This window comes from Amycolatopsis sp. (genome assembly GCF_035546795.1).
GTDB lineage: Bacteria > Actinomycetota > Actinomycetes > Mycobacteriales > Pseudonocardiaceae > Amycolatopsis_E.
In genome coordinates, this window is sequence record NZ_DASZWC010000068.1 from 1 (window position 1) to 225,469 (window position 225,469).

Annotated in this window: 226 protein-coding genes and 3 tRNA genes (1 of these 229 cut by a window edge); 64 read left to right on the forward strand and 165 right to left on the reverse strand. The window is 68.9% G+C overall.

What is annotated here, in order from left to right; genetic code table 11:
* Positions 1-136: 136 nt before the first annotated feature.
* From VHD82_RS33230 to upp, 4 genes are all read right to left on the reverse strand, one after another.
* A complete protein-coding gene (locus tag VHD82_RS33230; protein ID WP_325712894.1) occupies positions 137-1,045 on the reverse strand; it encodes a hypothetical protein in 909 nt (302 codons plus the stop codon).
* Positions 1,042-1,404: a type VII secretion target gene (locus tag VHD82_RS33235; RefSeq protein ID WP_325712897.1), complete on the reverse strand. Its 363-nt coding sequence runs from the start codon at positions 1,402-1,404 to the stop codon at positions 1,042-1,044. Before VHD82_RS33235 ends, VHD82_RS33230 begins: the two co-directional genes overlap by 4 nt.
* Positions 1,405-1,411: 7 nt before the next feature.
* Positions 1,412-1,852, reverse strand: coding sequence for a YbaB/EbfC family nucleoid-associated protein (locus VHD82_RS33240; RefSeq protein ID WP_325712900.1), 441 nt, complete (start codon positions 1,850-1,852; stop codon positions 1,412-1,414).
* A 79-nt stretch (positions 1,853-1,931) separates the two neighbouring features.
* A complete protein-coding gene (gene upp, locus VHD82_RS33245; protein WP_325712902.1) occupies positions 1,932-2,555 on the reverse strand; it encodes a uracil phosphoribosyltransferase in 624 nt (207 codons plus the stop codon).
* A gap of 78 nt (positions 2,556-2,633) precedes the next feature.
* Here upp and VHD82_RS33250 point away from each other — a divergent pair, with 78 nt between their 5' ends.
* From VHD82_RS33250 to VHD82_RS33265, 4 genes are read left to right on the forward strand one after another with little or no spacing between them, the layout of a single operon-like run.
* A complete protein-coding gene (locus VHD82_RS33250) occupies positions 2,634-3,233 on the forward strand; it encodes a DUF1707 domain-containing protein (RefSeq protein WP_325713462.1) in 600 nt (199 codons plus the stop codon).
* 11 nt (positions 3,234-3,244) lie between these two features.
* On the forward strand, positions 3,245-4,195 hold the full coding sequence (gene deoC / locus VHD82_RS33255) for a deoxyribose-phosphate aldolase (RefSeq protein ID WP_325712904.1): 951 nt from the start codon (positions 3,245-3,247) through the stop codon (positions 4,193-4,195).
* Entirely contained in the window at positions 4,192-5,625 is a 1,434-nt protein-coding gene (locus VHD82_RS33260; RefSeq protein ID WP_325713464.1) for an aldehyde dehydrogenase family protein, read from the forward strand. Before deoC ends, VHD82_RS33260 begins: the two co-directional genes overlap by 4 nt.
* Positions 5,618-6,472: an aldehyde dehydrogenase family protein gene (locus VHD82_RS33265; protein WP_325712906.1), complete on the forward strand. Its 855-nt coding sequence runs from the start codon at positions 5,618-5,620 to the stop codon at positions 6,470-6,472. Before VHD82_RS33260 ends, VHD82_RS33265 begins: the two co-directional genes overlap by 8 nt.
* On the opposite strand, the gene VHD82_RS33270 is transcribed toward VHD82_RS33265, so the two are convergent.
* Complete coding sequence (locus VHD82_RS33270; RefSeq protein WP_325712908.1) at positions 6,469-7,107, reverse strand: helix-turn-helix domain-containing protein; 639 nt, start codon at positions 7,105-7,107, stop codon at positions 6,469-6,471. The genes VHD82_RS33265 and VHD82_RS33270 overlap by 4 nt on opposite strands.
* A gap of 209 nt (positions 7,108-7,316) precedes the next feature.
* On the opposite strand from VHD82_RS33270, the gene VHD82_RS33275 reads away from it, so the two are divergent.
* Together VHD82_RS33275 and VHD82_RS33280 are read left to right on the forward strand one after the other, a co-directional pair.
* Positions 7,317-8,399, forward strand: a complete 1,083-nt coding sequence (locus tag VHD82_RS33275) for a cytochrome P450 (RefSeq protein WP_325712911.1) — start codon at positions 7,317-7,319, stop codon at positions 8,397-8,399.
* A gap of 82 nt (positions 8,400-8,481) precedes the next feature.
* Entirely contained in the window at positions 8,482-8,673 is a 192-nt protein-coding gene (locus VHD82_RS33280) for a ferredoxin (RefSeq protein ID WP_325712913.1), read from the forward strand.
* Between the two features lies 1 nt (position 8,674).
* Here the strand turns inward: VHD82_RS33280 and VHD82_RS33285 are convergent, their stop codons facing one another.
* From VHD82_RS33285 to VHD82_RS33300, 4 genes are read right to left on the reverse strand one after another with little or no spacing between them, the layout of a single operon-like run.
* Positions 8,675-9,502, reverse strand: coding sequence for a carbohydrate ABC transporter permease (locus VHD82_RS33285; protein WP_325712915.1), 828 nt, complete (start codon positions 9,500-9,502; stop codon positions 8,675-8,677).
* Positions 9,499-10,428: a sugar ABC transporter permease gene (locus VHD82_RS33290; protein ID WP_325712917.1), complete on the reverse strand. Its 930-nt coding sequence runs from the start codon at positions 10,426-10,428 to the stop codon at positions 9,499-9,501. The genes VHD82_RS33285 and VHD82_RS33290 overlap by 4 nt, the downstream gene beginning before the upstream one ends.
* Positions 10,425-11,765 carry a sugar ABC transporter substrate-binding protein gene (locus VHD82_RS33295; protein ID WP_325712919.1) on the reverse strand — a complete coding sequence of 447 codons (1,341 nt, stop codon included), beginning with the start codon at positions 11,763-11,765 and terminating at the stop codon, positions 10,425-10,427. The genes VHD82_RS33290 and VHD82_RS33295 overlap by 4 nt, the downstream gene beginning before the upstream one ends.
* Positions 11,758-12,762, reverse strand: coding sequence for a zinc-dependent alcohol dehydrogenase family protein (locus VHD82_RS33300; protein WP_325712922.1), 1,005 nt, complete (start codon positions 12,760-12,762; stop codon positions 11,758-11,760). The genes VHD82_RS33295 and VHD82_RS33300 overlap by 8 nt, the downstream gene beginning before the upstream one ends.
* 122 nt (positions 12,763-12,884) lie before the next feature.
* On the opposite strand from VHD82_RS33300, the gene VHD82_RS33305 reads away from it, so the two are divergent.
* Positions 12,885-13,841, forward strand: a complete 957-nt coding sequence (locus VHD82_RS33305; protein WP_325712924.1) for a sugar-binding transcriptional regulator — start codon at positions 12,885-12,887, stop codon at positions 13,839-13,841.
* Here the strand turns inward: VHD82_RS33305 and VHD82_RS33310 are convergent.
* On the reverse strand, positions 13,831-15,102 hold the full coding sequence (locus tag VHD82_RS33310; protein WP_325712926.1) for a cytochrome P450: 1,272 nt from the start codon (positions 15,100-15,102) through the stop codon (positions 13,831-13,833). The two genes, VHD82_RS33305 and VHD82_RS33310, sit on opposite strands and share 11 nt — an antisense overlap.
* A 197-nt stretch (positions 15,103-15,299) precedes the next feature.
* Here VHD82_RS33310 and VHD82_RS33315 point away from each other — a divergent pair, with 197 nt between their 5' ends.
* A complete protein-coding gene (locus VHD82_RS33315) occupies positions 15,300-15,971 on the forward strand; it encodes a hypothetical protein (RefSeq protein ID WP_325712928.1) in 672 nt (223 codons plus the stop codon).
* A gap of 62 nt (positions 15,972-16,033) precedes the next feature.
* Here VHD82_RS33315 and VHD82_RS33320 read toward each other — a convergent pair whose 3' ends face one another.
* Complete coding sequence (locus VHD82_RS33320; protein WP_325712931.1) at positions 16,034-18,538, reverse strand: DEAD/DEAH box helicase; 2,505 nt, start codon at positions 18,536-18,538, stop codon at positions 16,034-16,036.
* A gap of 107 nt (positions 18,539-18,645) precedes the next feature.
* Between VHD82_RS33320 and VHD82_RS33325 the strand changes: the two genes are divergently transcribed.
* Positions 18,646-19,923 carry a primosomal protein gene (locus VHD82_RS33325; RefSeq protein WP_325712933.1) on the forward strand — a complete coding sequence of 426 codons (1,278 nt, stop codon included), beginning with the start codon at positions 18,646-18,648 and terminating at the stop codon, positions 19,921-19,923.
* Positions 19,924-19,989: 66 nt separating this feature from the next.
* Here the strand turns inward: VHD82_RS33325 and VHD82_RS33330 are convergent, their stop codons facing one another.
* The gene (locus VHD82_RS33330; RefSeq protein ID WP_325712935.1) at positions 19,990-20,715 is read right to left on the reverse strand and encodes an amidohydrolase family protein; all 726 of its coding nucleotides are present in this window, start codon (positions 20,713-20,715) and stop codon (positions 19,990-19,992) included.
* Between the two features lie 67 nt (positions 20,716-20,782).
* On the opposite strand from VHD82_RS33330, the gene VHD82_RS33335 reads away from it, so the two are divergent.
* Positions 20,783-21,145, forward strand: a complete 363-nt coding sequence (locus VHD82_RS33335; RefSeq protein ID WP_325712937.1) for a MerR family transcriptional regulator — start codon at positions 20,783-20,785, stop codon at positions 21,143-21,145.
* Here the strand turns inward: VHD82_RS33335 and VHD82_RS33340 are convergent.
* Both VHD82_RS33340 and VHD82_RS33345 read right to left on the reverse strand, forming a co-directional pair.
* The gene (locus VHD82_RS33340; protein WP_325712940.1) at positions 21,120-22,316 is read right to left on the reverse strand and encodes an MFS transporter; all 1,197 of its coding nucleotides are present in this window, start codon (positions 22,314-22,316) and stop codon (positions 21,120-21,122) included. The genes VHD82_RS33335 and VHD82_RS33340 overlap by 26 nt on opposite strands.
* A 132-nt stretch (positions 22,317-22,448) precedes the next feature.
* Complete coding sequence (locus tag VHD82_RS33345) at positions 22,449-23,543, reverse strand: adenosine deaminase (RefSeq protein ID WP_325712942.1); 1,095 nt, start codon at positions 23,541-23,543, stop codon at positions 22,449-22,451.
* 207 nt (positions 23,544-23,750) lie between these two features.
* On the opposite strand from VHD82_RS33345, the gene VHD82_RS33350 reads away from it, so the two are divergent.
* Positions 23,751-24,839: a PA containing protein gene (locus VHD82_RS33350; RefSeq protein ID WP_325712944.1), complete on the forward strand. Its 1,089-nt coding sequence runs from the start codon at positions 23,751-23,753 to the stop codon at positions 24,837-24,839.
* A 548-nt stretch (positions 24,840-25,387) separates the two neighbouring features.
* Here VHD82_RS33350 and VHD82_RS33355 read toward each other — a convergent pair.
* The 6 genes from VHD82_RS33355 to VHD82_RS33380 form a co-directional block, all read right to left on the reverse strand.
* Complete coding sequence (locus VHD82_RS33355; protein WP_325712946.1) at positions 25,388-26,662, reverse strand: thymidine phosphorylase; 1,275 nt, start codon at positions 26,660-26,662, stop codon at positions 25,388-25,390.
* Positions 26,659-27,048 (reverse strand): cytidine deaminase, encoded by a 390-nt coding sequence (locus tag VHD82_RS33360; protein ID WP_325712948.1) that lies wholly within the window; start codon positions 27,046-27,048, stop codon positions 26,659-26,661. Before VHD82_RS33360 ends, VHD82_RS33355 begins: the two co-directional genes overlap by 4 nt.
* Before the next feature lie 2 nt (positions 27,049-27,050).
* The gene (locus tag VHD82_RS33365; protein ID WP_325712950.1) at positions 27,051-28,325 is read right to left on the reverse strand and encodes an ABC transporter permease; all 1,275 of its coding nucleotides are present in this window, start codon (positions 28,323-28,325) and stop codon (positions 27,051-27,053) included.
* Positions 28,325-29,416, reverse strand: coding sequence for an ABC transporter permease (locus tag VHD82_RS33370; RefSeq protein ID WP_325712952.1), 1,092 nt, complete (start codon positions 29,414-29,416; stop codon positions 28,325-28,327). Before VHD82_RS33370 ends, VHD82_RS33365 begins: the two co-directional genes overlap by 1 nt.
* Positions 29,417-29,501: 85 nt before the next feature.
* Positions 29,502-31,028 carry an ABC transporter ATP-binding protein gene (locus tag VHD82_RS33375; RefSeq protein ID WP_325712954.1) on the reverse strand — a complete coding sequence of 509 codons (1,527 nt, stop codon included), beginning with the start codon at positions 31,026-31,028 and terminating at the stop codon, positions 29,502-29,504.
* Between the two features lie 73 nt (positions 31,029-31,101).
* The gene (locus VHD82_RS33380; RefSeq protein ID WP_325713466.1) at positions 31,102-32,202 is read right to left on the reverse strand and encodes a BMP family ABC transporter substrate-binding protein; all 1,101 of its coding nucleotides are present in this window, start codon (positions 32,200-32,202) and stop codon (positions 31,102-31,104) included.
* Positions 32,203-32,588: 386 nt separating this feature from the next.
* Between VHD82_RS33380 and sdhC the strand changes: the two genes are divergently transcribed.
* Genes sdhC through VHD82_RS33400 form a run of 4 tightly spaced genes read left to right on the forward strand, consistent with a single transcriptional unit; the run spans position 32,589 to position 36,048 of the window.
* Entirely contained in the window at positions 32,589-33,047 is a 459-nt protein-coding gene (gene sdhC, locus VHD82_RS33385) for a succinate dehydrogenase, cytochrome b556 subunit (RefSeq protein WP_325712956.1), read from the forward strand.
* On the forward strand, positions 33,044-33,460 hold the full coding sequence (locus VHD82_RS33390) for a succinate dehydrogenase hydrophobic membrane anchor subunit (RefSeq protein ID WP_325712957.1): 417 nt from the start codon (positions 33,044-33,046) through the stop codon (positions 33,458-33,460). The genes sdhC and VHD82_RS33390 overlap by 4 nt, the downstream gene beginning before the upstream one ends.
* 22 nt (positions 33,461-33,482) lie before the next feature.
* Positions 33,483-35,270: a succinate dehydrogenase flavoprotein subunit gene (sdhA, locus tag VHD82_RS33395; protein ID WP_325712959.1), complete on the forward strand. Its 1,788-nt coding sequence runs from the start codon at positions 33,483-33,485 to the stop codon at positions 35,268-35,270.
* 1 nt (position 35,271) lies between these two features.
* Positions 35,272-36,048: a succinate dehydrogenase iron-sulfur subunit gene (locus tag VHD82_RS33400; RefSeq protein ID WP_325712961.1), complete on the forward strand. Its 777-nt coding sequence runs from the start codon at positions 35,272-35,274 to the stop codon at positions 36,046-36,048.
* 50 nt (positions 36,049-36,098) lie between these two features.
* On the opposite strand, the gene VHD82_RS33405 is transcribed toward VHD82_RS33400, so the two are convergent.
* Together VHD82_RS33405 and VHD82_RS33410 are read right to left on the reverse strand one after the other, a co-directional pair.
* A complete protein-coding gene (locus VHD82_RS33405) occupies positions 36,099-37,925 on the reverse strand; it encodes a vWA domain-containing protein (protein ID WP_325712963.1) in 1,827 nt (608 codons plus the stop codon).
* Positions 37,926-38,029: 104 nt separating this feature from the next.
* A complete protein-coding gene (locus VHD82_RS33410) occupies positions 38,030-38,275 on the reverse strand; it encodes an SCO4848 family membrane protein (RefSeq protein WP_325712965.1) in 246 nt (81 codons plus the stop codon).
* A gap of 73 nt (positions 38,276-38,348) precedes the next feature.
* On the opposite strand from VHD82_RS33410, the gene VHD82_RS33415 reads away from it, so the two are divergent.
* Entirely contained in the window at positions 38,349-39,545 is a 1,197-nt protein-coding gene (locus VHD82_RS33415; protein ID WP_414637613.1) for a D-alanyl-D-alanine carboxypeptidase family protein, read from the forward strand.
* Here VHD82_RS33415 and VHD82_RS33420 read toward each other — a convergent pair.
* Positions 39,520-40,020 (reverse strand): DUF6194 family protein, encoded by a 501-nt coding sequence (locus VHD82_RS33420; RefSeq protein WP_325712967.1) that lies wholly within the window; start codon positions 40,018-40,020, stop codon positions 39,520-39,522. The two genes, VHD82_RS33415 and VHD82_RS33420, sit on opposite strands and share 26 nt — an antisense overlap.
* 50 nt (positions 40,021-40,070) lie before the next feature.
* Here VHD82_RS33420 and VHD82_RS33425 point away from each other — a divergent pair, with 50 nt between their 5' ends.
* Complete coding sequence (locus VHD82_RS33425; RefSeq protein WP_325712969.1) at positions 40,071-40,772, forward strand: MerR family transcriptional regulator; 702 nt, start codon at positions 40,071-40,073, stop codon at positions 40,770-40,772.
* On the opposite strand, the gene yhjD is transcribed toward VHD82_RS33425, so the two are convergent.
* Complete coding sequence (gene yhjD / locus VHD82_RS33430; RefSeq protein WP_325712971.1) at positions 40,769-41,773, reverse strand: inner membrane protein YhjD; 1,005 nt, start codon at positions 41,771-41,773, stop codon at positions 40,769-40,771. The genes VHD82_RS33425 and yhjD overlap by 4 nt on opposite strands.
* 286 nt (positions 41,774-42,059) lie before the next feature.
* On the opposite strand from yhjD, the gene VHD82_RS33435 reads away from it, so the two are divergent.
* Positions 42,060-42,650, forward strand: coding sequence for a DUF4865 family protein (locus tag VHD82_RS33435; protein ID WP_325712973.1), 591 nt, complete (start codon positions 42,060-42,062; stop codon positions 42,648-42,650).
* A gap of 1 nt (position 42,651) precedes the next feature.
* On the opposite strand, the gene VHD82_RS33440 is transcribed toward VHD82_RS33435, so the two are convergent.
* From VHD82_RS33440 to VHD82_RS33475, 8 genes are all read right to left on the reverse strand, one after another.
* Positions 42,652-44,217, reverse strand: a complete 1,566-nt coding sequence (locus VHD82_RS33440) for an efflux RND transporter periplasmic adaptor subunit (protein WP_325712975.1) — start codon at positions 44,215-44,217, stop codon at positions 42,652-42,654.
* The gene (locus VHD82_RS33445) at positions 44,210-44,980 is read right to left on the reverse strand and encodes a DUF5666 domain-containing protein (RefSeq protein WP_325712977.1); all 771 of its coding nucleotides are present in this window, start codon (positions 44,978-44,980) and stop codon (positions 44,210-44,212) included. The genes VHD82_RS33440 and VHD82_RS33445 overlap by 8 nt, the downstream gene beginning before the upstream one ends.
* Before the next feature lie 13 nt (positions 44,981-44,993).
* On the reverse strand, positions 44,994-46,229 hold the full coding sequence (locus VHD82_RS33450) for an ABC transporter permease (RefSeq protein ID WP_325712980.1): 1,236 nt from the start codon (positions 46,227-46,229) through the stop codon (positions 44,994-44,996).
* A complete protein-coding gene (locus tag VHD82_RS33455; protein ID WP_325712982.1) occupies positions 46,226-46,918 on the reverse strand; it encodes an ABC transporter ATP-binding protein in 693 nt (230 codons plus the stop codon). Before VHD82_RS33455 ends, VHD82_RS33450 begins: the two co-directional genes overlap by 4 nt.
* Positions 46,915-48,177, reverse strand: a complete 1,263-nt coding sequence (locus tag VHD82_RS33460; protein WP_325712983.1) for an efflux RND transporter periplasmic adaptor subunit — start codon at positions 48,175-48,177, stop codon at positions 46,915-46,917. Before VHD82_RS33460 ends, VHD82_RS33455 begins: the two co-directional genes overlap by 4 nt.
* Positions 48,178-48,301: 124 nt before the next feature.
* A complete protein-coding gene (gene trpS / locus VHD82_RS33465; protein ID WP_325712984.1) occupies positions 48,302-49,324 on the reverse strand; it encodes a tryptophan--tRNA ligase in 1,023 nt (340 codons plus the stop codon).
* Positions 49,325-49,336: 12 nt separating this feature from the next.
* Positions 49,337-50,233 carry a LysR family transcriptional regulator gene (locus VHD82_RS33470; protein ID WP_325712986.1) on the reverse strand — a complete coding sequence of 299 codons (897 nt, stop codon included), beginning with the start codon at positions 50,231-50,233 and terminating at the stop codon, positions 49,337-49,339.
* A gap of 64 nt (positions 50,234-50,297) precedes the next feature.
* A complete protein-coding gene (locus tag VHD82_RS33475; protein WP_325712988.1) occupies positions 50,298-50,636 on the reverse strand; it encodes a hypothetical protein in 339 nt (112 codons plus the stop codon).
* Positions 50,637-50,884: 248 nt separating this feature from the next.
* Between VHD82_RS33475 and VHD82_RS33480 the strand changes: the two genes are divergently transcribed.
* From VHD82_RS33480 to VHD82_RS33490, 3 genes are read left to right on the forward strand one after another with little or no spacing between them, the layout of a single operon-like run.
* Entirely contained in the window at positions 50,885-51,481 is a 597-nt protein-coding gene (locus VHD82_RS33480) for an ArsR/SmtB family transcription factor (RefSeq protein ID WP_325712990.1), read from the forward strand.
* A gap of 1 nt (position 51,482) precedes the next feature.
* The gene (locus VHD82_RS33485; RefSeq protein ID WP_325712992.1) at positions 51,483-52,175 is read left to right on the forward strand and encodes an SRPBCC domain-containing protein; all 693 of its coding nucleotides are present in this window, start codon (positions 51,483-51,485) and stop codon (positions 52,173-52,175) included.
* A complete protein-coding gene (locus VHD82_RS33490) occupies positions 52,172-52,630 on the forward strand; it encodes an NUDIX domain-containing protein (protein WP_325712994.1) in 459 nt (152 codons plus the stop codon). Before VHD82_RS33485 ends, VHD82_RS33490 begins: the two co-directional genes overlap by 4 nt.
* Before the next feature lie 3 nt (positions 52,631-52,633).
* On the opposite strand, the gene VHD82_RS33495 is transcribed toward VHD82_RS33490, so the two are convergent.
* From VHD82_RS33495 to VHD82_RS33520, 6 genes are all read right to left on the reverse strand, one after another.
* On the reverse strand, positions 52,634-53,260 hold the full coding sequence (locus VHD82_RS33495; RefSeq protein ID WP_325712996.1) for an HD domain-containing protein: 627 nt from the start codon (positions 53,258-53,260) through the stop codon (positions 52,634-52,636).
* A gap of 8 nt (positions 53,261-53,268) precedes the next feature.
* The gene (locus tag VHD82_RS33500; RefSeq protein ID WP_325712998.1) at positions 53,269-53,403 is read right to left on the reverse strand and encodes a hypothetical protein; all 135 of its coding nucleotides are present in this window, start codon (positions 53,401-53,403) and stop codon (positions 53,269-53,271) included.
* Between the two features lie 17 nt (positions 53,404-53,420).
* Positions 53,421-54,218 carry an exodeoxyribonuclease III gene (locus VHD82_RS33505; protein ID WP_325713000.1) on the reverse strand — a complete coding sequence of 266 codons (798 nt, stop codon included), beginning with the start codon at positions 54,216-54,218 and terminating at the stop codon, positions 53,421-53,423.
* Between the two features lie 281 nt (positions 54,219-54,499).
* Entirely contained in the window at positions 54,500-54,844 is a 345-nt protein-coding gene (locus VHD82_RS33510) for an SH3 domain-containing protein (protein WP_325713002.1), read from the reverse strand.
* An 86-nt stretch (positions 54,845-54,930) separates the two neighbouring features.
* Positions 54,931-55,587: a hypothetical protein gene (locus tag VHD82_RS33515; RefSeq protein WP_325713004.1), complete on the reverse strand. Its 657-nt coding sequence runs from the start codon at positions 55,585-55,587 to the stop codon at positions 54,931-54,933.
* A gap of 62 nt (positions 55,588-55,649) precedes the next feature.
* Positions 55,650-56,870, reverse strand: coding sequence for an NADP-dependent isocitrate dehydrogenase (locus VHD82_RS33520; protein WP_325713006.1), 1,221 nt, complete (start codon positions 56,868-56,870; stop codon positions 55,650-55,652).
* A 189-nt stretch (positions 56,871-57,059) separates the two neighbouring features.
* Between VHD82_RS33520 and VHD82_RS33525 the strand changes: the two genes are divergently transcribed.
* Positions 57,060-57,902 carry a TIGR03560 family F420-dependent LLM class oxidoreductase gene (locus VHD82_RS33525; protein WP_325713008.1) on the forward strand — a complete coding sequence of 281 codons (843 nt, stop codon included), beginning with the start codon at positions 57,060-57,062 and terminating at the stop codon, positions 57,900-57,902.
* Positions 57,903-57,989: 87 nt separating this feature from the next.
* Positions 57,990-58,565 carry an HhH-GPD-type base excision DNA repair protein gene (locus tag VHD82_RS33530; RefSeq protein WP_325713010.1) on the forward strand — a complete coding sequence of 192 codons (576 nt, stop codon included), beginning with the start codon at positions 57,990-57,992 and terminating at the stop codon, positions 58,563-58,565.
* A 19-nt stretch (positions 58,566-58,584) separates the two neighbouring features.
* Here the strand turns inward: VHD82_RS33530 and asnB are convergent, their stop codons facing one another.
* Positions 58,585-60,087, reverse strand: a complete 1,503-nt coding sequence (gene asnB, locus VHD82_RS33535; protein WP_325713012.1) for an asparagine synthase (glutamine-hydrolyzing) — start codon at positions 60,085-60,087, stop codon at positions 58,585-58,587.
* A 219-nt stretch (positions 60,088-60,306) separates the two neighbouring features.
* Between asnB and VHD82_RS33540 the strand changes: the two genes are divergently transcribed.
* Positions 60,307-60,495 carry a DUF1918 domain-containing protein gene (locus tag VHD82_RS33540; RefSeq protein ID WP_325713014.1) on the forward strand — a complete coding sequence of 63 codons (189 nt, stop codon included), beginning with the start codon at positions 60,307-60,309 and terminating at the stop codon, positions 60,493-60,495.
* Between the two features lie 160 nt (positions 60,496-60,655).
* Positions 60,656-61,825: an MFS transporter gene (locus VHD82_RS33545; RefSeq protein WP_325713017.1), complete on the forward strand. Its 1,170-nt coding sequence runs from the start codon at positions 60,656-60,658 to the stop codon at positions 61,823-61,825.
* Between the two features lies 1 nt (position 61,826).
* Here the strand turns inward: VHD82_RS33545 and VHD82_RS33550 are convergent, their stop codons facing one another.
* Both VHD82_RS33550 and VHD82_RS33555 read right to left on the reverse strand, forming a co-directional pair.
* Complete coding sequence (locus VHD82_RS33550; RefSeq protein WP_325713019.1) at positions 61,827-62,126, reverse strand: DUF3017 domain-containing protein; 300 nt, start codon at positions 62,124-62,126, stop codon at positions 61,827-61,829.
* The gene (locus VHD82_RS33555; protein WP_414637614.1) at positions 62,107-62,964 is read right to left on the reverse strand and encodes a bifunctional methylenetetrahydrofolate dehydrogenase/methenyltetrahydrofolate cyclohydrolase; all 858 of its coding nucleotides are present in this window, start codon (positions 62,962-62,964) and stop codon (positions 62,107-62,109) included. The genes VHD82_RS33550 and VHD82_RS33555 overlap by 20 nt, the downstream gene beginning before the upstream one ends.
* A 138-nt stretch (positions 62,965-63,102) precedes the next feature.
* On the opposite strand from VHD82_RS33555, the gene VHD82_RS33560 reads away from it, so the two are divergent.
* The gene (locus VHD82_RS33560; protein ID WP_325713021.1) at positions 63,103-65,721 is read left to right on the forward strand and encodes a glycohydrolase toxin TNT-related protein; all 2,619 of its coding nucleotides are present in this window, start codon (positions 63,103-63,105) and stop codon (positions 65,719-65,721) included.
* Positions 65,722-65,770: 49 nt separating this feature from the next.
* Here VHD82_RS33560 and VHD82_RS33565 read toward each other — a convergent pair whose 3' ends face one another.
* The 6 genes from VHD82_RS33565 to VHD82_RS33590 all read right to left on the reverse strand — a co-directional run bounded on the left by VHD82_RS33565 (position 65,771) and on the right by VHD82_RS33590 (position 72,815).
* Positions 65,771-66,364: a pentapeptide repeat-containing protein gene (locus tag VHD82_RS33565; protein WP_325713023.1), complete on the reverse strand. Its 594-nt coding sequence runs from the start codon at positions 66,362-66,364 to the stop codon at positions 65,771-65,773.
* A 17-nt stretch (positions 66,365-66,381) separates the two neighbouring features.
* A complete protein-coding gene (locus tag VHD82_RS33570) occupies positions 66,382-69,726 on the reverse strand; it encodes an error-prone DNA polymerase (protein ID WP_325713025.1) in 3,345 nt (1,114 codons plus the stop codon).
* A 3-nt stretch (positions 69,727-69,729) separates the two neighbouring features.
* Positions 69,730-69,864: a hypothetical protein gene (locus VHD82_RS33575; RefSeq protein WP_325713027.1), complete on the reverse strand. Its 135-nt coding sequence runs from the start codon at positions 69,862-69,864 to the stop codon at positions 69,730-69,732.
* Complete coding sequence (locus VHD82_RS33580; RefSeq protein WP_414637619.1) at positions 69,864-71,432, reverse strand: DNA polymerase Y family protein; 1,569 nt, start codon at positions 71,430-71,432, stop codon at positions 69,864-69,866. Before VHD82_RS33580 ends, VHD82_RS33575 begins: the two co-directional genes overlap by 1 nt.
* A 17-nt stretch (positions 71,433-71,449) precedes the next feature.
* Complete coding sequence (locus VHD82_RS33585) at positions 71,450-72,139, reverse strand: hypothetical protein (protein WP_414637615.1); 690 nt, start codon at positions 72,137-72,139, stop codon at positions 71,450-71,452.
* A gap of 115 nt (positions 72,140-72,254) precedes the next feature.
* Positions 72,255-72,815, reverse strand: coding sequence for a dihydrofolate reductase family protein (locus VHD82_RS33590; protein ID WP_325713033.1), 561 nt, complete (start codon positions 72,813-72,815; stop codon positions 72,255-72,257).
* A gap of 62 nt (positions 72,816-72,877) precedes the next feature.
* Between VHD82_RS33590 and VHD82_RS33595 the strand changes: the two genes are divergently transcribed.
* The gene (locus tag VHD82_RS33595) at positions 72,878-73,288 is read left to right on the forward strand and encodes a tautomerase family protein (RefSeq protein WP_325713035.1); all 411 of its coding nucleotides are present in this window, start codon (positions 72,878-72,880) and stop codon (positions 73,286-73,288) included.
* An 18-nt stretch (positions 73,289-73,306) separates the two neighbouring features.
* Here the strand turns inward: VHD82_RS33595 and purH are convergent, their stop codons facing one another.
* The 7 genes from purH to VHD82_RS33630 form a co-directional block, all read right to left on the reverse strand.
* Positions 73,307-74,860 carry a bifunctional phosphoribosylaminoimidazolecarboxamide formyltransferase/IMP cyclohydrolase gene (gene purH, locus VHD82_RS33600; protein WP_325713037.1) on the reverse strand — a complete coding sequence of 518 codons (1,554 nt, stop codon included), beginning with the start codon at positions 74,858-74,860 and terminating at the stop codon, positions 73,307-73,309.
* Positions 74,857-75,474, reverse strand: a complete 618-nt coding sequence (gene purN, locus VHD82_RS33605; protein ID WP_325713472.1) for a phosphoribosylglycinamide formyltransferase — start codon at positions 75,472-75,474, stop codon at positions 74,857-74,859. The genes purH and purN overlap by 4 nt, the downstream gene beginning before the upstream one ends.
* 52 nt (positions 75,475-75,526) lie before the next feature.
* Positions 75,527-76,933 carry a DUF6350 family protein gene (locus tag VHD82_RS33610; RefSeq protein WP_325713041.1) on the reverse strand — a complete coding sequence of 469 codons (1,407 nt, stop codon included), beginning with the start codon at positions 76,931-76,933 and terminating at the stop codon, positions 75,527-75,529.
* Positions 76,934-77,083: 150 nt separating this feature from the next.
* Positions 77,084-77,791, reverse strand: coding sequence for a DUF5336 domain-containing protein (locus tag VHD82_RS33615; RefSeq protein WP_325713043.1), 708 nt, complete (start codon positions 77,789-77,791; stop codon positions 77,084-77,086).
* Positions 77,792-77,992: 201 nt separating this feature from the next.
* On the reverse strand, positions 77,993-78,883 hold the full coding sequence (sucD, locus tag VHD82_RS33620; RefSeq protein ID WP_325713046.1) for a succinate--CoA ligase subunit alpha: 891 nt from the start codon (positions 78,881-78,883) through the stop codon (positions 77,993-77,995).
* A gap of 4 nt (positions 78,884-78,887) precedes the next feature.
* Positions 78,888-80,057: an ADP-forming succinate--CoA ligase subunit beta gene (sucC, locus tag VHD82_RS33625; protein WP_325713049.1), complete on the reverse strand. Its 1,170-nt coding sequence runs from the start codon at positions 80,055-80,057 to the stop codon at positions 78,888-78,890.
* A 132-nt stretch (positions 80,058-80,189) separates the two neighbouring features.
* The gene (locus tag VHD82_RS33630) at positions 80,190-81,947 is read right to left on the reverse strand and encodes a hypothetical protein (protein WP_325713052.1); all 1,758 of its coding nucleotides are present in this window, start codon (positions 81,945-81,947) and stop codon (positions 80,190-80,192) included.
* Positions 81,948-82,961: 1,014 nt separating this feature from the next.
* Here VHD82_RS33630 and VHD82_RS33635 point away from each other — a divergent pair.
* Positions 82,962-83,648: a M23 family metallopeptidase gene (locus VHD82_RS33635; protein ID WP_325713054.1), complete on the forward strand. Its 687-nt coding sequence runs from the start codon at positions 82,962-82,964 to the stop codon at positions 83,646-83,648.
* A 52-nt stretch (positions 83,649-83,700) separates the two neighbouring features.
* On the opposite strand, the gene thrS is transcribed toward VHD82_RS33635, so the two are convergent.
* Together thrS and pcrA are read right to left on the reverse strand one after the other, a co-directional pair.
* The gene (gene thrS, locus VHD82_RS33640; protein ID WP_325713057.1) at positions 83,701-84,939 is read right to left on the reverse strand and encodes a threonine--tRNA ligase; all 1,239 of its coding nucleotides are present in this window, start codon (positions 84,937-84,939) and stop codon (positions 83,701-83,703) included.
* A gap of 174 nt (positions 84,940-85,113) precedes the next feature.
* Positions 85,114-87,495 (reverse strand): DNA helicase PcrA, encoded by a 2,382-nt coding sequence (gene pcrA, locus VHD82_RS33645; RefSeq protein WP_325713060.1) that lies wholly within the window; start codon positions 87,493-87,495, stop codon positions 85,114-85,116.
* A gap of 110 nt (positions 87,496-87,605) precedes the next feature.
* On the opposite strand from pcrA, the gene VHD82_RS33650 reads away from it, so the two are divergent.
* From VHD82_RS33650 to VHD82_RS33680, 7 genes are all read left to right on the forward strand, one after another.
* Positions 87,606-87,989 (forward strand): DUF1707 domain-containing protein, encoded by a 384-nt coding sequence (locus VHD82_RS33650; protein WP_325713062.1) that lies wholly within the window; start codon positions 87,606-87,608, stop codon positions 87,987-87,989.
* Between the two features lie 159 nt (positions 87,990-88,148).
* Positions 88,149-88,463: a chorismate mutase gene (locus VHD82_RS33655; RefSeq protein WP_325713065.1), complete on the forward strand. Its 315-nt coding sequence runs from the start codon at positions 88,149-88,151 to the stop codon at positions 88,461-88,463.
* Between the two features lie 73 nt (positions 88,464-88,536).
* Positions 88,537-88,842: a hypothetical protein gene (locus VHD82_RS33660; protein ID WP_325713068.1), complete on the forward strand. Its 306-nt coding sequence runs from the start codon at positions 88,537-88,539 to the stop codon at positions 88,840-88,842.
* A 268-nt stretch (positions 88,843-89,110) separates the two neighbouring features.
* Entirely contained in the window at positions 89,111-90,298 is a 1,188-nt protein-coding gene (locus tag VHD82_RS33665) for a hypothetical protein (RefSeq protein WP_325713070.1), read from the forward strand.
* 152 nt (positions 90,299-90,450) lie between these two features.
* Complete coding sequence (locus VHD82_RS33670) at positions 90,451-91,287, forward strand: hypothetical protein (protein ID WP_325713072.1); 837 nt, start codon at positions 90,451-90,453, stop codon at positions 91,285-91,287.
* A gap of 183 nt (positions 91,288-91,470) precedes the next feature.
* Positions 91,471-92,976 carry a serine/threonine-protein kinase gene (locus VHD82_RS33675; protein WP_325713074.1) on the forward strand — a complete coding sequence of 502 codons (1,506 nt, stop codon included), beginning with the start codon at positions 91,471-91,473 and terminating at the stop codon, positions 92,974-92,976.
* 52 nt (positions 92,977-93,028) lie between these two features.
* Positions 93,029-93,976, forward strand: a complete 948-nt coding sequence (locus tag VHD82_RS33680; protein WP_325713076.1) for a serine/threonine-protein kinase — start codon at positions 93,029-93,031, stop codon at positions 93,974-93,976.
* 84 nt (positions 93,977-94,060) lie between these two features.
* On the opposite strand, the gene VHD82_RS33685 is transcribed toward VHD82_RS33680, so the two are convergent.
* Both VHD82_RS33685 and VHD82_RS33690 read right to left on the reverse strand, forming a co-directional pair.
* Entirely contained in the window at positions 94,061-94,720 is a 660-nt protein-coding gene (locus tag VHD82_RS33685; protein WP_325713079.1) for a response regulator transcription factor, read from the reverse strand.
* The gene (locus VHD82_RS33690; RefSeq protein WP_325713081.1) at positions 94,717-96,039 is read right to left on the reverse strand and encodes a PspC domain-containing protein; all 1,323 of its coding nucleotides are present in this window, start codon (positions 96,037-96,039) and stop codon (positions 94,717-94,719) included. Before VHD82_RS33690 ends, VHD82_RS33685 begins: the two co-directional genes overlap by 4 nt.
* A gap of 115 nt (positions 96,040-96,154) precedes the next feature.
* Between VHD82_RS33690 and VHD82_RS33695 the strand changes: the two genes are divergently transcribed.
* A complete protein-coding gene (locus VHD82_RS33695; RefSeq protein WP_325713083.1) occupies positions 96,155-97,387 on the forward strand; it encodes a PspC domain-containing protein in 1,233 nt (410 codons plus the stop codon).
* The gene (locus VHD82_RS33700; RefSeq protein ID WP_325713084.1) at positions 97,380-97,622 is read left to right on the forward strand and encodes a hypothetical protein; all 243 of its coding nucleotides are present in this window, start codon (positions 97,380-97,382) and stop codon (positions 97,620-97,622) included. Before VHD82_RS33695 ends, VHD82_RS33700 begins: the two co-directional genes overlap by 8 nt.
* Here the strand turns inward: VHD82_RS33700 and VHD82_RS33705 are convergent.
* Together VHD82_RS33705 and guaA are read right to left on the reverse strand one after the other, a co-directional pair.
* On the reverse strand, positions 97,619-98,401 hold the full coding sequence (locus VHD82_RS33705; protein WP_325713085.1) for an E3 ubiquitin ligase family protein: 783 nt from the start codon (positions 98,399-98,401) through the stop codon (positions 97,619-97,621). The genes VHD82_RS33700 and VHD82_RS33705 overlap by 4 nt on opposite strands.
* A gap of 21 nt (positions 98,402-98,422) precedes the next feature.
* Complete coding sequence (gene guaA, locus VHD82_RS33710) at positions 98,423-99,979, reverse strand: glutamine-hydrolyzing GMP synthase (RefSeq protein ID WP_325713087.1); 1,557 nt, start codon at positions 99,977-99,979, stop codon at positions 98,423-98,425.
* A 141-nt stretch (positions 99,980-100,120) separates the two neighbouring features.
* Here guaA and VHD82_RS33715 point away from each other — a divergent pair, with 141 nt between their 5' ends.
* Both VHD82_RS33715 and VHD82_RS33720 read left to right on the forward strand, forming a co-directional pair.
* A complete protein-coding gene (locus VHD82_RS33715; RefSeq protein WP_325713090.1) occupies positions 100,121-100,942 on the forward strand; it encodes an alpha/beta hydrolase in 822 nt (273 codons plus the stop codon).
* Between the two features lie 46 nt (positions 100,943-100,988).
* Positions 100,989-102,434, forward strand: coding sequence for an aldehyde dehydrogenase family protein (locus tag VHD82_RS33720; RefSeq protein WP_325713092.1), 1,446 nt, complete (start codon positions 100,989-100,991; stop codon positions 102,432-102,434).
* Between the two features lie 39 nt (positions 102,435-102,473).
* Here the strand turns inward: VHD82_RS33720 and VHD82_RS33725 are convergent, their stop codons facing one another.
* From VHD82_RS33725 to guaB, 3 genes are read right to left on the reverse strand one after another with little or no spacing between them, the layout of a single operon-like run.
* Positions 102,474-104,204 (reverse strand): GMC family oxidoreductase, encoded by a 1,731-nt coding sequence (locus VHD82_RS33725; RefSeq protein ID WP_325713094.1) that lies wholly within the window; start codon positions 104,202-104,204, stop codon positions 102,474-102,476.
* 56 nt (positions 104,205-104,260) lie between these two features.
* Positions 104,261-105,391: a GuaB3 family IMP dehydrogenase-related protein gene (locus tag VHD82_RS33730; RefSeq protein ID WP_325713096.1), complete on the reverse strand. Its 1,131-nt coding sequence runs from the start codon at positions 105,389-105,391 to the stop codon at positions 104,261-104,263.
* A gap of 40 nt (positions 105,392-105,431) precedes the next feature.
* Positions 105,432-106,934, reverse strand: coding sequence for an IMP dehydrogenase (gene guaB, locus VHD82_RS33735; RefSeq protein WP_325713098.1), 1,503 nt, complete (start codon positions 106,932-106,934; stop codon positions 105,432-105,434).
* Between the two features lie 82 nt (positions 106,935-107,016).
* Here guaB and VHD82_RS33740 point away from each other — a divergent pair, with 82 nt between their 5' ends.
* The gene (locus VHD82_RS33740) at positions 107,017-107,412 is read left to right on the forward strand and encodes a DUF5319 domain-containing protein (RefSeq protein WP_325713100.1); all 396 of its coding nucleotides are present in this window, start codon (positions 107,017-107,019) and stop codon (positions 107,410-107,412) included.
* Between the two features lie 214 nt (positions 107,413-107,626).
* Here the strand turns inward: VHD82_RS33740 and VHD82_RS33745 are convergent, their stop codons facing one another.
* The 5 genes from VHD82_RS33745 to VHD82_RS33765 form a co-directional block, all read right to left on the reverse strand.
* A complete protein-coding gene (locus VHD82_RS33745) occupies positions 107,627-108,556 on the reverse strand; it encodes an anti-sigma-D factor RsdA (RefSeq protein ID WP_325713103.1) in 930 nt (309 codons plus the stop codon).
* Positions 108,557-109,129 carry a sigma-70 family RNA polymerase sigma factor gene (locus VHD82_RS33750; RefSeq protein ID WP_325713106.1) on the reverse strand — a complete coding sequence of 191 codons (573 nt, stop codon included), beginning with the start codon at positions 109,127-109,129 and terminating at the stop codon, positions 108,557-108,559.
* A 218-nt stretch (positions 109,130-109,347) separates the two neighbouring features.
* Positions 109,348-109,944, reverse strand: a complete 597-nt coding sequence (locus tag VHD82_RS33755; RefSeq protein WP_027940930.1) for a response regulator transcription factor — start codon at positions 109,942-109,944, stop codon at positions 109,348-109,350.
* Positions 109,945-110,085: 141 nt separating this feature from the next.
* Positions 110,086-110,922 carry a hypothetical protein gene (locus tag VHD82_RS33760; protein WP_325713108.1) on the reverse strand — a complete coding sequence of 279 codons (837 nt, stop codon included), beginning with the start codon at positions 110,920-110,922 and terminating at the stop codon, positions 110,086-110,088.
* 9 nt (positions 110,923-110,931) lie between these two features.
* Entirely contained in the window at positions 110,932-111,813 is an 882-nt protein-coding gene (locus VHD82_RS33765; RefSeq protein ID WP_414637620.1) for a MerR family transcriptional regulator, read from the reverse strand.
* Between the two features lie 271 nt (positions 111,814-112,084).
* On the opposite strand from VHD82_RS33765, the gene VHD82_RS33770 reads away from it, so the two are divergent.
* Positions 112,085-112,387, forward strand: a complete 303-nt coding sequence (locus VHD82_RS33770) for a WhiB family transcriptional regulator (protein WP_325713112.1) — start codon at positions 112,085-112,087, stop codon at positions 112,385-112,387.
* Positions 112,388-112,610: 223 nt separating this feature from the next.
* Here the strand turns inward: VHD82_RS33770 and groL are convergent, their stop codons facing one another.
* The 3 genes from groL to VHD82_RS33785 all read right to left on the reverse strand — a co-directional run bounded on the left by groL (position 112,611) and on the right by VHD82_RS33785 (position 116,038).
* On the reverse strand, positions 112,611-114,227 hold the full coding sequence (gene groL, locus VHD82_RS33775) for a chaperonin GroEL (protein WP_325713114.1): 1,617 nt from the start codon (positions 114,225-114,227) through the stop codon (positions 112,611-112,613).
* A gap of 76 nt (positions 114,228-114,303) precedes the next feature.
* Complete coding sequence (gene groES / locus VHD82_RS33780) at positions 114,304-114,597, reverse strand: co-chaperone GroES (RefSeq protein WP_139095519.1); 294 nt, start codon at positions 114,595-114,597, stop codon at positions 114,304-114,306.
* A gap of 574 nt (positions 114,598-115,171) precedes the next feature.
* On the reverse strand, positions 115,172-116,038 hold the full coding sequence (locus VHD82_RS33785; protein WP_325713117.1) for an NADP-dependent oxidoreductase: 867 nt from the start codon (positions 116,036-116,038) through the stop codon (positions 115,172-115,174).
* 67 nt (positions 116,039-116,105) lie between these two features.
* On the opposite strand from VHD82_RS33785, the gene VHD82_RS33790 reads away from it, so the two are divergent.
* The gene (locus VHD82_RS33790) at positions 116,106-116,489 is read left to right on the forward strand and encodes a helix-turn-helix domain-containing protein (RefSeq protein WP_325713119.1); all 384 of its coding nucleotides are present in this window, start codon (positions 116,106-116,108) and stop codon (positions 116,487-116,489) included.
* An 87-nt stretch (positions 116,490-116,576) separates the two neighbouring features.
* A complete protein-coding gene (locus VHD82_RS33795) occupies positions 116,577-118,472 on the forward strand; it encodes a peptidoglycan recognition family protein (protein WP_325713121.1) in 1,896 nt (631 codons plus the stop codon).
* On the opposite strand, the gene tsaD is transcribed toward VHD82_RS33795, so the two are convergent.
* From tsaD to tsaB, 3 genes are read right to left on the reverse strand one after another with little or no spacing between them, the layout of a single operon-like run.
* The gene (gene tsaD / locus VHD82_RS33800; protein WP_325713123.1) at positions 118,469-119,515 is read right to left on the reverse strand and encodes a tRNA (adenosine(37)-N6)-threonylcarbamoyltransferase complex transferase subunit TsaD; all 1,047 of its coding nucleotides are present in this window, start codon (positions 119,513-119,515) and stop codon (positions 118,469-118,471) included. The genes VHD82_RS33795 and tsaD overlap by 4 nt on opposite strands.
* Positions 119,515-119,985 (reverse strand): ribosomal protein S18-alanine N-acetyltransferase, encoded by a 471-nt coding sequence (gene rimI / locus VHD82_RS33805; protein ID WP_325713125.1) that lies wholly within the window; start codon positions 119,983-119,985, stop codon positions 119,515-119,517. The genes tsaD and rimI overlap by 1 nt, the downstream gene beginning before the upstream one ends.
* On the reverse strand, positions 119,982-120,635 hold the full coding sequence (gene tsaB, locus VHD82_RS33810) for a tRNA (adenosine(37)-N6)-threonylcarbamoyltransferase complex dimerization subunit type 1 TsaB (protein WP_325713128.1): 654 nt from the start codon (positions 120,633-120,635) through the stop codon (positions 119,982-119,984). The genes rimI and tsaB overlap by 4 nt, the downstream gene beginning before the upstream one ends.
* Positions 120,636-120,760: 125 nt before the next feature.
* Between tsaB and VHD82_RS33815 the strand changes: the two genes are divergently transcribed.
* The gene (locus VHD82_RS33815) at positions 120,761-122,200 is read left to right on the forward strand and encodes an acyl-CoA synthetase (RefSeq protein ID WP_325713130.1); all 1,440 of its coding nucleotides are present in this window, start codon (positions 120,761-120,763) and stop codon (positions 122,198-122,200) included.
* Entirely contained in the window at positions 122,193-123,506 is a 1,314-nt protein-coding gene (locus tag VHD82_RS33820) for a carboxyl transferase domain-containing protein (RefSeq protein WP_325713132.1), read from the forward strand. The genes VHD82_RS33815 and VHD82_RS33820 overlap by 8 nt, the downstream gene beginning before the upstream one ends.
* Here VHD82_RS33820 and VHD82_RS33825 read toward each other — a convergent pair.
* The 9 genes from VHD82_RS33825 to glmS all read right to left on the reverse strand — a co-directional run bounded on the left by VHD82_RS33825 (position 123,503) and on the right by glmS (position 133,858).
* The gene (locus VHD82_RS33825) at positions 123,503-124,501 is read right to left on the reverse strand and encodes a zinc-dependent alcohol dehydrogenase (protein WP_325713134.1); all 999 of its coding nucleotides are present in this window, start codon (positions 124,499-124,501) and stop codon (positions 123,503-123,505) included. The two genes, VHD82_RS33820 and VHD82_RS33825, sit on opposite strands and share 4 nt — an antisense overlap.
* 50 nt (positions 124,502-124,551) lie before the next feature.
* Positions 124,552-125,028, reverse strand: coding sequence for a tRNA (adenosine(37)-N6)-threonylcarbamoyltransferase complex ATPase subunit type 1 TsaE (tsaE, locus tag VHD82_RS33830; protein ID WP_325713136.1), 477 nt, complete (start codon positions 125,026-125,028; stop codon positions 124,552-124,554).
* Positions 125,013-126,110 (reverse strand): alpha/beta hydrolase, encoded by a 1,098-nt coding sequence (locus VHD82_RS33835; protein WP_325713139.1) that lies wholly within the window; start codon positions 126,108-126,110, stop codon positions 125,013-125,015. The genes tsaE and VHD82_RS33835 overlap by 16 nt, the downstream gene beginning before the upstream one ends.
* Positions 126,110-127,225, reverse strand: a complete 1,116-nt coding sequence (alr, locus tag VHD82_RS33840; RefSeq protein WP_325713141.1) for an alanine racemase — start codon at positions 127,223-127,225, stop codon at positions 126,110-126,112. Before alr ends, VHD82_RS33835 begins: the two co-directional genes overlap by 1 nt.
* Positions 127,226-127,286: 61 nt before the next feature.
* Complete coding sequence (xylB, locus tag VHD82_RS33845) at positions 127,287-128,693, reverse strand: xylulokinase (protein WP_325713143.1); 1,407 nt, start codon at positions 128,691-128,693, stop codon at positions 127,287-127,289.
* Positions 128,690-129,475, reverse strand: coding sequence for a DeoR/GlpR family DNA-binding transcription regulator (locus VHD82_RS33850; RefSeq protein WP_325713145.1), 786 nt, complete (start codon positions 129,473-129,475; stop codon positions 128,690-128,692). Before VHD82_RS33850 ends, xylB begins: the two co-directional genes overlap by 4 nt.
* On the reverse strand, positions 129,468-130,484 hold the full coding sequence (locus tag VHD82_RS33855) for an NAD(P)-dependent alcohol dehydrogenase (RefSeq protein ID WP_325713147.1): 1,017 nt from the start codon (positions 130,482-130,484) through the stop codon (positions 129,468-129,470). The genes VHD82_RS33850 and VHD82_RS33855 overlap by 8 nt, the downstream gene beginning before the upstream one ends.
* A gap of 65 nt (positions 130,485-130,549) precedes the next feature.
* Positions 130,550-131,986: an NAD(P)H-hydrate dehydratase gene (locus VHD82_RS33860; RefSeq protein ID WP_325713149.1), complete on the reverse strand. Its 1,437-nt coding sequence runs from the start codon at positions 131,984-131,986 to the stop codon at positions 130,550-130,552.
* Positions 131,987-131,995: 9 nt separating this feature from the next.
* Positions 131,996-133,858, reverse strand: coding sequence for a glutamine--fructose-6-phosphate transaminase (isomerizing) (gene glmS, locus VHD82_RS33865; protein ID WP_325713151.1), 1,863 nt, complete (start codon positions 133,856-133,858; stop codon positions 131,996-131,998).
* A 91-nt stretch (positions 133,859-133,949) separates the two neighbouring features.
* Between glmS and VHD82_RS33870 the strand changes: the two genes are divergently transcribed.
* Positions 133,950-134,759 (forward strand): dienelactone hydrolase family protein, encoded by an 810-nt coding sequence (locus VHD82_RS33870; protein ID WP_325713154.1) that lies wholly within the window; start codon positions 133,950-133,952, stop codon positions 134,757-134,759.
* A 1-nt stretch (position 134,760) separates the two neighbouring features.
* Here VHD82_RS33870 and VHD82_RS33875 read toward each other — a convergent pair whose 3' ends face one another.
* The 6 genes from VHD82_RS33875 to rplM form a co-directional block, all read right to left on the reverse strand.
* Positions 134,761-135,171, reverse strand: a complete 411-nt coding sequence (locus tag VHD82_RS33875) for a hypothetical protein (protein WP_325713156.1) — start codon at positions 135,169-135,171, stop codon at positions 134,761-134,763.
* Positions 135,172-137,853: a hypothetical protein gene (locus tag VHD82_RS33880; RefSeq protein ID WP_325713158.1), complete on the reverse strand. Its 2,682-nt coding sequence runs from the start codon at positions 137,851-137,853 to the stop codon at positions 135,172-135,174.
* Between the two features lie 3 nt (positions 137,854-137,856).
* Complete coding sequence (locus VHD82_RS33885; RefSeq protein ID WP_325713160.1) at positions 137,857-138,162, reverse strand: hypothetical protein; 306 nt, start codon at positions 138,160-138,162, stop codon at positions 137,857-137,859.
* 130 nt (positions 138,163-138,292) lie between these two features.
* Positions 138,293-139,627 (reverse strand): phosphoglucosamine mutase, encoded by a 1,335-nt coding sequence (gene glmM, locus VHD82_RS33890; protein WP_325713162.1) that lies wholly within the window; start codon positions 139,625-139,627, stop codon positions 138,293-138,295.
* A 196-nt stretch (positions 139,628-139,823) separates the two neighbouring features.
* On the reverse strand, positions 139,824-140,363 hold the full coding sequence (rpsI, locus tag VHD82_RS33895; protein WP_325713164.1) for a 30S ribosomal protein S9: 540 nt from the start codon (positions 140,361-140,363) through the stop codon (positions 139,824-139,826).
* Positions 140,364-140,377: 14 nt separating this feature from the next.
* Positions 140,378-140,830: a 50S ribosomal protein L13 gene (gene rplM / locus VHD82_RS33900; protein ID WP_325713166.1), complete on the reverse strand. Its 453-nt coding sequence runs from the start codon at positions 140,828-140,830 to the stop codon at positions 140,378-140,380.
* A gap of 190 nt (positions 140,831-141,020) precedes the next feature.
* On the opposite strand from rplM, the gene VHD82_RS33905 reads away from it, so the two are divergent.
* Positions 141,021-141,920, forward strand: coding sequence for a hypothetical protein (locus VHD82_RS33905; protein WP_325713168.1), 900 nt, complete (start codon positions 141,021-141,023; stop codon positions 141,918-141,920).
* The gene (locus VHD82_RS33910; protein ID WP_325713170.1) at positions 141,917-142,537 is read left to right on the forward strand and encodes a DUF4333 domain-containing protein; all 621 of its coding nucleotides are present in this window, start codon (positions 141,917-141,919) and stop codon (positions 142,535-142,537) included. The genes VHD82_RS33905 and VHD82_RS33910 overlap by 4 nt, the downstream gene beginning before the upstream one ends.
* Before the next feature lie 57 nt (positions 142,538-142,594).
* On the opposite strand, the gene VHD82_RS33915 is transcribed toward VHD82_RS33910, so the two are convergent.
* The 4 genes from VHD82_RS33915 to eccCa form a co-directional block, all read right to left on the reverse strand.
* Positions 142,595-142,891, reverse strand: coding sequence for a WXG100 family type VII secretion target (locus tag VHD82_RS33915; RefSeq protein WP_325713172.1), 297 nt, complete (start codon positions 142,889-142,891; stop codon positions 142,595-142,597).
* Between the two features lie 49 nt (positions 142,892-142,940).
* On the reverse strand, positions 142,941-143,258 hold the full coding sequence (locus VHD82_RS33920; RefSeq protein WP_325713174.1) for a WXG100 family type VII secretion target: 318 nt from the start codon (positions 143,256-143,258) through the stop codon (positions 142,941-142,943).
* A 244-nt stretch (positions 143,259-143,502) separates the two neighbouring features.
* The gene (locus tag VHD82_RS33925; protein WP_325713176.1) at positions 143,503-145,422 is read right to left on the reverse strand and encodes a type VII secretion-associated protein; all 1,920 of its coding nucleotides are present in this window, start codon (positions 145,420-145,422) and stop codon (positions 143,503-143,505) included.
* Between the two features lie 73 nt (positions 145,423-145,495).
* Complete coding sequence (gene eccCa, locus VHD82_RS33930) at positions 145,496-149,506, reverse strand: type VII secretion protein EccCa (RefSeq protein WP_325713178.1); 4,011 nt, start codon at positions 149,504-149,506, stop codon at positions 145,496-145,498.
* Positions 149,507-149,800: 294 nt separating this feature from the next.
* On the opposite strand from eccCa, the gene eccD reads away from it, so the two are divergent.
* Both eccD and mycP read left to right on the forward strand, forming a co-directional pair.
* A complete protein-coding gene (eccD, locus tag VHD82_RS33935; RefSeq protein ID WP_325713179.1) occupies positions 149,801-151,195 on the forward strand; it encodes a type VII secretion integral membrane protein EccD in 1,395 nt (464 codons plus the stop codon).
* 46 nt (positions 151,196-151,241) lie between these two features.
* Positions 151,242-152,741: a type VII secretion-associated serine protease mycosin gene (gene mycP, locus VHD82_RS33940; protein WP_325713474.1), complete on the forward strand. Its 1,500-nt coding sequence runs from the start codon at positions 151,242-151,244 to the stop codon at positions 152,739-152,741.
* Positions 152,742-152,810: 69 nt separating this feature from the next.
* Here the strand turns inward: mycP and VHD82_RS33945 are convergent, their stop codons facing one another.
* The 4 genes from VHD82_RS33945 to VHD82_RS33960 all read right to left on the reverse strand — a co-directional run bounded on the left by VHD82_RS33945 (position 152,811) and on the right by VHD82_RS33960 (position 155,497).
* Positions 152,811-153,164: a hypothetical protein gene (locus tag VHD82_RS33945; protein ID WP_325713183.1), complete on the reverse strand. Its 354-nt coding sequence runs from the start codon at positions 153,162-153,164 to the stop codon at positions 152,811-152,813.
* 32 nt (positions 153,165-153,196) lie between these two features.
* Positions 153,197-153,361 carry a hypothetical protein gene (locus VHD82_RS33950; RefSeq protein ID WP_325713185.1) on the reverse strand — a complete coding sequence of 55 codons (165 nt, stop codon included), beginning with the start codon at positions 153,359-153,361 and terminating at the stop codon, positions 153,197-153,199.
* 175 nt (positions 153,362-153,536) lie between these two features.
* Complete coding sequence (eccB, locus tag VHD82_RS33955; RefSeq protein ID WP_325713187.1) at positions 153,537-155,141, reverse strand: type VII secretion protein EccB; 1,605 nt, start codon at positions 155,139-155,141, stop codon at positions 153,537-153,539.
* Positions 155,142-155,299: 158 nt separating this feature from the next.
* The gene (locus tag VHD82_RS33960; protein WP_325713189.1) at positions 155,300-155,497 is read right to left on the reverse strand and encodes a hypothetical protein; all 198 of its coding nucleotides are present in this window, start codon (positions 155,495-155,497) and stop codon (positions 155,300-155,302) included.
* Positions 155,498-155,592: 95 nt separating this feature from the next.
* Between VHD82_RS33960 and eccE the strand changes: the two genes are divergently transcribed.
* Complete coding sequence (gene eccE, locus VHD82_RS33965; protein ID WP_325713191.1) at positions 155,593-156,765, forward strand: type VII secretion protein EccE; 1,173 nt, start codon at positions 155,593-155,595, stop codon at positions 156,763-156,765.
* A gap of 85 nt (positions 156,766-156,850) precedes the next feature.
* On the forward strand, positions 156,851-157,573 hold the full coding sequence (locus tag VHD82_RS33970) for a hypothetical protein (RefSeq protein ID WP_325713193.1): 723 nt from the start codon (positions 156,851-156,853) through the stop codon (positions 157,571-157,573).
* A 48-nt stretch (positions 157,574-157,621) separates the two neighbouring features.
* On the opposite strand, the gene truA is transcribed toward VHD82_RS33970, so the two are convergent.
* The 37 genes from truA to rpsL all read right to left on the reverse strand — a co-directional run bounded on the left by truA (position 157,622) and on the right by rpsL (position 180,041).
* Entirely contained in the window at positions 157,622-158,461 is an 840-nt protein-coding gene (gene truA, locus VHD82_RS33975) for a tRNA pseudouridine(38-40) synthase TruA (RefSeq protein WP_325713476.1), read from the reverse strand.
* Between the two features lie 68 nt (positions 158,462-158,529).
* Positions 158,530-159,087: a 50S ribosomal protein L17 gene (gene rplQ, locus VHD82_RS33980; protein WP_325713195.1), complete on the reverse strand. Its 558-nt coding sequence runs from the start codon at positions 159,085-159,087 to the stop codon at positions 158,530-158,532.
* Positions 159,088-159,167: 80 nt separating this feature from the next.
* The gene (locus tag VHD82_RS33985; protein ID WP_325713197.1) at positions 159,168-160,229 is read right to left on the reverse strand and encodes a DNA-directed RNA polymerase subunit alpha; all 1,062 of its coding nucleotides are present in this window, start codon (positions 160,227-160,229) and stop codon (positions 159,168-159,170) included.
* Between the two features lie 90 nt (positions 160,230-160,319).
* The gene (gene rpsD / locus VHD82_RS33990) at positions 160,320-160,925 is read right to left on the reverse strand and encodes a 30S ribosomal protein S4 (protein WP_325713199.1); all 606 of its coding nucleotides are present in this window, start codon (positions 160,923-160,925) and stop codon (positions 160,320-160,322) included.
* A gap of 23 nt (positions 160,926-160,948) precedes the next feature.
* Positions 160,949-161,353, reverse strand: a complete 405-nt coding sequence (rpsK, locus tag VHD82_RS33995) for a 30S ribosomal protein S11 (RefSeq protein ID WP_144747664.1) — start codon at positions 161,351-161,353, stop codon at positions 160,949-160,951.
* 19 nt (positions 161,354-161,372) lie between these two features.
* The gene (locus VHD82_RS34000) at positions 161,373-161,570 is read right to left on the reverse strand and encodes a hypothetical protein (protein ID WP_325713201.1); all 198 of its coding nucleotides are present in this window, start codon (positions 161,568-161,570) and stop codon (positions 161,373-161,375) included.
* Positions 161,567-161,947: a 30S ribosomal protein S13 gene (rpsM, locus tag VHD82_RS34005; protein ID WP_325713203.1), complete on the reverse strand. Its 381-nt coding sequence runs from the start codon at positions 161,945-161,947 to the stop codon at positions 161,567-161,569. The genes VHD82_RS34000 and rpsM overlap by 4 nt, the downstream gene beginning before the upstream one ends.
* A 206-nt stretch (positions 161,948-162,153) precedes the next feature.
* On the reverse strand, positions 162,154-162,267 hold the full coding sequence (gene rpmJ / locus VHD82_RS34010; protein WP_004558882.1) for a 50S ribosomal protein L36: 114 nt from the start codon (positions 162,265-162,267) through the stop codon (positions 162,154-162,156).
* Positions 162,268-162,300: 33 nt separating this feature from the next.
* Complete coding sequence (infA, locus tag VHD82_RS34015; RefSeq protein ID WP_004558881.1) at positions 162,301-162,522, reverse strand: translation initiation factor IF-1; 222 nt, start codon at positions 162,520-162,522, stop codon at positions 162,301-162,303.
* A gap of 212 nt (positions 162,523-162,734) precedes the next feature.
* Positions 162,735-163,529, reverse strand: a complete 795-nt coding sequence (gene map / locus VHD82_RS34020; protein WP_325713478.1) for a type I methionyl aminopeptidase — start codon at positions 163,527-163,529, stop codon at positions 162,735-162,737.
* Positions 163,530-163,555: 26 nt separating this feature from the next.
* Positions 163,556-164,110: an adenylate kinase gene (locus tag VHD82_RS34025; protein ID WP_325713206.1), complete on the reverse strand. Its 555-nt coding sequence runs from the start codon at positions 164,108-164,110 to the stop codon at positions 163,556-163,558.
* Positions 164,107-165,414 (reverse strand): preprotein translocase subunit SecY, encoded by a 1,308-nt coding sequence (gene secY / locus VHD82_RS34030; protein ID WP_325713481.1) that lies wholly within the window; start codon positions 165,412-165,414, stop codon positions 164,107-164,109. The genes VHD82_RS34025 and secY overlap by 4 nt, the downstream gene beginning before the upstream one ends.
* A 270-nt stretch (positions 165,415-165,684) precedes the next feature.
* On the reverse strand, positions 165,685-166,131 hold the full coding sequence (gene rplO / locus VHD82_RS34035; RefSeq protein WP_325713208.1) for a 50S ribosomal protein L15: 447 nt from the start codon (positions 166,129-166,131) through the stop codon (positions 165,685-165,687).
* Positions 166,128-166,313: a 50S ribosomal protein L30 gene (gene rpmD, locus VHD82_RS34040; RefSeq protein ID WP_325713210.1), complete on the reverse strand. Its 186-nt coding sequence runs from the start codon at positions 166,311-166,313 to the stop codon at positions 166,128-166,130. Before rpmD ends, rplO begins: the two co-directional genes overlap by 4 nt.
* A gap of 1 nt (position 166,314) precedes the next feature.
* A complete protein-coding gene (gene rpsE / locus VHD82_RS34045; RefSeq protein WP_325713212.1) occupies positions 166,315-166,959 on the reverse strand; it encodes a 30S ribosomal protein S5 in 645 nt (214 codons plus the stop codon).
* A gap of 37 nt (positions 166,960-166,996) precedes the next feature.
* The gene (gene rplR / locus VHD82_RS34050; RefSeq protein WP_325713214.1) at positions 166,997-167,398 is read right to left on the reverse strand and encodes a 50S ribosomal protein L18; all 402 of its coding nucleotides are present in this window, start codon (positions 167,396-167,398) and stop codon (positions 166,997-166,999) included.
* Between the two features lie 2 nt (positions 167,399-167,400).
* The gene (rplF, locus tag VHD82_RS34055) at positions 167,401-167,940 is read right to left on the reverse strand and encodes a 50S ribosomal protein L6 (RefSeq protein WP_325713215.1); all 540 of its coding nucleotides are present in this window, start codon (positions 167,938-167,940) and stop codon (positions 167,401-167,403) included.
* A gap of 17 nt (positions 167,941-167,957) precedes the next feature.
* Positions 167,958-168,356: a 30S ribosomal protein S8 gene (gene rpsH / locus VHD82_RS34060; protein WP_325713217.1), complete on the reverse strand. Its 399-nt coding sequence runs from the start codon at positions 168,354-168,356 to the stop codon at positions 167,958-167,960.
* 73 nt (positions 168,357-168,429) lie between these two features.
* Complete coding sequence (locus VHD82_RS34065; RefSeq protein WP_091505019.1) at positions 168,430-168,615, reverse strand: type Z 30S ribosomal protein S14; 186 nt, start codon at positions 168,613-168,615, stop codon at positions 168,430-168,432.
* On the reverse strand, positions 168,615-169,178 hold the full coding sequence (gene rplE, locus VHD82_RS34070) for a 50S ribosomal protein L5 (protein ID WP_325713219.1): 564 nt from the start codon (positions 169,176-169,178) through the stop codon (positions 168,615-168,617). Before rplE ends, VHD82_RS34065 begins: the two co-directional genes overlap by 1 nt.
* Positions 169,178-169,492, reverse strand: coding sequence for a 50S ribosomal protein L24 (gene rplX, locus VHD82_RS34075; RefSeq protein ID WP_325713221.1), 315 nt, complete (start codon positions 169,490-169,492; stop codon positions 169,178-169,180). Before rplX ends, rplE begins: the two co-directional genes overlap by 1 nt.
* A gap of 67 nt (positions 169,493-169,559) precedes the next feature.
* Complete coding sequence (gene rplN, locus VHD82_RS34080; protein WP_004558867.1) at positions 169,560-169,928, reverse strand: 50S ribosomal protein L14; 369 nt, start codon at positions 169,926-169,928, stop codon at positions 169,560-169,562.
* Between the two features lie 82 nt (positions 169,929-170,010).
* Entirely contained in the window at positions 170,011-170,316 is a 306-nt protein-coding gene (rpsQ, locus tag VHD82_RS34085; RefSeq protein WP_325713224.1) for a 30S ribosomal protein S17, read from the reverse strand.
* A complete protein-coding gene (rpmC, locus tag VHD82_RS34090; protein ID WP_325713226.1) occupies positions 170,316-170,564 on the reverse strand; it encodes a 50S ribosomal protein L29 in 249 nt (82 codons plus the stop codon). Before rpmC ends, rpsQ begins: the two co-directional genes overlap by 1 nt.
* Positions 170,564-170,983: a 50S ribosomal protein L16 gene (gene rplP / locus VHD82_RS34095; RefSeq protein WP_144747635.1), complete on the reverse strand. Its 420-nt coding sequence runs from the start codon at positions 170,981-170,983 to the stop codon at positions 170,564-170,566. The genes rpmC and rplP overlap by 1 nt, the downstream gene beginning before the upstream one ends.
* A 3-nt stretch (positions 170,984-170,986) precedes the next feature.
* Positions 170,987-171,835, reverse strand: a complete 849-nt coding sequence (gene rpsC / locus VHD82_RS34100) for a 30S ribosomal protein S3 (protein ID WP_325713229.1) — start codon at positions 171,833-171,835, stop codon at positions 170,987-170,989.
* Positions 171,835-172,239: a 50S ribosomal protein L22 gene (gene rplV, locus VHD82_RS34105; protein WP_325713231.1), complete on the reverse strand. Its 405-nt coding sequence runs from the start codon at positions 172,237-172,239 to the stop codon at positions 171,835-171,837. Before rplV ends, rpsC begins: the two co-directional genes overlap by 1 nt.
* A gap of 26 nt (positions 172,240-172,265) precedes the next feature.
* Entirely contained in the window at positions 172,266-172,547 is a 282-nt protein-coding gene (gene rpsS / locus VHD82_RS34110) for a 30S ribosomal protein S19 (protein WP_144747629.1), read from the reverse strand.
* 18 nt (positions 172,548-172,565) lie between these two features.
* On the reverse strand, positions 172,566-173,399 hold the full coding sequence (rplB, locus tag VHD82_RS34115; RefSeq protein ID WP_325713234.1) for a 50S ribosomal protein L2: 834 nt from the start codon (positions 173,397-173,399) through the stop codon (positions 172,566-172,568).
* Positions 173,400-173,414: 15 nt separating this feature from the next.
* Positions 173,415-173,726, reverse strand: coding sequence for a 50S ribosomal protein L23 (gene rplW, locus VHD82_RS34120; protein ID WP_325713236.1), 312 nt, complete (start codon positions 173,724-173,726; stop codon positions 173,415-173,417).
* Positions 173,723-174,406, reverse strand: coding sequence for a 50S ribosomal protein L4 (gene rplD / locus VHD82_RS34125; RefSeq protein WP_325713238.1), 684 nt, complete (start codon positions 174,404-174,406; stop codon positions 173,723-173,725). The genes rplW and rplD overlap by 4 nt, the downstream gene beginning before the upstream one ends.
* Positions 174,403-175,059 carry a 50S ribosomal protein L3 gene (gene rplC, locus VHD82_RS34130; RefSeq protein WP_325713240.1) on the reverse strand — a complete coding sequence of 219 codons (657 nt, stop codon included), beginning with the start codon at positions 175,057-175,059 and terminating at the stop codon, positions 174,403-174,405. Before rplC ends, rplD begins: the two co-directional genes overlap by 4 nt.
* A gap of 31 nt (positions 175,060-175,090) precedes the next feature.
* Complete coding sequence (gene rpsJ, locus VHD82_RS34135; protein WP_003883485.1) at positions 175,091-175,396, reverse strand: 30S ribosomal protein S10; 306 nt, start codon at positions 175,394-175,396, stop codon at positions 175,091-175,093.
* Between the two features lie 315 nt (positions 175,397-175,711).
* Positions 175,712-176,905, reverse strand: a complete 1,194-nt coding sequence (tuf, locus tag VHD82_RS34140; protein ID WP_325713242.1) for an elongation factor Tu — start codon at positions 176,903-176,905, stop codon at positions 175,712-175,714.
* A gap of 127 nt (positions 176,906-177,032) precedes the next feature.
* Positions 177,033-179,132, reverse strand: a complete 2,100-nt coding sequence (gene fusA / locus VHD82_RS34145) for an elongation factor G (RefSeq protein WP_325713245.1) — start codon at positions 179,130-179,132, stop codon at positions 177,033-177,035.
* 64 nt (positions 179,133-179,196) lie between these two features.
* Positions 179,197-179,667: a 30S ribosomal protein S7 gene (rpsG, locus tag VHD82_RS34150; RefSeq protein ID WP_144643238.1), complete on the reverse strand. Its 471-nt coding sequence runs from the start codon at positions 179,665-179,667 to the stop codon at positions 179,197-179,199.
* On the reverse strand, positions 179,667-180,041 hold the full coding sequence (rpsL, locus tag VHD82_RS34155) for a 30S ribosomal protein S12 (RefSeq protein ID WP_003102113.1): 375 nt from the start codon (positions 180,039-180,041) through the stop codon (positions 179,667-179,669). The genes rpsG and rpsL overlap by 1 nt, the downstream gene beginning before the upstream one ends.
* A 542-nt stretch (positions 180,042-180,583) precedes the next feature.
* On the opposite strand from rpsL, the gene VHD82_RS34160 reads away from it, so the two are divergent.
* From VHD82_RS34160 to VHD82_RS34175, 4 genes are read left to right on the forward strand one after another with little or no spacing between them, the layout of a single operon-like run.
* Positions 180,584-181,135: a YbaB/EbfC family nucleoid-associated protein gene (locus VHD82_RS34160; protein WP_325713248.1), complete on the forward strand. Its 552-nt coding sequence runs from the start codon at positions 180,584-180,586 to the stop codon at positions 181,133-181,135.
* Positions 181,135-181,503 carry an ESX-1 secretion-associated protein gene (locus VHD82_RS34165; protein ID WP_325713249.1) on the forward strand — a complete coding sequence of 123 codons (369 nt, stop codon included), beginning with the start codon at positions 181,135-181,137 and terminating at the stop codon, positions 181,501-181,503. Before VHD82_RS34160 ends, VHD82_RS34165 begins: the two co-directional genes overlap by 1 nt.
* Before the next feature lie 3 nt (positions 181,504-181,506).
* Positions 181,507-182,733, forward strand: coding sequence for a WXG100 family type VII secretion target (locus tag VHD82_RS34170; protein ID WP_325713251.1), 1,227 nt, complete (start codon positions 181,507-181,509; stop codon positions 182,731-182,733).
* Positions 182,734-182,753: 20 nt separating this feature from the next.
* Positions 182,754-183,338 (forward strand): hypothetical protein, encoded by a 585-nt coding sequence (locus VHD82_RS34175; protein WP_325713253.1) that lies wholly within the window; start codon positions 182,754-182,756, stop codon positions 183,336-183,338.
* A gap of 44 nt (positions 183,339-183,382) precedes the next feature.
* Here VHD82_RS34175 and VHD82_RS34180 read toward each other — a convergent pair whose 3' ends face one another.
* The 17 genes from VHD82_RS34180 to rplJ form a co-directional block, all read right to left on the reverse strand.
* A complete protein-coding gene (locus VHD82_RS34180; protein WP_325713255.1) occupies positions 183,383-183,535 on the reverse strand; it encodes a hypothetical protein in 153 nt (50 codons plus the stop codon).
* A 199-nt stretch (positions 183,536-183,734) separates the two neighbouring features.
* Entirely contained in the window at positions 183,735-187,646 is a 3,912-nt protein-coding gene (locus VHD82_RS34185) for a DNA-directed RNA polymerase subunit beta' (protein WP_325713257.1), read from the reverse strand.
* A 93-nt stretch (positions 187,647-187,739) separates the two neighbouring features.
* The gene (locus VHD82_RS34190) at positions 187,740-191,240 is read right to left on the reverse strand and encodes a DNA-directed RNA polymerase subunit beta (protein ID WP_325713259.1); all 3,501 of its coding nucleotides are present in this window, start codon (positions 191,238-191,240) and stop codon (positions 187,740-187,742) included.
* Between the two features lie 410 nt (positions 191,241-191,650).
* The gene (locus VHD82_RS34195) at positions 191,651-192,187 is read right to left on the reverse strand and encodes a hypothetical protein (RefSeq protein WP_325713261.1); all 537 of its coding nucleotides are present in this window, start codon (positions 192,185-192,187) and stop codon (positions 191,651-191,653) included.
* A gap of 18 nt (positions 192,188-192,205) precedes the next feature.
* Positions 192,206-193,123, reverse strand: a complete 918-nt coding sequence (locus VHD82_RS34200; protein ID WP_325713263.1) for a hypothetical protein — start codon at positions 193,121-193,123, stop codon at positions 192,206-192,208.
* A 28-nt stretch (positions 193,124-193,151) separates the two neighbouring features.
* Positions 193,152-193,811, reverse strand: a complete 660-nt coding sequence (locus VHD82_RS34205) for a hypothetical protein (protein WP_414637616.1) — start codon at positions 193,809-193,811, stop codon at positions 193,152-193,154.
* A gap of 36 nt (positions 193,812-193,847) precedes the next feature.
* Positions 193,848-195,113, reverse strand: coding sequence for an MlaD family protein (locus VHD82_RS34210; RefSeq protein WP_325713265.1), 1,266 nt, complete (start codon positions 195,111-195,113; stop codon positions 193,848-193,850).
* Positions 195,113-196,297, reverse strand: a complete 1,185-nt coding sequence (locus tag VHD82_RS34215) for an MCE family protein (protein ID WP_325713267.1) — start codon at positions 196,295-196,297, stop codon at positions 195,113-195,115. The genes VHD82_RS34210 and VHD82_RS34215 overlap by 1 nt, the downstream gene beginning before the upstream one ends.
* Positions 196,294-197,472, reverse strand: coding sequence for an MCE family protein (locus VHD82_RS34220; protein WP_325713269.1), 1,179 nt, complete (start codon positions 197,470-197,472; stop codon positions 196,294-196,296). Before VHD82_RS34220 ends, VHD82_RS34215 begins: the two co-directional genes overlap by 4 nt.
* Positions 197,469-198,455: an MCE family protein gene (locus VHD82_RS34225; protein WP_325713271.1), complete on the reverse strand. Its 987-nt coding sequence runs from the start codon at positions 198,453-198,455 to the stop codon at positions 197,469-197,471. Before VHD82_RS34225 ends, VHD82_RS34220 begins: the two co-directional genes overlap by 4 nt.
* Positions 198,452-199,483, reverse strand: coding sequence for an MCE family protein (locus VHD82_RS34230; RefSeq protein ID WP_325713273.1), 1,032 nt, complete (start codon positions 199,481-199,483; stop codon positions 198,452-198,454). The genes VHD82_RS34225 and VHD82_RS34230 overlap by 4 nt, the downstream gene beginning before the upstream one ends.
* Complete coding sequence (locus VHD82_RS34235; RefSeq protein ID WP_325713275.1) at positions 199,480-200,814, reverse strand: MCE family protein; 1,335 nt, start codon at positions 200,812-200,814, stop codon at positions 199,480-199,482. The genes VHD82_RS34230 and VHD82_RS34235 overlap by 4 nt, the downstream gene beginning before the upstream one ends.
* Positions 200,811-201,647, reverse strand: a complete 837-nt coding sequence (locus tag VHD82_RS34240; protein ID WP_325713277.1) for an ABC transporter permease — start codon at positions 201,645-201,647, stop codon at positions 200,811-200,813. The genes VHD82_RS34235 and VHD82_RS34240 overlap by 4 nt, the downstream gene beginning before the upstream one ends.
* A 2-nt stretch (positions 201,648-201,649) precedes the next feature.
* The gene (locus tag VHD82_RS34245) at positions 201,650-202,444 is read right to left on the reverse strand and encodes an ABC transporter permease (protein ID WP_325713279.1); all 795 of its coding nucleotides are present in this window, start codon (positions 202,442-202,444) and stop codon (positions 201,650-201,652) included.
* Complete coding sequence (locus tag VHD82_RS34250; protein WP_325713281.1) at positions 202,441-203,607, reverse strand: ABC transporter ATP-binding protein; 1,167 nt, start codon at positions 203,605-203,607, stop codon at positions 202,441-202,443. Before VHD82_RS34250 ends, VHD82_RS34245 begins: the two co-directional genes overlap by 4 nt.
* Before the next feature lie 208 nt (positions 203,608-203,815).
* Positions 203,816-204,202, reverse strand: coding sequence for a 50S ribosomal protein L7/L12 (gene rplL, locus VHD82_RS34255; protein ID WP_325713283.1), 387 nt, complete (start codon positions 204,200-204,202; stop codon positions 203,816-203,818).
* Between the two features lie 41 nt (positions 204,203-204,243).
* Positions 204,244-204,789 (reverse strand): 50S ribosomal protein L10, encoded by a 546-nt coding sequence (gene rplJ / locus VHD82_RS34260; protein WP_325713285.1) that lies wholly within the window; start codon positions 204,787-204,789, stop codon positions 204,244-204,246.
* A 269-nt stretch (positions 204,790-205,058) separates the two neighbouring features.
* On the opposite strand from rplJ, the gene VHD82_RS34265 reads away from it, so the two are divergent.
* Complete coding sequence (locus VHD82_RS34265) at positions 205,059-205,946, forward strand: hypothetical protein (RefSeq protein ID WP_325713287.1); 888 nt, start codon at positions 205,059-205,061, stop codon at positions 205,944-205,946.
* Positions 205,947-206,003: 57 nt separating this feature from the next.
* Here the strand turns inward: VHD82_RS34265 and rplA are convergent, their stop codons facing one another.
* The 5 genes from rplA to VHD82_RS34290 all read right to left on the reverse strand — a co-directional run bounded on the left by rplA (position 206,004) and on the right by VHD82_RS34290 (position 208,771).
* Positions 206,004-206,720: a 50S ribosomal protein L1 gene (gene rplA, locus VHD82_RS34270; protein WP_325713289.1), complete on the reverse strand. Its 717-nt coding sequence runs from the start codon at positions 206,718-206,720 to the stop codon at positions 206,004-206,006.
* A 146-nt stretch (positions 206,721-206,866) separates the two neighbouring features.
* Positions 206,867-207,298 carry a 50S ribosomal protein L11 gene (gene rplK / locus VHD82_RS34275; protein WP_139095431.1) on the reverse strand — a complete coding sequence of 144 codons (432 nt, stop codon included), beginning with the start codon at positions 207,296-207,298 and terminating at the stop codon, positions 206,867-206,869.
* Between the two features lie 73 nt (positions 207,299-207,371).
* The gene (gene nusG / locus VHD82_RS34280; RefSeq protein WP_325713292.1) at positions 207,372-208,166 is read right to left on the reverse strand and encodes a transcription termination/antitermination protein NusG; all 795 of its coding nucleotides are present in this window, start codon (positions 208,164-208,166) and stop codon (positions 207,372-207,374) included.
* 60 nt (positions 208,167-208,226) lie between these two features.
* Positions 208,227-208,670: a preprotein translocase subunit SecE gene (gene secE / locus VHD82_RS34285; protein WP_422652908.1), complete on the reverse strand. Its 444-nt coding sequence runs from the start codon at positions 208,668-208,670 to the stop codon at positions 208,227-208,229.
* Positions 208,671-208,698: 28 nt separating this feature from the next.
* Positions 208,699-208,771 (reverse strand) — tRNA-Trp (locus tag VHD82_RS34290).
* Between the two features lie 170 nt (positions 208,772-208,941).
* On the opposite strand from VHD82_RS34290, the gene VHD82_RS34295 reads away from it, so the two are divergent.
* On the forward strand, positions 208,942-210,162 hold the full coding sequence (locus VHD82_RS34295; RefSeq protein WP_325713296.1) for a pyridoxal phosphate-dependent aminotransferase: 1,221 nt from the start codon (positions 208,942-208,944) through the stop codon (positions 210,160-210,162).
* Positions 210,163-210,197: 35 nt separating this feature from the next.
* Complete coding sequence (locus VHD82_RS34300) at positions 210,198-211,055, forward strand: SGNH/GDSL hydrolase family protein (RefSeq protein ID WP_325713298.1); 858 nt, start codon at positions 210,198-210,200, stop codon at positions 211,053-211,055.
* Here VHD82_RS34300 and VHD82_RS34305 read toward each other — a convergent pair.
* From VHD82_RS34305 to VHD82_RS34315, 3 genes are read right to left on the reverse strand one after another with little or no spacing between them, the layout of a single operon-like run.
* Positions 211,052-211,981 (reverse strand): alpha/beta hydrolase family protein, encoded by a 930-nt coding sequence (locus VHD82_RS34305; RefSeq protein ID WP_325713300.1) that lies wholly within the window; start codon positions 211,979-211,981, stop codon positions 211,052-211,054. The genes VHD82_RS34300 and VHD82_RS34305 overlap by 4 nt on opposite strands.
* Positions 211,982-212,040: 59 nt before the next feature.
* Entirely contained in the window at positions 212,041-212,442 is a 402-nt protein-coding gene (locus VHD82_RS34310; RefSeq protein ID WP_325713302.1) for a MaoC family dehydratase, read from the reverse strand.
* Positions 212,439-212,891: a MaoC family dehydratase N-terminal domain-containing protein gene (locus VHD82_RS34315; protein ID WP_325713304.1), complete on the reverse strand. Its 453-nt coding sequence runs from the start codon at positions 212,889-212,891 to the stop codon at positions 212,439-212,441. Before VHD82_RS34315 ends, VHD82_RS34310 begins: the two co-directional genes overlap by 4 nt.
* 218 nt (positions 212,892-213,109) lie before the next feature.
* Between VHD82_RS34315 and VHD82_RS34320 the strand changes: the two genes are divergently transcribed.
* Positions 213,110-214,234, forward strand: a complete 1,125-nt coding sequence (locus tag VHD82_RS34320) for a cytochrome P450 (protein WP_325713306.1) — start codon at positions 213,110-213,112, stop codon at positions 214,232-214,234.
* 48 nt (positions 214,235-214,282) lie between these two features.
* On the opposite strand, the gene rpmG is transcribed toward VHD82_RS34320, so the two are convergent.
* From rpmG to VHD82_RS34340, 4 genes are all read right to left on the reverse strand, one after another.
* Positions 214,283-214,447, reverse strand: coding sequence for a 50S ribosomal protein L33 (gene rpmG, locus VHD82_RS34325; RefSeq protein ID WP_144747596.1), 165 nt, complete (start codon positions 214,445-214,447; stop codon positions 214,283-214,285).
* Between the two features lie 34 nt (positions 214,448-214,481).
* Positions 214,482-214,554, reverse strand: a tRNA-Met gene (locus VHD82_RS34330).
* 147 nt (positions 214,555-214,701) lie between these two features.
* Positions 214,702-214,774, reverse strand: a tRNA-Thr gene (locus tag VHD82_RS34335).
* A gap of 75 nt (positions 214,775-214,849) precedes the next feature.
* Positions 214,850-217,477, reverse strand: a complete 2,628-nt coding sequence (locus VHD82_RS34340) for a putative bifunctional diguanylate cyclase/phosphodiesterase (RefSeq protein WP_325713308.1) — start codon at positions 217,475-217,477, stop codon at positions 214,850-214,852.
* A 279-nt stretch (positions 217,478-217,756) separates the two neighbouring features.
* On the opposite strand from VHD82_RS34340, the gene VHD82_RS34345 reads away from it, so the two are divergent.
* Together VHD82_RS34345 and lon are read left to right on the forward strand one after the other, a co-directional pair.
* Entirely contained in the window at positions 217,757-218,749 is a 993-nt protein-coding gene (locus VHD82_RS34345) for a GNAT family N-acetyltransferase (protein WP_325713311.1), read from the forward strand.
* A gap of 29 nt (positions 218,750-218,778) precedes the next feature.
* Positions 218,779-221,184, forward strand: a complete 2,406-nt coding sequence (lon, locus tag VHD82_RS34350; RefSeq protein ID WP_325713313.1) for an endopeptidase La — start codon at positions 218,779-218,781, stop codon at positions 221,182-221,184.
* A gap of 50 nt (positions 221,185-221,234) precedes the next feature.
* On the opposite strand, the gene VHD82_RS34355 is transcribed toward lon, so the two are convergent.
* Both VHD82_RS34355 and VHD82_RS34360 read right to left on the reverse strand, forming a co-directional pair.
* Positions 221,235-222,266 carry a FecCD family ABC transporter permease gene (locus VHD82_RS34355; protein ID WP_325713315.1) on the reverse strand — a complete coding sequence of 344 codons (1,032 nt, stop codon included), beginning with the start codon at positions 222,264-222,266 and terminating at the stop codon, positions 221,235-221,237.
* The gene (locus VHD82_RS34360; RefSeq protein ID WP_325713317.1) at positions 222,263-223,288 is read right to left on the reverse strand and encodes a FecCD family ABC transporter permease; all 1,026 of its coding nucleotides are present in this window, start codon (positions 223,286-223,288) and stop codon (positions 222,263-222,265) included. The genes VHD82_RS34355 and VHD82_RS34360 overlap by 4 nt, the downstream gene beginning before the upstream one ends.
* Before the next feature lie 81 nt (positions 223,289-223,369).
* Between VHD82_RS34360 and VHD82_RS34365 the strand changes: the two genes are divergently transcribed.
* Both VHD82_RS34365 and VHD82_RS34370 read left to right on the forward strand, forming a co-directional pair.
* Positions 223,370-224,836, forward strand: coding sequence for an ABC transporter ATP-binding protein (locus VHD82_RS34365; protein ID WP_325713319.1), 1,467 nt, complete (start codon positions 223,370-223,372; stop codon positions 224,834-224,836).
* On the forward strand, positions 224,833-225,469 hold the 5' end (the start) of the coding sequence (locus VHD82_RS34370) for an ABC transporter ATP-binding protein (protein ID WP_325713321.1). Its footprint extends 1,085 nt past the window's final position; the window shows 637 of its 1,722 coding nt (coding positions 1-637); it begins with the start codon at positions 224,833-224,835; its stop codon lies off the right edge, out of view. Before VHD82_RS34365 ends, VHD82_RS34370 begins: the two co-directional genes overlap by 4 nt.

Consider the following 225,469-nt stretch of genomic DNA (forward strand, 5'->3'; position numbering starts at 1 on the left):
CATCCTGCGCAGTCATCCGGAAGTGCGGGCAGAGCTGCGAAAGCGGCTCGACGACCTGCGTACCGGCCGCAGCGAGCAGCCGTGGGCCCGCTACCGGTGAAACCCGGGCGTCCCACAGGCTTGTCCGTGGCGACCACTATCCGGGAGCGGCCGCGATCTTGCCGCTGTCCCTGGCGATCTCGATGATCTTCGGCAGGATTTTGCGCACCTCGTTCAGCGTCGTCAGCATCCGGCCGATCAGCCCGAAGCCGTCGGTGAGCACCTTGAGCAACGCCTCCACCAGCTTGGCGCCCTTGCCGCATTGGCGGGAGATGTAACCGATGGACTCTTCGGCGATCAGTGCCCAGCCCGGCGGGCCCGTCGGCGCCTCCATCGCGTCTTCGAGCAGCGTCGCCAGCGTGCTCGCGATGAGGTCGCGCACCGTGTCGTGCACCGTCTGCACCAGTTCGGCCGCGATCTCGACGAGCGCCTGCATCGCGTCGGCGATCAGCGCGCACGTGGCCAGCGCGTCGTGCAGTTCGCCGGAGGCGTCACGATACGCGTCGGCCCCGCCGCCGGCCCACGAACCGGCGACGTCGGTCATCACGGCGGACGCATAGTCGTCGGCCGCGTGCTTCAGCGCGTCGCTGATGTTGCCCCAGGTCTTGGCCACCGCGGCGACCGTGTCACCGTTGCCGGTCAGCTCGTCCATGATCAGCTTGAGCGGTTTCAGGTGCTCCATCGCCCAGCCGATCAGCCCGCTGAGCACGGAACCGATCGGGTCGGTGACGTAGCCGATGCCGTCCAGCACGACGGCCGCGCCGTCGAAGGCCGCGCTCGCCCAGTCGCCCTTTTTGATGTCCTTGCAGTAGCTCATCGTGTCGTCCGGCAGACCGGTGCCCTTGAGCCAGCCGTTGCTGTCGGAGGCGACCGGGTCGTCCATGCCCGTGAAATAGCTGCCGGCGAACTTCGCGTAGTCGCCGTCGGCCAGCGCCTGATCGTCCGGGGTGTAGTCGGCGAGATGGAAGCTCGCGTCGTGTTCGACGAGCGGGTTGCCGTCACTCACCGGGGCCTCCCCCTGCCGGGCACGGGCACCGCGACATCCTCGACCGCACGGCCGATTTCGTGCAGCTTCTCCATGGCTTCGTCTTCCTGTTCGGTGTACTGCCGCGAGGCGCTGCTCATCGATTCCTGGGTTTTGCGCAGGGCATCGGTGGTGTCCTGCAGCACGCCCTGCGCGAGCCGGCCCGCGGTGTCGATGGCCTGTCCGAAGAACTGGCACAGCACGCCGTACGCGTTGTCCAGACCACCCGGGGTCACCTGTTTCGCGGCGTCGGCGGCCTGCGCGGTCTTGTCGGCGACCGCGGCGATATGGCCGGCGTGCTTGTCGAGCCGGGACGGATCCACCTGCAATGGCTGGGTCATGGCCGCCTCACTTCAGGTAGCTCTGCGTGCTGAAGTCCTCGGGATCCGCCTGCGCCGGCCTGTGCGTGGGCTCCGGTTCCGGGTCGGGGAACCGTTCACGCGTCTTGGCCACGATCTGGCGGCCGAGCAGATCGTCCGATGGGACGTTTTCGGCCACGATCTCCTGGACGCGGTCGGCTATCCGGGCCTGCGCGCGCTTGGTCGCGGCCACCACCTGAACGCCCAGCCGCGCGGCGTCGAGCTGCAACGCGCCGTCGGTCAGCTTGAGATCACGCAGCTCGCCCGCCGAACCGACGGTGACGGTGATCGCGCCGCCGTCGGTGCTTTCCGTGGCCTCGGCCTTCTCGATTCCCGCCCGCACGGCGATATACCGCTCGTGGTCACGGTTGACCTCGGTGACGATCCGGTTCAGCCGTTCCCGTGCCGCCGCGGCGGGGTCGGTGCTCATCGCCGTTGCCTCCCTGGCTGGACATCTGTGGACGTCCAGCAAGTTAGGAAGCGGCGGTTACATCCCGGCTACATCACGCTCAGCGGGCGCCGTACTGCCTGTCCCCCGCGTCTCCGAGTCCGGGCACGATGAACCCGGAATCGTTCAGCCGCTCGTCGACCGAGGCCGTGACCACGCGCACCGGCAGGCCGGACTCCTCCAGGTGCTTGAGGCCTTCCGGCGCGGCGAGCGCGCAGATCGCGGTGACGTCGGTGGCGCCGCGCTCGGTGAGCAGGCGGATCGTGTAGGCCATCGAACCGCCGGTGGCGAGCATCGGGTCGAGCACGAAAACCGGCCTGTCGGCGAGAGTTTCCGGCAGCGACTCCATGTACGGCGTCGGCTGGAGCGTCTCCTCGTCCCGCGCCAGGCCGACGAAACCCATCTGCGCGTCGGGGATCAGCTTGTGCGCCTGGTCGGCCATGCCCAGCCCGGCCCGCAGCACAGGCACCAGCAGCGGCGGGTTCGCCAGCCGGTAGCCCTCGGTGCGCGCGACCGGGGTGTGGATCCGCTCGGCCCGCACCGGTGCTTCGCGGGTGGCTTCGTAGATCAGCATCACGGTGAGCTCGTGCAGCGCGGCGCGGAAGGCGGCGCTGTCCGTGCGGGCGTCCCGCATGGTCGAGAGCCTGTCCTTCGCCAGCGGATGATCGACGACCTGCACGTTCATGTCGCAATACCGTACGGACAAGGACCGCTCCCCGCTACGCTCTGCCGTGTGACGGAAGAAACCCCGGAACCACCGCGGATGCGGGCCTCCAACGCCGACCGCGAGCGGGTGGCACAGATCCTGCACAACGCCCTGTCCGAGGGCCGGATCACGGTGCAGGAACTGGAAGAGCGGCTGGACACGGTGTACGCGGCGAAGACGCTCGACGAGCTGCAACCGCCGATCGCCGACCTGCCCGGCGTCACGCCCGGCGCCGCCGTGCAGGCGGCCCCTTCGCACGAGGTGGACACCAGGCTCGGCGGGATCCCGGGATCGCAGACGTCGATCGCGGTCATGTCCGGGGCGAGCCGGAAGGGCAACTGGGTCGTGCCGCCGAACCACAACAGCTTCGCGTTCTGGGGCGGCGTGGACATGGACCTGCGCGACGCCCGTTTCGCCGAACGCCATTCCACTATCACCGCGGTGGCGATCATGGGCGGGATCGACATCATCGTGCCCGACGACATCATCGTGGACGTGAACGGCATCGGGTTCATGGGTGCTTTCGACACTGTGAACAAGGGCGCCGTCGCCGCCACTCCCCCGCCGGGCGCGCCGGTGCTGAAGGTGACCGGGTTCGCGTTCTGGGGTGCGGTCACGGTCATCCGGAAGCCTCGCAAGCGGCGGCTGGAGAACTAAGCTTCGAAACTGTGACAACCACTCTCCCGGCCGGGCTGGCCGACGCTACCCGCGATGACGCCGGCCTGCGCCGATTCCTGCATGGGCTGCCCGGCGTGGACCAAGTCGGCGTCGAGGCCAGGGCCGCGTCCCTGGCCACGCGCAGCATCAAGAAGGCGGCCAAACTCCAGGCCATCGACATGGCCATCTCGATGGTCGACCTGACCACGCTCGAAGGCGCCGACACGCACGGCAAGGTGCACGGGCTGACAGCGAAGGCGAAGCGCCCCGACCCGGATCGCCCGGACACCCCGCACGTCGCGGCGGTCTGCGTGTACCCGGACCTCGCCGCCACCGCGGTCGAAGACCTGAAGGGCACCGGGATCGGTGTCGCCAGCGTCGCCACCGCGTTCCCGTCCGGCCGCTCCAGCCGCGCCGTGAAACTCGCCGATGTGGGATTGGCCGTGGAGGCGGGCGCGTCGGAGGTCGACATGGTGATCGACCGGGGCGCGTTCCTGGAAGGGCGCTACGGGCAGGTGTTCGAGGAGATCCAGGCGGTCAAGGAAGCCTGCGGCGACGCGCATCTGAAGGTGATCCTGGAGACGGGCGAGCTGGCCACGTACGACAACGTGCGGCGCGCGTCTTGGCTGGCGCTGCTGGCCGGCGGCGATTTCATCAAGACCTCCACCGGCAAGGTTTCACCCGCCGCGACCCTGCCGGTGACGCACGTGATGTTGCAGGCGGTGCACGACTGGTTCGACGCCACCGGCGAGCTGCGTGGCGTGAAACCCGCCGGCGGGATCCGCACGACCAAGGACGCGATCCGTTATCTCGTCGCGGTCCGTGAGGTGGCCGGCGAGCAGTGGCTGACCCCGGAACTGTTCCGCTTCGGCGCGTCCAGCCTGCTCAACGACCTTGTGCTGCAACGGCGAACCCAGCTCGACGGCCACTACAGCGGCCCCGACTATGTGACGGTGGACTGATGACGTGGGAGTACGCACCCGCACCGGAATCGCGGGAGCTGGCGAACCTCAAGGCGAGCTACCGGCCGTTCGTGGACGGGGAATTCGTCGACGGCTCCGGTGAGCCGCTCAAGACGATCAACCCGGCCACCGAGGAGATCCTCGCCGAGGTCGGCACCGCCGCACAGTCCGATGTGGACGCCGCGGTGCGGGCGGCGAGGCGCGCCTACGAAAAGGTGTGGCGGCCGATGCCGGGCAGCGAGCGGGCGAAATACCTGTTCCGCATCGCCAGGCTGATCCAGGAGCGTTCTCGCGAGCTGGCCGTGCTGGAGACACTGGACAACGGCAAGCCCATCAAGGAATCCCGCGATTCCGATCTGCCGACGGTGGCCGCGCATTTCTTCTACCACGCGGGCTGGGCGGACAAGCTCGACTACGCCGGGTTCGGCCCGGATCCCAAGCCGCTGGGCGTGGCCGGGCAGATCATCCCGTGGAACTTCCCGCTGCTGATGCTGGCCTGGAAGATCGCGCCCGCGCTCGCGACGGGCAACACGGTGGTGCTGAAACCCGCCGAGACGACGCCGCTGACGGCACTGGTGTTCGCCGAGATCTGCCAGCAGGCCGAGCTGCCGCCGGGCGTGGTGAACATCCTGCCCGGCGCGGGCGACGTCGGGGAGCTGCTCGTCGGGCACGATGGCATCGACAAGATCGCGTTCACCGGTTCCACCGGGGTCGGGAAGCAGATCCAGCGCCAGGTCGCCGGCACGCCCAAGAAGCTCACCCTTGAACTGGGCGGGAAGGCGGCGAACATCGTCTTCGACGACGCGCCGCTGGACCAGGCCGTCGAGGGCATCGTGAACGGGATCTTCTTCAACCAGGGTCACGTGTGCTGCGCCGGTTCCCGGCTGCTCGCGCAGGAATCCATTGTGGACGAGCTGCTGGACAAGCTGCGGTACCGGATCTCCACGATGCGGCTCGGTGATCCGCTCGACAAGAACACCGACGTCGGCGCCGTCAACTCGGCCGGCCAGCTGGCGAAGATCCGGGAGCTGACCGAGTCCGGTGAGGCCGAGGGCGCGCACCGGTGGACCAGCCCGTGCCCGGTGCCCGACCGCGGTTTCTTCTTCGCTCCCACGGTGTTCTCCGGCGTGCACCAGTCGATGCGGATCGCCCGCGAGGAGATCTTCGGCCCGGTGCTGTCGGTGCTCACGTTCCGCACCCCGGACGAGGCGGTGGCCAAGGCGAACAACACGCCGTACGGGCTGTCCGCGGGAATCTGGTCCGACAAGGGTTCGCGCATCCTCTCGATCGCGAACCGGTTGCGCGCCGGGGTGGTGTGGGCCAACACGTTCAACCGTTTCGATCCGGCGGCGCCGTTCGGCGGATACCAGGAATCGGGTTTCGGCCGCGAAGGCGGTCGCGCCGGACTGGAGGGTTACCTCGATGTCTGATCGGGTCACGGTCGCGAAGACCTACAAACTGTTCATCGGCGGCAAGTTTCCCCGCTCGGAAAGCGGCCGGGTGTACGAGGTGACCGATGGCAAGGGCAAGTTCCTCGCCAACGCCGCGCACGCCTCACGCAAGGACGTCCGGGATGCGGTTTCGGCCGCACGCAAGGCTTTCCCGGGCTGGTCGGGTGCGACGGCGTACAACCGCGGGCAGGTGTTGTACCGGGTCGCGGAGATGCTGGAGGGCCGGCGGGACCAGTTCGTCGCCGAGGTGGCAGCGTCGGAGGGCGGCCGTCGTGGTTCGTCCATTGTGGACGCCGCGATCGACCGCTGGGTGTGGTACGCCGGGTGGACGGACAAGATCGCCAGCGTGCTCGGGGCCGCCAATCCGGTGGCGGGCCCGTACTTCTCGTTCAGCGTGCCGGAGCCGACGGGCGTGGTGGGAATCCTGGCGCCGCAACGGTCTTCGCTGCTCGGGCTGGTCAGCGTGCTGGCGCCGGTGCTCGCGACGGGTTGCACCGCCGTGGTGGTGAGCAGTCGCGAACGGCCACTGCCGGCGATCACGTTGTCGGAGGTGCTGGCGACTTCGGACCTGCCGGGCGGGGTGGCGAACATCCTCACCGGCAGCGCGGACGAGCTGGGACCGTGGCTCGCTTCGCACGGCGACGTGAACGCCCTCGACCCGACCGGCGCGTCGGACCGCGCGGCTCTCGCGCGCGAAGCGGCCGGGACGGTGAAGCGCGTGCTGTCCGTGCCGACCGATGAGCCGGACTGGACGCAGCGGCCCGACATCTCGCGGCTGCGGAAGTTCCTGGAGACGAAGACCGTGTGGCACACGATGGGCGTTTAGCGCGGATCCACGTCTGCGATGGTGATGGGCCGGCCGGGCAGCTTCGAGCCCGGCCGTGCTCGCAGTCCTTCGAGGAGTAGCGCCAGCATCCGTTCGAGCATCAGTTCCGCGGTTTCACCCATGCGGGCGGGCAAACGGTGCAGCAGCAGCGAGATCACGATCGCCACGTCGCCGGTGGCGACATCGGCCCGCAGCGAGCCCTCCTGCTGCGCCGCGCGCACGATGCCGTCGAGCACTTCGAGGATCGAGTTCCGGAACTCCCGCGTACCCGGATCGTCGCGAATGACCTCCCACGCCTCCTCCGACAACATCGACAACCGCACGCTCAGCTGGAGCTCGCGAGAGTGGCTGAGCAGCCGCACCAGTGCTTCCCACGCCGTCGGCTCCTCCGCCGCGGCCGCCCGCGCCTCGGTGAGCACGCGGCCGAAGTTGTCCTGCGCGACGGCGCGGATCAGCGCATCCCTGTCCGGGAACCGCCGGTAGAGGGTTCCGACCCCGACACCGGCGGCGCGGGCGATCTCCTCCATCGGCGCGTCGGGGCCGTCTTCGGAGAACATCCGCTTGGCCGCGGCCAGGATCTGATCGCGGTTGCGGCGTGCGTCGGCGCGCAACCGTGTCTCCGGATCCACCGTCATGGGTGGATTGTCGCATCCTGCGCGCAGGTGGACGAAAAGCTTCCGCTTCGGTAGCGTGCCCATAAGTGGAAGGTATTCGTCCGAATACTCTCTGTACGGATCGGGGTGGAACCGTGACCACTGCTACTGAACTTCCCGTTACCCGTAGTTGCCCCTTCGCACCGCCTGCCGAGCACGTCCGGCTACGCGCGGAGGCGCCGGTTTCCCGGGTGACCCTCCCCAGCGGGGACGAGGTCTGGGCGCTGACGAAACACGAAGACATCAGAGCGATGCTGACCGATCCGCGGTTCAGCTCGAACCGGCAGAACCCGAACTTCCCGCTGCTGCTCACCGGCCGGCGCCGGATCACCAACTTCCGCGCGTCGCTGATCAGCATGGATCCGCCGGAACACGGCCCGGCCCGGCGTGAGGTCGTCGGCGAGTTCACCGTCAAGCGAATGGCCGCGCTACAGCCGAGGATCCAGCAGATCGTGGACGAGCACATCGACGCGATCCTCGCCGGCCCGAAGCCCGCCGACCTCGTGCAAGCGCTTTCCCTGCCGGTGCCGTCGCTGGTGATCTGCGAACTGCTCGGCGTGCCCTACGCCGACCACGAGTTCTTCCAGTCGCGCTCCAGCCGCCTGCTGCGGCGCACCACCCCGGCCGAGGAACGCCAGGCGTGCGTCGAGGAACTGCGCGGGTACCTGCGTGATCTGCTGGAGCGCAAGGAAAACGAGCCGGGCGACGACCTGCTCACCCGGCAGCTGGCGAAGTCCGATGACCGGGAGGAAGTGGTCGCGCTCGGTTTCCTGCTGCTCATTGCCGGGCACGAGACGACCGCGAACATGATCTCGCTGGGCGCCATGACCCTGCTCGAACACCCCGACCAGCTGGCCGAACTGCGCGCGGACCCGTCGAAGACGCCGAGCGCGGTCGAGGAACTGTTGCGCTACTTCACGATCGCCGAGTTCGCCACGTCGCGGGTCGCCGTCGAGGACGTGGAGATCGGCGGGGTCACGATCCACCGGGGCGAGGGCGTGGTCGGGCTGGCCAACACCGCGAACCGGGACCCGGAGGTGTTCGACCACGCCGACGACCTGGACCTCGGCCGCGGCGCGCGCAACCACGTGGCCTTCGGGTTCGGGGCGCACCAGTGCCTCGGGCAGAACCTCGCGAGGATGGAACTGCAGATCGTCTTCGACACCCTGTTCCGGCGGATTCCCGGACTGCGGCTGGCGACCCCGGTCGACGAGCTGCCGTTCAAGGACGACGCCAACATTTACGGGTTGTACGAGCTTCCCGTCACCTGGTAGGACCGCACGCAGCGAGCGCGCGGAAGAAGCGCTGCGGGAAGGACCGCTTGCGCGCCTCGGACAAACACAGTAGGCAGGCCCCATGCGAATCATCGCCAACAAGGACGTCTGCGTCGGCGCAGGCCAGTGCGTGCTGACCGACCCGGAGACGTTCGACCAGAGCGAAGACGACGGCACGGTCATCGTGCTGGTCGAAGAACCCCTGGACATCGACAAGGCCCGGGAGGCAGTGAACATCTGCCCCAGCCAGGCCCTGTCCCTGAAAGAGGATTGAGCTACTTCACCGCGCCCATCGAAAGGCCGCGGACGAGGTGGTTCTGCGCGATCCAGCCGACGATCATCACCGGCAGCGAGGCGAGCAGGGCGGCGGCGGAAAGCTGCGCCCAGTAAAGACCCTCGCTGGTGATGAAGCCGACGAGGAACACCGGCACGGTGCCCGCCCGGGCGGCGGTGAGGTTGACCGCGTAGAAGAACTCGGTCCACGAGAAGATCACGCAGATCAGCGCGGTGGCCGCGATCCCGGGCGCGACCACCGGCAGGATCACCTTGGACAGCAGGGTCGGCAGCTGCGCGCCGTCCACCCGGCCCGCCTCGATCATCTCCGTCGGCACCTCGAGGAAGAACGAGCGCATCATCCAGATCGCCAGCGGCAGGTTCATCGCGGTGTACAGGATGATCAGCGCCCACACGTTGTCCAGCAGCTGCACCTTCTGCGAGATCACGTAGAGCGGGATGATCGCCGCCACGATCGGCAACATCTTGGTGGACAGGAAGAACCCGAGCACGTTGCTGGTCTTCGGCACCGGCGCGAGCGAAAGCGCGTACGCCGCGGGCACGGCCAGCGCCAGCACGATCAGCGTCGAGATCACCGTGACGAACGCGGAGTTGGCCAGGTACGGCAGGAAACCTCGCTCGAAGATGCTCGCGAACTGGGACAGTGTCGGGCTGAAGAACAGCTTCGGCGGATCGGTGTAGGCGTCGGCCTCCTGTTTGAAGGACGTCACCACCATCCAGATCAGCGGGAACACGAACAGGATCGCGATGATCCAGGTGACTACGGTCAGCGAAGCGGGACCGAGCTTGCGTTGCGCGGTGGTGGTCACTTGATCCCCCTGCTCACGTCGAAGGTGCGGAACATCAGGCGCAGTGCGAAGGTGGCGACGATCAGCGTGAGCACCACCGTGACCACGCCCATGGCCGAGGACTGGCCGACGTCGAAGCCCTGGAAGGCCCGCTGGTAGATGTAGTACGGCAGGTTCGTGCTCGCGGTGCCCGGACCGCCTTGTGTCATCAGGAAAATCGCGTCGAAGCTGTTCACGATGTAGATCGCGCCGAGCAGCGTGGCCAGCTGCAGATACCGCGAAAGATGCGGAATCGTGATCGACGTGAACGTGCGCCAGCGACCGGCGCCGTCCACCTGCGCGGCTTCGAGTACGTCACGCGGCTGGCTCTGCAGGCCGGCCAGGATCAGCAGCATCATGAACGGCGTCCACTGCCACACGATCTGCGTCATCACCGACGCCAGCGGGAACTCCGAGAGCCAGTCGGTTTCCCCGCCGAACACGAAGTTCAGCAGCCCGTAGGTCGGGTCGAACATCGTGGTCTTCCACAGCAGCGCGCCCGCCGCGGGCAGGATCAGGAACGGGGTGATCAGCAACGTGCGCACCACGCCGCGGCCGAGGAACTTGCGGTCCAGCAACATCGCGAGCGCCAGGCCGAGCACCAGCGCCACGATCACGCAGATCGCCGTGATCAGCACGGTGTTCAGCAGCGCGGTGCGGAACTGCGTGTCGGCGAAGACGTCGATGTAGTTCCGCAGCCCGACGAAATGCGACGAGCCGGGCCGCACGAGGTTCCAGGACTGGAACGAGTAGATCACCGTGACGATGAACGGGATCTGCGTGACGACGACGGTGAACAGCAGGGCGGGCAGCAGCGGGCCGCGCCGGGCCCAGCCGCCTCGCTTTCTCGATGCCGCCCTGGCCGTACTCGTCCGTTGGTTGCCGAGGGTTTCTGCGACCGCGGTCATTTCTGCTCCCGGTAGGAATCGCCGACGGTTTGCGCGTATTTCTGCGACTGTTCCAGCGCCTCGTCCACGGTGATCTGCCCGGCGATGGCGGCGGAGAGCTCCTGACTGACCCGGGTGCCCAGGTCCTGGAACTCCGGGATACCGACGAACTGGATACCGGTGTAGGGCACCGGCTGCGTCCGCACGTCGCTTTCCCGCGCGGCGTCGATACCGTCCAAAGTGGGTTGTGCGTATGCCTTCGCGGCATCCTTGTACGCCGGAATGTCGTAAGTGGACAGACGGCAGCCCGGAGGCACCCGGTTCCAGCCGTAGGTCTGGCCGACGGTCTGCACGAACTGCTTGTTCGTCATCCAGTTCAGGAAGGCCCAGGAGGCGTCCTTGTCCTTGGCCACCTTGGGAATCGCCAGCGACCAGGTGTACAGCCAGCCGCTGGCCTTGGTCTGGTCCACCGGGGCGGCGACGTAACCGGACTTGCCGACGACCTTGCTGCTGTCGGGGTCTTCGTTGGTGCCCGCCATGACGGTGGCGTCGTACCACATCGCCGCCTGCCCCTGTGCGTAGCGCGTGCCGCATTCGGAGAACCCGGCGCTGGAGGCACCGACCTCGCCATGCTGCCGCAGCAGGTTCACGTAGAAGTTCGCGGCTTCCTTGAACTCCGGCGAGGTCAGCTGCGCGTTCCAGTCCTTGTCGAACCAGCGGGCGCCGAAGGTGTTGGCCACGGTGTCGAACGGGGCGAGGTTCTCGCCCCAGCCCGGCTTGCCGCGCAGGCAGATCCCGGAGATACCGGCGTTCTTGTCGTCCAGCTTGGCGGCGAAGTCGGAGATCTGCTGCCAGGTCGGGTGCGCGGGCATGGTCAGCCCGGCCTTTTCGAAGAGATCCTTGCGGTAGGCCAGGAACGAGGACTCGCCGTAGAACGGGACCGCGTACATGTTCCCTTGGTAGGAAAGGGAATCCTTGATGCTCGGGATGAAGTCGCTCTCGTCGTAGCCCGGGGTGGCACCGATGTAGGGCTGCAGGTTCTCCAGCCAGCCGTTGGCCGCCCACTGCGGGGTCTCGTAGTTGCTGATCATCACCACATCGAACTCACCGCCCTGGGTGGCGACCGAGGAGGTGATCTTCGCCCGCGCCTGGTTCTCCGGCAGCGAGACGAACTTGAGCTTGATCCCGGGGTTCGCGGCCTCGAACTGGCCCGCGAGCGAGATCGCGTCGTTCATCTGCGGGTTGGACACGATGCCGATCACGAGTGTGCGGCCGCCCGCGCCGATCTCGCCCGCGCCGGCACAGCCGGTCAGGGTGAGTAACAGGGCGACGGCGAGCAGGGCGAGTCGTTTACGCATGCTCTCCTCCTGGCAGGACTTGCACCTTCAGGCCGGCGCCGCTGCGCATGAGGTCCAGCGCGTCGCCGAATTTGTTCAGCGGGAGCGTGTCGGTGAGCAGCGCCTTGGTGTCGATGGCACCCGAGGCGACCAGATCGAGTGCGGCACCGTAGCTGTGCAGCACGGCCATCGACCCCACGACGGTGATCTCGTCGTTGTAGATCCGGAACGGGGAAAGCGCGATCCGGGCCTGCGCGGGCGCGACCCCGAAGACCAGGAAGCGGCCGCCGCGGCGCAGCGCGTCGAAGGCCGCCTCCATCGCGGGCGCGGCACCGGTGCAGTCCACCGACGCATCGAACCGCTCACCGTCCAATTCGGACACATCGGTGGCGATCTCGTGCGCGCCCAGCTCCTTGGCTCGCGGCAGGCGCCCGGAGTTGCGGTCGACCATCGTGACGCGGGCACCGGCGCGCTGCAGCAGCTGCTGCATGATCAGCCCCATGGTCCCGGCGCCGACCACGAGAAAGTGCTCGCCCGCCTCCACGCCGATGCGCCGGACCCCGTGCACCGCACACGAAACCGGCTCGACGAGCGCGCCCTCCTGCCAGCTCAGGTTGTCCGGCAGCCGGTAGCAGTTGGCGGACGGGACGGCCACGTATTCGGCGAAGGCACCGTCGACGGTGTCGCCGGTGGCGCCCCAGTTCTCGCAGAGGTTGCCGTGCCCGGCCCGGCACGGGTCGCAGTAACCACAGAACAGCGACGGGTCGACGGCGACGCGGTCCCCGACCTGCCAGCCGCCCGGCACGTCCGGCCCGAGCTCCACGATCTCGCCGGCGAACTCGTGGCCGGGCACGATCGGATAGGGGGTCGGCGGGAAATGCCCATCGGCGATGTGCAGGTCCGTGCCGCAGATTCCGCAGGCACCGACCTTGATCACCACCTGCCGTTCGCCCGGCGCGGGATCGGGTACTTCGCCGACCCTGATCGAACCCGGCTGGTCAATGATCGCCGCCCGCACTCCGGCTCACCTCTCCCCGCGCTCAAACGAGCGCATCACGACACTGTGTCTACCTGCACGCTCCCAGCATTAGAGGACTTTCGTGCTTAACCCGTCAACAGGTGACCCGCTATAGTGCTCATATGAGCACTCACCGGGATCTTGCCGAGACGATGACGGCGGCCCTGCTGGCGCACCGGTTCTACCTGGCGGGCCAGTCGAAGGTGGAGATCGCGGACGAGTTCGGCATCAGCCGGTTCAAGGTGGCCCGCATGCTCGACTGGGCAAGGGAATCGGGCCTGGTGCGGGTGGAGTTCGAGCTGCCGGTGCCGGTGGACGTCAAGCTGTCCGACGAGGTGCGCTCGGCCTACGGGCTGAACCAGGTGTTCGTGCTCGATCGAGCGGCCAGCGCAGGCGACCGGCCCGCTGTGCGGCGGCGCATCGGCGCGCTCGCGGCCATGCTGGTCGCCGAGATCGTCACCGAGCAGGATGTGCTCGGCGTCGCGTGGGCGCGCTCGGTGAACGTGATGATCGAGTCGGTGGGCAAGTTCCCGAAATGCCCGGTGGTGCAGCTGTGCGGGGTACAGGCCGGGATGGACATGCACGACCGCGGGGTGGAGACGGTGCGCCGGCTCGCCGACATCTCCGGCGGCGACGCGTACCCGATCTTCGGCCCGCTCGTGCTGCCGGACCGGCGCACCACCGAGATCCTGCGGCGGCAGCCGGGAATCGCGGAAACCTTCGGCCAGTTCGGTGCGCTGACCAAGGCCGTGGTGAGCATCGGCGCGTGGCTGCCGGGCGAGTCCACCGTGTACGACGCGGTGGCACCGGCCGAGCGCCGCGCGATCACCGAGCGCGGCGCGAAAGCCGAAGTGGCGGCCCGGTTGTTCGACGGGGACGGCAAACCGATGTCCACCGGGCTCGCGCACCATGTGCTCGCGATCAGCACCGAGGAACTGTTACGGGTGCCCGATGTGATCGCGCTCGGCTACACCGCGCCGAAAGCCGAGGCGATCGACGTGGTGCTGCGCTCGGGCATGGTGTCCACGCTGATCACCGACACCGCGGCGGCGGAACGCTTGCCACGCCTCAGGAATTGAGCAGCACGGGCAGGTTGTCCACGCCGTAGACCACCGAAGTCTGCCGGTAGGGCAGCTCCTCCGGGGCCACCGCGAGCCGCATCTCCGGGAACCGCCGGACGAGCGCGGGATACGCGGTGCGCAGCTCCATCCGCGCCAGCTCCGCGCCGATACACCGGTGCACGCCCCAGCCGAACGCCAGATGCTGCGCGGGCTCACGCGCGGCGTCGAAGTTCTCCATGCCGTCGCCCAGTTCCGGGTCCCGGTTCGCGCCGCTGAGCGACACGAACATGATGTCCCCCTTGGCGATCCGCTCGCCGCCGATCTCGATGTCCTCCTTGGCGAACCGCGGGAACGCCGCCTGCACCACGGTCAGATACCGCAGCAGCTCCTCGACGAACCCGTTGATCGCCTCGTCGTCCTGCCGTACCCGCTCGAACGTGGCCCGGTCGCGCAGCAACACGATCGCGCCGAGCGCGAGCATGCTCGCCGTGGTTTCCAGGCCACCGGTCAGCACCCCGTCGGCGAGCCCGGCCAGCTCACGGTCGTCGATCTCGTCGCCGTGCTCCTTGACCAACATGCCGAGCAGCCCGTCGCCCGGGGATTCCCGCTGCTTCTTGACGATCTCGAGCAGATAGGTGAGCGATTCCGAAATGGCGCCGAAGGACGCGCCGGCACCGGCGAAGAGGTCGAAACGCACTGTGCTCAACCGCTGGAAGTCCGCGCGGTCCTCGTAGGAGACGCCGAGCAGTTCACAGATCGTGAGCGACGGGATCGGGAAGGCGAAGGCCTGCATGAGATCCACCGGCCCGTCGGTGGCCGCCATCTCGTCCAGCTGCTGGTTGACGATCTGATGAATTCGCGGGGTGAGCCTGGACAGCCGGCGCATAGTGAATTCCGGCGTCAGCAGTTTGCGCAGCCGGGTGTGGTCCGGCGGGTCGGCGAAACCGAGGCCGCCCGGGTTCTGGTCGGCCGACATGGCCGCGGTGCCGACCAGGTTGGTGTAGTCGTTGCTGAACGAGCCGGCCTTCGCCAGGACATCCTTGGCCTCGTCGTATCCGCTGACGAGCCAGGCCCGCAGCCCGAACGGCAGTTTGAGCCTGCTCACGGGGTTGTTCTCGCGAGCGGCCGCCAGGTCGGGGACCGGATCCAATCCGTTGCGTTTCAACGGCATCAGCGTGGACTCGGGCAGCAGCGAAAGGAGGTCGACGCCCTTTTTCTGCTTTCTTTCGATGTATCTGCGCCCCAGGTACGCGACCACGCGCGAGCGAAGATCGGTCATGCCCGGATGCTACACGGATCGCCCCTAGTCACCGGTCGTAGACAACTGCGCCCTCGGCCACACCGCCCGTCCCCCGAGCCGGTGGTAACCGCCACCCGGTCAGGTGAGGAACCGGACTTTCCCGGCGTGCCCGGATGGCCATGGAGCCTGCCCGGGTAGAGGCTTCGGACGCCCAGCCGAACGGGAGTGGTGGTCACATGTCGAACAAGGCGCGCCGGTGGATCACGGCGGCGCTGCTGGGTGTGGTCCTGCCACTGGGCCCCGCTATCGCCGATGTCGCCGCGTCGGCCGACGCGGTCGGGTCGTCCGGCGTGTCGGCGGCCTCGGTGACCGACGAGCACGGTGGCGCCTGGGGGTTGCTGGGGTTGTTCGGTCTGCTCGGTTTGCTCGGACTGATTCCGCGTAAACAGCCCGAAAGCCAGACCCCGCCGGAACTCCGCCCGCGCCGGCGGGCGAACCCGAACGTCGCCAGCCCGCTGGACAACTACCCGGTGATGAGTGAACGCCCCGGCCCGGATTCGGACGCGGCGTACTACGACGACGACCCGGCGCTCGCCGGTCCCGCGCCCACACACGAGCAGCCTTACCCCGCCGGGCGGCACGCGGGCGAGGAGCAGCCGTACCCCGGCGCTCCCGCACAGCCTGGACACCCGGCGCAGCCGCGCCCGGCGGGCCCTGGCTACGAGCAGCTGCACCCCGTGGCACCCGAGCAGGCGCGCCCCGGCCACGACTGGCCGACCGCCGCGCCGACCGCCGAACCGCGGCAGCGCCGCCCTTGGGAACAGGGGCCCGGCCGCCCGGCACAGCAGCCCGACCAAGCCCCGCCACAGACCGGTGACACGCCAGAGGGTGGGCACCGCCGCGTCTGACGGCGACATGCCGGGTGCGCCCAGCCCCGACCTGGGCGCACCCGGCAACAACGCCGAGCCGGTCAGAGCCGGTCGACGGCCGTGACGCGAAGGACGGCGGAGCCCGCCTCGTCGGACGCCGCGAGGTCGACCTCGGCGCTGATGCCCCAGTCGTGATCGCCCGCCGGATCGTCGAAGATCTGGCGCACCCGCCAGATCTCCGGCTCCTTCTCGATGATCAGCAGCTGCGGGCCGCGCGCGTCGGGGCCGATGCCGAGTTCGGCGTGCTCCTCGAAGTACTCCTCCAGCGCGGCCTCCCATTCGACCGCGTCCCAGCCGGAACCCGCGTCCAGCGCACCCAGTTCCTCGAACGCCCGCCGCGCCGCCAGCTCGACCCGGCGGAACAGCTGATTCCTTACCAGCACACGGAAAGCACGCTCGTTCGCGGTGACCGGTGGCGGCCCTTCGGGTAGCGAAGGCGCGTGCGCGGCCTCGTCGCCGGGGTGCCGCAACGCTTCCCACTCGTCGAGCAGGCTGGAGTCCACCTGCCGCACCAGTTCACCGAGCCACGCGATCAGATCCTGCAGCGGCTCGGTCTTCGCCTCGTCCGGCACCGTGTGGCGCAACGCGTCGTAGGTGTCGGCGAGGTAGCGCAGCACCAGCCCTTCGGACCGGGCGAGCGAATAGAAATTGACGTACTCCACGAAGTTCATCGCGCGCTCGTACATGTCGCGCACCACGGACTTCGGCGACAGCTGGTAATCCGCCACCCACGGATGGCCGCCGCGATACGTCTCGTACGCCGCGTTCAGCAACTCCTCCAGCGGCTTGGGATAGGTCACCTCGTCGAGCAGTGCCATCCGCTCGTCGTATTCCATCCCCTCGGCCTTCATCGCGGCCACCGCTTCGCCGCGCGCCTTGAACTGCTGCTGCGACAGCACCGGGCGCGGATCGTCCACTGTGGACTCGATAACGGACACGACGTCCAGCTGGTACACCGGTGACTCGGTGTCCAGCAGGTCGATCGCGGCCAGCGCGAACGGCGAAAGCGGCTGGTTCAAAGCGAAATCGAACTGCAGGTCCACGGTGAGCCGGACGGTGCGGCCTTCCTCGTCGGGCTCGTCGAGCCGCTCGACCACGCCGGCCGCGAGCAACGCGCGGTAGATCGCGATCGCGCGCAGGATGTGCCTGCGCTGCGCGGGCCGGTCCTCGTGGTTGTCCTCCAGCAGGTGCCGCATGTGCTCGAACGCGTTGCCCGGCCGGGAGATCACGTTGAGCAGCATGGAATGGCTGACGCGGAAGCTCGACGTGAGCGGCTCCGGCGGCGAGGCGATCAGCCGGTCGAAGGTGCTCTCCGTCCAGTTGACGAACCCCTCCGGCGCCTTCTTGCGCACGATCTTGCGCTTCTTCTTCGGGTCGTCGCCTGCCTTCTCCAGCGCCTTCGCGTTCTCCACCACGTGATCCGGCGCCTGCACCACGACGTAGCCGTCGGTGTCGTACCCCGCCCGGCCGGCACGCCCGGCGATCTGGTGGAACTCACGCGCCTTCAGATGCCGCTGGCGCACGCCGTCGTACTTGGTCAGCGCGGAGAAGACCACCGTGCGGATCGGCACGTTGATGCCGACGCCCAGTGTGTCGGTCCCGCAGATCACCTTCAGCAGACCCGCCTGCGCCAGCTGCTCGACAAGACGGCGATACTTCGGCAACATGCCCGCGTGATGCACGCCGATTCCGTGCCGCACCAAACGCGACAGGGCCTTGCCGAACCCCGCGGAGAAGCGGAACTCGCCGATCATCTCGGCGATCGCGTCCTTCTCCGCGCGCGTCGTGACGTTGATGCTCATCAGCGCCTGGGCGCGCTCGACCGCTGCCGCCTGGGAGAAATGCACCACATAGACCGGGGCCTGCCCGCCGTGGAGCAGCTCCGACATGGTCTCGTGCAGCGGCGTCAGCGCGTAGCGGTACGTCAGCGGGACAGGCCGCTCCGCGGAAGTGACCACCGCGGTGGCCCGGCCGGTGCGCCTGGTCAAGTCCTTTTCGAAGAAGGACACGTCGCCCAGCGTGGCCGACATGAGCACGAACTGTGCCTGCGGCAGCTCGATCAGCGGCACCTGCCACGCCCAGCCGCGATCCGGCTCGGAGTAGAAGTGGAACTCGTCCGCGACCACCTGGCCGACCGGCGCCTCGGCACCGAACCGCAACGCCATGTTCGCCAGGATTTCCGCGGTGCAGCAGATGATCGGCGCGTCCGGGTTCACGCTCGAGTCGCCGGTCATCATGCCGACGTGCTCCGCGCCGAAGATCTCGATCAGCGAAAAGAACTTCTCCGACACCAGCGCCTTGATCGGCGCTGTGTAGTAACTGCGCTTACCGTGGGCCATCGCGGTGAAGTGCGCACCCACCGCGACCAGGCTTTTCCCGGACCCCGTCGGGGTGGACAGAATGACGTTCGCCCCGGATACGACCTCGATCAGCGCCTCCTCCTGGGCCGGGTACAGCTCCAGGCCGCGCTCGGCCGTCCAGGCCGAGAACGTTTCGAAGAGCGTGTCGGGATCAGGATCCGCTGGTAGGAGATCTGCGAGTGTCATTATGTCCCCATCGTGCCATCCCCGGCGCAGCAGTCATGGGGCCCATCGCAGCAGGACCCGCAAACCCGTAGGCTTTCGCACACACAGGTGTAATCCGGAGGGCTGGCATGGCACAGGACATCGTCCCGATCGAACTCGGGCTGCCGCAGGGGGACCTGGTCACCCTCTGGGCCCCGCGCTGGCGGGAGGACGGTGAGGAGTGGGAAGCGTTCCTCGGTGACGAGGACGATCTCTACGCGTTCCCCGACGCCGCGCATCTGGCCGCCTTCGTCCGGACGGCCGAGCAGCACGACCTCATCGACCACCCGGCGTGGCACGTGGTGCCCGCGCTGAACGTGCCGGAGTTGATCCCGGACGACGACCACTCCTACGACCTGGTCGGCGTGCCGGAGCTGGTGGCCGAAGACCCGGATTCGTGGACCATCAGCGAGCTGGCCGAGATCGTCGGCATCGTGCGCTCGCTCGCCGACGTGTGCGAACTGGAAGAGGTGCACGAGGTCCTCGACGCCACCGAAGGCTTCTCGCTGCTGGAGCAGGGGCGGCTGCCGTTCACCGGCCGCGAGGGCGAGCGCCTGTGGACCGACCTGTCCGAGGCGGTGTCCGAGAAATGGGACACCGTGCTGGACGCGATCGACTCGCTCGTCACGGTGCCCGACGTCGACGCGACGCTGCTGGAGCAGACGGCCGAGGAGCTGGCTGCCTTCCTGGAGGAGTCCGCGGAGGCGGAAGCCGGCGTCAAGGACGGCGACGAGGATCTGGACTCCGATCTGGAGAACACCGAGTCCGACGCCGAAGCCGACGAAGACGAAGAGGACGAGGACGCCCCGGTCGGGTTCTGGGGCGAGGTCGGCATCGACCCGATCAAGATCGTCACCGCCGACAAGGAGTACTACACGCTGCGGTGCTACCTCGACGACGAGCCGATCTTCCTCGGCCACGACGGCCGCATCGATGTCTGGACCTCGCCACGGACGCTGGCCAGGAAACTGGCCGACAGCACCGAGTTCACCGACACCGACCTGGCCGAAGTGTCCACTTGGGACGAGGTGCTGACGAAGGCCACCGCCGGCGAACTGGAGATCGAGGTCGACTCGGACAACACCTACGTGCTGGCCGCCCTCGACGAAGACCTCGCCGAGGGCACGGACGCGATCGACCCGACACAGCTGGAGCTGGCGGTGGAGCTGCTCACCGACGCGGCCGACTGGGCCGGTGACGAGAGCGTGTCCGCCGCACTGTCCACTTCGGAGAGTCTCGGCTGGCTGGTTTCCTTCGTATTGCGCCCGGACCCCAACCGGCTCGCGCCGAGCGCGCCGTTCGACACCGAGCAGAGCGAGTGGCGCAAGCTCGTGGAGTCCTTCGAAAACCGCCTACGCGTCCACTAAATCGGACTGCCGGACACGGCTTGCTTGGCGGTGCAAGCCGACGGCCCACCGCAAGCGGCTCCGCCGCTAGGAAATGAGACGGAAGGCGTTCCCGCCCAGCACGAGGTCTCGCACCTCGCCGGGGCGGGTGACGCGTTCGACGGTGGCCCTGGCGAGCACGGGGTCACCGTAGGGCGCGTCGGATCCGAAGAGCGCGCGTTCGGGCAGTTCCGTGATGGCCAGCCGCACGGCGAAGACGATGCTCGCCGTGGAGAGTTCGAGGTACATGCTCGGGTTGTCCCGGACGTATTCGATCGCGTCCATCCAGTGCAGTCCGCCGAGCTGGCTCACCACCAACGGCACCCGCGGGTAGCGCCGGGCGAGTTCGGCCAGGGTGCGCAGGTCCTTCGCCGTGGTGGGCGCGGCGCCGTGCACCACAACGGGAATCCCGCCGCGGTCCGCGGCGGCGCGCAGCATCGGCTCGATACTCGCGGCCTCGTCCGGCGGCGGCGTGAGTTCGCCGATACCGCGCAGCTCCGCGCGGTCGAGCGCCGACGCGAAGCCGATGAACCGGTCGGGATACGCGGCGAGCGCGCTCTCCCATTCCTCGATCGCGGCCGCGTAGCCGTCCTGCCGCCCGGACAATGCGCGCTGCAGAGCCGCCATCTCCAGCTTGAGCCCGGCGAGGTCGCGGGCCCGTTCGGGATGCGGCCGGGTCGGGAACAGTATCGTCTTGTCGACACCGGCCTCGTCGAGCAGCGCGAGGTGGTCGGCGAGCGGGTCGTGCACGTGGCTGTGCGCGTCGATGATCAAGGGTTCTCCCCGGGAATCGGATGTCCGCTCCGAGTGTTGATCCCTGACACCGTTGGAAGGTCAAATCGTGCTGATCGGTGAACTCGCCCGCCGGAGCGGGACCAGCGTGCGGCTGCTGCGCTACTACGAACGCGTCGGCCTGCTCAGCGCACAGCGCCGGAGCAACGGCTACCGCGAATACGACGAGGACGCCGAGCAGGTGGTCGGCAAGATCCGGATGCTGCTCGACGCGGGCCTGCCGACGCGCCTGATCCGGCACATCATCGGCTGCGCCAACCCGGACGGCTCGCTGACCGCCTGTCCCGGCGTACTCGACACGCTCCGTTCCCGGCTGTCCGATCTGGACCGTCAGGCCGCCGACCTCGCGTCAACCCGTGCGCTACTGGTCCAGACCATGGACACGCTCACTCCTCAGCGTGAACCGGCGTGAGCAGGATGGCCAGCATCGGGAACACCGCGGCGACGCAGAAGGCCAGTGCGTAGCGCGAATCGCCGATCACCAGCCCGAGCATCGGCGGGGTCAGCGAGGACGCGATGTTCTGCGCCGTGTTCTGCGCCCCCATCGCACGCCCGGCCCACGCGGTGCCCGCCAGTTCGGCCGACGCGGTGAAGCCGAGCCCGTTGTCCGCCACGCTGATCACGGCCGCCAGCACCAGCGCGATCAGCACCAGCCACAACCACGTCACGTCGCCGAGCGCGACCAGCAACATCGCGCCCGCGCTCGCCACCGCCAGCTGCCGCATCGGGCGCAGCCGGCTGCCTACCTTGTCGGACCAGTAACCGGACGCCAGCCGTCCACCCGCGCCAAGCACCTGCACGGCCGCCAGGAACCAGCCCGCCGTCAACGGACTCCAGTGGTGCGAAGCGACCAGGTATACCGGGGCGAACGCGGAGATCGCGAACTGCGGCACCACCAGCAGCGCGCTCGCGCCGTGCAGCCGCCACAACGCCGGCTTCCGGTACGGGGACACTGCCTTGGCCGCCCCCGGCTTCTTCTCCGGCCGCGGCGGATCGAGCACCAGCCAGCCGACGAGGCCCGCGACCACCAGGCAGAAGATCCCGGGGAACAGCATCGCGGCATGAAAACCGCCGTGCCGCGCCAGCGGCGGCAGCGCGACCGCGGCGATGCCGACGCCCAACGGCTGCGCCGTCTGCCGGATGCCCATCGCCATCCCGCGTTCGGCGGGCGCGAACCAGCCCATCACCACCCGGCCACTGGCCGCGTTCACCGAAGCGCCGCAAGCGCCCGCCAGCAACAACAGGGCGAACAGCACCCCGAGCGAAGGCGAAGTGATCCCCGCGATCAGCACCAGCAACCCCGCGCCGCTCAGCCCGAGCGTCATCACCAGGCGCTCGCCGTAGCGGTCGGCAGCCGCGCCCCAGGCGATCAGCGTGAACAGCAGCCCGATGGACGGCGCGGCGACGACCGCGCCCGCTTCGGCCAGCGTCAGCCCGTCGGCTGCCTGCAGTTCGGGCACCAGGAACGGGACGCCGTAGAGGAAGGTGCAGCTGGAAGCCTGCGCGGCGAGCCCGAGGCCGAGGATCCCCCAGCGCCGCTTGCTCCCCGTATCCGGCCGCACCAGCTGACTCATCGTGACCATCCCATTATATGAGAACCTCGTCTTACATCTTGGACCTTACTTGCGGAAGCTAAGCAAGGGCAAGCGTTTTCCGCACACAAAAACGCCCCTCCCGCGTACGGGAAGGGCGTGAGCGGGAAAGTCCGGCGAGGCTCAGATGAGACGTTCGTACCCTGGTTTGATCACGTTGTCGATCAAGTCGAGCCGCTGGTCGAAATCAATGAACGCCGACTTCATCGCGTTGATCGTGAACCAGCGCAGGTCCGCCCAGCCGTAGCCGAAGGTCTCGGCCAGCGTCGCGAACTCGCTCGAGACGGTGCAGCCGCTCATCAGCCGGTTGTCCGTGTTGACGGTCACCCGGAAGCGCAAACGGGCCAGTAGCCCGATGGGATGATCGGCGATCGACGCGGCGGCACCGGTCTGCACGTTCGACGACGGGCAGATCTCGAGCGGGATGCGCCGGTCCCGGACGTAGCCGGCCAGCCTGCCGAGTTCGACACTTCCATCCGGGCCCGATTTGATGTCGTCGACAATACGGACGCCGTGCCCGAGCCGTTCCGCGCCGCAATGTTGAATGGCTTCCCAAATTGACGCGAGTCCGAACGCTTCGCCCGCATGAATGGTGAAATGTGCATTGTTCGTCCGCAGGTATTCAAATGCGTCGAGATTCCGGGTGGGCGGAAATCCGGCCTCCGGTCCCGCGATGTCGAACCCGACCACCCCGTGGTCGCGGTAACGGACAGCGACTTCGGCGATCTCCTGGGCTCGAGCGTGCTGACGCATCGCACATAAAAGAGTACCCATTCGGATGTTTTTTCCCTGCTCACGGGCTCGACGCTCACCCTCTGCAAACCCCGCCTGGACGGCCTCGACGACCGCGTCCAGCGACAGGCCCTGCTCCGAGAAGAGCTCCGGCGCGTAGCGCACTTCGGCGTACACGACGCCGTCGGCAGCGAGGTCTTCCGCGCACTCCGCAGCCACCCTGACCAGGGCTTCTTCGGTCTGCATGACGCCACAGGTGTGGGCGAAGGTCTCCAGATAGGACTCCAGCGACCCCGAATCGGCCGCCTCGCGGAACCACGAACCGAGTTCTTCGACGTCGGTGGTGGGCAGCGCACCATACCCGGTGGCCTCGGCCAGTTCGATCACGGTGCCCGGACGCAGGCCACCGTCCAGGTGATCATGGAGTAACACCTTGGGCACGCTCCGGATGGAGGCCAAGGTCAGCGGTGGAATGACAGACGACATGAAGCCACCGTACCCACGCCGGTCACCTACATGGCCGCGCAACTCTCAGCCTCGACCTAACCCTCAGCTTCCGTGCACGGGGCGGTATTGGGCCATCGGTGTCGGCCGTCGCGGGCCAGCCTTTACGGGGGCGATACCCAGAGCAATTTCGCAATGGTTAAGCTTCGGCCCACGTCCCTTCTTTCCCCGCCGACGAAGGACATCGAAGTGACCACTGACAATCACATTGGAGCTCCGTCCTTCGACCGGATGCGCAACATGCTGGTGCGCGCGGCCGAAGTCCGGGAGAGCGAGCAGCAGCAGATCTTCGACGCGCTCGACGACATCTATGCCCGGCTGGCCCCGGTGGACTCGCTCGGCGCCGTCCGCAAGCGGCTTTCCGAGCTGCCGGACCGCACCGAGGTCGGCGTGCTGGCCGAGCGGCTGGACGAGGCGATGTCCAAGCTCGAAGCCCAGGACAACGCGATCGCGGATCTCGCCCGCGCGGTGGAGAGCATCGTCGACAAGCTGGCCAAGCCGTTCGCGCAGCTCGACGGCAGGCTCGACGGCGTCGCCGCCCGGTTCGAGGGTGTCGCGGGGCGGATGGACGGGCTCGAGGACAAGCTGCAGAACATCCACCGGCGGCTCGACGAGCTGAACGGGCACCTGGACAAGCAGGACAGCAAGATCGACGCGCTGCCCCAGTCCGTGCACGGCCCGGTCAACGAGCGCATCGACCGCGCCGAGTCCACCCTCCGCGAGCGCGTCGAGGCCGCGGACGCCGGCCTCAAGGCCCGCGTCGAGGAGATGGACAACGCCACCCGCGAGCGGATCGACTCCACCAGCCAGGCCGTCCGCACCACGCTGGAAGAGACCGGCGAGATGCTGGACGACTCCGAGCGGCTCGACACCCTGTCGAACCGGCTGGAGCAGATCACCAACCGGCTCGACGACCTCGGCAGCCGGATCGACAAGGTCGAGGACGGGGTCACCGCCCAGTTCGGCGATCTCGGCGGTTCGGTCAAGAGCGGGTTCAACCGGGTCGAGGGCACCCTGTCCAGCCGCCCCGACTCCGACGAGGTCAGCTCGCTGGTGCGCAAGCACAACGAGGACTCCGAGCGGCGCATCGGCGGCCAGCTCGACGAGGCGATGGCCACCTTCGCGGAGCTGATGCTCGGCGGCGGCCCGGCGGTGCCGCAGATCGCGCCGCCGCCCCCGGCCCCGCGCCAGCCGCGCCGCGCCCGCAACGGCCGTGCGCCCAAGGCCGCCGAGGTCAAGAACGGCAAGCCCGACACCGACGAGCCGAGCGAGTCGTAAGGCGCCGGTCCCCACACGAGGTGCCCTCCCACAATGGCGGGAGGGCACCTTCTTTTTTGCCGACCAGAAAGCGCTTCCGCACCCGGCAACGCAACCGCCACAACCACCCCCGCCCACACCCCTCCCCCGAACCGATCCCCAGCGCTTTCAGCGGTCGACGTGCCGTGTCAAGGCATCTTTCCCGCCTTGACACGGTGCGGCGACCGTTGAACACTGCGCGGATTGGGGCGGGGGTGGGGTGCACAGAGCGCGGCCACGCGCGGCCGTTGCTGCCGCAACGCAACCGTTGCTACGCAAGGGAAAAAGATCAAAAGATTCTCCTCGCCGGAGGGGCAGACTCAAGGATGCCCAGGGGAATGCAGTCAACTCACCACAGGTAGGTGGTTGCGTCGGTGGTCATCCCGTCGCCTACTTCCAGGAGTATCACTTTGAGCCAGACCCGCACGCTTTGTGTGCTCGGCCGCCGGTTCCGGCGCAGGGTGCGGGCCTGGCTCAAAGTGATTTCGGGGTCGCAGGCGACGGGATGACCACCCAACTCTGGGGTGTATTCACACCCCCCGAATCACCTCACGCACCAACGCCACCTCCGGCGCCGCCTCCCCGATAACCATCGCCCCCTCCAACGCCTCCAGCGCCCCGGGCACCGCGTCCGGAGTATCCGTGTGCAGCTCCAGAAGCGGCTCTCCGGCCACGACACGCGCGCCGGGCTTGGCATGGAGCAAGATCCCGGCCGCGTGCTGCACCGGATCCTCCCGGCGAGCCCGGCCGGCACCGAGCCGCCACGCGGCGACGCCGACGGCATAAGCGTCCAAAGCAGACAGAACGCCGTCCTCGGGCGCCTCGACCACGTGCACATGCCGGGGCGCGGGCAAAGGCGCCTCCGGATCACCGTCCTGCGCGGCGATCATCCGGCACCACGTCTCGTAAGCCGCGCCCGAAGCGAGCACCGCCGCGGGATCCACCTCCGGCAAACCGGCCAGCGCCAGCATCTCCCGCGCGAGCGCCACGGTCAGCTCGACGACATCCGCCGGTCCCCCGCCGCGCAACACCTCGACGGCCTCCGCGACCTCGACGGCGTTGCCCACCGCACGGCCCAGCGGGGTGCCCATCTCGGTCAGCAGCGCGGTGGTCGCGACGCCGTGCGCGGTGCCGATCTCGACCAGTGTCCGGGCCAGTTCCCTTGCCTGGTCCGGGGTTTTCATGAACGCGCCGGAACCGGTCTTCACGTCGAGCACGAGCCCGGCGGAGCCCTCGGCGATCTTCTTGCTCATGATCGAGCTCGCGATGAGCGGGATCGACTCGACGGTGCCGGTGACGTCCCGCAGCGCATAGAGCTTCCGGTCCGCGGGTGCGAGGCCGTCGGTCGCGGCACAGACGACCGCGCCGATTTCGTTGAGCTGCCGGGTGATCTCGTCCGTCGACAGTGCCGCCCGCCAGCCCGGGATGGACTCCAGTTTGTCCAGCGTGCCGCCGGTGTGCCCCAGACCACGCCCGGACAGTTGCGGCACGGCGGCCCCGCACGCGGCGACGAGCGGGGCCAGCGGCAGCGTGATCTTGTCGCCGACCCCACCGGTGGAATGCTTGTCCACGGTCGGGCGATTCACGGTGAGTGACAGGCGTTCCCCGGAGTCGATCATGGCGCCGGTCCACGCCGCGATCTCGCCGGAGTCCATCCCGCGCAGGAAGATCGCCATCGCCAGCGCCGCCATCTGCTCCTCGGCGACGACGCCGCGCGTGTAGGCGTCGACGACCCACGCGATCTGTTCCTCGCTCAGCCGCCCGCCGTCGCGCTTCGCCCGGATGACGTCCACGGCTGCGATCACGGCAAGTCCCTGGGGCCGAAGGCATCCGGCAGCACGGCCGCCATCGGCAGCAGCCCGGACGGGGTGTCGATGACGCACTCCGGCCCGCCGTGTTCGTACAGCAGCTGGCGGCACCGGCCGCACGGCATAAGCAGGTCACCGTTGCCCGACCGGCAGGCGACCGCCACCAGGCTGCCGCCACCGGTCAGCCGGAGCTGGCCCACCATCGTGCATTCCGCGCACAAACCCAGGCCGTACGAGGCGTTTTCGACGTTGCAGCCGACGATCACCCGGCCGTCGTCGACCACCGCGGCCACCCCGACAAGCAGCCCCGAGTACGGCGCGTATGCCTGCCCGGCGGCCCGGACCGCCGCCATCCGCAGCGCATCCCAGTCCACAGTGGACACCGTCAATCGCCTTCACCTCGCCGGTAGCGGGCCCCGTCGGCCTTCGGTGGTCGTAGTCGTTGCGACGCGACGGCCAGCACGATCAACGTGACCACGTGCGCGGTGTACGGAATCAGGTCACCGGGCAGCGAGTCGTTCGCCCAGTAGATCCAGTACAGCAGCCCGGCGGCGATCACCCCGATGCCGGCGGCGATCCACTGCCGGCGGAACAACTGGACCACCACGATCACACCGAGCAGCAACACCGCGCCGTACAACAACGCCAGCACGGCTTTCCCGCCACCGGCCAGCTGCAAACCGTCGGCGTAGCCGAACAGCGCGGCACCGCCGAGCAGCCCGCCCGGCCGCCAGTTGCCGAAGATCATCGCCGCGAGACCGATGTACCCACGACCGTTGGTCTGGTTCTCCAGGTAACCACCGCCGCCCTGCAACAGCACCAGCGCGGCGCCGCCCATCCCGGCCAGCGCGCCGGAGAACAGCACCCCGGTGTACTTGTACGCGTAGACGTTCACGCCGAGGGATTCCGCGGCCACCGGATTCTCGCCGCAGGAACGCAGCCGCAGCCCGAACCGCGTCCGCCACAGCACCAGGTAGCTCACCGGCACCAGCAGGATCGCGATGATCGTCAGCGGCGAGACCCCGGTGACCAGGCCGTTGATCAGCCCGGCCGCGTCCGAGATGCCCACGCGCTGCTGGTGTTCCAGGTCGGTGAGCCAGTTGGACAGGTACGTCGCCGAGTACGTGTCGAAGGTGTCCACCGTCGGCGACTGCCGCGGATTTCCGGACAGGGGCTGGAAAATCAGCGTGGACAGGTACTTCGCGATGCCCAGCCCGAGCAGGTTGATCGCGACACCGGACACGATGTGGTTGACGTTGAACGTCACCGTGGCGATCGCGTGCAGCAGCCCGCCGAGCGCGCCGAACACCATCGCCGCGAGCAGCCCGACCCACGGCCCGCCGTGCAGCGCACCCCAGGCCGCGCCCCAGGTACCGAGGATCATCATGCCCTCGAGCCCGATGTTGATCACGCCCGCGCGTTCCGCCCACAGGCCACCGAGCGCGCACAGCAGGATCGGCAGCGCCAGGCGCAACGCCGTCTGCGCGGTGTTGGTGGACGTCAGCGTGTTCACGCCGGTTTCGTAGGACGCCGCGGACAGCACCGCGATCACGCCGACGGCCCACAGAATCCCGCGCGCCCAGCCCGGCAGCCTCCTTCGCGAAGGCGGCTTCGGCATCGTCATCGCGTCGCCGGATTGGCTCGCCGTGTCGAGCGTCATCAGACCGCACCCCCTTCAGCGACCGAAGCCGGTTTGCCGTTGCCGAACGCACGCCCGACCCGACGCTGAGCCGCGGCCAGGTCCGCGCGCTTGACGACTTCGTAGGCGACGACGACGGACAGCACGATCGCGCCCTGCATGATCGTCGCGATCTCCTTCGGCACGTTCACCGTTTCCAGCGAGACCGCGGACTTGTCGAGGAACGCCCACAGCAGCGCACCGAGCGCGATCCCGCCCGGGTGGTTGCGGCCGAGCAGCGCCACCGCGATGCCGGTGAAGCCGTAACCCTGGGTGGAGGTGATCGCGTAGTTGAAGTCGCGGCCGAGCAGTTCCGGCATCGCGATCAGACCGGCGACCCCGCCGGAAAGCAGCATCGCGATGAGCGTCATCTTCTTCGCGTCGACGCCACCCGCGGCCGCCGCCGTCGCCGACTCACCGCTGGCCCGCAGCTCGAACCCGAACCGCATCCGGTTGAGCATGAACCAGTAGGCCAGCCCGATCACCGCGGCGATGATCACGAACCCGAACAGGCTCGCGCCGCCGATCGGGATGCCGGGGATCCGGCCGGACGGGTCGATGATCTGCGTGCGCAGGTTGTTGCCGGTCAGCACGCCGAACTGGTCCGGGTTGATCAGGAACGCCACGATCCCGCCGACGATCGCGTTCAGCATGATCGTCGAGATCACCTCGGACACCCCGCGGGTGACCTTGAGGATCGCCGGGATCGCCGCGTAGGCCGCGCCGCCGAGCACCGCGACGACGATGATCACCAGCGCATGGATGACCGGCGGCAGGTGCAGCGCGCCGCCGATGATCGCCGCCACCACGGCCGCGAACCGGTACTGGCCCTCGACACCGATGTTGAACAGGTTCATCTGGAACCCGATCGCGACCGCGAGGCCGGACAGGTAGTAGACACTCGCCAGGTTCACGGTGTCCACCGCGGTGGTACCCGCGCCCAGCTGCTTGATCATCGTCGCGTACGCCTGCAGCGGGTCCGAGCCCGAGATCAGCAGCGCGACGGAACAGATCAGCAGCGAGAAGACGATCGCCAGCACCGGCGGAAGAACCTTGGTACGCCAGGAAGTCATGCGGTCCTACCTTCAAGGACGCGGCAAGCCGCGGCAGTGTCGTCGGCCAGCACGGCGCTTGATGATTCGGACCTGCAAGCAGTCCTCATGCCGCCTCAGCCCCCGTCATCGCCGATCCCAGTTCCTGCAGGGTCACCGTGGCGGGGTCCGCCTCGCTGACCAGCCTGCCGCGCAGCATCACGCGGATCGTGTCGGACAGCCCGATCAGCTCGTCGAGGTCCGCGGAGATCAACAGCACCGCCAGCCCCTCGCGTCTGGCCACCCGGATCTGCTCCCAGATCAACGCCTGCGCCCCCACGTCCACGCCACGCGTCGGATGCGAAGCGATGAGCAGCACCGGATTCCCCGACAGTTCCCGGCCCACCACCAGCTTTTGCTGGTTACCGCCGGAAAGCGCGGCGGCGGGCACCTCGATGCCGGGGGTGCGGACGTCGTACTCCTCGACGATCCGCGCGGTGTCCTTGCGGGCACCGGCGAGGTCGAGCAACTGGCCCCGCGACACCGGCTTGCGCGTCTGGTAACCGAGAATCCTGTTGGCCCACAACGGTTGTGTGAGCAGCAGGCCGTGCCGGGTGCGGTCCTCGGGGATGTAGCCGATGCCGGTCTCGCGCCGGGCGAGCGTGCCCAGCCTCGTCAGCTCACGGGCCTTGCCGTCGGCGTCGACCAGCTCGATCCGGCCCGCGGTGGCCTTGCGGATGCCCATGATCGTCTCGACCAGTTCGGTCTGCCCATTGCCCTCGACCCCGGCGATGCCGAGCACCTCGCCCGCGCGCACGGAGAACGAGATGTCGTCAAGCACCGCGCGGTCGCTGCCCTCGGCATCGAGCCGCAGGCCGGCGATCCGCAGCACATCCCGGTCGGTCACCGTGGACTCGCGCGTCTCCGGGCTGGGCAGCTCGGAACCGACCATCATCTCGGCCAGCTCGCGCGAACTGATCGTCTTCGGATCCGCCGTGCCGACCGTGGTGCCGCGCCGGATCACCGTCACGGTGTCCGCGATCGCCCGCACCTCGTCGAGCTTGTGCGAGATGAAGATGAACGTGAAGCCCTGCTGCTGCATACCGCGCACGGTGTCGAACAGGGCGTCGACCTCCTGCGGAACGAGCACCGCTGTCGGCTCGTCGAGGATCACGATCTTCGCACCCCGGTAGAGCACCTTCACGATCTCCACGCGCTGCCTGTCGGCAACCCCCAGCGTTTCGAGCAGCGCGTCCGGCGAAGCGGTGAGGCCGGTCTGCTGCGACAACTCCGCCAGCCGCGCCTTCGCCTTGCGCCCGATGCCGTGCAGGTTCTCCGCGCCCAGCAACACGTTCTCGCGCACCGTCAGGTTGTCGGCGAGCATGAAGTGCTGGTGCACCATGCCGATCCCGGCCCGGATCGCGTCCTGCGGATTGCGCAGGTGTTCTTCCTTGCCGTTGATCGTGATGGTGCCCTCGTCCGGCTGCTGCATACCGTAGAGGATCTTCATCAGGGTGGACTTGCCGGCGCCGTTCTCGCCACACACCGCGTGCACCTCACCGGCCTCGACCGTGAGGTTCACATCGGAGTTGGCGACCACGCCGGGAAACCGCTTGGTGATGCCGCGCAGCTCCACCACCGGTTGTTCGGACATAGCTCTCCCTCAAAAGGCGTAAGGGGCCCGGGAAGGGATCGCCTTCCCGAGCCCCGTACGCGAGGTGTTGTGCCTACTTCGTCGGCGTGGCCGGAACCGTGACCTTGCCGGAGATGATCTCCTGCTTGTAGCCCTCGAGCACCGGCACGATGTCGTCGATCTTGCCGCCGGAGGTGGCATAGCCAACGCCGTCGACCTTCAGGTCGAACCGCTTGGGCAGCGAAGAGAGGTTGTTCTGCGCGACCGCCTGGATGTAGTCGTAGACCGCGACGTCCACCCGCTTGAGCATGGACGTCATGATCACGTCCTTGTACTCGGCGACCGTGGTCTGGTTGTACTGGTCGGAGTCGACACCGATGGCCAGCGCGTTGCCCGCCTTCGCCGCCTGGAACACGCCCTTACCGGAGGCACCGGCGGCGTGGTAGACGACGTCCGCGCCCGCGGCGATCTCGGCCGCGGCCTTGGCGTTGCCCTTGGTCGGGTCCTGGAACCCGGTGTTGTCACCGGCCGGGGTCAGGTACTGGTCCTCGATCTGGACCTTGCTCGACGCGGCCTTCGCACCGGCGATGTAGCCGGCCTCGAACTTCTGGATCAACGGGGTGTTCACACCGCCGATGAACCCGATGTGACAGCTCTTGCTCTTGTAGACCGCCGCGACGCCGGCCAGGAACGAGCCCTGCTCCTCGGCGAACACCAGCGGGGTGACGTTCGGCTGCACGACCGAGTCGTCGTCGATGATGGCGAACTTGACGTCCGGGTACTTCGGCGCGACGGCGCCGACTGCCTCGGCATAGGCGAAGCCGACCGCCACGATCGGGTTGTACCCGCCGGTGGCCAGCTGGGTCAGCCGCTGCTCCTTCGCGGCCTCGTCCTCGGTGGGCGAAGCGGTGCTCTCCTGGACGTTCTTGACCCCCATGTCGGCCTTCGCCTTGTCCACGCCGGCCGCGGCCGCGTCGTTGAACGAGGCGTCCCCACGGCCGCCGATGTCGTAGGCCAGCCCGATCCGCAGGGCGCTGGCGTCCACCTTCGCGCCGGCGGCGCTCGATGTCGTGGAAGCAGCCGCCGCACTGGGCGCGGTCGCGGTCACGCAGGATCCGGCGTTGCCGGACGCGTTGTTGCTGCTGTTGCCGCCGGAATCCTTGGCACATCCGGCCAGCACGAGAACACCGGCCATTGCGGTGGCGGCCAGCGTCAGGGCACGCGTACTACGCACGCTCTCTTCTCCCTCCCCGCTGAGTTACAGCGGACCCGAGAACGGCCCGGCACGCGCCGGGCTCGACTGGCGAACCGTACCGTTCTGTGAGCAAACCGCCATACCGTTGCCACGGCCCGTAACCTAAATGTTTGCTTGGGCCCCGGCCCCGCGATCGAGTCGTCACAGCACGTATCGATCACCTGGTGGAGTGATTCTGCCCACGCGCTCGGTGTCTGGTCCATCACAGAGGCGAACCCGAGGTTGAGTGGGTATCCGCGTGCGGGTTTAGCATCCGTTTATCCAAGCTCGTTGCGTATTCATGCCACCGGGCACAGTCCAACCACGACGTTGGAGGCCGTTCACCGATGTCCACCACGGCTAGCCCTGCCGCCGATTCCGCGGCGGTGGAGGAGAGCGATCGGGCGGGTGCCTCACGCCGGAAGGGGACCTTCTACCGGGGCGACCCCGGCATGTGGTCCTGGGTCCTGCACCGCATCACCGGGGTACTCACCTTCTTCTTCCTGTTCGTCCACGTTCTCGACACCGCACTGGTCCGGGTCTCGCCCGACACCTACAACTCGGTGATCGAGACCTACAAGACCCCGCTCGTCAATCTCATGGAGGTCGGGCTGGTCGGCGCGGTGCTGTACCACGCGCTGAACGGCATCCGGGTCATGCTGGTCGACTTCTGGTCCAAGGGTCCGAAGTACCAGAAGCCCATGTTGTGGACGATCGTGGTGATCTGGTTCGTCGTGATGATCCCGGGTGCGATCGCCATGCTGTGGCGCACGGCCTCGATCCTGTTCGGAGGTGACGCGTCATGACCACCGAATCGCTGGCGCTGGACAAACCCCGTTCGCCCCGCCGCCCGGCGGCCCGCCGGAGCAACTTCGAGCTCTACAGCTGGCTGTTCATGCGCATCTCCGGGCTGGCGCTGATCATCCTGGTGCTCGGCCACCTGCTGATCATGAACATCCTCGACGGCGGTGTGCACCGGATCAACTTCGGTTTCGTCGCGGGCCGCTGGGCCTCGCCGTTCTGGCAGTTCTGGGATCTGGCCATGCTCTGGCTGGCCCAGCTGCACGGTGGCAACGGGCTGCGCACGATCATCGACGACTACGCCCGCAAGGACGTCACCCGGTTCTGGCTGAAGATCGTGCTGTACGTCGCGATGGCGATCATCCTGTTCGTCGGCACGCTCGTGATCTTCACGTTCGACCCGAACATCAACAGCTGATACCACCACCAAGGAAGCGGATATGCAGTTCCACAAGTACGACGTGGTGATCGTCGGCGCGGGCGGCGCCGGAATGCGTGCCGCCATCGAGTCCGGGCAGCGCGCCCGCACCGCGGTCCTCACCAAGCTCTACCCGACGCGTTCGCACACCGGTGCCGCGCAGGGCGGCATGTGCGCCGCGCTCGCCAACGTCGAAGAGGACAACTGGGAATGGCACACCTTCGACACCGTCAAGGGTGGTGACTACCTGACCGACCAGGACGCGGCCGAGATCATGGCGAAGGAAGCCATCGACGCGGTGCTCGACCTGGAGAAGATGGGCCTGCCCTTCAACCGGACGCCCGAGGGCAAGATCGACCAGCGCCGGTTCGGCGGGCACACCCGCGACCACGGCAAGGCCGCGGTGCGCCGCGCCTGCTACGCCGCGGACCGCACCGGGCACATGATCCTGCAGACGCTGTACCAGAACTGCGTCAAGCACGGGATCGAGTTCTACAACGAGTTCTACGTGCTCGACATCGCGATGACCGAGACCGAGGACGGCCCGGTCGCCTCGGGTGCCATCGCCTATGAGCTCGCCACCGGTGAGATCCACGTGTTCCAGGCGAAGTCGATCGTGTTCGCGACGGGCGGGTTCGGCAAGGTCTTCAAGACCACGTCGAACGCGCACACGCTGACCGGCGACGGGATGGGCATCTACTACCGCAAGGGCCTGCCGCTGGAGGACATCGAGTTCTACCAGTTCCACCCGACAGGTCTCGCGGGCCTCGGCATCCTGCTCACCGAGGGCGCCCGCGGTGAAGGCGCGATCCTGCGCAACGCCGACGGCGAGCGGTTCATGGAGCGCTACGCCCCCACCATCAAGGACCTCGCGCCGCGCGACATCGTCGCCCGGTCGATGGTGCTGGAGGTGCTGGAAGGCCGCGGCGCCGGCCCGCACAAGGACTACGTGTACCTCGACTGCACCCACCTCGGTGCCGAGGTGCTGGAGTCCAAGCTGCCGGACATCACCGAGTTCGCCCGCACCTATCTCGGCGTGGACCCGGTGAAGGAGCCGGTGCCGGTGTACCCCACCGCGCACTACGCGATGGGCGGCATCCCCACCAACGTGCACGGCGAAGCCTTGCAGGACAACGAAAAGGTAATCCCCGGGCTGTATGCCGCCGGTGAGGTCGCCTGCGTGTCCGTGCACGGCGCGAACCGGCTGGGCACCAACTCGCTGCTCGACATCAACGTGTTCGGCCGCCGCGCGGGCATCGCCGCCGCGGAGTACGCGCAGGGCCACGAGCACGTCGAGTTGCCGGAGAACCCGGCCACGCTGGTCGAAGGCATGGTGGACCACCTGCGCACCGCGCACGGTGGCGAGCGGGTCGCCGACATCCGCACCGAGCTGCAGCAGACGATGGACACCAACGCCGCCGTCTACCGCACCGAGGACACGCTGAAGACGGCGCTGACCGACGTGCAGCGGCTCAAGGAGCGTTACGGCCGGATCTCGGTGCAGGACAAGGGAAAGCGGTACAACACCGACCTGCTCGAGGCGATCGAGCTTGGCTTCCTGCTGGACCTGGCCGAGGCGCTGGTCAACGCCGCGCTCGCACGCAAGGAGTCCCGTGGCGGGCACGCCCGCGAGGACTACCCGAACCGCGACGACGTCAACTTCATGCGGCACTCGATGTCGTACAAGATGCTGCCGGAGAAGGCGGACCCGGACGCCCCGCTGGGCCTGACCGGGTTCCTCGCCGACATCCGGCTGGACTACAAGCCGGTGGTCTTCACCCGGTACGAGCCGATGGAGCGGAAGTACTGACATGACAGCCGTAGCCGAACAGGCACACGACACTTCCCAGGTGCCCGCGCCCGAGGGCTCGATCACCATCACGATGAAGATCCTCCGGTTCAACCCGGAGATCGACGACGAGCCGCACTGGGAGTCCTACGACGTCCCGGCGCTGCCGACCGACCGCGTGCTCAACGTGCTGATGAGCATCAAGAATTACGTGGACGGCACGCTGTCGTTCCGGCGTTCCTGCGCGCACGGCATCTGTGGCTCCGACGCCATGCAGATCAACGGGATCAACCGGCTGGCCTGCAAGGTGCTGGTGAAGGACCTGCTGGCGAAGGAGGGCAAGCAGACCACGGTCACGATCGCACCGATCAAGGGCCTGCCCACGATGAAGGACCTCTATGTCGACATGGAGCCCTTCTTCGAGGCCTACCGCTCGGTGAAGCCCTACCTGATCGCGTACGGCAACGAGCCGACGCGCGAGCGCATCCAGTCGGTCGCCGACCGGGAGCGCTTCGACGACACCACCAAGTGCATCCTGTGCGCCTGCTGCACGTCCTCGTGCCCGGTGTACTGGAACGACGGGTCGTACTTCGGCCCGGCGGCGATCGTCAACGCGCACCGGTTCATCTTCGACTCGCGTGACGAGGGTTCCGAAGAGCGCCTCGACATCCTGAACGACGCCGAGGGTGTGTGGCGCTGCCGCACCACCTTCAACTGCACCGACGCGTGCCCCCGTGGCATCCAGGTGACGAAGGCGATCCAGGAGGTCAAGCGCGCGCTGCTGTTCAAGCGCGTCTGAGGTTTCCAGGAAAAAGCCGCGCGGCCCGGGCCGCGCGGCTTTTTCGTGTGTCAGGCCCGACGGCGGCTCAGCAGGAAGCCGCCGGAGATCGCGGCCAGCAGCACCAGGCCGCCGAAGACGATGGCCAGGATCCAGCCGTTCGAAGAGGACGCGGGCTGTACCTGTGCCTCGCTCACCGGCGGCTGCGTCGTCGTTTCCGCACCGAAAATGCCTGCGCCGGTAGCCGCCGCGTACGTGGGGCCGGGCTCCTCGGTACCGGCGACGGTGAGTTCGAGCGTCACCGGCACCGGCTGGTCCGCGCCCTCTTCCGTGGTCGGGCCCACCTTCACCGCGATGTAGTACGTGCCGGCGATGCTCTGGGAACGCGCGGAAACCACGTCGGCGTTCCGGTTGCCGTAGCGCACCGGAACCGTAGCGATGGCCTTTTCCTGCGGTATCAAGGATTCCGAGCCGGTATACGACGAGTATTCCGCCTGGATCTGGTCGCGGTACGGGCTGTACAGCGTGGTGGTCACTCCCGACAGGTTGTCCAGGCCACGGCCTGCCGTCTCGCCGAACCGGACTTTGTACGCCAGGCCCTGCCCCCAGTCCAGGTGCACGCGGTAGAAGACGTACTCGCCGCGCTGCAGGGTGTCGGTGTAGTTGCCACTGCCGGGCAGCGCACCGGCGACGTTGAAGGAACCGCCACCGGTCACCGGCTGCGCCGCGGTGGCCGGCTCGACGAAGCTCGTCTTGGGCAGCACCGCGACCGGGCCGGGGTCGGTCGTCGCGGGCTCGACACCGAAGAGCAGTTCGATCGGCAGCCGTTCGGGTACCCCGGACGAGACCCGGTCCCAGGTGATGGCGAAGTAGTACCGGCCACCACCGCTGCATTTGCCCTTTTCTCCGGTCGCCTTGTCGAGTCTCTTCGAGATCGTCAGCGCGACCCCGTCACTGGAGTTCGTCGCCTGCTCGGTTTGGAAGACGTAGCAGTCCTCGCCGTTCTCGCCGTACACCCGCAACTGCAGGGTGTTGAAGTCGTCGAGGGTGGAAATCCCGGCCAGCCGGGGGAAGGACAGCGTGCCGCTGAAGTACGAGGTCGCGCCCTGCGGCACGTCGAGGGCGTAGTAGCGGGTTTCCTTCTGGCCGATGGTGTCGAGGTACTGACCGGCTTCGGCGACCGGCGCGTGCTGCCAGTCCGGGGTGCCGGTGATCTGCTTGCCCGCGGGCTCGTAGTTGCGCAACGCCACGGAAGTCACGCGTGGCAGCACCTTTTCCAGCGCCTTGCCGTCCGGGGCGTCGCTGTACGTGCCGCCGGTCGCCTGCGCGATACAGGTCAGCTGCGCCCGCGACTTGTCGTCCACCCCGTAACCGATCGTGTGCATGACGATCTGGGTTCCCTGCTCGGACAGCTTCTTGGCGACCTCACACGGGTCCGGCGGGGCGCATGTGTCGAGCCCGTCGGAGACCAACACGATCGAACGCGGGCCGTCCTTCGGCAGGGTCTCGGCGGCCTTCGTGAGCGCGACGCCGATCGGCGTGTACCCGCTCGGCGTGATGCCGTCGACCGCGGCGTTGAGCGCCGACTTGTCGACCTGTTGCGGCGGTTGCAGCACCTGCACGTCCTGGCACCCCGCGGCCTTTTCCGCGTCCGAAGAACCGGTGTGCGTGCCGTAGACCTCCAGGCCGACCTGGGCCGGGGCGGGCACGGAGTCGACGAAGGTGTGCACGGCGCTCTTCGCCGCGTCCATCTTCGCGCCCTTCATCGAGCCCGACGCGTCCAGCACGAGCATGGTCGGCGCGTACTGCGGCGACGCCGTCGTCTGGGCCTGCGCGGGGACCGCGACCAGCGTCAACGCGATCGCGAAGACCGGGATCAACCCGTTCAATCTGGACATGGCCGCTCAGACGGCAGCCATTACCCCACGGTTCCCGCGCGCGCCGCGCGATCCCGTACTCGACCCGTAGCCGCGGCCGTGCACGCCAGGCCGGGCCGGGGTGTTCACTGTCGTTGTTCGGCAAGGTCCTTCTTGCGGGCCCGCAGCGCGCGCCAGCCGATGACGCCGATGATCGTACCCAGTACGAAGGACACGATCGCCAGCACGAGGTGCACGTAGAAGAACGCGGTGGCCGAACCGTCCGGCGCCCAGGACTGGTCACTGGCGGACAGGTTCTTCACGAAGGTGATCCAGATGACCCACGACCACACGCCGAAGGCCAGCAGGAACAACGCCACACGTCGAGACATGAGCCGAGTATCCCCCGATCGAATCAGCCCGGCGCCGCGGGGAACCCTTGGTGTGGTGCATTAACCTCGGTCAGTGCGCTTTCCCACACTCGTCCTCGGCCTGGTTGTCGCCTTGTTGTCGGGTTTGCTGATCAGCACCGGCCAGGCGGCCGCGGCACCGGGTTGTCCGGACCAGCAGGCCCCACCTCCGCCGGTGGACACGTCCGAGCAACCCGCGCCGGGGCAAGCCGTCCCCGCGCCGTTGCCGCTCCCGGCGCAGCCGGCAGGCGGATCGCGGATGGGCGAGTGTGGCGCGGTCTTCCCCACGTCGGCCGCGGCGCCGCCGGAAACGACGGCGGCCTCGTGGGTGGTGCAGAACCTCGACACCGGTGAAGTCGTCGCCGCGAAGAACCCGCACGCGCGGGAACGGCCTGCGTCGCTGATCAAAACGCTGCTGGCACTGGTGGTGATCAAGAACTTCAAGGCGACGGACACGATCGTGCCGACCGCCGAGGACGCCAGCCAGGAGTGCACCTGCGTCGGCATCGTCGCCGGCCAGAGTTACACCGTCGATCAACTGCTGCACGGTCTGCTGATGCACTCCGGCAACGACGTGGCGCACGCCTTCGCGACCGCGCTGGGCGGAGTCCCGGCAGCGACACAGAAAATGAACGCGCTCGCCACGGCGCTGGGCGCGACCGACACCCGCGCGGCGACGCCGTCGGGCCTGGACGGCCCCGGCATGTCGACGTCGGCTTACGACCTGAGCCTGATCTTCCACTCCGCCATGCAGCAACCGGAGTTCGCGGGTGCGGTGGCGACGAAGGGCTACCAGTTTCCGGCGGTAGCGGGCAAACCGGCGTTCTCGATCGTCAACGACAACAAGCTCCTCGGCGTGTATCCCGGCTTTCTCGGCGGCAAAACGGGCTTCACCGACGACGCCCGGCACACCTACGTCGGCGCCGCGAACCACGACGGGACGCGCCTGGCCGTGGTGATGATGCGCGCGGAACAACGCCCCACGCTCGTCGTCGCACAGGCCACGCAGCTGCTCGACTACGGGTTCGGCCTGGTCAAGGCCGGTGCGCAGCCGGTCGGGAAGCTGGTGGAGCCGGTCGCGGAGACCGAGACCGCGGCGAAGGATGGGAACGCTTCGGTCTCCGTCGCCGGCCAAGCCAGCCCGGCGGCGAAGCACGATGCGTTCGGGGTGACGGGCTGGGTCGTCACGCTGATCGTGGCGGTTTTGATCATCGCAGGGTTCGTGGTCAGCCGGCGGCGCCGGTCTTCTTGAGCGACGGTCCTCGTCGGCGGGGTGTGGGCGTGGTGGGACGCCGGTTGCGTTGCCGGGCGCGATCGTAGGCCGTGCGCAATAGTTCGCGGACAGTGTTTTCCGTTCGTGGGCCTGGGTTCACCACAGCCAGCCAGGCTGCCGCGCCGTATACGGGGTGGGCAATGACCGTGTCGGGCTCGGCTGGGTCGCCGGTTGGGGCGGCGGCGTTGAAGACCTCCTTCCCGACGGCCATGTTCACCCGGAAGGCACCTGGGCTGTCCAAACGCGACGCCTCATCGCCGGGATAGTTCTTGGTCACGATCGTCGCGAAGGGCTGGGTTCGTTGTGGGACAACGCCATCCGGCGCGTAATAGAAGAACACGTCACCCCAGCTGATTTCCGGAGAACCGTCGCCAGGCGCGGGGCGCAGGGTCAGGGTGCCGTCGAGGCCGTCCACGTAACCGATGATCTCGTCGAGTTCCATGAGTTCCAGCATCACATTAAAGTGCTTGTGGAGACTTTCCGCCGACCGACGAGGGACTCAGGGTGCCAGGTCTCAACTCGACGAAAATGCGCACGGTGGCGGTCGCACGATTGTCCGGGTACTCCGTGCAGCAGGTGCGCAATCTCGAACGGGATGGTGTGCTGCCGCCGGCCGCGCGAACCCAGAGCGGCTACCGCGGTTACGAGCAGGTCCACGTGCAATCGGCGCTCGCCTATAGAGCGTTCGCCGCAGGCGTGGGGCCCGTGGAGGCGAAGCGGATCATGCGGGGTGTTCATCGGCTCCCCCGGCCGGAACTGCTCGCGTTGCTCGACGCGGCGCACGCCCGGCTCGACGCCGAGCGCGTGGAGCTGAAAGAAGCCAGGCGTGCCGTGGAAACGATCTCCGCCGAGTCGATCGACGACGTTCGCGAGTCGGACTCGATGACTGTGTCCGAACTCGCGATGGCGCTCGGCGTGCGCGCGTCGACGCTGCGGCATTGGGATGCCGAAGGGCTCGTCACCCCCGAGCGAGACCCGGCGCGGGCCCGGCGCTACACACCGGCACAGGTTCGCGACGCCCGGATCGTCCACCAGTTGCGTAAGGCCGGCTACCGCATCGAGCCGTTGCGTGCCCTCATGCCGGAGCTACGCCGAGCGCCCCGGCTGGCCGACGTCGGCGCCGCCTTGGACGCCCGTGACATCGCGATCGCGGCCCGCTCGCAGGCACTCTTCGACGGCACCGCGGCGCTCAGCACCATCCTTTAAGAACGGCGACGCCCCAGCCAGGCCAACACCGCGCCGGCCCCGAACGCGCCCGCGACCGAGCCCGCACCGGGGCCACGCCGCACCTGCACGAGCGGCCGGATCACCGCTGGCGGCGGCGGTTGGACGACCGTGATCATGTTCTCCCGCGCCGTGGCCGTCCACGCGGTGACGAACAGCAGGAACCGCGAGACCAGGTTAGCGAAGACCAGCAGACCGATGATCGGCCCGAACAGCACCCCGCTCGGCGAGGACGTGACGCTGGTCAGGTACACGGTCGCGACCTGCTTGAGCACCTCGAACCCGATCGCGGCGATGATCGCGCCCTTGACCGCACTGCGCGCGGACACCTTCTCGCGCGGCAGTCTCGAGAGTACCCACAGGAACACCAGCATGTTCGCCAGCAACGAAAGCACTACCGTGGCCACCGTGAGCAGGAACAACGCCCAGCCCTGACCGTCCAGGCCGACCTGTTTCAGCAGCCACTTCCCGACCCCGCCGCCGACAGCGGTCAGGCCGAAGGACACCACAAGCGCCAGGCCGAGCCCGGCCAGCGCGACCAGGTCCTTCAGCGTGGTCTTGATCATCGACTGGCTTTTCTTCTGCTGCCCCCACTGCGCGGTCAGCGCGTCCCGCAGGTTGGACATCCAGCCGATCCCGGAGTACAGCGCCAGCACCAGCCCGAGGATCCCGGTGGCACCACGCGACTTGAGCGCCGAGTCGACCACGGTGCTGAGCAGATCGCCCAGCCCCGACGGCGCCGATCTGATGATGCCGTCGCGCAGTTCGTTGAGCGCCGCCTCGTTGCCGGCGAGCACGAAACCGGCGACGGAGAAGCCGACCATCAGCAACGGGAACAGCGACAGCACGCTGAAGTACGTGATGGCGGCGGCATAGTGATTGCCGTAGCGCTCGCCGAAGGCCTCGTTGGCTCTCATCACGTGGTCGAACCACGGATACTTCCGGCGCAACTTCGGAACCAGCTTTTCCTTCTCTTCCGCCACGAACTGACGTTAACCACCCCCGCCGGGGCCCGCAATCCGAGGAAAGTCCACAAAGGACGTTTGTCTCTGTACCTACTAGTATGTACAGTAGGCGAATGGAGATCGCCAGAGCACCGCGCGAGCCCCTCGACGCCCCGGCCGGCTGGTTCACCGGCAAGATCGAGCTCAACCGGATTCCCTGCGCTGTGCGCGCGGACGGCGTGGCACTGGCATCCGCGTGGCCAGGTCACCCTCGAAGGAACCGGCCCGGTGCAGCCGCGGCGAATGCGCGAACCCCGGGTCGGCGATGACGCACGTGACCTGGCAGGAGAAAGGGCTTTCCGCCATGTACGCCATGCAGTACGAACTCACCCTGCCCGCCGACTACGACACGGGCGTCATCCGGCGCCGGGTGGCCACCCGCGCCAAGTTCACCGACGACTTCCCCGGGCTCGGCCTCAAGGCCTACCTCATCCGCGAACGCGGCGTGGCGGGCTCGACGGTGAACCAGTACGCCCCGTTCTACCTGTGGCGAGACGTTGCCGGGATGGGCAGGTTCCTCGTCGGCGGCGGCGGTTTCCAGGGCATCGTCGACGACTTCGGCCGCCCGCCGGTCCGGCATTGGACGGGGATCGCCTTCGAGCGCGGGGCGGCCGCCACCCCGCTGGCCGCGTCGAAGGAGATCACGCGGCTGCCCGCCGGTCTCGACGAATCCATCGCCGAGATCGGCGAGCTGGCGCGGCGCGAGGACGTGCACTCAGCCGCACTGGCCTTCGATCCGACGGCCTGGCAGCTGGTCCGCCTCGTGCTGTGGTCCGAACCCGGGCCCGGCCGCTGCGAGGTACTGCACCTGTCCCACCCGGAGCTGGACGAACTTCCGCGCGGGCGGCACTGGTAGCTCAGCCGCGCCCACCCTGTGTGCCACCGGCCGGCCGCTGGCCACCACCGGCACCACCGACGAGCCCGCGAACGTTGGTGTTCGACGTGGGCAGCGGCTGGCTGAGGTCGGCCAGCAGCACCTGTTCTCCGGCCTGCAGCCCCGACAGCACCTCCGTCACGGCCGCGCCGGAAACCCCGGTCGTCACCCGCCTGTTCTGCGTCGTGTCGCCGGAAACCGTTGTCACGAAAGCGTTTCCGCCCTGCAGGTGGATCGCCGACGTTGGCACGGTGACGGCCGCGTTCGCGGTGCTCGTGATGATCGAGACCGACGCGGTGGCGCCCGGATACAGCGCCTGTGACACCGGCAGCGAGATGGTCACCGGGTAGCTCGGCGAACCGCTCGACGTGGTGCTGGCGAGCAGGCCGATGGACGTGACCTGCCCGGTCAGCGGCGCCGAGGTGCCGTCCGGGACGACCGTGGCCTGCTGCCCCGGCTTGATCTGCCCGGCCTGCGTGTCGCTCACCGACGTGGTGACCTGGTCCTCACCGGGTCCGAACACCACGATGTGCTGTGCGCTGGAGGCCTGCTGCCCGGTGGTGAAGCCGATCTCGCCGACCGTCCCGGTGATCGGGCTGACCAGCGTGGCGGCGGCCAGATTCTGTTGCGCCACGGCGATCTGCGCGTTCGCCGCGTCGATCGACGCCTGGTCGGCGGCGAGTTGCTCGGCCGACGCCGGGGTCGAGGTCTTCGTGCTGGACTGCCCGGACGACGACTTCCCGCTGGACGAGGACGACTTACCACTCGACGAGGACTTGCCGCCCGATCCGCTCGAAGCGCCCGAGGACGGCGCCGACGGTTCCGGGTTCGCCTTGGCCGCCGCGGACGCGGCCTGCGCGAGCGTCGCGGACAGGGCGTTCTCGGCGTCGGCGAGCTTCTGCTCGTCGGCGCCCGTGGTGTGCTGCGCGTCCTGTGCTTCCTGGATGGCGGACGTGCACTCGTCCACGGCGTCCTGGTCCTGCGGTTGCTTGTCGTCGGTGGGATCGACGATCGTCTTGCACGCCTTCTGTTGTGCGGCAACGGCCGCCGACGCCGCGGTCAGATCCTGGTCGACCTGGTGCTGGGCCGAGGTGACCGCGTCCTGCTGCCCCTTGAGGTCCGAAGTGGACGAAGCCGTCGTGACGTACAGCGCCGGAGTCGCGCGGCCCGCGGACGAAGTCGCCGAGGACTGCCCGGACTGGTCACTCGCCAGCTTCGCCTGCGCAGTGGCCAAAGTGGACTGTGCGGAGGCGACCTGGCTGGCCAGCGACGTGGTGTCCAGCTGCGCGAGTGTCTGCCCGGCGGTCACGCTCTGCCCCACCTGCACCGGAATCGAGGCAACCTGGCCGCTGGAAGGAAACGACACCGTCGCGTTCTGCACCGGCTCGACGGTTCCGGTGGTGTCCAGCGTCGCGGTGACCGACGCCGGCCCCGCCGTCGCTGTCCGGTACCCGGCCGAGGCCGAGCCCGAAGTCGCCCACAACACCGCCCCGCCCGCGACGACCACCACCGCGCCGGCGACGGCGATCAGCCGACCGCGCTTAGCCATTCCCGCCTCCGTTGCGCTGCCTGCCGCCACCGAAACCGGTGTCACAACCGTTCGCGCTCGCCTGGCTGATCGCGATGCTCTGTGCTGTCACCGCACCGGTGTCGTCGGCCTTGCCCTGCGCCGACACGCACTCCCCGACCTTCAGCGCGGCCGAGTTCGAGGACTCGTTCTTGAAGTACGTCGTGGTCGAGTTCACTGTCACCTGCACGTCGGTGGTCGCCCCGGTCCGCTGGTTGTCCTGCTGCACGGTGAATCCCGTGCCACTGACAGCGGTCACCTTGCCGAACGCGCGGCCACCGCCACCGTTGGCGGCGCCGGACGGGCGCGAGCTGCCGGACGGCCTCGACGGGCGCGAGCTGCCGCCCTGCTGCGGCCGCATCCCGCCGCCCTGCCCGCCGAACGTGCAGTTGTTTCCGTTGGCAGCAGTGATATCCACCGACTGCGCGGTGATCGGCGTGCCCGTGCCGGTGACCGACACGCAGGACCCGGTGGTGACGTCGGCGAGGGCCGCGGTGGCGCGGTCGGTGAAGGTCGTCGTGTTCGAGAAGTTCACGGTGACCTGGCCGCTGCTGGTGCTCTGCACCTCGATACTCGACGCGGCCACCGCGGCGACCGTCCCGGAAGCCGCGGGACCACCTGCCCGGGCGGCACTCGAAGCCGGCGCCTGCGACGCGGGGGCCGCGCTGTTGGTGCCGGACGATCCGCAAGCGGCGAGCAGCAGGGCCAACGCCCCGCCTGCCACCGCGAAAACTGTGCGACGCATGGATTTTCCTCCGTTATTCACTGCGCAGGGCATCGATCGGCGCGAGCCGGGCGGCCCGGGTCGCGGGATAGACCCCGAAGACGAGGCCGATGACGATCGCGGTGAGGATCGCGATCACGGTGGCCACCGGCGAAACGGCGATCTGGATCGCGATCAGGTGCGGCAGGATCAGCGCGCCGACGATGCCCAGCAGCGCGCCCAGCAGGCCGCCGGACAGGCCGAGCACCGAGGCTTCCACCATGAACTGCCGCCGGATCACCACCGGGCTCGCGCCGACCGCCTTGCGCAGGCCGATCTCGCGGATCCGTTCGGTGACGGACACGAGCATGATGTTCATGACCCCGATTCCGCCCACCAGCAAGGAAATCGCGGCGACCCCGCCGAGCAGCAGGGTGAGCGTCTGGCTCACCGAACTGGCCGTGGACAGCAGCGACTGCTGGCTGGCGATGGTGAAGTCCGCCGCCGTGCTGTCGGTGACGTGGTGCAGCGCCAGCAGTTCCTGGTTCGCCTCCTGGTAGGCCGCGGACAGCGTGTCCGAGGTGGTGGCCTCCAGGTAGATCGACTGCACCGAAGTGCGGGTCGCGCCCCCGATCAGCCGGTCGGCCGCGGTGCTGATCGGCACCACCGCCTGGTCGTCCTCGTTCTGCGCGGACGAGCTCCCCGCCGACGCGAGCACCCCGACCACCTCGAACGGGATGTTGCCGATCGTGACGCTGCGGCCGACGGCATCGGTGCCACCGAACAGTTCCTCCGCGGTGGTCGGCCCGAGCACGACCACCGCCGCCTCACCGGATTCGTCCGCGTCGGTCAGGAAACGCCCTTCCGACAACGTTCTCGCCCGCACGCTCAGCCACGGCGGCGTCGTGCCGACCACCGAGGTGGTCCACGTCGTCGAGCCCGCCGCCAGCGAGGTGCTCTTGCTCGTGGTGGGTGCGACGCCTGCGATGTCCGGTGCGACACCGGGCGCGGCGAGCGCGTTCGCGTCGTGCACGGTCAGTGTCGTCGCCGAACCACTGCCGCCGCGCACCCCGGTGGTGCTGCTCGTCGTGCTGCCCGGCGAGACGACGAGCAGGTTCGTGCCCAGCGAGTTGATCGCCGACGCGACCTGCGCCTGCGCCCCCTCGCCGAGCCCGACGGTGAGGATGACCGCGGCGATCCCGATCAGGATGCCGAGCATGGTCAGCCCGGACCGCAGCCGGTGCGAGCGGATCGCCTCCAGGCTCGTGCGCACGGTTTCCAGCCAGCTCATCGGCCCACCCCGGTGTCGGACTCGATCAGCCCGTCGCGCAGCCGCACGACACGTTTCGCATGTGCGGCAACGTCTTCCTCGTGCGTGATGAGCACGATGGTGTGGCCGGCCGCGTTCAGCTCCCCGAACACCGAAAGCACCTCGGCGGTCGCGGTGGAGTCCAGCGCGCCGGTCGGTTCGTCGGCCAACACCATCGAAGGCCGGTTGACCAGCGCCCGCGCCAGCGCGACGCGGGACTGCTGGCCGCCGGACAGCTCGTTGGGCCGGTGGTCGATCCGGTCCCCCAGGCCGACCCGTTCCAGCAGTTCGACGGCGCGTGCCCGGCGTTCGGCCCGCCGGACGCCGGCGTAGCAGAGCGGCAGTTCCACGTTGCGCCAGGCCGGCAGCCCTGGCAGCAGGTTGAACTGCTGGAACACGAAACCGATCCGGCGGTTGCGGATCACCGCGAGGTCGAGTTCGGTCAGGTTGCCGACATTCTCCCCGGCCAGCGTGTAGCTCCCGGTGGAGAGCAGGTCCAGGCAGCCGAGGATGTGCATGAGGGTGGACTTGCCGGAGCCGGACGGCCCCATGATGGCGACGTACTCACCCTCCTCGACGCGCAGCGAAACTCCCCGCAGCGCCTCCACTTCCACCACGCCGGTCGAGTAGACCTTGCGTACGTCCGCCACGTCGATAACGGGCACGCTCATCCCCCGAACCCGCCGAAACCACCGGCGCGGGTGCCACCGCCGAACCCGCCGGTGCCACCGAAACCTCCGGTGCCACCGGTCCGGCCGGTACCACCGGTGCCGCCGCTCCTCGTGCCGCCGCTCCTCGTGCCGCCGCCCGTCGCGCCCGCGACCATCACCTGGTCGCCTTCGGACAGTCCACTGAGGACCTGGGTCATTCCGTTGACTGTCGTGCCGACCGTGACCGGAACGCTGGTCTCCTTACCGTTGACCATTTCGTTCACCGCGGGCTTGCCATCGGTGTAATGCACCGCCGCGCTGGGCACCGCGAGCACGTCGGTGAGCTGTTTGACCACAATGGACACTGTCGCGCTAGCTCCGGCGAACAGTCCGGCGGGGCTGCCGGTGACGCTGATGGTGACCGGATAGCTGGGCACCGAGGTGGATCCGGAGGACATCACCGCGACCGAGGTGACGGTGCCGTATACCGGCGTGGTGGCGCCGTTCGGGGTGATCACGGCCTGCTCGCCGTTCTTGAGCTGGCCGATCTCGGTGTCGTCGACCGACGCCTTGACCACGTAGGAGCCGGTGGAAATCACCACGACCTGCGCCGTGCTGGAAGAGCTCGAACTGCTGCTGCCGCCGCTGCTCTGACTGCTCGCCGAGCTGCCGCCCGCGGCCTGCGCACTACCGCTACCGCCGGAAGACGAGGAGTTGCTGCTCGAGCTCGAACCGGAGCCACCGGCCGAAACCTGTTGTCCCACAGTCAGATTCACCGCGGCGACGGTGCCCGCGATGGGGGAGGACAGCGTCGCCTCCGACAATGCGGTCTGCGCGTTGTCGAGCTGATTCTGCGCCGCGGCGATGGAAGCTTCGTCGGCGCTGATCTGCGCCGAGGAGGCACTACCGGACTGGTCGGTGGAAAGCTTCGACTGATCCGAGGCCAGCGACGATTTCGCCTGCGCCACGCTCGCGGAAAGCGTGGCCGACTGCACGGTCGCCAGCGGCTGACCGGCGGACACCTGCTGGCCGACTGTCACATTCACCGCGGTGACCTGTCCGGAAACACCGAAGTTGAGATCACTCTGCTGTGCCGGCTCAATTGTGCCGGACGAGGAAATCGATTGTTTCAACGTCGTCGTGCTCGCCGCGACGAGCCGGTACGACGGTGCGTCCGCGGGCCTGGTTACCACCCAGACCGTCACCCCGGCGGCGACCACCACCACGACGGCGACGGCCCCGACCGCCCACCATCTCCGTTTTTTGAGCCTGCCCAGCACGGCGACCCTCTCTGTGTGCCCCAGAACTTCCAGCGGCGAAAGCTTCGCTGGTCCATCTGAAAACAAACTGAGAAAAAGGCCGATATTAACTGTGAATCAGGTGTGTAAATTGGTAAAGAATTGTTTAACGAACCGGCGGAAGGAACCCAACCCGGTCATAAACGACAGAAAGGGTCTCTGCCGCGACCGCGCGGGCGCGTGCCGCCCCGTCGGCGAGCACCTTGTCGAGTTCCGCGACGTCGTCCAGATACGAATTGACCCATTCCTGGAAAGGAGTGACGAACTCGACGAGCACTTCGGCGAGATCTTTCTTCAGGTCGCCGTAGCCCTTGCCCGCGTAGTCGGCCTCCAGTTCGGGAATCGTCTTCCCGCCGATCGCCGAGTAGATCGTCAGCAGGTTCGAGACACCCGGCTTCCGCTCGGGGTCGAACACGACCTCGCGGCCGGTGTCGGTGACCGCGGACCGGATCTTCTTGGCCGAGCGCTTGGGATCTTCGAGCAGTTCGATCAGTCCGTTCGGCGACGAGGCGGACTTGCTCATCTTCGATGTCGGGTCCTGCAGATCGAAGATCTTGGCGGTGTCGGAGACGATATGCGGCTCGGGCACCACGAACGTCTTGCCGAAACGGTGGTTGAACCGCTGCGCCAGGTTCCGTGACAGCTCCAGGTGCTGGCGCTGGTCCTCGCCGACCGGCACCGCGTTCGCCTGGTAGATCAGGATGTCCGCGGCCTGCAGGATCGGATACGTGAACAGCCCGACGCTGGCGTGATCGGTGCCCTGTTTGCTCGCCTTGTCCTTGAACTGGGTCATCCGGCCGGCCTCGCCGAACCCGGTCTGGCATTCCAGCACCCAGGAAAGCTGCGCGTGCTCGGGCACGTGGCTCTGTACGAACAACGCGCTGCGCGCCGGGTCCACCCCGAGCGCGAGCAGCTGGGCCGCGGAAACCCGGGTGCGCTCGCGCAGCACCTTCGGATCCTGTTCGACCGTGATCGCGTGCAGGTCGACCACCATGTAGAAGGTCTCGTGCGTGTCCTGCAACGCGACCCACTGCCGCAGCGCACCGAGGTAGTTGCCGAGATGGAACGAGTCGGCGGTCGGCTGGATGCCGGAGAGCACACGGGGGCGGGCCGGGGTTTGTTCAGACACGCCCCGATTCTTTCAGGCCCCGCGAGCGGCGATGGCGGCGAGGTCGGCCGCGGGCCCGCGCAGCGCGCGCCCGGCACGCCACACCAGCCGCAACACCCGGCGCAGGTCCAGGCCCTCGATCTCGACGGCCACGAGCGTGCCGGCCGCCAGCTCGGCCGCAACCGTTTGCGCCCCCAGCACAGCGGGGCCGGCGCCCTCCAGCACCGCCGTCTTGATCGCCGTTGTCGACGACAGCTCCAACAACGGCTCAGCCGGCTCGCGCGGAGCGAGCGCGGCCGCCAGCACCCGGCGCGCACCCGACCCGTCCTCGCGACTGATCAACGGCGTGGCCGCCAGCTCGTCGAGCGTCGGGCCGCGCGTGACCCACGAGTGCCCGGGCGCGACAACGAGCCGGAGTTCGTCGGTGGCGACGATTTTCGTGTGCAATCCGCCAGGCACGTCCACACCGTCCACGAAACCGAGATCGGCCTCGCGGCCGAGCACCTTCGTGGCCACTTCGGCGGAACTGCCCGAACTCAGCGCCACGTCCACCCCCGGTTCGAGGCGGCGCAATACCGCAAGCCACTTCGGCAGGGGAAACTCGGCGACGGTGGGACTGGCCGCGACCCGGAGCCGACCCGCGCGCTCACGCCGCAGCGCGGCTATCCCGGCTTCGAGATCCGCGGCAGCTTCGATGACCGGCCGCACCCAGTCCGCCACCAACGCGCCCGCCGCGCTGAGCGACGAACCACGCGGAGAGCGATCGACGAGCGCTACGCCCACCCGTGCTTCGAGTTGCCGGATGCGCGCGGACGCCGCGGGCTGGGAAATACCGTGCTCCCTGGCCGCGGCTCCGATGCCACCGAGCCGCGCCACCGAAAGCAAGAGATCGAACCCGGCCAGCTCGGCCACACGGGACGGCAAGGGCATACAGCCAGGCTAGGAAGGGATCGCGCGCCGATACCGACCCCAAGATCGATATCCCCCGAACGTGCTACACGCGGCGATAGGGCGTGAGCGCGGGGCGGGTGTTGCCCTCGGCGATTTCCACGATTTCGGTGACCTCGGCGGCTTCGGCGACGATCGCCGCGTCCTGCTCGGCCTGCGCCTTGCGCCGCTGCCGCATGACGCCGAGCGCCATCCCGACGACTCCCAGTACCACCGCAGCCAGGCCGACCGGACCGAGCAGCCCGAATGATGTCGAGGCCTCGGTCGTCGTTCCGTCGGAGGCGGACGCGACGCCGGTGCCTGCGCCCAGCAGGACCGACGAGACGACGCCCACGCGCAGCAACTGCGCGCTGAAACGCCTGGCCAGAGTGCTTCGGTTGCGCACCGGGGTGCCTCCCGCGACGAGACTGTCGGTTGGACCGCTGTCACCCTAATGGGTGGGTATTACCTGCGTGAAAACTACCGAGCGTGTCAAGCCCTGTCGTTTTCGATCAACACGGGGGCCGAGAGTAGCGCCCATCCGAGTACCCCGGACACCGGGTCCGGCCAACATCCGGTGACCTGCGGCGAGAACTCACCACCGACAGTTTCAGCTGTCTTGACAAATTTATTTTTCGGTGAAATCTTGGGTCCATGCTTGAAGTAGCCGTGATCGAGGACCCGGCAGCCGCCGAGGTTTCACTGGACCCGGTCCGCGCGAAGCTGCTGGCCGCCCTCGCCGAACCGGGCTCGGCCACCACGCTCGCCGGGCAGGTCGGACTGGCGCGCCAGAAGGTCAACTACCACCTGCGCGCGCTGGAGCGGCACGGGCTGATCGAGCTCGTCGAGGAACGGCGCAAGGGCAACGTCACGGAGCGCGTCATGCAGGCCACGGCCGCGTCGTACGTCATCTCGCCGTCCGCGCTGGCCGACGTCGCCCCCGACCCCGGCCGCGCGCCGGACGAGCTTTCGGCGCGGTGGCTGCTCGCGCTGGCCGCCCGTCTCGTGCGGGAGGTCGGTGACCTCATCACCGGCGCCGCCGCGGCCAAGCAGCGGCTGGCGACGTACGCCATCGACACGGAAATCCGCTTCGCGAGCGCGGCCGAGCGGGCCGCGTTCGCCGAGGAACTGGGCACCACCGTCAAGAATCTCGTCGCCAGGTACCACGACGAACAGGCTGAGGGCGGCAGGCGGCACCGGCTGATCGTCGCCCTGCACCCGAGTTTGAAGAAGACGACCAAGGAGCAGTGAAATGACCAAGGAATTCGAGATCCGCCGCGAAGTCGTACTGCCCGCCACCCCGGAGCAGGTGTTCGCCGCGGTCACCGACGGCACCGCGAACTGGATGTTCCCGACTCCACCGGTGGGCCCCGGCGATCCGATCGTCAAGGAATGGGAGCCGCCCCACCACGCGCGGGTCCGGATGGACTTCCCGGACGGCACGTTCAACGCGCTGGAGTATCTCATCGAGGCCCGCGACGGTGGCACCGCTTCGCTGCGGTATGTCCACAGTGGAGTGTTCACCGACGACTGGGACAACCAGTACGACGGCGCCGCCAAGCACACCGACTTCTACCACCACACCCTCGCGCAGTACCTGCGGTACTTCCCCGGCCGCACCGCGACGTACGTCGCCGTCGAAGGCCCATCGTCGTCCTCGGGCCCGGACGCGCTGGAGGACGTGAAGCGCGCGCTCGGTGTGCAGGCCGAGGGCGACAAGGTGCACCTCGAACTGCCGGGCCTGGCGCCGGTCGACGCCGTGGTCGACTATCTGAACCCGTACTTCATCGGGCTGCGATCCGACGACGCGCTGTACCGGGTTTTCGGCCGGAACCATTTCGGCCGTACTGTCGATGTGGCGCACCACCTGTTCGGCGGCGGCGTCGACAAGGACGAGACGGAGCGGGCCTGGCAGGCCTGGCTGAACGGAGTGTTCGCCGCTTGAGCAAACAGAGCGCGGGAATCTTGTTGTACCGCAAGGAGAACGGCCCGCTCGAAGTCCTGCTGGGGCACATGGGCGGGCCGTTCTGGGCGCGCAAGGACGAGGGCGGCTGGTCCCTGCCCAAGGGCGAGTACGGCCCCGGCGAAACCCCCGAAGCGGCCGCGCGGCGGGAGTTCCAGGAGGAGCTGGGCCTGGCTGTGCCCACCGGGGACCTCGTGCCGCTCGGCGAAGTGCGCCAGTCCGGCGGGAAGACCGTGACGGCCTGGGCCTTGCGCGGCGACCTCGCCCCGGCTTCGGTCGTGCCGGGCACGTTCGAACTGGAATGGCCCCGCGGTTCCGGGCGGCTGCAGGAATTCCCGGAACTCGACCGCGTCGAGTGGTTCGACGTGGAGACCGCACGGACGAAGCTCGTCAAGGGCCAGCGGGTATTCCTGGACCGGCTCGAGGAACTGGGCTGAAAATCAGCCGGCCGGCTCCACCCACCCGCGGCTCTCCCCCTCCGCGATGATCTTCTGCGCGGCCTCCCACAGTTCCGCCGAGGCCCCGCCGATCACGGACTTGCGGGCGCGCACGGTGTCCGCCGTGACGCCGGGCGTCTGCCACGTGCCGCCCTCGGCCATCCAGTTCAACAGCAAGGGCTGCAAGCGATCCATCGCCTTCGCGAAGCGGGCCTCTGCCGTCTCGCGGACCTCGAACTCGTCCCACAGCGCGCGGAATCGGCGGGCCTGATCCGGCGGCAACAGGCCGAACAACTGCTCTGCCGCGGCCTCTTCGCGTTCCTCCTGGCTCTCCCGGGCCTCGTCGTCGTACAGCGGCGTGTCCCCGGCGTAGATCTCGACGAGGTCGTGCAGCGAAACGAGCTGGATGGTGTGCCCGACGTCGATCGGCTCGTCCGAGTACTCGGCCAGCACGGCGACCATCATCGCCAGATGCCAGGAATGCTCCGCGTCGTTCTCCCGCCGCTCGACCGCCGCGAGCGGTGACTGGCGGAGCACCGTCTTCAACCGGTCGATCTCGATCAGGAAGTTCAACTGCGCGCCGAGCCGTTCTCCCAGTGGGGGCAACGGATTGCGGTCAGGCAGGGTCATCGGCCGCCTCACCACGCGAACACGTTGTCGAGATCGACCGGTCGATCGAGAATTCGCTCGAGCCCCGCTCTCCGGTCGACGTAGGTACCGACAGCGCGCGGTAATGCAACTCGATCTCGCTTCGCTTCGATCAGCTCGTACACGATCCCGATTGTGCCGATCAGTCCCGGTACGTCACCGTGAGCGGCGCGTGATCCGACCAGCGCTCGGCGTACGTCGCGGCTCGCTCGACCTTCGCCGAGACCGCCCGCTCCGCCAGGCCCGGCGTGACCACCTGCAGGTCGATCCGCCAGCCGGCGTCGTTGTCGAAGGCCTTGCCGCGGTACGACCACCACGTGTACGGCCCTGGCCCCTCCGGATCGAGCCTGCGCTGCACGTCGACATAACCCGCCTCGTCGTAGACGCGGCCGAGCCAGTCCCGTTCCTCCGGGAGGAAGCCCGAGTTCTTCCGGTTCGTGCGCCAGTTCTTCAGGTCCACCTCGGCGTGCGCGATGTTCCAGTCCCCGCCGACGAGCACCTCGGCCCCCGCGGCCTCCGTCTTCGCCCGCAGCTCGGCAAGGTAGGGCAGGAACGCGGCCATGAACCGCTCCTTCTCCTCCTGCCGCGGGGTGCCGACATCTCCACTGGGCAGGTACAGGCTCGCCACCACCAGCCCCGGCAGGTGCACCTCCAGGTACCGCCCGCTGTCCTCGAACTCCGGTTCGCCGAAACCGACGCGCACTTCCTCCGGCTCCACCCTGCTGTACACCGAGACGCCGTTGCGCCCCTTGACACCACAGGCCGCGTGCCGCGCGTGCCAGCCCGCGGGCGCCACGACCTCCTCGGGCAGCTGGCTCTCGTCGGCGCGCACCTCCTGGCAGAGCACGACATCGGCCTCGCCGGCGGTGAGCCACTCGACGAAGCCCTTCTTGGCGGCGGCACGCATGCCGTTGACATTTACAGTGGAGACGGTGAGCACGAGCGCAGATTACCGGCGACCACCGACAGAAACCGTGCGAGACCGCCCCGGTGACCGAACTCACCGTACTCGGCAGCTGCGGAGCCTTCCCGAGCCAGGCCGCGCGTGCAGCGGCTTTCCGAGCACCACGAGCACTGCGTGGACGTCTCGAGCCGCGGAACCTGCTGACAGCACGTGAAGCCGCGCGGGATCACCGAGGCGAACGCGAAACCGTTGCTGCTCCACCATTTCTGGTCCGGCAGCGACCGTGCGAATCTGTGCCGCGGAGGCACGTGAGGGCTCTAGCCGCAGTTGGTGCCGGCGACCGGCCGGAGGAAGTCGGTCTTGGCCCACTTGTTGTCGGCGAGCTTCCGGAAGCCGTTCTGCACATCCACCTCGGCGCCGGTCTCGGCGTTCTGGTTGAACTTGCCGACGATGCCGGCGTTCGGGTCCGGCGCATTGCGCACGTTGAGCACGTCGGCCGTCACTGTCACCTTGCAGCCGGTCGAGCCGCCGGTGGCGCCCTCGGACGCACGCTTGTTGACACCCATCACGTAGATGATGCCGATGCCGATCAGCACCACGGCGATGACGACGACTTTCTTCGGCAGGCCCAGAACCACGGCTAGCTCCTCGTCCAGATACAAGAAGGACTTCCGCTAAGGGTAGCCACACCAAGTTCCGCTCCGACAGTCCGCGCAAGGCAAACCACCCGATGAACGACAACGGAAGTTCAACGCGGGGTCACCATCGGTGACGGCGTGGCCCACACACTCGCGTGCTCGGTGACCTCCGCGCGCGCCCCGGTGAGCCGCGTCCCGACGCTCGGATCACGCGGGTCGAACGGCACCGACGACGTCCGCCGCTGGTCGGTCAGCGCCCGGACCAGATGCCCGGCGCTGCCATAACCCGGCACCAGCGTCTTGGTCAGCGACTTGACCTGCCCGAGGCCGCCGACGACATCGACCCGGCTGCGAGCCATGCCGACCACCCGCGCCAGCCACAACACGATCCCGGCGAGGAACCGGGCGAGTAGTTCGACGAAGTAGAACGGCAGCAGCACCAGCCAGATCACGACCGCGACCAGGTAGATCAGCGCTTCCAGCACCTGCGCGGCGAAGCCGACGACGAGCACGGTCACCACCAGCACCGGCGCCATGTACAGCCAGTGCCAGCCGGTGATCTTGCGCTCTTCGCGCTTGGTCTCGCGCTCTTGCTTGCGGCCCGACCGCCGAGTTTTGGCCCGGTCCAGCAGGTTCGCGGTCTCGGGCCCGACGCGGTAGCGGGAGTAGCCCCCGGAGGCGATGTTGAACGGCTGCACCAACCGGTGCCACGGGGTCCAGCGACGCCGCACCGACCAGTACTCGCCCGCCGCATCCTTCACTCGCACGGGCCAACAATACGAAGAAGGGCGCGCCCGCGTCAGCGGTACGCGCCCCTTCCGGGAGAAACTCAGCCGTTGATCTTGCGGGCCAGGTTCTCGTCCAGCGTCCCGAGGAACTCCTCGGTGGTCTGGAACGACTGGTCCTTGCCGACCAGCAGCGCCAGGTCCTTGGTCATCTTGCCGCTCTCGACGGTCTCGACGACGACCTGCTCCAGCTTGTTGGCGAACCCGATCAGCTCGGAGTTGCCGTCCAGCTTGCCGCGGTGCTCGAGGCCCCGGGTCCACGCGAAGATCGACGCGATCGGGTTGGTGGAGGTCGGCTTGCCCTGCTGGTGCTGGCGGTAGTGCCGGGTGACGGTGCCGTGCGCGGCCTCGGCCTCGACGGTCCTGCCGTCCGGGGTGCGCAGCACGGACGTCATCAGGCCCAGCGAACCGAAGCCCTGCGCCACGGTGTCGGACTGGACGTCACCGTCGTAGTTCTTGGCCGCCCAGACGTAGCCGCCTTCCCACTTGAGCGCCGCGGCGACCATGTCGTCGATCAGGCGGTGCTCGTAGGTGAGGCCCTTGGCGTCGAAGTCCGCCTTGAACTCGTTGTCGAAGATCTCCTGGAACACGTCCTTGAACATGCCGTCGTAGGCCTTGAGGATCGTGTTCTTGGTGGAGAGGTACACCGGGAGACCGCGGTCGAGGCCGTACTGCAGCGAGGCGCGGGCGAAGTCCTCGATCGACTTGCGGTAGTTGTACATCCCCATCAGCACGCCGCCGCCCTCGGGGAACTTCGCGATCTCGAACTCGATCGGCTCGGAGCCGTCTTCCGGGGTGAAGGCGATCGTCGCGGTGCCGGGGCCGGGGACCTTGAAGTTGGTCGCCTTGTACTGGTCGCCGTGCGCGTGGCGGCCGATGATGATCGGCTTCGTCCAGCCCGGCACCAGCCGCGGGATGTTGTTGATGACGATCGGCTCGCGGAAGATCACGCCGCCGAGGATGTTGCGGATCGTGCCGTTGGGCGAGAGCCACATCTTCTTCAGACCGAACTCCTCCACCCGCGCCTCGTCCGGCGTGATGGTGGCGCACTTGACGCCGACGCCGTGCTTCTTGATGGCGTTGGCGGCGTCGATCGTGATCTGGTCGTCGGTGCGGTCCCGCTCCTCGATGCCCAGGTCGTAGTACTCCAAGTCGACATCCAGGTACGGATGGATCAACTTGTCCTTGATGAACTGCCAGATGATGCGGGTCATCTCGTCGCCGTCGAGCTCGACGACGGTGCCCTCGACCTTGATCTTGGCCATGAGCAGCGGTGCTCCTCTCGCGGATCCTCGCGTTTCGTTCTCAGCACTGTGGTATGCGGTACAAGCGTACTGCTAGGAACGGTTCAGCGCCCCAAGTGGTGACGAACGACCAGTCTCGCAGTGCGCGACCGTGGCTCAGGTCACCGGGTCGGGCGTAGTTTGCGCATGCAGCCGGAAGACGGAGGGGCGATGCGCTTCGCGATCAAGACCAGGCCCGAGCACACGAGCTGGGCGGAACTGCGCGACGTCTGGGTCGCCGCGGACGACATCGAGCTGTTCGAGTCGGCCTGGAACTGGGACCATTTCTACCCGCTCTCGGGCGACACCCTCGGCGGGGCGAACTTCGAGGGCTGGACGATGCTGGCCGCGCTCGCGCAGGCGACCCGGCGGATCCGGCTGGGCTGTCAGGTGTCGGGGATGATCTACCGGCATCCGGCGGTGCTGGCGAACATGGCCGCGACCATCGACGTCATCGCCGAGGGACGGCTGGAGGTCGGCCTCGGCGCGGGCTGGAACCAGCAGGAGTGCGACGCGTACGGGATCGAACTGCCGCCGCTGCGGGAACGCTTCGACCGGTTCGACGAGGGCGTGCAGGTGATCATCGGACTGCTGTCGCAGGAGCGCACGGACTTCGACGGCAAGTACTACCGGCTCACCGACGCCCGCTGCGAACCGAAACCCGTGCAGCGCCCGCACCCGCCCATCGTGATCGGCGGGCGTGGGCCGAACCGGACCCTGCGGGCGGTGGCGCGCTGGGCGCAGCAGTGGAACGCACTGGTCAGCGGTCCGGCGGATTGGTTGGCACTGAAGGAAATACTGCTCGTCCGCTGCGACGAACTGGGCCGCAACCCGGCGGAAATCGCATGCTCGGTGAACGTGCTCATCGACCCCGAGACGGGGATCGGGCCTGCTGTGGAGAAGGTCGCAGAGTTCCGGGAGGTAGGGGTGGATCTGGTGGCGCTGAATCTGCCGCACCGGTCCGGGGCCGGGATTCTGGAGCCGTTGGCGGAGGCGCTGGCGCCATTGGCTTGAGATTGTGGGCTGCCGTCGCGTTGCTCAGCGACGGTACGTGTTGAGCTGACTGAGGCATCGACGCGGCGCGCGTGAGATGCTGCTTCCATGCCCAAAGCACTGCACTTCACCGGCGATCCCGCGGCCGACAAGCTGCTGAGCTCCGACCCCTTCGCGCTGCTCACCGGGCTCCTGCTCGACCAGCAGTTCCCGATGGAGCACGCGTTCGCCGGGCCGAAGAAGATCGCCGACCGGATGGACGGGTTCAGCATCACCAAGATCGCCGAGACGCCCGTCGACGAGTTCGTGGAGTTGTGTGTACAGCCGCCCGCGATCCACCGCTACGGCGGCTCGATGGCGCGCCGGGTGCACGCGTTGGCGCATTACGTGCTGGAGAACTACGACGGCAAGGCGGACAAGATCTGGAAGTCCGGCAAGCCCGACGGCAAGGAAGTCCTCAAGCGCGTGAAGGCCCTGCCCGGTTACGGCGACCAGAAGGCGCGGATCTTCGTGGCGCTGCTTGGGAAACAACTCGGCGTGACCCCGGAGGGCTGGCGTGAGGCGGCCGGCGCGTACGGCGACGAGGGCTCGCACCGCTCGATCGCGGACGTCACCAGTGCCGAATCGCTCGCCGAGGTCCGCGCGTTCAAGAAGGCCGCGAAGGCCGCCGCCAAGGCGAAATAGCCCGGCGACGGCCGACGGCTTACGTGGTGGCGAAAAGGCCGAGCGTGCTGCCCGGCCGGATTCCTTCGAACGAGGCGTGCCAAATCGAGTAGAACGCCGCCTCCTCGTCGGACCGCAGCGAAAGGCCGTCCGGCAGGTCCGGCGAAACGCGCACGGCGTCCTCGAGCACGTCCTTCGCGCCGGAGCCGTCGCCGAATTGTTCCTTGCCACGACGCAGGATGTCGTCGGGCAGCCAGCCTTCGAACGCGTCGCGCAGCAGCTGCTTCTCGACGCGGCCGGGGCCGAGCATCTTGTGCTCCGGCGGGATCGACAGCGCCAGCTCGATCACGTCGCGGTCGAGGAACGGCACCCGCGCCTCCATCCCGAACGCCATCGTCGTCCGGTCACAGCGCTGCAGATTCAGATGGTGCAGCTCGCCGACCGTGCGCACCAGCTCGGCCTGCAACGCGTCGGGCTCGGTGAACGGCGCTTCGTGGTAGTACGAATAGCCCGCGAACAGCTCGTCCGCGCCCTCCCCGGTCAGCACCGCGTGCACGCGCTTCGCCGCGTACTCGGCCAGGATCAGGTTCGGCACCGCGCTGCGCACCAGCGACGGGTCATAGTGCTCGATCGCCCGCACCGCCTTCGGCAGCGCGGCCACCGCGTCCTCGCGGGTCATCACGATTTCGTGGTGCTCGGTGCCAAGATGCTCGGCCACGACGCGCGCCGCCGTGAGGTCGGAACTGCCCGGCGCGCCGACCGCGAACGTCGGCAGCGGCTGGTCGTGCCGCTTCGCGTACTCCGCGGCCACAGCCGCGACGATCGCCGAATCCAGCCCGCCCGAAAGGAAAACGCCGATCCCGACGTCGCTCATCATCCGGTTCTCGACCGCGGTCACCACGGCCTCGCGCACCGACTTGACCAGCGCCTCGTCCCAAACGCCCGGCTGCTCCGCCCGCCGCGCCGGCCGGACCCGCGCGGGGATCGCGTCGGCGAAGCGGACCAGCCCACCGTTCGGGCTCCAGCAATGCCCTGGCGGGAAGCTTTCCACCAGCGGCCGGTCCGCGGGGTCGAACGCCCGCAGCTCGCTGGCGAACAGCGTCACATCTTCCCGGCGGACCCAGTAAAGCGGTTTCACGCCAAGGGAATCGCGGGCGACGAGGAACTCCCCGTCCGCGGTCATGAACGCCAGCGCGAACATCCCGCGCAGCCGCGCCAGGCCCACCGGGCCGTCGACGATCAACGCGTGCAGCGCCGCCTCGCTGTCCGAGCCCGTCTCGAAGAGCTCGTGCCCGAGGTCCTCGCGAATGTGCCGGTGGTTGTAGATCTCGCCGTTGGCGACGAGATACGTTTTTCCCTCGATGTCGGTCATCGGCTGGCTGCCACCATCGACGTCCATAATGGACAGTCGCTGGTGACCGAGCCAGACATTTCCCCTTCGGATCTCCCCGGTGTCATCGGGCCCTCGATGTTTGATCCGGGCCAACATGTCCTGGCAGAGCTGGACGTCGATTTCGCCGACCGCGGCGACGATTCCACACACGATGCGTGGACACCTCCTTGATCGACGATTGATTTTACTAGTCCGGCCGGAAGTAGGCGGATACGCATCCACAGCCAATCAGCGCGTAGCGACCTGTTTCCGCCGTGGCTGTAGTCGGACCAGTAACGAACAGCACAGTAGTTGCTTTTTCAGCAATTCGCCCGGGTCTCGACGTGGGCATTGGTCACAACTACGCTGATTCCCGCGGAGGTGACGAGCATGCACGCAACCGTGGGAGACCGGATCCGGGTGCACGGCCGCACCGTCGGGTCCGGCGAGCGCGAAGGCAAGATCATCGAGGTACGCGGCAGCGAAGGGCAGCCGCCATACCTGGTCGAGTTCAGCGACGGGCACGAACGGCTCGTTTTTCCCGGCAGCGACTGCGAAGTCGAGCCGCCCCGGCGCTGATTCCGGAAACCAGCGGCGTTACGTGTGAATCGTCACTCCGGTGGCGGGATGACAGCGGGGCAGCCGCCGGTTGAGAGTGGACGTGGGACAGCCAAGGTCGTCCAGACCTGGCTGTCCTTATTCGCGTGCCCACACTTGATCGATTCAGGAAAGGAGAACCGTGCCCATCGCGCTCCTCGCGCTGGCCATCGGTGCGTTCGGAATCGGCACCACCGAGTTCGTCATGATGGGTGTACTCCCCCAGGCCGCGGCCACCTTCGGGGTTTCGATCCCGTCCGCGGGCTACCTCATCACCGGGTATGCGCTCGGCGTCGTCGTCGGTGCCCCGACGCTGACCGCCGTCGCCGTGAAGCTGCCCCGCAAGACCATGTTGCTGGCCATGATGGCCCTGTTCACCTTGGGCAACGTGCTGTTCGCCCTGTCGCCGAACCAGCAGTTCGGCGTGCTCTTCCGCTTTCTCGCCGGCCTCCCGCACGGCGCCTTCTTCGGCGCGGGCGCGGTGGTCGCCTCGAGCCTCGTCGGGCCGGGCAGCCGGGCCAAGGCCGTGTCGATGATGTTCCTCGGACTGACCCTGGCCAACGTGGTGGGCGTGCCGCTGGGTACCCTGCTCGGCCAGCAGGTCGGCTGGCGCGCGACCTTCGGCGTGGTCGCGCTGATCGGGGTGGTCGCGATAGCGGCGATCGCGAAGCTCGTGCCGCACCAGGGCCGCCCGCAAGAGGCGTCGCTGCGCGGTGAACTCAGCGCGTTCCGCCGGCCACAGGTGTGGATGGCGCTGGCGATCGTCACCGTCGGGATGGGCGGGGTGTTCGCGTCGCTGTCCTACGTGACGCCGATGCTGACCGACGTGGCGGGCTACGCGCCGCACAACGTCACGCTGCTGCTGGCGCTGGCCGGGGTCGGCATGACGATCGGCAACCTGCTCGGCGGCAGGCTCGCGGACCGGGCGCTGATGCCGAGTCTGTACGTCGCGCTGTTCGCGCTGGCCGCCGTACTCGCGGTCTTCACGATCACCGCGCACAGCAAGGTCGGCGCGGCGATCACGATCTTCGCGGTCGGGGTGGCCGGATTCATGATCGGCCCGATGATGCAGACGCGGATCATGCAGAAGGCCGGCGGCACCCCGTCGCTGGTCTCGGCCGCGGTGCAGTCGGCGTTCAACGTGGCCAACTCGATCGGCGCCTACCTCGGCGGCCTGGTCATCGCGGGCGGGTTCGGCCTGGTCGCGCCCAACCTGGTCGGCGCGGTGCTGTCGATCCTCGGGCTGTCCATCGCCACCGTGTCCGGCGTGCTGGACCGGCGCGAGGCGCCGATGGTGCTGGCCGAGGCGTGAGTCAGCTGCCGAACGGCCCGTTGCTGATGGTGAAAGCCAAGAACAGCAACAAAACCGCGAGCCCGGTGTAGGTCAGCACGTCCACCGGGCGGCCGCGGACGGCCAGCAGGCCGGCCCGGACGCCCGGCAGGACGGCCCGGAAAACGGCGGCCACGAGCAGCGCCCCGCCGATGATCACCGCACCCTGGCGCCAGTGGTACTGCCAGATCCGGATCCCGGCGATGGCCACCAGCAGCAGCACGATCGCGAACGGCACCTGCTCCAGCAGCGCCGGGCGGCGGCTACCGCGCGGCGAGTGCACGTTCGGCCGCCTCGACGACGTTGGTGACGAGCATCGCCCTGGTCATCGGCCCGACCCCGCCGGGGTTGGGAGAAAGCCAGCCGGCGACCTCCTCGACCCCGGGCGCCACGTCACCGGTCAGCTTGCCGTCGACGTGCGAAACGCCCACGTCCAGCACGGCCGCGCCGGGCTTGACCATGTCCGGGGTGATCACGCCGGGCACCCCGGCGGCGGCCACCACGATGTCGGCGCGGCGCACCTCGGCCGCCAGATCCCGGGTGCCGGTGTGGCACAGGGTCACGGTCGCGTTCTCGCTGCGGCGGGTCAGCAACAGGCCCAGCGTGCGGCCGACGGTGATACCGCGGCCGACGACGGTCACGTTCGCCCCCGCGATCGGCACGTCGTGCCTGCGCAGCAGCTCGACAATGCCGAACGGCGTGCACGGCAGTGGCCCCGGCTGGTTCAGCACGAGCCTGCCAAGGCTGACCGGCGCGAGCCCGTCGGCGTCCTTCTCCGGCGCGATGCGCTCCAGGATCCGGCCGGTGTCCAGCTGCTTCGGCAGCGGGAGCTGCACGATGTAGCCGTGGCAGGCCGGATCCTCGTTCAGCTCGTCGATGACCGCTTCGAGTTTGTCCTGGCTGATGTCGGCCGGCAGATCACGCCGAATGGAATTGACGCCGACCTTCGCGCTGTCCGCGTGCTTCATCCGCACGTAGGAATGGGAGCCCGGATCGTCACCGACCAGCACTGTGCCCAGCCCTGGGGTGACGCCCCGCTCCGCGAGCGCCGCTACCCGCGGCTTCAGCTCGGCGAAGATGGCGTCCTTGGTCGCTTTGCCGTCGAGAACCGTCGCCGTCACAAAGCCCATTCTGACAGAGGCCACTTTGCGTAGTTCAAGTTAGACGCTCTGTACCTCACAGGAGGCATAATTACTGGTCGATGGGCGTAATGGTGCGGGTGGTGTGCATTCGTCAGAGTCACCAGTCAAAATGGTTTGGTGGCCCAAGCGACGACCCAGCTGAACGCAACCGAGCAGGACACTCTGGTCAAGCAGATCGGACTCGCCCTGCTGCGGGCGGCTCCACGGGACTGGCGACGCGTAACCGCCCAGTACCGCGCTGTCGGCCGGTACCACGAGCTGACCGGGGAGGTGCTGAACGAGGACGGCAGCGTCTCCGAATGGATGGCCACGCACGACATCGCGACGCTCTTCGGCAGGCTGCGCGGCGGCATGTACCGCGAAGGGCGCGGCACCTGGTTCAACGCCCGCTACCAGCTTGATCACCCGTCGAGTTACAACCTGGAGTACGACCGCGACGAGCCCCGCTGGGATCTGCAGCCGCCGCCGGTGGCCTACGCGGACGAGCTGCGCATGTTCCCGCGCTCGGAGGAGAACGTCCCGGAGTGGCTGATCCGCCGGATGTCCGGCCTCGGCCCCGAGCAGCCCGGCCCGCGGTTCCGGATCGCCCGGATCTTCGACGGCCAGGGCCCGGACGGCCGTCCGGTGCTCAACCGGCCCGAACTCGACCACGACGACGCCGACCGGATGCTGGAGTACCTGAACTCCGCGCCCGTCGTGCTCTCCGAGCGCGGCCTGGACCTGGACAGGCTGGCCTCCCCGCCGACGCCGAAGGTCCCGGTGGCCTTCCACACCGACGGCACCTGGATCTGGCCCGCCGCGGTGAACTTCTACCTGCAGGACTACGGCATCTCGCCGGAGGCCGAGCTGGTCGCGCACATCCAGTCCACCGGGTTCCGGGTGCCGGAGGTGCCCGAGCAGGTCGTGCAGGCCGCCGGCGCGCACCTGACGCGCGGCAACCAGCCTCCGCCGCGGCGCCCGATGCCGGAGCAGGCGCCGCCGCCGGTCCCGCCGAAGCCCGAGCCCGAACCGGAGCCGGTGGCCGAGGAGACCGAGCTCACCCAGATCGAGGAGCCGGAACCGCATCCGGGCGCGGTGGACGTGGAGCAGCCGACCACGTTCACGCCGATGATCGATTTGGACGACGGCCCGCCGACGATGGTCCAGCCCCCGGTGCCCGCCGAGCCGGAACCGCCGGCCCGGGAGCCGGAGCCCGTGCAGCCCTCGCCTGCCCCGCAGTCCACCCAGCCTTTGCAGTCGTCGCAGCCTTTGCCGTCGTCGCAGTCCGAAGCCGCGCCGGCCACGCGGCTGGTGGCGCCCGAGCCCGCGGCCTCGTCGGCGCGGATGGCGCCGCCGACACCGCCGCCCGCACCGAAGACGGCGGAGCCGGCGATCGAGAGCCTGCGGAACAGGCTGAGCGACCTCGGGGTGCCCGAGTCGCGGTACCGGATCGGCGAGCCCGCCGAGCACGGCTGGAGCGTCGAGCAGGTCGAGTCCGGCTGGCGTGTCGGTTGGTACGACAAGGAACTGAGCAACCCCGCGGTCTTCGGGGACGCTGAGGACGCGGCCGCGTTCATGCTGGGCAAGCTGCTGCTGGACCACCGCGGCCGCGCCGCCGATCTGGGGGCCGACCAGCGGGGCGAGATGGACGTGACGGCCCCGGTGATCGGTGGCCCGAGCGCCGACGTGGTTCGCGAGAACCGCACCGAGATCCCGCGTGAGGCGTGGGCCGAGGGCGGTCACGGCGAGTCCACGCGGGAGAACCTGCGGGAGTCCGGCCGGGAGAACTGGGAGCCGGTACGGGAACCCCGCGCCGACGCCGGCCGCGAAGGCTGGGAAGGCGCCCGCGAGGCCCGTGGTGAAGCTCAGCGCGAGAGCTGGGAAGGCGGCCCTGCGCACGAAGGCCGTCCCGACGCGCCGCGCGAAGGCTGGGAAGGCGGCGCCACTCGCGCCGACGTGGCCCACGAGAACTGGGAGCCCGGCCCGGCCCGCGACCCCCGTGCGGGCGGCCCGCGCGAGGGTTGGGAAGCCCCGGCCCGGGAAGGCGCGCCTCAGCGCGAAAACGCCCGCGAGAACTGGGAAGGCCAGCCCAGGGAGAGCGGCCGCGAAAGCTGGGAAGGCGCGCCTGCGCGCGAGAATCGCGGGGACGCGGCGAATGCCGAGCCGCCCGGTCCGGAGCTACCGGCCCGGCCATCGCCCGAGGCCGCGCGTCCGCTCGCCGACCAACTGGAGGCGACCTCCGTCGACATCGACGGCTCGCCGACCATGCTGGCCGCCCCGGTGCCGCCGCCCGCGGCACGTCGTGAGCCGCCCGTCGCGCCGCCTCGTCGTGAACCGGCGCGCGCGGCAGCGGCTCCGGCCGCGGCAGCACAACAGAACAACGGCGGTGGCGCCGGTGGACAGCAGTGGCCGGTCGAGCCGATGCCCGGCGAACCGCCGCTGACGTTGTTCCGTGGCAAGGAAATGCGCGAGCTTCCGGCAGGCAGCGAGCTGGACCGTTTCGGCAACCCGAACGGAAACCTGACCTACGCGGCGGGCACCCCGTTCGAGGAGCGTTCGCTCGTGCCGGAGTGGGTCAGCCGCCCGTACCACGTGTACCGGGTGCAGCGGCCGCTGGAAGCGCTGGCCGGCGTTGCCATCCCGTGGTTCAACCAGCCCGGCGGCGGCGCCGCGTACCTGCTGCCCGCCTCCATCGAGGAGCTCGTCGCCGAGGGCGATCTCATCGAACTGGACCCGGGCGAACCGCCTATCGACTGAGCAGCAAAGAAAAGGAGCGGCGTCCCACCCGGGGCGCCGCTCTTTCGGTTTACGACACGACAAGCCCGTGCGCCCCCGCGTACGCCAGCGCGGTTTCCACGTCCACCCGGGCGCCACGCAGTTTCGCCTGTACCAACCCGTTCGCGTCCAGCTTCGCGCCACGGAGGTCCGCTTCGGCAAGCTCCGCGCCCAGCAGTCGGGCACCGCGCAGATCGGTGTCACGCAACTCGGCGCCCGTCAGGTTCGCCTCGGTGAGATTGGCTTCCCGGAACCGCAGCCCGGACAGGTCCACCTTGCGCAGGTTCGCGCGGCTCAGGCTGACGAGCGAGAAGTCCGTGTCGCGCACCGTGATCGCGCGCAGTCCACAGTCCACAAAGGACGAGCCGAGGAGCGAACAGCCCCGCCAGGTCGCGTCCGCGAGCACGGTCCGTTCGAAAACGCAGGACCTGAACGCGGAGTTCTCGTGCCGGGAGTTGCCCAGATCGGCGCGCGTGAAATCGCATTCGTCGAAGGTGCAGGCCTGGCTGAGCAGCCCGCGCAGATCCGCCTCGGTGAAATCGCACCGGACGAACCGCCGTTTTTCCCAGTGTGCCTTGGCCAGCACGGCTTCCCGGTAGTCCTCGCCGATTTCCGCGTCTTCCATACCTTGAGCCTGTCACATCACCGGAAGTCTCTGGACTTCGACGGCACCCGCATCGACAGGTGCTGCAACCGGTCCGCGAGCAGGCTCACCACCCCGTCCGCACGTTCCACCACGCCGCGGACCAGCAACGCCGGACTCCCCCTGGCGACGCGGTGATAGCGATGCCACAGCCCGGCCGTGCAGATGACGTTGACCATCCCGGTCTCGTCCTCGATGTTGAGGAACGTGATCCCGCCCGCCGTCGCCGGCCGCTGCCGGTGGGTGACCGCACCACCGATCAGCACCCGTTTGCCGTCCGCCATGTCGAGCAGTTTCGCGGCGGGCACCACCCCGAGCGCGTCGAGCCGCTCGCGGATGAACTGCGTCGGGAAGCTGTCCGGGGACAGCCCCGTGGCCCACACGTCGGCGACCGCGAGGTCGATCTCGTCCATCCCGGGCAGGGCCGGCGCGTCGGCGCCGACCACGCTGCCGGGTAGTTTCTCCGGCCGTTCCTCGGCCACCGCCCCGGCCGCCCACAACGCGCGCCGCCGATCCCCGCCGACGTCCGGGAAGCAGCCGAAGGCACCCGCCGTGGCCAGCGCCTCGACCTGCGGCCTGGTCAGCCGCACCCGCCGCGCCACGTCCGCCATGTCCCGGAACGAACCGCCCGAATCCCGTTCCGCCACCAGGTTTTCGGCCAGGCTCTGCCCGATCAGCCGCACGTCGGCCAGCCCGATCCGGACCGCGAACTCGGCCCCCGCCTTTTCCAGCGTGGCGTGCGGGAGGCTGGCGTTGACGTCCGGGCCGCGCACCGTCACCCCGTGCCGCCGGGCGTCGGCGACCAGTGACTGCGGCGAGTAGAACCCCATCGGCTGGGCCCGCAACAGCCCCGCGCAGAACGCGTCCGGGTGGTAGTACTTGAGATAGGCGCTGGCGAACACCAGGTACGCGAAGCTCAGCGCGTGGCTTTCCGGGAACCCGAAGTTCGCGAACGCCAGCATCTTCTGGTAGATCCGCCCGGCCAGCTCCTCGCCGATTCCGTTGGCAGCGCAGCCTTCGTAGAACCTTTTCCGCAGCCGCTCCATTTTCTTCGTTGACCTTTTCGAGCCCATCGCGTGCCGCAGCTCGTCCGCCTCGGCGGCGGTGAAGTTCGCGACGTCGAGCGCGATCTGCATCATCTGTTCCTGGAACAGCGGCACGCCCTCGGTCTTGCTCAAGGCCCTTTTCAGCAGCGGGTGGTCGTACTCCCATTTCTCCTGCCCGTTCTTACGGCGGATGTAGGGATGCACCGAACCGCCCTGGATGGGCCCCGGCCGGATCAGCGCCACCTCGATCGCGAGGTCGTAGAACTTTCTCGGCTTCAGCCGCGGCAGGGTGGCCAGCTGCGCCCGGCTCTCCACCTGGAAGACGCCGATCGCGTCGGCCCGGCACAGCATGTCGTAGATCTTCCGGTCGCCGAGGTCCAAATCGGACAGATCGATCTCGATGTCCTTGTACTCGCGGACCAGGTCGATCATGTAGTGCAGCGCGGAAAGCATGCCCAGCCCGAGCAGGTCGAACTTGACCAGCCCCACCGAAGCGCAGTCGTCCTTCTCCCACTGCAGCACGCTGCGGTTCTCCATCCGGGCCCATTCGATCGGGCAGACCTCGCTCACCGGCCGGTCGCAGATCACCATCCCGCCGGAGTGGATGCCGAGGTGGCGCGGGAAGTCCTCGAGCGCGGTGGCCAGCCTGCGCACCGGCTCGGGGATGTCGTGGTCATGATCGCTCCTGGTGACCTCCAGCGGACCCCACCGGTCGATCTGCTTGCTCCACGCGTCCTGCTGTCCCGGCGAAAACCCGAGCGCCCGCGCCGCGTCCCGGACCGCGGACTTGGGCCGGTAGGTGATCACGTTCGCCACCTGCGCGGTGCGAAGGCGCCCGTATTTGCCGTAAACGTACTGGATCGCCTCCTCGCGGCGATCGGATTCGATGTCCAGGTCGATGTCGGGATAGCCGTCCCTGTCCGGCGCCAGGAACCGTTCGAACAGCAGTTTCCAGCGCACCGAATCCACCTTGGTGATGCCCAGCGCGTAACAGACCGCGGAATTGGCGGCCGAGCCCCGGCCCTGGCACAGGATGTCGCTGCGCCGGCAGAACTCCACGATGTCCCAGACGATGAGGAAGTACCCGGGGAACCCGAGCTTCTCGATGATCTCCAGCTCGTGCTCGATCTGTTGGTACGCCTGCTCGTTCTCCTCCCGCGGCCCGTATTTCTCCAGCGCGCCTTCGCGGACCTTCTCCCGGAGGAAACTCGCCTCGTCGTGCCGCTCGCCGACGTCGAACGGCGGCAGGCGCGGGGCCACCAGTTTCAGGTCGAAGGCGCAGGCCAGGCCCAGCGCGGCGGCGCGCTGCACCGCACCGGGGTAGTCCGCGAAGCGGGCCGCCATCTGCTCGCCGGAGTGCAGGAACGCCATCCCCGCCCCGGGCAGCCAGCCCTCCATCTCGTCGAGCCCGCGCCGCGCGCGGATCGCGGCCATCGCCCCGGCGAGCCTGTCCCGCTCCGGGATCGCGTAGTGCACCGCGTTGGTCGCCACCGTGAGCAGTCCGTGCCGTTCGGCCAGCTCGGCGAGTTCGTCGTTGTACTCGCTGTCCTCGGGGGCGCCGTGATCGATCAGCTCGACGAAAACGCTTTCCTCGCCGAACAGTCCGACCAGGCGCCGCAGCTCGCGGGCCGCCCCGTCCGGCCCCTCGCGCAGCAGCGCCTGGCGTACCGCGCCCTTGCGGCAGCCGGTGAGCACCACGACGTTGCCCCGCACCTCGGCGGCGACGGTCTCCAGGTCGTACACCGGGCGGCCCTTCTCCGCCTGTTGTTCCCGCGGCAGCACCTCGTCGTGCCCGCGCAACTGGCCCGCGGTGATCGCCCGGCAGAGCGCCGCGTACCCCTCCTCCCGTTTGGCCAGCAGCAACAGGTGCTGACCCTCGGGGTCGGCTATTCCGTTCTGTGGCCCGGAAAGCCCGAAGCTCAGCTCGGTGCCGTACACCGTGCGGACCCCCAGCTCCCTGGCCGCGTCGGCGAACCGCACCACCCCGTACATCCCGTCGTGGTCGGTGAGCGCGATGGCGTCCAGCTCCAGCCGCGCCGCCTCCTCCACCAGCTCCTCCGGATCGCTCGCGCCGTCCAGGAAGCTGAAGTTGGAATGGCAGTGCAGCTCGGCGTAGGGCACCCGGCTGCCGCCACCGGAGAGATCGTCCCCGCGCAGCGTCAGGAAATCCGCCGGGCGCAGGTAACCCTCCCGTTTGCGGCTCCACGCCGGGCTGTCCCCGCCGTCGGCGGGCACCGGTTCGCCGGAAAGCGTGCGTTCCAGCCGGCGCCAGGGGACGGCGGGGTTGTGGAAACCCATCGGCTACTCCGAAGGCATTCTGGGGAACGGGATCCACGGCGCCGGCGGCTCCGGGTCCAGCCCCGCGGCCGGCTGCGGGATCCCGGGCTCGGCCCGCCGCAGCCACTGCCGGATGCTGCGCAGGTAGTCCTCGTCCATCAGTCGTACACTCCTTCAACTGTCCATTGTGGATTTTTCTGGCCGGTGAGCGTGAGCAGCATCGCCACCTCGGGCTCCCCGGCCAGCAGTACCTGGATCCGCGTGCACGCACGCGATTCCCCCCATCGGCCGCTGACCTGCCACGGCCCGGCCCAGCCCAGAACTTGTTGTGGCGCGGCGCCGTTGACGCTCACCTCGTGCGGCGGCGCGGTGAGCCGGCGCTGCCGGGTGGTCTCCACCGCCGCGCCCGTGGCATCCAGCACTCGCGCCGGCAGCGCCTCGGCGAACACCGTGGCCGGGGACGGCGCGGGGAGCCGCCCCGGCCACGGCATCTCCGGCGGGGAGTGCACGGCACGGTCGTCGCCCCACGGCACCAACCGCACCCGCTCCGCCGGACCGCGCCCGCCATCGAGCACCGCGGTGAAGACTCTGTCCGGGCCGAGTAGTCCCTGTACCCGCACCAGCGCCCGGCCCGCCTTTTCCGTGGCCAGCTCGTTCTCCTCGCCGAGCCCGCGCACCCCGCCCCGCCACAGGCCGAGCTGCAGCGAGCTGCCGGCGACGGTCTCCTCCGGCTCGAGCCGCAGCCTGCTGACCCCGGACGTCGGCCTGTCGTCCGGCCGCGCCCGCAGCCAGCCCTCGAACTGCCAGCGCACCCTGTCGGCGATTCCTTGCGGGGTAAGGGGTTCCGCGCACCGCCAGACCCGGGACAGCTCCTCGCCCTGCTCGGTGACGGCGTGGATGCCCAGCCGGGTGCAGGCCAGCCCGTGCGCGGCGAGCCCGGCGTGGAACCGCCCGGCCAGCGTCCGCGCCATGAAGGCGGCGGCATCCACCCGCTCCAGCGGCGGGTCGAACTCCTTGCTCACGGTCAGTTCCGGTGGTGGACGGCGCCGGTGCGGCGGACGCTCCGAGCGGCCACGCGCCAGCCGGTGCGCGAGCAGCCCGGCACTGCCGAAGCGGGAGACCACATCCCGCCCGGTCAGCTCCGCGAACGCGCCCAGCGTGCACAAACCCAGGCGCCGCAACAGATCCACCAGCTCGGCGCGGTCGGTGTCGGGCTGGTCGAGCTCGGTGATGTGCAGCGGGGCAAGGAACTCCGCGGCCGCGCCGGCGTCCACCAGCACCGAGCGATGCGCGGCCAGAGTCGCGGCGAACAACCCGTCGGCGACGCCGATCTGGCACTCCACTCCGGCCCGGGTCGCCACCTGGTCGATGAGCAGCTCGGCCAGCCGCGGCTCGCCGCCGAAGTAGCCGGCGGCACCGGTGACCGGCACCGCGACCAACCCCGGCCGCACCACCTCGACCCCGACGATCAGCTCCTCCACCGCCGCCGCGACCGGCTCGAACAGCCGCGCGTCCCGCCCTTCGTCGGTGCCGAACACCACCAGCTCGGGGCAGCGGGCTTGCGCGTCCCGGCGGCGCATGCCACGCCGGACCCCGGCGGTACGGGCGGTGACGGAACAGGCCACGACCCGATTGGCGGAGAACACCGCGGCAGGCGGATGCGCGGGCACCCCGGCCGCCATCGCCGCCGCGACCGCCTGCCAGTCCGGGCACCACAGCACCAGCATGCGCACGGGCACGTCGTTCATCCGACCTCCTCGAGGCCGGGAGCCGGGGCCGGGCGGGCGACCGCTCCCGCCGGCCCCGGCAGCATCAGGTCCGCGAACCGCGAGCGCGCGGCCGCGCCCCGGCCCGCGATCCGCACTTCGTAGCTTCGTTCCCGCAACCGCCCCGGCCCGGCCCGCAGCCCTGTCCACCGGCCGCGCGCGCAGTTCAGCTCGACCTCGGCGCCCGGCCAGGGACCAAGGGACAGCAACACCGCACCGCGGTGGCGGGCGCGGGCGGAGAGGCGCCGCGCCACCGCGGGCGTGCTGCCTGCGGGGGTGACCGCGACGAGGTCCATCCCGTCGAGGAGGGCCGCCGTCACGGAGGCGAACTCGACACCCGGCTTGGGCACCAGCGCGAGGCGGCTCACCTCCACCCCGTACTCCCCGGCGGCGACGACGCCGAGGTGCGGCAGGCCCACCGCGGCGGCCCACGATCCGGCCGCGGTGGCTTCGGCGAGCAGGGCGAGCAGCAGGGAGGTGGACCCACGGACGGCGATCGTGCTGCCCCGGCGCAAACCTCCGGCAGGCAGGAGCTCCCGCAGCTCGGGCCGGACCGGCAGCAGCCGCCCGGTCGCCTCCGCGTGCCGCGCGGCCGCGGCGACCCCACTCGCTGTGCTCACCCCGGGCAGGGCGGCGAGCTTCGCGACCGGTGCTTCGACCGTCACCACGGACCCTCCCCATGACGATGAACGCCCTGCTCAAGGACGTGCAATCACCGCGGGGAAGGCGATGAGTCGAACGAATGTTCGACTCATCCAGTCTGCCTCGAAGGCGCCGGAGGTGTCAAGCCGCGTCGCGCACTCGATAGTGGAGATAGACGACACCGCTGGAAAAACTGTGCTCTGCCAACAGGTTCAGCCCGAAGCGAACGCCATCCGGGAGCGCCGGTTTCCCGCCACCCACGGCCATCGGAACGAGCAACAGGCCGCATTCGTCGACCAGCCCCGCGGCCATCGCCTGCCCGGCAAGTTCGGCGCCACCGACCGAGATGTCGTGGTCCGAGGATTCCTTGAGCCGCTTGATCTCCGCAGGATCGAACTCGCGCTCGATCCGCGTCCGCGCACTGGACACCGTCTCGAGTTTCCGCGAGTACACGACCTTTTCGGCCGCCCGCCAGATCTCCGCGAAGTCCCGGGCCACCGCGGACTCGTCATCGGAGACGGTTTCCCAGTACACCATCGTTTCGTACATCCGGCGCCCGTAAAGGTAAGTGCCGATCGGCCGTTCGAGGTCGTTGACGAAGGCGTGCACCTCCTCGTCGGGGGCGGCCCACTCGAACCCGCCGCGCTCGTCCTCGACATACCCGTCCAGGGACGCGATGGCGGAGTAGATCAGTTTTGCCACGTCAGGCCTCCGTCGTGATATGTTCGATGGTAGTCGAACACTTAGGGAGAGGTGCCCCCGCAATGCCCATCGTCCGCATCGACCTCAGCGACCGGCGCTCCCCCGGGCAACGCCGGGCGATCTCCGACGCCGTGCACGAGGCGTTCGTCGAATCCGTCGGGATCCCCCGGGGCGACCGCTTCCACCTCGTCACCACCCATCCCGCCGCGGAGATCATCGCCGATCCCGGGTACCTGGACATCGCCCGCGAGGACGTCGTCTACATCCAGGTGACCTTCGTACGCGGGCGCAGCGCCGAACTCAAGCAGAAGTTCTTCCGCGCGGTCGCCGACCACCTCGAACGCGTCGGCGTCCGCCGACAGGACGTCGCGATCGTGCTCACCGAAAACACCGTCGCCGACTACTCCTGGGGCAACGGCGAAGCCCAGCTGCTGAACCTGGGCCCCGTGCCCGGCACGGAGCCGGCCGCATGACCGAACACCTCGCGGCTGCTAGTGCGTGAAGTGCCGGGTGCCCGTCAGGTACAGGGTGACCCCGGCCTTCTCCGCCGCCTCGATCACCTCGGGATCACGGATCGAACCGCCGGGCTGCACGACCGCTCGCACGCCCGCTTCCAGCAGCACCTCGAGACCGTCGGGGAACGGGAAGAACGCGTCCGACGCGGCGACCGCGCCCTTGGCCCGGTCACCGGCACGCTGCACCGCCAGCCGCGACGAGTCGACGCGGTTGACCTGGCCCATGCCGACCCCGACCGTCGCGCGGCCGTTCGCCAGCAGGATCGCGTTGGACTTCACCGCGCGCAGCGAGCGCCACGCGAACTCCAGATCCGCCAGCGTCTCCGCGTCGGCCACCTCACCGGTGGCCAGCGTCCAGCTCGCCGGGTTGTCCCCGGGCGCGTCGATGCGGTCCACGGTCTGCACGAGCATCCCGCCGGAGATCGGGCGGAACTCGATGGGATCCGGGTTGCGCAGCTCCGGCAGCCGCAGCAGCCGGATGTTCTTCTTGCGCCGCAACACTTCCAGCGCGTCCTCGTCGAACGACGGGGCGAGCACGACCTCGGTGAACACGTCCGCGATCTGCTCCGCGGCGGCAAGGGTGACCGGCCGGTTGCTCGCGATCACGCCGCCGTAGGCCGAAACCGGGTCGCAGGCGTGCGCCTTCCGGTGCGCCTCCGCGACGTCGACGCCCACCGCGATCCCGCACGGGTTGGCGTGCTTGATGATCGCCACCGCGGGCTCGGCGAAGTCGGCCGCGGTACGGCGAGCCGCGTCGGTGTCGACGTAGTTGTTGTAGGACATGGCCTTGCCGTGCAGCTGCTCGGCGTGCGCCAGCCCGTCCCGCCAGTGCTTGTACACGGCGGCCTTCTGATGCGGGTTCTCCCCGTAGCGCAGGATTTCGCCGCGTTCCCAGGTGGCGCCGGTGACGTCGGGGAAACCGGAGTCGTCCGCGGGTGCGTAGGCGTTGGCGAACCACGCCGACACCGCCATGTCGTAGCTCGCGGTGTGCGCAAACGCTTTCGCCGCAAGGCGTTTGCGGTCCTCCAGCTCGAACCCGCCGTCCCGCACGCGGTCGAGCACCCAGTCGTAGCTGTCCGGATCGACCACAACCGCGACGCTGCCGTGGTTCTTCGCCGCCGCGCGGACCATCGCCGGCCCGCCGATGTCGATGTTCTCCACGCAGTCCTCAGGGCTGGCGCCGGAGGCCACGGTTTCGCGGAACGGGTAGAGGTTGACCACGAGCAGATCGAACGGCGCGATCTCCAGATCCGCCAGCTGCTGCAGGTGCTCCGGCCTGTTCCGGTCGGCCAGCAGGCCGGCGTGCACCCGCGGGTGCAGCGTCTTGACCCGGCCGTCGAAGGACTCGGGGAACCCGGTGACCTCCTCGACCGGCGTCACCGGCACCCCGGCGTCGGCCAGCGTGCGGGCCGTGCCACCGGTGGAGACGATCTCCACACCGGCCGCGTGCAGGCCGGTGCCGAGTTCGAGCAGGCCCTTCTTGTCCGAAACACCGATCAGGGCCCTGGAGATCTCGCGCCGTCCCGTCACCGGAAACTCACCTTCCGTCCGTCCACCGTGCAACCGCCTCGTCCCAGCCGTGCCACCACGTCCACCAGCAGCCGCCGTTCCACGACCTTGATCCGCTCGTGCAGGCTGGCCTCGTCGTCCTCGGTCTCCACCACGACCGCCTCCTGCGCGATGATCGGCCCGGTGTCCACCCCGGCGTCCACGAAGTGCACCGTGGACCCGGTCACCTTGACCGCCATTTCGAGCGCGTCGGCCACCGCGTGCATCCCCGGGAACGAGGGCAGCAGCGCCGGATGCGTGTTGATCACCCGGTTGGCGAACCGGGCGAGGAAAGTGGGCCCGAGTATCTTCAGGAACCCGGCCGAGACCACCAGATCCGGCTCGTAGGCGGCAACGGCCTCGGCCAGCGCCTTGTCCCACGCCGCGCGGTCGGGATGATCCGCCAGCTTCACCGTGAAGTTCGCGACCCCGGCCCGTTCGGCCCTGGTCAGTGCTTCCACCCCGGCGCGGTCCGTGCCGACGGCGATCACCTCGGCGGGATAGGCCGGCCGGCTCGCCGCGTCGAGCAACGCCTGCAAGAGGGTGCCCGCGCCGGACGCGAGCACCACCACTTTGACCGGCGTGGGCAGGTCCAACCGACTGGACTCCAACGCCTCTCCTTCACCCCGCGACTAGGTCGCAACCAGCCTAGCTGGGCTGTTCCGGCTCCTCGGAGGTGGGCGACGGCTCTTCCTCGTCCGGGTCTTCCCCGTCCTCGTCGTCTTCGACGAGGTCGGATCCGGCGGAATTCTCGTCGGGGGTCTCCTCCGCGACGTCCTGTTCTTCCTCGTCCTCGTCGAACTCCGCTTCGAACTCTTCGTCGAGGTCAGGGGCCACTTCGGGCTCGTCGACCACGACTTGCTCGACCACCCGGGGTGCCCTCGGCCCGGCCAGCCAGGCGACCAGTCCACCCGGGATCACGATCCAGCCGAACGCGGCCACCGACATCAGCGCCACCGGAATCGACACCGGGTTGAAGGGGCCACCGCCGAGCCTGCCACCGGTGATAGTGCACAACACCACACAACCGAACCCGATCAGCGCACCGGCGATCGCCACCGTGCGCAGCCGGGTCAGCAGGTCTTCGTCACTGCGGCGCAGGTACCAGCCGACCAGCGCGCCGACCGCCGCCGGCAGCAGCATCAGCACCGGCCACCAGCGCGCGCTGTGCTCGGGCATGCCGGCCAACAGCGGCAGCCCGGGCACCGGTCCCCCGGAGAACTGGTACGCGGCAACCGAAACCGAGCCGATGGAGAACCCGGGCCCGACCACGAAAGCGAGCGCGCAGACGACCGCGTTGGGCAGATAACCCAGCGACAGCAGGAACATCCCGGCGCCGCTGCCGAACCCGGGCGCATGCGTGCCGAACAGATCGCGCGCCGTGTGCGCGGAAAAACCGAGGCTGGCGGCGAACACCGTGGCCGCGACGGCGAGCAGCCCCGCCATCCCCAGCGCGCCTGCCTTCAACCCGCGCAGCGCCACCGGGTCGAGGTGTTTCCTGGCCGCGGCGACGAACCCGCACCGGTTCGCCACGCCGGCAGTCGCGCAGACCGCCGCGACGAACCCGGGCACCAGAAACGCGGGCAGCGGTTCGACGCCGGCTCCGGGCCCGGTGGCCGTCAGCGCGACCGTGACACCGACCAACGAGTGCACGGCGGCCATCGGGGCGACGAGGTTCACCGCCTGGGCCGGCTCGTGATACCCGAGCCGCTTCGCGGCATACGCGGCCGAGCCGGCGATGAACGCGCAGAGCAGCGCGGTGCCCAGCAACGGCAGCACGCCCAGCGGCGAACCCTTGATGGTGATCGGGACCTGGTAGGCCGCCAGCAACCCGGGACCGGCGGCGCGAAGCACGCCGAACAAGGAGAAGTGGGACATCGACGCCATCGCCGTGACCAGCGCGAACAACGTGACGACAACGGCATAGCCCGCGATCAGTGGGCCGCAGACCGAAACGACGAGCGTCTTCAGTCGCGCCGTCCCGGTGAGCCCACGCTGATCGCGCGACTCATCCACCCCTTCCCCGGGGTGGAACCGCGGCGCGAGCAACGACATACTCCGCACCCTCGCATTTGTCGTGCGCCATTCGGGTGAGGCACGCCGCCGACCGATCATGGCACCAGCCACACTCACCCGGAGGTGTCAGCGAAAAAGGCCACAACCCCGGCCGGGAAAACCGAGGTGATGGCCTTTTTCGGAGAGCGCTCAGCCCTGTTTGCCGACACCACCGGGCGGGGTGCCCGGGTGCTGCTGGCCGGATTCCGGCTGCTGCGGCGAGTAGAACTGGCCGGCCTGCGGGGCGTACACCGTGGACTGCGGCGCGACCGGCGGAGCGAACTGGGTGCCCTGCGGCCCCTTGCCCTCCGGACCCTGCTGCGGCTGCTGCTGCCCGAAGCCGGGCTGACCGTAGGGCTGGCCCGCGTACGGCGGGCGCTGCTGCGGGGTGGGCAACTTGATCAGGCCGTACTCGAACAGCAGCGTCGCCACCGCGACCAGCAGCTGCAGAACGCCCAGGATCAGGATCACGGTCATGATCCCGGGGGTGGCGACACCGGAGGGCACCCGTACGACGGACAGGATCGCGTACAGCCCACCGAGCACGCTGAACAGAACGGCGAACACCTGGGTTCTCGGTGCGCGCGGGATCAGCGCTATCCCGGCGAGCAGCCCGCCCACCAGCAGGAACAGCAGCGCCTGGTCGGAGCCGCCGGCCTCGTCGGAGAATCCGATGAAGTAGTTGACGATGCCGAGCACCGCCACGACCAGGGTGAGCACCATGGGCAGATTGACGGACGACAGGTTCGGTCCGCCTTGGTGTTGTTGGGGGAAGCCACCGGTACCCGGAGCTTGGGGATTGGGTTGTGCGCCGCCACCCTGCTGGGGGTAGCCCGGCCCACCGCTGGGGAAGGTCATTCCGTGCTCTCCTGTCGTCTTCTGCCCGAAGGTAGGTGGCCGATATGTCCGGAAAAAACGCTAGCGCACCAGGACTGTCCGGCCACCCTCCGGCTATCCGACGTACGGCGGCGGCAAACGGTTGCGTCCGGTCGGCTGTGAGAAAAACGAACGGCCGGCCACCCGGGCGGGGTGACCGGCCGTCACAGCCGAACCTACGGTTCAGTGCAGGTTCTTGTACAGCTCCCGAGCCAGTTCGGCGGTCTCGGTCGGGGTCTTGCCGACCTTCACGCCGGCGGCCTCGAGGGCCTCCTTCTTGGCCTGGGCGGTACCGGCGGAACCGGACACGATGGCGCCCGCGTGGCCCATGGTCTTACCCTCGGGGGCGGTGAAGCCCGCGACGTAGCCGACGACCGGCTTGGTCACGTTCTCCTTGATGTAGGCCGCGGCCCGCTCCTCCGCGTCGCCGCCGATCTCACCGATCATGACGATGACCTCGGTGTCGGCGTCGTTCTGGAACGCCTCGAGCGCGTCGATGTGCGTGGTGCCGATGATCGGGTCACCGCCGATGCCGACCGCGGTGGAGAAACCGATGTCGCGCAGCTCGTACATCATCTGGTAGGTCAGCGTGCCCGACTTGGACACCAGGCCGATCTTGCCGGGGCCGGTGATGTTGGCCGGGATGATGCCCGCGTTGGACTTGCCGGGCGAGATGACGCCGGGACAGTTCGGCCCGATGATGCGGGTCTTGTTGCCCTTGGCCACCGCGTGGGCCCAGAAGTAGGCCGAGTCGTGCACCGGGATGCCCTCGGTGATCACCACGGCCAGCGGGATCTCGGCGTCGATGGCCTCGATCACGGCGTCCTTGGCGAACTTCGGCGGCACGAAGATGACCGACACGTCCGCGCCGGTCTCCTTGATGGCCTCCTCGACCGTGCCGAACACGGTGAGGTCCTTGCCGGCGATGGTGACGGTCTGCCCGGCCTTGCGAGCGTTCACGCCACCGACGAGGTTCGAGCCGGCCTGCAGCATCTTGGTCGCGTGCTTGGTGCCCTCGGACCCGGTGATGCCCTGCACGATGATCTTGCTGTTGGAGTCAAGGAAGATCGACATTGTCTTACGCTCCTGCCGCCGCGAGCTCGGCAGCCTTGTCAGCCGCGTTGTCCATGGTGTCCACCTGGGTGACCAGCGGGTGGTTGGCGTCGTTGAGGATCTTGCGGCCTTCTTCGACGTTGTTGCCGTCGAGCCGGACGACGAGCGGCTTGGCGGCCTCGTCACCCAGGATCTTCAGCGCTTCGACGATGCCGTTCGCGACCGCGTCGCAGGCGGTGATGCCACCGAAGACGTTCACGAACACGCTCTTCACGGCCGGGTCGTTGAGGATGACGTCCAGCCCCGCGGCCATGACCTCCGCGGAGGCCCCGCCACCGATGTCGAGGAAGTTCGCCGGCTTCACGCCGCCGTGCTTCTCGCCGGCGTAGGCGACCACGTCCAAAGTGGACATGACAAGGCCCGCGCCGTTGCCGATGATGCCGACCTCACCGTCGAGCTTGACGTAGTTGAGATTCTTCGCCTTGGCCTTGGCCTCCAGCGGGTCCTCGGCCTGCTTGTCGACGAGCTCCTCGTGCGCCGGGTGGCGGAAGGAGGCGTTCTCGTCGAGGGTGACCTTGCCGTCGAGGGCGACGATCTTGTCCTGCGGGTCGCGGACCAGCGGGTTGACCTCGACCAGGGTGGCGTCCTCGGCGACGAAGGTCTCCCAGAGCTTCACCACCGCGTCGGCTGCCTGGTCCTTGATGACCTCGGGGAAGTTGCCCTCGGTCAGGATCTCCAGCGCCTTGGCCTTGTCGACGCCCGCGATCGGGTCGACCGGGACCTTCGCGAGCGCTTCGGGCCGCTCGACGGCCAGCTGCTCGATCTCCATGCCGCCTTCAGCCGAGGCCATGGCGAGGAAGGTGCGGTTCGTGCGGTCCAGCAGGAAGGAGAAGTAGTACTCCTCCGAGATGTCGGACGCCTCGGTGACCAGCACGCGGTGCGTGATGTGGCCCTTGATGTCCAGACCGAGGATGGCTTCCGCCTTCTCCTTGGCCTCGGCCGGGTCCTTGGCCAGCTTCACACCGCCGGCCTTGCCACGGCCCCCGGTCTTGACCTGAGCCTTGACGACGACCTGTCCACCGATTTTCTCGGCGGCGGCCTGCGCTTCTTCCGGGGTGCTCGCAACGGCGCCGGGCAGTACCGGCACACCGTGGGCGGCGAAGAGGTCCTTCGCCTGGTATTCGTAGAGGTCCACTACTCCAGTCTCCTGACGACACACGCAATTGTGCTGGGCGCAAGGGCGTGCTGTTTGCAAACCATGCTGCCGGACGCAGACGACCCTAGCGACCTGGTGAGAAGCGCGGGGCGCCGCATCTGGTGAACTCGGTCACCGTATGGATCCAGAGCGTGTTTTCGGCCTGTGAAAAGCCCCACGCGTGGCCAGCCCGGTGGCGATCGCGAGAGCCACGACACAGCCCAGCGCCAGCCACCAGCCCACCCCGGCGTGCGAGCCGACTATCTCGCCGCCGGCCAGCGGAAGTTGCAGCACCCGCAAGACGGCGAGGACGGTCGCGCCGGCGAGCAGCCCGGCGGCTTGTGCGGGCCTGCTGCGCGGGGCGAGCAGGCACGCGCCCAGCACGGTGAGTAGCGCCGCCAGCAGGCCCCACGACGGGGTGCCGAAGTTCGACCACAGCGCGGGCTCCACGTAGTCCGGGGCCACGATCGAGGGCGTGCCGAACCCGCCGATCGCGAGAATTCCGCCGGCCACCAGCGGGGGGACCACGTTCGGGCCCGGCACAGCTTCCGCGGTTTCGTCGCTGTCGTCCCGTTCGACCATGCCGGTCACGACCGAACAGCACGCGGTCACCAGCGCGCCGACGGCGGCGACCGCCGTCCACACGGCGCCCGGGCCCGGTGTGAGCCCGGCGCCGAGTTCGGTGGCCGTGATCGCGGTGGTCAGCACGGCCGTGGCGGCAAGCGGTATCCCCGCCCAGGCCACTGAAAGTACCGGCCGGAGCCGCGAGGCCAGCACCGGCACGAACATCGTCAGCCCGAGCACGCCGACGAGCAGTCCGGCGATCAGTTGCAACGAGCGCGAAGGACTCTGAGGCCCGGGCAGTCCGCCGGCGATGATCACCTGATCGGTGAGTGCCCCGATCAGTGCGGCGACCATCGTGAGCAAGGCCAGTACGCCGGTGGCGACCCGCAGCTTCGGCGACCCGGGCAGGCTCGCCTCGCCTGCCTCGTCCTCGGCGACCTCGATGGCCGGGCCTTCGCCGGGCAGGAAGCCCACGAGCACCAGCCCCGCCGCCCCGACCAGCACGACGATCGGCCCGGCGGCCGGCGAAACGTTGGACACCGCCAGCCCGGAGACGAGGTTCGGCAGCCCGATCGTGAGCACCGCGAGCGCCAGCCCGAGCAGCCCGCCGAGCGTGATGCCACGCGCGCCGGAGCTGATCAGCAGCGCCGCCCCGACCGGCAGCGCGAACGCCACCAGCAGCGACCCGGCGAGCACGAGGCCCGTGCTCTCGAAGGCGCTGCCGACCGGCAGGAAAGCATCCTCGGTGGCGAACGGCGTCATCATCACGCCGACCGCCGCGATACCCCCGGCCAACACGCCCGCGAGTAGTAGCCCACGGCCCGCCGCACCCGGCTCTCCGCGCGGCCCAGCCGCGCGGAGTGCGAGCACCCCGGCCGCCACCGTCACGACGTGCCCGGCGAGCAGCAGCCACAGCCCGGCCGACGGCGCGGGCACTTCGAAAACCTCCGGCCGGTACAGCTCGGGCCGGGCCGCCGACGACGGGTCCACTAGCAACTGCAGGTCCAGCACGAACCGCCCGGGCGCGAGCGCCGCCGCCCCGGCGAACACCCCGGCAGCGGCCAGCACCCGCCCGCGGACGAGGAAGAACAAGGCCAGCACGAACGGCGCGACGGCGAGCACGATCAACAGCGGCGCGCTCGAGTAGCCCGGCGACGCTCCCGCCACCACCGGGATCGACGACCCCAGCGCAAGCAGGACCGCGGCGAGGCCGCCCAGTGTGAGAGTCGGGAGCAGGGTGCCGTTGGGCTGCCCTTCGACGGCGTCCGGCGACCGCGGATCGATCCGCGCCGCGCGGCCGCCCGGGGTCCAGCGAGTCCAGGTCATTGCCACGAAACGCTAGCAAGTAACCCAGCCCCGTGTGCGCGTGTCCGCACGCCATGCACCCGTTCCGGCCAACCGCGCCGACGCACCCGCAAGACACGCTCGCCCGTTCGCGAGGCGTCACCGCGCGATTACCGACCGAAGTGACGCGTGTCGGCACGGACGGAGCCAGCCCGGCGGGCGCGGCCTGTGCAAGCGGCCGGACCGATGCCGAGGCGCGACCAGGCGCGAACCAGCAACCGTGCCCGCGAACGAGGCGGCCGCGAACGAGGCCAGCCGCGAACCAGCAACCGTGCCCGCGAGCGAGGCGGCCGCGAACGAGGCCAGCCGCAAACGAGGCCAGGCGCGAGCGAGGCCAGGCGCGAACCAGCAACGGTGTCCCCGAGCGAGGCGGCCGCGAGCGTGGGCAAGCTGAGCACGCGACAGGGACGTCGCCACTGCGCAGCTCCTGCCCGCGAGCAGGGCGCCACGCACCACTTCCACCCCGTATCGACGGCATTATCGACAGCACCGCTCGACGGCATCATCGACGGCACCGCCGAATCAGCGGGGAGGTGCCGCCGACCCGGCTCGGCGGCCGATCACCCCAGGCAGCGGGCGGTCACCGGTTTTATTTCCCGGCTAAACGTAATTCAGATCACACGGTCGGGGTAATCTCCTCTCAACGCTCCGTTATCGTTCCTGCTAGATCGATCGGGCCTCTCACGCTTTCAGCCCAGGCGTTCCCGGCACCTTGCCCAGAGCCATCTCCCTTCGTTACTGTCCCCCGGTCCCCATTACGGTCAGGTCACAAAGCGGACGACGAGCCAACCACCCCCGAGGTTGCTCATCCGGCCCCAACCGGAGCCCGCAGTCTGACTCCCCGAGTAACGGAAGGCATTTGTCTTGGCTCGACACCGCGACCCCAGCGGCGAGGCCCCTTCCCTGGAACTCGATGACGCACTGAACGGTGCGGTCGTCCGTGTCCGGGGTGGACACCGACTGCCGGCACCCTCGTCGGCGCTCCGCGGCCGTGTCGTGGTCGCCGCCGTCGCCGCCGGCGCGTTCGCCGCCGCAGCGGCGGGCCAGACCCTCCAATCGTTCAGCGGCGGCGCGGAAGCCGAGGGTGCGCAGCCCCTCTCCAACGCCACCGACGCCAGCGCCTCCTTCGCGCTCGGCGGCAACGCGCCCGCCGGGGCTCCCGAGCTGGTGCCCGCGGCGCATTACACCGACGCTTCAGCCGAGGTGCAGAAACTCACCGCCAGCGCGCAGGTGACCCAGGCCCGCGAAGACCGGGACGCCGCCGCGGCCAAGGCCGCCGCCGACGAAGCCGCCCGCCCCAAGACCTGCCTGCCCGCGCATGGCACCTTCACCTCTGGCTTCGGCGCCCGGTGGGGCACGCAGCACCTTGGTATCGACATCGCGAACTCGATCGGCACTCCGATCTACGCCGCCTCCGACGGCACCGTGATCGACGCCGGCCCGGCCAGTGGTTTCGGCCTGTGGGTACGGATCCAGCTCGCCGACGGGACCATCCAGGTCTACGGGCACATGAACAGCTTTTCCGTGCACGAAGGCCAGAAGGTCAAGTGCGGGCAGCAGATCGCCGAGATCGGCGAACGCGGCCAGGCGACCGGCCCGCACCTGCACTTCGAGGTCTGGCAGAACGGCACCAAGAAGATCGACCCGCGCCCGTGGCTGGCCGCCCGCGGCGTGTACGTGTGACCGGGTTCCACCCGTCATTTCGTCCCCCTCGTTCTCGAACCGACGTTCGAGATCAGGTATAGCGCGGAGGTACGACAGTTTCGGCGGCCCAAAGCTCGACGTTGCGCTCGCCGATGAGAAAACCCAGTCGTGCGAACACTTTTTCCACAGGTTGTGGATCGATCCGCCGTCCGTCGCGCAGCCTCAATGCCACTTCGCCCGCAGCGGCCTCGCGTGGACCGAGCACCAGTTGGTAAGGCACCAGCCGAGCAGCCCGGATCCGCGCGCCGAGACTGCCGTCCACTGCGACCTCAGCTCGTAACCCGAGGCAGGCCGCCTGCCGCGCCACCTCGGCCGCCGCCCCCGATTCGGCCTCGGAGACCGGAAAAACGATCAGCTGGACCGGCGCGAGCCAGGCCGGGAACGCGCCTTCGTGCACCTCGATCAACTGCGCCATCGCACGCTCCACGCTGCCGATGACGCTGCGGTGGACCATCACCGGGCGGTGCTTCGCGCCGTCCGCACCGATGTACTCCAACCCGAACTGCTCCGGTTGGTGGAAATCGATCTGCACGGTCGAAAGGGTGGATTCCCGGCCGGCGCCATCGGCGATCTGCACGTCGATCTTGGGTCCGTAGAACGCCGCTTCGCCGGGCGCGGCTTCGTAAGGCAGCCCGGACGCCTCCAGCACCTCGCGCAACAGCTCGGCGGAGCGACGCCAGAGTTCCGGTGCCGCCACGTACTTTCCGCCGTCTCCCGGCAAGGACAGCCGGTATCGCGCGGCCTCGATGCCCAGCGCCGCATACGCCGCGCGGATCATCTCCAACGCCGACCGCGCCTCGTCGGCGACCTGATCCGGGGTGCAGAAAATATGCGCGTCATTGAGCTGGATGGCCCGCACCCTGGTGAGACCGCCGAGCACACCGGACGGCTCCGCGCGGTACATCCCGCCCAGTTCCGCTATGCGCAAGGGAAGTCCGCGATAACTGCGCGCGCGGGAACGGTAGATCAGCGCGTGGTGCGGGCACAGGCTCGGCCGCAGCACCACCTGCTCCCCGCCGAGATCCATCGGCGGGAACATGTCCTCGCGGTAATGCGCCCAGTGCCCGGACAGCTCGTACAACTCGCGCTTGCCCAGCACCGGCGAGTACACGTGCCGGTACCCCGCCCGCACTTCGGCCTCGCGGACATACTCCTCCAGCGCATGCCGGACTACCGCTCCGTCCGGCTGCCAGTAGGGCAGACCGGCGCCGAGCAACGGGTCGGTGCCGAACAGCTCCAGCTCCCGGCCGAGCCTGCGGTGATCCTGCATGTGGCCTCCTCGTCTCAGTGGGACGAGGGACCAAGGTGCGCGAAACCCCGGGGCACTCGCCCCGGGACAGACGTCAACGCGCCGGGACACTCTCCGGCGTGGTCGTGACGGCTGCGCGCTTCATACCGCGGAAGGTAGCAGGCGGATCAGCGTTCGCTCATCCGATTTTCGCGCTCACAGCTTCACCATCGGCACGCTGCCGATGAGCATCAGCTTCACCTTGCCTGCCGCGCCGAAGTCGATGGTCGCCGTGGCACGCGGCCCGTCGCCCTGGGATTCGACGACGGTGCCCAGCCCGTACTTGTCGTGGCTGACCCTGTCCCCCACGTCGAGCTTCATCGCGACCGTGTTCTGCCAGCCCTTCTTCGGCGCGGGCGGGATCGAGCGCGTCTGGACCGAATCCCCGCCGAAGGAGCGACGGCCCCATGTGGTGGCCGCCTTGGGCGAGCCGTAGGAACCCTGGCTCGAATCCGACTCCTCGCGGCGCCAGTCGAGCAGGTCCCCCGGGATTTCGTCGATGAACCGGGACGCCGGGTTGTTCATCGGCTGGCCCCAGGCGGACCGGGTGATCGCGCGCGAGAGGTACAACCGCTTGCGGGCACGGGTGATCGCCACATACGCCAGCCGTCGTTCCTCGGCCAGCTCGGCGGGCTCGCCCAGCGCGCGCAGGTGCGGGAAGACGCCGTCCTCCCAGCCCGTGCAGAACACCACCGGGTACTCCAGGCCCTTCGCGGTGTGCACGGTCATCAGGGTGACTACGCCAGCGTCGTCCTCGTCTTCCTCGCCGTCCGCGTTCGGGATCGAGTCGGCGTCGGCCACCAGGGAAACGCGCTCCAGGAAGGCGCCGAGCGAACCGGGCTCCGGGACCCCCGCGTCGTCCTCGTCCAACGGCGGGAGTTCGGCCGCGGACTCGGTGAACTCGCGGGCCACGGTCACCAGTTCGGTCAGGTTCTCCACCCGTGAGGCGTCCTGCGGGTCGTCCGACTCCTCCAGTTCGGAGCGGTAGCCGGTGCGGTCGAGCACCGCTTCCAGGATGTCGGCCACCTCGGTGCCCTCTTCGGCCAGCTCCTGCAATCCGTTCAGCAGCTCGACGAAACCGGTGATCGCCTTGGCGGAGCGCGGGTTCAGCAGCGGCACCTTGCCCGCCACCGCCTCCCGCAGCGCCGCGTTGAACGAGATCCGCTCGCGCTCGGCATGCGTCGCGATGACCGCTTCCGCCCTGTCCCCGATGCCGCGCTTCGGCACGTTGAGAATGCGGCGCAGGCTCACCGTGTCCTCCGGGTTGTTGATCACCCGCAGGTACGCCAGCATGTCCCGGACCTCGCGGCGCTCGTAGAACCGGACGCCGCCGACGACCCGGTACGGCAGCCCGAGCCGGATGAAGATCTCCTCGAACACACGGGACTGGTTGTTGGTGCGGTAAAAGACCGCGACGTCCGAGTAGTGCGCCTCGCCCTTGTCCGCCAGCGCGTCGATCTCGCCCGCGACGAACGCGGCCTCGTCGTGTTCGTTGTCCGCGACGTAGCCGCCGATCTGCTCGCCGTTGCCGGAGTCGGTCCACAGCCGCTTGTCCCGCCGGTTCGGGTTGCGCGAGATCACCGCGTTCGCCGCGTTCAGGATCGTCTGCGTGGAGCGGTAGTTCTGCTCCAGCATGATCGTGCGCGCGTTCGGGAAGTCCCGCTCGAACTCCTCGATGTTGCGGATCGTCGCGCCGCGGAAGGCGTAGATCGACTGGTCCGCGTCACCCACCACGACCAGCTCGGCCGGCTCCACCCCGGACTCCGTCGGCGCGGTGCCGACCAGCTCGCGGACCAGGGTGTACTGCGCGTGGTTGGTGTCCTGGTACTCGTCGACCAGCACGTGCCGGAACCGACGCCGGTAGTGCTCGGCGACGTCCGGGAACGTCTGCAGCAGCTCGACCGAGCGCATGATCAGGTCGTCGAAGTCCATCGCCTTGGCCAGCGAAAGCCGGCGCTGGTACTCGGCGTAGACCTCGGCGACCCGGCGCTCCAGGTCGTTGGTGGCCTTCGCCGCGGCGCTCTCCGCGTCGATCAGTTCGTTCTTGAGATTGGAGATGTGGATCGCGAGCGTGCGCGCCGGGTAGCGCTTCGCGTCGATGTCCAGATCCCTGGCCACCAACGTGATCAGGCGTTTTGTGTCGTCGGAGTCGTAGATCGAGAAGTTCGACGACATGCCCAGCGTCTTGGCCTCGCGGCGGAGCAGCCGCACGCACATGGAATGAAACGTGGACACCCACATCGCGTTGGCACGCCTGCCAACCAACTCGCCGACGCGTTCCCGCATCTCGGCGGCGGCCTTGTTGGTGAAGGTGATCGCCAGGATCTGGCCGGGGTGAGCGCCGCGCTCGGCCAGCAGGTACGCGATCCGCCGGGTCAGCACCCTCGTCTTGCCGGAGCCGGCACCGGCCACCACAAGCAAGGGAGCGCCGGCGTGCGTGACAGCTTCCCGCTGCGCCGGGTTCAGATCGGCGAGCAGGTCGGCGTGACGGCCTTTCGGGGCCGCGCTTTCGGAAGGAAGATCGAAAAGGGTGCTCATCGGGTATCCACGCTACTCGGGGGCACTGACGGTTTACCGCACCGGACGTACGCCGAAATGTCGCCGCTGGACCGATGCCGCGACACGTGCCGATGCGGAGCATCGACCCTATGACCACTACCGCCAGAACCCGAGCCTCGGATACCGATCGACAGCGAATCGCCACGCGCGTCCAGGACGCCGGCGCCGAAGGCCGTCTCACCGTCGAAGAAGTAGAACAACGGCTGACCGACGTCTATGCCGCGAAGTACGTCGACGAGCTGTCCTCCTTCGTCGCCGACCTGCCCGCACCGCCGGCCCCGGCGCGGCCGCGTTTCCCCGTTCCGTTGCGGGTGCACACGGGAGCCGTGGCAGTGCTGTCGGTGCTGCTCATCGTCGCGTGGACGTTCTCCGGCGCGCCGTTCTTCTGGCCGGTCGTGCCGATGTTCTGGCTCGTCCTGAGCCTGGCCGGACACGCCTTCGCCCGGAACCGGTTCCGGGTTGTGCCATACTGAAGACGTGCAGCACCACGCGTACCGATTTTTCTACGGGACCCGGACTCCGGCTCCCGTGATCGCGTAGTGCCTGCCCGCAATCACACTGAAGCCCCGGAGTCCACGGACCCGGGGCTTTCGTCGGCTCAGGGACCTGGTCCGGACCGAGGAGAGGTCCAGATGAACGCACAGACGCACGAAGTAGGCGACACCGAAGACGCGGCTCGCTCCACCGCTGAACCGATCGCCTCGGCCGAGGAGATCGGCAAGCTGCGCAAGGAGATCGACTGGCTCGACCAGGAGATCCTGCGCCTGGTGAAACGCCGGGTCGAGGTGTCGCAGACGATCGGCCGGGCGCGGATGGCCGCCGGCGGCACCCGGATCGTCTACAACCGTGAGATGGACGTGCTGGCGCGCTACCGCGATCTCGGCCCGGACGGCCGTCAGCTCGCGATGGCGCTGCTGAACCTCGGCCGCGGCAGGCTCGGTCGCTGAGCCGGGGAAAAACGCCGGAAAATCAGGGTGTTTCCCCGAGCCCGACGCCGCCGGGGGCGGGCACACTGGAGGAATGATTAACTTCATCGCGGTCGTGATCGCGATAGCCAGTGTGCTCGCCGCGCTCGGCCATGTCGGCTACCTGGCACTGCTCAACAACGCGGCGAACAAACGTGCCGGGGGCGCGCCCATCGCCCAGTACGTCCGCAGCCGCTGGGCCGTCGCGGGCGGGACCACTGCCGCCTCGCTGCTCGCCTGGCTGTTCACCGCGGGCGGTACCACAATGGACATCCTGGCGATCATCCTCGCCGCCGGCAGCGGAGTGGTAGCCACGAAGGCCCTGCAGTCGACCCAAGCGAAGTACCGCAGCGGCGGATAGGGGTGCGGCAGGCCGCGGTTTCAAACTGCAAGTCGCACTTTCCGCCGGTGCGATTCCCCGACAGGGTGAACTTGCGGGCCCGTGCTCCGGTAGCCGCTCAGGTCTTTTACCCTTGAGCCGTGGAACTTTGCGCGATCGACAGCACCTGCTCGGCGGCACGCCGTGCGCGTGCAGATGAACGTGCATCTTCACGCGTGCATATTGCTCCGTTCGGCTTAACCGGACTCCGACCGACGTCATGGGGCGCCGCGGGAGGGATCCACTCGGCATGAACGGTGGGGCCGAAACGACCGGACAGATACCCAACCCGACAGGCAGGCACCGCCGCGGTGCCGGCACCTGGACGCCCCGGGTGCCGCCACAGCATCCGAGCCACCGGCACGCTTTCGCACCCGCCCCGCAGGACCCGCCGAGCCGCGGTTCGCTGCCGCTGCTCTCCCAGATCCTCAGCGAAGGCTCCCCTCCCCGCCCTGACAACGGCTTCCGGCCGGTCAGCGGCGAGCTGCCGATACCGGCACCGGCTCCGGAGCCGCCCAGGGCGCAGCCCGAGCGCATCACTCCCCGCGGCAGGCCCCGCCGCACCAAGGTCACGCTCACCCCGCCCACCTGCCACGAGGACAAGGCCGACGACGACGTCCGGGTGTATGTCGCCACCCCGGAGACCGGCCTGAGCACGTTCGACCTCGGCAGCGTCCCCGCGTCCGTCACCCCGCCGCGCACCTGGCGCAAGGCCGCCTGGTTCGCCACCGCTTCCTCCGGCGGCGTCGTGGTCGCCCTGCTGTTCGCGGGGTCCGCGCTGGTCGGCAAGCCGACCCCGGACCAGGCGGGCGGCGGCTGGATCCCCGGGCTCGGCGGCGGTATCCCGACGGTCGAAGGCGAGCAGGTCGTGCCGGGGCCCACCGGGCAGAACGGCGGGACCCCGAGCAACCCCACCGACCGCGGCCGGCAGCGGTCCACCACCACCGAGGTCGGCAGCGCCGTCACCGACGAGTTCGCCTCGCCGGACCAGCCGGTGCGGATGACCCAGCCCGGCACCAGCGCGGACGACCCGCCCTCGTCCGGCGGCAGCGTCTCCACCCCGACCACAACGCCGATCCCGCAGAAACCGCCGCCGACGCCCGCGCCCTACGACGCGGACCCGGACCGGTTCACTTTCCAGGCGCCGCCGAACCCGCAGGTGCTGGCGAAGGACTCGCAGCAGTACCTCGACACCGTGACCGAGGATCCGCAGGCGGCGCACGCGATGACCACCGGCGAGCTCAGCCAGGAGGGCGCGAGCGGGCTCGAGCAGAAGTACGCCGACGTCGCGTACTTCCAGGTCCAGCACGTGCAAGTGCACCAGTACGACGGCAAAACGGTGTGCACGGTGAAGATGGTCCGTAAGAACGGCTCCGAGGTCACCGAGCAACGCACCCTGACGTTCTCCGGTGACAAGATCTCCAGCGACGGTGACTGAGCTCTCACCGCCGGTATTGCGCCAGGTGGGTGACGACTGCTGCCGTTCGTCGTGCCGGGACGGCACTCCACCGATGAGGGGTGGCCGGTAACGACTCGCCACGGTTCGCTGATGTAACGAACCGACAACGCGATCAACCGGAACAAGAGGCCATGAGAGTCGTGCACGATCGGCGGCGGTCCCGGCAGGAGCCGGGCGCCCTCACCGTCGAGGACCTGCTCACCATGCAGGGCCTCGACACCGAGCTGGTCGAAGGCGAGTACCTCACCGAGCCGGTGCGGGAGCCCGGCCGGTTCCTGCCGCCGCCACGGGTGCACGCGCGGCGGGCGAGCGCGCCGCCACGCGAACCGGAGGGCCGCCTGGCGAAGGTGGCGAAGCTCGCCGGGCTGACCACGGCGGCTTCGCTGTTGATCGGCGCCGTGGTCGCGGCCTCGATGGTGACCAGGGAACGCCCGGCCGAACCGGGCCGTGGCTCCCTCGAACCGCCGCGGATCACCGGCGCGGCCGCGCTCGGCGGATTCGTACCGGCCGGAGAAAGGAAGCCGGCCGAGGGCCGGTCCGGGCACGAGGTCCAGACCCCGGTCTCGGTCTCCCAGGTCCCGGTGGCCGCCACCGAGCAGGCGGCGGGCCCGGCCAGCACGACAGCCACCACCACCACGGTGTCGAAGGAGCCCGGTAACGCCGAGAAGCTCACCGCCGTGCACGATTTCTACGCCAAGATGGCCTCCGACCGGCCGGAGGACGCGCTGGCGATGCTCACCCCCGATCTCGCCGGAGATGAACCGGGGGACCTGGTCCGCGCGTGGAGTTCGATGAGCGAGGTCCACGTGGACCAGGCCGAAGTGCAACCGGACGGATCCGTGCGGGCGGTGGTCACCATGCGCCAGCAGGACGGTACGAAGCTGCGGGTCACCCAGGTCCTGACGCTGGCGAAGGGCTCGGCGGAGTTGATCTCCGACGCCGTGCTGCTCTCCGCGGAGCAGTTGTAGTCCTGGCCATAGCAGGCAACCTCGGGGCGCCCCAAAGCGTGCCGAGTGTATGTGCGCAGAGTGAGCGCCCTAGCCTTGTCACGAGCTGATCTCGGCTAAACCGGCCCACGGGCCGCGATATGTGCATACGCTCCGGCGTGCGGCATGGTGTCGCCCCGGGAAAGCAGCCCCGAAGGAGGTCGCGTGAGCGACGAGGGTCGCCTGGTCGCCGGCCGATACCGAGTCGTGCGACGAATCGGCACCGGCGCCATGGGCGCGGTGTGGCAGGCGCATGACGAGGTGCTGGCGCGCACGGTCGCGATCAAGCAGCTGCTCCTGCAGCCGGGGCTCGACAACCACGAGGCCGACGACGCCAAGCAGCGCACGATGCGCGAGGGCCGGATCGCGGCCCGGCTGCACCACCCGAACGCGATCAGCGTGTTCGACGTCGTCACCGATGAGAACGGCCACCCGTGCCTGGTGATGGAGTACCTCCAGTCCACCAGCCTCGCCGAGGTGCTGCGCGATCGGAAGACGCTGCCGCCGCTGGAGGTGGCGCAGATCGGCACCCAGATCGCGTCCGCGCTGAAGGAAGCGCACGCGGTCGGCATCGTGCACCGGGACATCAAGCCCGGCAACATCCTGCTGGCCGACAACGGCCTGGTGAAGATCACCGACTTCGGCATTTCCCGCGCGAAGGACGACGTCACGGTCACCAAGACCGGGATGATCGCGGGCACCCCCGCATACCTGGCGCCCGAGGTGGCGATCGGTGGCGAGCCGGGGCCCGAGTCCGACATCTTCTCGCTCGGTTCCACCCTGTACGCGGCCTGCGAGGGCCAGCCGCCGTTCGGGCTGAGTGAGAACACCCTGAGCCTGCTGCACGCCGTCGCCGCCGGTCAGATCAACCCGCCGCGCCAGTCCGGGCCGCTGGCCAGTGTGCTCGCGGTATTGCTGCACCCGGACGTGAACCACCGGCCGACCGCCGCGGAGTGCGAGGAGTTGCTGGCCGCGGTCGCCCGCGGGGAGACGCCGCTGGGCGGCCCTGCGGAGACCAGGATTTCGCCCTCCGGCGGCGCGCTCGGCGCGGCCGGTGCCGGTGCGCTGGGCGGGGCGGCATTGGGTGCGGGCGCGACCCGCGCGTTCAACGGCAACCTGGGCAACAGCCCGGCCGACAACTTCTACGACGACGATTACGACGACTACGCGGACGATCCGTACGCCGCGACCACGGCTTACCCGACCGAGGACTACGACCGCACGCGCACCGCGGCGGCCGGCGGGTACGACGGGTATGACAACCCGCCGCCGGGCAGTGGCCCCGGGGACGACGACGAGGACGAGCGCCCCGGCAAGTGGAAGGTGCCTGCCGCGATCGGCGCCATCGTACTGATCGGCCTGATCGCGCTCGGCTTCTGGCTGTTCAGCGCCCCGAACGGCGGCACCAGCAACGTCACCGACAACCAGCCGGCGGCGCCGGTGGTCCCGACCACGAGCTCGTCGGTGCAGACGACGGAGAGCGCGACGGCGTCGGAGACCGAGCAGTCCAGCGCGACGAAGTCGACCCGCAACTCGAAGAAGACGAGCAGCTCGGTGGCGGACACGCAGGAGAGTTCGAGCACGCCGAAGCACACTTCGAGTTCCTCGGCGACGAAGACCTCGTCGTCCAGCTCTGCGTCGGCGACCGACACTCCGACGAGCGGCCCATAGTCCAAGTAGGCTCGTCGGCAAGTTTCTTACCGTCAGCAGACGAGAGGTTGTTTTGGGTACTGAGGGCGTACTCGTCGGCGGCCGGTACCGGTTGGACCAGCCGATCGGCCGTGGCCGCGCGGGCATCGTTTGGTTGGCGCACGACACGCTCCTGAATCGCACGGTCGCCGCGAAACGGATGTTCGTCCCTGCCGGGGCGGACCCGTCGGTGGCCGAACAGGAAGGCCGGGCCGCCACCCGGGTGCAGCATGCCAGCGCGATCACCGTGTACGACGTGGTGCGCGACGGGCCGGACGTGTGGCTGCTGATGGAGTACGTGCCTTCGCGCAGCATGGCCGACTTCCTCGGCGAGCACGGCACGCTGACCCCGGAGCAGGCCGCGTTCCTCGGCATCCAGCTGGCTTCCGCGCTGGGCGCGGCGCACCGGACCGGGATCATGCACCGCAGCCTCGACCCTGGCAACGTCCTGCTCGCCGACGACGGCGGCGTGAAGGTGACCGACATCGGGATCACCGGTGCCGGCCCGAACCCGGCGTTCCGCGCGCCCGAGGTGGCCATGGACGCCCGGCCGGACGCGGCGGCTGACGCGTTTTCCCTCGGCGCGACGCTGTACCAGGCTGTCGAGGGAGTACCGCCCTACGGCGAGACCGGCGAGTGGCCGCTGCGGCAGCCGCAGCGCGCGGGTCAGCTGACCGGGGCGCTGGTGAAGCTGCTGCGCGAGGACCCGTTCGCCCGGCCGAATCTGGCCGACAGCATGACCGCGTTCCGCGCGATCACCCAGGGCAGGCAGACGGCGTTCATCCCGCCGACCGCGCCGGCGATGGCGACTGTCCCGGTGGCGAGGCCGATGCCGCCGCAGCAGGCGCACGCGCCCGTGGCGACCAAGTCCCCGATGATCGCGATGAGCCCGGAACGGGTCCGCGCGGTGATCCTCACCGTGCTCGCCGTGCTGTGCGCCGCGGCGATCGGTATCGGCATCACACAGCTGCTGTTCCTCTGAGCCGCGGCAGGCTGGTTCCGCTCGTCACGCCGCGGCCGACCCTTTCCGCTTGTTCTTACGTATCTTCCTCGGCAACCGGCTCGCTCAGACAAGACGCCGGTCGGAGGCCCAGCGTGAGAGCTCGTACCGGTTCGACAGCTGTGTCTTGCGCAGGACGCTGGACACGTGCGTCTCGACCGTCTTCACCGAAATGAACAGCTCGGACGCGATCTCCTTGTACGCGTAACCCCGCGCGAGCAGCCGCAGCACGTCCCGCTCGCGTGGGGTGAGCAGGTCCAGCTCCGGGTCGCTGATCGGCGCCGAGCCCGGCCGGTCGGCGAAAGCGTCCAGCACGAAACCGGCCAGCCGCGGCGAAAACACCGCGTCGCCGTCCGAGACCCGGACGATCGCACGGACGAGTTCCTTCGAGGAGATCGTCTTCGTGACATAACCGCGCGCACCGGCCCGGATCACGGCTATCACGTCCTCCGCCGCGTCGGACACCGACAGCGCGAGGAACACCACGTCCGGCAGCTCCGGCCGCACGCGGCGCAGCACCTCGGCGCCGCCGCCGTCGGGCATGTGCACGTCCAGCAGCACGACCTGCGGTTTGGTCCGGGCTATCCCGGCGACGGCCTCGGCCACCGAACCCGCCTCACCGGCCACCCGCACCTCGTCGGTGATCGACTCCAGCTCCGTGCGCACCCCGGCGCGGAACAACGCGTGGTCGTCGACCAGGAAAACTGTCACCGGTGATTCGGTCACGCCGCACTTCCCGTCTTGATCGGCATCTCCAGTTGCACCTCGGTCCCCTCACCGGGCGCGGTGCGCAGCCGGACGGTCCCGCCATTGCGTTCCATCCTCCCCCGGATCGAGTCGGCGAGCCCATGCCGGTCCGCCGAGACCTCGTCGGGGTCGAACCCCTTGCCGCGGTCGCGCACGAACACCGTCACCGCCGTGGCCTCGACCTCGGCGTAGACGCTGACCTCCTCGATGCCGGCATGCTTGGCCGCGTTGACCATCGCCTCCCTGGCCGCCTGCACCAGCGCGATCAGCGGCTCGTCCAGTTCGGTGTCCCCCACGACCACCTGTGACACCGAGATCGCGAAGGCGTCCTCCACCTCGCCGCACGCCGACACGATCGCAGCCGAAAGCCGCCCGCCGCCGGCGGTGGTTTCTTCCTTCGCCGAGCCGTAGCCCGACGGTCCGTAGAGCCAGCCGCGCAGCTCCCGCTCCTGGCCGCGCGCCAGCCGGGCGACCTCCTTCGGCGCCTCCGACTGCTTCTGGATCAACGCGAGCGTCTGCAGCACCGAGTCGTGCAGGTGCGCGGCGATCTCCGCGCGTTCCTCGGTGCGGATACGGGCCCGGCGTTCGTCGCCGAGGTCGCGGACCATGCGCAGCCAGAACGGCACCGTCAGCACCGCGACCCCGATCAGCGTGGCCAGTACGGCGAGCAGCGCGAACTTCAGCTGGTCGAACGAACCGCTGCGGATCACCACCACCCCGATACCGGTGACCACGAGCGCGACCCCGGCCAGGATCCGGACGGTGACCGACCAGCCACCACCGCCGAGCACGCCGAGCCGCGCCCCGTCCTTCCAGCGGCGACGCTGGGACTCGTCCGCTTCGCGCCACACCACGGCCGCGCCGACGAGCGCGACCGCGAGCGGTACGGCGACCCAGCTGCTGATCGCGCCGGTGAAGGTGCTGCCCGCGACCGCGAGCCCGATTCCGAGCACGAGCAGCGCGATGGCCTGCTGGCGTTCCTTCGGGGAGCTCGGCTGGCTGGCGGGCTCGCCGGACCGCTGCGGCACGAACACCCACAACAACCCGTAGGCCAGCAGCCCGGCGCCACCGAAAGCGGCGAGCACGGCGAAGGTGGCACGCACCCACACCACTCGCACGCCAAGGTGATCGGCGAGCCCGGCCGCGACCCCGGCCACCGCACGACCCGAGCGATGGCGGTACAGCTTCGGCGGCCCTTCGGGCTCGGCGAGCGCGCCCGGTGGCTGCCCGGGCGCGGGCGTCCCGCGCGGTACGCGTGTGACGGCCCCTTCCCGGGCCTTTTCCTGCACGTCGTTCATGGTTCCTACATGGTCACACGCCCGCAAGCCCGGGCCATCAGGGAAAGACCCTGAACGTCAATCTCAGGGACCATCCCGGATGTGTGTTCGCGGTGGGTACCGGATGCTCTATGGCATGAGTGGCGCAGCAGATTCGTCCAGGCAGCACGGTCTGGGTGGCTTCGAGGAAACCCTCAAGGACTTCTGGCTCACCCGGCCGCGACGTCCCCTTCGCGGGCGCAAGGTCGCGGGTGTGGCCGCGGCCATCGGGAACCGGTACGGCATCGACCCGGTGATCGTCCGGGTCGCGTTCGTGGCCGCGACCGTGTTCGGCGGCGTCGGGCTTTCCCTCTATGTGCTGGCGTGGCTGTTCTTCCCCGCGGAAGGCGATCAGACCTCGCCGATCGAGGCGTTGTTCGGCCGGGGCCGCAGCTCCATGTCGAAGGGCTTCACGATCGTGCTCGCGATCGCCTTCTTCCCGCTGAGCAGCTGGGCCTTCGCCGGCGGCTGGTTCGACGGTGGCGGCATCATCGGGCTCGCGCTGCTGGTCACCGCGCTCTACCTGCTGCATCGCGGACGCGGGCAGTTCAACCGACCGGAAGTACCGGAGACCACCATGTACTCGATGTCGACCCCGGCGTCGACCGCCACCCAGCAGCAGGGCTGGGATCCGCTCGCCGCGGCACCGCTGGCCTGGGACCTGCCGTCCAACGAGCCGCCGCCTCCGCCTCCCCCGCAGCGGCGTCCGGTCCGGGCGCCACGGCGGCGGACCAAGGTCGGCGCCATCACCTTCGCGTGCGCCCTGGTGGTGGCCGGTGCGGGCGCCGCGGCCGCGGCGACCGGGGCGGACTGGTTCTCCGTCGGGCACATCATCGGGCTGACGCTGGGCGTACTGGGGATCGGCCTGGTGGCCGGTGCCTTCGCCGGCGGCGGACGTGGCCTGATCGCGCTCGCGATCCCGCTGGGCATCGCCGGAGTGGTGGCCACCGCGGTGCCGGTCTCGGAATACTCGGGCGGCTTCGGTGATCTGACCGCGGCTCCCGCGACGCTGGCCGAGGTGCAGCCGGAGTACAGCCACACGGCCGGTGACATGCGGATCGACCTGAGCAGGCTGCCCGGCAGCGGGAACGTGACGACCGTGGTCCACAACGGCGCCGGAGACACCACCGTCACCGTGCCCGCGACCGCGGACGTGCACTACAGCTGCGAGGCGTCGGCCGGTTCGGTGGACTGCCTCGGGATGAGCACCGACGGCGTCGGCCGTCCCGCCGCGACCGGTGTGGACCTGGGCCCCGACGGTGCCGGCGGGCTGCAGCTCAACCTGACCGTCCAGCAGGGTGCCGGAAACGTGGAGGTGCGTCGTGGCTGAAAACCCTTACTCCTACGACGAAACCGAGGAGATCACCGAGGAACCGCGCCGCCGCGGGGTGGACGTCTTCACCCTGCTGATCGGGATCGTCGTGCTGTTCGTGTCGGCCTACACGCTGACCGACGACCACAGCTGGTTCCCGTCGTTCGACCTGCGCTGGCTGCTCGCCGGCGGCGCTGTCCTCGTCGGGATCCTGATGCTCGGCGCGTCCCTGCGCGGCGGGCGAAAGAACTAGACGACGATGCCGGCCACGGTGAGCACAAGCCCAGCGAAGAAGGCGACCAGAACGCCGATCGCGAGGAACTTGTGCCGCCGGGTCCGGTCGGCCCGCAGCTGTTCCTCGCTCTTCGCCGCGATGATGAACGGCCCCTCCTGGGGTTTGGCGATCACCAGCGGACCGATGATGTCGTGCACCTCGCCGAGTACGTACAGCCGGGTGCCGGGCCGGATCACCCATTCCTTGTACTCGTACCCGATCGTCGAATCCCGGTTCCCGGCAAGGAAACCCGGGATCCGCACGCCGAAGAGCTCGAAACCCTGATCGCCTCCCCGGTACGGCTCGAACCGGTCCACGGTCTGCTCGACGCCTTCGGGTTTGGTGCCGCCGGGCGCGACGCCGATGGTGCGGTTCTGCTCGTCGAGCAGCGCGTACCCCTCGCCCGACGTGTGATCGGCGACCTGCTCGGTGCGCTTGGACCGGTACCGCCTGCCGTCGCGGTAGGTGACGTGCTCGTACTGCCGTTCCACCCGGTAGCGGTACCAGACGCACGGGGTCTTGCTGATCTCGGCGGTGAGCAGACCTTCCGGCCGCGGGTACGCGGTGCCGACCACCTCCGCGGTCTTGCGGAACCCGCCGCGGGCGCCCAGCTCATCGGAGATCCGGCGCAGGTCCTCCAGCTCCGGAATGGACAGGGTCTCGGTGCCGATCATCGCGTGCAGCTCGCTCTTGGTGCGCTGCATGAAGAAGAACCCGGCCACCGCCGCCACGATCAGGACGATCCCGACGACCAACATCCGCTACCCCCCGGCTCCGGTTCATTCCCATTCGATGGTGCCCGGCGGTTTGCTGGTCACGTCCAGCACCACCCGGTTGACCTCGGCCACCTCGTTGGTGATCCGGGTCGAGATCCGTTCGAGCACGTCGTAGGGTAGCCGCGTCCAGTCCGCCGTCATGGCGTCTTCACTGGAAACGGGCCGCAGCACCACGGGATGCCCGTACGTGCGGCCGTCGCCCTGGACCCCGACGCTGCGCACGTCGGCCAGTAGCACCACCGGGCACTGCCAGATGTCGTTGTCCAGCCCCGCCGACGTCAGCTCCTCGCGCGCGATCGCGTCCGCCGCGCGCAGGATCTCCAGCCGTTCGGCGTTGACCTCGCCGATGATCCGGATGCCGAGGCCGGGGCCGGGGAAGGGCTGCCGGTGCACGATCGTCTCGGGCAGCCCCAGCTCCAGGCCGACCCGGCGCACCTCGTCCTTGAACAGCAGCCGCAGCGGCTCGACGAGCTCGAACTGCAGATCCTCGGGCAGGCCGCCGACGTTGTGGTGGCTCTTGATGTTCGCCGCGCTGGCCCCGCCGCCGGACTCCACGACGTCCGGGTACAGCGTGCCCTGCACGAGGAAGCGGTAGTCGCCCTCGGCCTTGAGGTCGCGCTCGGCCTGCTCGAAGACGCGGATGAACTCGCGGCCGATGATCTTGCGCTTCTGCTCCGGGTCGCTGACGCCGGCCAGCGCGTCGAGGAAACGTTCGCGCGCGTCCACAGTGACCAGGTTGACCCCCGTCGCGGCGACGAAGTCACGCTCCACCTGTGCCCGCTCGCCCGAGCGAAGCAGGCCGTGATCGACGAAGACACAGGTGAGCCTGTCCCCGATCGCGCGCTGCACGAGCGCCGCGGCAACGGCGGAGTCGACGCCACCGGACAGGCCGCAGATCGCCCGGCCGTCGCCGATCTGCGCGCGGATCTTCGCGATCTGTTCGTCCACAATGGACGCAGTGGTCCAGTCGGGGCGAATGCCCGCGATGTCACGCAGGAAGCGGCGAAGGACCTCCTGCCCGTGCGGCGAATGCAGCACCTCGGGGTGGTACTGGACGCCGGCGTAGCGCTCCTCGACGTTCTCGTACGCGGCTACGGGCGTCCGCTCCGACGACGCCGTGACCACCGCGCCGGGAGGCGCCTTCGTGACTGTGTCTCCGTGGCTCATCCACACCTGGTGCCGCGCGGGCAGCTCGCGGTGCAGCACGCCGCCGTCACCGTCGAGCCTGACCTCGGTGCGGCCGTACTCGCGGGAACCGGTCGCCTCGACGGTGCCGCCGAGCGCCTGCGCGTGCAGCTGGAAGCCGTAACAGATCCCGAAGATCGGCACGCCGGCCTTGACCAGCTCGGGGTCCATGCCGGGGGCGCCGGGCGAGTACGCGCTCGCCGGCCCGCCGGACAGGATGATCGCGGCCGGGTTCTTCGCCAGGATCCCCTCGACCGTCGCGGTATGCGGCACGACCTCGGAATACACCTGCGCTTCCCGGACCCGGCGGGCGATCAGCTGCGCGTACTGCGCTCCGAAGTCCACCACGATGACCGGGCCGTTGGGACTGGGCACCCGTACCTCCTCGACGTGCCTACCTGAAGTCCCATCTTCCCAGGTGAGCTGCGCCACGCCGCCTCCGGGAGGGGGTCGGGCCGGGCGGGCATTACCCGCGAGGTAATCGATTTGCGGCCGGATTCGAAGAATCATGAAGACATGACTCAGATAACGGGATCCGGCGGTGTCAATCTCTACGTGGAGGACTCGGGCGAAGGGCGGCCGGTCGTGTTCGTGCCGAGCGCCTGGCTCTCCTCGGGAATGTGGGAGTTCCAGGTGCCCGCGGTCGTGGCCGGGCACCGGGCGGTCACCTACGACCGGCGCGGCCACGGCCGCTCGGACTGGACCTGGCACGGCTATGACTACGACACCCTCGCCGACGATCTGGCCGCGGTGATCGAAGCCCTCGACCTCACCGACCTCACCTTCGTCTCGCATTCGATGGGCGCCGGCGAGGTCATCCGGTACCTGACGCGGCACGGCTCGGCCCGGGTACGCGACCTCGTGCTGATCTCGCCGCTCACCCCGTTGCCGATGTGGCAGCCGGACAACCCCGAGGGCATTCCGCTGGCGGCGTTCGAAGCGCAGGACGAACGCCGCGCGGCGGACCGGCCTGCCTGGATGACCGCGATGGCGACCGGCTTCTTCGGCGACGACCACCCCGACGTGTCGGTGTCGGAACCGATGCGGCACTGGATGATCGGCCAGTGCCTGAACGTCTCGCCGCGCGCCACCAGTGCGGCGGCACGTGCGGTGTTCACCACCGATTTCCGCGCGGAACTCCCCGAGGTGCACCTGCCGGCGCTGGTGCTGCACGGGGAACGGGACGTGCAGGCGCCGGTCGATTTGTGCGGCCGCCGCACGGCGGATCTCCTGCCCGACGCGAAACTGCGCACCTATCCCGAAGCCGCACACGGCGTGTTCCTCACCCACGCCCAAGCGGTGAACGACGACCTGCTCAGCTTCCTCGGCGCGGCGTGATCCGCCTCGGCGAACGATTCCGGCCCGGGCGCCTTACGGTGTGCGTATGGACACCATCACCCCGGAGCCCCGGCCGGCGTGGATCGCCGGCAGGCCGGAGCAGAGCGACGAAACGCTGCTGGTCACCCATCCCTTCGACGGCAGCGAAGTCGCGACCGTAGCGGTGCCCGGCGCGGAACAGGTCGAGCGGGCGGTCGCCGCGGCGGCGTCGGTGGCGCCGGAGTTCCGCCGCTCCCCCGCCCACGTCCGCGCGGCGGCGCTGGAGCACGTCTCGCGCGGGTTGGCCGAGCGCGCCGAGGAACTGGCCGAGGTGATCACGGCCGAGAACGGGAAACCGTTCAAGTGGGCCGAAGCCGAGGTGCGGCGCGCGATCTCGGTGTTCCGCATCGCCGCGGAGGAGGCCCGTCGGTTCACCGGCGAGCTGCAGCGGCTCGACACCGACGCCGCGGGCGACGGCAGGCTCGCGATGGTGCGCCGCGTCCCGCGTGGTCCGGTGCTGGGCATCGCGCCGTTCAACTTCCCGCTCAACCTGGTGGCACACAAGGTCGCCCCGTCGCTGGCGGTCGGCGCGCCGATCATCATCAAACCGGCGCCGCGGACGCCGCTGTCCTCGTTGATCCTCGGCGAGCTGCTGGCCGAGACCGAGCTCCCCGAGGGTGCGTTTTCCGTGCTGCCACTGGGAAATGCGGAGACGAGCGCGCTGGTCGCCGACCCGCGGCTGCCCGTGGTGTCGTTCACCGGCTCCGGTCCGGTCGGCTGGTCACTGACCGAAGCCGCGCCGCGCAAGCACTTGGTGCTCGAACTGGGCGGAAACGCGGCGGCGGTCGTGCTCGGCGACTGGCCGGACCTGCAGGGCGCGGCGGCACGGATCGCCACGTTCGGCAACTACCAGGCCGGCCAGTCGTGTATCGCCGTGCAGCGGGTGATCGTCGAACGCTCGGTGGCCGACGAGTTCGTGCCCGCGCTGCTGGACGCGGTGCGCGCGCAGCGCACCGGGGATCCTTATGACACCACGGTCGACGTCGGCCCGGTCGTCGACGAGGCGGCCGCCGAACGCATCGTGTCGTGGGTCGACGAGGCCGTGGCGGGTGGGGCGAAGGTGCTCACGGGCGGCAAGCGGGATGGCGCGAGCGTGGAGCCGACACTGCTGTCCGACGTGCCGCCGGACACCAAGGCGTGGGCCGACGAGATCTTCGGCCCGGTGCTCGCCGTGTCCATTGTGGAGGATGCGGACGCGGCCTTCGCTGCGGTCAACGACTCCGCCTTCGGTTTGCAGGCGGGCGTTTTCACCCGCGACCTGCGGCTGGCCTTCCGCGCTTCGGCCGAGCTCGAAGTGGGCGGCGTGATCGTCGGCGACGTGCCTTCGTACCGCGCGGACCAGATGCCCTACGGCGGCGTGAAGGGCTCCGGCTCCGGACGCGAGGGCGTGCTCGCCGCCATGCACGACCTGACCGAGGAGAAGGTCACGGTCTTCACCGGGGTCGAGCTGTAGCCTCCCGGAACCCGGTCAATCCGCGCATGCCCCGGCACGTCACCGCTTGCGGCGGCGTGTGCCGTTGACCACCGACAACCGCAGGGCGGCCGGAGCCTTCGGCGGCACGGCCGGGTTCCTGGGAGCCACCGGTTCGAGCCGCTGGTAGGCCGACGCCTGCTCCGGGCGCGGGTCGGCCTCACCCTTGTTGGGCCAGAAGGAAAAGGCCCGCTCGGCCTGTGCCGTGATCGTCAGCGAGGGGTTCACGCCGAGATTCGCGGTCACCGCCGTTCCATCCACAATGGACAGATTCGGGTAGTTGAAGACTCGGTGATAGGGGTCGATCACCCCCTGCCCGGCGTCGGTGCCGATCGGGGCGCCACCGATGAAATGCGCGGTGAGCGGGATGTTGAAGATCTCACCCCAGGTGCCGCCCGCGGTGCCACCGATGTGCTCGGCGGTGCGCAGGTTGGCCTCGTGCCCGGCCGGGATGAAGGTGGGGTTCGGCTCGCCGTGCCCCTGCTTGGAGGTGTACCTGCGTCGGCCGAACAGGCCCCGCTTGGTGAAGGTGGTGATCGAATTGTCCAGGCTCTGCATCACCAGCAGGATCACCGTGCGCTCGCTCCACCGGTAGCCGTTGAGCAGCTTCAGGGTGGAGATCGGCTTGGTCACGATCGTCCGCAGAGCCTGCCGCCAGCGCGGGGTCGGCAGTGAGCCGTCGGTGGCGATGGTCTGCAGCAGGCTCATCGCGTTGCTGCCCTTGCCGTAGCGCACCGGCTCGATGTGCGTGATCTCGTCGGGATGGATCGAGGAGGTGATCGCCACGCCCCGGCTGAAGTCGTGCTCGGGGTCCACAGTGGACCGCCCGGCGCCGATGATCGCCTCGGAGTTCGTGCGGGTCAGTTCCCCGAACCGCGGGGAGAGCTCGGGCAGCACACCGGTGTCCCGCATCCGGTGCAGCAACTGCTGGGTGCCCCAGGTGCCGGCGGCGAGCACGACCTGCCTGGCGGCCAGCGAATGCCGGAACCGCCGGGAACTCGTGCCGGTCTTGTGGATGTCGACGACGAAGGAGCCGTCGGGCTGCGGGCGCACGGCGTCCACAGTGGTCAGTGGAATGACCTTCGCCCCACCCCGCTCGGCGAGGTACAGGTAGTTCTTCACCAGCGTGTTCTTGGCGCCCACCCGGCAACCGGTCATACAGGAGCCACATTCCGTGCAGCCGGTGCGCTGTGGCCCGGCGCCGCCGAAGAACGGATCCTCCGCCGGCTCCCCGGCCTCGCCGAAGTACACCCCCACCGGCGTCGGGTGGTACGAATCGGCGACCCCGAGATCGGCGGCGACCTTCTGCATCACCTCGTCGGACGGGGTGACGGTCGGGTTCGTGACCACGCCCAGCATCCGGCTCGCCTGGTCGTAGTGCGGGGCCAGCTCCGACTCCCAGTCGGTGATGTGCGCCCACTGCTTGTCGGCGTAGAAGGGCTTGAGCGGCCGGTACAACGTGTTCGCGTACACCAGCGAGCCGCCGCCGACCCCGGCACCGGCCAGGACCATGACGTCCTTGAGCAGGTGCACGCGCTGGATGCCGAAGCAGCCGAGCGCCGGCGCCCAGAGATAACGTTTGAGATCCCAGGACGTCTTGGCGAACTCGTCGTCGGCGAACCGGCGGCCCGCCTCGATGACGGCCACCCGGTAGCCCTTCTCCGTGAGCCGGAGGGCCGCGACGCTGCCGCCGAAGCCCGAACCGACCACGATCACGTCATAGTCAGCTGCACTGCTGTTACTCGCGGTCACACGTAAAAGGGTAACGCCATCGAGAACTTCTGACCAGGAGTAAGTTACTGGCCGGTTCAGCTGCGGACGGTCAGCCCGACCCGCTGGAACTCCTTGAGGTCCGAATATCCCGTCTTGGCCATTGCCCGGCGCAGCGCGCCGAACAGGTTCACCGTGCCCTCGGCGTCCGAAGAGGGGCCGAACAGCAGGGTTTTCAGGTCGACCTCGAAATCCGGGCCCGCGGCCACGCGCGAACGCGGCAGCGACGGGTGCGCGGCCGCGGCCGTCCAGAACAGACCGTGCCCGGGCGCTTCGCTGGCGGCGGCCAGCGGCGCGCCCAGCATCACCGCGTCCGCACCGCACGCGATCGCCTTCGCGATGTCACCGGAGGTGGTCATCCCGCCGTCGGCCAGCACGTGCACGTACCGGCCGCCGGTCTCGTCGAGGTAGTCCCGGCGCGCGGCGGCGGCGTCGATGATCGCGGTGGCCATCGGCACGCCGATCCCCAGCACGCGGTCCGTACTCGTGATGCCCGGCGTGTAGCCGTGCCCGACGATCACGCCGGCGGCGCCGGTGCGCATGAGGTGCATGGCGGTGCGGTAGTCCGCGACACCGCCCGCGATCACCGGCACGTCCAGGCCGCCGATGAACTCCTTGAGGTCGAGCGGGTCCGTGTCCCCGGAGACGTGCTCGGCGGAGATGATCGTGCCCTGCACGACCAGAATCTCCACCCCGGCGGCGATCAGATGCGGGGTCAGCTCGGCCGCGCGCTGCGGGCTCACCCGCGCCGCCACCGTCACCCCGGCGTCGCGCACCGTGCGGATCGCCTCGGTCAGCAACTCCGGCTGCACCGGCGCCGAATGCAGCTCCTGCAGCAGCCGGACCAGCGCGGTGGAATCCTCGTCCTTCACCGCGTCGACCAGGCGGCGCATCACGTCCTCGACGGCCGCGTGCCGCGCCCAGAGGCCCTCGGCGTTGAGCACACCGAGCCCGCCCTGCTTGCCGATCTCCACCGCCGTGCCCGGCGAGACGATGGCGTCCGTCGGGTGCGTGACCAGCGGGAGGTCGAAGCGGTAAGCGTCGATCTGCCATGCGGTGGACACCACCGCGGACGAACGCGTCCGGCGCGACGGGACGATCTCCACGTCGCCGAGGTCGTACGCGCGCCGCGCGGTACGTCCCATGCCGATCTCGACAAGATCCCGCACCTGCGGATCCCCTCTCGTTTTCCGGAAGCCTGGCCGCGGGTCAGCGGCTGGTGTAGTTCGGGGCCTCGACGGTCATCGTGACGTCGTGCGGGTGGCTCTCCTTGAGCCCGGCCGCGGTGATCCGCACCAGCTGCGCCTTCTGCAGCTCCGCGACCGTCTCCGCACCCGCGTAGCCCATGCCCGAACGCAACCCGCCGACGAGCTGGTGCACGACGTTGATCAGCGGCCCACGGAACGGGATCCGCCCCTCGATGCCCTCGGGGACGAGCTTGTCCTCGGACAGCACGTCGTCCTGGGCGTAGCGGTCCTTCGAGTACGACTTGCGCCCGTCGCGGGACTGCATCGCGCCCAGCGAGCCCATCCCGCGGTAGGTCTTGAACTGCTTGCCGTTGACCAGGATCAGGTCGCCGGGCGATTCGGCGGTGCCCGCCAGCAGGCTGCCGAGCATGACCGCGGACGCGCCGGCCGTGATGGCCTTGGCGATGTCGCCCGAGTACTGGATGCCGCCGTCACCGATCACCGGTACGCCCGCCGGGCGGCAGGCCTGGTCGGCTTCGTAGATCGCGGAAATCTGCGGCACGCCCACCCCGGCGACGATCCGCGTGGTGCAGATCGAGCCCGGCCCGACGCCGACCTTCACACCGTCGGCACCGGCGTCCACCAGCGCCTGCGCACCGGCCCGGGTGGCGACGTTCCCGCCGACCACGTCGACGGTGTCGCCGAGCTCCTTCTTCAGGGTGGCGACCATGTCCACGACGGCCCGTGAATGCCCGTGCGCGGTGTCGACCATCAGCACGTCCACGCCCGCGTCGGCCAGCGCCATCGCGCGCTGGTGCCCCGCCGCGGCCACCCCGACGGCGGCGCCGACCAGCAGCCGGCCGTCCGGGTCCTTGGTCGCGTTCGGGTACTGCTCGGTCTTCACGAAGTCCTTGACGGTGATCAGCCCGCGCAGCTTGTTCGCGCCGTCGACGATCGGCAGCTTCTCGATCTTGTGCCGGCGCAGCAGCCCGAGCGCGGCCTCGGCGGTGACCCCGACCTGCGCGGTGATCAGCGGCTGCTTCGTCATCACCTCGCTGACCGGGCGACTGTAGTCGACCTCGAACCGCATGTCGCGGTTGGTGATGATGCCGACCAGGGTGCCCGCCGCGTCGGTGACCGGGACGCCGGAGATGCGGAACCGGGCGCACAGCGCGTCGACCTCGGCGAGGGTGTCGTCCGGGGAGCACGTGACCGGGTCGGTCACCATGCCGGCCTCGGAGCGCTTGACCACCTCGACCGCGGCCGCCTGCTCCTCGATCGGCAGATTGCGGTGCAGCACGCCCATCCCACCGTGCCGGGCCATCGCGATGGCCATCCTGGCCTCGGTGACGGTGTCCATCGCGGCCGAGATCAGCGGCACGCGCAGGGTGATGTTGCGGGAAAGCCGGGTGCTGGTGTCGACCGCGCTGGGCACGACGTCCGACTCGGCAGGCAGCAGCAGTACGTCGTCGAAGGTCAGGCCCAGCATCGCGAACTTCTCTTCGGGGGCGAACTCGCTCGTCATGGCTGGTTACAGACCTTCCTCGGCAATTCGGAGAACTCTTGGTCGATGGTATCTGGACAGGGCCCCACCTCCGCCCGGTACCGTGCAGCCCGTGCCGCACGACGTGTTGCCCCCGGACCCGTTCGCCGATGATCCCGACGACCCGGCCAAGAACCTGGCCGAACCCGGCGATGACCTGGACGAACCCATCGATGCGCAGTCGCGCGCCGAACTACTCGCCGACCTCTCGGACCTGGCCGTGTACCAGGCCCTGCTGGAGCCTCGCGGGGTTCGCGGCATCGTCGTGGACTGTGGTGAATGTGACCAGCCGCACTACCACGACTGGCATTTGCTGCGCGCGAGCCTCGAGCAGCTGCTCGCCGACGGCCGGATGCGCCCGCACGAACCGGCGTATGACCCGGACCCGGCCGACTACGTGAGCTGGGACTACTGCCGTGGCTACGCCGACGGCGTGACCGCGAACGAAAGCGCTTACTGAGTATTTCCGCACAGCAAGGAGGCCCGGCCGGGTCGCCGGAGTCCCGCCCAATGGCCGGGCACGGCGCGGCCCTCAACCTCGGCCGGGCGCTCGCCGCGGCCGGTGCGCACCCTCCGCGGTGCCCCGGTTGACACCGACATCGCGCGCGGAAACGGACACGGCCCCCGCAACTCCCAGAAAGTCTGGGTATCGCGAGGGCCGTTGGATCCGAAGATCAGTTCCCGGTCGCCCCGGCTGTGCCGGCGCCTGCCCCGGGGTCATACCGGATGGAGCTGCCGGTGCTGCCGGTACCATCCCCGCCGGAGGCCGACGAGCTGCTCTCCGTGGTCGGCGGGGGCGCCGACGAACTGCTGCTGTCCGACGTGCTCGGCGGCGCCGAAGACGTGGACGTGGTCGGCGACGGTGTGGTCGTCGGCGTCGACGAGCTCGACGACTGCGGCGGCGGGGGCGCCGGCTGCTGCGTCGTTGTCGGCTGCTGCGTGGTCTGGCCCGGGTTCTGCAAGAGCTGGCTCAGCTGCTGGTGCTCCTGCATCAGCTGGGCCAGGTTGTCCTCTGCGGAGACCTGGCTCAGCTTCGCGGCCGCCTCGGCCAGCGCCTGCTGCGCCTCGGCGATCTTGCCCTGTGACAGCGCGATACTCGCCTGCTGCAGGTCGCTGCGCGCCGCGGAGGCGGCCTCGACCGAGCGGGCGTGATCGGCGTAGAGCACCTTCGTCAGACCCCACAGCGCGTCGCCCGGCTGGGCGTCACGCGCGGCGATGCTGGTGCCGGTGAAGGCGATGGCCAGCACGGCCGCGGCCGCCGCGACCGGCCACAGGAAGCGGCGGTTCCGGGTGCGCTGCCCGTGCTTGCGCGCCAGCGCGGCCGTCTTGATCGTGGTGACCGCCGTGTCGGTGTCGACCAGCTCGGCCAGCGGCTCACTGTCGATGTCGCGCCGCCACGCCAGCAGCAGCGCGTTGAGTTCCTGGTCACCGAGACCGTCGGCGATCTTGGGATCGGACCCGCCGAGCGCGTCGAGCAACGCGTCGTCGGCGTGCACGGCGGAAAGATCCGCCTCGAACGCGGTCTGTGAGGCACTCATCGTGTCGTCGTAGCCGAGCTCACCGAGCTCGCGTCTGACCTCATCCCGGCTGTCGCGGTCGGTCACTCAGGCCACCTCCTCGGACGCCAGCGCCTTACGGAGCCGCGCAAGAGCCCGGTGCTGAGCGACCCGGACGGCGCCGGGCGTCGACCCGACCGCGTCCGCGGTCTCCTCAGCGGAAAGCCCCACGACCACTCGCAGCACCACGATCTCGCGTTGTTTGTCCGGCAGAACTCGCAACAACTGGGCCATCCGCTCGTTCAGCTCCCCCTGCAGGGCGCGCTGCTCCGGACCGATGTCCCCTTCGATCTCGTCGGGGATCTCGGCCACCGGTTCGGCCCGGTTGCGGGCGGCCGCGCGATGCGCGTCGGCCACCTTGTGCTGGGCGATGCCGTAGACGAACGCCAGGAACGGGCGTCCTTGGTCACGGTACGAAGGCAGGGCCGTAAGCACCGCGAGACACACCTCCTGAGCCACGTCGTCTGCCGAAGCGAACGAACGCTCCTGTCTGCCAACTCTGGCGCGGCAATACCGCACCACTAGAGGACGGATCGCGGCCAGCAACCGCTCCACCGCCTGAGGATCTCCCTCGACAGCGGCGGCGACTGACTCGTCCAGTCCGTCCCCCACATTGGCCATCGCAGACAACAGTCCCAGTGTTACGTGTAGGCGTACAAAATGGCGGCACGCGGCATCAAGGTCCCTCGCACCGGTGATGCCCACCGTACCGCCCGGCGTCCACGTGGCTCGTGCACGGTCGCCCTCAGCGCGCCCCACCGCAAAGCTTGGCAGCGGGGTGCGCCATCAGGTCTTCAAGTTTTCAACGACTTGCGTGGAGCTTACGCCACAACCGTGCTTCAGGAAACGAGGCCGCGCCGGAAGCCGTGCGCCACAGCCTGCGCTCGGTCCCGCACGCCGAGCTTGCGGAACAGGCGCCGGGCGTGGGTCTTCACGGTGTCTTCGGACAGGTAGAGCTCGCGCCCGATCTGGCCGTTGCTCTTGCCCTGGCTCATTCCGCGCAGCACCTGCAGCTCGCGCTCGGTGAGCTGGACGCCGGGGTCAGCCGGCTGCCGGGGCGCCGGGACGGAGGTGCTGGCCAACGTGTGCGCCAAAGCGGCCACGAGTTCGGGCCGGGAGGCGTCCCAGCGCAGGTAACCGCGGGCGCCACCGGCGATCGCGGCGGCGATGCTGCTCGCATCGTCGGGCGCGCCGAAGACGATCACGTTCGCCTGGGGGTTGGCGGACACCAGCCGCCGAGTCGCCTCCACCCCGGCCGGCATCGCGCGCTGGGTGCCGACGAGGACCACGTCCACCGGCTGCCGCGAATACCTGGCCAGCAACTCGTCACCGTGCGCTACGCAGTCGATGCGACTGACGCCGGGGACGGCAGACATCACGCGGGTGAGCCCTTCGCGGACACTGCGTCGGTCGTCGCAGATCAAGACCGTAGTCACGGGGTTTCCTTCCTGCAGCCGGGTGACGTTCTCTATCCCCTATCGGACGCTTTAGGCCGCACCTTGACACGATCCGGTGGCTTTTTTTGGAAGATCTTCGCCCGGATGTCGGTATGGGTGCCCCGACCGCCGCAACCGGGCTCATCCCGGGACCCAGGGGGATTCATCCGCCAGCCGCCTCCCGTCGGGATCCGAACGTCGTAACACTGCGTGCAACACCGCGTCGACCCTGGATCGATACCGATCGCACGCTGGTCCGAACTCGGCGGCGAGCAGTCCGGCAGGCCAACTCAGCGAGCGTAAATCGAATCGGTCCGACACGCCTAACGCTTCTTCAACAAGAAGTCCCACCCGTGGCCGCGCGAGCGGCTCGCCGGTGGCGCCGAGAGCCGCCGCGAGCACCAGCTGCGACTTGGTGATGTGCCGCAAGGCGCCGGTCTCGGTGGCCAGTTTCAGCGCTTGCTCGGCAGGCTCGAGCGCGGCCTCGGCGTTGCCGCTCGCCAGCTCGATCTCGGCCGTGACCCAGCCCGTACGCACCCGCGAGCGCCAGTTCTCCGGCTCGGCCCTGGCGACCAGGCGCCGCGCTACGGCGAGCCTGCCGAGGCCGAGATTGTCCGCCGCCAGGCCGAGCAACGCGTCGACCCGCGCGCCCTCGACGTCGAGGGCATCCGGATCCGGCTGGCCGCGGACATCTGTGACGAGCTTCAGTGCCATGCCGTCCGGACCGAGCGCCGCGGCATGCCCGCCGAGCTGCCTGCGGTGGGAAGCGAACGTGCTCAGCGCGAGCGAGGCCAGCACCGGATCCGGACCGCGGCCGAGCTCTCCGAGCACTGTCGCGGCGGCCGCGTAGCAACCCTGGGCGCCGAGCACGATCGCGGCGAGCAGCCTCGACCGTGGCGACCCGGCCGTGGCCAGCGCCTCGGGCGCGAGCGCGGGCAGATCACCGAAGGCCGCGCGCCGCAGCTCGTCTGTGGACACCTGGTCACCCTACTTGCCGAGTAAGACATATTCGATGCGCTCGACGGCCGCACGCAGGTCGACGAGGTGCTCGACTTGCTCCGGTAACGAGGCGGGCGCCCAGCCCGGCCCCCAGGCGAAGACCCGGCACCGCTGCCGGCCGCGCGAGACGCGGGGCAACAGGCGCTCGTCGGCGGACGCCGGCCGTTGCGCGCGAAGCACCACCGCGGATGGCGCGCTGCGCTGGACCGCGCCCGCCAAGACCTCGGCGGGCGGCGGGTTCCCGAACAGCAGTGTCGAGATCCGGCGCTCGGCGAGGCAAGCGGCGAGCGCGTAGACTGGCAGGTTTTCACGCTCGTCCGGCACGAGGCTGAGCAGCACCGGCCGTTGGTTGCGCGGACTGTCGAGCACCGGGGTGGACCGCACCAGCGCGCCGAGCACACATTCGGACAATAGGTACTCGGCCTCAGCGCCGGCCTGCGCGCCCGCCCAGCCATTGCCGAGCGCGGACAGCACGGGCTCGATGACGTTCTCCCACGCCGTGAGCGCGCCCGACTCGGCGAGCAGTTCCGCGAGCGCACGCTGCACCGCGGCACCGTCCATCGCGAGCGCCGCCGTGCGCAGGCGACGCGCCACGGACCTGTCCGGGACCTCGGCCGGCTCGGCGGCAGGCGGCTCGGCCAGCTCGTCGGAGACTTCGGCGATCGACGCTGTCAGGGCGTAACGTGCGGCTTCGGCCGTGGAAGCGCCACGCAGCAGCGCCCGTTGCATCAGTTCGAGGCGGTTGATGTCCGCGGCGCCGTAGCGGCGGTGCTTGCCACCGGTGTGTCTGCTCGGGCCGAGCCCGTACCGGCGATCCCAGGTGCGCAAGGTCGAAGGGGCGACGCCGAGCCGGCGGGCAACGGCAGCCACCGGCATCGTCGGCTCTGTCTGTCCGGCACCGCTACGGCGATCCATTCGCCCCAATATTCCGGCGGCATGGCTACCCAGCAACCTGAATGTTATGCATTCCGACCTGCGAAAGCGGTCGTTCTCACGCTTGCGGGGGATACCTAACGGCTGAATCCGATTGATTCCCTTGAACAACTATTGGCGCGCTTCTAACGTTACCGCCGTTGCACCAAATGGAGTAGTCCTAGCGCAACAGCAGGGGTCACAGACCGAAAAAGCGGAGGCGGTCACGATGGCAGACACGCGCAGGCTTCCAGGCCCGAATGCGGACATCTGGGACTGGCAGCTGGAGGGGTCCTGCCGAGGGATGGACAGTGCGGCTTTCTTCCATCCCGACGGGGAGCGCGGACCGGCCAGGGCACGGCGGGAAGCCCGGGCCAAAGCGATTTGCACAGCCTGCCCGGTGCTGCGGATGTGCCGCGAGCACGCGCTGGCCGTGCACGAGCCCTATGGGATCTGGGGCGGGCTCTCGGAGTCCGAACGGGAGAGCATCATCAAAACGGGCAAACGGCAGTTGAGCCTCACCGGCCAGTGAGGGGGAGTGGAATCAGGGGCGGCGACCGGGTCCACCGGATGCCGCCCCTTTTTCCTTGCCGAACCTGGGACCATCGCCTCGAGATCGGCATTTTTCCGCTCCAGCCGGACGAAATTCGCGGTTCGCCGCGTTCTGTGTCGTGTAATTCAACGCCGGAAAGCGTTGGCAGGCATGGAAAAGGGCGGCAACCCGGCCGGGGTGCCGCCCTTCTGCCGTTCAGGCGTCAGTGCGCGTGGCCGTGACCGTGGCCGTGCGCGTCCTCGTCCTCCTCGACCGGCTTCTCGACCACGGAGCTTTCCGTGGTGAGCACGAGCCGGGCGATCGACGCGGCGTTGGCGACCGCGGAACGGGTCACCTTCACCGGGTCGACGATGCCGGCCGCGAGCAGGTCGGTGATCTCGCCGGTGGCAGCGTTGAGGCCGTGGCCCCAGCCCTGCTCCTGCACCTTGGACACGATGACCGCGCCCTCGAGGCCGGCGTTGCCGGCGATCCAGAACAGCGGCGCGGAGAGCGCGTCACGGACGATCTTCACGCCCGTGGCCTCGTCACCGGTGAGGCCGAGGTCGTCCAGCTCCTTGACCGCGTGCACGAGCGCGGAACCACCGCCGGGCACGATGCCCTCCTCGACGGCCGCCTTGGTGGAAGCCACGGCGTCCTCGATACGGTGCTTGCGCTCGTTCAGCTCGGTCTCGGTGGCCGCGCCGACCTTGATCACGGCGACCCCGCCGCCGAGCTTGGCCAGCCGCTCCTGCAGCTTCTCGCGGTCCCAGTCGGAGTCGGTGGTCTCGATCTCCTTGCGGATCTGCGCGATCCGGCCGTCGATGTCGGCCTTGGTGCCCGCCCCGTCGACGATCGTGGTGACGTCCTTGGTGACCTCGATCCGGCGGGCGGAGCCCAGCGAGTCGAGACCGATCTCGGACAGCTTCAGGCCGATCTCGGAGGAGACGACCTCGCCACCGGTGACGACCGCGAGGTCGTCCAGGAAGGCCTTGCGACGGTCACCGAAGAACGGCGCCTTGACCGCGACCGCGGTGATCGTCTTGCGCAGGGCGTTGACCACCAGGGTGGACAGCGCCTCACCGTCGACGTCCTCGGCGATGATCAGCAGCGGCTTCTTGGCCTCGACGACCTTCTCCAGCACCGGGAGCAGATCCGCCAGCGCGGAGATCTTCTCGCGGTGCAACAGCACGTAGGCGTTCTCCAGGATCGCCCGCTGCTCTTCGGGGTTGGTCGCGAAGTGCGCCGACAGGTAGCCCTTGTCGAACTGCACACCCTCGGTGATCTCGAGCTCGGTGGCCAGCGTGGAGGACTCCTCCACGGTGATCACGCCGTCCTCGCCGACCTTCTCCACGGCCTCGCCGAGCAGCGCGCCGATGGTGGCGTCACGGGAGGTCACGGTGCCGACCTGGGCGATGTTCTCGCGGCCCTTGACCGGCGTGGCCTTGCTCTTGAGCACCTCCACGACCTTGTCCGCGGCGGCCTCGATACCCCGGCCGAGCGCGGTCGGGTTGGCACCGGCGGCCACGTTGCGCAGGCCGACCTTCACCAGGGACTGCGCCAGCACGGTGGCCGTGGTGGTGCCGTCACCGGCGACGTCATTGGTCTTGGTGGCGACGTTCTTGGCCAGCTGCGCGCCGAGGTTCTCGAACGGGTCGTCCAACTCGATCTCACGTGCGACGGTGACGCCGTCGAGCGTGATGGTCGGGCCGCCGAACTTCTTGTCGAGCACGACGTGCCTGCCGCGCGGGCCCAGGGTGACCTTGACCGCGTCGGCCAGCTTGTTCACCCCGCGCTCGAGCGCCCGGCGGGCGTCCTCGTCGAAGTTGATCTGCTTAGGCATTTAAGTCCTCTCAGACAGCGAAATGCCCCGGCCCCCGGCGATGCGGGGCCCGGGGCATCAGGCGCATACGCCGACGTCAGTTGACGACGGCCAGCACGTCGCGAGCGGACAGGATCAAGTAGTCCTCACCGTTGTACTTGACCTCGGTGCCGCCGTACTTGGAGTAGATCACGACGTCGCCGACACTGACATCCACCGGAATGCGGTTGCCCTTGTCGTCCACGCGGCCCGGGCCCACGGCCAGAACCTTGCCCTCCTGGGGCTTTTCCTTGGCGGTGTCGGGGATAACGAGACCGGAAGCCGTCGTCTCCTCGGCCTCGCTCGTCTGGACAACGATCTTGTCCTCGAGCGGTTTGATGTTCACGCTCACCGGGTTGACCTCCACGGGTCGTCGAAAGCGTTGGCAGGTACTTACAGGTTTTTGGCGCCTACCACCCCCGCCGTCGCGGGTGCCGGGGCGTGTGCGGTGCCGTGCAATTAGCACTCTAGCCATGCGAGTGCCAGCCACGCAAGCAGGGTCGGTTTTGACCTGCGCGAAGGACAGGGCGCACCCCCGCGCCGCGTCACATGGCCAGCCACGCAAGCAGGGTCGGTTTTGACCCGCGCGAAGGACAGGGCGCACCCCCGCGCCGCGTCACATGGCCAGCCACACAAGCAGGGGCCGCCTCGGCCTGTGCGAAGAGCTGTCACCGACCGATGCTGTCGGCGAGCGATGCTGTCACCGAGCGATATCGTCATCTCACCCTTCGGGCGGTGTTGACCGCGCCCCCGCGTCCCTACCTTGGGAGTGCGGCCCGGGGTGAAAAACTCCGAAGGGATGGTGTTTCACATGGCTGGGTGCAACTGCTGCAGTTCGTGCACCGGTTCGGGATGCGGCTGCTGCGGCAAATGCTGACGTGACGGAAGAGGCCCCTGGTTCCCACGGGAAGAACCAGGGGCCTTCGTCACGGCGTGAGCACGAGTTTTCCCCGCACATGCCCCGATTCGCTCAGCGCGTGGGCCTTCGCGGCCGCCGAGAGCGGCAGCACCTCGGCCACTTCCACCCGTAGGCGGCCGGCTTCCACCAGGTCGCCGATCTGCGCCAGATCCTCACCGGAGGCGCGGACGTAGAAGCGCCGGTAGCGAGGGTCCGCGGTCGCGTCATTGCCTTGGGCGTCAAGGAGAATCCCGCCCTCGGCCAGCACCCGCAGCGATCGCGAACCATACGAGCCGCCGACCAGGTCGTAGACGACGTCGACCTCGGCCACGTGCTCGGTGAAGTCCACGGCCGTGTAGTCGATCAGTTCGTCCGCGCCGAGTGCGCGCAGAAAGTCGTGGTTCTCCGCCCTCGCGGTGCCGATCACGTACGCGCCCAGGTGCTTGGCGATCTGCACGGCCAGGTGTCCGACGCCGCCGGCGGCGGCGTGGATCAACACCCGCTGCCCCGCCGAAAGGCCGGCGTCGGCAAGTCCTTGCCACGCCGTCAGTGCGGCTGTCGGCAGGGCTGCCGCATGCACGTGGTCGAGGCTCGGCGGCTTCGGCGCGAGCGCTTCGCGTGGCGCGGCGACGTACTCGGCGTACGCGCCCCAGCGCGTCAGCCACAGCCCGTAGACATCGCGGCCCTCTGCTTCGCCGGAAAACTCGTACCCGACCCGGAACGGGGGCTCACCCAAGCCCTCGACCCGGCCGGAGCGCGCCTTCCAGTCGGCCGGGTTGACGCCCGCCGCGCGGACGCGCACCAGCACTTCGCCCGGGCCGGGTTCCGGTGGATCGACCTCGACAAGTTCCAGGACCTCCGGACCGCCGAGGGCCCGCTGAATGATCGCTTGCATGGAATCCATCGTGCGAGCCAAAGGTATCCATTGTGAAGAAGGCACCTTTTTGATACCCAAGTACCTCATGGATACCGTCCAGTCCTACCTGCACGCCTGCCCGGCCCGCACGGTCCTGGAGACGCTCACCAACAAATGGGCGCTGCTCGTACTCAGCCTGCTGCGCAAACAAGAGGAACCGTTGCGGTTCAACGAAATGCGCCGCAGGCTGGAAGGCGTCACGCAGAAGATGCTGACGCAGACCTTGCGCCTCCTGGAGCGTGACGGGCTCGTGCGCCGCGCCGTGTACCCCACCGTCCCGCCGCGAGTCGAGTACTCCGTGACGGCGCTCGGCGCGGAGGTCGGCGAGCTGTTCAACACGCTGGGCGGCTGGGCGGAGGAGCACGTGGACGAGATCATGGCGGCGCGCCGCGCGTTCGACGAGCGGCCGGCGCCGGAACCGATCAGCTGAAAGAGTACGGGAACCGCCTAAGGAATGTACCCAACCTTGCGGCCTGTGTGTATTTTTCGGTCAGCACTCGGCTCGCGAGGAGAGTTCATGGACCCGTTCAACCGCCGCAATGCCCTTCGAGCCGTCGCCGCCGGCGCGGCCGGGATCGCCGTCGCGGCGCCCGGTGCCGCGCAGGCGAGTGGCGCGGGGAGGCAACAGGCGTTCGCCGCGGCGGCCGAGGAGTTCGGCGTGCCCGAGCCGGTCCTGCTGGGCGTGTCGTACCTGAAATCCCGCTGGGACTACAACGCCGGCACGCCGAGCACCGGCGCCGGGTACGGGCCCATGCATCTCACCGATCTGCGCACGGCCGCGGCCGGCGGCAGCCACCACGACAAGGGCACGGAGGATCCGCGTGGTGACGCGGCTCGTCCGGCGCTCAGGCCCAAAGCGCCGCGGGCCGCGGCACCGGTTCCGGCGATGCAGACGGTGGATCTCGCCTCGGAGCTGACCGGTGTCAACGCCGCCGCCCTGCGCACGGATCCGGCCCAGAACATCCGGGGCGGGGCCGCGGTCTTGGCTCAGTACCAACGAGAACTCGGCGTGACGAGCTCGAACCCCGCCGACTGGTACGGCGCCGTGGCCAAGTACAGCGGGGCCACGGACTCGACGGCCGCGGCCACCTTCGCGGACGAGGTCTTCGGGGTGATCACCGGTGGCATGAGCCGGGTGACCGACGACGGCCAGTCCGTCCGGCTCGACGCGGTGCCGGTCACCCCGGCCCGCACCCAGGTGCGTTCGCTCGGCCTGCCGGCCGCCGCGCAGGGCGCGGTGGAAGCCCCTCCCGGGGTCTCGGCCGAGTGGATTCCCGCGCCGTACCAGGAAATCGACGGCGGCTACGGCAACTACGACAAGGCCGAGCGGCCGAAGAGCCAGCGGATCACGCACATCGTCATTCACGACACCGAATGCAGCTACGACGAAGCCCTCGCGCTCGTGCAGGATCCGACGTACCTGGGCTGGCACTACACACTGCGGTCGGCCGACGGGCACATCGCGCAGCACATCCAGACCAAGGACGTGGGCTGGCACGCGGGGAACTGGTACGTCAACGCGAAGTCCATCGGCGTGGAGCACGAGGGCTTCGGCGCGAAGGGCACCTGGTACACCGAGGCGATGTACCGCAGCTCGGCCAAGCTCGTCCGCTACCTGGCGGGCAAGTACGGGATTCCCCTTGACCGGCAACACATTCTCGGCCACGACAACGTGCCCGGCACCACCCCGTCGACGGTGGCGGGCATGCACTGGGACCCGGGCCCGTACTGGGACTGGTCGCACTACTTCGACCTGCTCGGCGCGCCGTTCGTGGCGTGGCCGCGGCAGCAGACGGGGTTGGTGACGATCAAGCCCGGCTTCGCGGCCAACCACCCGGCGTTCACCGGCTGCGACAGCCCCGGCGCGGTCTGCCCGGTGCGCGGTTCGTCAGCGGTCATCCTGCGCACCGAGCCCCGCGACGACGCTCCGCTACTGGCCGACATCGGGCTGCACCCGGACGGTTCACCGTCCACAATGGGCGTTGCCGACGTGGGCAGCCGGGTTTCCACCGGGCAGCAGTACGCGGTCGCCGAGGTGCGTGGCGACTGGACGGCGATCTGGTTCCTTGGCCAGAAGGGCTGGTTCTCGAGCGTGCACGCCCAGCCCGCACTGGGCCGGGTGGTCACGCCGAAGCCGGGCCTGGCGACGATCCCGGTGTACGGCCGGGCGTACCCGGAGGCCGAGGCGTACCCGGCGGGGATCACGCCGCAGGACGTCGTTCCCTTGCAGTACACGCTTTCCGCCGGGCAGCGGTACGTGGCGGGCCCGGTGCTGGACTCCGAGTACTACTCGGCGACGACGTTCGACCCCGCCTCGCACGTGGTGGTGCGCGGCCAGACGAAGTACGTGCAGATCCAGTTCGGGCACCGCGTCGCGTACGTCAAGCTCGACGACGTGACACTCGGCCGTTAGAGGGAAACGACCTCGACCGGCAACGCCGGGTTCGCCGAGATGTCCAAAGAGGACGGTTTGGCACCGGAGGCGACGACGTGCGCGCCCAGCGCGGCGATCATCGCCCCGTTGTCGGTGCACAGCCTGGGCTTCGGCACGCGCAGCTCGATCCCGGCAGCCTCGCAGCGCTCGCGCGCCAGCTCCGAAAGCCGGGAGTTGGCCGCGACGCCGCCGGAGATGACGAGCGTGCCGATGCCCGATTCCTTCGCCGCCCGAACGGCTTTCGCGGTCAGCACGTCGGCGACAGCCTCCTGGAACGAGGCCGCGACGTCGTTCACCGGGATTTCCTCGCCACGGCGTTCGGCGCTTTCCACCCAGCGGGCGACGGCCGTTTTCAAGCCGGAGAAGGAGAAGTCGAACTTCGCGTCCCGCGGGCCGGTCATCCCGCGGGGGAACCTGATCGCCGACGGGTTGCCCTGCTTGGCCGCCTTGTCGATGGGCGGGCCGCCGGGGTACGGCAGGCCGAGCACACGGGCGACCTTGTCGTAGGCCTCCCCCGCCGCATCGTCCACAGTGGACCCGATCTCGGTGATCGCGCCCGCGATGTCGTCCACCCGGAGCAGCTGTGAATGCCCGCCGGAGACCAGCAGCGCCAGGCACGGCGTCGGCAGCGGGCCGTGTTCGAGGGTGTCCACCGCGATGTGCCCCGCGAGGTGGTTGACCCCGTATAGCGGCACGTCCAGCGCGGCGGCATACGCTTTGGCCGCGGACACGCCGACGAGCAGCGCACCGGCAAGGCCGGGCCCCGCCGTGACGGCGATGGCGTCCACATCGGACAGTTCGAGGCCCGCGGTGGCGAAGGCACGGTTCGCGGTGGGCACCATCGCTTCGAGGTGCGCGCGGCTGGCGACCTCGGGCACGACTCCGCCGAAGCGCGCGTGCTGCTCGACGCTGGAGGCCACCTCGTCGGCGAGCAGCTCCACCTTGCCGTCGTCGTGCAGCCGGACCAGGCCGACTCCCGTTTCGTCGCACGAGCTTTCGATGCCGAGGATGATCCGGGACATCAGCTCACCCCCTGTTCGGCACGGGCCGGCCGTTTCATCGTGTACGCGTCGGCCCCGGACGGCTGGTAGTAGCGCTTGCGCACGCCGATCCGGACGAATCCGTGCCGGTCGTACAGCCCGATCGCGCGCTCGTTGTCGGTACGGACTTCGAGGAACACCGGAGCATTCAGCTCGTCCGCTCGGGCCAGCAGCGCGCGCAGCAGGCCCGTGCCGAGGCCCTGGCCCTGGTACTCCGGGTCGACGCCGATGGTGTGCACGCTGGACTCGAATTCGCCGGGGCGGCCGACGGTGACGAGACCCGCGTAGCCGACTAGAGCGTCTTCGTCGGTGTATGCGCCGAGGTAGTAACCGCCGCCGTCCAGCTCGGAGTGGAACGCGCGGGCGCTCCACGGGTCGTCACCGGCGAAGAGCAACCGCTCGATCTCGACGCAGCGGGCGATGTCCTTGCGGCGCAACGGGGCCAGCTTCATGCGGAGACTCGCTTCCTGGCTCCCGGTTCGACAGCGTCGGGACGGCGCAGGTACAGCGGCGTCAGCGGGGCGGGCGGCATCCCGGCGACAAGCTCGCGCTTCGCGGCTGTGACCAGGCCCGCGGTGGCGGGGTAGTACGGCTCGACGACGCGGACGCCGAGCTTGTCGGCGTACTGGCGGGCGCCGTCGCCTGCGGCCACCGTCAGCCCGAGACCGGCCGGGGCACACACTTCGGGGCCTTCGATGCGCTTGCCGTTCGCGTCGTAGGAGGCCCAGTAGACCTCGCGGCGCCGGGCGTCGGTGACGACGAGGAAAGGTTCGCCGGGCAGCGCCTCGGCGGCGATCGCGTCATGGCCGGAGACCGGGTACACCGAAATGCCGAGCGCGTGGCCGAGCGCGCCGGCGGTGGCCATGCCCGCACGGAGGCCGGTGAACGGGCCGGGCCCGACGCCGCAAACGATTGCGTCCAGGTCGGAGAGCTGACGGCCCGCCGTCTCCACGGCCTCGATCACGTGCGGGGTGATGAGTTCGCCGTGCGCGCGGGGGTTCACCGTGATCCGCTCGGCGAGCACGGTGACGTCGGCGCGCTCCAGGTTCGCCACCCCGGCGGTGACCGCGGGCGTGGAAGTATCGATGGCGAGTACCAGCACGGCTACCCAGCCTACCGACCCTCGCCCGTGCGCCGATCGCGACCGGGGAGGTCAGCGCTTGACAGCCCGGGGTGACCAGGCTCCAATTGGCTCAGCCACTTAGCCAATTTTCTGAGGAGACGAGCTTGCCTGATCGGTTGTTCCCGGCTCTGGCGGCGACGCCGGCCAAGAACGCGCTGCGGTTTCCCGAGCACTCCCTCGACTACGCGGAGCTGGCGGCGGCAGCCGGCACGCTGGCCCGTGACCTGCAGGCGGCGGCGCCCGTGCGCGTCGCGCTGTGGGCCACCGCGTCGATCCACACGAGCGTCGCCGTCGTGGGCGCGCTGCTCGCCGGAATCCCCGCCATCCCGGTCAACCCGAAGATCGGCGAGCGGGAGCTCGGCCACATCGTGTCCGACAGCACGCCCGAACTCGTCCTCACCGAACCGGGCGCGAAGCTGCCCGAGGCACTGGCCGCGCTGCCGCGCAAGGACGTCGAACTGACCGGCAGCCGGGGCGACCTGCCCGAAGAGCCGGACGGCGAAGCCCCGGCGCTGATCGTCTACACCTCCGGCACCACCGGCCCGCCCAAGGGCGTGGTGCTCCCCCGCCGCGCGATCTCGACCACGCTCGACGCGCTGGAGGACGCCTGGCAGTGGAGCGCCGACGACGTGCTGGTGCACGGGCTTCCGCTGTTCCACGTGCACGGCCTGATCCTCGGCATTCTCGGCCCGCTGCGGCGCGGCGGCAGTGTGCATCACCTCGGCAAGTTCTCGGTCGAGGCGGCCGCGAAGGAACTCGCCGGTGACGCCACGATGATGTTCGGCGTGCCGACGATGTATCACCGCATCGCCGGTGAGGTGGCGGAGAATCCCGCGCTGGCCAAGGCTTTCGGCGGCGCCCGGCTGCTCGTCTCGGGTTCGGCCGCACTGCCCGTGCACGACCACCAGCGGATCACCGGGGCGACCGGGCAGGAGGTGGTCGAGCGGTACGGGATGTCCGAGACGCTGATGAACACCAGCGTGCGCGCGGACGGGGAGCGCAAACCGGGCACGGTCGGCGTCCCGCTGCGCGGGGTCGAGGTGCGGCTGGTCGAGGAGTCCGGCGCGGTCATCGAAGGCAGCGACGGCGAGACAGTCGGCGAGATCCAGGTGCGCGGCCGGAACCTGTTCACCGAATATCTCAACCGGCCCGACGCGACCGCCGAGGTGTTCGTCGACGGCTGGTTCCGCACCGGTGACATGGCCACCCGGGATTCCGACGGCTACCTGCGAATTGTCGGCCGCAAGGCGACCGATCTGATCAAGAGCGGCGGGTACAAGATCGGCGCGGGCGAGATCGAGAACGCGCTGCTGGAGCACCCCGGCGTGGCCGAGGCCGCGGTCACCGGCGAGCCGGACGAGGACCTCGGCGAGCGGATCGTCGCGTGGATCGTGCCTGACGGCGAGCGGCCTGCCGAGCAGGAGTTGGTCGATCACGTGGCGCGGCTGCTGACACCGCACAAGCGCCCGCGCGTCGTGCGGTTCCTGGATGCGTTGCCGCGCAACGACATGGGCAAGGTGATGAAGCGGGCGCTAGATGGTTGAATCCGCACGCGCGCTGGTCGGCTCACTGTGCTCGGGGTTCACCGAGTACCTCACGGCGGTCGCGTCGTCCACTGTGGACGGTCCGATCGGCTGGCCCGGTTACGACGACGCCCGCACGCGAGCCGAAGATCGCACCGGGGAACGGGAATCCGTCCTGTGCGGTGCCGGAAAGGTCGGCGACGTCGAGGCGACGCTGATCGCTTTCGAGTTCGGATTCCTTGGCGGTTCCCTTGGCAGGCGGACCGGTGACCGGTTGGAAGCCGCGTTCACCAGGGCGCGTGAGCTGGGCACGCCGGTGGTCTCGCTGATCGCGACCGGCGGCAGCCGGATGCAGGAGGGCATGGCCGCGCTCACGCAGTTGCAGCGCATCGCCCGCGAAGCGGCGGCGACGCGGGCGGCCGGAATTCCGCTGATCTCCGTGCTGCGCGATCCCACGACAGGCGGCGGGTGGGCGACGCTCGGCGCGGGCGCCGACGTGACTCTCGCGTTGCCCGGCGCGCAGGTCGGCTTCGCGGGCTCGCGAGTGCGCCCCGAGGGCGACGCCTCCGCCTACACCGCGGAGTCGCAGTTCGCGTCCGGCCACGTTGACGCGGTGGTCGATCCCGGCGAATTGGCCGACCGGCTCGCGCGCTGGCTCAAGCTGCTCACGAGCGCGGATGGCCGCCCAGCCGAACCGCCGTCTTCCTTGGGTACCAAGGCTTTGCCGGAGACCGGTTGGGACGCGGTGCAGGCCGCGCGTGCGCCGCGGCGTCCGCACGCCGAGGCTTATCTCGACACGTATTTCGACTGGCGGGAGGACATCAGCGGCGATCGTTCCGGCGGCGTGGACGAGGGCGTGAAATGCGGCTTCGGGCTTCGCGGCGGCGTCACGATCGCGTATGCGGCGCAATGCGGCACGGCGACCCAACCGTCGGGTTTCCGCACTGCCGCAAGGCTTGTGCGGCTCGCCGACCAGTTGGGCGTGCCGGTGCTGACGCTGGTCGACACCCCGGGCGCGGCGAACGACGCGGCAGCCGAACGAGCCGGGGTAGGGTCGTCGATCGCGGAAATGTTCGCCGCCATCGCGAGCGCGTCGGTGCCGGTGACGACGCTGGTGATCGGCGAGGGTGGGTCGGGCGGCGCGCTGGCTTTCGCCGCTCCGGGGCGGACGTGGGTCACGCCGGACAGCTACTTCTCTGTCACGTCACCGGAAGCGGCGGCGGCAATCCTCAAACGTCCGGCCGCCGAAGTCCCGGACACCGCGAACCAGCTCCGGCTGCGCCCACAGGATCTGCTCTCGCTGGGCATCGCGCGGGCGATCGTTTAGGGGTGCAACAGGATCTTACCGGTCGGCGCCGTCGGGTCGGCGAGGGTCGCAAGCGCCCGCGCCGCCTCGTCGATCGGGAACTCATGTGTGACGAGCGGCAGCGGATCCAGCAGTCCGGCGGTGAAGGCCCGCACGGCATGTGACCACGCACGGGACGGCGCGCCGAACACGGTGTGCACGGTGACAGCCGAGGCAACGAGGTCCGCGGGCGCGATCGGCTCGGTCTCCGTGCCGGCCAGCCCCGTGAGCACCACCCGCCCACCGCGTCGGGTCAGTCGGATCGCGAGACTGCCCGAGCCGGGCGCCCCGGCCGCCTCGACCACCACGTCGAACGGCTCCAGCTCCTCGTCCGGAGTTCGCGCCGATGCGCCGAACCGCCGCGCCAGCTCCGCCCGGTCCAGGCGCGGGTCCACCACGACCAGCTCGCCCGGCCCGCCGACGGCCAGCAACTGCACCGCGAGCATGCCCAGCGTGCCGCCGCCGACCACCGCCACCCGCTCCCCCGGCACGGCGTTCGCCTTGAGGCACGCGGCCGCCATGCACGCCGCCGGTTCCAGCAACGCCGCGGCTTTCAGGTCGGCGTCCTCGGGTAGTTCATGCAGGAGCCGCGCAGGCAGGCGCAGCTCGTTCGCCCACGCACCGGGCTGGGTGAAGCCGGTCTCGTCGTAAGCGGCCTGGCACAGGTTCGTGTCCCCACGACGGCAGGCCGCGCACCGGCCGCAGTTGCGAAACCCTTCTCCCACAACCTTTTTCCCGAGCAACTCGGGATCGGTCCCCGGCCCGAGCTCGACCACGGTGCCCGACCATTCGTGCCCGGGGATCACCGGATACCGCACATAGCCCTCGGCGCGGGTGCCGGCGAACAGCTCCCGGTCCGAACCGCAGATTCCGGACCACGCGACCCGCACCACCGCTTCGCCGTGCTCCGGCAGCTGCGGTTCCGCCCGGACCACGCGCAACGACTCGGGCTGCTCGATCGAAACCGCGCGGCTCATCAGGTCCTCCTGTCCGAGATTTCGGCACCCGTCCGAAACCCTAGACCGCGTCAACGCGCGAAGGACAGCTCCGAAAGCCGGGACTGCCAAGCCCCGTGCGGCTCCAGCTCCAACACCCGCACGTCATCGGGCCTGCGGTCGAGGCGGACGACGAGGTAGTCCTCGGACAGCCGTTCCGCCGAGCCCTCGCCCCATTCCACGACCACCGCCGACGCCTCCAGATCCGTGTCCAGATCCAGGTCGTCCAGCTGGGCCAGGTCGCCGCCCAGCCGGTACGCGTCCACGTGCACCAGCGGCACGCCGCGGCTGCCCGCCGGATGTGTCCGTGCCAGCACGAACGTGGGCGACGAAACCCGCCCCGAAACCCCGAGACCGGCCGCGATTCCCCTGGTCAGCACCGTTTTCCCGGCCCCGAGCGGGCCCGCCAGCAGCACCAGGTCGCCCGCCTGCAACAGCGCGCCCAGCGCCTCGCCGAAGCGGACGGTGTCTTCGGCGGTGGGCAGTTCCAGGCTCACTTGTTCAGCCATCGCCAGATCCGACTCAAAGAGGTCATGTTGTCTACTCCAGCACATCGTTGCACCAGGTCGATCAGGTGGCTGTTCACCAGCTCGGGCTGCTCCAGCTGCACCATGTGCCCCGCGCCGCGCACCCGCGCCAGCTCCGCGTCCGGCAGCTCCGCCGCTATCCGCTCGGCGTGCGTGTACGGGGTCAGCCTGTCCGCGTCGCCACCGATCACGAGTACGTGCGCGTGCTTCAACCCGGCCAGCGCGGCATACCGGTTGTGACTGCCCAGGGTGGCGATGAAGTCGACCAGCCCCCGCACCGGCGTCACGGCCAGCATCTCCAGCAGGAAGTCGACCACCTTCGGCGGCACATCCCGCGAACCGAAAGCCAGCCGCCGCACGGCAGGCCGCGTCAGCTGACCGCCGGCGGCGCGGACGAACTCCACGAGCCCCGGCTGCCAGCCCGCGAGCCCGCCGACACCTCGGGTCAGCGGGTTGTACTTCGACAGCAGCCCGCGCGACAGGCCCTTTCCGCCGACCTCGCCGGCCGCGGTGGCGATGAACGCGACCCCGGCGACCCGATCGGCGAACAGCTCCGGGTTCTGCTGGGCCAGCTCCATGATCACCATGCCGCCCATGGAATGTCCCATGAGCACGATCGGGCCGTTCGGCGCGACGGCGCGCAACACCGCGTCCAGATCACGCGCGAGCTGCTCGATGGTGCTGGTTTTTTCGTTCGCCGCACCGGAAAGCCCGTGCCCGCGGTGGTCGTAGTAGACCTGCCGGACCCGCGGCAGCGCCAGGGACGACAACGCCCGGCGCTGGAAGTACCAGCTGCGCTGGGAAAGGGCGAACCCGTGCACGCCGACGACGGTCAGCTCGGCCTCGCCGTCCTCTGGCTCGATCTCCGACACCGCGAGCGGGGCGCCGTCGTCGGCCGCGACGGTGAAGATGCGATCGGCGTCCAGCTCGCCGAGGTGCTCGTCGGTGAGGGCTTCGCTGAGCTTGCGCTGCTGCGCGGTGACCGCGATGGTGGCCGCGGCCGTGCCGGTGACGAGCGCCGCCGCACCGCCGACGACCGTGAGCAGCCGCCGCGACGCCATCATCACGCCTCCCCCAGGTACCGCCGCCGGACGCGCGGCCGATACATCCCGGTGACGATCTCGTAGTCGATCGTTCCTATGGTATCTGCCCATTCGCGCGCGGTCGGCTCGCCGAGAGTGCCCGCGCCGAAGAGGACCACCTCGTCGCCCGCCGAAGGTTCGTCATCCCCGCAGTCGACGACCAGCTGGTCCATGCAGACCCGGCCGGCCACCGGACGGCGCTTTCCGTTGAGCCACACGCTCATCCGCCCGGACAGCGTGCGCGGCACCCCGTCGGCGTACCCGGTGGGCACCAGCGCCAGGTTCGTCGCCCGCTCCGCTGTCCACGTGTGTCCATAAGAGACAGACTCGCCCGCCTCGATGCGTTTGGTGAGCACGACGGTGGACCGGAAGGTCATCGCCGGACGCAGATCTTCCTGCTGTGGCACGGGATTGAGCCCGTACATCGCGATACCGGGCCGGACGACGTCGAAGTGCAGATCCGGCCTCGTGAGCGTGGCCGCGGAGTTCGCGAGATGCCGCAACGGGTTCAGCCCGGCCTCACGCGCGATGTCGTACGCCGCCTGGAAACGCTGGGCCTGCGCGTCGATCGAGGGATGCCCCGGCTCGTCCGCGCAAGCCAGATGGGACCAGACGGCGACCACCTCCACCCCCGGCTCGGCCGCGGCCGCCTTCACCAGCGCGGGCCACGCGTACGCCGGACAACCGTTGCGGGACAGACCGGTGTCGATCTTCAGGTGCACGCGGGCGGTGCCACCGGTGCGCTGTGCGGCCTCGGCCACCCGCGCCAGCTCGGCGGCGGAACTCACCGAAAGGTCGATGCCCGCTTCGATCCCCGGCGCGAAGTCCACATCGGGCAGGTCGAGCCAGCTGAACAGGCGCGTGGTGATACCCGACGCGCGCAACGCCAGCGCCTCGGCCAGCGAACACGCACCCAGCCAGGTGGCCCCGGCCTCGACGGCGGCCCTGGCCACCGGCAGCGCGCCGTGCCCGTAGCCGTCCGCCTTGACCACAGCCATCGTCGCGGCGCCGGCCGCCCGGGACGCGAGCAGCCGCAGATTGTGCCGGATGGCATCGAGATCGATGACGACCTCGGCGCGGGAGAATTCGGGGCTCATCGGCGCCGATTTTCCCACAGCGCGTTTCCGGCCGGGCCACGGCCGCCGAAACCCGCAGGTCTCAGCCTTTCCCGCCCGGCACGTCGTGCACCAGCGCACGCACGTCGAGATGCCGCTGCCGCAGCTCCGCTCCGGCCGGGCCGTCACCGTCGGCGAGTTCGAGGCTACTGTTCGCCGACCACACCGGGGGTTCCGGCGTTCCGGCCAGCGCCCACGCCGCCTGCCGGGCGGCCCCGAGCGCGACGTGCTCGGCGGGCTCGGGCACGACCACCGGCAGGCCGAACACCGTCGGCGCCGCTTCACGCACGGCTTCGGACTGCGCGGCGCCACCGATGAGCAGCACCCGTCGCGCCGCCGATCCCTGTGCCTGCACGGCATCCAGCCCCGCGGCCAGACCGCACAACATGCCCTCGACGGCCGCGCGCGCCAGGTTCGCCGGGGTCATGTTGGCGCGCCGCAGCCCGTGCAGCGAACCCGCCGCGTCCGGCAGGTTCGGGGTGCGCTCGCCGTCGAGGTACGGCAGGAAGGTCAGGCCACCGGAGCCGGGTTTCGCCTGCCGCGCAAGGCTGTCCAGCCCCGCGAGGTCGACACCGAGCATCGCCGCCGTCGCCGTGAGCACCCGCGCGGCGTTGAGCGTGCAGGCCAGCGGCAGGAAACGGCCGGTGGCGTCCGCGAACCCGGCGACGGTGCCCGTCGGGTCGTCGGGGGCCGTCTCCGACACCCCGAACACGGTGCCGCTCGTGCCGAGCGAGACCACAACGTCCCCTTTGGACAGTCCCAAGGCCAGCGCGGCGGCCATGTTGTCCCCGGTGCCAGCCGAGACGAGTACGCCGTCGGACGTGTGCCCGGCGGGGTCGGCGGGGCCGAGCACGCGCGGCAGCGCGGGCGTGCGGCCGAAAGCGTGGGCGAGAATGTCCTCGCGGTAAGCGTTGTCCGCCGGGGAGAAATACCCCGTGCCGGAGGCGTCGCCGCGGTCGGTGACCGGCTCGCCGCCCAGCAGCCGCCACGTGAGCCAGTCGTGCGGCAGCAGCACGCGAGCCACCCGCTTGGCCAGTTCCGGCTCGTGCTCGGCCATCCACCGCAGTTTGGTCACGGTCAGGCTCGCCACCGGCACCGAGCCGACGGCCTTCGCCCACGCGGCCGGCCCGCCCAGCTCCTCGATCAGCGCCTCGGCCGCCCGCGCGGAGCGGGTGTCGTTCCACAGCAACGCCGGGCGCACCACTTCCCCGGCTTCGTCGAGGGTGATCATGCCGTGCTGCTGGCCGCCGATGCCGATCGCGCGCACCCCCTCCAGCAGTCCGTCGGAGGCTTCGGTGAACGCCTCCCACCACACCTGCGGGTCGACCTCGGTCGTGTCGGGGTGCGAAGCGCGCCCGGTGCGCACCACCGCCCCGGTGTGCGCGTCACACACCACGATCTTCGTCGACTGGGTGGACGAATCCACCCCGGCGACCAACGGCGCTGTCATAGTTCCTCCGCTTTCGTGCACACGACTTCCACGTCAGTACCGGTTGCGCGCAGTGCGGCAAGTTCGTCGGCCGGGGTTTCGTCGTCGGTGATCACCAGGTCGTACGCGCTCGCCTCGCCGTACGCGTACGTCGCCGTCTTGCCGAACTTCGAATGGTCGACGACGAGCACGTTGCGTTGGGCGACGGTGAGCGCGGCGAGCTTGAGGTCGGCGTACTCGCGGACCGGGTGGTACAGGCAGCCGGCGGCGATCGCGGTGGCCGAGACGAACCCGATGTCGGCGCGCACGCGGCTCAGCGCGGCGATCGTGTCCGGGCCGATACAGGAGTCGAACTCCGTGTACCGCCCGCCCAGCAACAGGATTTCCCCGCCTTCGCGGGCGCCGAGGAGCCGCGCGACCTCCAGCGAGTTGGTCACCGCCACGACCTCGGGCATCAAGCGCGCCAAGGGAAACAGCGTGGTCGAGTCATCCAGGAACACCGTCTGCCCCGCGCGGACCTGCTTCGCCGCCGCGGCGCCCAGCGCTTCTTTGCATCCGACGTTGAGGGTTTCGCGGAACCGTTTCGCCGTCTCGATGGTGAGCGCCGGATACGCGGCGACACGGCCGCGGAACTTGCGCAGCAACCGGCGTTCGGCGAGATCGTCGAGGTCCCGGTGCATGGTCATCAGGCTGACGCCGAAGGTCTCGGTGAGCCTGTCGATCCGGACCTCACCGTGGTCGATCACGTGCCGCAACACGTTCTGCCGGCGCTGCTCGACCTCCGCGTCGGACGGTCTAGCCATGATCCGGGACCACCACGGCCTTGATCACCGACTCGTCCCTTGCCGCGACGGTCAGCGCCTGCTCCACCTCGTCGAGGGTGAACCGGTGGGTGACCAGCCGGTCGAGGTTCACCTCGCCGCTGGCGGCCAGCGCGATCGCGGTGGGCCAGGTGTTGGCGTAGCGGAAGGTGCCGGTCACCTCGATCTCGAAGTTCTGCACGTGCGCGAGCGGCAACGGGATCTCGTCCCCGCCCATGCCGATCAGCACCGCCCGGCCGGCCCTGCCGACCTTGCGGATCGCCCCGGCCGCGACGGCCGGCACCCCGGAACACTCCAGCAGCACGTCCGGCTCGAAAGCGCTTCCCGACAGGCTTTCCGTTGACACGTCGAGGGTTTCGGTCGCTCCCAGCTCCCGCGCGACGGCCAGCCGGCGCGGGTTCACGTCGGTCACCAGCACCTCGCTCGCGCCGAACGCGCGCGCTGTCTGCGTGGCGACGAGCCCGATCGGCCCGGCGCCGGTGATCAGCACGCGGCTGCCCGGCGCGACCCGCGCTTTCCGGTTCGCCCACACGCCGACCGACAGCGGTTCGAGCAGACCGGCGGCTTCGCCACTGAGGCTTTCCGGGATGGGGTGGGCGAAATCCTCGCGCAGCACGACGTACTCGCAGAACGCGCCGTCGATCGGCGGGGTGCCGAAGAACCGCATGTCGGGACAGAGGTTGTAGCGGCCGAGCTTGCACTGCGCGCACCGCGAACACGGCACGCCCGGCTCCAGCGCGACCCGCTGCCCGAGCTCGTGCCGCCGCGCCTGACTCCCGGCCGCGACCACGACGCCGCTCGGCTCGTGTCCGAGCACCAGCGGCTGCTTCACGACGAAGTCACCGATGCGGCCGTGCTCGTAGTAGTGCACGTCGGAACCACAGGTGCCGACCGCGGTGACCCGGACCAGCACCTCGTCCGGCCCCGGTTCCGGGACCGGCCTGGTCTCCGTGCGCACGTCGTGCACGCCGTACAGAACCGAGACCTTCATGCCATCGCCCACCGCTCATTCCTATCAAACGGCGGACCGATTGTTAACACAAAACTCGATAACTCCTAGGCGAGCGAGCGCAGCTTCCGGATCGCCTCCGGCACGGCCGCCTGCACGCCCGAAGCCGAGACCGGCACGCCGCGCGCGGCGAGATCGGCCGCGAGGGAATGCACGTACGCCGCCGCCCCGGCCGCCAGCCACGGATCCAGCCCGCTCGCCAGCAGCGCGCCGACGAGACCGGACAGCACATCCCCGGAACCCGCCGTCGCGAGCCAGGAACCCCGCGCCACGTTCGCCAGCACGCGACCGTCCGGCGCGGCGATCAACGTGGTGTTTCCCTTCAGCAGCACCACAGCGTCGTACTTGCGCGCCGCCTCTCGCACCGCGCGCACCCTGTCGTCGCCCGGCGCGGAGCCGGTCAGCCGCTCGAACTCGCCCGCGTGCGGCGTCAGCACCAAGGGCGTTCCCGGGTCACGCGCGTCCAGCACGTCCGGGTAGTGCGCCATCAACGTGGTCGCGTCGGCGTCCGCGCAGACCGGGACGCCTTCGGCGAGCACGTGCCCCAGCACGCGCCGACCCTCGTGCCCGGTGCCGATTCCCGGCCCGACGACCCACGCCTGCACACGGCCCGCGTCGGTGACCGAACCCGTCGCCACCACCTCCGGCCAGCGCGACCGCACCAAGTCCGCGGCCGGGCCCGCATAGCGGACCATGCCCGAGGTGGCCAGCACCGCCGAGCCGGTGGCGAGCACCGCGGCCCCGGGATAGGTCGCGGAACCGGCCGCGATCCCGACGACACCCTGGCTGTACTTGTTGTCCTGCGGCCCCGGCACCGGCCACGCCACGCCGACGTCGACCCCGTCGAGCAGGCGCAGATCGGGCTCGCCGAGCTCGGGCGCCAGGCCGATGTCGACCAGCACCACGTCACCGCAGGCCGCCGGGTTGAGCACGTGTACCGGCTTGCGCGCGCCGAAGGTCACCGTGCGCGTGGCCGTGATCGCCGCGCCCGGAACGGTGCCGTTGTCCGGATCCACTCCGCTCGGCAGATCTACGGCCAGCACGGGCGCGCTGATGTACGGGAGCAGCTCGGCCGCGTTGTCCCGCAACGGCCCGCGCGCGGAAAGGCCCACGATGCCGTCGATCACCAGATCCGCGTTTTCCAGCGCGCGCGGAGCATCGGACGCCACGCGCCCGCCCGCGCGGCGAAGCGCCGCAAGCCCTTCCGCGTGTGCGCGCTCCGGGTTCAGCAGCACCGCCGTGACACCGGCTCCGCGCTTGCGCAGGAAGGCCCCCGCCCACAACGCGTCACCGCCGTTGTTGCCCGCACCCACCAGAAGCACGACGCGGCCCGCCGCGACGCGCCCGGTGTGCTGGGCCAGCATGTCGGCCGCCTGCACGGCCAGCCCGAACGACGCGCGCTGCATCAGCGCGCCCTCGGGCGTGGCCGCGAGCAGCCGTTCCTCGGCGCCGCGGATGTGTTCTGTGGTCCAGATTCCCTGCACCCGGCCTGTTTACTCCACGGTCACGGACTTCGCCAGGTTGCGCGGCTTGTCCACGTCATAACCACGCGCACGAGCGATTTCGGCGGCCAGCACCTGTAGCGGCACGCTGGACACCAGGGGCTGCAAAAGCGTTGGCACAGCGGGAACTTCCACCAGCTCGTCGGCGAAGGGGCGCACCGTGTCGTCCCCCTCCTCGGCGATCACGATCGTGCGTGCCCCGCGGGCCTGGATCTCGCTGATGTTCGAGACCAGCTTCGCGTGCAGCACCGCGCGCCCCTTGGGCGAAGGCATCACGACCACCACCGGCAGCCCGCTCTCGATCAGCGCGATCGGTCCGTGCTTCAGCTCGCCCGCCGCGAAGCCCTCGGCGTGCATGTACGCGAGCTCCTTGAGCTTGAGCGCACCCTCCAGCGCCACCGGGAAACCGACGTGCCTGCCGAGGAAGAGCACGGCCTTGGAGTCGGCCAGCTCCCGGCCGAGCTTCCGAACTTGCTCCACAGTGGACAGTACTTTGTGGACGGCGGCAGGCATGGCCTCCAGCTCGGCGAACTCGCGGGCCACCTCGTCCGGGTACTTGGTGCCGCGCGCCTGCGCGAGCGCGAGGCCGACCAGGTAGTTCGCCGCGATCTGCGCCAGGAAGGTCTTCGTCGCGGCCACCCCGACCTCGGGCCCGGCGTGGGTGTAGAGCACCGCGTCGGACTCGCGCGGGATCTGCGCGCCGTTGGTGTTGCAGATCGCCAGCACCCGGGCCTTCTGCTCGCGCGCGTGCCGGACCGCCTCGAGGGTGTCCGCTGTCTCGCCGGACTGCGAAATCGCCACCACCAGGGTGTCGCGGTCCAGCACCGGGTCGCGGTAGCGGAACTCGCTCGCCAGCTCGACCTCGACGGGCAGCCGGGTCCAGTGCTCGATGGCGTACTTGGCGATCAGCCCGGAGTGATAAGCCGTGCCGCAGGCGACGACGAAGACCTTGTCCACGTCACGCAGGTCCTGGTCGGCCATCCGCTGCTCGTCGAGCACGATCTGGCCGTTGTCGAAATGCCCGCGCAGCGTGTTCGCGAGCGCCTCCGGCTGCTCCTCGATCTCCTTGAGCATGAAGTAGTCGTGCCCGCCCTTTTCCGCGGCGGACAGGTCCCAGGCGACGGTGAACGGCTTGGCCTGCGCCGGTTCCCCGGCGAAATCGGTGACCTCGTAGCCGTCCCGGCCGATCACCACGAGCTGGTCCTGCCCCAGCTCCACGGCTTCGCGGGTGTGCTCGATGAACGCGGCGACATCGGAAGCGACGAACGTCTCGCCTTCGCCGACCCCGACCACCAGCGGCGAGGACCGGCGCGCCGCGACGATCAGGTCCGGCTCGTCGGCATGGGTGACGACCAGCGTGAACGCGCCGTCGAGCCGGCGGCAGATCGCGCCGACGCTGGCCGGCAGGTTGCCTGCCGTCGGGCCCTCGTCGTACGCCTTGGCCACGAGATGGGCCGCGGTTTCGGTGTCGGTGTCGCTCGCCAGCTCGACGCCATCCGCCTCGAGCTCGGCGCGCAGCGCGGCGAAGTTCTCGATGATCCCGTTGTGCACCACGGCGACCCGCTGCGTGGTGTCCCGGTGCGGGTGCGAGTTCCGGTCGATGGGGGCGCCGTGCGTCGCCCAGCGGGTGTGCCCCATGCCGGCGGTGCCGGTGAACCGCTCGCGGCCCGTGCGGTCGAGTTCCTGCTCCAGGTTCGCCAGCCTGCCCGCTTTCCGCTCGACGGTCAGCTCGCCGGCGCCGTGCAACACGGCGACACCTGCCGAGTCGTAACCGCGATACTCCATTCGCCGGAGCCCGCCGAGCACGACGTCCAGCGCACGCCGATGGCCGACATATCCCACAATTCCGCACACCCCAGCGAGACTACTTGCGGCGCGCGGCGCGTCCGTCGAGGGTGGCGATCGCGGCGGGTGACCGGCGGCCGGGTCGGCTAGGCTGCCGCGCATGGCCAGCAAGCCCAAGGAACTGCTTGACGAGTTGTCCCACCGGGGCGGCCACGACGTGCTGCGCGGGAACCTCGCGCTCGCCGGGCTGCCGGGGGTGGTGTTCACCCCGACCTCGGGGCTGGGCCTGCCCGCGATCGCATTCGGGCACGGCTGGCTGCAGCCGCCCGGGCGGTACCACGGGCTCCTCAGCCACCTCGCGAGCTGGGGCATCGTCGCGGCGGCGCCCGCCACGCAGCGCGGCCCGCTGCCGTCGCACCGGCTGTTCGCCGCCGACCTGCGGGGCACGCTGGACATCATCTCCGGCGTGCGGCTCGGGCCGGGCAACATCAGCGTCGACCCGGCAAAGCTGGGCCTGGCCGGCCATTCCGTCGGGGGCGGCTCCGCCGTGCTGGCCGCTGCGGACGCCGAGAACGTCAAAGCCGTCGCCACGTTCGCGGCGGCGCAGACGCTGCCTTCGGCCAGCGACGCGGCGCGGAAGGTGCAGGTCCCCGGGCTGCACCTGGCCGCGGAGGGCGATCTGGTCGCCCCCGCCGTCGCGAACGCGGAGGCGATCGCCAAGGCGTGGGGAGGCCCGGTTCAGCTGCGCATCCTCGACAAGTCCTCGCACCTGGCGGTCACCGAGGGCAGCCACTGGAGCCAGCGGCTGCTGCACGGGAAGCCCCACCACGGCACGCAACGGCTGGTCAAGGCCCTGTTCACGGCGTTCTTCCTGACGCACCTCACGGGCACGGGCAGGTACCGGCCGCTGCTCGAAGCGGACGTCAAACGCGCCGCCATCGACTTCGACCCGAGCCTCGCCGCGGCCTGAGCTACTTGAGCCAGCTGTTGTTCGAGAAGTCGTCCTCGTCGAACTCGTCCCGGCGGGAATGCCTTGGCCTGCCCGGTGCCGGGGTGCGCTCGGTCGTCTCCGGGACCACCGGAGGTGCCGGAGGCGGGGCCTGCTCCTCGGCCTCGCCGAAGTTGAAGGTCGAGTCCTGCGGCGAGTTGCGCTTCAACCACTCGTTCCGCGCCGTCGGATCTTCCTTCGCCGCGGCCTTGGCTTCGCTGCGCTCGTCGAGCTGCTTGCAGAGCTGCTCGTTCTGCCCACGCATGCGCTGCGACTCTTCGGCGATTTCCTGCCGCTTGGCCTCGACGCTCTCGGTGATCGCCGCCGCCTTCGCCCGGGTGCCCGCGAGGATTTCCGCGAACCGCTGCTCCACCAACGGATCGACGCTGGTCATCTACCGCTGCCCTTCGTAGGAGACCGACCGGTCACCCTCGTCGTCGAGCGAACCGCTGATCCGCCCGCCCGAACCGCTGGTGTTGAAGATGCCGCCGTCCACGCGGTAGGCGCTGGACCGGCGCTCCTGGTCCTCGCCGCCGCCGCCGGCCATCCCGCCCATGCCCCCCATCATGCCGAGACTGCCCGCCCCGCCGGACGCCTGCTGCTGCGCTGCCGAGCCCGGATCGCCGAGGCCCAAGGGCGCCGCGCCGAGGCCGCTCGCGGCCGCGGGTTGCTGCATCGCCGACCCGGTGTGCGCGCCCGCGTCCAGCGAAGCCGCCGCACCGAGGGAACCGCTCATCGAGCCCGCCGGGCCGCCGACCGAATCCGCCGCTCCACCAACGGTTCCGATGCCGTCGGAGGACGCCGCCGGGGCTGTCGCCTGGAAGTCGGAGCTGGTGGCACCATCGGCTGCCGTGCCGCCGCTGGAGTCCGTTGCGGCGGCACCGGAATCGCCGACTGCCGAACTGTCCACAGTAGACTGATCGACCTGCACGTCACCGGGCGCGGCGAAGGCATCGCCCAGCTGCCCGGTCGCCGACTGATCCGTAGCCGGTTGCCCGGTCGCCGACTGATCCGTGCCCGACTGGCCGGTCGCTGATTGATCCGTGCCCGATTGGCCGGTCGCTGATTGATCCGCGCCCGACTGGCCGGTCACCGACTGATCCGCGCCCGACTGGCCGGTCACCGACTGGTCCGTAGCCGACTGCCGGCCCGAGGCGTCCGTGCCGGCGTCGCCCGCCGCGGCGGTGTCCTTGTCCTCGCCGAGGGTGTACGTGGTCGGGGTGCCCGAACCGTCGTCCACCGTCACGACCGTGGGCCCATCCGGACCGTCGGGGCGTTCCGCGGTGATCTTGAGGTTGCCATCCTCGATGTGGATCTTGCCGTCCGGCCCCGGCGTGTACGTCTTGTCACCCGTTGCCTGCGCCGCGTCCGCCCCTGCGCCCGGGGCGGCGGCGTCCTTACCGTCGCCCCAGTCGAGCTGATAGTCCTTGGGCGCGCCGGAACCACTGTCGATCTTGATGTCCATCTTGCCGTCCTTGTCCGGCTCGGACATCTCGATCTTGTTGTCGCCCTTCTGGACCGTCATCGTCTCCGGCTCGCCGGCGTCCTTGATCGCCTCCCCCGTCTTGGGGTCGATCGGATAAGGCCGGCCGGTGTCCGGGTCGACCTCCAGCGGTTTGCCGGTGATCGGGTTGATCCCCTGCTCCGCCTCCTTCTTCGCAGCCTCGGCCACCTGCGCCGGGTCACTCGGCGTGGTCGACTCGGGCGTCGTGGAGCCCGATCCGGCCCCGCTCCCCGAGCCACTGCCACTGCCACTGCCACTGCCACTACCGGAGCCAGACCCGGAACCGCTGCCCTTGCCGGAATCTTTCCCGTTTCCGGTGCCCTGATCCGGCGTGTCCACCCCGGCGAACGGGTCCTGCTCCATGCCCTTGTCCAGGCTCTGCACCAGCGTGTCGTAGGTCTGCTGCACGCCCTGCTTGGCGTTCTGCGCCTGCTGCTGCACCGAGTTCGCCCGCGTCGAGTAGTCCTGGGTGAACTGCTGCAGCTTCGTCTGGGTGTCGGTCAGTGCCTGCTTGTACTTCTGGGTCTCTTCCTCGATGTTGTCCTCGGTGATCTTGTCCGCGAACGACATGCCGATCACCCCGGCGATCGCCCCGATCGGCCCGCCGATGAAGAACCCGAGCACCCCGCCGACGATCTTGTCGAACGTGCTGCGGTTGTTCAGCTCCTGCATCTTCTGCTCGAGCTGCGAGATCACCCCGGGCAGCTGGTCCTTGGCCTGCAACAGGTTGTCGACGTCCGATGGCGTCAGCTGCGCCATTTTCCCGTCGCCCCACTGGTTGTGCACCTGCTTGGCGAAGTCGACGACCTGCTGCTGGACCGTGTCGCTGCCCTGGGTGATCGTGCCCGGCGCACTGCCCAGCGCTTGGGACAACGTGGCCGCACCGGCATCGATCTTCGCCTTGTGCTTGCTCGCGGAGGCGGCACCGGAACCCTTCCAGTCGGCCATGTTGCTCGACCACGCGGTGGCCAGGTGCTGGGTGGAGTCGGTGACGGCCTTGCCCGCGTCGGTGAGCGCTGTCGCGTCGGTCTTGAACGCGGTGAAGTCGATCCCGCGGAACTCGGCCGTGGCGGCGCGCAGGCTCTGCGGATCCAGCGCCGCCCCTGGCGCGTCGGACGTGCCCGACGTGGCCTGGCCGCCGGCCTTGGTGAACCGGGGGTAGAAGTCGTCGAAGATCTTCAGCCCGACGTCACCCTGGTCGATGATCTCGTCGGAGTTGTTGAAGTTGCCTTCGTCGAGCCGTTTCTGGCTGTCGTCGAGCGCCTTCTTCGCCTGGCCCTGCCGCTGCTGTTCGCGGGCCGCGGGCAGGGATGCCTTGGCGTTGGCGATGTTCTCCAGCGGGTTCTGCCCGCCGTCCTTGATGTCCCCCGCGTCCGCGCCGATCTGGCCGGCGTACTTGTCGATCTCGGAGTCACTGATCGCGCCCATGTTGGACAGCGCGTACAGCATGTTCTGCTTGTTCTCGTCGGAGACGTTGGGATCGTCCAGCATCGCCCGCATCTGCTTGATGTCGTCGGTGCTGAACTCCTTCTGCCCCTCTTCCTTGGCAACGCCCTCAAGCCAGTTGCTCATGCGTCAGCCCTGCCCCGGGATCGAGCTCTTCTGGTCCTGCTCGTTGGCGGAGTACTTCTGCGACGCCGAACCGAGCGAACCGCCGAACGCGGTCACCGAGGTGCCGTACTTGGCCACCGCGTCCTTGAACTTGCCGAAGGCTTCGCCGTACTTGCCCGCGACATCGGACCACGCTTTGCCGACCTGTCCGGTGGAGACGGTGGACGTGAGCTTGCCCGCGGCCTGGCCGAGCGCCTCGCCCTCCTGCGTGTAGGCGTTGGCACCAGCGCTCAGCTGGCCCGTGTCCGCCTGATAGCCCCCACCTGACATGGTCTCCCCCTACCGGTCTCGATCGACTCTGCGAAACCTCCGACGCGACCGGGGCAGCACCGGTGCCGTCGCATATGCACAGAATGTACCGACCGACCCGGCTGAGCACAGCAAACTTGACGAAGACCGGTCAGGAGACGGCGGAAACCACCCCGGCGAGCCGGTCCGCGGCGGCCTGCGCCACGTCCTGCGACGGCGCCTCGACCATGACCCGGACGAGCTGTTCGGTGCCGGACTGGCGCAGTAGCACCCGGCCTTCGGCACCCAGCTCGGCCTCGACCGAGCCCACCGCGTCACGCACGATCTCCGAGGCCACCACGGCGGCCTTGTCGGCGACGCGCACGTTGATCAGGACCTGCGGCAGCCGGCGCATCACCCCGGCCAGCTCGGCCAGCGTCCGGCCGGTGGCCGCGACCCGGCTCATCACGCGCAACGCCGTCAGCAGCCCGTCGCCGGTGGTGGCCAGCGCCGGGAACACGACGTGCCCGGACTGCTCGCCGCCGAGGGCGTAACCGCCGGCGCGCAGCTCCTCCAGCACGTACCTGTCACCGACGCTCGTCGTGCGCAGGAGCACGCCGTACTCGCGCATCGCCAGGTGCAGGCCGAGGTTGCTCATCACGGTGGCGACCAGAGTGTCGTGGGTCAGCTCGCCGGACTCGGCCATGTCCAGCGCCAGAATCGCCATGATCTGGTCGCCGTCGACGAGCTCACCGGCCGCGTCCACCGCGAGGCAGCGGTCGGCGTCGCCGTCGTGCGCGATACCCAGGTCCGCCCCGTGTTCTCGGACGGCGGCCTGCAGTCGGCCCATGTGCGTCGAGCCACAGCCGTCGTTGATGTTGATGCCGTCGGGTTCGGCATGGATGGCGATCACCTCGGCACCGGCCTTGCGATACACCTCGGGCGCCACGAAGGAGGCCGCGCCGTTCGCGCAGTCGACCACGATGCGCAGGCCGGTGAGCGGATGCGGAGTGGAGTCGAGAAGGTGCTGGGCGTAGCGGTCGGCCGCGTCCACGACGTCGGACACCCGCCCGATCTCCGCACCGGTCGGCCTGGTGGTCTCGACCCTCAGTGCCGCCTCGATCTCGTCCTCGATCCCGTCGGGGAGCTTGTGCCCGCCCGCGGCGAAGAGCTTGATCCCGTTGTCCGGCATGGGATTGTGCGAGGCGGAGATCATCACCCCGAGATCCGCGCCCAGCGCCCCGACCAGATGCGCGACAGCCGGGGTCGGCTGCACCCCGACGCGCCGCACGTCCGCACCGGCGGATGCGAGCCCGGCCACCACGGCGGCTTCCAGCATCTCGCCGCTCGCGCGGGGGTCACGGCCGACCACGGCGACCGGCCGGTGGGAACGATCGTGGGCAGCGAGCACCCTGGCGGCGCTGGCCGCGACGGCGAGCGCGAGCTCCGGGGTCAGATCTCCGTTGGCGAGGCCACGCACCCCGTCGGTGCCGAACAGGCGAGCCATCTGTTCCTCTCCTCGAACCACTTTGGGCGCGGGACAACCCAGTCCCGGCACCCGACCGTAACCCGCGCCCAGGGCCCGGCCCCCGGGTGTGCCTTCTGCCTGAGAACGCACAACGGGGACCCGGCGTTACCCGAGGGCGAAACAGACGAGGGCGCCCATCCGCGCGGATGGGCGCCCTCGTCTGGAAAACCGCGGGTCAGCGCTTGCTGTACTGCGGAGCCTTACGGGCCTTCTTCAGGCCGTACTTCTTGCGCTCGGTGGAGCGGGCGTCCCGGGTGAGGAAGCCGGCCTTCTTCAGCGCGGGACGGTCGTCGCCGTCGACCTCGACGAGCGCGCGGGCGATCGCCAGGCGCAGCGCACCGGCCTGCCCGGAGATGCCGCCACCCTTGAGGTTGCCGAAGATGTCGAACGAGTCGGGCTTCTCGACGGTGACCAGGGGCTCACGGATGAGCTGCTGGTGCACCTTGTTCGGGAAGTACTGCTCAAGGCTCTTGCCGTTGAGCTTGAACTCGCCGCTGCCCGGCACGAGGCGCACCCGGACGACGGCTTCCTTGCGGCGGCCGACGGTCTGGGCCGAACCACCGGCGGCGCGCGAGGGCCGCGGGGCCGCCGCGGTCTCGCTCGTGGCGGCCGGCGTCTCGCTGGTGGCGACGGCGCCTTCGGCGGCGGGGGCGGCAGCGGTGTCAGTGGCCTCGGTGGCCTCAGCCACGACGGCCTCGGTCTCAGTGCTGGTCACAGACTGTTCCTCACTCATTTGGCGACCTGCGCGATCTTGTTGATCTCGTGCGGCTGCGGCTGCTGCGCGCTGTGCGGGTGCTCCGGGCCTGCGTAGACCTTGAGCTTCTTGGCCTGCGCGCGGCCGAGCTTGTTCTTCGGCAGCATGCCGCGCACAACCTTCTCGAGCAGCCGCTCGGGACGGGTGTCCAGCAGCTCGCCGAAGGAGCGCTTGCGCAGACCGCCCGGGTAACCGCTGTGGCGGTACGCGAACTTCTGGTCACGCTTGTTACCGGTGAGCGCGACCTTCTCCGCGTTGACGATGATGACGAAGTCACCAGTGTCCACGTGCGGGGCGTAGGTCGGCTTGTGCTTGCCGCGCAGCAGCGTGGCGACCTCGGTCGCGAGCCGGCCGAGCACGACATCCTCGGCGTCGATCACGTGCCAGGCACGGGTCACATCGCCAGGCTTAGGGCTGTACGTGGGCAAGGGTCTACCTCGTCGTCAAACTTGCGTGTGGGGTCGAGTGCGGGCCTAGCGCTTACGCGCCGCAGCGCACAACGACATATGAAGATACCCCCACACTCCGATGAAGCGTGAAGCGGGGGCACCGGGCGCTGTCCATACTAGTCTGACGCGCAGTTGACACCCGAAGAACGGTCCTAGGAGGGGCAGCCCGGTGACCGCGCGCACCACCATCCGATCGAGGACCAGACTGACCGCCCTGCTGTGCGCGGTGGCGCTCCTGGCGGGTGCCTGCGGCAACGCGACGGCGGGCACCCCGGTGCCCAACGGCGACGAGGTGTCGAGCTACCTGAGCGCCAAGTTCTCCGACACGCTGCAGAAGCTGTCCGACTCGCTCGGCAACAACGACACCCGCAAGAGCGTCCAGGACACCTTCGCCCGGTTCGACCAGAAGAAGATCAACAGCACCATCACCGCCGTGCAGCTCGGCCACCCGCCCGCCCGGCTGTCGAAGAACCACTCGAACCAGGACTCCAACGAGTACCTCGACGACTTCCACCCGGCCAACAGCCCGGTCGAGTACCTGCTACTCGGCCCGGTGTACGCGAGCCTGGCGCCGACACACTGGGTATCCATGCCTTACACAGCCGGTGACTACAACGAGTGCTACTGGGGCGGCTCGCACGACGTCTGCAAGATGCTCGGCGCCATCGACGACTCGGTGACCAAGAGCAAGGGCGCGCAGAGCGCCAACAGCAAGGCGGACGGCAGTATCGAGCTGACCGCGAATGTGACGATGACCGCATTCCTGGACAACAGCGTGATCACGTTCCCGCAGTCGATCCTGGACCAGATCGGGCCGGAGATGAAGACCAAGTCGTTCCAGGCCAAGATCACCCTCGACGGGCAGGGCAAGCTCACCGATCTGCAACTCGGCGGCACCGTCACCGGCGACGGGCACGAGCTGGAGATCAACGAGCACTACCGGCTCGACGGGGTCCCGACCGAGAACGACCTGCCGAAGGTGCCCGACGCCGCCGACGTGACGGTGCTCGCCGACAGCGCCGCCGTGGACGACTTCTACAACCGCATGGGCGAGATCCAGGACCGGTGACCGTGACCCAGCCGCCTTATCCGCAACAGCCCGGCCAATGGGGCCCGCCGAGCGGACCCACCCCGCAATGGCAGCCGCCGTACCCGCAGCAGCCGGCGCCGCAGCAGCCCGGCCCGCCGTACCAGCAGCAGCCGGCGCCGCAGCAGCCCGTTGCGCCGCAACAACAACAGCCACCGGGCCAGCAGCCTTTGCCGACACCGCAACAAGGTCAGCCGTACCAGGGCTTCAATCCCGGTTATGCCCCGCAGCAGCCGGGCGGTTACGGCGGCTTCGGGGCGTTCAGCGCGGAACCGAGGAAACCCAAGCGCAGCAAGAAACCCTGGCTCATCGCGGGCATCGTCGTGGTGGTCCTCGCCGCCGTCGGCGTCGGCCTCTGGCAGTTCGGCGTCTTCCAGGGCAAGGTGCTCGACCAGAACGCCGTACAGGCCGGCGTGCAGAAGGTGCTGCGTGAGGATTTCGGCGAAGGTGACGTGAAGGACGTCAGCTGCCCCGCCGATCAGCCGGTGAAGACGGGCACCACGTTCGAATGCTCCGCCACCGTCGCGGGGCAGCCGAAAAAGGTCTCCGTGCGGGTGCTCAACGACCAGGCCCAGTACGAGGTCGGCGCACCGAAATAGCGCGCGAAAAAGGGCCCCGGTCGATTCCGGGGCCCTATTCGGATGTCCGAAGTGGACTCAGCCGCCGAACATCTTGGTGATGCCCGAGTCGGTCGACTGGTAGCCGTCGGCGATCTGCGGCAGCGCGGTGGCGATGCGGGCGAGCAGACCCTTCATGTCCTCCAGGGACTGGTTCCACTCGTTCTGCCGCTGGTGCCACGCGTCCTGCGCGTCACCGGTCCAGCTTTCGGTCAGCGGGGCGATGTTCGACTTGAGCTGGTCGAACAGCGACTCGATCTCGCCACCGGCCTTCTTGCAGTCGTCCGCGGCCTGGTGAATCGTCGCGTAATCAACCTTCATGGCGCCGTCAGGCATTTGTTCCCTCCGATTTAGCTAAGAGTTTCGGTGAATTCCGGTGGCTGGTTTACAGGCCTTCGAGCGCGGCCTGGAGCGAGCTGATCTGCTGCTGGACGTCCTGGTCCTGGGTGTCGTACTGGACACCGGAGGACTTCAGCATCTCGGCGATGTGCTCGAGCGCGTCGTTCAGCTTCTTCGACTTCTGGCCGAAGGCGTCCATGACCTCCTGGAACACCTTGGCCGCCGGACCGGACCAGCCGGCCTGCGTCGCCTCGATCTCGCCGGCCAGCTTCTGCAGGTTCTGGTCCATCTGCAGCTTGGTCTCGTTCACCTTCTGATGGGCGTCCGCAAACTGTGCCGGGTCACCGGTAAAACCGCCTGCCATGGGAGGTTGCCCCCTTCGTTAGTGGTGTTATCCGTACTGCGCTTGTGGGTACGGACTTACGACGAAGACCTTGCCATGTCCGGTTCCACCTTGTCGCGCTTTGCCGGGAAGTGGTTGCGAGAGTAAATGCCCGACCGTGGAACCGAACCGGAAAACACCCCGCGACCTCGGGAAAAGGCGCGGATTTACTAATGCGAAAGCTTCACTCGACCGTGGCGGGCAATACGAAAGGCTTTCAACGAACTCAGCCGATGATCTTCAGCCCGCGCACCACCTGGTCGCAGGCCGAGGCGACGCGGTCGTGCGCCGGCTGCGTCGCGTACTGGCACGCGACGTTCACCTGGACCTTTCCCTGGGCGAGCACGTACCAGTCGATCGGGCCGTAGTTGCCGGCCTGGCGGTAGTAGATGACCTTCCGGCCGGCGAACATCGCGTCGGCATTGAAACCCGAATAGACCGGGCCCGCGTTCTGCGCCTGGGTGCGCAGCTCGTCGGCCAGCTGCTGCGGATTGGCCGTGGCGTCATAGCCGAGCGGGTACTCCTGAACCGAAATGGCGTCGTTCTTGTCCGTCGCGTCGCCGGGTTTGATCAGCGTTTCCCGGTATTTCGGATCCCCGCCCGTCTGCGTCCAGTCCGCTGGCGCGGTGAACTGATAGCTGTACTGCGCCACGACTTTTCCCGCGGGCGGGTCGTCGCCCTGGTTCAGCACCAGCAGCAGACCGGTCACCACCGCGGCGACGAGCACCACCGCGCCACCGATCAGCCAGGGCAGTTTTTTCTTGCGTGGCTTGGCTTCCTGCGCCGGAACCGCGGGTGGCGCCGCGGCCGGGCGGGCGGGCGGCGCGGCAACCGCCGGCATACCGCGCGGCGGGGAGCCGGGCGGGCGGCCAGGGCCGCCGGGGTGCTGGGGGCGGACCGGACCGTTGAACCCGGTGCCCGGCCGAATCGGCGGACGCGGCGCGAACGACGGCCGCGACGGGTTGCGCACGATCTCCGTGCGCTGCTCCCCGATCGGCCTTGCCGCGGGCGGCCTCGCCGGCTCCGGCCGGACTGCGAGCAAAGCTCCGCGCGCCACAACGGTTTCCGGCTGGTCCAAGGTGGTCGGCACGACACCCGTGCGCTCGTGGACCAGTCTCGAGATCATCGGAATCCGGCTCGAACCACCCACCAGGAAGATCGCCGTGAGCTGTTTCGGGCGCAGCCCGGCCTCGTCGATCGCCGCGCAGGTCAGCTCCACCGCACGGCCCAGCTGGGCGGCGATGAGCTTCTCCAGGTCCTCCCGGGTCACATGCGCGTCGGCGAACGGCGGCGGCATCGGCACATCGGTGTATGCGTGCCGGGACAACGTTTCCTTCGCGCCGCGGACATCCTGGCGCAGCACCCGCCGACGACGCCGGTCCGCCAGCTCGCGGCCCTCGACGAGCTCGCGCCAGGCCTCCGGATCGGCCGAGGACACCAGCTCCCCGACGTGCTCCAGCAACACCTGATCGACATCCGCGCCACCGAAACTGGGGTCGCCGCGAGTGGCCAGCACCTCGAACCCGCCACGGCCCGGTTTGCCCCTTGGCACCGGGATCCGGCTCACCACACTGACGTCGACCGTGCCACCGCCGAGATCGAGCACGGCCAGGGTCTCCCCCGGCCGATTGCTCACCTCGACCGTGCGATCCCGGTTCACCTCCGCCGGGGCGAACGTGGCGGCGTGGAACACCGCCGCCGCCACCGGCTCCGGCACCAGCGTGACCTCACGGGCGAAACCACCGGCGGCCTGGCGCAGCAGCCGCGTGCGCACCGCGCCCCAGTCCGCGGGATGGGTCAGCACGAGCAGCTCGACCTCGGCGCCACCGGCCAGCCGGCGTGCCTCCGAAACCGCGCGCGCCAGTACGGCGTGCACGACGTCGGTCACCCGGAGCACATTGTCGCCGAGCAGCAGTTCGCCCTCGTCGATCCGCCGCTTCGGGTTCGGCTCGTAACGCGACGGATCGACGGCCGCCTGCCGTTCCGCCTCCTGGCCGACGAACAACGTGCCGTCCGCCGCCGCGTAGACGGCGGACGACATCAGCGGCTGCCCGTCGATGACCGCCACCTGCGGCTCACGCCCGTTGATGGACGCCACTACGCAGGTGCTCGACGTGCCGAAGTCGACCGCGACCCGCACCGTCACCGGCGCACCTCTTCTCGCGGCCCGGCCCGCACACCCGTCATCTGGACAGACACGGGGCGCCGGCGGAGCCGGTTCACTCCGGCTGGATCCACGACACCTGCATCAACTGTTTGCCGACCTTGCGGCTCACCAGCGTGCCACGGCCCGGCGGCAGCAGGCTCGGCTTCACGTTGCCCAGCAACATGCCCTCGTCCTTGCTGCCGTTCATCACGATGCCGGGGGCCGCGATCTCCTTGAGCTTGCCGATGATCGGGTCGTAGGCGGCGCGCGACGCGCCGCCGGTGCGCCGGGCCACGACCACGTGCAGGCCGACGTCCTTGGCCTGGGCCAGGAACTCCGACAGCGGTTTGAGCGGGTTGGACGTCTGTGTGGCCACCAGGTCGTAGTCGTCGACCAGGACGAACAGCTCCGGCCCCTTCCACCAGGACCGGTTGCGCAACTGTTCCTGGGTGACGTCGGGGCCGGGCAGCCGCCGCGTCATCGAGCCGGCGATGTCCTTGATCATCCCGTCCAGCTGGTTGGCCGAGACCGCGTAGCCGAGCAGGTGCGCGCCCTCGACGAAGCCGAGCATCGTGCGCCGGTAGTCGACCAGCACGATGACGGCTTCCTTGGGCGTGTACCGCTCGGTGATCCCGCGCGCGATCTGCCGCAGCAGGTTCGTCTTGCCGGACTCGCCGTCGGCGAAGGCCACGAAGTGCGAATCGGAGTCGAAGTCGAGGTACACCGGCGCGAGCTCGTCCTCGTTGATCCCGATCGGCACGAGCTTCGAGTTGCGCTGCTTGTCGAGCGAGAGCACCTCGTCGTAGGTGATCGTCTCCGGCAGCAGCCGCACCTGCGGGGCGATCCGGCCCTGCCACGCGGACTTGATCTTGCCGACGGCGTCGGCCACCCCGGCCGCGATGTTCTCGGTGTCGCTGCTGCCGTCGATCCGCGGCAGCCCGCCGAGCATGTGCAGCCGATCCCTCGTCAGGCCACGACCGGGCCTGCCCTCGGGCACGTTCACCGCGACCCGACGGTCGATGTCGGACTCGCTCGGATCGCCGAGACGGAGCTCGAACCGGGTGCCCAGCATGTCCTTGATCGCCGGGCGGATGTCCGCCCACCGGCTGGCCGAGATGATCACGTGCACGCCGTAGGCCAGACCACGCTGGGCCAGCGCGGTGATCTGCGGCTCCAGCTCCTCGAAGTCGTCCCGGATCGCCCGCCAGCCGTCCACGACCAGGAACGCGTCGCCGAACGGGTCCTGATCGGCGGGGATTTCCCCACGGCGCTTGCGGTTGCGGAAGTCACCCATCGAGTCGATGCCCAGCGCGCCGAACCGGCCTTCCCGCTCGTTGGCGAGTGTGTTCAGCTCGGCCACGATCCGGCGGGCCTTGTCCGGCTCACGCCGGGCCACCGCGACCCCGCCGCAATGCGGCAGCTCGCTGAGCCCGGCGAGCGTGCCACCACCGAGGTCGACGGCGTAGAACTGGAACTCCTCGGGGGTGTTCGACAACGCCATCGACATCATCAGCGTGCGCAGCAGGGTCGACTTGCCCGACTGCGGACCACCGACCACCACCCCGTGCCCGGCGGCACCGGAGAAATCCGCCCACAGCGGGTCACGCCGCTGCTCGAACGGCCGGTCCACGATCCCCAGCGGCACCTGCAGCTTGCCATTGCCGAAGAAACCGACCGGCGACAGACCGCGGTCCTCGGTCGGATTCAGGTTCGGCAGCAGGGTGTCGAGTGAGTTCGGCTCCTCCAACGGCGGCAGCCACACCTCGTGCGCAGGCGGGCCCTGGCCGATCAGCCTGTCGACGATCACCTCGAGCTCACTGGGCTCGGTGGCCTCGTCCGACTCCGGTTTCTTGACCTGCTCCACCGGTTCGGGCTCTGGCTCCGGTTCCGGTGGCAGCTCGACGAAGTCCGGCACGAACAGCTGCGGCCGCTTGTCCGCGCGGACGACGTTCGCGACCGGACCGGCGGTCTTGATGCCGGCGGGCCGGTACGGACCGGAGACATACGACGCCTTGAACCGGACCATCGTCGACGTGTCGTACTTGAGGTAGCCCGAACCCGGGATGGACGGCAGTTCGAACGCGTCCGGCACGCCGATCGCCGCGCGGGATTCCGCCGCGGAGAACGTCTTCAGCCCGATCCGGTAGGACAGGAACGTGTCCAGACCACGGAGCTTGCCCTCCTCCAGCCGCTGCGACGCGAGCAGCATGTGCATCTGCAGCGACCGGCCGACCCGGCCGATCTGGAGGAAGATGTCGATGAAGTCGGGCTTGGCCGTCAGCATCTCGGAGAACTCGTCGATGCAGATGAACAGTGCGGGCAGCGGGTCGAGGTCGGCGCCGTTCTCGCGCGCCTTCTCGTAGTCCCAGACGTTCTTGTAGTTGCCCTTCGCCAGCACCTCCTGGCGGCGCGCCACCTCGCCGGCGATGGCGTCCTTCATCCGGTCGACCAGCGTCAGGTCACCGGCGAGGTTGGTGATCGTGGCCGCGACGTGCGGGGCCTTGTCCAGGCCGAGGAACGTCGCACCACCCTTGAAGTCCACCAGGATCATGTTCAGCGCGGTGGACGAGTGCGTGGCCAGCAGACCGAGCACGAGCGTGCGCAGGAACTCCGACTTACCGGAACCGGTCGCGCCGATGCACAGCCCGTGCGGGCCCATGCCCTCGGCGGCGGCCTCCTTGATGTCCAGCTCGACCTGCTGCCCGAACTCGCCGACGCCGAACGGAACCCGGTAGCGGTCCCGGATCGGCCGCGGGCGCCAGGCCTGCTGCACGTCGAACGTCATCGGGTCGCCCGGGATGCCGAGCAGCTCCAGCAGCGTCGGATTGGACAGCAGCGGCTCGTCGGAGGTGGCCTCCTCGGCGGCGGTGCCCACCCGATACGGGGAAATCTTGCGCGCCAACGCCTCCGCCTCGACGACGGAGAGGGTGTCCGGCTTGCCGAACCACTCGATGCCGCCGGCACTACGGGCACCGACCCGCGTCGGCTCCACGACGAGGCGCAGGCCACGGCGGGCCGCCAGGTTGCCGAGCGAGTCCGACAGGTCGACCAGCGTGACCCCGACCAGGCCCTCCTCGAGAACGATCTGCTCCTCGCGGGTGACCTCGGCGTCGTCGATGACGATCACGACGTGTGGCTGGTCCGGGTTCGGTGTCGCGTTGCGGGAGAACCGCGGCCGCTCACGCAGCTCGGCGTCGAGCCACTGTTCTATCTGTGCCAGCGAACCGGCCATCATGCGCAGCTGGCCGATGCCGTCGGAAAGTTCGGGATGCTGCGCGTGCGGCAGCCACTTGGCCCATTCCCACTCGGCCTTCGCGCGGCCCGCGGTGGCGACGGCGATCAGCACGTCGTCACAGCTGTGGAAGGTGACCAGCTGCGCCAGCATCGCGCGGGTCAGCCCCCTGGTCAGCTCGCGGTCGCCCTGCAGGCTGACCGCGGCGAACCCGCGCAGCGTGATCTGGGTCGGCAGGTCCGGCACGATCGAATGCGCGCGCACGAAGCGGCGCAAGGCCAGCGTGGCGATCGGCTCCAGCTCGTCGACCGGGCCGGTCTGCGGCGGCACGAGCCGGGTGGCGAGCCGGTGCGAGCTGCGGCCGACGCGCAGGTGCAGGAAGTCCTGGTCGTTCTGGCGGCGCTCCCACATCCGGCGGCTCGCGGCCAGCGACCACAGCGCCTGCGGATCCGGGTGCACCCACTCCAGCGCGGCCCGCTGGTCGGCCATCGCCTCCCTGGCCCGCTCGCGCATCTGACCGAGGTACCGCAGGTAGTCCTTGCGGTCCTCGTTCATCTCGGCCTTCTTGGCGCCCCCGCCCTTCCCGCCGCCGGCGAACATGCCGCCCATCGACATCAGCATCATCATCGGGAAGATCAGCGTGGTCGGGCTCTTCGCCGCGGAACCACCGGTGGTGAACATGACCACGACCATGCCGACGGTGGCCACGATCATGACCACGGGCATGAGCTTCTGCACGACGTTGCCCGGGATGGTCCTCGGCACCTCGGGCGGCGGTTCGAGATGCACCTCGCCACCGGGCGGGCGCGGCGCCGCCAGGCGTGGCGTTTTCTTGAACTGCAGCGTGCTCACCGAAGGACCCCTCTTCAACCTCGACGCCCGGACAGCCTGGCCAGGGACGACCCACACGGTAGCGAACCACAACCCCCGCGCGGGGCAAGACCGCCGAAGCGCGAGCGTTCTCGGCGAAACCACCCCATGTCGACCCCAGGTTCGTTGATACTAGGACGGCCCACCGACAATCCGGAGCGATTCGGACCAGGTCGGAGGCACCCGAAGTACGGGCGAGGTACGGCCGGGCGACGCACCGGGCGCGTCCGCGGGTATAAGTAGCCCGCAGCATTCTCATTCTTTAGGGGGCATCCAGTGGCAACGGGCACGACGGTATTCAGCAGGGTCACGGTGGTCGCGCCGCGCACCCGGATCGACGTCGCGCTACCGGCTGACGTTGCGGTCGCGGACCTGCTGCCGATGCTGCTGGAAATGGCGAGAGAAACGTCGCCGGACGGCGGCGCCCGGCACGGCGGCTGGTCGCTGGCCAAGCTCGGTGACTCCCCGCTCGACCCGAGCCGGACGCTGGCCTCGCTCGGCGTGATCGACGGTGAGCTGCTGCAGCTGCGCCGCCGCAACGAGAACCCGCCGCCGCCGCTCTACGACGACGTCGTGGACGCGATCGCGGACGCGGACCCGGACAGCTTCCGGCCGTGGACAAAGGAAACAGCCAACCGGATCGGGCACATCGCCGGCGGGCTGGCGCTGTTCGTCGCCGCCTTCGCGTTGTTCATGAGCGGCCCGCTGTTCGGCGGGAACGGACTGGCCGCCGCGCTAACCGCCGGTGTCGGCGCGATCGCCTGCGTCGCCGTCGGCGCGACGCTCGCCAAGGCGTACCAGGCCGAAGCCACGGGCGTGGTCATCGCGGCCGCGGGCGGGCTTCCGTTCGCCTTCGTCGCCGGGTTCTGCGCCGTGCCCGGCTTGTCGATCCGGCCGAGCCTCCTGCTCGCCAGCGGTCTGGTGGTGATCGTCGCCGCCGTCGCGATCATGATCATGGGATCCGGGATCACCACGTTCATCGCGGCCGCGACGGCCGGGGTCATCGGCGTGCTCGCGTTCACCGTCGCCACCCTCATCGCGCACCCCGCGGCCGGTATCGCTGCGGGCACCGCGGCGGTCTCCCTCGCCGCGATCTCGGTGCTGCCGAGGGCCACGATCTGGCTCGCGAAGCTGCCGCTGCCGCACGTGCCGGGCACCGCCGAGGAGCTCAAGGAAGACGACTCGTACCCGGACTACACCGCGATCGAGCAGCGCACGGCCGTCGCGCACAACTACATGACGGGCCTGCTGATCGGCTGTGGCGGCGCCACCGCGGTCGCGGCGATCATCACGGCCACCGCGCCCGGGGCGTTCGGCATCATCACCGGCGTCGTCGCCACGCTCGTGCTGCTGCTGCGCGCCCGGTCCTACGCCAACGGCGCGCAGGCGGTGGCACTGCTGACCACCGGCATGGTGTCCGCCGCCGGAATCCTGATCGGCTGGCTCTTCTCGCAGGGCACGCTGGGCAGGCTGCTGTGGGTGTTCGGCGCGCTGGTGATCGTCGCGGCCGGGGCGCTCGTGGTCGGCGTGGTGTTCCCGAACCACCGGTTCTCGCCGCCGCTGCGCCGGACCGTGGAGATCATCGAAGCGATCTGCATCGCGACGGTGCTGCCGCTCTCGCTGGCCGTGATGGACCTGTACACGACGCTGCGGCACATCTCGTTCGGCTGAACCGCGGGTGTCCCACAACGACACGAGAGGGGTTACGCGCGTGCGCATGGGGGTGCCCGGCCGGACGGCCGCCGTACTGCTGACCGCGACCTTCGGGATTTTCTCGCCATTCGTCCCGGCCAGGGCCCAGGATTCGTCGACCGACGGGTACTGGGCCACGCCGCCGCCGGTGAGCACCAACCCGCCCGGCGACGGTGGTGGGGCGTCCGGCATCCCGTACCAGAAGACGACGGAATGCGTCACCCGCGACCTCAACAACAACATCGTGCTGCGTGAGAAGCCGTGGGGGCAGCAGTACCTGCAAATCGAGCAGGCGCAACAACTCGCGGTCGCGAAGCGCGGGAGCGCGGGCGCCGGTCAGCGCGTCGCGGTCATCGACACCGGCGTCACCCCGCACCCGTACCTGAAGTTCGGCGTCGAATCGGGCGGGGACTACGTGGATCCCGCCGGGCACGGGCTGGAGGACTGCGACGGGCACGGCACCGAGGTCGCCGGGATCATCGCGGCGAGCACCCCGGACAGCATCGGCTTCAAGGGAGTGGCCCCGGACGCGAAGATCGTGTCCATCCGGCAGTCGAGCCAGAACTACTCGCTCAAGGAACAGACCTCCACGGCCGGTTCCCCGCCCGCCTCGTCTTCGAGCGGTCAGCCCCCCACGAGCGGCGGTGGGGGCGGCACTTCGGGCCAGCAGACCGGCAACGGCACCCGGCAACAGGGGCAGGGCGCGGGTAACACGCACACCCTCGCGCAGGCCGTGGTGCGCGCGGCGAACCTGAACGTCAACGTGATCAACATGTCGGTGGACAACTGCCGCGCCGCCGACGGCTCGATCAACAGCGGTGAGCAGGAACTACAGGCGGCGATCCACTACGCCGTGGCGGTGAAGGACGTCGTGGTGGTCGCCGCGGCGGGCAACACCTCCGACTCCTGCCCGCAGAACAACCAGCCGAACCCGAACAAACCGCGGTCGATCGTCAGCCCGCCGTGGTTCTCCGACGACGTGCTGTCCGTCGCGGCGATCGACGACACCGGCAGTGTCGCGTCGTTCAGCATGAACGGCCCGTGGGTCAGCGTCGCCGCGCCGGGCACGAAGATCACGTCCCTGGACCCGTCGAAGGGCACCGACCAGCTGGCCAACCAGGTCGTCGAAGGCGGGCAGCAGCAGGACATCCAGGGCACCAGCTTCGCGTCGCCGTACGTCGCCGGGGTGGCCGCGCTGGTGCGCGCCGAGTTCCCGAATCTGAACGCATACCAGGTGATGCGGCGGATCGAGGCCACCGCCCAGCACCCGGGCGCGCCCGGCGGGCGGGACTCCTACATCGGCTTCGGGGTGGTCAACCCGGTCGCCGCGCTGACGGCTGTCGTGCCCCAGGAAGAGGGAATCCCTGCGGCGCAGGCGAAGCAGCTGCCATCGGGCCTCCCGCCCGCGGCGAACAAGAACTGGACCCCGACGATCGTCGCGCTGGCCGGCACCGGGGGCGGGCTGCTGGTCCTGCTGATCACCCTGTTCGTGATGCACACGATCCGCCGCAACCGCACGGCCTGAACGGTATGCGCCAGGGGAAGGGCTTGGCAGCTTTCGGCTGCCGAGCCTTGGCCTTACCCTCTCGTCCTTTCACGCTCCAAATCGGCGAGCATCCCCAGCGCCGCCTCCGCGTTGCCCCAACTCGCCGGACCGCCCGCTGCGGGTGGCGCTGGCGATCGCCGAGTCCGCACCGATGTCCTCGGCCACGCAGCGCTCGGCCGTTTCCACCGCCCACTCGGCGAAACGGCCCGGATCAGGGTCGCGAGCCAGCCACCGGAACACCGAGCCGGCCGTGTCGTCCCGTAGGAACGGGATCATTGCGAGCACCACCACTTCGACGTGCTCCACGACGTGCCGCTGCAGCGAGTACAGGTTCTCCCGCCCCCGCCATTCCCGCACCAGCTCGTCCACACCTGCCCACGTCACCTGGCTCGCGCGAGGCATCCTGTCCCCGACCGCCTGAAAGAATTCCGCCCTCACGTGCCACAACAGGCCGGGCGACGGCGGCTCAGGCACGTACGTGCCAAGTCCGGGTCCTCCAGCAGCACGGTCACCACCCGCCGGGCCTCCGCCACCCGCTCGTCGGTGCGCGGCAGGTCCACGATCCGGCCCCAGTCGCATTCGTCCCAAGGCGGCGGCAAGAACCGCAGGGCGCGGGGCGGGACATAGTCACCATCAGCACGCGACTCCTGGATCCCACGCTTCCTCCGCGCTCGGCTCCGTTCGAGGCCCGCTCATACCTGGACCGTAGGCCAAGCGCGCAACCGAAAAAGGCCCGGCAGCCGAGCTGCCGGGCCTTCTCCGTCCGAAGTGGACTCAGTTGCCCGAGGAACCCGTGGCCCCGGAAGCCGCCTTGCTCGGCTGCACCGAGGGATAGGTCCCGGCGCCCGGGTCGACCGGGATGTCGTCGTAGCTGGTCTGCGCGGCGGTCACGTTCAGGGAGGTGCCGGTCGGCAGCAGCGAAATGATCGCCTCGGGCGCGGGCCGTGGCGCCGGGTCGTCCAGACCAAGGCCCTTGAGCGTGTTCGCGTCCGGAATCCCGTAGCGCAGCCCGTTGTCGGTGACCAGGCTCATCGGCCCCTTGCCGAAGGTGTCCGCCGACGTGGCCGACTGCACCACCGCACCGCGGCCCGGCGGCAGGTAGAAGTTGTCGATCTTCAGCCCGTCCGGCCCCGGCTTGCCGATCTTGATCATCGACGCGCCCGCGGGCACCGGCGAAGCCTGGCCGACGTACACCGTCGTCTCCGGCCGGTTGTCCTTCACCGTCCAACCGAGACAGGCCGAGGTGAACGACGTCGGGTCGAGGATGGTGGGCACCTCCGCCGGCATGGAGCTCACCGGCAGCGCGTCGGCGTCGGTCGGCTGGATCACCCGGATGTTGTTGATCTCGTCCGGGCTGACCTGCGGAATGTCCTTGCTACCGGACTGTGCCGCGCGGATCAGGTCGCCGACCGCGGCCGACACCTTCTGGATCCCGTTGGGCAGCAACACATACACGTCCCGCGCGCCGCTGACGCTGTTGACTGCGAACACGTTGCCGTTCTTGAGCCCCTCCGAGCGCAGCTGCGCGAAACCGGTGGCCGCCCCGATGTTCGGGATCGTCGGCGGGGTCAGCGGGCTCACCTGCGGGATCGAGTTGAGCAGTCCGGTGGAGATGTGCCGCTGCGGCGCCCCGTTGAGGCCGAAGGTCGAGACCACCGCCTGCTGGTTCGGATCGACCTCCGCGCGCACAGTGTCCGGGGTGGTGTTGTTCGGGTCGGTGCTGGCCGCGGTTTTGTAGATCAGGTAGTACTTCCCGTTGTCCGCGATCGTCAGGACGGCCTGGTTGTCCGCCAGGGCGGTGCCGAGGCTGGACACTCCGGCGAACACCGAGGTCTCCAGGGTCGCCTGCTGCAGCTGGATCGACGACGGCAGGTTCTTGTTGACGTTGAGCTGGTCACAGACCGCCCAGTCGTCCGAGATCCGCTGACTCGACGTGGGCAGCAGCTGCGGGCCGTCCACGATGCCGGTGCGCCGGTTGTGCGGGATGTCCTTCAGCGCGTCGTCCGGCACCACCTCGGGGGTGGTGGCCTGCACGGCGCCGCCCTGCGCCTGCGACATCAGCAGCAGCCGGGCCGAGGCGAGGTTGAACGTGGGGGTGAGCGACTTCGGGTTGCCCGAGACGACGTAGATGGTGCCGGACTCCTTGCCGATCACGATGCCCGACGACGGAACCGACGGCGACGGGCTGATCAGGCCGAAGATGACGAAACCCACAATGCCCAGCAGGCCGATGATGAACCCGACGAGCGTCGCTCGGCCATGCGTGCGCATCGGGTCGTGCAACATCACCGAATCGCGCCGGACCAGCGCGGACTGCATCCGGCGCAGCACGAACCGATAGGCCTGGACCTGAGACTTTGTTGTCGGTGTTGACGGCATTCTCGACCTACAGCTCCCCGAGTCGCGGTACGGTTCCGCAGGATAACCGTACGAGAACCGTACTGGTGCGGGTTTCGCCGAACTCGCCCCAGTACCGGGTACTCGGAACCGGCTTTCGGCAAAGCAGCAAAACGAGGGGAAGAAAGCGCGGATGTCCGTCACCACGCCTCCACGACCGGGCGGGCCACCCGGCTCGCCGCCGCCAAGGCGCCCGGCGGGTCCGCCACCACGCCAGGGCGGGCCCGGCGGTCCGCCGCCTCGCCGGCCTGGTGGACCGGGCGGGCCTGGGGGCCCCGGCGGGCCCGGTGGCGGTGGTCCGGGCGGCGGTGGTCCGGGAGGTCCTGGGGGACCCCCACCCGGCCCGCCCGCGCAGCCGCCCGGCGCCACCCCGGCGCCGATCGCGCCGCCCGCCCGCCGGCGCACCCTGGGCGCGAGCCTCGGCCCGCTGCCGGTGGTCAACCTCGTGGTGCTGGAGATCGGCCTCGCGATCGGGCTGATCCTGCTCGCCATCAACAAGTCGCTGCTCTACGTCGGCATCGGCGTGCTGGGCGTGGCGTTCCTCATCGCGATCATCCGCTGGCGTGGCAAGTGGTTCACCCAATGGGTGGGGCTGACCCTGCGGTACTCGTTCCGCACCCACGACCACATCGCCACCCCGCCGCGGCCCACCGGCGAACCCGCCAAGGACGAGTCGGTCACCGGCCCGGACGACGCGCGGGTGTCGCTGCTGCGCCTCGTGGTGCCGGATCTCGTTGTGGCGCATGGCATCGACCATGAACGGCAGCAGGTCGGCCTGGCCTGGCACGACGGCACGTGGACGGCCGTGCTGCTGGTCGAGCCCACCCCGGCGCTGATCACCCAGGCCGGCGGGGCGCCGAGCCTGCCGCTGTCCGCGCTGGCGCCCTGCCTCGAAGACCGCGGCGTGGTCCTCGACTCCATCCAGGTCATCTGGCACTGCTACCCGGGTTCGGCCGCGCTCCCGTCGGAGTCGCCCGCGCTCAGCTCGTACATGGAGGTGCTCGGCCCGCTGCCCGCGGCGGCGCGGCGCACCACCTGGGTGGCGATCCGGCTCGACCCGCGGCGCTGCCCGGCGGCGGTGCGGGAACGCGGCGGAGGTGTCGTCGGTGCCCACCGCGCGCTGATCGGCGCGCTCTCCCGGGTGCGAAACGCCTTGGAGTCCAAGGGAATCCCCACCCGCCCGCTGGACCCGGACGAGCTGCTGCGAGCCGGCATCTCGGCGGCCGAGCTGACCGCGGTGTCCGGCTCGGACGCGCGGGTGAATCTGCGGGAGCGCTGGACGAGCGTGACGGCCGCCGGGATCGGGCACGCCAGCTACGCGATCACCAGCTGGCCCAAGGGCAAGATCACCAACAGTCTCAACGCGCTCACCAGTGTGCGGGCCCTGTCCGCCACGGTCGCGTTGTCCATCTCCCCCGCCGACGACGAGGGCCACGTCGGCCTGCGCGGCGTGGTGCGGATGAGCGCGCGCAACCCGCGTGAACTGGACCAGGCGGACGACAGGCTGTCGAGCCTCGCCGACCGGGTTGGCGTCTCGCTGACCCCGCTGCGCGGGCTGCAGGTCGACGGACTCGCGGCCACGCTGCCGATGGGAGGGACGGCATGAGCGAGCTTGCGAGCGAATCATCCAGCACCATGCCAGCCGACGTGACGACACAGCCGCGGCTTGCCGCGTCCGGAGAGGGGGGCGCATGAGCCTGCGGCTACGGGATCCGGGCCGGAACAACGGGGTGGCGCCGGAGTTCACTGTGGACCCGGTCTTGCTGGACGCGATCAGCCCCTCCGGGGACCGCGGCGGGATCATCGTCGGCTCGGGGCTCAAGGGCGAACCGCTGACCATTTCGGCCCTGCGCTCCACCCCCACCAGGATCGTCCTCGTCGGCGGCCTCTACCTGGCGCGCCAGGTGGCGCTACGGGCGATGGCCGTCGGCGCGTGGGTGGTGATCGCCACCGGACGGCCGGCGGCGTGGCAGATGCTGCCGAACGCGGCGGGCAGCCAGCCGGGCGGCCGTCCGTCGCCGCTGGTGCAGATCCGCCGGCTCTCCCCGGTGGAGCTGCCGCGGCCGTCGGAGGACGCGCCGCTGCTGGTGGTCACCGACGGCGGGCCGACCCCGCAGGATCTGTTCCCCCCGCGTTCTCCTTGGCAGACAACGGTTTACGTGCTGCCGTACCTGCACCCGCAGGCGACCACCATCGCGAACGCGGCCGACATCGTGCTGATGCAACGGCTTCCGGTCGGCCAGTCCGAGCTGGCTTCGCGGATCTGGCGGCTGCCGCCGCAGATGATGCGTCAGCTCACCACGCTCAAGGACGACCAGGTGGTGGCACTGGGCGCGAACCTGTGGCGGCCGATGCGCCTGGTCACCACGGCGAAGGAACAGCAGCTGCTCGGCCCGGTCCGTCGGGGCGACTGAGCACGCCGCCGGGTGGGTGCGCGCCCGCCCGGCGGAAATGCTTGTGCGCTAACGGGTTTCCGACTCCTGCCGGACGTTGCGGGTCTGCTCGGCGCGGGCCGCCAGCTCATCGTCCGGCGGGTAGTCCACGCCGATGAGCGTCAGCCCGTGCGCCGGCGCCACCGCGCTGTCCCGCACGTGGCTGCGAAGCACCTCCGCGGGCCAGCCCACCGCGCGCCGCCCGTCCCCCACCATCAGCAGGGCGCCGACGAGGCTGCGCACCATCGAATGGCAGAACGCGTCGGCCGAAACCCTGGCCTCCACGAGATGTTCATCCACGCGATGCCACGTGAACCGCTGCAGTTCGCGGATCGTGGTGCTGCCTTCGCGCTGTTTGCAGAAGGCCGCGAAATCCTTGAGCCCCAACAACTCCGCGGCCGCCTCGTTCATCGCCTCCACCGACAGCGGCCGCGTCCAGGGCAGCGTGTCGTGGCGGCGGAGCGGGTCCACACCCCACGGCGCGTCGCCGACGCGGTAGCGGTAATGCCTGCGCACGGCGGAAAACCGGGCGTCGAACCCCGGCGGCGCCACCCGCGCGCCGAGCACCCGGACGTCGCCGGGCAGGTACCTGTTCCACCGGTGCGTCATCCGCTGCAGATCAGGAATGCCGCGCTCGTCCACTGTCAACCGGCCGGCGGCGCCTGCCGCCAGCGGCACCACGTCCACGTGCACGACCTGGCCGGTCGCATGCACCCCGGCGTCCGTCCGGCCCGCCACAACGACCGAGCGGGGCACTGAGGCCCCCGGAGGCTGCTTCGCGAGCGCGTCCTCCAACAGGCCCTGAACCGTGCGACGACCCGGTTGCCTTGCCCAGCCGGAGAACTCCGTGCCGTCGTAGCTCACGTCCAGGCGCAGACGAACGAGCCCGCCCTCCCTGTCGGGAGAAGCGGGCTCGTCGCACGGGCTGGAGAACTCCGTCAGGACTCGTCCTTCTTGGACTCGTCCGCGCCTGCCTCGTCAGCGGTCTCCGCCGACTCGGTGGCCTCGGTGGTCTCCTCGGTGGAGGCCTCCTCGGTCACGGTCTCCTCGGTGGTCTCCTCGGCGGGAGCCTCCTCGGTCTTGGCCTCGGCCTTCGCGGCGGTGTTCTTGCGCGCACGGTCGACGCTGGCCGCCACCGACTGCTCCTGCACCAGTTCGATGACCGCCATCGCGGCGTTGTCGCCCTTGCGCGGGACCGTCTTGGTGATCCGGACGTAGCCGCCCGGACGGTTCTCGAAGTGCGGCCCGATCTCCGCGATCAGCTTGTGCACCACGTCCTTGTCACGGATGACGCGCTGGATCTGACGGCGGTTGTGCAGGTCGCCCCGCTTCGCCTTGGTGATCAGCTTCTCGGCGAGCGGGCGCACGCGGCGGGCCTTGGCCTCGGTGGTCGTGATCTTGCCGTGCTCGAACAGCGACGTGGCCAGGTTGGCCAGGATCAGCCGCTGGTGGGCCGACGATCCGCCGAGACGGGGGCCCTTCGTGGGGGTGGGCATTACTTCTCCTCGTTCAGCTTTGCGGCTGGAGGCCGTGGCCGCCCACCGCGTGCGTCCGCGGCGGGCGAGCAGTCAGCGGCCTACAGCTGCTCCGTCTCTGCGTAGTCCTGGCCATCGTCGTGGCCAGCGTCGGAAATACCTTCGACGCCCTCGGACCAGCCTTCGCCGTCGTAGCTGGCGGCGGCGGCCGTCGGGTCGAATCCGGGCGGGCTGTCCTTGAGCGCAAGGCCGAGACCGACCAGCTTCAGCTTGACCTCGTCGATCGACTTGGCACCGAAGTTGCGGATGTCGAGCAGGTCCGCCTCGCTGCGCGAGACGAGCTCGCCCACCGTGTGGATGCCTTCGCGCTTGAGGCAGTTGTACGACCGGACGGTGAGGTCCAGGTCCTCGATCGGCATCGCGTAGGCGGCGATGGTGTCCGCCTCCTGCGGCGACGGGCCGATCTCGATGCCCTCGGCGTCGACGTTCAGCTCGCGGGCGAGACCGAACAGCTCCACCAGCGTCTTACCGGCCGACGCGACCGCGTCCCGCGGCGTGATCGACGGCTTGGTCTCCACGTCCAGGATCAGCTTGTCGAAGTCGGTGCGCTGCTCGACACGGGTCGCCTCGACCTTGTAGGTGACCTTGAGCACCGGCGAGTAGATCGAGTCGACCGGGATCCGGCCGATCTCGGCACCGGCCTGCTTGTTCTGCAGGGCAGGCACGTACCCGCGGCCGCGCTCGACGACCAGCTCGATCTCCAGCTTGCCCTTGCCGTTCAGCGAGGCGATGTGCAGATCCGGGTTGTGCACGGTGACCCCGGCCGGCGGCACGATGTCCGCCGCGGTGACCTCACCAGGACCCTGCTTGCGCAGGTACATGGTGACCGGCTCGTCCTCCTCGGAGGACACGACCAGCTCCTTGAGGTTCAGGATGATGTCGGTGACATCCTCCTTCACCCCAGGGACCGTGGTGAACTCGTGCAGCACCCCGTCGATGCGGATGCTGGTCACCGCCGCGCCCGGGATGGACGACAGCAGCGTGCGCCGCAGCGAGTTGCCGAGGGTGTAACCGAAGCCGGGCTCCAGCGGTTCGATGGTGAACCGGGACCGGGTCTCGTTGATCGGCTCCTCGCCGAGGGCCGGTCGCTGTGAAATCAGCACTTTCTTGTTTCCTTTCCTGCCGGCGCCCGCCATATGACGCCGAAAGGGATGGCGAAGCGGAGGCGTGCGGGTGCACGCCTCCGCGGTCGATCACTTCGAGTAGAACTCGACGATCAGCTGTTCCTGTACCGGGACCTCGATCTGCGCGCGCTCGGGGAGCTGGTGCACGAGGACACGGAGGTTGGACGGCACGACCTGGAGCCACGCCGGGATCGGCCGGTCGCCGAAGGATTCCTTCGCGGCGACGAACGGCAGGGTCCCGAGCGACTTCGGCTTGACGTCGATGATGTCCCACTTCTCGACCTGGTAGCTGGGGATGTTCACCTTCACGCCGTTGACCAGGAAGTGGCCGTGGCTGACCAGCTGCCGGGCCTGCCGGCGGGTGCGGGCGATGCCCGCGCGGTAGATCACGTTGTCCAGCCGGGACTCCAGGATCTGCAGCAGGTTCTCACCCGTCTTGCCCTGACGCCGTGCGGCTTCCTTGTAGTAGCGGCTGAACTGCCGCTCCAGGATGCCGTAGGTGTGGCGGGCCTTCTGCTTCTCCTGCAGCTGCAGCAGGTACTCGGACTCCTTGACCCGGCCGCGGCCGTGCTGGCCTGGCGGGTAGGGGCGACGCTCGAAAGCCTGGTCGCCGCCGATGAGGTCAACCTTGAGACGCCGCGAGATACGAGTCGCGGGGCCGGTGTAGCGAGCCATTTTCTGTTACTCCTCCCCGTTCCTCAGACCCGGCGCCGCTTGGGCGGGCGGCAACCGTTGTGCGGCTGCGGGGTCACGTCCTGGATCGTGCCGACCTCGAGGCCGGCTGCCTGCAGCGAGCGGATCGCCGTCTCGCGGCCCGAACCCGGACCCTTCACGAAGACGTCGACCTTCTTCATCCCGTGCTCGGCGGCCTTGCGCGCGGCGTTCTCGGCGGCCATCTGAGCGGCGAACGGGGTGGACTTACGCGAGCCCTTGAAGCCCACGTGGCCCGACGAGGCCCAGGAGATCACCGCACCGGTGGGGTCGGTGATCGACACGATCGTGTTGTTGAACGTGCTCTTGATGTGAGCGTGGCCGTGGGCCACGTTCTTCTTTTCCTTCCTCCGGACCTTCTTGGCCCCGGAGGTACGAGACTTGGGTGGCATGTGGGGGTGATTCTCCTCGTTAGCGCGAGTTGTCGGTCTGCTCGGCGGCGGCGGCGATGCGCGCTTCCTGCTGACCGCGCCGGATCACGGAACCGGCGTCGGTGTACAGCTGACGCAGGGCCATCGGGCGGGCGTAGAGAGCCTTGGGCGATACGCACGAGGTGCGGGCAAGGCGCTGACCGCCCAGCCGCACTGCCTTCCTGCCCTGGACGCTCACTTCTTGCCAGCCTTCTTCTTGCCGGCGACCGTCTTCTTCGGCCCCTTGCGGGTACGGGCGTTGGTCTTCGTGCGCTGGCCGCGGACCGGCAGCCCACGACGCCAGCGGATGCCCTCGTAGCAGCCGATTTCGATCTTGCGCCGGATGTCGGCGTTCACCTCGCGGCGAAGGTCACCCTCGACCTTGAAGTTCGATTCGATGTAGTCCCGCAGCTTGACGAGGTCGTCGTCGCTGAGGTCCCGCACCCGGGTGTCCGGGTTCAGGTCCGTCGCCTTGACGAGCTCCTTGGAGCGGGTACGGCCTACTCCGTAGATGTAGGTCAGCGCGATCTCCAGCCGCTTTTCGCGGGGGAGGTCGACGCCGGCGAGTCGTGCCATTGGCGCTGATGCTCCTTCTTGGTTTCGTCTCTCCAGGTGTGCTCCCCGCCCGTTCCCGGGACCGACTCGCTGTCTTGCCGATCGCTTTCACGACCGGTGTCCCGGCCCCGGCCTGGAGCCCGGGGGTGTTCCGGACCGCTGGGCGGCCCGGCAGGTGCGGGGAGGCTTTCTTCGCTGTCAATCCGCTCTGCGCGGAGTGCTCGCGATCAGCCCTGACGCTGCTTGTGACGCAGGTTCTCGCAGATCACCATGATCCGGCCGTGGCGGCGGATCACCTTGCACTTGTCGCAGATCTTCTTGACGCTCGGCTGAACCTTCACGTCTCCTGCTTCCTTATGCTGCGCTCACCGTTATCACTTGTAGCGGTAGACGATGCGACCGCGGGACAAGTCGTAGGGCGAAAGCTCCACGACGACCCGGTCCTCCGGAAGGATGCGGATGTAGTGCTGCCGCATCTTGCCGCTGATGTGCGCCAGGACCTTGTGGCCGTTCTCCAACTCGACTCGAAACATCGCGTTGGGGAGTGGCTCGACCACGCGACCCTCGACCTCGATGGCCCCGTCTTTCTTAGCCATGTCCTCCGCGTTTCGTGATATTGGTTGAGCACCGAAAAATGCCTGCCTTGGTGGTGCCGACGCATACGCCACCCCGACTCCAATCCCGTGAGAATTCACGAGCGCGCTGGAACCGACGTGATGAGTACGCCGACTAGACAGTGTACGCACTCCGTGTCGCACCCTGCGAGGCGGGGGCCAGTGTGTTAAGCGGCCCGCCACCGGGCCGTCATTCAGGCGCCTTCGGCGAGCGTGAGCACACGGGGGCCGTCGGCGGTGATGGCGACGGTGTGCTCCCAGTGGGCGGCGCGGGAACCGTCGCCGGTGATGACCGTCCAGCCGTCTTCGAGCTCGACGGTCTCGTTCGATCCGCCGGTGAGCATCGGCTCGATGGCCAGCGCCATGCCGACCTCCAGCCGGGGGCCCTTGCCAGGCTTGCCGACGTTGGGCAGGAACGGGTCCATGTGCATCTCGCGGCCGATGCCGTGCCCGCCGTACTCGACGATCTGGCCGTAGGCGATCCCGTCGGCGGCCGACGAGCGATCTGCCGAGGACTGCACGGCGTGCGAGATGTCGGTGAGCCTGGCGCCGGGCACCGCGGCCTCGACGCCGGCCCACATGGCCGCCTTCGTGGCCTCGGACAGCGCCTTGTCGGCGGCGGAGACCTCACCGACGGCCAGCGTGACGGCGGAGTCGCCGTGCCAGCCGTCGAGGATCGCGCCGCAGTCGATGGAAATCAGGTCGCCCTCGGCGAGCACCGTGGTCTTCGCCGGGATGCCATGCACGATCTGGTCGTTCACCGAGGCGCAGATCGAGGCCGGGAAGCCGTGGTAACCCTTGAACGAGGGCACCGCGCCGGCTTCCCGGATCGACTGCTCGGCAAGCTCGTCGAGGCTGGCCGTACTGACGCCGGGCTTGGCCGCCACGCTGAGCAGCGCCAGTGTCCTGGCGACGACCAGCCCGGCCGCGCGCATGGCGTCCAGTTCAGCCGGGGTCTTGATCTCGATCGGAGTCCGACGTCGCAACAGCCGCAAAATACGAAACTCTTTCAGCTTTACTGGCGCGCGCGGAGTGCGTCCAGCACCCGCGACGACACCTCGTCGACGTCGCCGACACCGTCGACGGTGATCAGGATGTCCTTGTAGTAGTCCAGCAGCGGGGCCGTGTCCGAGACGTAGACCTGCTGACGGCGCCGGATGACCTCTTCGGTGTCGTCGTCCCGGCCACGCGAAAGCAGCCGGCCCACCACGACGTCCTCGGGCACCTCGAGCTGGATGACCGCGTCGAGCTTCTGGTCGGTCTCCGCGAGCAGGTGGCCCAGCACCTCGGCCTGCTTGGTGGTGCGCGGGAACCCGTCCAGCAGGAAACCGCCCCTGGTGTCGTCCTCCGCGAGCCGCTCGCGGACCATCTCGTTGGTCACCGTGTCGGGCACCAGTTCGCCCGAGTCCAGGTACCGCTTCGCCTCCTCGCCGAGCGGCGTGCGCTCGGCGACGTGGGCGCGGAACAGGTCACCGGTGGAGATGTGCGGCACGGAGAGCTTCTGCGACAGCGCGACCGCCTGGGTACCCTTTCCCGCTCCGGGCGGGCCGACAAGAACCAGGCGCGTCATCGCAAGAACCCTTCGTAGTTACGCTGCATCAGCTGACTTTCGATCTGCTTCACCGTGTCGAGTCCGACACCGACCATGATCAGCACCGCGGTCCCGCCGAACGGGAAACTCTGGTTGTTGCCCTGCTGAGTCAAGGACAGGAAGAAGTTGGGCAGAATCGCGATGATGCCGAGGTAGATCGACCCGGGCAGGGTGATCCGGCCCAGCACGAAGCTGAGGTATTCCGCGGTCGGGCGGCCGGGGCGGATGCCGGGAATGAAGCCGCCGAACTTCTTCATCTCTTCCGCACGCTCGTCCACGTTGAACGTGATGGTGATGTAGAAGTACGTGAAGAAGATGATCAGGGCGAAGTACAGCAGGATGTGTACCCAGTTGCCCTGATTGACCACGTAGTTCTGCAGGAACACCTGCCAGCCCGACGAACTGGTGGGGCTGCCCACCAGCCGGCTGATCAGGTCCGGCAGATAAAGCAGCGAAGAGGCGAAGATGACCGGGATGACGCCGGCCTGGTTCACCTTGATCGGCAGGTAAGTGGAGGTGCCGCCGTACATCCGGCGGCCGATCATGCGCTTGGCGTACTGCACCGGGATCCGGCGCTGCCCCTGCTCGACGAAGATGACGCTGGCGATGATCACCAGGCCGAACACGCAGACGAAGGCGAAGACCAGCCCGCCCTGGCTGTTGAGGATGTTGAGACCCTCGGCCGGGATCCGGGCCGCGATGTTCAGGAAGATCAGCACCGACATGCCGTTGCCGACACCGCGCTCGGTGATGAGCTCACCCAGCCACATCATCACCGCGGTACCGGCGGTCATCGTGATGACGATGATGGCCAGCGACCAGATGCTGTTGTCCGGGATGATCGACTCGGTGCAGTTCGGGAACAGCTGCCCGCGGTCCGCGAGCGCGACCACGCCGGTGGCCTGCAGGATCGCCAGCGCGATCGTCAGGTACCGGGTGTACTGGGTCAGCTTGTTCTGGCCGGCCTGGCCTTCCTTCTTCAGCTCCTCGAACCGCGGGATGACGACGGTGAGCAGCTGGACGATGATGCTGGCCGTGATGTACGGCATGATGCCGGTCGAGAAGATCGACAGCTGCAGGAGCGCACCGCCGCTGAACAGGTTCAGCAGCGAGTAGATGCCCGACGAGTCGGCCTGCGAGCCGCACGCCTGGACGTTGGGGTAGGAGACCCCGGGCGCCGGCGTGACCGCACCGATCCGGTACACCGCCACGATCAGCAGGGTGAACAGGATCTTCTTGCGCAGGTCCGGCGTCGCGAGAGCCGAGCGGAAGGCGCTGAGCACGCGGGGGACCTCCTCGGCGTCGCCGGCGGTGCGCCGACGATCGGCTTGGCCGGCCACGGTGGCCGGCAGGAACACAACCTCACTGGCGGCAAGCCAGGAACGCATCAGGACAGACTTGTCCCGAAACGTGTTGCCGACTCTAACAGCCACCCGGAACGGCCCTGCACCGCAGGTTGCCTTTAACACGCCGGGGCCGCCGAAGGACCGCGGGGCAACAGAAAAACGGCCCGCCGGAATCCCCGGCGGGCCGTTTTCGACTGTGCGCTGCGCTCAGGCCTGGGTGGCCGAACCGCCCGCGGACTCCAGCTTCTCCTTGGCGGAGTTGGAGAATCCGTCGGCGGTGACGTTCAGCTTGACGCCGTTGACGTCGCCGTTGCCCAGCACCTTGACGAGCTTGCCCTTGCGGACCAGGCCACGGTTGACCAGGTCTTCCTTGGACACGTCGCCACCGTCGGCGAACACCCGGGCGATGTCGCCCACGTTCACCGGCTGGTACTCGGTGCGGAAACGGTTCTTGAAGCCACGCAGCTTCGGCAGCCGCATGTGGATGGGCATCTGCCCACCCTCGAACCCGGCGGGCACGTTCTTGCGGGCCTTGGTGCCCTTGGTGCCGCGACCCGCCGTCTTGCCCTTCGAGCCCTCACCGCGGCCGACGCGGATCTTGTCGCGCTTGGCGCCGGGGGCGGGCCGCAGGTGGTGGATCTTGATGGCGGTCATGCCTTGACCTCCTCAACGGTAACGAGGTGGCGCACCGTGTGGATCAGACCGCGGACCTGGGGAGTGTCCTCCCGCACGACCGACTGCCGGATCTTGTGCAGGCCCAGGGTCCGCAGCGATTCGCGGTGGTTCTGCTTGGTGCCGATCTTGCTCTTGACCTGGGTGACCTTGACCTGAGCCATGTCAGACCCCCTGTCCAGCGCGCTGGCGGAGCATCCGCGCCGGAGCGACGTCCTCGAGCGGCAGGCCACGGCGGGCCGCCACCTCCTCCGGACGCTGCAGGCCCTTCAGGGCCGCCACGGTCGCGTGCACGATGTTGATCGCGTTGTCGGAGCCGAGCGACTTCGACAGCACGTCGTGCACACCCGCGCACTCCAGCACCGCGCGCACCGGGCCACCGGCGATCACGCCGGTACCGGCGCTGGCCGGACGGAGCAGGACCACACCGGCGGCGTCCTCACCCTGGATCGGGTGCGGGATGGTGCCGGCGATCCGAGGCACGCGGAAGAAGTTCTTCTTCGCTTCCTCGACCCCCTTGGCGATGGCCGCGGGAACTTCCTTGGCCTTGCCGTAGCCGACGCCGACCTGACCGTCGCCGTCACCGACGACCACCAGAGCGGTGAAGCTGAACCGGCGGCCACCCTTGACCACCTTGGCGACGCGGTTGATCGCCACGACGCGCTCGAGGTGCGGGGTCTTGTCCTGGCCGGCCCCGCCACGGCCACCGTCGCGACGGTCCCTGCGGTCCCGACGGTCGCCGCGGTCGTTGCCGCCCTGGCCGCCCGGACCACCCTGACCGCCGCCGAATTGCCGTGTACGTCCCGGCATCAGGCGTTCCTTCCGTTCTCGAGAATGTGCTGCATCGTCAGAACTCCAACCCCGCCTCACGGGCGGCGTCGGCAAGCGCGGCGATGCGACCGTGGTAGCCGTTGCCACCGTGGTCGAACACCACACCGGAGATACCCGCGTTCTTCGCGCGGGCGGCCACGAGCTCGCCGACCTTGGCGGCCTTGGCCTTCTTGTCGCCCTCGACCCCACGCACGTCGGCTTCCATCGTCGACGCGGCGGCCAGCGTGTGGCCGCTCAGGTCGTCGATCACCTGGACGTAGATGTGGCGCGAGGAGCGCTTGACCGACAGCCGGGGCCGCTGGGCGGTCCCGCTGATCTTCTTGCGCAGGCGGAAGTGACGGCGCGTCTTCGCGACGCGGCGCCGGGTCGAGACGTCCTTGCCGACCGGCTTCCGCTTCGTGGTTGCAGTGTCGCTCATGATCACTTACCCGTCTTTCCGACCTTGCGGCGGATGCGCTCACCCTCGTAGCGCAGTCCCTTGCCCTTGTAGGGGTCGGGGCGGCGCAGCTTGCGGATCACCGCGGCCGTCTGGCCGACCTTCTGCTTGTCGATGCCGGACACCGAGAACCGGGTCGGCGACTCCACCTTGAAGGTGATGCCTTCCGGGGCCTCGATCAGCACCGGGTGGCTGTAGCCGAGGGCGAACTCGAGGTTGCTGCCCTTGGCCTGCACGCGGTAACCGACGCCGTGGATCTCGAGCTTCTTCTCGTACCCGTCGGTGACGCCTACGACGAGGTTGTTCACCAGGGTACGGGTGAGTCCGTGCAGGGCCTTGCTCTCGCGCTCGTCGTCCGGGCGCTTGACCTGCAGCGTGCCGGTCTCGTCGCGCTCGACCGTGATCGGCTCGGCGATGGTGTGGGACAGGGTGCCCTTGGGCCCCTTGACCGAAATCTGCTGGCCGTCGATCGACACCTCGACCCCGGAAGGGACGGCGATCGGCAGCTTTCCGATACGTGACATGCCTGGACTCCCTTCCGTTACCAGACGTAGGCGAGGACTTCCCCGCCCACTCCGTTGCGCTTGGCCTGCCGGTCGGTCTGCAGACCGCCCGACGTGGAGATGATCGCGATGCCCAGACCACCCAGCACGCTGGGCAGCTCGGTGGACTTCGCGTACACCCGCAGACCGGGCTTGGACACCCGGCGCAGACCGGCGATGCTGCGCTCGCGGTTGCGGCCGTACTTCAGTTCGACGACCAGGTTCTTGTGCTTCTCACCCGGCTCGGAGCGGTAGCTCGAGATGTAACCCTCGCGCTTGAGGATGTCCGCGATGTTCGCCTTGAGCTTCGAGTGGGGCAGCACGACCTCATCGTGGTACGCCGAGTTGGCGTTGCGCAGACGAGTGAGGAAGTCTGCGATCGGGTCGGTCATCGTCATGGTGACCTGTCAACCTTTCTCGCCTGGTTCCCCGGGCCGGGGCCTGTGGCGAAGTGGGAGCCTGAGTTCTGGATTACCAGCTGGACTTGGACACGCCGGGCAGTTCGCCAGCGTGTGCCATCTCGCGGAGGCACACCCGGCACAGTCCGAACTTCCGGAACACCGAGTGCGGCCGGCCGCAGCGGTTGCAGCGGGTGTAGGCGCGCACCTTGAACTTCGGCTTACGGGCGGCCTTGGCGATCAGAGCCTTCTTGGCCATCAGTTCTCCTTGAACGGGAAGCCGAGCTTGCGAAGCAGCGCGCGACCCTCGTCGTCGGTGGTAGCGGTGGTGACAACGGTGACGTCCATACCGCGCGGGCGGTCGATGGAGTCGGGGTCGATCTCGTGGAACATCGACTGCTCGTTGAGACCGAAGGTGTAGTTGCCGTTGCCGTCGAACTGCTTGGGCGACAGCCCGCGGAAGTCACGGATACGCGGCAGCGCGATGGTCAGCAGCCGGTCCAGGAACTCCCACATCCGGTCGCCGCGCAGGGTGACCCGCGCACCGATCGGCTGGCCCTCGCGCAGCTTGAACTGCGCGATCGACTTGCGGGCCCGGCGCACCTCGGGCTTCTGCCCGGTGATGATCGACAGGTCGCGAACCGCGCCCTCGATCAGCTTGCTGTCCCGCGCGGCGTCGCCGACACCCATGTTGACGACGACCTTCACGACACCAGGGATCTGGTGCACGTTGGCGTAGGTGAACTCCTTCTGGAGGTCAGCCTTGATCTCTTCGCGGTACCGGGTCTTCAACCGCGGCACGATTTTCTCTGCGGTCGTCATCAGATGTCCTTACCGGTCCTGCGCGAGATGCGAACCTTCTTGCCGTCCTCGCCGATGCGGTAGCCGATCCGGGCCGGCTTGCCGTCGGAGTCCACGACCATCACGTTCGAGACGTGGATGGGCGCCTCCTGCGTGACGATGCCGCCGGACTGCGCGCCGCGCTGCGTCTGGGTGATCCGGGTGTGCTTCTTGATCCGGTTCACGCCCTCGACGAGCACCCGCGAGCGCTCCGGGTAGGCCTGGATGACCTTGCCCTTGGCGCCCTTGTCCTTGCCCGAGATGACAACCACGGTGTCACCCTTTTTGACCTTCATCAGACGAGCACCTCCGCAGCGTCCGAAACAACCACGGTGTCACGCCCTGTTGTTTGCACCTTCATGTTCAGAGCACCTCCGGAGCCAGCGAGATGATCTTCATGAACTTCCGGTCGCGCAGTTCACGGCCGACCGGCCCGAAGATGCGGGTCCCGCGCGGCTCGTTGTCGTTCTTGATGAGCACCGCGGCGTTCTCGTCGAACCGGATGTAGGAGCCGTCCGGGCGACGCCGCTCCTTCACCGTGCGGACGATGACGGCCTTGACCACGTCGCCCTTCTTCACCCCGGCGGCCGGGATGGCGTCCTTAACGGTGGCGACGATGATGTCGCCGATTCCCGCGTAGCGCCGCCCCGATCCACCGAGCACGCGGATGCAGAGGATCTCCTTGGCACCCGTGTTGTCGGCGACTCGCAGTCGCGACTCCTGCTGGATCACGTCAACTCCTGTATGTCTCGCCGGTTCTCACGCTGGTGAACAGTCGCGAGCCTGGCGGAACGGATAGGGAACGAACCCCTACTTACTTGGCCTTCTCCACGATCCGCACCAGCCGCCACCGCTTGGTGGCCGAAGTCGGGCGGGTCTCCATGAGAACAACGCGGTCGCCTTTGCCGGCGGAGTTCTCCTCGTCGTGCGCCTTCACCTTGCTGGTGGAGCGCACGACCTTGGCGTACCGGCGGTGCTTCTTGCGGTCCTCGAGCTCGACCACGATGGTCTTGTCCATCTTGTCCGAGACCACGTAGCCCTCACGGACCTTGCGGTAGTTACGCCCCGAGTCCGCGCTCTGCGCCGGCTGCTTCGCGAGCTCTTCGGTCTGCTCACTCATCAGGCAGCACCTTCTTCGTCATTGCCTTCAGGGGAGACGGACAGGCCGAGCTCCCGCTCGCGCATGATCGTGTAGATCCGCGCGATGTCGGTGCGCACGGTGCGCAGCCGACGGTTGTTGTCCAGCTGTCCGGTGGCCATCTGGAAGCGGAGGTTGAACAGCTCCTCCTTGGCTTCCTTCAGGCGCAGCACGAGCTCCTCGTTGGTGAGCTCACGCAGCTCCGACGGAGCGACTCCAGCCTGTGCCATCAGAACTCACCACCTTCACGGGTCACGATGCGGCATTTCATGGGCAGCTTGTGGATCGCGCGACGCAGCGCCTCGCGGGCCGTCTGCTCGTTCGGGAAGCTCATCTCGAACATCACGCGGCCGGGCTTGACGTTGGCGATCCACCACTCCGGCGAACCCTTACCGGAACCCATGCGGGTTTCGGCAGGCTTCTTGGTCAGCGGACGGTCCGGGAAGATGTTGATCCAGATCTTGCCGCCACGCTTGATGTGCCGGGTCATCGCGATACGAGCGGACTCGATCTGCCGGTTGGTCACATATGCGTGTTCAAGCGCCTGAATGCCGTACTCACCGAAGGTCACCTTGGTGCCGCCCTTGGCCATGCCGGTGCGCTTCGGGTGGTGCTGCTTGCGGTGCTTGACCTTGCGTGGGACGAGCACGCCTCAGCCCTCCGTCTTCTCGGCCGCGGCCGGCGAGCCCTGCGCAGGAGCTTCACTGGTCGCGACGTCGCTGTCAGTCTTCGCGGCGGCCGCGGCCCGGCCGGCCTCGGTGGAGGTCGGCGTGGTGCCCGAAGCGCCGGAACGACGCGGGCGGGACGGGCGGTCGCGACGCGGCGCACGCTCGGCGGCCGCGGCGGCGTCACGCTCGTTCTTCGCCTTCAGGCCACCGACGATGTCGCCCTTGTAGATCCACACCTTCACGCCGATCCGGCCGAACGTGGTGCGGGCCTCGAAGAAGCCGTAGTCGATGTCGGCGCGCAGCGTGTGCAGCGGAACCCGGCCGTCGCGGTAGTGCTCCGACCGCGACATCTCGGCACCGCCGAGGCGGCCACCGCACTGCACGCGGATGCCCTTGACCTGCGGCGAGCGCATGGAGGTCTGGATCGCCTTGCGCATCGCGCGACGGAACGCCACGCGGTTGGACAGCTGCTCCGCGACACCCTGCGCGACGAGCTGGGCGTCGGCCTCGGGGTTCTTCACCTCGAGGATGTTCAGCTGGACCTGCTTCTTGGTCAGCTTCTCCAGCGCGCCACGGATCCGGTCGGCCTCCGCGCCGCGGCGGCCGATGACGATGCCCGGCCGGGCGGTGTGGATGTCGACACGGACACGGTCACGGGTGCGCTCGATCTCGACCTTGGAGATGCCGGCGCGCTCCATGCCGGTGGACAGCAGCTTGCGGATCTTGACGTCCTCGGCCACGTACTCCGCGTACTGCTTGTCGGCGTACCAGCGGGACTTCCAGTCCGTGGTGATCCCGAGCCGGAAGCCGTGCGGGTTGATTTTCTGGCCCACTACCGGCCACCCTTCTTCTTACCGCTCTTCTTCTCAGGCCGGGATTCCACCTCGACCGTGATGTGGCTCGTCCGCTTGCGGATGCGGTACGCACGCCCCTGGGCGCGCGGCCGGATGCGCTTGAGCGTCGGGCCCTCATCGGCGTAGGCGTTCTTCACCCACAGCGTGTCGGGGTCCAGGTCCAGGTTGTTCTCCGCGTTGGCGATGGCGCTCGCGAGCACCTTCGCCACCGGCTGGCTGGCGGCCTGCGGCGCGAACCGCAGCACGGCCAGGGCATCCTTGGCGTTACGACCCTTGATCAGCTCGATCACCCGGCGCACCTTCATCGGCGAGTCCCGGACGAAGCGAGCCCGCGCGTAGGCCACAGGCAGCGCCTCGGCCGTAGCGTCTTTCTGGGCACTCATTCGTTAGTTCCTCTTCTCGGTGCGCGTCAGCGACGGCGCGACTTGCGGTCGTCCTTGATGTGGCCCTTGAAGGTCCGCGTCGGGGCGAACTCGCCCAGCTTGTGACCCACCATCGCCTCGGTGACGAACACCGGGACGTGCTTGCGGCCGTCGTGCACGGCGATCGTGTGCCCCAGCATGTCGGGGGTGATCGTGGACCGGCGGGACCACGTCTTGATCACCGTCTTCTTGCCCGACTCGTTGAGTGCGTCCACCTTCTTGAGCAGGTGGTCGTCCACGAACGGGCCTTTTTTGAGACTGCGCGGCATGTTCTTCTACCTCCCTGCTCAGCGCTTCTTGCCGGTACGCCGGCGGCGGACGATCAGTTGGTCGGACGGCTTGCGGCGGCGGGTGCGGCCCTCCGGCTTGCCGTTCGGGTTGACGGGGTGACGACCACCGGACGTCTTGCCCTCGCCACCACCGTGCGGGTGGTCGACCGGGTTCATCACGACACCACGGACGGTCGGGCGCTTGCCGCGCCAGCGGTTACGGCCCGCCTTGCCCCAGTTGATGTTGGAGTGGTCGGAGTTGCCGACCTCACCGACGGTGGCGCGGTTGCGCACGTCCACGTTGCGGATTTCGCCCGAGGGCATCCGCAGCTGGGCGTACGGGCCGTCCTTCGCGACGAGCTGCACGCGGGCACCGGCGGAGCGGGCGATCTTCGCGCCGCCGCCGGGACGGAGCTCGATCGCGTGGATCACGGTGCCGACCGGGATGTTGCGCAGCGGCAGGTTGTTGCCAGGCTTGATGTCGGCGCGCGGGCCGCTCTCCACCTTGTCGCCCTGCTTCAGCTTCTCCGGCGCGATGATGTAGCGCTTCTCGCCGTCGACGTAGTGCAGCAGCGCGATCCGGGCCGAGCGGTTCGGGTCGTACTCGATGTGCGCGACCTTGGCCGGGATGCCGTCCTTGTCGTTGCGCCGGAAGTCGATGACCCGGTAGGCCCGCTTGTGGCCGCCACCCTTGTGCCGGGTGGTGATCTTGCCGGACGCGTTGCGGCCACCGCTCTTGCTCAGCGGGCGCAGCAGCGACTTCTCCGGCGTCGACCGGGTGATCTCGGCGAAGTCGGAGACGCTCGAGCCACGACGGCCCGGCGTCGTCGGCTTGTACTTGCGAATACCCATTGTCTGCTCAGTCCCTTACGCGGCGGGTCCGCCGAAGATCTCGATCGGCTTGCTCTCGGCGGACAGCGTCACGATGGCGCGCTTGGTGTCCTTGCGCTTCCCGAAGCCGGTGCGGGTGCGCTTGCGCTTGCCCTGCCGGTTCAGCGTGTTGACGTTGACCACCTTGACGCCGAAGACCTGCTCGACCGCGATCTTGATCTGGGTCTTGTTGGCGTCCGGCCGGACGATGAACGTGTACTTGTGGTCCTCGAGCAGCCCGTAGGACTTCTCGGAGATCACCGGCGCGAGCAAGATGTCACGCGGGTCGGGAATGGCAACGCTGCTCACTGGTCACTCCCTTCCAGCTCGCTCGAGGACGCCGAAGCCTTCACGGCCTTGCCCTTGGCCGGGCCCTCGACGAAAGCGTCGTATGCGGCCTTCGTGAACACCACGTCGTCGTTGACCAGCACGTCGTACGTGTTGAGCTGGTCGAACCAGAGCAGGTGCACGTTCGGCAGGTTGCGAGCCGACAGCCAGGCCAGCTCGTCGCCGCGGTGCAGGACCAAGAGGACCCGCTTGGCCTCGGTGACCGCGGCCAGGGTCTTGATCGCTTCCTTGGTGGACGGCTTGTCAGCCGAGACCAGCTCGGTCACGACGTGCACCTGGCCGGCACGCGCCCGGTCGGAGAGGGCACCGCGCAGCGCGGCGGCCTTCATCTTCTTCGGGGTGCGCTGGGCGTAGTCACGCGGCGTGGGGCCGTGCACGACGCCACCACCGGCGAACTGCGGCGCACGGGTCGAGCCCTGGCGGGCGCGGCCGGTGCCCTTCTGCCGGTACGGCTTCTTGCCGCCACCGGCGACCTCACCGCGGGTCTTGGTGTCGTGCGTGCCCTGGCGAGCCGCGGCCTGCTGGGCGACGACAACCTGGTGCAGCAGCGGCACATTGGCCTGCACGTCGAAGATCTCCGCGGGGAGCTCGACGGTGCCCTCGGCGCTGCCGGCCGGGGTCTTCAGCTCGATGCTGGTCATGCGGTCGCACCACCCTTCGAGGCGGTCCTGACGAACACGAGGCCGCCGTTGGGGCCGGGAACGGCACCCTTGATCAGCAGCAGGCCGTCTTCGCCGCGGACGTCGTGCACGGTCAGGCCCTGCGTGGTGACCTTGACGTGGCCCATCCGGCCTGCCATCCGCAGGCCCTTGAACACGCGGCCCGGGGTGGCGCAGCCACCGATCGAGCCCGGCGCGCGGTGCTTGGCCTGGTTACCGTGGCTGGCGCCCTGGCCCTTGAAGCCGTGCCGCTTCATGACACCGGCGTAGCCCTTGCCCTTGCTGGTGCCGGTGACGTCGACACGCGAACCGGCGGGGAACACCTCGGCGGTGATCTCCTGGCCGATCTCGTAGCCGGCGGCGTCGGTCGTCCGCAGCTCGACGACGTGGCGGCGCGGGGTCACGCCGGCCTTGTCGAAGTGCCCGGTGCGCGGCTTGTTGACCTTGCGCGGGTCAACGGCGCCGAACGCCAGCTGGACGGCCTCGTAGCCGTCGTTGTCCTTCGTGCGCACCTGGGTGACGACATTCGGCCCGGCCTGTACGACGGTCACCGGGATGATCCGGTTGTCCTCGCCGAAGACCTGGGTCATGCCGAGCTTGGTGCCCAGGATGCCCTTCACTTCCCTGTCAGACATGAGTCTCTTATCTCCGCCGCTCGCCCAACGCTTACTGGATGTTGACGTCGACGCTCGCCGGCAGGTCGATGCGCATCAGCGCGTCGACCGTCTTCGGCGTCGGGTCGAGGATGTCGATCAGACGCTTGTGTGTGCGCATCTCGAAGTGCTCGCGCGAGTCCTTGTACTTGTGCGGCGAGCGGATGACGCAGTAAACGTTCTTCTCGGTGGGCAGCGGCACAGGTCCGACGACCGAGGCTCCGGTGCGCGTCACCGTCTCCACGATCTTGCGCGCGCTGGCGTCGATCGCCTCGTGGTCATAGGCCTTGAGCCTGATGCGGATCTTCTGTCCCGCCATGGTTGCAGCTCGTCCTTACCGTCTTGTGCCGCTATTTCGGCACGTCAGCGTCTTGCTTACCGGTCCACGCGGTCGGGCGTGTCGGCCTGAGTACGCAGACTGATCCCGTTAGAGATCATTGTCGTGCCGGTTGGTCCTGTAACTGCCGGAACCCTGCTGTATCTCAAGAAGGGGCCGGCACCAGGCCACTCGCGCCAGGGCGGCCGAATCCGCAAGCAGAATCGGCCGCCCCGCGACGAGCAACCCAATTAGTGTCGCATACGTGCTTTCGCAACCCAGCCCCGGGGTGGTATACGCCCCGGGGCTGGGTGGAAATCACTTGATGATCTTGGTGACCTGGCCCGCGCCGACGGTCCGGCCACCCTCACGGATGGCGAACCGCAGACCCTCGTCCATGGCGATGGGCTGGATCAGGCTCACCGAGATGTCGGTGTTGTCGCCCGGCATGACCATCTCGGTGCCCTCGGGGAGGGTCACCACGCCGGTCACGTCCGTGGTGCGGAAGTAGAACTGCGGGCGGTAGTTGTTGAAGAACGGCGTGTGCCGGCCACCCTCGTCCTTGGACAGGATGTACACCGAGCCCTCGAACTCGGTGTGCGGGGTGGTCGTGCCGGGCTTCACGATGACCTGGCCGCGCTCGACGTCCTCGCGCTTGATGCCACGCAGGAGCAGCCCGACGTTGTCACCGGCCTGGCCGGAGTCCAGCAGCTTGCGGAACATCTCGACACCGGTGACGGTGGTCTTGGTCGACTTCTCGCGGATACCCACGATCTCGACCTCTTCGTTGACGTTGACCTGGCCGCGCTCCACACGACCGGTCACGACGGTGCCGCGGCCGGTGATGGTGAAGACGTCCTCGATCGGCATCAGGAACGGCTTGTCGAGGTCACGCACCGGGTCCGGCACGTTGTCGTCGACGGCGTTCATCAGCTCGAGCACGGACTCGGCCCACTTCTCGTCGCCCTCGAGGGCCTTCAGGCCGGAGACCTTGATGACCGGGGCGTCGTCGCCGGGGAACTCCTGCGAGGACAGCAGCTCACGGACCTCGAGCTCGACGAGCTCGAGGATCTCCTCGTCGTCGACCATGTCGGCCTTGTTCAGCGCCACCACGATGTAGGGGACGCCGACCTGGCGGGCGAGCAGCACGTGCTCACGGGTCTGCGGCATCGGGCCGTCGGTCGCGGCGACCACCAGGATCGCGCCGTCCATCTGGGCGGCACCGGTGATCATGTTCTTGATGTAGTCCGCGTGACCGGGGGCGTCCACGTGTGCGTAGTGACGCTTCTCGGTCTGGTACTCGACGTGCGAGATGTTGATCGTGATACCGCGCTGCTTCTCTTCCGGCGCGTTGTCGATCTGGTCGAATGCCCGCGACTCGTTGAGCTCCGGGTACTTGTCGTGCAGAACCTTGGTGATCGCCGCGGTCAGAGTGGTCTTCCCGTGGTCGACGTGACCGATGGTTCCGATGTTGACGTGCGGCTTGCTCCGCTCGAACTTCGCCTTCGCCACTGGAATGTCCTCCTGGACTCTTGCTCTTGCTCACCGGCCGACGTGGCAGTCGGACAGCGACTCGATCTGGTCAGTTGTGCGGACCTTAGGGGAGGCCCCTTTCGCGCCCGCGTTGGGTGCTACGGGATTACTCCCCCGTCGCCTTCGCGATGATTTCCTTCGCGACGTTCGCGGGAACCTCGGCGTAGGAGTCGAACGTCATCGAGTAGTTCGCACGACCCTGGGTGCGAGACCGCAGGTCGCCGACATACCCGAACATCTCCGAAAGCGGAACCAGCGCCTTCACGACGCGGGTGCCCGCCCGCTCCTCCATGGCCTGGATCTGGCCACGGCGGGAGTTGAGGTCACCGATGACATCACCCATGTAGTCCTCGGGCGTGGTCACCTCGACCGCCATCATCGGCTCCAGCAGTGCCGGGCTGGCCTTCTTCGCGGCTTCCTTGAGCGCCATCGAACCGGCGATCTTGAATGCCATCTCCGAAGAGTCGACCTCGTGGTAGGCACCGTCCAACAGGGTCAGCTTCAACCCGACGAGCGGGTAGCCGGCCAGCACGCCGTACTGCATGGCGTCCTGGGCGCCCGCGTCCACCGAGGGGATGTACTCCCGGGGGATGCGGCCACCGGTGACCTTGTTGTCGAACTCGTAGAGCGCACCGTCAGTGGTGGCCAGCGGCTCCAGCTTGATGATCACCTTGGCGAACTGACCGGAGCCACCGGTCTGCTTCTTGTGCACGTAGTCGAGCTTGTCGACCGTCTTGCGGATGGTCTCCCGGTAGGCGACCTGCGGCTTACCGATGTTCGCCTCGACCTTGTAGTCGGACTTCATCCGGTTCACCAGCACCTCGAGGTGCAGCTCGCCCATGCCGGCGATGATCGTCTGCCCGGTCTCGTCGTCCAGCGTGACCTGGAAGGTGGGGTCCTCCTCGGCCAGCTTCTGGATCGCCGTGGACAGCTTCTCCTGGTCGGCCTTGGTCTTCGGCTCGATGGCCACCCGGATAACGGGCTCGGGGAAGGTCATCGACTCCAGCACGATCGGCTTCTGCGGGTCGCAGAGCGTGTCGCCGGTGGTGGTGTCCTTCAGCCCGATGACCGCGTAAATGTGGCCTGCCTGGGCGTCGTCGACCGGGTTCTCCTTGTTGGAGTGCATCTGGAAGATCTTCCCGATGCGCTCCTTGCGGTCCTTGGTCGAGTTCACGACCTGGGCCCCGCCCGCGACCTTGCCCGAGTAGACCCGGATGTAGGTCAGCTTGCCGAAGAACGGGTGCGCGGCGATCTTGAAGGCCAGCGCCGAGAACGGCTCCTCGGTCGACGCCTTGCGCGTGGCCGGGGTCTCGCCGTCGGGCAGGAAGCCCTCGACGGCCGGGACGTCCAGCGGCGACGGCAGGTAGTCGATGACCGCGTCGAGCATGGGCTGCACACCCTTGTTCTTGAACGCGGAACCGGCCAGCACCGGGAAGGCCTCGCGGGTGACGACCAGCTTGCGGATACCGGACTTGATCTCGTCGGTGGTCAGCTCCTCGCCCTCGAGGAACTTCTCCATCAGCGAGTCGTCGGTCTCGGCGACCGCCTCGACCAGCTTCTCGCGGTACTCCGCGGCCAGCTCGGCCAGCTCGGCCGGGATGTCCTCGACGACGTAGTCCTCGCCCTTCTGGACCTCACCGCGCCAGACCAGTGCCTTCATGCGGACCAGGTCGACGACACCCTCGAAGTCGCTCTCCGCGCCGATCGGCAGCTGGATGGCCAGCGGCCGAACGCCGAGCCGGTCGGTGATGGTCTTCAGCGTGTAGTAGAAGTCCGCACCCAGCTTGTCCATCTTGTTGACGAAGCAGATGCGCGGGACGTCGTACTTGTCGGCCTGGCGCCAGACCTGCTCGGACTGCGGTTCGACACCTTCCTTGCCGTCGAACACCGCGACGGCCCCGTCGAGCACGCGCAGGTTGCGCTCCACCTCGACGGTGAAGTCGACGTGTCCAGGCGTGTCGATCAGGTTGATCTGGTAGTCGCCCCAGAAGGTGGTGGTGGCAGCCGAGGTGATGGTGATACCCCGCTTCTGCTCCTCCTCCATCCAGTCCATCGTCGCGGCGCCGTCGTGCACCTCGCCGATCTTGTAGTTGATCCCGGTGTAGAACAGGATCCGCTCGGTCGTCGTGGTCTTACCGGCGTCGATGTGGGCCATGATGCCGATGTTGCGGACCTTGTTGAGGTCTGTCAGCACGTCGCGTGCCACTGCAATGTTCCCCTGTCTGGAAGCGTGGGGCCCGGCCTGGCTTCATCCGGCAGCCGGGCGGCGATCACCAACGGTAGTGGGCGAAAGCCTTGTTCGATTCGGCCATCTTGTGGGTGTCCTCGCGGCGCTTCACGCTGGCCCCGAGGCCGTTGCTCGCATCGAGCAGCTCGTTCTGCAGACGCTCGATCATGGTCTTCTCGCGGCGAGCCTGCGAGAAGGACACGAGCCAGCGAAGGGCAAGGGTGGTCGAGCGGCCGGGCTTGACCTCGATCGGCACCTGGTACGTGGCACCACCGACTCGACGGCTCTTCACCTCGATGGCGGGCTTCACGTTGTCCAGCGCACGCTTGAGCGTGACGACCGGGTCGGTGCCCGTCTTCTCCCGTGCACCCTCCAACGCGCCGTAGACGATGCGCTCGGCCAGCGAACGCTTCCCGTCCTTCAGCACCTTGTTGACCAGCTGGGTGACCAGCGGGGAGGCGTAGACCGGGTCGGAGATCAACGGCCGCTTCGGGGCCGGGCCCTTGCGAGGCATTAGCTCTTCTCCTTCTTCGCGCCGTACCGGCTGCGCGCCTGCTTGCGGTTCTTCACACCCTGGGTGTCGAGCGAACCGCGGATGATCTTGTAGCGAACACCGGGGAGGTCCTTAACACGACCACCACGCACGAGCACCATCGAGTGCTCCTGCAGGTTGTGGCCCTCGCCCGGGATGTAGGCGGTGACCTCGATGCCGCTGGTCAGCTTCACACGCGCGACCTTGCGCAGCGCCGAGTTCGGCTTCTTGGGGGTGGTGGTGTACACGCGGGTGCACACGCCACGCCGCTGCGGACTCCCCTTGAGCGCCGCGGTCTTCTGCTTGGCAGCCTTGTCCTGGCGGCCCTTGCGGACCAGCTGCTGGATCGTGGGCAATGGACCAGCTTTCTGTCGCGTATTACTTGTTCGTGTTCGGGTTTCCCCGGCCCCCGAGGTCGGGCGTGTCGGCCCGCGTCTGGGCCTCACGGCCGGTAACGTTCCCTCGGGTTTCCGCGGAGCTCCGCCTCGCCGCTCCGGCCGCCGCGATCTCCTCGGGCCTCAGGTCCTCGCAAGAGCACCTCAGGTCCTCGAAAAGCACAGCGAGCCGAATGGCACGCAGAGCGGCCCAGCGCGTGCCGGGCACAGTCGTCAAAGATACCCGCCCGTTTCGGACCGGCCGACAGCGGGGGTCGGCTATGGCCCTGCATCAGGGCAGGGGCGAGTGGCTCAGCTTTCCATCTTAGCGGAATCCGGGGCCGGACCGGAGGATTCTCGCGAGCCGGGCGGTTCCCGCCGACCTGTGCAACGAATGGCGACGACAGTTCATTCCCAACCCGGATGAGTGACCACCGTCGGTGGATTTCACCCGGTTCGCCCCGGATTCGCACGCTTTCGGTCATCATGGAGGCACCCCAGCCGGCCAACCATCGGGAGGCAGCGTGTCGGCCGAGTTCGACCAGCTCGTCGCTCAGTTCGAGCAGTTCCAGACCAAGCTCCGGCACGTCGACGAACAGCTCTCGGACGTCGACGGGATGCGGCAGGAGATCAGCGAACTGGAAGCGACGGCCACGTCGCCGGACGGCGGGGTCACCGTCGTCGCCGGGCCCGGCGGCGCGATCAGGGACATCAGGTTCGCCGAAAGCGCGCTGCGCCAGTCCGCGCAAACGCTGTCCGCGTCCGTGATGTCCACGCTCCAGCGCGCGGTCGCCGACGCGGCCCGCAAACAGGCGAAGACGGTGGAGGCGCACCTCGGCGACGGGATGAACCTGCTCGACCAGGTGCTGGAAACGCAGGCCGAGCTGTTCGGCACGTCGCCCGAGCAGCTGCGGGCGTCGATGGAAGACGAACCGGCCGAGAGCCGTCCGGAGGACTTTTCGCACGAGAACGTTCTCCGCAGGCCGGAACCGCAGCCCCGCCCGGCGCCTCCAACCAGCGGGAACGACCGCGCGGAAGGCCGTTTCCTCAACCTCTACGACGAGGAGGACCGCTGATGGGTACGGGACACGCCGTGGTCGTGGCGGCGCTGCGCGAGTACGCCGGGAAGCTCGATGGTGACGTCGCCGTGCCGAAGGAGATCTCGGGGCTGGTCGGCCAGTCCGACGTCGGGGACAAGTCGTGGGGCGTCGTCGGCCTGTTCGTGAAGGAGAAGTACACCGGCATGCTCGGCGATCTGCAGGACCTGCTGATCGAGATGGGCACCGGCCTGCAGGCCGCAAGCCAGAAGTTCACCGCCGCCGCGGACGCGTACGAACAGCACGAGGACGACAGCAAGCAACTGCTCGGCCAGATCCTGAATCTGCTGGAGGCCCCAGCGCCCGTCCGCACGCCGTCGATGGGCCCAGCGCCCGAGGGCAACTGACCCATGGGCGACGAGACGATCACCGGGCAGCAGAGCGGGATCAGCATCAAGAAGCGGCAGGATCCCGGCTTCGTCAACACCGACACCAACACGATGCTTTCGGCGCTGCCCGGACCGCTGGGCAGCGGCTACGGCACCTTCAACACCGTCAAGGGCGCGCTGGCCGACGGGCAGGTCTCGGGCGGCGAGATCGCGGGGATCGCCGGCAGCGCGGCGGGTTTCGTCAGTTCCTGCATGAGCGTCTCCAGCATCGCGACGGATCCGGTCGGCTGGCTCGTCGGGCAGGGCCTCAACTTCCTGATGACCGTCGTGCAGCCGTTGCAGGACGCGATCCACTTCGTCAGCGGAGACGGCCCGGCACTGGCGGCCGCGGCCGGGAACTTCGGCGCGATCGGCACGGGATTGCAGCAATACAGCCAAAAGTTCGTCCAGGAGGCACAGGCTTCGCTGGCGAACTGGGATGGCGACGCGGCCGACGCCGCCGCCACGAAGCTCGCGCAGTTCGCCGAGGGCATCGACGGGATCGCCGGCCAGTCCGGGGACATCGCGCAGCTGCTGCAGATCTCCAGCATGGTCATGCAGGTGATCGAGGAGTTCATCAAGGCCATCCTGACCGAGCTGATCACCTGGCTGATCATGATCTGGATTCCCGCGCTCGCCGCCGCGGTGCCGACCTGTGGCGGCTCGACGGCCGCGGCGGGCACGGCGACCGGGGTGCGTGCGGCGCAGACCGGTTCGAAGGTCAGCCGCTACGTGCAGAAGCTCAAGGAACTGCTGGACACCGTCAAGAACTTCCTGGTGAAGCTCAAGGACTTCTTCGGGAAGTGGAAGGGCAACTTCAAGCAGATCATGGACACCAAGGCGATGCAGAGCGGTCTGGCGAAGCTCGAATCGCAGAGTGCCAAGGAAGCCGGGAAGAACGCCGACTGGGGAACGCGGCTGAACAGCGCCGAGGGCGGCATGGTCGGCAAGCGGGCCTACGACGGTGCGGGCAAATCCTTTGGCACAACGGGGAAGAAGGCGGGCCTCAACACGGTGGGCCTCGGCGGCCTGGTCAACAAGAAGGGCGAAATCGAGGTCCCGGGCACCGTCAAAGGCAAGACACAGCTGGGTGTCGACGCAGCGGGCAAGGTCGCGAAACACGGGTCCAATGTGGACAAAGCAGCGGGCTACGGGGAAACCGGCGGGGATCAGACGCCCGAGGAAACCAGCGACGACCTGAACTTCTGAACCAGGCCGGAGGAAACCAGATGAGCTTCGAGGTCGGCGGTGTGCTGGGGCTGGTCATCCTCGTGCCGCTGCTGGCGTGGATGGTGTGCTCGTTGGCGATGCCGTTCGTATTCCGGTGGATCCAGCTGCCGCGGCTCGCGCAGGAGCACGGCTGGCGGGTCCGGAAACGACAACGGCGCGCCCCTCGTGACCTACCCGGTGACGGTGGGCAGGGCTGGGAGGTTCCGCTGCCGGACACCGATATCGAGTTCCTCGGGCGTTATCGCGGACGGCCGGTGCACGGGGTGCAGATCTCCGTCCGCAAGGGCGACAGCTTCGACGCGAGCCGCGGGCAGTGGGAGGCCAACACCACCAGCTACTCGTGCGTGAGCACGGCCTTGTCGGACCGGCCCTTCGACGGCTTCCACGACCGGAACCGGGGTGCGTCGCTCAACGGCGACCCGATGGCGCTCTACCTCGATTTCTCCGACTGGGCCCGGAATCGCAAACCCGAGGTCAGGGACGACGTGCTCCAGGAAGGCTCCGGCATCCGGTCGATCAGCTGGCGGGGCGACCTGCGCCGGAAACGGCTGCTGCGCGTCCTCGATGAGTTGACGGCAGACTGAACGTGAAGGAGGCCCCGGCCGAAACCGGGACCTCCTTCATGAGATCACTCTTCGTCCTGCTTGGCGTGATCAGGCTTGCCCGGGTTCGGGTCCCGGGACAGGTCGATCGCCGGGTGCCGCGGAGCGCCCTCCGGCGCGGCGTGCCTGCCGCCGGTCTTCGGAGCCTCTTCCTGGCTCGTGTTCTCGTCAGTGTTCACAACGCCCTCCTCATTTCGCGTACGCGTGAACCTCCCGCGCGACACGCTACCCACAGTCCCCCGGCGGCACGCGAGCCCCTTCCGAAAGCGAAACGGGTGCCGAAAGCCCCTTCCCGAACCGGGAACGCTCGCAAACCGGGCAAAAACGAAGGCCCTGGGATGCGGGAGGCATCCCAGGGCCTTCGAGGCTACGAAGCGATCAGCGGAAGTCGCGACCGAAGTCGTAGTCGTCGAGCGGGACAGCGGCGCCGGTACCCGTGCCGAACACGTCCGGCGTGTAGTAACCGTCGTCGTAGGACGGGATGGCGTACGCGGCCACCCTGGCCTCCTCGGTCGGCTGCACCTGGATGTTGCGGTACCGGTTGATGCCGGTACCGGCCGGGATCAGCTTACCGATGATCACGTTCTCCTTGAGGCCCACGAGCTTGTCGCTGCGGCCGTTGATCGCCGCGTCGGTCAGGACACGCGTGGTCTCCTGGAACGACGCCGCGGACAGCCACGAGTCCGTGGTCAGCGAGGCCTTCGTGATGCCCATCAGCACCGGACGACCCGAAGCCGGCTCGCCGCCCTCGGCCACCGCGGCCCGGTTCGTCGCCTCGAACTTGGTGCGCTCGGGGAGCTCACCAGGCAGGAAGTCGGTCGAACCGGAGTCGATGATCGTGACCCGGCGCAGCATCTGCCGGACGATGACCTCGATGTGCTTGTCGTGGATCGACACACCCTGGGCCCGGTACACCTTCTGGACCTCGTCCACCAGGTGCATCTGCGCCTCGCGGGGCCCCATCACGCGCAGCACCTCGTGCGGGTCCGGCGTGCCTTCCAGCAGCAGCTGGCCGACCGACACGTGGTCGCCGTCCGCCAGCGGCCCGGTCGGGGTGTTGGCAAGGCGCTGACGCTTCGACAGCTTGTCGAAGACGATCTCCTCGCCACCGTCGTCCGGGATCAGCGTGATCTTCCAGAACCGCTCGCTCTCCTCGATGCGCACCCGGCCATCGACGTCGGCGATCGGCGCCTTGCCCTTCGGGACACGGGCTTCGAACAGCTCCGTGACACGCGGCAGACCCGTGGTGATGTCGTCACCGGCGACACCACCCTGGTGGAAGGTACGCATCGTCAGCTGGGTACCGGGCTCACCGATGGACTGCGCGGCGACGATACCGACGGCCTCGCCGACGTCCACCAGCTTGCCGGTGGCCATCGAGCGGCCGTAGCAGGTCGCACACACACCCACGGCGGACTCGCAGGTCAGCACGCTGCGGACCTTGACCTTGAGGATCCCGCTGGAAATCAGCTTCTCGATCGCGGGGTCACCGAGGTCGTCGGTGGCGTTGAGCACAACATTGCCCTGGGCGTCCGTGGCGTCGGTGGCCAGCGTGCGGGCGTAGGCAGCGGTCTCGACGTGCTGCGTGCGCACGATCTTGCCGTCGCCGAGGTCCTCGCCGATCGCCATGTTGATGCCACGGCTGGTGCCGCAGTCGACCTCACGGACGATGACGTCCTGCGAGACGTCCACCAGACGCCGGGTCAGGTAACCCGAGTCGGCGGTACGCAGCGCGGTGTCGGCCAGACCCTTCCGGGCACCGTGGGTGGCGATGAAGTACTCGGCCACCGACAGGCCCTCACGGAAGTTCGCCTTGATCGGGCGCGGGATGTACTCACCCTTCGGGTTCGACACCAGACCACGCATCCCGGCCAGCGAACGGACCTGGGTCATGTTGCCCGCCGCCCCGGACTTCACGATCACGGAGATCGGGTTCGTCTCGGGGAAGTGGTCCTCCATGACCTTGGCGACGTCGTCTGTCGCCTGGCTCCACACCTTGACCAGTTCGTTGTTGCGCTCGGCGTGCGAGAGCTGACCACGCTGGTAGCGCTTCTCGACCTGGTCGGCCTTGGCCTCGTACTGGTCCAGGATCTCCTTCTTCTCCGGCGGCACGACCACGTCGGTGATCGACACCGTCACCCCGGAGCGGGTGGCCCAGTAGAAGCCGGCGTCCTTGAGCCGGTCCAGGGTCTGCGCGACCTGCGTCATCGAGTACCGCTCGGCCAGGTCGTTCACGATCGCGGCCTGCCGCTTCTTCGGCATCGGCTCGTTCACGAACGGATAGTCCGGCGGCAGCAGCTCGTTGAACAGCACCCGGCCGAGGCTGGTCTCGGCCAGCCACATCTGACCGGGCTCCCAGCCCTTCTCCGCGAGCCGAGCCTCGTCGGCCTTGGCGGGCTGCCGGTCGTTGATCCGGATCTTGATCGGGGCGTGCAGGCTCAGCGCCTTGCGGTCGTAGGCCATGATGGCCTCGGCCGGCGAGGAGTACGCCTGCCCGGCACCGATCGCGTTCTCGTCGAGGCGCGTCAGGTGGAACAGACCCGTCACCATGTCCAGACGGGGCATGGCCAGCGGGCGGCCCGACGCCGGCGAGAGGATGTTGTTCGCCGACAGCATCAGGATCCGGGCCTCGGCCTGCGCCTCGGCCGACAGCGGCAGGTGCACCGCCATCTGGTCACCGTCGAAGTCCGCGTTGAACGCCTCGCAGACCAGCGGGTGCAGCTGGATGGCCTTGCCTTCCACCAGCTGCGGCTCGAAGGCCTGGATACCGAGGCGGTGCAGGGTCGGTGCACGGTTGAGCAGCACCGGGTGCCCGGTGATGACCTCTTCCAGCACGTCCCACACCGCGGGCCGGGCGCGCTCCACCATCCGCTTGGCGGACTTGATGTTCTGCGCGTGGTTCAGGTCGACCAGCCGCTTCATCACGAAGGGCTTGAACAGCTCCAGCGCCATGTCCTTGGGCAGACCGCACTGGTGCAGCTTCAGCTGCGGGCCGACGATGATGACCGAACGGCCCGAGTAGTCCACGCGCTTGCCGAGCAGGTTCTGGCGGAACCGGCCCTGCTTGCCCTTGAGCAGATCGGACAACGACTTCAGCGGCCGGTTACCGGGACCGGTGACCGGGCGGCCACGGCGGCCGTTGTCGAACAGCGCGTCGACGGCCTCCTGCAGCATCCGCTTCTCGTTGTTGACGATGATCTCGGGCGCGCCGAGGTCGATCAGCCGCTTCAACCGGTTGTTCCGGTTGATCACCCGGCGGTACAGGTCGTTGAGGTCGGACGTGGCGAACCGGCCACCGTCGAGCTGCACCATCGGGCGCAGGTCCGGCGGGATGACCGGAACGGCGTCGAGCACCATGCCGCGCGGGTCGTTGCCGGTGGCCTGGAAGGCCGCCACGACCTTGAGCCGCTTGAGTGCGCGGAGCTTCTTCTGCCCCTTGCCGTTGCGGATGGTGTCGCGCAGGTTGTCCGCCTCGGCGGCCACGTCGAACTCGGTGGCCAGCTTCTGGATCGCCTCGGCGCCCATGCCACCGGTGAAGTACTCGCCGTAGCGGTCGAACAGCTCGCGGTAGAGCTGCTCGTCCGCGATCAGCTGGCGCGCGTCGAGCTTGGTGAAGGTGGTCCAGATCTCCTCGAGCCGGTCCAGCTCACGCTGAGCCCGGTCGCGGAGCTGGCGCATCTCGCGCTCGCCGCCCTCCTTGACCTTGCGGCGGGCGTCGGACTTCGCGCCCTCGGCCTCCAGCTGGGCCAGGTCGGCCTCGAGCTTCTGCGCGCGGGCCTCGATGTCGGAGTCGCGCTTGGTCTCGATGTTCTTGCGCTCGACACCGATCTCGTTCTCGAGCGTGGGCAGGTCGTTGTGCCGCAGCTCGCTGTTCACGCCCGTGATCACGTAGGCCGCGAAGTAGATGATCTTCTCGAGGTCCTTCGGCGCCAGGTCCAGCAGGTAGCCGAGGCGGGAGGGAACACCCTTGAAGTACCAGATGTGGGTGACCGGAGCGGCCAGCTCGATGTGGCCCATCCGCTCGCGCCGCACCTTGGCACGGGTCACCTCGACACCACAGCGCTCGCAGATGATGCCCTTGAAGCGGACCCGCTTGTACTTACCGCAGTAGCACTCCCAGTCCCGGGTGGGGCCGAAGATCTTCTCGCAGAAGAGGCCGTCCTTCTCGGGCTTGAGCGTGCGGTAGTTGATGGTCTCCGGCTTCTTCACCTCGCCGAAGGACCACTGACGGATGTCGTCGGCGGTGGCGAGGCCGATGCGGAGCTCATCGAAGTAATTGACGTCCAACACGCGGTTGCATCCCCTTGGAGATAGAGGTGGCTAACGAGGCCGGCTACCCGGCCGGGCCCACGCGGGAGGTGTGGACCCGGCCGGGTGGCGAGGTCATTGCACGACGTCGTCCACCGAGGGCGACTCGTTGCGGGACAGGTTGATGCCGAGGTTGGCGGCGGCGCGCTCGAGGTCCTCGTCGTCGGAGTCGCGCATCTCGATCGCCGCACCGTCGGAGGACAGGACCTCCACGTTGAGGCAGAGCGACTGCAGCTCCTTCAACAGCACCTTGAACGACTCGGGGATACCCGGGTCCGGGATGTTCTCGCCCTTGACGATCGCCTCGTACACCTTCACGCGGCCGACCACGTCGTCCGACTTGATCGTCAGCAGCTCCTGCAGCGTGTAGGCCGCGCCGTAGGCCTGCATCGCCCAGCACTCCATCTCACCGAAGCGCTGGCCACCGAACTGCGCCTTACCACCCAGCGGCTGCTGCGTGATCATCGAGTACGGGCCGGTGGAGCGAGCGTGGATCTTGTCGTCGACCAGGTGGTGCAGCTTCAGGATGTACATGTAGCCGACGGCCACCGGGTACGGGAACGGCTCGCCGGAACGGCCGTCCAGCAGAACCGCCTTGCCGTCCGGCTGGACCAGCCGGTCGCCGTCGCGGTTCGGCTTGGTCGAGGCCAGCAGGCCGGTGAGCTCCTCTTCCTTGGCACCGTCGAACACCGGGGTCGCGGTGTTCGTGCCGGGGTCCACGTCGTAGAGCTCGGCAGGCAGGCTCTTCGCCCAGTCCGGGCTGCCCTCGACCTTCCACCCCTGCGAGGCGAGCCAGCCGAGGTGCAGTTCGAGGATCTGGCCGATGTTCATCCGTCGCGGCACACCGTGGGTGTTCAGCACGATGTCGACCGGCTGGCCGTCCTCCATGAACGGCATGTCCTCGGCGGGCAGGATCTTGCCGATGACGCCCTTGTTGCCGTGGCGGCCGGCGAGCTTGTCGCCCGGCTGGATCTTGCGCTTCTGCGCCACGTACACGCGGACCAGCTCGTTGACGCCCGGGGGCAGCTCGTCGTCGTCCTCGCGGGAGAACACCCGGATGCCGATGACCTTGCCGGTCTCGCCGTGCGGCACCTTGAGCGAGGTGTCGCGGACTTCGCGGGCCTTCTCCCCGAAGATCGCGCGGAGCAGGCGCTCCTCCGGGGTCAGCTCCGTCTCACCCTTGGGCGTGACCTTGCCGACCAGGATGTCGCCGTCGCGGACCTCGGCACCGATCCGGATGATGCCGCGCTCGTCCAGGTCGGCGAGCACCTCTTCGGAGACGTTCGGGATGTCCCGGGTGATCTCCTCGGCACCGAGCTTGGTGTCCCGCGCGTCGATCTCGTGCTCCTCGATGTGGATCGAGGTGAGCACGTCGTCCTGCACGAGCCGCTCGGAGAGGATGATCGCGTCTTCGTAGTTGTGGCCCTCCCACGGCATGACGGCGACGAGCAGGTTCTTGCCCAGCGCCATTTCGCCGTTCTCCGTGGACGGCCCGTCCGCGATGACCTGGCCCTTCTCCACCCGGTCGCCCTCGTTCACGATCGGCCGGTGGTTGAAGCAGGTGCCGTGGTTGGTGCGGCGGAACTTGTACAGCCCGTAGCTCTTGCGGGTGCCGTCGTCGTGCATGACCGTGATCAGGTCGGCGGAAAGCTCCTCGACCACACCGGACTGCTCGGCGACCAGCACGTCACCGGCGTCGACCGCGGCACGCAGCTCCACACCGGTGCCGACCAGCGGCGCCTGGTTGCGCAGCAGCGGCACCGCCTGGCGCTGCATGTTCGCGCCCATCAGCGCACGGTTGGCGTCGTCGTGCTCGAGGAACGGGATCATCGAGGTGGCGACCGCGACCATCTGGCGCGGCGACACGTCCATGTAGTCCACGTCCATCGGGTCGATCAGCTCGACCTCGCCGCCCTTCCGGCGGACCAGCACGCGGTCTTCGGCGAAGTACTGGTCCTCGGTCAGCGGCGCGTTGGCCTGCGCCTTGACGAAGCGATCTTCCTCGTCGGCGGTCAGGTAGTCGATCTGGTCGGTGACCTTGCCCTCGACGACCTTGCGGTACGGGGTCTCGATGAAACCGAACGGGTTGACCCGCGCGAACGAGCACAGCGAACCGATCAGGCCGATGTTCGGGCCTTCCGGCGTCTCGATCGGGCACATCCGGCCGTAGTGCGACGGGTGGACGTCGCGGACCTCCATGCCGGCGCGTTCACGGGACAGACCACCGGGGCCGAGCGCGTTCAGCCGGCGCTTGTGGCTCAGCCCGGACAGCGGGTTGTTCTGGTCCATGAACTGCGACAGCTGCGAGGTGCCGAAGAACTCCTTGATCGCAGCCACGACGGGGCGGATGTTGATCAGGGTCTGCGGCGTGATCGCCTCGACGTCCTGGGTGGTCATCCGCTCCTTGACCACGCGCTCCATCCGGGACAGGCCGACCCGGATCTGGTTCTGGATCAGCTCGCCGACGGTCCGGATACGGCGATTTCCGAAGTGGTCGATGTCGTCGACCTCGACCGGGATGGTCTGGTCCCCGGCCTGCATCTTGTCCTCACCGGCGTGCAGCCGGACGAGGTACTCGATGGTGGTGACGATGTCCTCTTCGGTGAGCGTGCCGGTTTCGTACGGCAGCGAAAGGCCCAGCTTCTTGTTGGCCTTGTAGCGGCCGACCTTGGCCAGGTCGTAGCGCTTGTCCTTGAAGAACAGGTTCTCCAGCAGGGTCTGCGCGCTCTCCTTCGTCGGCGGCTCGCCAGGGCGCAGCTTGCGGTAGATGTCCAGCAGGGCCTCGTCGGTGCCCGCGGTGTGGTCCTTCTCCAGGGTGGCCAGCAGGGTCTCGGAGAAGTGGAAGCGCTCGCGGATCTGCTCGGTGGTCCAGCCCAGCGCCTTCAGCAGCACGGTGACCGGCTGGCGGCGCTTGCGGTCGATACGCACGCCGACGGTGTCGCGCTTGTCCACGTCGAACTCGAGCCATGCGCCACGGCTCGGGATGATCTTGACGCTGAAGACGTCCTTGTCGGTCGTCTTGTCGATGGCCTGGTCGAAGTAGACACCCGGCGAGCGGACCAGCTGCGACACCACGACACGCTCGGTGCCGTTGATGACGAAGGTGCCCTTGTCGGTCATCACGGGGAAGTCACCCATGAAGACCGTCTGGCTCTTGATCTCGCCGGTGTTGTTGTTCACGAACTCCGCGGTCACGAACAGCGGGGCCGCGTACGTCATGTCTTTGTCTTTGCACTCCTCGACGGAGGCCTTGACCTCGTCGAAGCGCGGGTCGGAGAAAGACAGCGACATCGTCCCCTGGAAGTCTTCGATCGGGGAGATCTCGTTGAGGACCTCTTCGAGGCCGCCGGTCGGGTTCTCTTCTCCTTCTTCGACGCGGCGCTCGAACCACTTCTCGTCACCGGTGAACCATTCGAAGGACCTGATCTGCACGTCCAGCAGATTGGGGGTGGTCAGCGGTTCGCGGATCTTCGCGAAGGAGACCCGTTTGGGGGCTCCGGGGATTCCCGTGTTGTTCGAGGCAGGTACAGACGAGGTGGTCGCAGCAGTGGCCTGGTTCGCGGGAGAGACTGCCAAGATGCGTCCTTCCGGGGACAATGAGCGGTGAGCAGCCGCGTTAGCAACTACTAATGCGACTGTCAAGGGTGCCGTGGTGCCCACTATCCTAACTGCCGTGCCCGGGCAGCCTGAAAGAGGGCAGCGCAAAGAAGCAGTCTAGCCCGAACGACACGTTCTGTCGAGGGGGTCTCCCGACGGGGCCCAGACCTCGATCACGACGTCTTCAGGTATGCCTCCAACTTCGCCCTCCCGCAAGGGCGTCGCCGTTGCCAGTAAGCGTGACCCTCCGGCGGCCCAGAGTCAAGATGCCACGCCCTCAACCCGCCGGTTGGCGCAATGTGCGCGGCGTGGGCACACCGGGTGATCCGAGCTCTCCGACCTGCGGTTTTCGATGATCATCCCAGCTCGAGGGAGGGCCGCCGGACGACTCAAAGGGGCTCTGGAGCGGTCTGCGGCTGGGGCCGCAGCGGCGTGATTATCTGCTCCTGCAGCCAGTGACACTGCCGTTCCCACAGCAGCTGCGTGGCCTCGTCCGGGCAGGGCACGTCGTCCACGAGTTCACCCAGTCGCCAGGAACGCAGCCACGCCTCGATCGCCACCTTCACGTCGAGCGCGACCGTGCCCATCAGGTAGCGCTCCGGCCAGCCTCGCAACACGACGACGCCGCCCTCGGACGGCAGCAGCCCGAGCAGCGCGCCCAGCCGGTCGGCCGCCGGGATCAGCATGTCCAGCTCCGGCGCGGCCGGGGTGTTCTCGCCGAACCGCCTCGTCCACAGGACCGCGTCCAAGCGCCTGTCCAGCTGCACCCGCGGCCCGTCGGCGTGCTCGGCGAGCCTGTCGAGCGCGAGCTTGCGCAGGCCACCGACGTGCACCCGGAACAGCCCGATGTGGCCGGGGTGGAAGACGCCGATCTTCTCGTCCCCGCGGCTGTCCCAGCTGACCGCGCCGCGGTACGGGTCCCCCATCGATCTGCCCGCGGCGCCTCAGCGCGTGGTCGACGCCGGCGGCGCGGCCGTGGTGCTGGGCGCCGGAGTGGTCGTCGGGGCCGGCGTTTCGGCGCTGTAGGTGTTCAGCGAGGACACTTTCCACTTGCCGTCGACGTACTGCATGTTCAGGTACAGCTGGGCGCTGCCGCTGGAGGTCTGGTTCTGGTCGGTGCGAGTGGCCGTCTGGTCGACGAACACCATCACCCTGGCCAGATCACCCTCCAGCGAGACCACCGCGCTGCGGCTGGCCTTCACCGTCACGACGATCTTCTGCTGCGGCGCGAGCCGCTCGACCTCGCCCATCAGGCTGTTGTACTTCGCCTTGACGTCGTCGTTGAGCAGCAGGTCGTTCGCCGCGTTCTGGGTCTTGGCGATGTTGTTGAAGTCGTAGGAGAACAGCGTCTCGGCGGCGCTGGTGGCGGCCTGGTTCACCTGCGAGGTGCGGGCCACGTCCAGCAGTGCCGTGTTCGAGGTGGCCGCCGCGAGCTTGTTGTCCTCGATCTTGAACCACACCGCGAAACCGATGAGCACCAGCGCGAGGCCGAACAGCGCGCCGGCGAGCACGAAACGGTTGCGGGGACGGCGTTCCGGCCTCCCGGCCGGCTCCTCGTCCTCGTCCGCCGGTACCGCGACGGACGCCTCGGCCTCGTCGAAGTCGACCGGCTTGGGCGTGCCGGTGTCCCGGCTCTTCCGGCGCGGGCTCGGCCGGGCCGGCTCCTCGGCGACCTCGGTCTCCTCGGTGGCCTCCGGGACCAGGGTGTCGTCCTCGATCTCGGGCGCCGCCGGGGAATCGACGACGTCGGTCTGGGCTTCCGGTTCCGGCCGCGGGCGCGGACTCGGCGACGGACGGCGCAGGCCGGCGACCTTGGGCCGGCGGCCCGGCTGCTGCGGCCGGCGGGGAGAGCTGGATGGCAAGACGAAACTCCCTTGCTACGACGCGCGTTTACTGTCCGCTGCTCACGAGCGGAACCGACCCGATCGACGAGACCTTCCAGTCCGTGCCGACCCGGGTCATCTGGACCTCCAGCCGCAGCGGTTTCACTACCGGCTGCTGGCCCTCCTTCGTCACCAGGGTGCTGATCGCCGCCAGGAAACTGGCCTTGCCCTCGTGCACGTCGAGCTCCTCGACGCCGATGTCCTGCACCGTGGTGGCGACCTTCGTCTTCGCGTCGGTCATCGCCTGGCGGTAGGTCTGTTCGGAGTTCTTCAGCTGGGTCTGCAGATCGGTGGTCGAGACGTCGATCTGCTTCTGGAAGTAGGCGTCCGGGTTGGTGTAGTCCAGCTCGGTGTACGCCTTGACCGCCACCGTGCCGGCCTTCACGACGTCGTCTCTCGCCTGTGCCAGTGCGAGGTTGTCGTCGCCGGAGGCCGACCACCACTGGATCCCGAACACGGCGGCCACGATCAGCGCCGCGGCGGCCAGGGTGGCCGTGCCCAGCACCAGGTATCGGCTGCCGTCTCCCGACGAGGGCGCCGGCCCGGCGGCTTCGGCGTCGGTGGCGTCCGCAGCCTGCTCGTCCGCTTGCCCGGCGTCCTGCTCCGGCTCTTCGGCCGATGCCGGTGCGTCCTCGGCCGGCTTCTCCGAGGCCTCGTCCGAACTCATAACACTCCAGAGTAGAGAGATGTTGTTTCGTCCACGTCAGCCGGGCAGACCCAGCAACGAGGACAGGCTGTTGATCGACACCGCCGGTGAACCGGTGACGCCGGGCGTGCCCGCCGCCGCCATCTCCGCCAGTTCCTGCTGCGGCCGGTCCGAGCTGTCGGCCAGCTGCTCCTGGCTCGGCGCCACCGGCACACCGTTGTACGGCGCGTTCTGCGCGCCGCGGACGTCGATCGGACTGCCCGTGGGTTCCGCACAGTACGCGTTGAAGTCCGGCGTCCGCGCCGAGGTATCGGTCCCGGCGCGGTACTGATCGGTCCCGATGTAGCCCTTGGTGCAGGCCGGCGGGTTGAACAGGTTGAGCACCAGCCCGAGGTGCGCGGTGCCGTCGCCCGGCACCACGCTGCGCGCGCCGACCGCCAGCACCGGGTAGCTCACCAGCACCTGCGAGATGTTGTTCTGCCGGGTGACCAGCAGGTTCGAAGTCGTGAGCAGGTTGGCGAACAGCTCGCCCAGCCCCGGCCCGGTGTCGGTGATCAACTGGTTGAGCACCGACGAGGCCTGCGGGGTCACCTCGATCAGCTTCCGCAGATCGCCGTCGGAACTCTTCAGCGTCGCCGACAGGGAGTTCAGGTTCTTGCTGAACTCGGCCAGGTTGGACGCCTCGGCGTTCTGCGTGTCGAGCACCTTGCCGCCCTCGTCGAGCAGCTGCACGGTCCGCGGCAGGTTGTCCTGTGCGGACTTGGTGAAGTCCCGCACGGTGTCCAGTAGCACCTGGAGATCGGTCCCGGTGCCGTTGAAGGCGTTGTACGACTCGTCGACGACGGTGCGCAGCGCGTCGGTCGGCACCGACTGCGCCAGCCCGTCCAGATCGCTGACGACCTGTTCGGTGCTGATCGGCGTCTTGGCCTTGTCCGCACCGATCACCGAACCCGCGTGCAGGTACGGCCCGCTTTCGCCGGCGGGGCGCAGATCCACGAACTGCTCACCGACCGCCGAGCGGTCCGCGATCACGGCCTGCAGGTCGGCAGGCACGTTGGGGGTGTCCGGGTCGATGTTCAGCTCGGCTTCGAGACCCTGCGCCGTCAGGTGCAACTGCCCGACCTTGCCGATGTTGTAGCCGCGGTAGGTCACCTCGGCCCCGGTGAAGATCCCGCCCGACTGGGTCAGCTCCAGCTTCACCGTGTATCCGGTCTGCCCGAACACCTGGCCCAGCCCGGCGAACCGGATCAGCGCGTACACGATGGCGACCACGGAGATCACCAGGAACGCGATCAGCTGGAGTTTCGTCCTGCGTACCAGCATCAGGCACCTCCCGCCAGCAGGCCGAAGATCCCCGCGACACCGGTCTGCTGCCCGGTACCGGCGCTCTGCGAGCTCTGCCCGGTGGCCAGTGGCAGCGGCGGAGTGGTGTTCGCGGCCGTCGACGGCGTCCCACCGGAAAGACCGAGGCTGTCCGGCAGCGCCCCGGCCAACGGGTTGTTCCGGCTACGGCCCAGGTTGTCGAGGACGTCCTTGAGGTTCAGGTCGATGTTCGCGTAGAGGTTGAAGTAGTCGCCCTTCGCGCCCTGCAACGCCGAGTCGGTGAAGGGGTACGTCAGCAACAGTTCCAGCGACTTCGGCAGGTCCGAACCGGCCTCACCCAGCTTCTGCAGCGTCGGCAGCAGCGCGCGCAGGTCGGCCACCAGGTCGTCCTGGCTCTTGTTGATCGTGTCGACCGTGACCCCCGAGAGGTTCTGCAGTGCCTCCAGCATCGTCACGAACTGGCCGCGCTGCTGTTCCAGCACGGCAAGGCCGGGGCCGAGGTTGTCGATGGCACCGGCGAGCTGGTCCTTCTGGTTGTTGAGCGTGGAGGACAGCCTGTTCAGCCCGTCCAGCGCGCGCGTGATGTCCGCCGACTGTGCGTCCAAAGTGGACACGAGCTGGTCGGCGCTGTCCAGCAGGTTGCGGATGTCCGGTTCACGGCCCGAGGTCGCGGAGTTGAGCTCCTTGGTGATCGTGTTGATCTGCTCCACGCCACCGCCGTTGAGCAGCATGGACAGCGCGCCGAGCACCTCTTCCACGTCCACGCTGCGGTTCGTCCGCGCGAGCGGGATCTCGGCGTTGTTCGCCAGCGCGCCCTGCGCGAGGTCCTGGCCGGGCGAGGCGAGCTCGACGTACTTCTCCCCCAGCAGGCTCGACTGGCGGATGTTGGCCAGCGCGTTCGCCGGAAGCTTCACGTCACCGTTGATCTGCATGGTGACCTCGGCGTGCCAGCCGTCCGGGGTCAGCCCGATCGACTCGACCCGGCCGACCGCGACCTCGTTGACCTTCACCCCGGACTTGGGCACCAGGTCGAGCACGTCCTGGAACTGCGCCTTGACCGTGTACGGGTGGTCGCCGAGGTCGGCGCCGCCGGGCAGCGGAACCGAGTAGATACCGCCGAAACCACAGCTGCTCAAGGTGAGCGCGGCCGCGACGCCGACGGCGGTGAGAGCGAGCTTTTTCACTGCGACACCCCCGTTCCGTACAGGTCGACGAACGGCAGCGGCAGCGGTGGCAGCTGGCCGTTCTGCAACGCGTTCACGGTCTGCGCGACCGAAGGCAGTTTCACCGCACCGTCCACGATTCCCGCGACGGAGTCGCACAGATTGCCCACCGCGCTGAGCTTTCCGACCTGTTTCAGCAGCGAGCACACCATCACCAGCGGTGGCTGGGTCAGCTCGTTGATGTTGGCCCGCGCGTCCAGGGTGCCCGAGGACCCGTTGTAGGCGTTGATCACGTTGCTGAGCCCGACCGGCGCCACGTCCAGGATCTCGGCGAGCGCACTGCGCTGGTCCACCAGCACCTTGGTGACGCTCGCCAGTTTGTCCACATTGGACCGAAGCCGGTCGTGGTGTTTGTCGATGAAGTCCTGCACCATGCCGAGCGTGGTGCCCAGCTGCTGCACGGTGGCGGCGAGGTTCTGCTTCTCCCCGTCGAGGTAACCGCTCACGTCGGCCAGCTGCGATTCGAACTGGCGCACCTGGCTGTCGCTCTGCGCCAGCGTCGTGGAGAAGTTCGCCAGGTTCTGGATGGTGGCGAACAGGTCGTCCTTGTTGCCCGACAACGTGGTCGAGAGCTGGCTCAGCTTGGTGATCGTGTCGTGCAGGGACTGGCCGTTGCCGTCCATGTTCTTGGCCAGGGTGGTCAGCAGGTCCGACAGCGAACCGTTCGCGTTCACCCCGTTCGGCCCGAGCGACTGGCTGATCTTGTCGAGGCTGGAGTACAGGTCGTCGACCTCGGTGGGCACCGCGGTGCGGGTCACCGGGACGGAAGCGCCGTCGTCGATGATCTTGCCGCCGGTGTAGGCCGGGGCGAACTGCACGTACCGGTCGGAAACCAGTGAGGGCGCGACGATCGCGGCCTGCACGTCGGCAGGCAGCGCCACCGAGCGGTCGTACTCCATGTCCACCCGGACCTGGCCGCCCATCGGCTCCACCTTGGTGACGGTGCCCATCTCGACCCCGAGCACCCGCACGCTGTTGCCGACGTAGAGCCCGATCGCGCTGGGGAAATACGCAGTGATGTGTTTCTTCCCGGCGTCCTTGAGGGTCCACCAGAGCGCCCCGGCGACGATGAGGCCGAGCACGCAGGCCACCGCGATCCCGCGCGCGAGGGACTGTCCGAAGCGGGTGTTACTCATCCCTGGTTACACCCCTCTTCGTTGATCGGGCCGATCGACGGCAGGACCAGGCCGCAGATGTAGTTGTCGAACCAGTGCCCGTTGCCGACGGTGTTGGTGAACACCCGGATGTAGGGCGCGAACTTCGCGATCCCCTGTGCCAGCGCGTCCTGGTTGTTCTGCAGCATCCCGGTCAGCTGGTCCAGCGACGTGAGCACCGGCTCCAGCTGGCCGTCGTTGTCGTCGATCAGGCCCTGCAGCTGCTGTGAAAGCGTCTGCGCCCCGGTCAGCAGGGTCGAGATCGCCTGCTCGCGCTGGGTGATCTCGTCCAGCAACTTGTTGCCGTCGTTGAGGATCGTGGTCAGTTCTTGATCACGGTCGGCCAGCGTCTGGCTGATCTGCTTGGTGTTGTTCAGCAGCTGGGAAAGCTGGCCGTCGCGTTTGGCGATCGTGTCGGACAGCTGCTGCAGACCGGACAGCGCACCCTTCACCTCGGTCGGCGTGCCGGACAGCGTCTGGGACAACGTGTCGAAGCTCTGCGCCAGCTGCTGTGTGTTGATCTGGTCCACGGTGTTCGACAGGTCCCGGAACGCGTCGAGCACGTCGTAGGGCGCCAGCGTGCGTTCCTTCGGGATCGTGGTGCCGGGGTCGAGCGTCTTGTCCCCCACCGGATCCAGCGCGAGGTACTTCTGCCCGAGCAGTGTCTTGATCTTGATCGCGGCGCTGGTCTGGTCGCCCAGCCAGGCGTCCTTGACCTTGAACGACACCTTCACCTGCGCGCCGTCCAGCTCGACGCCGGTCACCTTGCCGACCTTCACCCCGGCGACCCGGACCTCGTCGTCGGACTTGAGGCCCGCGGCTTCGGTGAAGTCGGCGGAGTACGTCGTGCCGGCGCCGATGATCGGCAGGTCGTCGGCGTTCAGCGCGACCACGAGCCCCAGCACCATCAGCACGAGACCGGTGATGGCGATCGGCACGGGATTGCGGGACTGGAAGCTTTTCATGAGCCACACCGATCCCTGTTCACCGGCTCGATCGGCACGTTGATCGGCTCGTTGATCAGCGGCGGGAGCGCGACGCTGCCGTTGGCCGAGCACAGGAAGAAGTTGAACCACGAGCCGTAGTCCGCGGTGCTGGTCAGTGTCGTCGCCTTCTGCGGCAGGTACTGGATGAAGTGCTCCACCAGCGACTGGTTGTCGTTGAGGTTGTTGCTGAGCACGCCGAGCGCCGCGATGTCGTTCTTCAGCGGGTCACGCACCTGCTCCAGCAGCCCGGAGGTGGTGGTGGCCAGCCCGCCGAGCGCGTCGATCGCGTCACCGATCGGCTTCCGGTCCGCGGCGAGCCCGGACACCAGCCGCTGCAGGTTGATCACCAGCGTGTTCAGCTGCGGGGTGTGCGCGTTGACGGTGTCCAGCACGCTGTTGAGGTTGTCGATCACCTCGCCGATGACCTGGTCCTTCTGTGCGATCGTGCTGGTCAGCGAGGCCGTGTGCGACAACAGGCTGTCGATCGTGCCGCCCTCGCCCTGCAGCACCTGGATGATCTCGTAGGACAGCTTGTTCACGTCGTCCGGATTGAGCGCGGTGAACAGCGGTTTGAACCCGTTGAACAGCTCGTCGAGGTCCAGCGCCGGAGTGGTGTGGTCGAGCGGGATCGTCGTGCCCGGCTTGAGCTGCTGGGTGTCGTCGCCGGTGCCCTGCGACAGCGAGAGATACCGCTGGCCGACCAGGTTCCGGTACTTGATCGTCGCGGTCACGTTGGCCGGCAGCGAGCGGTTCGAGTCGACCTCGAAGTCGATCTGCGCCTGCCGCCTGTCGACGATCTTGACGTCCTTGACCTGCCCCACCTTCACCCCGGCGATGCGCACGTCGTCGCCGGCCAGCACCAGGGTCGCGTCGGTGAACCGGGCGCTGTAGGTGTTGGTGCTGCTGGTGTTGATGTTGGCGATGCTGATCCCGAGTACCGCGGTGAACAGCACGGTGACCACGATGAAGATGGTCAACTTGATCAGCGGTGCGACGAAGCCCCTCATTTCACGGTCACCTCCGCCCCGCGGTAGAGCGGGCCGACCAGCAGCCCGCTCCAGCCCGGCATCTGGTCCGGGTCCACGCCGATCTGCGGGCCGACCAGTTGCGCGAGGAAGTCCGTCTCGGCCGCCGAGTTCACCGGGTTGCCCGCGGTGGTGCCGCCGCCGTTGTAGCCACCCGCGTCGGCCGCCGTGTTCGCCGGGACCAGACCGTCACTGACCGCGCGGGACCCCGGGCCGGGCTTGCTGCCGTCCTTGATCGGGCCGTCCGGCGGATACTGCGGGAAGGGCTGCGGGTAGTCCTTGATGTCGTAGCAGCGCGGGCCGCGGTCGTCCTGGAAGCGCGGCTCGTCCTGGCCCGCCTTGTACGCGCCGCGGCTGTCGATGATCTCGATCGTCGCGTGCAGGCCGGGCTGGCTGGTGCCCTTGCCCATCGCCTGGTCGATCAGCGGCACCAGGTCGGCCATCTGCCCGAGGAAGCACGGGTACTCCGGGGAGTACCTGGCGAGCAGCTCGGCGGTGGGCCGGGCGCTCTCGGACAGGCTGATCAGGTTGCCCGCGTTCGCCTGCAGGAACGACTCCAGGGTCTGCGAAGTGGTGGTCACGTTGCCGTACAAGGCCTGCAGGTTCTGTTGTTCGTCCACAATGGTCTTACTCGTGGTGGACAGGTTGTCCAGGGTCTGCACCAGATCGGGCGCGGAATCGCTGAGGTTGCCGGAGAACTTCGCCAGCGACTTCAGGTTGTGCTGCAACTCGTCGAGGTGCGGGTTGAGCCCGTTCAGGTAGGTGCCGAGGTCGCTCAGCGTCTGGCCGAGCTCGTCGCCGCGGCCCTGCAACGCGGTGGAGATCGCGGTGAGCGTGGTGGACAGCTTCTGCGGCTGCACCGCCTGCAGCACCGGCAGCAGGTCGTCCAGCGCCTTGGACAGCTGCACGGCGGAGGAAGAACGGTCTTCGGGGATCACATCACCGTTCTGCAGCGTGGTCGCCGACGCGTTCTGCGGGATCTCCAGCGACACATAGCGTTCGCCGAACAACGTCTTCGGCAGGAACCGCGCGGAGACGTTCGACGGGATCAGCTTCGCCGATTCCGGGTCCAGCGCCAGGGTCAGCTCCGCGCCGTCGCTGGTGGCCGAAATGGATTTCACCGAGCCAACGATCAGCCCGCGCACCTTGACGTCGGACTGTTCGAGCAGCTGGTTGCCGATGTCGGAAGCCTCCAGCTTCACGTCGACGAACGAGCTGAACGCGCGGTTGTACATCGCGATGGAAAGCGTGATCCCGCCGACGAGGATCGCGATCAGCAGCAGGCCGAGCAGCCTGCGTCGCAACGTCCTCATCCCGCGATCCTCACCGTCGTGCTCGTACCCCAGATGGCGAACCCGATGAAGAAGTTGATGATCGCCACGGTCACGATGCTCAGGCGCACCGCGCGGCCCACCGCCACCCCGACGCCGGCCGGGCCACCGGAAGCACGGTAGCCGAAATAGCAGTGGGTCAGGATGATGACGACGCTGAATATCAGCACTTTCACAAATGAATAGAAGACGTCCTGCGGTGGCAAGAACAAATCGAAGTAGTGATCGTAGGTGCCTGCCGACTGGCCGTAGATATAGATCACCACGAGCCTCGAGGCCAAATAGGACGAAAGCAGCCCGATGATGTAGAGCGGGATGACCGCGACGAACCCGGCGATGATCCGGGTGGTCACCAGGTAGGGCAGGCTCGGCACGCCCATCACCTCGAGCGCGTCGATCTCCTCGGAGATCCGCATCGCGCCCAGCTGCGCGGTGAATCCCGCGCCGACGGTGGCCGACAGCGCGAGCCCGGCCACCAGCGGCGCGATCTCGCGGGTGTTGAAGAACGCGGTGAGGAAACCGGTGAAGGCCGAGGTGCCGATCGAGTTCAGCGCCGAATAGCCCTGCAGGCCCACCAGCACACCGGTGAACAGGGTCAGCCCGATCATCACGCCGACCGTGCCGCCGATCACCGCCAGCGAACCCGAGCCGAAGCTCACCTCGGCCAGCAACCGCAGCACTTCCTTGGTGTAGCGGCGAATCGTGCGCGGGGTCCACGCCAGCGCCCTGGCATAGAACGACATCTGGTCCCCGAAGTTGTCGAGAACTTCGAGGGGCCGATTCGCGATGCGCTTCGCGCTCTGGCCGAACGTCATGACTAGCTCAACTTTCCGGGCACGATCTGCAGGTAGACCAGAGTGATCACGAAGTTCACCACGAAGAGCATCAGGAACGTGATGACGACCGACTGGTTCACCGCGTCCCCGACACCCTTCGGCCCGCCGGAGGGGTGCAGCCCCCGGTAAGCCGCGACCACGGCCGCGATGAACCCGAAGATCAGCGCTTTCAGCTCACCGACCCACAGGTCGGGCAGCTGTGCCAGCGCGGAGAAACTCGCCAGGTACGCGCCGGGCGTGCCGCCCTGGAGCACCACGTTGAAGAAATACCCGCCGAGCACGCCGATGACGCTGACCATGCCGTTGAGCAGCAACGCGACGAGCATCGACGCGAGCACGCGCGGCACGATCAGCCGCTGCACCGCGGAGACGCCGAGCACCTCCATCGCGTCGATCTCCTCGCGGATGGTGCGGGCACCGATGTCCGCGCAGATCGCGCTACCACCGGCGCCGGCCACCAGCAGCGCGGTCACCAGCGGGCTGGCCTGCTGCACGGTGGCCAGCACGCTGCCCGCGCCGGTGTAGGACTGCGCACCGAGCTGGCGGGCGAGCGAACCGAACTGCAGCGAGATGACCGCGCCGAACGGGATCGCCACCAGTGCCGTCGGCAGAATGGTGACGCTGGCGATGAACCAGGACTGCTGGATGAATTCCCGCATCTGGAACGGCCGCTGAAAGAACCCGCGAATGATGTCCAGCCCGAGGGCGAACAGTTTCCCGGTCTCCCGCAGCATCCCGATTCCGGGAATCTTGGCCGAGGAGGCCGTCGAGCTCATGCCCCACCTGGCCCCGGATTGCGCATTCGTTCGGTCGTTCCCTCGGTTCTCGGCCAGCCGGCCTCGGGTACCTGGGCCACCTGGTCGCTGGGCAGCTGCCCGCGGTGACGCTGCGCGACCGGTCCGGTTTGGACAGTCTGCGGTTGCTGCGCGTGTCGCGAATGGACGCCGTAACGCTGCTGCTCCTCGGGCGTGAGCGAGTCGATGATCCCTTGCTGCGCCTCAGGGGGCAGCGTGTGCAGGATCTTCATGACCCGGTCCTTGCGGCGGCGGGCGCCCATGCGTTCGGGCATCCCGGGCGCCGGCTGCATCTGCTCCGGGATCCCGGTGATCTCCTCGACGCCGCCCGCGTGGTGCCCGGCCTCGAACATCGCGCGCTCGGCGGCGATGGTGGCGGAGTCCTTCTCCTCGGACATCCCGATCGGGCCGTCCATCCGGCCGTTGAGGAACTGCTTGACCACCGGCTCCTCGCTGGTGAGCAGCACCTCGCGCGGGCCGAACATGACCAGCTCCTTGCGGAACAGCATGCCGAGGTTGTCCGGCACGGTGCGGGCGAGGTTGATGTTGTGCGTGACGATGAGGAACGTCGCGTCACTCTGGGCGTTCACGTCCAGGAACAGCTGGCTGATGTAGGTGGTGCGGACCGGGTCCAGCCCGGAGTCCGGCTCGTCCACGAGGATGATCTCGGGGTCGAGCACCAGCGCACGGGCCAGGCCGGCTCGCTTGCGCATCCCACCGGAGATCTCGCCGGGCAGCTTCTTCTCCGCGCCGGCCAGACCGGTCATCTCGAGCTTCTCGAACACGATGCGCCGGATCTCGGTCTCGGACTTCTTCGTGTGCTCGCGCAGCGGGAAAGCCACGTTGTCGTAGAGGTTCATCGACCCGAACAGCGCGCCGTCCTGGAACAGCACCCCGAACAGTTTCCGCGTCTCGTACAGCTTGTGTTCGCTGCAGCGGACGATGTCCACGCCATTGATCATGCAGGAACCACGGTCGGGCTTGAGCAACCCGATCATGGACTTGAGGAACACCGATTTCCCGGTCCCCGACGGACCCAGCATCACCGACACCTCACCCGGGGGCAGTGTCAGCGTTACGTCCCGCCAGATGGTCTGCCTTCCGAACGACTTCGTCAGTCCCTCGATGACCACCTCGGCACCCATCGCACCTCCTGGAGCTCCTACGGTGACGGCTCACACACCCTAGACAGGTCGCGCACGGTGAGCACGCCCGCGTCATTTGGGTGCAACGAGTTGAGCGTCGTGGAGGTTACTCACGAGTTTCGCAATCGACAAACAGGGTGAAGTCTTTCGACGAAAAAGGGCGGGCACCCACTGGGGGTGCCCGCCCGGGATTTCCGGATTACGGAAATTACTTGACGCTGACCTTGGCGCCGGCAGCCTCGAGCTTCTCCTTGGCGGCGTCGGCGGCCTCCTTGTCGACCTTCTCGAGGAGGGCCTTCGGCGCGCCCTCGACGAGCTCCTTGGCCTCCTTCAGGCCCAGGCCGGAGACGACCTCGCGGACGACCTTGATGACCTGGATCTTCTTGTCGCCGGCACCCTCGAGGATGACGTCGAACTCGTCCTTCTCCTCCTCGGCCGGGGCGGCGGCAGCGGCGCCGGGGGCGGCCGCGACGGCGACCGGGGCGGCCGCGGTGACGTCGAAGGTCTCCTCGAACTTCTTCACGAAGTCCGACAGCTCGAGCAGGGTGAGCTCCTTGAAAGCGTCGAGCAGGTCGTCAGTGCTCAGCTTCGCCATGATGGCGGTCCTTTCTGATCAGGGGTGGTGATGGGGTTTGGTCAGCTCTCGGCCGGTGTCTCGGCGGGCGCCTCGTCCTTGCGCTTTTCCTCGAGCGCGGCGGCAAGGCGGGCAACCTGGGACGCCGGCGCCTGGAACAGCGCGGCGGCCTGGGACAGCTTCGCCTTGAACGCACCTGCGGCCTTGGCCAGCAGGACCTCACGGCTGTCGAGATCGGCGATCTGGTTGATCTCGGCGACGGTGAGGGGGCGGCCATCCATGTAGCCGCCCTTGATGACAAGCGCGTTGTTTTCCTTCGCGAAATCACGCAGAGCCTTCGCGGCGTCGACCGCTTCACCTTCGACGAAGGCGATGGCGGTCGGGCCGAGGAACAGCTCCTCGAGACCCTCGATCCCGGCGTCCTCGGCGGCACGCTTGACGAGGGTGTTCTTCGCGACCCGGTACTTGGCACTGGTGCCGAGAGCGCGGCGCAGCTGGCTCAGCTGGGACACGGAGAGGCCGGTGTACTCGGTGACCACGGTGGCCGAGCTGTTGCGGAACCGGTCCGCGATCTCGGCGACTGCCGCCACCTTGTCGGGCTTCGCCATTCCTCGCCTCCTCTCTTGGCTGGTGACCGCCAGCCTGGAGGGCCTTGAAACGACGAAACGCCCCTGCGCAGCAGAACGCGGGGCGTTACGAGCACGTAGCGAGACGGCTCGGCTATCCTCGTTCCTCCTGCGCGGGCCGCCCGCGTTCGCGGGGCCTTCGTTCCGTGCGCCACGGGGCGCCCGGAAAACCAGCGGTCTTCGGTAGAACCACGGTCAAGTGTACGCGGGGATCGAGGGTGGCCGACCGGGGGGCCTGTCATCATGGGCGGGTGGCGGAGCAGGGACCTGGCGAGCAGCCGAACGAGCACGACGCACAGCGCGGCGAAGTGGAACCCACGCGGCCTGCGCAGCCTGCCCAACAGCCCGGGCAGAGCGAGCCGGTCGTGCAGTCGGCTCCACAGCTCGACGCGGAACAACTGCGGCAGTTCCAGCAATTCCAGCAGTTCCAGGACTACCTGCGCTTCACCGAGGCGCAGCGGCAGGGTGGCCAAGGCGGCCAACTGGCGCCGGGTCAGAGCGGCGGTCCGCCGATGCAACCGCCCCCGCCTGGAATCATCCAGACCACGACACCTCCGCCGGATCCGCGGCCGAGGATCAGGATGCCGCGGTTCGTCAAACGAGCGCTGGCTTCGGTGTTGTCCGCGCTGATCTTCATCGCGGTGCTCGGTATCGCGGGAAAGCTGTTGTACGACCATTTCTTCCCGAGCCAGGACGACGACCGGCCGGCGTCGGAGACCGGCGGCGGGACCTATCACGCGAACAAGATCCTCTCCACCGAGCCGTACGAGGCGGTGCGGAAGGTCTACCAGCAGATCGCGCAGGGCAGGCCCGATCTCGCCTGCGGGTACTTCGACATCCCGGTGCAGCAGAAGTTCGCGACCGACCTCGGCTACGCCGACTGCCAGCAGGCGGTACTCGACCTCAAGACCCAGGTGACGAGCGTCAACGACTACGCGGAATCCTTGCCCAGCAACGTAACCGAGAACTACGGCGACACCGTCGTCGTCGACTCGTGTCGGTTCACGATCAGTGGGGGGCCCGCGCTGGGCGTGTTCACGGTGACGAAGGTCGAGAAGGGCCAGTGGCTCATCACCGGCCACGAACCGGGGCCGAAGACGTGCGCGCCTGCCACCTCGGCGGCGACCCCGACCGGCTAGAAACGCCGATGGCCGGCCTCCCGCAAGGGGAGACCGGCCATCGCTACGCGGAACTGCTCAGGCGTTGGAGTCCTCGAGCAGGTTGCGGGTGCGCGCCGGGTCGACCGGGATGCCCGGGCCCATCGTGGTGGAGAAGGTGACCTTCTTCAGGTACCGGCCCTTCGCGGCGGACGGCTTCGCACGCAGGATCTCGTCCAGCGCGGCGGCGTAGTTCTCGACCAGCTTCTCCGGCTCGAACGACGCCTTGCCGATCACCAGGTGCAGGTTGGCCTGCTTGTCCACCCGGAAGGAGATCTTGCCACCCTTGATGTCGGCAACGGCCTTGGCGACCGCCGGGGTCACGGTGCCGGTCTTCGGGTTCGGCATCAGGCCACGCGGGCCGAGGATCCGGGCGATGCGCCCGACCTTGGCCATCTGGTCCGGGGTCGCGATGGCGGCGTCGAAGTCGAGCCAGCCACCCTGGATCCGCTCGATCAGCTCGTCGCTGCCGACCGCGTCCGCGCCGGCGGCCTCGGCCTCGGCGGCCTTGTCGCCGACCGCGAACACGATGACGCGAGCTGTCTTGCCGGTACCGTGCGGCAGGTTCACGGTGCCGCGGACCATCTGGTCGGCCTTACGGGGGTCGACACCCAGACGCACGGCCACCTCGACCGTGGAGTCCATCTTGACCTTGGAAGTTTCTTTCGCGAGCTTCGCGGCGTCGAGCGGGGCGTAGAGCCGCTCGCGGTCGATCAGCTCGGCGGCCTGGCGATAGGCCTTGCTGCGCTTGGTCATACTGCTGTCCTTAACTACTTCGAAATTGGATCAGTGTGGTCCCGGGCCAGCGCTGGCCCTCCCACGTACGGCGCTCTTGTTCGACCGTGCTGCCCATCGAACGGGCGGTGGCGGCCATTGAGCACTCCGCCGCCTGGTCGACGTTGCTATTCGACCGTGATGCCCATCGACCGGGCAGTGCCTGCGATGATCTTGGCCGCTTGGTCGATGTCGTGCGCGTTCAGGTCGCTCTTCTTCGTCTCGGCGATCTCCCGCACCTGGTCCCAGGTCACCTTGGCGACCTTGGTCTTGTGCGGCTCGCCGGAGCCCTTCTCCACACCGGCGGCCTTGAGCAGCAGCTTCGCGGCCGGCGGGGTCTTGAGCTTGAAGTCGAACGAGCGGTCTTCGTACACGGAGATCTCGACCGGCACCACGTTGCCACGCTGCGACTCGGTCGCGGCGTTGTAGGCCTTGCAGAACTCCATGATGTTGACGCCGTGCTGGCCCAGTGCTGGGCCGACCGGCGGGGCCGGGTTCGCGGCACCCGCCTGAATCTGCAGCTTGATGATCGCCGCAAGCTTCTTCTTCTTGGGTGGCATTACCTTGTCCTATTCACTACTGCTGTACCCCGCACTCCTGCCGTCGGCACGGGGACTGCCGGCCCGTAGACCGTCAGATCTTGGAGACCTGGTTGAACGACAACTCGACCGGCGTCTCGCGGCCGAAGATCGACACCAGCACCTTCAGCTTCTGCGCGTCCGCGTTGACCTCGCTGATCGTCGCGGGCAGCGTGGCGAACGGACCGTCCATGACGGTGACCGACTCGCCCACCTCGAAGTCCACCTCGACCGGGGTGCCGCCCAGGGAAGCCTCCGCCGATGCGGCGTCGCCCTTGGCCTTGGCCGGTGCGGGCTTCTCCACCTTCGGCGCCAGGAACTTCAGCACGTCGTCGATGGTCAGCGGGGACGGCTTGGACGTCGCGCCGACGAAGCCGGTCACACCGGGGGTATTGCGCACCGCGCTCCACGAAGCGTCGTTGAGCTCCATCCGGACCAGGATGTAGCCGGGCAGCACCTTGCGCTGCACCTGCTTGCGCTGGCCGTTCTTGATCTCGGTGACCTCTTCGGTCGGTACCTCGATCTGGAAGATGAAGTCCTCGACGTCCAGCGTGGTCGTCCGGGTCTCGAGGTTGTTCTTGACCTTGTTCTCGTAACCGGCGTACGAGTGCACCACGTACCAGTCGCCGGGCAGCGACTTCAGTTCCGCGCGCAGCTTCTCGACCGGGTCCTCGTCTTCGGCCTCGGGCTCGCTCTCGGCTGCTTCGTCCTCGACGTCGGCGGTCGGTTCGAGGTCGGCCCGCGCCTCGGCGGTGTCCTCGGCCTCGGCGGCGTCCTCGGTTGCCTCGCTCACCGGCTCGACCGACTCGTCCAGCTCGTCGCCGGCGGCTACGCCGTTCTCGGAGGTCACGTTCCGTCCTCTCACTTGTCGCTTGTCGTGTTCATGCTGGTCCGTGCGCGGCGACCGCGCTCAGCCGAACAGCCAGAACACGCCCTTGCGGAACGCGAAGTCCAGCACATAGACCAACGCGACCATGAAAGCCACGAAGACCAGCACCACGGTGGTGTAGGTGATCATCTGCTTGCGCGTGGGCCAGATGACCTTGCGCAGCTCCGCCCACACCTCGCGGATGAACCGCACCAGCCTCGCGAAGAGCGAGGGCTTCTTCTGCTTGCGATCCCGCTTGGGGGTCGCCCGGCCCTTCTTCGTCTCGGCCGCCTTGGACGCACCCTCCGTGGCGGAAGCCGCCTTCGTTGCCGGGCGGGCCTTGTCGGACGAATCCTTGGCCGTGGCCTTCCCCGCCGGGCGCGCGGAGGCGCGACGTTCGCGCCGAGCCGCGGCGGTGACCGGACGAGAAGCCCGCTTGGACTCCTGTTCCTTCTCGCCGCCGGCGTCGCTGTCGCTCACGACCACTCCTCGGGTTGGACCACCTATGTCGACGCAGGGGTGACAGGACTTGAACCTGCAACCTGCGGTTTTGGAGACCGCTGCTCTGCCAGTTGAGCTACACCCCTTTGAGCACACCTAAACGCTCATCGGACATCCTTCACCAACCCCGTGCCGGGAGTGGGGCGGGGTTCCGGACGTTCCAAGTTCGACACTCTACGGCAAGGCCTCTCGCGCCCCGCAACCGAGCCCTCCCCTGCGTGCTTGATCACAAGCAACGCGTGCCACCATTGAAGCCATGACCTCTTCAACCGTCACCCGTCCGCGCATTTCGGCCCGCATCGCCGGCATCACGCCGTCGGCGACCCTCGCGGTGGACGCGAAGGTCAAGGCGCTCAAGGCCGAGGGCGCTCCGGTGATCGGCTTCGGCGCGGGACAGCCCGACTTCCCGACCCCGGACTACGTCGTGGAGGCCGCCGCCGCCGCCGTGCGCGACCGCGCCAACCACGGGTACACCGCCGCGGCCGGCCTGCCCGAGCTGCGCGAGGCCCTGGCCGCGAAGACCAAACGTGACTCCGGTTTCGATGTGCAGGCCTCCCAGTTCCTCGTGACCAACGGTGGCAAGCAGGCTGTCTATTCCGCCTTCGCCACGCTGCTCGACCCGGGCGACGAGGTGCTGCTGCTCGCCCCGTACTGGACCACGTACCCCGAGTCGATCAAGCTCGCCGGCGGCGTCCCGGTGCAGGTCACCGCGGACGAGTCGACCGAGTACAAGGTCACCGTGGACCAGCTCGAGGCCGCGCGCACCGAGCGCACCAAGGTGCTGCTGTTCAACTCGCCGTCCAACCCGACGGGCTCGGTGTACTCCCGCGAGCAGATCGAGGCGATCGGCAAATGGGCCTACGAGCACGGGATCTGGGTCGTCACCGACGAGATCTACGAGCACCTCGTCTACGACGACGCGGTGAACCACTCGCTGCCGGTCGTGGTGCCGGAGCTGGCCGACCAGACCCTGGTGCTCAACGGTGTCGCCAAGACGTACTCGATGACCGGCTGGCGGGTGGGCTGGATCCTCGGCCCGCAGGACGTGATCAAGGCGGCTTCCAGCTACCAGACGCACCTGTGCGGCAACGTCTCGAACGTCGCGCAGCGTGCCGCGCTCGCCGCCGTCGCGGGTCCGCTGGACATCGTGCACGAGATGCGCGCCGCGTTCGACGTGCGCCGCAAGAAGATCGTCGAGCTGCTCTCGGCCATCCCCGGCGTGGAGTGCCCGACCCCGAAGGGCGCGTTCTACGCGTACCCGTCCTTCAAGGGCGTGCTGGGCAAGGAGATCCGCGGCGAGCGTCCGCAGGACACCCTGGAGCTGGCCGACCTGATCCTGCGCCAGGCCGAGGTGGCCGCGGTGCCGGGTGAGGCCTTCGGTACCCCGGGCTACTTCCGGTTCTCCTACGCGCTCGCCGAGTCGGACCTGATCGAGGGCGTGAACCGGGTCGCGACGCTGCTGGCCGAGGCCAAGTAGCGATCCGGAAGCTGTTCGCCGGCCTGATCCTCCTGGTGCTCGTCGCCGGGGGGATCGGGTTCGGCGTGTACCACTCGAAGCACGAGTCCTCGTCTTCGGCGCCGAGCGCGGCGGCCGCGCCCACGAGCGGACGCTATGTCGCGCTGGGCGACTCGTACACGTCGTCGCCGCGCACGGGGGCGCTCGTCGGCGCTCCCCCTGGTTGCGACCGTTCGGACAACAACTATCCGCGGCTCGTCGCCGCCCAGCTGCGGATGGCCGAGTTGGTCGACGCCAGTTGCAGCGGCGCCACCACCGCGAACATCACCGGCCCGCAGCAGACCGCGAACGGCGTGAACCCGCCGCAGCTCGATTCGCTCGACACGAACACCACGCTCGTGACGTTGGGCATCGGCGGGAACGACGTCGGGTTCATCGGGCTCGCCCACGACTGTCTGACCACTGATCCGGCTGTTTCGCCGTGCAAAGCGAGAATGGCTTCGGGCGGTCGCGACGAACTGGCCGCCCGGATCACCGCCACCACGCCGAAGATCGACCGCGTGCTGACCGACATCCAGGCGCACGCACCGAACGCACGGATCGTCGTGGTCGGCTATCCGGCGGCGCTGCCCGACGGCGGCGGCTGCTGGCCGTTCCTGCCGCTGGGCTCGGCCGATGTCGCCTACCTGCGCGCGGCCGCGGCGAAGTTCAACGACATGCTTGCGGCACAGGCGAAAGCACACAGCGCGCAGTACGCCGACACGGCGACACCGAGCAAGGGCCACGACATGTGCGCCAAGGCGGCGACGAAGTGGGTGGAGGACCTGGTGCCGTCCTCCCCCGCGCTTTCCTTGCACCCCAACGCGAACGGCCAGCGCGCGATGGCGGGCGTGGTCGCCGCGGCGGCCGGCTAAGCCGTCATCAGCGCGGGCAGTTCCTCCCGCAGGTCCCGTTGCCAGTACGGCGCGGTGTGCGTGCCGGGCCCGTAGTCTTCGTAGGTGTGCGGGATGCCGAGCGCGGTGAGGCGCTGGTGGAAAGACAGCGAAGCCGCGTGGATCCAGTACTCCGTCGGATCCGGCAGCGTCGGCCCGTCCAGTGGGCCGGGCTGCCCGTTTCCGGTGTAGACGGCCAGGTGCAGTCCGCGCAGGTTTGCCGCGAGGTACCAAGGGTTGTGCGCCTGCCAGCGGGCGTCGCTCAGCAGCCGCAGACCCCAGACCGCGGTCGGGATACGAAGATCCACCAGCGGGGAGGCCTCGACGGTCAGGGTGGCCGGAATGCTGTCGAGATCCACCGCGCCGGAGAAGCTGGCGGCCGCCACGAACACCCCAGGATGCCTTGCCGCATAACTCATCGCGCCGAACCCGCCCATCGACAGGCCGGCGATCACGCGCACCGAGTCGGTCCGGAAATGCGCGTCGACCCAGGGCACCAGCTGCTCGAGGTGGTAGGTCTCCCACTCCGGCGGGCCGCCGGCGCCGAAGTTGAACCAGTCGCTGTACCAGCCGCCCGCGCCGCCGTCGGGCATCACCACGATCACCGGGACGCCCGCGGTGATGCCCTGGGCGTCGCCTTCGCCGGTCCACCACGTGTAGTCGGACGTGCCGCCGTGCAACAAATACAGCACCCGGTAGCGCTCGTCGGGATGCTCGGCGTAACCGTCGGGCAGCAGTACGCGGAAGCTGGTTCCATCGCTGATCGCCGGTGTGGTGACGGTCAGCTCCAGCAGTCGCTCGTTCAACTGCTGCTCCGAGACGAGTTGCAACCCGCCCGGATCGGCGCGCGCGGGGACCGGCAGGAGCCAGGAAACGACGGCCACCACTACCAGAACGAGGCCGGTCATACACCGAGGGTAAGGAGCCGATCCCGGTGGCGACCGGGATCGTTCTCCACCCGTGACCGCTATCGGACGAGCGCGGTTGCCTTACCCAGCACCGTTTTTCCGTCGAACCTTGCCGTGATGTCGATCCGCGCGGTGCCGTCCTCGCGCACCTCACCGACCTTGCCGGTGAACTCGACGAGCGCGCCCTCTTCGCCGTCCGGCACCACGACGGGCCGGGTGAACCGAACGCCGTATTCGACGAGCCGGCCGGGGTCGCCGAGCCAGTCGGTGACGAGGCGGCCGCCGAGGGCCATGGTGAGCATCCCGTGCGCGATCACGTCGGGCAGGCCGACCTCTTTGGCGAACCGCTCGTTCCAGTGGATCGGGTTGAAGTCCAGCGAAGCGCCCGCGTACCGGACCAGCCTGTCCCTGGTGAGCCGGACTGGCAGCGGCGGCAGTTCCGCGCCGACGGTGAAGCTCATCGGGAACCTTCCCCTCGGACGACGAGCTGGGCGCGCGTGGTGCACACCGGTTCGCCTGCCTCGTCGGTGATGTCGGCGCGCACGGTCAGGAAGTCGTTGCCTGCACGGGCCATGATGTCCTCGACGTGGGTGGTCAGCCGCAGCCGGTCGCCGGCGTGCACCGGCCGGGTGTACCGGAAGCTCTGGTCCCCGTGCACCATCCGCGTGTAGTCGAGGCCGAGCTCGGGATCGTTCGCGATTGTGTTGATGGCCGCCAGGTTGATCACCGTAAGGAACGTCGGCGGCGCGATGACGTCGGGATGCCCGGCCGCGCGAGCCGCCTCGGGGTCGCGGTAGACCGGGTTGTCGTCGCCGATCGCCTCGGCGAACTCCCGGATCTTCTCCCGGCCGACTTCGTACGTGCTGGTGGGCGGGTACGTCCGCCCGATGAACGACTGGTCCAATGCCACGCACCGAGACTACCCAGCAAGCGTGGCCGAGCCGGTGGACGGGTGACGCGACTGGTCTGACCGTGCGAACGCGGGCACGGCGCGTGACGCCCGTTTCCTGCTGTCGACCGCCGTCGCGTCCATGTGAATGAAACAGCTGTACCACGCAGTGCAACGCCGTCAATATTGAATTCATGCACAGCACCGTCAGGTCCGCAGCGGACCTATTTTCACCGGAGGTGGCCGAGGAGCCTTACGGGTACTACCGAGAGCTTCGCGACGCCGGCCCCGCCGTATACCTGGAAAAATTGGACGCCTACGCACTCAGCCGCTACGAGGACGTTCGCGCGGCATTGAAAGACTGGCACACCTTCGGTTCCGCCGAGGGCACCGCCTTCAATCCCGCGATGAACGAGAACGTCCAGGGCGTGATCCTGACCGCCGAGCCGCCGGAACACGGGGCGCTGCGGGCGGCGCTGATGGAACGGCTGAGACTCAGCACGGTCCGCGATCTCGCCGACTGGGTACAGCAGCGGGCGGACGAGTTCGTCGCGCCGCTCGTGGAACTCGGCAGTTTCGATGTGGCGACCGAACTCGCCAGGCCGTTCCCGTCCACCGTGGTCGGTGAGCTGATCGGGTTGAAGCCCGAGATGACCGAGAAGTTCGTGATCGGGAGCGACGCGGTGTTCGCCGCGATGGGCCCGATGAACGAGCGCACCAGACGCGGGCTGGGCATCGTGGGCGAGGTGCTGGAGACGATCGCGGGGCTGACCAAGGACGACCTGGAACCCGGCAGCATGGGTGCGGCACTGTACGAGGCCGCCGCACGCGGGGAGATCCCGCCGGATCACGTGGTCAAGCTGTTGTGGAACTACGCGGGGCCGGCCTTCGACACCACGATCCACGCGATCAGCAACCTCATCTGGGCGCTGGCACGGAATCCCGAGCAGTTGTCCCTGCTGCACGAGGATCCGTCGCTGGTGCCGGCCGCGGTCGACGAAGGGCTCCGGTACGAGGCGCCGATCCAGATCTGGGGCCGGTTCTGCCGCAAGGACGTCACTTTCGGCGAAACGGTGCTGCCCGCGAACTCGCGGGTGGCGATCCTGTTCGGCGCGGCCAACCGGGACGAGCGGCACTATCCGGATCCGGACACGTTCGACATCCGCCGGAACGCGCGGGACATGCTCAGCTTCGGCTACGGCCTGCACCGCTGTACCGGAGCGCCGTTGGCGCAGCTGGAGATCGAGGCGGTGGCGCGCGCGTTCGTGGCCAGGGTCAGGGAAATCGAAATCCTGGACAGCCGGCGTCACCTGAATCACACCGTGCGCGGGTTCCAGTGCCTGCGGATCGGGGTGCACACGTGAAGAAGCCGCCCCGGTCTCCGGGGCGGCTCTTCGCGAAGCTGCTGAGGCTTAGCGGGTTTCCTTGTGCGTCCGGTGCGTACCGCAGTTCGGGCAGAACTTCTTCATCTCCAGGCGGTCCGGGTCGTTACGCCGGTTCTTCCTGGTGATGTAGTTGCGGTGCTTGCACTCCTCGCACGCCAGCGTGATCTTCGGTCGCACGTCGGTGGCAGCCACGGCTACGCCTTTCTCTACAAAACTCGAATCCCGGTAGCGGTGGCCGGACTTGAACCGGCGACACAGCGATTATGAGCCGCTTGCTCTGCCAACTGAGCTACACCGCCCTGTACCGATCCCAATCCTACCGGACCACCGTTGGGGGTCCAGGGGGCTTGCCCCCTGGCGGGGGCCTGGGGGCTCGGCCCCCAGAGGACACCTGCGAAGCGAGCCGAGCCCGCAGCTTGGCTGCGGGCAGACTACGCATACTCGCGAGCCCCTTTACGGAATCGAACCGTAGACCTTCTCCTTACCATGGAGACGCTCTGCCGACTGAGCTAAAGGGGCGGGATCAACGCCTTGATGTTGAAGCCTCGAAGAGATTACCCAACGGCCTCCCGGGCTCGCGCACCGGGGGGTCGGTTAGGTCAGCAGGGTCAGCACCGTCTCGGTCTGCCTGCTGGACGACCTCGCCGTCCGGGCCTGCAGCCAGGCCTCGAGCCTGTCCTCGGGCAGCGGGCGGGAGATCAGGTAGCCCTGCGCCACGTCGCAGCCCATCGCCTCGAGCTGGTCGCGCGCGATGTCCTCCTCGACGCCCTCGGCCACCACCGTGAGGCCCAGCGAGTGGCCCAGTTCGACGATGGAACGCACCACGGCCAGGTCGCCGAGGTCGGTGCCCATGCCGAGGACGAAGCTCTTGTCGATCTTCACCTCGTCCACCGGGAGCTGGCGCAGGTACGCCAGCGACGAGTAGCCGGTGCCGAAGTCGTCGACCGCGAGCACGATGCCCAGCGCGTGCAGCTCGCGCAGGATCGGGAGGGCCTTCTGCGGGTCGGCCATCACCCCGGACTCGGTGAGCTCGAAGGTGAGCAGTTCCGGCGGGACGTCGAACCTGCGCAGCGCCTCGACGACCTTCGCGGGGAAGTCGGTGTCGGCGAGGTTACGCACGGACAGGTTCACCGCCGCGGATATCCGCAGCCCCTCGTCCATCCACTTGCGCACCCGGATCAGCGACTGTTCCAGCACGAACCCGGTGAGCACCCCGATCAGCCCGGCCGCCTCGACCGCCGGCACGAACTCGTCCGGGTCGAGCCTGCCGAACTCCGGGTGCTGCCAGCGCACCAGCGCCTCGACGCCCAGTACGCGTTTGCTTGGCAGCGAGATCTTGGGCTGGTAGTGCACGCTGATCTGGCCCTCTTCCAGCGCCTGCCGGAACTGGGTGACCATCTGGAACCGGCGCAGGAAGATCTGGCCCATGCTGGGCACGTAACCACGGACCTCTTCGCCGCCCCGGGTGGCGCGCACGGCGACATCGGCCCGCTGCAGCAGCCCGTCGACGTCCATCTCCTCACCGCTGCCTTCGGCGGCCGGCGTGGCGTAGCCGACCATCGCGTTCGCCTCGACCGTCAGCCTGTCGACCGGGTACGGGGCGGAGAGCTGGGCCCGCAGACGCTCGGCGACGTCGTGGATCTCCGACTGCTGGCAGTCGACGAGCAGCGCCGCGAAGGAGGCGCCCTCCAGCCGCGCCAGTGGCACGTCGGGGCCGAGCGCATCGCGGATCCGGCGGCCGGCGGCGATCACCATGCGGTCCGCCCAGGTGTAGCCCAGCGCGTCGCTGACCGTGGAAAACACGTCGAGATCCACGCGGACGACGGCGGCGTCCATCCGGTCGCGCAAGGGTTCGCGGGCGACCTGCCGAAAGCCGGGCCGGTTGAGCAGGCCGGTCAGCGGATCGTGGTAAGCGTCGTGCCGGAGCGTGGCGAGCAGGCGGCGGTTGTCCAGCGAGGTGGCCAGGTGGCTGGCCATGGTGCCGAGCAGCTGGATGTCGTACTTGCCGAACCCGCGCCAGCGGGACAGCCTGTCGTGCGCCTCGACCACACCGAGCAGCTGGTTCGCGCTGCGCAGCGGGACGACCAGCGCCTCCTGCACTCCCCTGTCCGCCAGCGCGGCGGCCACGTCGGGGTTGGCCTCGGTGATCCGGAAATGCCGGACGTGCGCGCCGGGCAGCCGGACGAGCGCGTCCTCGGAGTTCAGGTCCGCACCCGGCAGCGGCTCCCCGGCGACGACGGTGCGCATCTGCGCGGTCGGCTCCAGGCGTAGCCGCAGCACGACCCTGGCGGCGGCCAGCTGGTCCTTGATCCGCTCGGCGATGGTGGCCCATTCGCTGACGTCGACTCCACCGACGAGGTCGTCGACGCGGCTGGCCGGACGCGCCGCGGCCTGCTGGCCGGACCGGGCGACCATCAGGCTGACGTCGGAAAGCGCTTCCATGTCCCGCTGTTCGCGGAGCAGATCCGAATATGCCCAGTACAGCGCGGAAAGTCCGAGGAAGACGGCGACCACGAGCGGCCAGGCGTTCGCGGTGCCGGCGATGACGAGGTACCCGCTGAGGCCGACCGAAGCGTTGACGAAGCCGACGACCAGGATCCGGCCGGTGAGCCGCAGCGCGGTGCCGATCCGCATCCGGCGGCGCAGCACGCGGACCGCGGCCAGCGCCAGCAGCGTGCTGGCCAGCGGCGCGGTCAGGGTGCCGGCGAGCGCGGCGGGCCACGTCATGTCGGTGGCGCCCATGATCCGCTGCACCAGGCCCGCGACGGCGAACGCGCTGGTGATCTCCAGCAGGAACGCGCCGGCGTTGTACAGGACGCGGCCGGAGACCCGGCGGACGAGCAGCGTGCTGATCCCGGCGACGAGGTGCGCGACGAGCACGACCTCGAACGGGGCGACGAAGAAGCCGATGACCAGTGGGATCTCGGTGAAGGAGATGGTCCAGGAGATGCCGCTGCGGACGTCGACGTTGATCCCGAGCTGTTCGGCGAGCAGGAAGGACAGCGCGAGCACGGGGCCGATCCACCAGAGGCTGGCGTGGCCCTCGAAGGGCAGCCAGCAGGAGACGGCGGCTGCGGTCAGCAGCCCGAAGGTGAGCACCACGAGCGTGTAGCGCCGGAACCGTCGTTCGTCGCCACGCGGCTCGGCCGGCTTCGACGTACCGTCGACCAACTCGGCGGTGACCGGAACGGGAGTTTCCGGCGTGCCTTTGGTGCCCGGCATGCGACCTCCTTTCCCCCATCGCCCCAGTGCGCCTGACCCAGCCATCCGGACCGGGTGACGTTGATCTCCTGGCCGAATGGGGTGTCACTGTACCCCGGTGGGCGTACTTCGGCCTCTTTCCGTGTGCCATGAGATCAGCTGATAGTTAACAATGCGCCAACTACGCAGAGCTGCCGTGGCGACCGGGTGAAACTAGAGCCCTTTTCGCGTTTTTCCTGGTCGCTGGGGGTAATCGACCCCTGAATGTCCCGGCTCCCGTGATTGGTCTTCAATACGCGCATGAATACGGAGGCGATCGCGACGGAGCACGCCACCAGGTTGAGCAGCGTCGACCCTTTGCTGCCGCATTCGGACCCGCTGGCGGGTCCCGATGCGGCGCACGAGGATTTCCGCGTCATAATCGGGGATTCCGGCGCGCTGGGGTTCGCGGTGCGGTCCGAGGTCGATCGGAACTCGGGTGACTCTCTGTGGCGGGCACTCGTGGAACACCGCCTCTTGCTGCGGTTCGCGGGGCCACAGCCCGGTGAATGTCTGGCCGAAATTCTCAGGCAATGGGACGAATATCTCACCGACACGGTGCGCGCAGGCGATTGGGACGCCGCGGCGGTGGTACCGCGGCCCAGCCGGGACCCCGCCGGATCGGCCGAACTGCTGCGCCATGGCTTCGCCCCGGTGCGAGTGCTCGCGGTGCGCCCGGCGGACCGGCTCGCCGCGGCGGGACCGCCCGCCGAGCCCGGTGTCCGGATCCGTCCCGCCGAGCCGGGCGACCTCGCTACCGCCGTCGGCCTGTACGCCGAGCTGCAGCGCTACGACGCGGAGTTCGGCAGCGTCACGCTCAGGGCGAACGCAACGGAACTACTCACCGCCGGGATGGCCCGTGAGCTGGACCGGCACGAGCCGACGATCTGGATCGCCGAGCTGTACGGCAGGCCACTCGGGCTGCTGCAGATCCAGTACCCGGCGGACACGGGCTGGATCACTCCTTATGTCTCTGCCGAACGGGTCGGCTACCTCTCTTCGTTGCACGTCGCGGAGGCCGCCCGGTCCTCCGGCGTCGGCAGCGCGCTGGCCGCGCACGCACACCAGCTCTTCGACGAGTCGGGGGTCGACGCGGTGCTGCTGCACCATGCGCTGGCCAACCCGACGTCCACCCCGTTCTGGTACGGGCAGGGTTACCGGCCCCTCTGGACGTACTGGCACCGGCGTCCGGCCGTGCTCGCTCACAGCGAACGAGCTGCGGAAACAAACTCGCTCCGGAAAAGGTTGAGCTGAGCAGACTCAACTTAGTGAGGAGCACACCGATGACCGAAACGAGGCTCCTGCCCCTGCTGCCGGTGGACGAGGACGTCGTGCTGCCCGGCATGATCGTCCCGCTGGAGCTCGACGACGCCGAGACGCGTGCCGCAGTGGAATCCGCGCAGGCGAAAGCGCCGAGCACCGGGTCGTTCCCCGGTATCCGCTCGCTGCCTGCCACCAAGGCCGAGGTCCTGATCGTGCCGCGCGTGCACGGCGAATACGCCGAGCTGGGCACCGTCGCCACCGTCGAGCGGGTCGGCCGGATCCCCGGCGGCAAGTCGGCCGCGCTGCTGCGCGGCACCGGCCGGGCGCGCGTCGGCGAGACCGGCGAAGGCCCGGGCGCGGCGCGCTGGGTGCAGGCCGAGAACGTCTCCGAAACCGTCGACGAGCGCGCCCGCACGCTCGCGGCCGAGTACAAGACAGTCGTGATCTCGATCCTGCAGCAGCGCGGCGGCTGGCAGATGACCGACGCGGTGCAGCAGCTCGACGACCCGTCCGCGATAGCGGACCTCGCCGGCAACGCGCCGTACCTGAACACCGAACAGAAGCTCGAACTGCTGCGCACGCTCGACGTCGCGGCCCGGCTGGAGCGCGCGCTGGAGTGGAGCCGCGAGTACCTGGCCGAGCTGGAGGTCACCGACACGATCCGCAAGGACGTGGCCGAGGGCATGGAGAAGCAGCAGAAGGAGTTCCTGCTGCGCCGCCAGCTGGAGGCGATCCGCAAGGAGCTCGGCGAGCTGGACGGCGGCTCCGACGAGGACGACGACTACCGCGCCCGCGTCGAGAAGGCCGACCTGCCCGAGCACGTGCGCAAGGCCGCACTGTCCGAAGTGGACAAACTGGAGCGGACCTCGGACCAGTCCCCCGAGGGCGGTTGGATCCGCACCTGGCTGGACACCGTGCTGGAGCTGCCGTGGCAGATCCGCACCGAGGACGTGCACGACATCGCGGGCGCGCGGGCGGTGCTGGACGCCGACCACGCCGGCCTGGACGACGTGAAGGAACGGATCATCGAGTACCTGGCGGTGCGCAACCGGCGTGCCGAGGCGGGGCTGGGCCAGATCGGCGGGCGGCGCTCCGGCGCGGTGCTCGCGCTGGTCGGTCCGCCGGGTGTCGGCAAGACGTCGCTCGGTGAGTCGGTCGCGAAGGCGATGGGCCGCAAGTTCGTTCGCGTCGCGCTCGGCGGCGTGCGGGACGAGGCCGAGATCCGCGGGCACCGGCGTACCTACGTCGGCGCGATGGCGGGCCGGATCGTGCGCGCTATCTCCGAAGCCGGGTCGATGAACCCGGTGGTGCTGCTCGACGAGGTGGACAAGGTGGGCGCCGACTACCGCGGCGACCCGACCGCGGCGCTGCTCGAGGTGCTGGACCCGGAGCAGAACCACACCTTCCGGGACCACTATCTGGAGGTCGAGCTGGACCTGTCGGACGTGGTGTTCCTGGCCACGGCGAACGCGCTGGAAACCATCCCCGGTCCGCTGCTGGATCGGATGGAGCTGGTCACCCTCGACGGCTACACCGAGCGCGAGAAGGTGATCATCGGGCGTGACCACCTACTGCCGCGTGAGCTGGAGCGGGCGGGCCTGGCGGCGGGCGACGTGACGTTCACCGACGCCGCGCTGAGCCGGATCGCCGCGGAGTACACCCGCGAAGCCGGGGTGCGGAACGCGAACCGGACGCTGGCGAAGGTGCTGCGCAAGATCGCGACCAGGGTGGCACTGGACGAGGCGACGCTGCCGCTGACGGTGGACGCCGCCGACCTCGAGGACTACCTCGGGCGGCCGCGGCACCTGCCGGAGTCCTCACTGCCCGCCTCGACTCAGCGCACCTCGATCCCCGGGGTGGCGACGGGGCTGGCGGTGACCGGCGCCGGTGGTGACGTCCTTTATATAGAGGCGTCGCTGGCGGACGCGGAGTCCGGCGCGACCGGGCTGACGCTGACCGGCCAGCTGGGCGACGTGATGAAGGAGTCGGCGCAGATCGCGCTGTCGTACCTGCGTTCCCACGGCGCGGAGCTGGAGCTACCGGTCGGTGACCTCAAGCAGCGCGGCATCCACGTGCACGTGCCCGCCGGTGCGGTGCCGAAGGACGGGCCGTCGGCCGGGATCACGATGACCACGGCGCTGGCGTCGCTGCTGTCCGGCCGGGTCGTCCGGTCCGACGTGGCGATGACCGGTGAGGTGTCGCTGACCGGGCGGGTGCTGCCGATCGGCGGGGTGAAGCAGAAGCTGCTCGCCGCGCACCGGGCCGGGATGAAGACGATCATCATCCCGCAGCGCAACGAGCCCGACCTCGACGACGTCCCCGCCGACGTGCTCGCGGAGCTGGACGTGCACCCGGTGTCGAACGTGCGTGACGTGCTGGAGCTGGCGCTGGCGCCTGCTTCGTCGCCGGTCGCGACGGCTGCCTGACAAGCGAAAGTGCGGGGTCCCGTGTCATACGGGGCCCCGCATTGCTGTGCTCAGGAGATTTTTTTCCGCCACTGCATGGCGAGCAGATACGCGAGATACAGCCCACCGACCGCGCCCGTGACCACGCCGACCGGGAGCTTGGACGAGAACACGCGCTGCACGAGGAAATCGCTGGCCAATAACAGAAAGGCCCCGGTCAGCGCGGACGTGACGAGCGGTGGCGAAGCGGCGCCGGCGAGCCTGCGGGCGATCTGCGGCGCGGCGAGCGCGAGGAACGTGATGGGCCCGGCGACGGCGGTTGCGAACGACGACAGCGCAACGCAGACCGCGAGCAGGATCAGCCGGGTGCGTTCGGTGTGCACGCCAAGCGCCCGCGCCTTGTCGTCGCCCAGTTCCAGCAACGCGAGCCGCCGTCCTTGCGACAGCGCGATCGGCACCAGCACCACGACCGCGATGCCGATGATCGTGACCTGCGACCAGTCCCGGTTGTTGAGCCCGCCGACGCGCCAGAGCTGCGCGGCCAGCGCGTCCTGCAGGGAGGCGCGGGTGATCAGGTACGAGTTGAGCGCGATCAGCATCGCGCCGATCCCGATGCCCATCAGGATCAGCCGCAGCCCCTGTACCCCGCCGCGATATGCCAGTAGGTACAACAGGATCGCGGTGCCCACGCCGCCGACGAGCGCGCCGACGGACACCGCGAACATGCTGCCGTCCAGCACGAGGATCACGAAGAACGCCCCGACCGCGGAGCCCTGCGTGAAGCCGACGACGTCCGGGCTGCCGAGTGCGTTGCCGGACACGCTCTGCAGCACCGCGCCGCTCACCGCGAGCGCCATGCCCACCAGCAACGCGGTAAGCAGCCGGGGCAACCGTAGTTCCGTGACGATGTAGTCGGCGCCCGGCGGACCCTGCCCGACCAGCGTCGCGAGCACGTCCGGGATCGAGAGCGGGTAGTCGCCGGTGGTCAGCGCGATCACGCCGAGCACGAGGATCGCGACGAAGATCGCCAGGCCCACAAGCACCGCGCGCCGATGGAAGCGCAGGGAGACCCGGCCCTGCGGGGTGCGCAGTACGGCGGTCACAGCCTCGCCAGCTTCCGCCGACGGCACAGCAGCACGAACACGGGCGCACCGAGGAACGCGGTGACGATGCCGACCTCGACCTCCTGCACCCCGCCGACCACGCGGCCGAGCATGTCCGCGGCCAGCAGCAGAATCGGCGACAGCACCATCGAATACGGCAGCACCCAGCGCTGGTCGGGACCGGTGAAAAGCCTTGCGGCATAAGGAACCGCGAGACCGACGAACGCGATCGGCCCGGCCGCGGCGGTGGCCGAACCACACAGCAGGGCCACCGCGACCGCGACCAGCGCCCGCGTGCGGCCGACGCGCGCGCCGAGCGCCTGCCCGGCCTGGTCTCCCAGCGCCAGCGCGTTCAGCGCCCGCGCCTGGGACAGTGCGAGCAGCAACCCGACGATGATGAACGGGGAGACCTGGGCGACCACGTCCATCCGGCGGGAGGCGAGCGAACCCACGTCCCAGAACCGGAACTCGTCGAAGGTGTCCGGGTTGAGCAGCAGCACGCCCTGGATGAACGCGTACAGCACGGCGGTTATCGCGGCGCCGGCGAGCACGAGCCGTTCCGGGGTCGCGCTGCCGCGGCCGGCCGTGCCGAGGCTGTAGACGAGGAACGACGCGATGCCGGCGCCGGCGAGCGCGAACCAGAGGTAACCGGTGAGCGAGTGGATGCCGAGGAACGAGATCGCGACCACCACGGCGGCCGACGAGCCCATGTTGATGCCGAGCAGTCCGGGGTCGGCGAGGGGGTTGCGGGTGAGCGCCTGCATCAGCGCTCCGCCGACGCCGAGCGCGGCACCGGCGAGCAGCCCGAGCAGCGTGCGCGGGATGCGGAGGTCGTGGATGATCACGGCTTCGGGCGAGCCGTCGTTGTGCCAGAGCAGGTCCCAGGTGGCGGTGAACGGGATGCCCTTGGCGCCGACCCACAGACTGGCCAGACACGCGAAGGCGAGCACGCACACGGCGATGACCAGGCCCAACGCCCGTGACGAGCGTCGCGCGACGGGCTGCTCGGTACTCACGGTCACGGACTTAGACTAGCCTTACCTAGGTCCTGGTGGACGAGCGGCGTCTCTCTCCGGGCCGTGGCCGGAAGAGAGGCGGGCGCCGTGGCGGACCAGGCTCGCGGCGTGCTTCGGCGGGCCGTTCAGCGTAGGAAGATCGCGCCGGCGGCGCTGCTCGCGGTCGGGCACCAGGGCGGCGAAGCGCTCGTCCCGGTGGTCATCGGAGTGGTGATCGACCAAGCGGTTTCAGCGCATTCGGTCACCCGTCTGCTGTGGTGGCTGGGGGCACTCGCGGTGCTCTTCGCGGTCCTTTCGACTTGTTACCGCTTCGCCGCGCGGATCGCCGAGCGCGCTGCCGAGATGTCGGCGCACGAATTGCGGCTGGATGTGACCCGGCGGGTGGTCGGCCCGGAAGGCAGCGCACGGCTGCCGGGTGAACTGGTGAACGTCGCGACCAGTGACGCGCAACGGGTCGGCGCGCTCAACGTCGCGTTGCCGTTCGGGATCGCCGGTCTGGCCGGGCTGATCGTATCGGCGGTGGCGCTGCTGCGGATGTCGATTCCGTTGGGGCTGCTGGTGTTGCTCGGCACCCCGCCCCTGTTGTGGCTGGCGCATCTGATCGGCAAGCCGCTGGAGCGCCGGAGCGAGGTCGAGCAGGACCGGGCCGCGCAGGCGTCGGGGCTGGCGGCGGACCTGGTCAGCGGGCTGCGGGTGATCAAGGGCATCGGCGCGGAGGCGGCCGCGGTGGCGCGGTACCGGCGGACGAGCCAGGCGAGCCTGGGCGCAACGCTGCGGGCGGCGCGCGCCGAAGCCGGGCACGACGGCGCGATCCTCGCGCTGACCGGCGCGTTCATCGCGGTGGTCGCCTTGGTCGGGGCCGGACTCGCGGTGGACGGGCGGATCACCGTCGGCGAGCTGGTCGCGGCGGTCGGGCTGGCCCAGTTCCTCATCACCCCGTTCCAGATCTTCGGGTGGGTGAACGGTCAGCTCGCCCAGGGTCGCGCGTCCGCGGCGCGGATCGCCGAGGTACTGACCGAGCCGTCGGCGAACTCGACCCAGCCGTCCACTGTGGACATCGTCGACGGGGAGCTGCTGGGGATCGCGACCACGGAGGCCGACGAGCTGCTGGCCGGGCTGGTGCACCGGCCGGACGTGCTCGTCGCCCCGCACGACGCCGATCTGTTCACCGGCACCGTGGCGGAGAACATCGGCGGCGACGTCGAACGCGCGATGGCGGCCGCCGCCGTGGACGTGCCTGCCGACGAGCAGCTCGCCGAGGGTGGCAAGTCCCTTTCCGGCGGGCAACGGCAGCGGGTCGCGCTGGCACGGGCGCTCGCCGCGGACGCGCCGGTGCTCGTGCTGCACGAGCCGACCACTGCGGTGGACCCGGTGACGGAGGCGAGGATCGCGGCCGGGATCGCCGAACATCGGCGCGGCCGCAGCACGATCCTGATCACCACGAGCCCGGCACTGCTGTCGGTGACCGACCGGGTGCGCTTCGCCGATGTCGCGGGCACGCATGCGGAACTGCTGCGGGACAACGACTCCTACCGGGAGACGGTGCTCTCGTGACCGAACTGCTCCCCACCGCGACGAGACTCCGCGGCACGCTCGCCGAGCTCGTCCGCCCGCACCGCGTCCTGGCCTTCGGCGCCTTCGCGGTGTTGCTGGGCGCGACGGCCACCGGGCTGGCCACCGCTCCCCTGCTCGGTCACATCGTCGATCTCGTGGTGGCGCACGGCTCGGTCGCCGTGCCGGTGGTGCTGCTGGTGATCGTGGCCGTGGCCCGCGGCGCGCTGCAGGCCGCCGGGCAAACGCTGGTCGCCAGAGTCGGCGAAAGTATGCTGGCGACGCTGCGCGAGCAGTTCGTGTCCCGCGCGCTCGGGCTACCACTGTCCACAGTGGAGAAAGCCGGGGCCGGGGATCTCACCGCGCGGGTCACCGGCGACGTCTCCGTGATCGCCAAAGCCGTTCGGGAAGGGCTGCCCGAGCTGGGCGGTTCGGCGCTGACCATCGTGCTCACTTTCGGCGGGCTGGCACTGCTGGACTGGCGTTTCCTGCTCGCCGCGCTACTCGCGGCGCCCATCCAGCTGTACACGGTGCGCTGGTATGGCCGGCGTGCCGTGCCTGTCTACGCCGAGCAGCGGGTCGCGGTCGGCGCGCAACAACAGCAGCTGCTCGACACCATCGGCGGCGCGCGCACCG

What these genes read in the sequence shown, in the direction of transcription:
- VHD82_RS33310 (WP_325712926.1), bottom strand. Translation starts at nt 15,102, where the DNA reads ATGACCGATCTTCGCTCGCGCGTGGTCGCGTACCTGGGGCGCAGATAC.
- VHD82_RS33565 (WP_325713023.1), bottom strand. Translation starts at nt 66,364, where the DNA reads ATGGAAGACGCGGAAATCGGCGAGGACTACCGGGAAGCCGTGCTGGCC.
- VHD82_RS33265 (WP_325712906.1), top strand. Translation starts at nt 5,618, where the DNA reads ATGTCTGATCGGGTCACGGTCGCGAAGACCTACAAACTGTTCATCGGC.
- VHD82_RS33715 (WP_325713090.1), top strand. Translation starts at nt 100,121, where the DNA reads ATGACTCAGATAACGGGATCCGGCGGTGTCAATCTCTACGTGGAGGAC.
- VHD82_RS33280 (WP_325712913.1), top strand. Translation starts at nt 8,482, where the DNA reads ATGCGAATCATCGCCAACAAGGACGTCTGCGTCGGCGCAGGCCAGTGC.
- VHD82_RS33470 (WP_325712986.1), bottom strand. Translation starts at nt 50,233, where the DNA reads ATGCCCTTGCCGTCCCGTGTGGCCGAGCTGGCCGGGTTCGATCTCTTG.
- thrS (WP_325713057.1), bottom strand. Translation starts at nt 84,939, where the DNA reads ATGCAGGATCACCGCAGGCTCGGCCGGGAGCTGGAGCTGTTCGGCACC.
- sdhC (WP_325712956.1), top strand. Translation starts at nt 32,589, where the DNA reads ATGTCCACCACGGCTAGCCCTGCCGCCGATTCCGCGGCGGTGGAGGAG.
- VHD82_RS33970 (WP_325713193.1), top strand. Translation starts at nt 156,851, where the DNA reads ATGAGCCTGCGGCTACGGGATCCGGGCCGGAACAACGGGGTGGCGCCG.
- rimI (WP_325713125.1), bottom strand. Translation starts at nt 119,985, where the DNA reads ATGAAGCTGGCCCCGTTGCGCCGCAAGGACATCGCCCGCTGCGTCGAG.
- VHD82_RS33720 (WP_325713092.1), top strand. Translation starts at nt 100,989, where the DNA reads ATGGACACCATCACCCCGGAGCCCCGGCCGGCGTGGATCGCCGGCAGG.
- VHD82_RS33785 (WP_325713117.1), bottom strand. Translation starts at nt 116,038, where the DNA reads ATGCAAGCGATCATTCAGCGGGCCCTCGGCGGTCCGGAGGTCCTGGAA.
- alr (WP_325713141.1), bottom strand. Translation starts at nt 127,225, where the DNA reads ATGAGCCCCGAATTCTCCCGCGCCGAGGTCGTCATCGATCTCGATGCC.
- rplO (WP_325713208.1), bottom strand. Translation starts at nt 166,131, where the DNA reads ATGACCGCCATCAAGATCCACCACCTGCGGCCCGCCCCCGGCGCCAAG.
- VHD82_RS33495 (WP_325712996.1), bottom strand. Translation starts at nt 53,260, where the DNA reads ATGACCCTGCCTGACCGCAATCCGTTGCCCCCACTGGGAGAACGGCTC.
- rpmD (WP_325713210.1), bottom strand. Translation starts at nt 166,313, where the DNA reads ATGGCTCAGGTCAAGGTCACCCAGGTCAAGAGCAAGATCGGCACCAAG.
- VHD82_RS33530 (WP_325713010.1), top strand. Translation starts at nt 57,990, where the DNA reads ATGCCCAAAGCACTGCACTTCACCGGCGATCCCGCGGCCGACAAGCTG.
- VHD82_RS33390 (WP_325712957.1), top strand. Translation starts at nt 33,044, where the DNA reads ATGACCACCGAATCGCTGGCGCTGGACAAACCCCGTTCGCCCCGCCGC.
- lon (WP_325713313.1), top strand. Translation starts at nt 218,779, where the DNA reads ATGACCGAAACGAGGCTCCTGCCCCTGCTGCCGGTGGACGAGGACGTC.
- VHD82_RS33610 (WP_325713041.1), bottom strand. Translation starts at nt 76,933, where the DNA reads ATGTCGTTGCTCGCGCCGCGGTTCCACCCCGGGGAAGGGGTGGATGAG.
- VHD82_RS33250 (WP_325713462.1), top strand. Translation starts at nt 2,634, where the DNA reads ATGCGGGCCTCCAACGCCGACCGCGAGCGGGTGGCACAGATCCTGCAC.
- VHD82_RS33485 (WP_325712992.1), top strand. Translation starts at nt 51,483, where the DNA reads ATGACCAAGGAATTCGAGATCCGCCGCGAAGTCGTACTGCCCGCCACC.
- mycP (WP_325713474.1), top strand. Translation starts at nt 151,242, where the DNA reads ATGGGGGTGCCCGGCCGGACGGCCGCCGTACTGCTGACCGCGACCTTC.
- rplB (WP_325713234.1), bottom strand. Translation starts at nt 173,399, where the DNA reads ATGGGTATTCGCAAGTACAAGCCGACGACGCCGGGCCGTCGTGGCTCG.
- VHD82_RS33575 (WP_325713027.1), bottom strand. Translation starts at nt 69,864, where the DNA reads ATGGACGAGGACTACCTGCGCAGCATCCGGCAGTGGCTGCGGCGGGCC.
- VHD82_RS34240 (WP_325713277.1), bottom strand. Translation starts at nt 201,647, where the DNA reads ATGACGTTCGGCCAGAGCGCGAAGCGCATCGCGAATCGGCCCCTCGAA.
- VHD82_RS33480 (WP_325712990.1), top strand. Translation starts at nt 50,885, where the DNA reads ATGCTTGAAGTAGCCGTGATCGAGGACCCGGCAGCCGCCGAGGTTTCA.
- VHD82_RS33315 (WP_325712928.1), top strand. Translation starts at nt 15,300, where the DNA reads ATGTCGAACAAGGCGCGCCGGTGGATCACGGCGGCGCTGCTGGGTGTG.
- VHD82_RS34225 (WP_325713271.1), bottom strand. Translation starts at nt 198,455, where the DNA reads ATGAAAAGCTTCCAGTCCCGCAATCCCGTGCCGATCGCCATCACCGGT.
- VHD82_RS33870 (WP_325713154.1), top strand. Translation starts at nt 133,950, where the DNA reads ATGGCCAGCAAGCCCAAGGAACTGCTTGACGAGTTGTCCCACCGGGGC.
- VHD82_RS33375 (WP_325712954.1), bottom strand. Translation starts at nt 31,028, where the DNA reads ATGTCCGAACAACCGGTGGTGGAGCTGCGCGGCATCACCAAGCGGTTT.
- VHD82_RS33440 (WP_325712975.1), bottom strand. Translation starts at nt 44,217, where the DNA reads ATGGCTAAGCGCGGTCGGCTGATCGCCGTCGCCGGCGCGGTGGTGGTC.
- VHD82_RS34065 (WP_091505019.1), bottom strand. Translation starts at nt 168,615, where the DNA reads ATGGCCAAGAAGGCTCTGATCGCCAAGGCCGCCCGTAAGCCGAAGTTC.
- VHD82_RS34210 (WP_325713265.1), bottom strand. Translation starts at nt 195,113, where the DNA reads ATGCTGGTACGCAGGACGAAACTCCAGCTGATCGCGTTCCTGGTGATC.
- VHD82_RS34195 (WP_325713261.1), bottom strand. Translation starts at nt 192,187, where the DNA reads ATGGGGGACCCGTACCGCGGCGCGGTCAGCTGGGACAGCCGCGGGGAC.
- rplR (WP_325713214.1), bottom strand. Translation starts at nt 167,398, where the DNA reads ATGAGCGACACTGCAACCACGAAGCGGAAGCCGGTCGGCAAGGACGTC.
- rplF (WP_325713215.1), bottom strand. Translation starts at nt 167,940, where the DNA reads ATGTCACGTATCGGAAAGCTGCCGATCGCCGTCCCTTCCGGGGTCGAG.
- rplK (WP_139095431.1), bottom strand. Translation starts at nt 207,298, where the DNA reads ATGCCACCCAAGAAGAAGAAGCTTGCGGCGATCATCAAGCTGCAGATT.
- VHD82_RS33345 (WP_325712942.1), bottom strand. Translation starts at nt 23,543, where the DNA reads ATGTCGTCTGTCATTCCACCGCTGACCTTGGCCTCCATCCGGAGCGTG.
- VHD82_RS34165 (WP_325713249.1), top strand. Translation starts at nt 181,135, where the DNA reads ATGGGTACGGGACACGCCGTGGTCGTGGCGGCGCTGCGCGAGTACGCC.
- rpsD (WP_325713199.1), bottom strand. Translation starts at nt 160,925, where the DNA reads ATGGCTCGCTACACCGGCCCCGCGACTCGTATCTCGCGGCGTCTCAAG.
- VHD82_RS33665 (WP_325713070.1), top strand. Translation starts at nt 89,111, where the DNA reads ATGAACGGTGGGGCCGAAACGACCGGACAGATACCCAACCCGACAGGC.
- VHD82_RS33795 (WP_325713121.1), top strand. Translation starts at nt 116,577, where the DNA reads ATGGACCCGTTCAACCGCCGCAATGCCCTTCGAGCCGTCGCCGCCGGC.
- rplX (WP_325713221.1), bottom strand. Translation starts at nt 169,492, where the DNA reads ATGAAGGTCAAAAAGGGTGACACCGTGGTTGTCATCTCGGGCAAGGAC.
- VHD82_RS34205 (WP_414637616.1), bottom strand. Translation starts at nt 193,811, where the DNA reads ATGAGTTCGGACGAGGCCTCGGAGAAGCCGGCCGAGGACGCACCGGCA.
- VHD82_RS33365 (WP_325712950.1), bottom strand. Translation starts at nt 28,325, where the DNA reads ATGACGCTCGACACGGCGAGCCAATCCGGCGACGCGATGACGATGCCG.
- VHD82_RS33325 (WP_325712933.1), top strand. Translation starts at nt 18,646, where the DNA reads ATGGCACAGGACATCGTCCCGATCGAACTCGGGCTGCCGCAGGGGGAC.
- guaB (WP_325713098.1), bottom strand. Translation starts at nt 106,934, where the DNA reads ATGACGAGCGAGTTCGCCCCCGAAGAGAAGTTCGCGATGCTGGGCCTG.
- VHD82_RS33570 (WP_325713025.1), bottom strand. Translation starts at nt 69,726, where the DNA reads ATGGGTTTCCACAACCCCGCCGTCCCCTGGCGCCGGCTGGAACGCACG.
- groL (WP_325713114.1), bottom strand. Translation starts at nt 114,227, where the DNA reads ATGCCTAAGCAGATCAACTTCGACGAGGACGCCCGCCGGGCGCTCGAG.
- VHD82_RS33320 (WP_325712931.1), bottom strand. Translation starts at nt 18,538, where the DNA reads ATGACACTCGCAGATCTCCTACCAGCGGATCCTGATCCCGACACGCTC.
- VHD82_RS34340 (WP_325713308.1), bottom strand. Translation starts at nt 217,477, where the DNA reads ATGCCGGGCACCAAAGGCACGCCGGAAACTCCCGTTCCGGTCACCGCC.
- VHD82_RS33370 (WP_325712952.1), bottom strand. Translation starts at nt 29,416, where the DNA reads ATGACTTCCTGGCGTACCAAGGTTCTTCCGCCGGTGCTGGCGATCGTC.
- VHD82_RS33790 (WP_325713119.1), top strand. Translation starts at nt 116,106, where the DNA reads ATGGATACCGTCCAGTCCTACCTGCACGCCTGCCCGGCCCGCACGGTC.
- VHD82_RS33235 (WP_325712897.1), bottom strand. Translation starts at nt 1,404, where the DNA reads ATGACCCAGCCATTGCAGGTGGATCCGTCCCGGCTCGACAAGCACGCC.
- VHD82_RS33855 (WP_325713147.1), bottom strand. Translation starts at nt 130,484, where the DNA reads ATGAAGGTCTCGGTTCTGTACGGCGTGCACGACGTGCGCACGGAGACC.
- VHD82_RS33525 (WP_325713008.1), top strand. Translation starts at nt 57,060, where the DNA reads ATGCGCTTCGCGATCAAGACCAGGCCCGAGCACACGAGCTGGGCGGAA.
- VHD82_RS33455 (WP_325712982.1), bottom strand. Translation starts at nt 46,918, where the DNA reads ATGAGCGTGCCCGTTATCGACGTGGCGGACGTACGCAAGGTCTACTCG.
- rpsS (WP_144747629.1), bottom strand. Translation starts at nt 172,547, where the DNA reads ATGCCGCGCAGTCTCAAAAAAGGCCCGTTCGTGGACGACCACCTGCTC.
- VHD82_RS33450 (WP_325712980.1), bottom strand. Translation starts at nt 46,229, where the DNA reads ATGAGCTGGCTGGAAACCGTGCGCACGAGCCTGGAGGCGATCCGCTCG.
- rpmC (WP_325713226.1), bottom strand. Translation starts at nt 170,564, where the DNA reads ATGGCACAGGCTGGAGTCGCTCCGTCGGAGCTGCGTGAGCTCACCAAC.
- VHD82_RS33400 (WP_325712961.1), top strand. Translation starts at nt 35,272, where the DNA reads ATGACAGCCGTAGCCGAACAGGCACACGACACTTCCCAGGTGCCCGCG.
- VHD82_RS34025 (WP_325713206.1), bottom strand. Translation starts at nt 164,110, where the DNA reads ATGACGCGCCTGGTTCTTGTCGGCCCGCCCGGAGCGGGAAAGGGTACC.
- VHD82_RS33690 (WP_325713081.1), bottom strand. Translation starts at nt 96,039, where the DNA reads ATGAACGACGTGCAGGAAAAGGCCCGGGAAGGGGCCGTCACACGCGTA.
- rplA (WP_325713289.1), bottom strand. Translation starts at nt 206,720, where the DNA reads ATGACCAAGCGCAGCAAGGCCTATCGCCAGGCCGCCGAGCTGATCGAC.
- VHD82_RS33595 (WP_325713035.1), top strand. Translation starts at nt 72,878, where the DNA reads ATGCCCATCGTCCGCATCGACCTCAGCGACCGGCGCTCCCCCGGGCAA.
- xylB (WP_325713143.1), bottom strand. Translation starts at nt 128,693, where the DNA reads ATGACAGCGCCGTTGGTCGCCGGGGTGGATTCGTCCACCCAGTCGACG.
- VHD82_RS33875 (WP_325713156.1), bottom strand. Translation starts at nt 135,171, where the DNA reads ATGACCAGCGTCGATCCGTTGGTGGAGCAGCGGTTCGCGGAAATCCTC.
- rplD (WP_325713238.1), bottom strand. Translation starts at nt 174,406, where the DNA reads ATGACCAGCATCGAGCTGAAGACCCCGGCCGGCAGCGCCGAGGGCACC.
- VHD82_RS33295 (WP_325712919.1), bottom strand. Translation starts at nt 11,765, where the DNA reads ATGCGTAAACGACTCGCCCTGCTCGCCGTCGCCCTGTTACTCACCCTG.
- tsaE (WP_325713136.1), bottom strand. Translation starts at nt 125,028, where the DNA reads ATGGCTGAACAAGTGAGCCTGGAACTGCCCACCGCCGAAGACACCGTC.
- VHD82_RS33915 (WP_325713172.1), bottom strand. Translation starts at nt 142,891, where the DNA reads ATGCCTGACGGCGCCATGAAGGTTGATTACGCGACGATTCACCAGGCC.
- rpsJ (WP_003883485.1), bottom strand. Translation starts at nt 175,396, where the DNA reads ATGGCGGGACAGAAGATCCGCATCAGGCTCAAGGCCTATGACCACGAG.
- sdhA (WP_325712959.1), top strand. Translation starts at nt 33,483, where the DNA reads ATGCAGTTCCACAAGTACGACGTGGTGATCGTCGGCGCGGGCGGCGCC.
- rpsM (WP_325713203.1), bottom strand. Translation starts at nt 161,947, where the DNA reads ATGGCACGACTCGCCGGCGTCGACCTCCCCCGCGAAAAGCGGCTGGAG.
- VHD82_RS33290 (WP_325712917.1), bottom strand. Translation starts at nt 10,428, where the DNA reads ATGACCGCGGTCGCAGAAACCCTCGGCAACCAACGGACGAGTACGGCC.
- VHD82_RS33660 (WP_325713068.1), top strand. Translation starts at nt 88,537, where the DNA reads ATGATTAACTTCATCGCGGTCGTGATCGCGATAGCCAGTGTGCTCGCC.
- rplC (WP_325713240.1), bottom strand. Translation starts at nt 175,059, where the DNA reads ATGTCTGACAGGGAAGTGAAGGGCATCCTGGGCACCAAGCTCGGCATG.
- VHD82_RS34345 (WP_325713311.1), top strand. Translation starts at nt 217,757, where the DNA reads ATGAATACGGAGGCGATCGCGACGGAGCACGCCACCAGGTTGAGCAGC.
- rplQ (WP_325713195.1), bottom strand. Translation starts at nt 159,087, where the DNA reads ATGCCCACCCCCACGAAGGGCCCCCGTCTCGGCGGATCGTCGGCCCAC.
- VHD82_RS34250 (WP_325713281.1), bottom strand. Translation starts at nt 203,607, where the DNA reads ATGGGTGCCGAGGTGGTCATCGAGGGACTGACGAAGTCGTTCGGAAGG.
- VHD82_RS33750 (WP_325713106.1), bottom strand. Translation starts at nt 109,129, where the DNA reads ATGGCCAATGTGGGGGACGGACTGGACGAGTCAGTCGCCGCCGCTGTC.
- VHD82_RS34175 (WP_325713253.1), top strand. Translation starts at nt 182,754, where the DNA reads ATGAGCTTCGAGGTCGGCGGTGTGCTGGGGCTGGTCATCCTCGTGCCG.
- VHD82_RS33435 (WP_325712973.1), top strand. Translation starts at nt 42,060, where the DNA reads ATGACGCACGTGACCTGGCAGGAGAAAGGGCTTTCCGCCATGTACGCC.
- VHD82_RS33420 (WP_325712967.1), bottom strand. Translation starts at nt 40,020, where the DNA reads ATGCTGGAACTCATGGAACTCGACGAGATCATCGGTTACGTGGACGGC.
- VHD82_RS33410 (WP_325712965.1), bottom strand. Translation starts at nt 38,275, where the DNA reads ATGTCTCGACGTGTGGCGTTGTTCCTGCTGGCCTTCGGCGTGTGGTCG.
- VHD82_RS33270 (WP_325712908.1), bottom strand. Translation starts at nt 7,107, where the DNA reads ATGACGGTGGATCCGGAGACACGGTTGCGCGCCGACGCACGCCGCAAC.
- VHD82_RS34310 (WP_325713302.1), bottom strand. Translation starts at nt 212,442, where the DNA reads ATGAGCTTCACCGTCGGCGCGGAACTGCCGCCGCTGCCAGTCCGGCTC.
- VHD82_RS33655 (WP_325713065.1), top strand. Translation starts at nt 88,149, where the DNA reads ATGAACGCACAGACGCACGAAGTAGGCGACACCGAAGACGCGGCTCGC.
- VHD82_RS33670 (WP_325713072.1), top strand. Translation starts at nt 90,451, where the DNA reads ATGAGAGTCGTGCACGATCGGCGGCGGTCCCGGCAGGAGCCGGGCGCC.
- VHD82_RS33650 (WP_325713062.1), top strand. Translation starts at nt 87,606, where the DNA reads ATGACCACTACCGCCAGAACCCGAGCCTCGGATACCGATCGACAGCGA.
- VHD82_RS34220 (WP_325713269.1), bottom strand. Translation starts at nt 197,472, where the DNA reads ATGAGTAACACCCGCTTCGGACAGTCCCTCGCGCGCGGGATCGCGGTG.
- infA (WP_004558881.1), bottom strand. Translation starts at nt 162,522, where the DNA reads ATGGCTAAGAAAGACGGGGCCATCGAGGTCGAGGGTCGCGTGGTCGAG.
- glmM (WP_325713162.1), bottom strand. Translation starts at nt 139,627, where the DNA reads ATGGCTCGCCTGTTCGGCACCGACGGGGTGCGTGGCCTCGCCAACGGA.
- VHD82_RS33540 (WP_325713014.1), top strand. Translation starts at nt 60,307, where the DNA reads ATGCACGCAACCGTGGGAGACCGGATCCGGGTGCACGGCCGCACCGTC.
- upp (WP_325712902.1), bottom strand. Translation starts at nt 2,555, where the DNA reads ATGAACGTGCAGGTCGTCGATCATCCGCTGGCGAAGGACAGGCTCTCG.
- pcrA (WP_325713060.1), bottom strand. Translation starts at nt 87,495, where the DNA reads ATGAGCACCCTTTTCGATCTTCCTTCCGAAAGCGCGGCCCCGAAAGGC.
- VHD82_RS33770 (WP_325713112.1), top strand. Translation starts at nt 112,085, where the DNA reads ATGGCAGACACGCGCAGGCTTCCAGGCCCGAATGCGGACATCTGGGAC.
- VHD82_RS33885 (WP_325713160.1), bottom strand. Translation starts at nt 138,162, where the DNA reads ATGTCAGGTGGGGGCTATCAGGCGGACACGGGCCAGCTGAGCGCTGGT.
- VHD82_RS34235 (WP_325713275.1), bottom strand. Translation starts at nt 200,814, where the DNA reads ATGAGGACGTTGCGACGCAGGCTGCTCGGCCTGCTGCTGATCGCGATC.
- VHD82_RS34230 (WP_325713273.1), bottom strand. Translation starts at nt 199,483, where the DNA reads ATGAGGGGCTTCGTCGCACCGCTGATCAAGTTGACCATCTTCATCGTG.
- VHD82_RS33340 (WP_325712940.1), bottom strand. Translation starts at nt 22,316, where the DNA reads ATGGTCACGATGAGTCAGCTGGTGCGGCCGGATACGGGGAGCAAGCGG.
- rpsQ (WP_325713224.1), bottom strand. Translation starts at nt 170,316, where the DNA reads ATGAGTGAGCAGACCGAAGAGCTCGCGAAGCAGCCGGCGCAGAGCGCG.
- VHD82_RS33695 (WP_325713083.1), top strand. Translation starts at nt 96,155, where the DNA reads ATGAGTGGCGCAGCAGATTCGTCCAGGCAGCACGGTCTGGGTGGCTTC.
- VHD82_RS33445 (WP_325712977.1), bottom strand. Translation starts at nt 44,980, where the DNA reads ATGCGTCGCACAGTTTTCGCGGTGGCAGGCGGGGCGTTGGCCCTGCTG.
- rpsG (WP_144643238.1), bottom strand. Translation starts at nt 179,667, where the DNA reads ATGCCTCGCAAGGGCCCGGCCCCGAAGCGGCCGTTGATCTCCGACCCG.
- eccB (WP_325713187.1), bottom strand. Translation starts at nt 155,141, where the DNA reads ATGCCGTCAACACCGACAACAAAGTCTCAGGTCCAGGCCTATCGGTTC.
- VHD82_RS33305 (WP_325712924.1), top strand. Translation starts at nt 12,885, where the DNA reads ATGAGCACTCACCGGGATCTTGCCGAGACGATGACGGCGGCCCTGCTG.
- VHD82_RS33380 (WP_325713466.1), bottom strand. Translation starts at nt 32,202, where the DNA reads ATGGCCGGTGTTCTCGTGCTGGCCGGATGTGCCAAGGATTCCGGCGGC.
- rpsK (WP_144747664.1), bottom strand. Translation starts at nt 161,353, where the DNA reads ATGCCACCCAAGTCTCGTACCTCCGGGGCCAAGAAGGTCCGGAGGAAG.
- VHD82_RS34295 (WP_325713296.1), top strand. Translation starts at nt 208,942, where the DNA reads ATGACCTCTTCAACCGTCACCCGTCCGCGCATTTCGGCCCGCATCGCC.
- VHD82_RS34305 (WP_325713300.1), bottom strand. Translation starts at nt 211,981, where the DNA reads ATGACCGGCCTCGTTCTGGTAGTGGTGGCCGTCGTTTCCTGGCTCCTG.
- VHD82_RS33615 (WP_325713043.1), bottom strand. Translation starts at nt 77,791, where the DNA reads ATGACCTTCCCCAGCGGTGGGCCGGGCTACCCCCAGCAGGGTGGCGGC.
- tsaD (WP_325713123.1), bottom strand. Translation starts at nt 119,515, where the DNA reads ATGTCCCGGATCATCCTCGGCATCGAAAGCTCGTGCGACGAAACGGGA.
- rplL (WP_325713283.1), bottom strand. Translation starts at nt 204,202, where the DNA reads ATGGCGAAGCTGAGCACTGACGACCTGCTCGACGCTTTCAAGGAGCTC.
- VHD82_RS34170 (WP_325713251.1), top strand. Translation starts at nt 181,507, where the DNA reads ATGGGCGACGAGACGATCACCGGGCAGCAGAGCGGGATCAGCATCAAG.
- VHD82_RS33820 (WP_325713132.1), top strand. Translation starts at nt 122,193, where the DNA reads ATGGTTGAATCCGCACGCGCGCTGGTCGGCTCACTGTGCTCGGGGTTC.
- VHD82_RS33880 (WP_325713158.1), bottom strand. Translation starts at nt 137,853, where the DNA reads ATGAGCAACTGGCTTGAGGGCGTTGCCAAGGAAGAGGGGCAGAAGGAG.
- rpsH (WP_325713217.1), bottom strand. Translation starts at nt 168,356, where the DNA reads ATGACGATGACCGACCCGATCGCAGACTTCCTCACTCGTCTGCGCAAC.
- VHD82_RS33705 (WP_325713085.1), bottom strand. Translation starts at nt 98,401, where the DNA reads ATGTTGGTCGTCGGGATCGTCCTGATCGTGGCGGCGGTGGCCGGGTTC.
- VHD82_RS33835 (WP_325713139.1), bottom strand. Translation starts at nt 126,110, where the DNA reads ATGATGGCGTCGCGGCGGCTGCTCACGGTCGTCGGCGGTGCGGCGGCG.
- VHD82_RS33630 (WP_325713052.1), bottom strand. Translation starts at nt 81,947, where the DNA reads ATGACCTGGACTCGCTGGACCCCGGGCGGCCGCGCGGCGCGGATCGAT.
- VHD82_RS33240 (WP_325712900.1), bottom strand. Translation starts at nt 1,852, where the DNA reads ATGAGCACCGACCCCGCCGCGGCGGCACGGGAACGGCTGAACCGGATC.
- VHD82_RS33520 (WP_325713006.1), bottom strand. Translation starts at nt 56,870, where the DNA reads ATGGCCAAGATCAAGGTCGAGGGCACCGTCGTCGAGCTCGACGGCGAC.
- VHD82_RS33405 (WP_325712963.1), bottom strand. Translation starts at nt 37,925, where the DNA reads ATGTCCAGATTGAACGGGTTGATCCCGGTCTTCGCGATCGCGTTGACG.
- rplE (WP_325713219.1), bottom strand. Translation starts at nt 169,178, where the DNA reads ATGACGACCGCAGAGAAAATCGTGCCGCGGTTGAAGACCCGGTACCGC.
- VHD82_RS33945 (WP_325713183.1), bottom strand. Translation starts at nt 153,164, where the DNA reads ATGCCTCGCGCGAGCCAGGTGACGTGGGCAGGTGTGGACGAGCTGGTG.
- VHD82_RS33825 (WP_325713134.1), bottom strand. Translation starts at nt 124,501, where the DNA reads ATGAGCCGCGCGGTTTCGATCGAGCAGCCCGAGTCGTTGCGCGTGGTC.
- VHD82_RS33920 (WP_325713174.1), bottom strand. Translation starts at nt 143,258, where the DNA reads ATGGCAGGCGGTTTTACCGGTGACCCGGCACAGTTTGCGGACGCCCAT.
- VHD82_RS33580 (WP_414637619.1), bottom strand. Translation starts at nt 71,432, where the DNA reads ATGCTGGTGCTGTGGTGCCCGGACTGGCAGGCGGTCGCGGCGGCGATG.
- rpsE (WP_325713212.1), bottom strand. Translation starts at nt 166,959, where the DNA reads ATGCCGGGACGTACACGGCAATTCGGCGGCGGTCAGGGTGGTCCGGGC.
- rplJ (WP_325713285.1), bottom strand. Translation starts at nt 204,789, where the DNA reads ATGGCGAAGCCCGACAAGGTGGCGGCAGTCGCCGAGATCGCGGACCGG.
- VHD82_RS33850 (WP_325713145.1), bottom strand. Translation starts at nt 129,475, where the DNA reads ATGGCTAGACCGTCCGACGCGGAGGTCGAGCAGCGCCGGCAGAACGTG.
- VHD82_RS34245 (WP_325713279.1), bottom strand. Translation starts at nt 202,444, where the DNA reads ATGAGCTCGACGGCCTCCTCGGCCAAGATTCCCGGAATCGGGATGCTG.
- sucD (WP_325713046.1), bottom strand. Translation starts at nt 78,883, where the DNA reads ATGTCGATCTTCCTTGACTCCAACAGCAAGATCATCGTGCAGGGCATC.
- rplV (WP_325713231.1), bottom strand. Translation starts at nt 172,239, where the DNA reads ATGAGTGCCCAGAAAGACGCTACGGCCGAGGCGCTGCCTGTGGCCTAC.